The organism is Brevundimonas sp. FV1ye7S (genome assembly GCF_058680995.1).
In genome coordinates, this window is record NZ_CM178726.1 from 1175248 (window position 1) to 1402614 (window position 227367).

General features: G+C 66.4%; 204 protein-coding genes and 1 riboswitch (1 of these 205 only partly in view). Of the genes, 110 read left to right on the forward strand and 94 right to left on the reverse strand.

What is annotated here, in order from left to right:
* The 6 genes from ACW18C_RS05635 to ACW18C_RS05660 all read right to left on the reverse strand — a co-directional run.
* On the reverse strand, nt 1–981 hold the 5' portion of the coding sequence (locus tag ACW18C_RS05635) for a carboxylesterase/lipase family protein (RefSeq protein ID WP_492073327.1). It extends 657 nt beyond the left edge of the window; 981 of the gene's 1638 nt are visible here — the first part of the coding sequence; it begins with the start codon at nt 979–981; its stop codon lies off the left edge, out of view.
* Nucleotides 981–2297 (reverse strand): spinster family MFS transporter, encoded by a 1317-nt coding sequence (locus tag ACW18C_RS05640; protein ID WP_492073328.1) that lies wholly within the window; start codon nt 2295–2297, stop codon nt 981–983. The genes ACW18C_RS05635 and ACW18C_RS05640 overlap by 1 nt, the downstream gene beginning before the upstream one ends.
* A 34-nt stretch (nt 2298–2331) precedes the next feature.
* Nucleotides 2332–3522: a serine hydrolase domain-containing protein gene (locus ACW18C_RS05645; protein ID WP_492073330.1), complete on the reverse strand. Its 1191-nt coding sequence runs from the start codon at nt 3520–3522 to the stop codon at nt 2332–2334.
* 53 nt (nt 3523–3575) lie between these two features.
* Nucleotides 3576–4277, reverse strand: coding sequence for a TetR/AcrR family transcriptional regulator (locus tag ACW18C_RS05650; protein ID WP_292148599.1), 702 nt, complete (start codon nt 4275–4277; stop codon nt 3576–3578).
* Between the two features lie 73 nt (nt 4278–4350).
* Nucleotides 4351–5937, reverse strand: coding sequence for an AMP-binding protein (locus ACW18C_RS05655; protein WP_492073332.1), 1587 nt, complete (start codon nt 5935–5937; stop codon nt 4351–4353).
* Between the two features lie 87 nt (nt 5938–6024).
* Nucleotides 6025–8196, reverse strand: a complete 2172-nt coding sequence (locus ACW18C_RS05660; protein ID WP_492073333.1) for a TonB-dependent receptor — start codon at nt 8194–8196, stop codon at nt 6025–6027.
* A gap of 177 nt (nt 8197–8373) precedes the next feature.
* Here ACW18C_RS05660 and ACW18C_RS05665 point away from each other — a divergent pair, with 177 nt between their 5' ends.
* The 3 genes from ACW18C_RS05665 to ACW18C_RS05675 all read left to right on the forward strand — a co-directional run bounded on the left by ACW18C_RS05665 (nt 8374) and on the right by ACW18C_RS05675 (nt 12314).
* Nucleotides 8374–9291 (forward strand): SDR family NAD(P)-dependent oxidoreductase, encoded by a 918-nt coding sequence (locus ACW18C_RS05665; protein ID WP_492073335.1) that lies wholly within the window; start codon nt 8374–8376, stop codon nt 9289–9291.
* A 90-nt stretch (nt 9292–9381) separates the two neighbouring features.
* Nucleotides 9382–10560 carry a beta-ketothiolase BktB gene (bktB, locus tag ACW18C_RS05670; protein ID WP_492073336.1) on the forward strand — a complete coding sequence of 393 codons (1179 nt, stop codon included), beginning with the start codon at nt 9382–9384 and terminating at the stop codon, nt 10558–10560.
* Between the two features lie 278 nt (nt 10561–10838).
* Nucleotides 10839–12314 (forward strand): AMP-binding protein, encoded by a 1476-nt coding sequence (locus ACW18C_RS05675; protein WP_492073338.1) that lies wholly within the window; start codon nt 10839–10841, stop codon nt 12312–12314.
* Nucleotides 12315–12333: 19 nt separating this feature from the next.
* On the opposite strand, the gene ACW18C_RS05680 is transcribed toward ACW18C_RS05675, so the two are convergent.
* Nucleotides 12334–13017, reverse strand: a complete 684-nt coding sequence (locus tag ACW18C_RS05680; RefSeq protein ID WP_292148015.1) for a TetR/AcrR family transcriptional regulator — start codon at nt 13015–13017, stop codon at nt 12334–12336.
* A gap of 251 nt (nt 13018–13268) precedes the next feature.
* On the opposite strand from ACW18C_RS05680, the gene ACW18C_RS05685 reads away from it, so the two are divergent.
* From ACW18C_RS05685 to ACW18C_RS05705, 5 genes are read left to right on the forward strand one after another with little or no spacing between them, the layout of a single operon-like run.
* Complete coding sequence (locus ACW18C_RS05685) at nt 13269–15917, forward strand: TonB-dependent receptor plug domain-containing protein (RefSeq protein ID WP_492073340.1); 2649 nt, start codon at nt 13269–13271, stop codon at nt 15915–15917.
* A gap of 34 nt (nt 15918–15951) precedes the next feature.
* The gene (locus ACW18C_RS05690) at nt 15952–17238 is read left to right on the forward strand and encodes a serine hydrolase domain-containing protein (protein ID WP_492073341.1); all 1287 of its coding nucleotides are present in this window, start codon (nt 15952–15954) and stop codon (nt 17236–17238) included.
* Between the two features lie 51 nt (nt 17239–17289).
* Nucleotides 17290–18768 (forward strand): MFS transporter, encoded by a 1479-nt coding sequence (locus ACW18C_RS05695; RefSeq protein WP_492073342.1) that lies wholly within the window; start codon nt 17290–17292, stop codon nt 18766–18768.
* A gap of 48 nt (nt 18769–18816) precedes the next feature.
* Nucleotides 18817–19695, forward strand: coding sequence for an SDR family NAD(P)-dependent oxidoreductase (locus tag ACW18C_RS05700; RefSeq protein WP_492073973.1), 879 nt, complete (start codon nt 18817–18819; stop codon nt 19693–19695).
* Nucleotides 19692–21332 (forward strand): carboxylesterase/lipase family protein, encoded by a 1641-nt coding sequence (locus ACW18C_RS05705; protein ID WP_492073344.1) that lies wholly within the window; start codon nt 19692–19694, stop codon nt 21330–21332. The genes ACW18C_RS05700 and ACW18C_RS05705 overlap by 4 nt, the downstream gene beginning before the upstream one ends.
* Nucleotides 21333–21411: 79 nt before the next feature.
* On the opposite strand, the gene ACW18C_RS05710 is transcribed toward ACW18C_RS05705, so the two are convergent.
* Nucleotides 21412–22830 carry a sensor histidine kinase gene (locus ACW18C_RS05710; protein WP_492073346.1) on the reverse strand — a complete coding sequence of 473 codons (1419 nt, stop codon included), beginning with the start codon at nt 22828–22830 and terminating at the stop codon, nt 21412–21414.
* Nucleotides 22827–23489, reverse strand: coding sequence for a response regulator transcription factor (locus ACW18C_RS05715; RefSeq protein WP_183196251.1), 663 nt, complete (start codon nt 23487–23489; stop codon nt 22827–22829). Before ACW18C_RS05715 ends, ACW18C_RS05710 begins: the two co-directional genes overlap by 4 nt.
* 56 nt (nt 23490–23545) lie before the next feature.
* On the opposite strand from ACW18C_RS05715, the gene ACW18C_RS05720 reads away from it, so the two are divergent.
* The 6 genes from ACW18C_RS05720 to ACW18C_RS05745 all read left to right on the forward strand — a co-directional run bounded on the left by ACW18C_RS05720 (nt 23546) and on the right by ACW18C_RS05745 (nt 34875).
* Complete coding sequence (locus ACW18C_RS05720; protein WP_492073347.1) at nt 23546–24673, forward strand: ABC transporter substrate-binding protein; 1128 nt, start codon at nt 23546–23548, stop codon at nt 24671–24673.
* A 206-nt stretch (nt 24674–24879) separates the two neighbouring features.
* Nucleotides 24880–24967: riboswitch (glycine riboswitch) on the forward strand.
* Nucleotides 24968–25162: 195 nt separating this feature from the next.
* Nucleotides 25163–27826 (forward strand): TonB-dependent receptor domain-containing protein, encoded by a 2664-nt coding sequence (locus ACW18C_RS05725; protein WP_492073348.1) that lies wholly within the window; start codon nt 25163–25165, stop codon nt 27824–27826.
* 92 nt (nt 27827–27918) lie between these two features.
* Nucleotides 27919–29859 carry a S9 family peptidase gene (locus ACW18C_RS05730; RefSeq protein ID WP_492073350.1) on the forward strand — a complete coding sequence of 647 codons (1941 nt, stop codon included), beginning with the start codon at nt 27919–27921 and terminating at the stop codon, nt 29857–29859.
* A gap of 31 nt (nt 29860–29890) precedes the next feature.
* On the forward strand, nt 29891–30886 hold the full coding sequence (locus ACW18C_RS05735) for an amidohydrolase family protein (protein WP_492073352.1): 996 nt from the start codon (nt 29891–29893) through the stop codon (nt 30884–30886).
* Nucleotides 30887–31903: 1017 nt separating this feature from the next.
* Nucleotides 31904–32425, forward strand: a complete 522-nt coding sequence (locus tag ACW18C_RS05740) for a hypothetical protein (RefSeq protein ID WP_492073354.1) — start codon at nt 31904–31906, stop codon at nt 32423–32425.
* 53 nt (nt 32426–32478) lie between these two features.
* Entirely contained in the window at nt 32479–34875 is a 2397-nt protein-coding gene (locus ACW18C_RS05745) for a serine/threonine protein kinase (protein ID WP_492073355.1), read from the forward strand.
* Here the strand turns inward: ACW18C_RS05745 and ACW18C_RS05750 are convergent.
* Entirely contained in the window at nt 34838–35458 is a 621-nt protein-coding gene (locus ACW18C_RS05750) for an ECF-type sigma factor (RefSeq protein WP_492073357.1), read from the reverse strand. The two genes, ACW18C_RS05745 and ACW18C_RS05750, sit on opposite strands and share 38 nt — an antisense overlap.
* 69 nt (nt 35459–35527) lie before the next feature.
* Between ACW18C_RS05750 and ACW18C_RS05755 the strand changes: the two genes are divergently transcribed.
* Nucleotides 35528–38167, forward strand: coding sequence for a hypothetical protein (locus ACW18C_RS05755; protein ID WP_492073359.1), 2640 nt, complete (start codon nt 35528–35530; stop codon nt 38165–38167).
* Between the two features lie 49 nt (nt 38168–38216).
* Complete coding sequence (locus ACW18C_RS05760; protein WP_492073361.1) at nt 38217–38681, forward strand: hypothetical protein; 465 nt, start codon at nt 38217–38219, stop codon at nt 38679–38681.
* Here the strand turns inward: ACW18C_RS05760 and ACW18C_RS05765 are convergent, their stop codons facing one another.
* The 6 genes from ACW18C_RS05765 to ACW18C_RS05790 all read right to left on the reverse strand — a co-directional run bounded on the left by ACW18C_RS05765 (nt 38682) and on the right by ACW18C_RS05790 (nt 43211).
* Nucleotides 38682–39707: an FAD-dependent oxidoreductase gene (locus tag ACW18C_RS05765; RefSeq protein WP_492073363.1), complete on the reverse strand. Its 1026-nt coding sequence runs from the start codon at nt 39705–39707 to the stop codon at nt 38682–38684.
* A 13-nt stretch (nt 39708–39720) separates the two neighbouring features.
* The gene (locus ACW18C_RS05770; protein ID WP_492073364.1) at nt 39721–40293 is read right to left on the reverse strand and encodes a hypothetical protein; all 573 of its coding nucleotides are present in this window, start codon (nt 40291–40293) and stop codon (nt 39721–39723) included.
* Nucleotides 40294–40391: 98 nt separating this feature from the next.
* On the reverse strand, nt 40392–40901 hold the full coding sequence (locus ACW18C_RS05775) for a hypothetical protein (RefSeq protein ID WP_492073365.1): 510 nt from the start codon (nt 40899–40901) through the stop codon (nt 40392–40394).
* Between the two features lies 1 nt (nt 40902).
* Complete coding sequence (locus ACW18C_RS05780; protein WP_492073366.1) at nt 40903–41478, reverse strand: hypothetical protein; 576 nt, start codon at nt 41476–41478, stop codon at nt 40903–40905.
* A 39-nt stretch (nt 41479–41517) separates the two neighbouring features.
* The gene (locus ACW18C_RS05785; RefSeq protein WP_492073368.1) at nt 41518–42156 is read right to left on the reverse strand and encodes a hypothetical protein; all 639 of its coding nucleotides are present in this window, start codon (nt 42154–42156) and stop codon (nt 41518–41520) included.
* Between the two features lie 23 nt (nt 42157–42179).
* A complete protein-coding gene (locus ACW18C_RS05790; protein ID WP_492073370.1) occupies nt 42180–43211 on the reverse strand; it encodes a beta/gamma crystallin-related protein in 1032 nt (343 codons plus the stop codon).
* 507 nt (nt 43212–43718) lie between these two features.
* Between ACW18C_RS05790 and ACW18C_RS05795 the strand changes: the two genes are divergently transcribed.
* Nucleotides 43719–43943, forward strand: a complete 225-nt coding sequence (locus ACW18C_RS05795) for a hypothetical protein (protein ID WP_492073372.1) — start codon at nt 43719–43721, stop codon at nt 43941–43943.
* Nucleotides 43944–43952: 9 nt separating this feature from the next.
* Here the strand turns inward: ACW18C_RS05795 and ACW18C_RS05800 are convergent, their stop codons facing one another.
* The gene (locus ACW18C_RS05800) at nt 43953–44702 is read right to left on the reverse strand and encodes an SDR family oxidoreductase (protein ID WP_492073373.1); all 750 of its coding nucleotides are present in this window, start codon (nt 44700–44702) and stop codon (nt 43953–43955) included.
* Nucleotides 44703–44790: 88 nt separating this feature from the next.
* On the reverse strand, nt 44791–45615 hold the full coding sequence (locus tag ACW18C_RS05805) for an alpha/beta hydrolase family protein (RefSeq protein ID WP_492073374.1): 825 nt from the start codon (nt 45613–45615) through the stop codon (nt 44791–44793).
* 190 nt (nt 45616–45805) lie between these two features.
* Between ACW18C_RS05805 and ACW18C_RS05810 the strand changes: the two genes are divergently transcribed.
* Nucleotides 45806–46450: a TetR/AcrR family transcriptional regulator gene (locus ACW18C_RS05810; protein ID WP_492073375.1), complete on the forward strand. Its 645-nt coding sequence runs from the start codon at nt 45806–45808 to the stop codon at nt 46448–46450.
* Nucleotides 46451–47458: 1008 nt separating this feature from the next.
* Entirely contained in the window at nt 47459–48715 is a 1257-nt protein-coding gene (locus tag ACW18C_RS05815) for an MFS transporter (protein WP_492073376.1), read from the forward strand.
* Nucleotides 48716–48814: 99 nt separating this feature from the next.
* Here ACW18C_RS05815 and ACW18C_RS05820 read toward each other — a convergent pair whose 3' ends face one another.
* The 3 genes from ACW18C_RS05820 to ACW18C_RS05830 are packed head-to-tail and all read right to left on the reverse strand — an operon-like array spanning nt 48815 to nt 51761.
* Complete coding sequence (locus ACW18C_RS05820; protein WP_492073377.1) at nt 48815–49597, reverse strand: tyrosine-protein phosphatase; 783 nt, start codon at nt 49595–49597, stop codon at nt 48815–48817.
* A gap of 5 nt (nt 49598–49602) precedes the next feature.
* On the reverse strand, nt 49603–50784 hold the full coding sequence (locus ACW18C_RS05825; protein ID WP_492073379.1) for a phosphotransferase family protein: 1182 nt from the start codon (nt 50782–50784) through the stop codon (nt 49603–49605).
* Nucleotides 50781–51761: a DUF7064 domain-containing protein gene (locus tag ACW18C_RS05830; RefSeq protein ID WP_492073381.1), complete on the reverse strand. Its 981-nt coding sequence runs from the start codon at nt 51759–51761 to the stop codon at nt 50781–50783. The genes ACW18C_RS05825 and ACW18C_RS05830 overlap by 4 nt, the downstream gene beginning before the upstream one ends.
* Nucleotides 51762–51938: 177 nt before the next feature.
* On the opposite strand from ACW18C_RS05830, the gene ACW18C_RS05835 reads away from it, so the two are divergent.
* Nucleotides 51939–52484 carry a hypothetical protein gene (locus ACW18C_RS05835; protein WP_492073383.1) on the forward strand — a complete coding sequence of 182 codons (546 nt, stop codon included), beginning with the start codon at nt 51939–51941 and terminating at the stop codon, nt 52482–52484.
* Nucleotides 52485–52605: 121 nt separating this feature from the next.
* The gene (locus ACW18C_RS05840) at nt 52606–55092 is read left to right on the forward strand and encodes a TonB-dependent receptor (protein ID WP_492073384.1); all 2487 of its coding nucleotides are present in this window, start codon (nt 52606–52608) and stop codon (nt 55090–55092) included.
* A 446-nt stretch (nt 55093–55538) separates the two neighbouring features.
* Here the strand turns inward: ACW18C_RS05840 and ACW18C_RS05845 are convergent, their stop codons facing one another.
* Together ACW18C_RS05845 and ACW18C_RS05850 are read right to left on the reverse strand one after the other, a co-directional pair.
* On the reverse strand, nt 55539–55916 hold the full coding sequence (locus ACW18C_RS05845) for an EthD domain-containing protein (RefSeq protein WP_492073386.1): 378 nt from the start codon (nt 55914–55916) through the stop codon (nt 55539–55541).
* A 5-nt stretch (nt 55917–55921) separates the two neighbouring features.
* A complete protein-coding gene (locus ACW18C_RS05850) occupies nt 55922–57133 on the reverse strand; it encodes a cytochrome P450 (RefSeq protein ID WP_492073388.1) in 1212 nt (403 codons plus the stop codon).
* 241 nt (nt 57134–57374) lie between these two features.
* On the opposite strand from ACW18C_RS05850, the gene ACW18C_RS05855 reads away from it, so the two are divergent.
* The 9 genes from ACW18C_RS05855 (at nt 57375) to ACW18C_RS05895 (ending at nt 65345) form a co-directional block, all read left to right on the forward strand.
* Nucleotides 57375–57530, forward strand: coding sequence for an EthD domain-containing protein (locus ACW18C_RS05855; RefSeq protein ID WP_492073389.1), 156 nt, complete (start codon nt 57375–57377; stop codon nt 57528–57530).
* Nucleotides 57531–57562: 32 nt separating this feature from the next.
* Complete coding sequence (locus ACW18C_RS05860; protein ID WP_492073390.1) at nt 57563–57847, forward strand: 2Fe-2S iron-sulfur cluster-binding protein; 285 nt, start codon at nt 57563–57565, stop codon at nt 57845–57847.
* A 2-nt stretch (nt 57848–57849) separates the two neighbouring features.
* A complete protein-coding gene (locus ACW18C_RS05865) occupies nt 57850–59091 on the forward strand; it encodes an NAD(P)/FAD-dependent oxidoreductase (protein WP_492073391.1) in 1242 nt (413 codons plus the stop codon).
* Between the two features lie 239 nt (nt 59092–59330).
* Nucleotides 59331–61793 (forward strand): TonB-dependent receptor, encoded by a 2463-nt coding sequence (locus tag ACW18C_RS05870; protein ID WP_492073393.1) that lies wholly within the window; start codon nt 59331–59333, stop codon nt 61791–61793.
* 60 nt (nt 61794–61853) lie between these two features.
* Nucleotides 61854–62228, forward strand: a complete 375-nt coding sequence (locus tag ACW18C_RS05875) for a nuclear transport factor 2 family protein (protein WP_492073395.1) — start codon at nt 61854–61856, stop codon at nt 62226–62228.
* Nucleotides 62229–62230: 2 nt separating this feature from the next.
* Entirely contained in the window at nt 62231–63457 is a 1227-nt protein-coding gene (locus ACW18C_RS05880; protein WP_492073397.1) for an aromatic ring-hydroxylating oxygenase subunit alpha, read from the forward strand.
* A complete protein-coding gene (locus ACW18C_RS05885; protein ID WP_492073399.1) occupies nt 63454–63789 on the forward strand; it encodes a hypothetical protein in 336 nt (111 codons plus the stop codon). Before ACW18C_RS05880 ends, ACW18C_RS05885 begins: the two co-directional genes overlap by 4 nt.
* On the forward strand, nt 63786–64544 hold the full coding sequence (locus ACW18C_RS05890; RefSeq protein WP_492073401.1) for an SDR family NAD(P)-dependent oxidoreductase: 759 nt from the start codon (nt 63786–63788) through the stop codon (nt 64542–64544). Before ACW18C_RS05885 ends, ACW18C_RS05890 begins: the two co-directional genes overlap by 4 nt.
* Nucleotides 64545–64580: 36 nt before the next feature.
* A complete protein-coding gene (locus tag ACW18C_RS05895; protein ID WP_492073403.1) occupies nt 64581–65345 on the forward strand; it encodes an SDR family NAD(P)-dependent oxidoreductase in 765 nt (254 codons plus the stop codon).
* A gap of 41 nt (nt 65346–65386) precedes the next feature.
* Here the strand turns inward: ACW18C_RS05895 and ACW18C_RS05900 are convergent, their stop codons facing one another.
* Nucleotides 65387–67057 carry an FAD-dependent oxidoreductase gene (locus tag ACW18C_RS05900; protein WP_492073404.1) on the reverse strand — a complete coding sequence of 557 codons (1671 nt, stop codon included), beginning with the start codon at nt 67055–67057 and terminating at the stop codon, nt 65387–65389.
* A gap of 171 nt (nt 67058–67228) precedes the next feature.
* Here ACW18C_RS05900 and ACW18C_RS05905 point away from each other — a divergent pair, with 171 nt between their 5' ends.
* Together ACW18C_RS05905 and ACW18C_RS05910 are read left to right on the forward strand one after the other, a co-directional pair.
* On the forward strand, nt 67229–68050 hold the full coding sequence (locus ACW18C_RS05905) for an SDR family NAD(P)-dependent oxidoreductase (RefSeq protein ID WP_492073406.1): 822 nt from the start codon (nt 67229–67231) through the stop codon (nt 68048–68050).
* Nucleotides 68051–68095: 45 nt separating this feature from the next.
* A complete protein-coding gene (locus ACW18C_RS05910; RefSeq protein ID WP_492073408.1) occupies nt 68096–69442 on the forward strand; it encodes an MFS transporter in 1347 nt (448 codons plus the stop codon).
* 75 nt (nt 69443–69517) lie between these two features.
* Here the strand turns inward: ACW18C_RS05910 and ACW18C_RS05915 are convergent, their stop codons facing one another.
* From ACW18C_RS05915 to ACW18C_RS05930, 4 genes are read right to left on the reverse strand one after another with little or no spacing between them, the layout of a single operon-like run.
* On the reverse strand, nt 69518–71143 hold the full coding sequence (locus tag ACW18C_RS05915; RefSeq protein ID WP_492073409.1) for a class I adenylate-forming enzyme family protein: 1626 nt from the start codon (nt 71141–71143) through the stop codon (nt 69518–69520).
* Nucleotides 71143–72312: an acetyl-CoA acetyltransferase gene (locus tag ACW18C_RS05920; protein ID WP_492073411.1), complete on the reverse strand. Its 1170-nt coding sequence runs from the start codon at nt 72310–72312 to the stop codon at nt 71143–71145. The genes ACW18C_RS05915 and ACW18C_RS05920 overlap by 1 nt, the downstream gene beginning before the upstream one ends.
* Before the next feature lie 10 nt (nt 72313–72322).
* Nucleotides 72323–73501, reverse strand: a complete 1179-nt coding sequence (locus tag ACW18C_RS05925) for an alpha/beta hydrolase family protein (protein ID WP_492073413.1) — start codon at nt 73499–73501, stop codon at nt 72323–72325.
* A gap of 1 nt (nt 73502) precedes the next feature.
* The gene (locus ACW18C_RS05930; protein WP_492073415.1) at nt 73503–74426 is read right to left on the reverse strand and encodes an SDR family NAD(P)-dependent oxidoreductase; all 924 of its coding nucleotides are present in this window, start codon (nt 74424–74426) and stop codon (nt 73503–73505) included.
* A 226-nt stretch (nt 74427–74652) separates the two neighbouring features.
* Here ACW18C_RS05930 and ACW18C_RS05935 point away from each other — a divergent pair, with 226 nt between their 5' ends.
* Complete coding sequence (locus ACW18C_RS05935) at nt 74653–75834, forward strand: acyl-CoA dehydrogenase family protein (protein WP_492073417.1); 1182 nt, start codon at nt 74653–74655, stop codon at nt 75832–75834.
* Nucleotides 75835–75849: 15 nt separating this feature from the next.
* A complete protein-coding gene (locus ACW18C_RS05940) occupies nt 75850–76992 on the forward strand; it encodes an acyl-CoA dehydrogenase family protein (RefSeq protein WP_492073418.1) in 1143 nt (380 codons plus the stop codon).
* Between the two features lie 12 nt (nt 76993–77004).
* On the opposite strand, the gene ACW18C_RS05945 is transcribed toward ACW18C_RS05940, so the two are convergent.
* Entirely contained in the window at nt 77005–77841 is an 837-nt protein-coding gene (locus ACW18C_RS05945) for a helix-turn-helix transcriptional regulator (protein WP_492073419.1), read from the reverse strand.
* Between the two features lie 243 nt (nt 77842–78084).
* Here ACW18C_RS05945 and ACW18C_RS05950 point away from each other — a divergent pair, with 243 nt between their 5' ends.
* The 14 genes from ACW18C_RS05950 (at nt 78085) to ACW18C_RS06015 (ending at nt 89492) form a co-directional block, all read left to right on the forward strand.
* Complete coding sequence (locus ACW18C_RS05950) at nt 78085–78696, forward strand: VOC family protein (RefSeq protein WP_492073420.1); 612 nt, start codon at nt 78085–78087, stop codon at nt 78694–78696.
* 9 nt (nt 78697–78705) lie between these two features.
* A complete protein-coding gene (locus ACW18C_RS05955) occupies nt 78706–79413 on the forward strand; it encodes a CoA transferase subunit A (RefSeq protein ID WP_492073421.1) in 708 nt (235 codons plus the stop codon).
* The gene (locus ACW18C_RS05960) at nt 79410–80066 is read left to right on the forward strand and encodes a 3-oxoacid CoA-transferase subunit B (protein ID WP_492073423.1); all 657 of its coding nucleotides are present in this window, start codon (nt 79410–79412) and stop codon (nt 80064–80066) included. The genes ACW18C_RS05955 and ACW18C_RS05960 overlap by 4 nt, the downstream gene beginning before the upstream one ends.
* Nucleotides 80067–80105: 39 nt before the next feature.
* The gene (locus ACW18C_RS05965; RefSeq protein WP_492073425.1) at nt 80106–80558 is read left to right on the forward strand and encodes a MaoC family dehydratase; all 453 of its coding nucleotides are present in this window, start codon (nt 80106–80108) and stop codon (nt 80556–80558) included.
* Between the two features lie 7 nt (nt 80559–80565).
* Nucleotides 80566–81738 carry a thiolase family protein gene (locus ACW18C_RS05970; protein WP_492073427.1) on the forward strand — a complete coding sequence of 391 codons (1173 nt, stop codon included), beginning with the start codon at nt 80566–80568 and terminating at the stop codon, nt 81736–81738.
* A gap of 2 nt (nt 81739–81740) precedes the next feature.
* On the forward strand, nt 81741–82109 hold the full coding sequence (locus ACW18C_RS05975; protein WP_492073975.1) for a Zn-ribbon domain-containing OB-fold protein: 369 nt from the start codon (nt 81741–81743) through the stop codon (nt 82107–82109).
* Nucleotides 82102–82887, forward strand: a complete 786-nt coding sequence (locus tag ACW18C_RS05980) for an enoyl-CoA hydratase-related protein (protein WP_492073428.1) — start codon at nt 82102–82104, stop codon at nt 82885–82887. The genes ACW18C_RS05975 and ACW18C_RS05980 overlap by 8 nt, the downstream gene beginning before the upstream one ends.
* The gene (locus ACW18C_RS05985; protein WP_492073429.1) at nt 82884–83858 is read left to right on the forward strand and encodes an NAD(P)H-dependent flavin oxidoreductase; all 975 of its coding nucleotides are present in this window, start codon (nt 82884–82886) and stop codon (nt 83856–83858) included. Before ACW18C_RS05980 ends, ACW18C_RS05985 begins: the two co-directional genes overlap by 4 nt.
* Nucleotides 83859–83882: 24 nt before the next feature.
* Entirely contained in the window at nt 83883–84707 is an 825-nt protein-coding gene (locus tag ACW18C_RS05990; protein WP_492073431.1) for an SDR family NAD(P)-dependent oxidoreductase, read from the forward strand.
* Between the two features lie 185 nt (nt 84708–84892).
* A complete protein-coding gene (locus ACW18C_RS05995; protein ID WP_492073433.1) occupies nt 84893–86056 on the forward strand; it encodes a CaiB/BaiF CoA transferase family protein in 1164 nt (387 codons plus the stop codon).
* Nucleotides 86053–86994 (forward strand): hydroxymethylglutaryl-CoA lyase, encoded by a 942-nt coding sequence (locus ACW18C_RS06000; protein WP_492073435.1) that lies wholly within the window; start codon nt 86053–86055, stop codon nt 86992–86994. The genes ACW18C_RS05995 and ACW18C_RS06000 overlap by 4 nt, the downstream gene beginning before the upstream one ends.
* Nucleotides 86991–88397 (forward strand): 3-isopropylmalate dehydratase large subunit, encoded by a 1407-nt coding sequence (leuC, locus tag ACW18C_RS06005; protein WP_492073436.1) that lies wholly within the window; start codon nt 86991–86993, stop codon nt 88395–88397. The genes ACW18C_RS06000 and leuC overlap by 4 nt, the downstream gene beginning before the upstream one ends.
* The gene (leuD, locus tag ACW18C_RS06010) at nt 88394–89023 is read left to right on the forward strand and encodes a 3-isopropylmalate dehydratase small subunit (protein ID WP_492073437.1); all 630 of its coding nucleotides are present in this window, start codon (nt 88394–88396) and stop codon (nt 89021–89023) included. Before leuC ends, leuD begins: the two co-directional genes overlap by 4 nt.
* Before the next feature lie 31 nt (nt 89024–89054).
* Complete coding sequence (locus ACW18C_RS06015) at nt 89055–89492, forward strand: alcohol dehydrogenase catalytic domain-containing protein (protein WP_492073438.1); 438 nt, start codon at nt 89055–89057, stop codon at nt 89490–89492.
* Between the two features lie 639 nt (nt 89493–90131).
* Here the strand turns inward: ACW18C_RS06015 and ACW18C_RS06020 are convergent.
* The 5 genes from ACW18C_RS06020 to rhmD form a co-directional block, all read right to left on the reverse strand.
* The gene (locus ACW18C_RS06020) at nt 90132–91394 is read right to left on the reverse strand and encodes a sugar MFS transporter (RefSeq protein WP_292148000.1); all 1263 of its coding nucleotides are present in this window, start codon (nt 91392–91394) and stop codon (nt 90132–90134) included.
* Nucleotides 91395–91457: 63 nt separating this feature from the next.
* Nucleotides 91458–92360, reverse strand: a complete 903-nt coding sequence (locus ACW18C_RS06025) for an amidohydrolase family protein (protein WP_492073440.1) — start codon at nt 92358–92360, stop codon at nt 91458–91460.
* Nucleotides 92361–92369: 9 nt separating this feature from the next.
* Complete coding sequence (locus ACW18C_RS06030; protein ID WP_035305179.1) at nt 92370–93119, reverse strand: SDR family NAD(P)-dependent oxidoreductase; 750 nt, start codon at nt 93117–93119, stop codon at nt 92370–92372.
* On the reverse strand, nt 93116–93964 hold the full coding sequence (locus ACW18C_RS06035) for a fumarylacetoacetate hydrolase family protein (protein WP_008261529.1): 849 nt from the start codon (nt 93962–93964) through the stop codon (nt 93116–93118). The genes ACW18C_RS06030 and ACW18C_RS06035 overlap by 4 nt, the downstream gene beginning before the upstream one ends.
* A 14-nt stretch (nt 93965–93978) precedes the next feature.
* A complete protein-coding gene (gene rhmD, locus ACW18C_RS06040) occupies nt 93979–95172 on the reverse strand; it encodes an L-rhamnonate dehydratase (RefSeq protein ID WP_492073442.1) in 1194 nt (397 codons plus the stop codon).
* A 140-nt stretch (nt 95173–95312) separates the two neighbouring features.
* Between rhmD and ACW18C_RS06045 the strand changes: the two genes are divergently transcribed.
* The 3 genes from ACW18C_RS06045 to lldD are packed head-to-tail and all read left to right on the forward strand — an operon-like array spanning nt 95313 to nt 98048.
* Complete coding sequence (locus ACW18C_RS06045) at nt 95313–96119, forward strand: IclR family transcriptional regulator (RefSeq protein ID WP_492073443.1); 807 nt, start codon at nt 95313–95315, stop codon at nt 96117–96119.
* Between the two features lie 24 nt (nt 96120–96143).
* Nucleotides 96144–96905 (forward strand): L-rhamnose 1-dehydrogenase Lra1, encoded by a 762-nt coding sequence (gene lra1, locus ACW18C_RS06050; RefSeq protein WP_492073445.1) that lies wholly within the window; start codon nt 96144–96146, stop codon nt 96903–96905.
* Between the two features lie 9 nt (nt 96906–96914).
* Nucleotides 96915–98048 carry an FMN-dependent L-lactate dehydrogenase LldD gene (gene lldD, locus ACW18C_RS06055; protein ID WP_492073446.1) on the forward strand — a complete coding sequence of 378 codons (1134 nt, stop codon included), beginning with the start codon at nt 96915–96917 and terminating at the stop codon, nt 98046–98048.
* Between the two features lie 79 nt (nt 98049–98127).
* On the opposite strand, the gene ACW18C_RS06060 is transcribed toward lldD, so the two are convergent.
* Entirely contained in the window at nt 98128–101571 is a 3444-nt protein-coding gene (locus ACW18C_RS06060) for a family 78 glycoside hydrolase catalytic domain (protein ID WP_492073447.1), read from the reverse strand.
* A gap of 287 nt (nt 101572–101858) precedes the next feature.
* Here ACW18C_RS06060 and ACW18C_RS06065 point away from each other — a divergent pair, with 287 nt between their 5' ends.
* From ACW18C_RS06065 to ACW18C_RS06075, 3 genes are all read left to right on the forward strand, one after another.
* Nucleotides 101859–104534, forward strand: coding sequence for a TonB-dependent receptor domain-containing protein (locus tag ACW18C_RS06065; RefSeq protein WP_492073449.1), 2676 nt, complete (start codon nt 101859–101861; stop codon nt 104532–104534).
* 181 nt (nt 104535–104715) lie between these two features.
* A complete protein-coding gene (gene bglX, locus ACW18C_RS06070) occupies nt 104716–107013 on the forward strand; it encodes a beta-glucosidase BglX (RefSeq protein ID WP_492073451.1) in 2298 nt (765 codons plus the stop codon).
* Nucleotides 107010–107756: an SDR family NAD(P)-dependent oxidoreductase gene (locus tag ACW18C_RS06075; RefSeq protein ID WP_008262770.1), complete on the forward strand. Its 747-nt coding sequence runs from the start codon at nt 107010–107012 to the stop codon at nt 107754–107756. The genes bglX and ACW18C_RS06075 overlap by 4 nt, the downstream gene beginning before the upstream one ends.
* Nucleotides 107757–107934: 178 nt before the next feature.
* On the opposite strand, the gene ACW18C_RS06080 is transcribed toward ACW18C_RS06075, so the two are convergent.
* From ACW18C_RS06080 to ACW18C_RS06170, 19 genes are all read right to left on the reverse strand, one after another.
* On the reverse strand, nt 107935–108870 hold the full coding sequence (locus ACW18C_RS06080; RefSeq protein ID WP_492073453.1) for a metallophosphoesterase family protein: 936 nt from the start codon (nt 108868–108870) through the stop codon (nt 107935–107937).
* A 66-nt stretch (nt 108871–108936) separates the two neighbouring features.
* Entirely contained in the window at nt 108937–111417 is a 2481-nt protein-coding gene (locus ACW18C_RS06085) for a TonB-dependent receptor (RefSeq protein WP_492073455.1), read from the reverse strand.
* Nucleotides 111418–111536: 119 nt separating this feature from the next.
* Nucleotides 111537–112514, reverse strand: a complete 978-nt coding sequence (locus ACW18C_RS06090) for a FecR family protein (RefSeq protein WP_035305158.1) — start codon at nt 112512–112514, stop codon at nt 111537–111539.
* Nucleotides 112508–113041: an RNA polymerase sigma factor gene (locus ACW18C_RS06095; protein WP_492073457.1), complete on the reverse strand. Its 534-nt coding sequence runs from the start codon at nt 113039–113041 to the stop codon at nt 112508–112510. Before ACW18C_RS06095 ends, ACW18C_RS06090 begins: the two co-directional genes overlap by 7 nt.
* A gap of 296 nt (nt 113042–113337) precedes the next feature.
* Complete coding sequence (locus ACW18C_RS06100; protein ID WP_492073458.1) at nt 113338–113808, reverse strand: methyltransferase family protein; 471 nt, start codon at nt 113806–113808, stop codon at nt 113338–113340.
* Nucleotides 113805–113933 carry a hypothetical protein gene (locus tag ACW18C_RS06105; protein ID WP_492073460.1) on the reverse strand — a complete coding sequence of 43 codons (129 nt, stop codon included), beginning with the start codon at nt 113931–113933 and terminating at the stop codon, nt 113805–113807. The genes ACW18C_RS06100 and ACW18C_RS06105 overlap by 4 nt, the downstream gene beginning before the upstream one ends.
* Complete coding sequence (gene cydB, locus ACW18C_RS06110; RefSeq protein WP_492073462.1) at nt 113933–114934, reverse strand: cytochrome d ubiquinol oxidase subunit II; 1002 nt, start codon at nt 114932–114934, stop codon at nt 113933–113935. Before cydB ends, ACW18C_RS06105 begins: the two co-directional genes overlap by 1 nt.
* Nucleotides 114924–116351, reverse strand: a complete 1428-nt coding sequence (locus ACW18C_RS06115) for a cytochrome ubiquinol oxidase subunit I (protein ID WP_492073464.1) — start codon at nt 116349–116351, stop codon at nt 114924–114926. Before ACW18C_RS06115 ends, cydB begins: the two co-directional genes overlap by 11 nt.
* A 9-nt stretch (nt 116352–116360) precedes the next feature.
* A complete protein-coding gene (locus ACW18C_RS06120; protein ID WP_008263346.1) occupies nt 116361–117155 on the reverse strand; it encodes a sulfite exporter TauE/SafE family protein in 795 nt (264 codons plus the stop codon).
* A 4-nt stretch (nt 117156–117159) separates the two neighbouring features.
* A complete protein-coding gene (locus tag ACW18C_RS06125; RefSeq protein ID WP_492073466.1) occupies nt 117160–117648 on the reverse strand; it encodes a protein tyrosine phosphatase family protein in 489 nt (162 codons plus the stop codon).
* Nucleotides 117645–118586, reverse strand: coding sequence for an MBL fold metallo-hydrolase (locus ACW18C_RS06130; RefSeq protein ID WP_492073467.1), 942 nt, complete (start codon nt 118584–118586; stop codon nt 117645–117647). Before ACW18C_RS06130 ends, ACW18C_RS06125 begins: the two co-directional genes overlap by 4 nt.
* 192 nt (nt 118587–118778) lie before the next feature.
* Nucleotides 118779–119429, reverse strand: a complete 651-nt coding sequence (locus tag ACW18C_RS06135; RefSeq protein ID WP_492073468.1) for a peroxiredoxin — start codon at nt 119427–119429, stop codon at nt 118779–118781.
* A gap of 97 nt (nt 119430–119526) precedes the next feature.
* Entirely contained in the window at nt 119527–119832 is a 306-nt protein-coding gene (locus ACW18C_RS06140) for a DsrE family protein (RefSeq protein ID WP_492073470.1), read from the reverse strand.
* 200 nt (nt 119833–120032) lie between these two features.
* Nucleotides 120033–121445, reverse strand: a complete 1413-nt coding sequence (locus ACW18C_RS06145; protein WP_492073472.1) for a glycoside hydrolase family 53 protein — start codon at nt 121443–121445, stop codon at nt 120033–120035.
* 34 nt (nt 121446–121479) lie between these two features.
* Nucleotides 121480–124104, reverse strand: a complete 2625-nt coding sequence (locus tag ACW18C_RS06150; protein ID WP_492073474.1) for a TonB-dependent receptor — start codon at nt 124102–124104, stop codon at nt 121480–121482.
* Between the two features lie 29 nt (nt 124105–124133).
* Entirely contained in the window at nt 124134–126593 is a 2460-nt protein-coding gene (galA, locus tag ACW18C_RS06155; RefSeq protein WP_492073977.1) for a beta-galactosidase GalA, read from the reverse strand.
* 158 nt (nt 126594–126751) lie between these two features.
* On the reverse strand, nt 126752–128563 hold the full coding sequence (locus ACW18C_RS06160) for an IlvD/Edd family dehydratase (RefSeq protein WP_492073475.1): 1812 nt from the start codon (nt 128561–128563) through the stop codon (nt 126752–126754).
* Complete coding sequence (locus ACW18C_RS06165) at nt 128564–129313, reverse strand: SDR family NAD(P)-dependent oxidoreductase (protein WP_492073476.1); 750 nt, start codon at nt 129311–129313, stop codon at nt 128564–128566.
* A gap of 127 nt (nt 129314–129440) precedes the next feature.
* Entirely contained in the window at nt 129441–130214 is a 774-nt protein-coding gene (locus tag ACW18C_RS06170) for an IclR family transcriptional regulator (RefSeq protein WP_035305131.1), read from the reverse strand.
* Nucleotides 130215–130407: 193 nt separating this feature from the next.
* On the opposite strand from ACW18C_RS06170, the gene ACW18C_RS06175 reads away from it, so the two are divergent.
* The 11 genes from ACW18C_RS06175 to ACW18C_RS06225 all read left to right on the forward strand — a co-directional run bounded on the left by ACW18C_RS06175 (nt 130408) and on the right by ACW18C_RS06225 (nt 140094).
* Nucleotides 130408–131982, forward strand: coding sequence for a sodium/sugar symporter (locus tag ACW18C_RS06175; RefSeq protein WP_492073478.1), 1575 nt, complete (start codon nt 130408–130410; stop codon nt 131980–131982).
* 25 nt (nt 131983–132007) lie between these two features.
* Nucleotides 132008–132883, forward strand: coding sequence for a 2-dehydro-3-deoxygalactonokinase (locus ACW18C_RS06180; RefSeq protein ID WP_492073480.1), 876 nt, complete (start codon nt 132008–132010; stop codon nt 132881–132883).
* Nucleotides 132880–133512, forward strand: coding sequence for a 2-dehydro-3-deoxy-6-phosphogalactonate aldolase (locus ACW18C_RS06185; RefSeq protein ID WP_492073482.1), 633 nt, complete (start codon nt 132880–132882; stop codon nt 133510–133512). The genes ACW18C_RS06180 and ACW18C_RS06185 overlap by 4 nt, the downstream gene beginning before the upstream one ends.
* Complete coding sequence (locus ACW18C_RS06190; protein ID WP_008263857.1) at nt 133509–134366, forward strand: SMP-30/gluconolactonase/LRE family protein; 858 nt, start codon at nt 133509–133511, stop codon at nt 134364–134366. Before ACW18C_RS06185 ends, ACW18C_RS06190 begins: the two co-directional genes overlap by 4 nt.
* Nucleotides 134367–134571: 205 nt before the next feature.
* Entirely contained in the window at nt 134572–135204 is a 633-nt protein-coding gene (trhA, locus tag ACW18C_RS06195) for a PAQR family membrane homeostasis protein TrhA (protein ID WP_052004630.1), read from the forward strand.
* A 244-nt stretch (nt 135205–135448) separates the two neighbouring features.
* Nucleotides 135449–136348: a manganese catalase family protein gene (locus ACW18C_RS06200; RefSeq protein WP_492073483.1), complete on the forward strand. Its 900-nt coding sequence runs from the start codon at nt 135449–135451 to the stop codon at nt 136346–136348.
* A 44-nt stretch (nt 136349–136392) separates the two neighbouring features.
* Nucleotides 136393–136650, forward strand: a complete 258-nt coding sequence (locus tag ACW18C_RS06205; RefSeq protein WP_492073485.1) for a DUF6894 family protein — start codon at nt 136393–136395, stop codon at nt 136648–136650.
* A gap of 86 nt (nt 136651–136736) precedes the next feature.
* Nucleotides 136737–137312 carry a Crp/Fnr family transcriptional regulator gene (locus ACW18C_RS06210; protein WP_492073487.1) on the forward strand — a complete coding sequence of 192 codons (576 nt, stop codon included), beginning with the start codon at nt 136737–136739 and terminating at the stop codon, nt 137310–137312.
* Between the two features lie 34 nt (nt 137313–137346).
* Entirely contained in the window at nt 137347–138072 is a 726-nt protein-coding gene (locus ACW18C_RS06215; RefSeq protein ID WP_492073489.1) for a Crp/Fnr family transcriptional regulator, read from the forward strand.
* A 244-nt stretch (nt 138073–138316) separates the two neighbouring features.
* Nucleotides 138317–138886, forward strand: a complete 570-nt coding sequence (locus ACW18C_RS06220) for an SRPBCC family protein (protein ID WP_492073491.1) — start codon at nt 138317–138319, stop codon at nt 138884–138886.
* A 32-nt stretch (nt 138887–138918) separates the two neighbouring features.
* The gene (locus tag ACW18C_RS06225; RefSeq protein WP_035305121.1) at nt 138919–140094 is read left to right on the forward strand and encodes a zinc-dependent alcohol dehydrogenase; all 1176 of its coding nucleotides are present in this window, start codon (nt 138919–138921) and stop codon (nt 140092–140094) included.
* A gap of 212 nt (nt 140095–140306) precedes the next feature.
* Here the strand turns inward: ACW18C_RS06225 and ACW18C_RS06230 are convergent, their stop codons facing one another.
* From ACW18C_RS06230 to ACW18C_RS06245, 4 genes are read right to left on the reverse strand one after another with little or no spacing between them, the layout of a single operon-like run.
* Nucleotides 140307–140432, reverse strand: coding sequence for a hypothetical protein (locus ACW18C_RS06230; RefSeq protein WP_492073493.1), 126 nt, complete (start codon nt 140430–140432; stop codon nt 140307–140309).
* Entirely contained in the window at nt 140426–141076 is a 651-nt protein-coding gene (locus ACW18C_RS06235; protein ID WP_492073495.1) for a hypothetical protein, read from the reverse strand. Before ACW18C_RS06235 ends, ACW18C_RS06230 begins: the two co-directional genes overlap by 7 nt.
* Nucleotides 141063–141665, reverse strand: a complete 603-nt coding sequence (locus ACW18C_RS06240) for a cysteine hydrolase family protein (protein WP_492073497.1) — start codon at nt 141663–141665, stop codon at nt 141063–141065. The genes ACW18C_RS06235 and ACW18C_RS06240 overlap by 14 nt, the downstream gene beginning before the upstream one ends.
* A gap of 2 nt (nt 141666–141667) precedes the next feature.
* Complete coding sequence (locus ACW18C_RS06245; RefSeq protein ID WP_008263597.1) at nt 141668–141919, reverse strand: hypothetical protein; 252 nt, start codon at nt 141917–141919, stop codon at nt 141668–141670.
* Nucleotides 141920–142437: 518 nt separating this feature from the next.
* Between ACW18C_RS06245 and ACW18C_RS06250 the strand changes: the two genes are divergently transcribed.
* Together ACW18C_RS06250 and ACW18C_RS06255 are read left to right on the forward strand one after the other, a co-directional pair.
* Nucleotides 142438–143097, forward strand: a complete 660-nt coding sequence (locus ACW18C_RS06250; protein WP_008263171.1) for a peroxiredoxin — start codon at nt 142438–142440, stop codon at nt 143095–143097.
* Nucleotides 143094–143531: an ArsR/SmtB family transcription factor gene (locus ACW18C_RS06255; RefSeq protein WP_492073498.1), complete on the forward strand. Its 438-nt coding sequence runs from the start codon at nt 143094–143096 to the stop codon at nt 143529–143531. The genes ACW18C_RS06250 and ACW18C_RS06255 overlap by 4 nt, the downstream gene beginning before the upstream one ends.
* 32 nt (nt 143532–143563) lie before the next feature.
* Here the strand turns inward: ACW18C_RS06255 and ACW18C_RS06260 are convergent, their stop codons facing one another.
* Genes ACW18C_RS06260 through ACW18C_RS06275 form a run of 4 tightly spaced genes read right to left on the reverse strand, consistent with a single transcriptional unit; the run spans nt 143564 to nt 148506 of the window.
* Entirely contained in the window at nt 143564–143887 is a 324-nt protein-coding gene (locus ACW18C_RS06260; RefSeq protein WP_492073500.1) for an ArsR/SmtB family transcription factor, read from the reverse strand.
* A complete protein-coding gene (locus ACW18C_RS06265) occupies nt 143884–147105 on the reverse strand; it encodes an efflux RND transporter permease subunit (protein ID WP_492073502.1) in 3222 nt (1073 codons plus the stop codon). Before ACW18C_RS06265 ends, ACW18C_RS06260 begins: the two co-directional genes overlap by 4 nt.
* Nucleotides 147102–148127 carry an efflux RND transporter periplasmic adaptor subunit gene (locus ACW18C_RS06270; protein WP_292147327.1) on the reverse strand — a complete coding sequence of 342 codons (1026 nt, stop codon included), beginning with the start codon at nt 148125–148127 and terminating at the stop codon, nt 147102–147104. The genes ACW18C_RS06265 and ACW18C_RS06270 overlap by 4 nt, the downstream gene beginning before the upstream one ends.
* Before the next feature lie 40 nt (nt 148128–148167).
* Nucleotides 148168–148506, reverse strand: a complete 339-nt coding sequence (locus ACW18C_RS06275) for a rhodanese-like domain-containing protein (protein WP_008261203.1) — start codon at nt 148504–148506, stop codon at nt 148168–148170.
* A gap of 118 nt (nt 148507–148624) precedes the next feature.
* Between ACW18C_RS06275 and ACW18C_RS06280 the strand changes: the two genes are divergently transcribed.
* The 6 genes from ACW18C_RS06280 to ACW18C_RS06305 all read left to right on the forward strand — a co-directional run bounded on the left by ACW18C_RS06280 (nt 148625) and on the right by ACW18C_RS06305 (nt 153023).
* Entirely contained in the window at nt 148625–149902 is a 1278-nt protein-coding gene (locus ACW18C_RS06280) for an NAD(P)/FAD-dependent oxidoreductase (protein ID WP_035305103.1), read from the forward strand.
* 29 nt (nt 149903–149931) lie between these two features.
* Entirely contained in the window at nt 149932–150135 is a 204-nt protein-coding gene (locus ACW18C_RS06285; RefSeq protein WP_008259227.1) for a YgaP family membrane protein, read from the forward strand.
* Nucleotides 150132–151400, forward strand: coding sequence for a TolC family protein (locus ACW18C_RS06290; RefSeq protein WP_492073504.1), 1269 nt, complete (start codon nt 150132–150134; stop codon nt 151398–151400). Before ACW18C_RS06285 ends, ACW18C_RS06290 begins: the two co-directional genes overlap by 4 nt.
* Before the next feature lie 211 nt (nt 151401–151611).
* Nucleotides 151612–152004 (forward strand): NADH:ubiquinone oxidoreductase subunit NDUFA12, encoded by a 393-nt coding sequence (locus ACW18C_RS06295; RefSeq protein WP_035305092.1) that lies wholly within the window; start codon nt 151612–151614, stop codon nt 152002–152004.
* Complete coding sequence (locus ACW18C_RS06300; RefSeq protein ID WP_008260685.1) at nt 152001–152666, forward strand: DUF2155 domain-containing protein; 666 nt, start codon at nt 152001–152003, stop codon at nt 152664–152666. Before ACW18C_RS06295 ends, ACW18C_RS06300 begins: the two co-directional genes overlap by 4 nt.
* A 15-nt stretch (nt 152667–152681) precedes the next feature.
* Nucleotides 152682–153023 carry an EF-hand domain-containing protein gene (locus ACW18C_RS06305; protein WP_492073505.1) on the forward strand — a complete coding sequence of 114 codons (342 nt, stop codon included), beginning with the start codon at nt 152682–152684 and terminating at the stop codon, nt 153021–153023.
* Here the strand turns inward: ACW18C_RS06305 and lepB are convergent.
* The 6 genes from lepB to aroQ form a co-directional block, all read right to left on the reverse strand.
* Nucleotides 153020–153787 carry a signal peptidase I gene (gene lepB, locus ACW18C_RS06310; RefSeq protein ID WP_492073507.1) on the reverse strand — a complete coding sequence of 256 codons (768 nt, stop codon included), beginning with the start codon at nt 153785–153787 and terminating at the stop codon, nt 153020–153022. The two genes, ACW18C_RS06305 and lepB, sit on opposite strands and share 4 nt — an antisense overlap.
* Nucleotides 153788–153866: 79 nt before the next feature.
* Nucleotides 153867–154553 (reverse strand): leucyl/phenylalanyl-tRNA--protein transferase, encoded by a 687-nt coding sequence (aat, locus tag ACW18C_RS06315; RefSeq protein ID WP_492073509.1) that lies wholly within the window; start codon nt 154551–154553, stop codon nt 153867–153869.
* Entirely contained in the window at nt 154550–155566 is a 1017-nt protein-coding gene (locus ACW18C_RS06320) for a 2-hydroxyacid dehydrogenase (protein ID WP_492073511.1), read from the reverse strand. Before ACW18C_RS06320 ends, aat begins: the two co-directional genes overlap by 4 nt.
* A gap of 27 nt (nt 155567–155593) precedes the next feature.
* A complete protein-coding gene (gene accC / locus ACW18C_RS06325; RefSeq protein ID WP_492073512.1) occupies nt 155594–156946 on the reverse strand; it encodes an acetyl-CoA carboxylase biotin carboxylase subunit in 1353 nt (450 codons plus the stop codon).
* 9 nt (nt 156947–156955) lie between these two features.
* On the reverse strand, nt 156956–157447 hold the full coding sequence (accB, locus tag ACW18C_RS06330) for an acetyl-CoA carboxylase biotin carboxyl carrier protein (RefSeq protein ID WP_492073514.1): 492 nt from the start codon (nt 157445–157447) through the stop codon (nt 156956–156958).
* A gap of 47 nt (nt 157448–157494) precedes the next feature.
* Nucleotides 157495–157941 (reverse strand): type II 3-dehydroquinate dehydratase, encoded by a 447-nt coding sequence (aroQ, locus tag ACW18C_RS06335; RefSeq protein ID WP_492073516.1) that lies wholly within the window; start codon nt 157939–157941, stop codon nt 157495–157497.
* Between the two features lie 115 nt (nt 157942–158056).
* Here aroQ and thiS point away from each other — a divergent pair, with 115 nt between their 5' ends.
* On the forward strand, nt 158057–158254 hold the full coding sequence (gene thiS / locus ACW18C_RS06340) for a sulfur carrier protein ThiS (protein WP_492073518.1): 198 nt from the start codon (nt 158057–158059) through the stop codon (nt 158252–158254).
* Here thiS and ACW18C_RS06345 read toward each other — a convergent pair whose 3' ends face one another.
* Together ACW18C_RS06345 and ACW18C_RS06350 are read right to left on the reverse strand one after the other, a co-directional pair.
* Complete coding sequence (locus tag ACW18C_RS06345) at nt 158255–158632, reverse strand: type II toxin-antitoxin system VapC family toxin (RefSeq protein ID WP_492073519.1); 378 nt, start codon at nt 158630–158632, stop codon at nt 158255–158257.
* A gap of 5 nt (nt 158633–158637) precedes the next feature.
* Complete coding sequence (locus ACW18C_RS06350) at nt 158638–158907, reverse strand: type II toxin-antitoxin system Phd/YefM family antitoxin (RefSeq protein ID WP_492073521.1); 270 nt, start codon at nt 158905–158907, stop codon at nt 158638–158640.
* Between the two features lie 115 nt (nt 158908–159022).
* Here ACW18C_RS06350 and ACW18C_RS06355 point away from each other — a divergent pair, with 115 nt between their 5' ends.
* The gene (locus ACW18C_RS06355) at nt 159023–159805 is read left to right on the forward strand and encodes a HisA/HisF-related TIM barrel protein (RefSeq protein ID WP_492073522.1); all 783 of its coding nucleotides are present in this window, start codon (nt 159023–159025) and stop codon (nt 159803–159805) included.
* Between the two features lie 180 nt (nt 159806–159985).
* Here the strand turns inward: ACW18C_RS06355 and ACW18C_RS06360 are convergent, their stop codons facing one another.
* Entirely contained in the window at nt 159986–160735 is a 750-nt protein-coding gene (locus tag ACW18C_RS06360) for a tRNA1(Val) (adenine(37)-N6)-methyltransferase (protein WP_492073524.1), read from the reverse strand.
* Nucleotides 160736–160907: 172 nt separating this feature from the next.
* Between ACW18C_RS06360 and ACW18C_RS06365 the strand changes: the two genes are divergently transcribed.
* Together ACW18C_RS06365 and ACW18C_RS06370 are read left to right on the forward strand one after the other, a co-directional pair.
* A complete protein-coding gene (locus ACW18C_RS06365) occupies nt 160908–161882 on the forward strand; it encodes a polyprenyl synthetase family protein (protein WP_492073526.1) in 975 nt (324 codons plus the stop codon).
* The gene (locus ACW18C_RS06370) at nt 161872–162537 is read left to right on the forward strand and encodes a squalene/phytoene synthase family protein (protein ID WP_492073529.1); all 666 of its coding nucleotides are present in this window, start codon (nt 161872–161874) and stop codon (nt 162535–162537) included. The genes ACW18C_RS06365 and ACW18C_RS06370 overlap by 11 nt, the downstream gene beginning before the upstream one ends.
* Here ACW18C_RS06370 and trmFO read toward each other — a convergent pair.
* Nucleotides 162534–163928 (reverse strand): methylenetetrahydrofolate--tRNA-(uracil(54)-C(5))-methyltransferase (FADH(2)-oxidizing) TrmFO, encoded by a 1395-nt coding sequence (gene trmFO / locus ACW18C_RS06375; protein ID WP_492073531.1) that lies wholly within the window; start codon nt 163926–163928, stop codon nt 162534–162536. The two genes, ACW18C_RS06370 and trmFO, sit on opposite strands and share 4 nt — an antisense overlap.
* Before the next feature lie 71 nt (nt 163929–163999).
* Between trmFO and ACW18C_RS06380 the strand changes: the two genes are divergently transcribed.
* Genes ACW18C_RS06380 through ACW18C_RS06390 form a run of 3 tightly spaced genes read left to right on the forward strand, consistent with a single transcriptional unit; the run spans nt 164000 to nt 166666 of the window.
* Nucleotides 164000–164803, forward strand: a complete 804-nt coding sequence (locus ACW18C_RS06380) for a hypothetical protein (RefSeq protein ID WP_492073534.1) — start codon at nt 164000–164002, stop codon at nt 164801–164803.
* Complete coding sequence (locus tag ACW18C_RS06385) at nt 164796–165755, forward strand: hypothetical protein (RefSeq protein ID WP_492073535.1); 960 nt, start codon at nt 164796–164798, stop codon at nt 165753–165755. Before ACW18C_RS06380 ends, ACW18C_RS06385 begins: the two co-directional genes overlap by 8 nt.
* A 29-nt stretch (nt 165756–165784) precedes the next feature.
* Nucleotides 165785–166666, forward strand: coding sequence for a hypothetical protein (locus ACW18C_RS06390; RefSeq protein WP_492073537.1), 882 nt, complete (start codon nt 165785–165787; stop codon nt 166664–166666).
* A 28-nt stretch (nt 166667–166694) separates the two neighbouring features.
* Here ACW18C_RS06390 and uvrA read toward each other — a convergent pair whose 3' ends face one another.
* Nucleotides 166695–169640, reverse strand: coding sequence for an excinuclease ABC subunit UvrA (gene uvrA, locus ACW18C_RS06395; protein WP_492073539.1), 2946 nt, complete (start codon nt 169638–169640; stop codon nt 166695–166697).
* A gap of 131 nt (nt 169641–169771) precedes the next feature.
* On the opposite strand from uvrA, the gene ACW18C_RS06400 reads away from it, so the two are divergent.
* Together ACW18C_RS06400 and ACW18C_RS06405 are read left to right on the forward strand one after the other, a co-directional pair.
* Nucleotides 169772–170056 (forward strand): hypothetical protein, encoded by a 285-nt coding sequence (locus ACW18C_RS06400; protein ID WP_492073541.1) that lies wholly within the window; start codon nt 169772–169774, stop codon nt 170054–170056.
* 14 nt (nt 170057–170070) lie between these two features.
* Nucleotides 170071–170346 (forward strand): type II toxin-antitoxin system RelE/ParE family toxin, encoded by a 276-nt coding sequence (locus ACW18C_RS06405; RefSeq protein WP_492073542.1) that lies wholly within the window; start codon nt 170071–170073, stop codon nt 170344–170346.
* Here the strand turns inward: ACW18C_RS06405 and ACW18C_RS06410 are convergent.
* Complete coding sequence (locus ACW18C_RS06410; RefSeq protein ID WP_292147301.1) at nt 170343–170837, reverse strand: group III truncated hemoglobin; 495 nt, start codon at nt 170835–170837, stop codon at nt 170343–170345. The two genes, ACW18C_RS06405 and ACW18C_RS06410, sit on opposite strands and share 4 nt — an antisense overlap.
* 229 nt (nt 170838–171066) lie before the next feature.
* Between ACW18C_RS06410 and ACW18C_RS06415 the strand changes: the two genes are divergently transcribed.
* Nucleotides 171067–172677, forward strand: coding sequence for an ABC-F family ATP-binding cassette domain-containing protein (locus tag ACW18C_RS06415; protein ID WP_492073543.1), 1611 nt, complete (start codon nt 171067–171069; stop codon nt 172675–172677).
* Here the strand turns inward: ACW18C_RS06415 and ACW18C_RS06420 are convergent.
* Nucleotides 172674–173123: a tRNA (cytidine(34)-2'-O)-methyltransferase gene (locus ACW18C_RS06420; RefSeq protein WP_492073545.1), complete on the reverse strand. Its 450-nt coding sequence runs from the start codon at nt 173121–173123 to the stop codon at nt 172674–172676. The two genes, ACW18C_RS06415 and ACW18C_RS06420, sit on opposite strands and share 4 nt — an antisense overlap.
* A gap of 194 nt (nt 173124–173317) precedes the next feature.
* Between ACW18C_RS06420 and petA the strand changes: the two genes are divergently transcribed.
* The 5 genes from petA to ACW18C_RS06445 all read left to right on the forward strand — a co-directional run bounded on the left by petA (nt 173318) and on the right by ACW18C_RS06445 (nt 179613).
* Nucleotides 173318–173860 carry a ubiquinol-cytochrome c reductase iron-sulfur subunit gene (petA, locus tag ACW18C_RS06425; RefSeq protein WP_008260246.1) on the forward strand — a complete coding sequence of 181 codons (543 nt, stop codon included), beginning with the start codon at nt 173318–173320 and terminating at the stop codon, nt 173858–173860.
* 16 nt (nt 173861–173876) lie between these two features.
* Nucleotides 173877–175205: a cytochrome b gene (locus tag ACW18C_RS06430; RefSeq protein WP_008258896.1), complete on the forward strand. Its 1329-nt coding sequence runs from the start codon at nt 173877–173879 to the stop codon at nt 175203–175205.
* A 5-nt stretch (nt 175206–175210) separates the two neighbouring features.
* On the forward strand, nt 175211–176083 hold the full coding sequence (locus ACW18C_RS06435; protein WP_492073547.1) for a cytochrome c1: 873 nt from the start codon (nt 175211–175213) through the stop codon (nt 176081–176083).
* Nucleotides 176084–176235: 152 nt separating this feature from the next.
* Complete coding sequence (locus tag ACW18C_RS06440; protein ID WP_492073549.1) at nt 176236–177894, forward strand: M28 family metallopeptidase; 1659 nt, start codon at nt 176236–176238, stop codon at nt 177892–177894.
* Nucleotides 177895–177963: 69 nt separating this feature from the next.
* Nucleotides 177964–179613, forward strand: coding sequence for a M28 family peptidase (locus ACW18C_RS06445; RefSeq protein ID WP_492073550.1), 1650 nt, complete (start codon nt 177964–177966; stop codon nt 179611–179613).
* 62 nt (nt 179614–179675) lie between these two features.
* On the opposite strand, the gene ACW18C_RS06450 is transcribed toward ACW18C_RS06445, so the two are convergent.
* Both ACW18C_RS06450 and ACW18C_RS06455 read right to left on the reverse strand, forming a co-directional pair.
* Entirely contained in the window at nt 179676–180689 is a 1014-nt protein-coding gene (locus ACW18C_RS06450; RefSeq protein ID WP_492073552.1) for a DUF6607 family protein, read from the reverse strand.
* A 6-nt stretch (nt 180690–180695) separates the two neighbouring features.
* A complete protein-coding gene (locus ACW18C_RS06455) occupies nt 180696–182900 on the reverse strand; it encodes a TonB-dependent hemoglobin/transferrin/lactoferrin family receptor (protein WP_492073554.1) in 2205 nt (734 codons plus the stop codon).
* A gap of 110 nt (nt 182901–183010) precedes the next feature.
* Here ACW18C_RS06455 and ACW18C_RS06460 point away from each other — a divergent pair, with 110 nt between their 5' ends.
* A complete protein-coding gene (locus ACW18C_RS06460) occupies nt 183011–183544 on the forward strand; it encodes a hypothetical protein (protein ID WP_492073556.1) in 534 nt (177 codons plus the stop codon).
* On the opposite strand, the gene ychF is transcribed toward ACW18C_RS06460, so the two are convergent.
* The 8 genes from ychF to ACW18C_RS06500 all read right to left on the reverse strand — a co-directional run bounded on the left by ychF (nt 183537) and on the right by ACW18C_RS06500 (nt 192926).
* The gene (ychF, locus tag ACW18C_RS06465; RefSeq protein WP_492073557.1) at nt 183537–184631 is read right to left on the reverse strand and encodes a redox-regulated ATPase YchF; all 1095 of its coding nucleotides are present in this window, start codon (nt 184629–184631) and stop codon (nt 183537–183539) included. The genes ACW18C_RS06460 and ychF overlap by 8 nt on opposite strands.
* A gap of 70 nt (nt 184632–184701) precedes the next feature.
* Nucleotides 184702–185196 (reverse strand): copper chaperone PCu(A)C, encoded by a 495-nt coding sequence (locus ACW18C_RS06470; protein ID WP_492073559.1) that lies wholly within the window; start codon nt 185194–185196, stop codon nt 184702–184704.
* Between the two features lie 12 nt (nt 185197–185208).
* Entirely contained in the window at nt 185209–186564 is a 1356-nt protein-coding gene (locus tag ACW18C_RS06475) for a PepSY-associated TM helix domain-containing protein (RefSeq protein WP_492073561.1), read from the reverse strand.
* A complete protein-coding gene (locus ACW18C_RS06480) occupies nt 186564–188642 on the reverse strand; it encodes a TonB-dependent receptor family protein (protein WP_492073562.1) in 2079 nt (692 codons plus the stop codon). Before ACW18C_RS06480 ends, ACW18C_RS06475 begins: the two co-directional genes overlap by 1 nt.
* A gap of 66 nt (nt 188643–188708) precedes the next feature.
* Nucleotides 188709–189095 carry a hypothetical protein gene (locus ACW18C_RS06485; RefSeq protein WP_492073564.1) on the reverse strand — a complete coding sequence of 129 codons (387 nt, stop codon included), beginning with the start codon at nt 189093–189095 and terminating at the stop codon, nt 188709–188711.
* Between the two features lie 37 nt (nt 189096–189132).
* Nucleotides 189133–189753 (reverse strand): aminoacyl-tRNA hydrolase, encoded by a 621-nt coding sequence (gene pth, locus ACW18C_RS06490; RefSeq protein ID WP_287929657.1) that lies wholly within the window; start codon nt 189751–189753, stop codon nt 189133–189135.
* Nucleotides 189754–189840: 87 nt separating this feature from the next.
* Complete coding sequence (locus ACW18C_RS06495) at nt 189841–190473, reverse strand: 50S ribosomal protein L25/general stress protein Ctc (RefSeq protein WP_035307605.1); 633 nt, start codon at nt 190471–190473, stop codon at nt 189841–189843.
* 167 nt (nt 190474–190640) lie between these two features.
* Entirely contained in the window at nt 190641–192926 is a 2286-nt protein-coding gene (locus ACW18C_RS06500) for an ATP-binding protein (protein WP_492073566.1), read from the reverse strand.
* Nucleotides 192927–193076: 150 nt separating this feature from the next.
* On the opposite strand from ACW18C_RS06500, the gene ACW18C_RS06505 reads away from it, so the two are divergent.
* The 6 genes from ACW18C_RS06505 (at nt 193077) to phoB (ending at nt 199756) form a co-directional block, all read left to right on the forward strand.
* Complete coding sequence (locus ACW18C_RS06505) at nt 193077–194489, forward strand: sensor histidine kinase (RefSeq protein WP_492073568.1); 1413 nt, start codon at nt 193077–193079, stop codon at nt 194487–194489.
* Nucleotides 194490–194629: 140 nt separating this feature from the next.
* A complete protein-coding gene (pstC, locus tag ACW18C_RS06510; protein ID WP_154725192.1) occupies nt 194630–196060 on the forward strand; it encodes a phosphate ABC transporter permease subunit PstC in 1431 nt (476 codons plus the stop codon).
* Entirely contained in the window at nt 196053–197357 is a 1305-nt protein-coding gene (pstA, locus tag ACW18C_RS06515; RefSeq protein WP_292148194.1) for a phosphate ABC transporter permease PstA, read from the forward strand. The genes pstC and pstA overlap by 8 nt, the downstream gene beginning before the upstream one ends.
* Before the next feature lie 4 nt (nt 197358–197361).
* On the forward strand, nt 197362–198312 hold the full coding sequence (gene pstB / locus ACW18C_RS06520) for a phosphate ABC transporter ATP-binding protein PstB (protein ID WP_183195750.1): 951 nt from the start codon (nt 197362–197364) through the stop codon (nt 198310–198312).
* Nucleotides 198312–199043: a phosphate signaling complex protein PhoU gene (gene phoU, locus ACW18C_RS06525; RefSeq protein WP_008262987.1), complete on the forward strand. Its 732-nt coding sequence runs from the start codon at nt 198312–198314 to the stop codon at nt 199041–199043. The genes pstB and phoU overlap by 1 nt, the downstream gene beginning before the upstream one ends.
* Nucleotides 199044–199063: 20 nt before the next feature.
* Nucleotides 199064–199756 (forward strand): phosphate regulon transcriptional regulator PhoB, encoded by a 693-nt coding sequence (gene phoB, locus ACW18C_RS06530; protein WP_035307610.1) that lies wholly within the window; start codon nt 199064–199066, stop codon nt 199754–199756.
* Between the two features lie 39 nt (nt 199757–199795).
* Here phoB and ACW18C_RS06535 read toward each other — a convergent pair whose 3' ends face one another.
* Nucleotides 199796–200719, reverse strand: coding sequence for an Hsp33 family molecular chaperone (locus ACW18C_RS06535; RefSeq protein WP_492073571.1), 924 nt, complete (start codon nt 200717–200719; stop codon nt 199796–199798).
* Between the two features lie 213 nt (nt 200720–200932).
* Between ACW18C_RS06535 and ACW18C_RS06540 the strand changes: the two genes are divergently transcribed.
* The 3 genes from ACW18C_RS06540 (at nt 200933) to ACW18C_RS06550 (ending at nt 206309) form a co-directional block, all read left to right on the forward strand.
* Nucleotides 200933–202375, forward strand: a complete 1443-nt coding sequence (locus ACW18C_RS06540; RefSeq protein WP_492073572.1) for an SDR family oxidoreductase — start codon at nt 200933–200935, stop codon at nt 202373–202375.
* 121 nt (nt 202376–202496) lie between these two features.
* Nucleotides 202497–204389, forward strand: a complete 1893-nt coding sequence (gene serA, locus ACW18C_RS06545) for a phosphoglycerate dehydrogenase (protein ID WP_492073574.1) — start codon at nt 202497–202499, stop codon at nt 204387–204389.
* 114 nt (nt 204390–204503) lie between these two features.
* The gene (locus tag ACW18C_RS06550) at nt 204504–206309 is read left to right on the forward strand and encodes an autotransporter domain-containing protein (protein WP_492073575.1); all 1806 of its coding nucleotides are present in this window, start codon (nt 204504–204506) and stop codon (nt 206307–206309) included.
* 22 nt (nt 206310–206331) lie between these two features.
* Here the strand turns inward: ACW18C_RS06550 and ACW18C_RS06555 are convergent, their stop codons facing one another.
* On the reverse strand, nt 206332–206895 hold the full coding sequence (locus ACW18C_RS06555) for a GGDEF domain-containing protein (protein WP_154725189.1): 564 nt from the start codon (nt 206893–206895) through the stop codon (nt 206332–206334).
* Nucleotides 206896–207076: 181 nt separating this feature from the next.
* Here ACW18C_RS06555 and purE point away from each other — a divergent pair, with 181 nt between their 5' ends.
* The 3 genes from purE (at nt 207077) to ACW18C_RS06570 (ending at nt 209764) form a co-directional block, all read left to right on the forward strand.
* Nucleotides 207077–207568, forward strand: a complete 492-nt coding sequence (gene purE / locus ACW18C_RS06560) for a 5-(carboxyamino)imidazole ribonucleotide mutase (protein ID WP_008263824.1) — start codon at nt 207077–207079, stop codon at nt 207566–207568.
* A complete protein-coding gene (locus tag ACW18C_RS06565; RefSeq protein WP_492073578.1) occupies nt 207569–208663 on the forward strand; it encodes a 5-(carboxyamino)imidazole ribonucleotide synthase in 1095 nt (364 codons plus the stop codon).
* Nucleotides 208664–208753: 90 nt separating this feature from the next.
* Nucleotides 208754–209764 (forward strand): NAD(P)/FAD-dependent oxidoreductase, encoded by a 1011-nt coding sequence (locus ACW18C_RS06570; RefSeq protein WP_492073580.1) that lies wholly within the window; start codon nt 208754–208756, stop codon nt 209762–209764.
* On the opposite strand, the gene ACW18C_RS06575 is transcribed toward ACW18C_RS06570, so the two are convergent.
* Entirely contained in the window at nt 209761–210495 is a 735-nt protein-coding gene (locus ACW18C_RS06575) for a TonB family protein (protein ID WP_040349396.1), read from the reverse strand. The genes ACW18C_RS06570 and ACW18C_RS06575 overlap by 4 nt on opposite strands.
* 178 nt (nt 210496–210673) lie before the next feature.
* Here ACW18C_RS06575 and ACW18C_RS06580 point away from each other — a divergent pair, with 178 nt between their 5' ends.
* Nucleotides 210674–211471: a transglycosylase SLT domain-containing protein gene (locus ACW18C_RS06580; RefSeq protein ID WP_492073583.1), complete on the forward strand. Its 798-nt coding sequence runs from the start codon at nt 210674–210676 to the stop codon at nt 211469–211471.
* 88 nt (nt 211472–211559) lie between these two features.
* The gene (gene spbR / locus ACW18C_RS06585; RefSeq protein WP_008261489.1) at nt 211560–212702 is read left to right on the forward strand and encodes a SpbR family protein; all 1143 of its coding nucleotides are present in this window, start codon (nt 211560–211562) and stop codon (nt 212700–212702) included.
* A gap of 68 nt (nt 212703–212770) precedes the next feature.
* Here spbR and ACW18C_RS06590 read toward each other — a convergent pair whose 3' ends face one another.
* The 3 genes from ACW18C_RS06590 to ACW18C_RS06600 all read right to left on the reverse strand — a co-directional run bounded on the left by ACW18C_RS06590 (nt 212771) and on the right by ACW18C_RS06600 (nt 215259).
* Nucleotides 212771–213247, reverse strand: coding sequence for a hypothetical protein (locus tag ACW18C_RS06590; protein WP_008264077.1), 477 nt, complete (start codon nt 213245–213247; stop codon nt 212771–212773).
* A gap of 69 nt (nt 213248–213316) precedes the next feature.
* Complete coding sequence (locus tag ACW18C_RS06595) at nt 213317–214096, reverse strand: NAD kinase (protein ID WP_008260576.1); 780 nt, start codon at nt 214094–214096, stop codon at nt 213317–213319.
* Nucleotides 214097–214128: 32 nt separating this feature from the next.
* Nucleotides 214129–215259, reverse strand: coding sequence for a DUF2336 domain-containing protein (locus ACW18C_RS06600; protein ID WP_492073585.1), 1131 nt, complete (start codon nt 215257–215259; stop codon nt 214129–214131).
* Between the two features lie 187 nt (nt 215260–215446).
* Between ACW18C_RS06600 and ACW18C_RS06605 the strand changes: the two genes are divergently transcribed.
* The 4 genes from ACW18C_RS06605 to ACW18C_RS06620 all read left to right on the forward strand — a co-directional run bounded on the left by ACW18C_RS06605 (nt 215447) and on the right by ACW18C_RS06620 (nt 221418).
* Nucleotides 215447–216211, forward strand: a complete 765-nt coding sequence (locus ACW18C_RS06605; protein ID WP_008264051.1) for a class II aldolase/adducin family protein — start codon at nt 215447–215449, stop codon at nt 216209–216211.
* A gap of 131 nt (nt 216212–216342) precedes the next feature.
* Nucleotides 216343–216999 (forward strand): hypothetical protein, encoded by a 657-nt coding sequence (locus tag ACW18C_RS06610; protein ID WP_492073587.1) that lies wholly within the window; start codon nt 216343–216345, stop codon nt 216997–216999.
* 112 nt (nt 217000–217111) lie between these two features.
* Nucleotides 217112–218212 (forward strand): efflux RND transporter periplasmic adaptor subunit, encoded by a 1101-nt coding sequence (locus ACW18C_RS06615; RefSeq protein ID WP_008260424.1) that lies wholly within the window; start codon nt 217112–217114, stop codon nt 218210–218212.
* Nucleotides 218212–221418 (forward strand): efflux RND transporter permease subunit, encoded by a 3207-nt coding sequence (locus ACW18C_RS06620; RefSeq protein WP_492073979.1) that lies wholly within the window; start codon nt 218212–218214, stop codon nt 221416–221418. Before ACW18C_RS06615 ends, ACW18C_RS06620 begins: the two co-directional genes overlap by 1 nt.
* A 4-nt stretch (nt 221419–221422) precedes the next feature.
* On the opposite strand, the gene ACW18C_RS06625 is transcribed toward ACW18C_RS06620, so the two are convergent.
* Nucleotides 221423–221941, reverse strand: coding sequence for a c-type cytochrome (locus ACW18C_RS06625; RefSeq protein ID WP_492073589.1), 519 nt, complete (start codon nt 221939–221941; stop codon nt 221423–221425).
* 153 nt (nt 221942–222094) lie between these two features.
* Between ACW18C_RS06625 and ACW18C_RS06630 the strand changes: the two genes are divergently transcribed.
* Genes ACW18C_RS06630 through ACW18C_RS06640 form a run of 3 tightly spaced genes read left to right on the forward strand, consistent with a single transcriptional unit; the run spans nt 222095 to nt 225015 of the window.
* Nucleotides 222095–222361, forward strand: a complete 267-nt coding sequence (locus tag ACW18C_RS06630; RefSeq protein ID WP_008258842.1) for a FeoA family protein — start codon at nt 222095–222097, stop codon at nt 222359–222361.
* Nucleotides 222361–224229 carry a ferrous iron transporter B gene (gene feoB / locus ACW18C_RS06635; protein WP_492073591.1) on the forward strand — a complete coding sequence of 623 codons (1869 nt, stop codon included), beginning with the start codon at nt 222361–222363 and terminating at the stop codon, nt 224227–224229. The genes ACW18C_RS06630 and feoB overlap by 1 nt, the downstream gene beginning before the upstream one ends.
* 33 nt (nt 224230–224262) lie before the next feature.
* Nucleotides 224263–225015, forward strand: coding sequence for a prepilin peptidase (locus ACW18C_RS06640; RefSeq protein ID WP_492073592.1), 753 nt, complete (start codon nt 224263–224265; stop codon nt 225013–225015).
* Here the strand turns inward: ACW18C_RS06640 and ACW18C_RS06645 are convergent.
* Nucleotides 225012–225638 carry a TetR/AcrR family transcriptional regulator gene (locus tag ACW18C_RS06645; RefSeq protein WP_035310838.1) on the reverse strand — a complete coding sequence of 209 codons (627 nt, stop codon included), beginning with the start codon at nt 225636–225638 and terminating at the stop codon, nt 225012–225014. The two genes, ACW18C_RS06640 and ACW18C_RS06645, sit on opposite strands and share 4 nt — an antisense overlap.
* A gap of 151 nt (nt 225639–225789) precedes the next feature.
* Nucleotides 225790–227265: a serine hydrolase gene (locus ACW18C_RS06650; protein ID WP_492073594.1), complete on the reverse strand. Its 1476-nt coding sequence runs from the start codon at nt 227263–227265 to the stop codon at nt 225790–225792.
* Between the last annotated feature and the right edge of the window lie 102 nt (nt 227266–227367).

Here is a 227367-nt window from a genome sequence, read left to right on the forward strand (position 1 = left end):
GGGGACCTTAGCCTGTTCGTTCCGGTCGAACACATCGACGATCTGACGCGGCAGGATCATGCCATCGACGACGCCGAAGGTGGCGAAGCCGCCGAGTGCGGCACGGTCGGTAATATCCTGGGCGTCCATCCCCCGCAGGGCGCGCAGGCTGGGCGCTTGAAGGGTCCGGGCGAGGGCGGCGCCGGCCGCCTCCGCCGCCGGCGCCCCGTGCCGCGGCTGTTTCAGTTCCGGCGTGGAGATCATGTAGGCGCTTTGGGCGATGGCCCGGTCGAACAGGCCCCGCGAGAGCGGCGACGTCATCAGATAGAGGACGCTCAGGCCGCCGGCCGACTCGCCGGCGATGGCGACATTGTCCGGATCCCCGCCGAAGCTCGCGATGTTCCGCTTCACCCATTCGAGCGCAGCGATCTGGTCCATCAGGCCGTAGTTGCCGGATATGCCTGCGGGGCTCTCCGCGCTCAGTTCCGGATGCGCCAGCCAGCCCAGGACGCCGAGACGGTAGTTGATCGACACCACCACCACGCCTTCGCGGGCCAGACGGGCGCCGTCATACAAAGCTTCTTTGCTGGAGCCGGTCACCAGCGCCCCGCCGTGAATCCAGACCATGACCGGCGCCTTGCCGGTCGTAGACGGCGTCCAGACGTTCAGGGTCAGGCAGTCTTCGCTGGTCGGGCCGAGATCGGCGGAATAGATCGACTGGACGCGGGGCGTCGGCTGGATGCAGGCGGACCCGTATCGGCTGGCGTCGCGAACGCCGCTCCAGGCGGGAGCCGGAGAGGGCGGCCGCCAGCGCATCGCCCCGACAGGGGGCGATGCATACGGAATGCCCTTGAAACTGGCGATGTCGGCTTCTGTCATGCCGCGCACGGCGCCCGCCGGTGCTGTCACGACGGGACGCGTCTGCGCGGTGGCCGGAGAGCCGGCGGCGATGGAGGCGAGGAAGGCGAGGGCCGCACATGTTGAAACGAGTTGGCGGAACATCAGACGGCTCCTTCTCTTGACGTGTCGCGGCCCAGCAGTTTGGCCAGCCACAGAAACAGACTGATCGCCACGACATAGAAGGGAGTCAGGGTGTAGAGGGCGACCTGAAGCGAGTTGTCCGGATGGGCGGCGTGGAAATAGTCGCTGGCGGCGCCGACATAGGTCGGACCCAGGCCCATCCCGATGAAGTTCATGACCAACAGCAGAAGCGCGCCCGACATGACCCTCTGGTTCGGCTTCACCTCTTCCTGGACGAGGGCGACCGATGACGACAGGTAGAAATAGTTCAGGAAGGTCGGTCCACAGAGCAGAACCAGCGCCAGCGGCCAGGAGGGAGCCCAGACGAAGGCGATATAGAAGGGGATGGCGAGCGTCAGCGAGATGGCCGGCAAAAGCGCATAGGCCTTCTTGGATCGCCGCGTGAACCGGTCGATCAGCCATCCCGACGCGAAGATGCCCCCGCCCATGCACACGGCCACCAGCAGGGCGTACCACAGGGCGACGTCGTTCAGCGTCATGCCCTTTTCACGCATCAGGAACAGAACCGAGAAGTTGCCGAGACCGTAGGTGATCACCTGGGTCGCGCCGCTGCCCAGCGCCGCCAGAACCAGCGTAGGGGTTGAGAAATACATGCGCACCGTGCCCCAGAAGGGCGCCCGGGTGAGCGGCGCCGCACCCGTCGCCTGGTCCAGTCCGCCGCGCTTCGGCTCCTTGACGAGAACCGGCGTCAGGGCGGCGACGATCAGGCCGAGGACGCCGATGGCGATGAAGGCGTCACGCCAGCTGAATGCGGCGGCGATCGACGCCCCGAAGGCGATGCCCAGGGCCGCACCCACGGGGGGGCCGAGATTGAACAGACCCAGCGCCATGCCGCGGCGTCCCAAAGGGAAGTAGTCGGTGATGATGGCGTAGGACGGCGGCACGCCGCCTGCCTCGCCGAAACCGACCGCCATACGCGAAACGGCCAGTTGGCCGAAGGTGCGCGACAGACCGCAGGCCATGGTCGCCGCGCTCCAGAGTCCGCAGGCGATGGAGACCACGGCCACGCGGTTCGTCCGATCGGCCAGCCATCCGACGGGGATGGCGATGAAACAGTAAAAGAACGCGAAATACAGGCCGCCGAGCAGGCCCAATTGTCCATCGGTGATGTGCAGCGAATCCTGGATCGGTTTTGCCAGGATGGAGAGCAGCTGCCGGTCCAGGAAGTTCAGAACATAGATGAACCACAGCACCCCCAGCGCGACCCAGGCGCGCCGGCCGACCGATGGTGTGATTGCGGCGGGCGGGCCTTCGGATTCGATCGGCGTTGCACTCATGTCGTTTCCTCGGTGAAGCGAGCTTCTGGCTCGTCTATTTCTCGGGATGGGTCAGGGCGGCGTAGGTCAGGGCCCGCGCCTGGGCGCGGAATTCGTTGCTGACGGGATCGGCCATGCGCTGGATCATGCCGACGAAGATCAGATCATTGGTGGGGTCGATCCAGAACCAGGTCCCGCCGCCCCCGCCCCAGCTCAGCGTGCCGCGGCCTTCGGCCATGCCGAGCGCCTGGGGATCGATCGCGATGGCGAAGTCCAGGCCGAAGCCGAACGCCGGATTGAAGGGCAGCAGGCGAAGGGGATTGGTCGTCTTGAGCACCGCCTCGGGGATGACGTTGGTCGCCATCAGATCGACGGTCTCGGAATTCAGGATGCGAACCCCGTCCAGTTCTCCGCGGTTCAGGATCATCTGGCAGAAGCGGGCGTAGTCGACGGCCGTCGACACCAGGCCGCCGCCGCCGCTCTCGAAACGGGGCGGGCGAGTGTAGTCGTTGATGGGCATGTCGAAGGCCTCGGCGGCGACTTTCAGCCTGCCGGCCCCGTCGTCGCGGTACATTTCCGCCAGCCGGTGAACCTGATCCGCCGGCACGTGAAAGCCGGTGTCGATCATGCCGAGGGGCTCGAAGATGCGGGTGCGCAGAAAGTCGCCAAAGCTCATGCCCGACAGCCGCTTTACCACCAGGGCCTGAAGGTCGGTGGCGATGGAGTAGAACCACTCCGTGCCCGGCTGGAACATCAGCGGGATCCGGGCGGCGCGGGCCAGCAGGTCCTCGTGGCTGGCGGCGGTCATCACGCCCGCCTCGCGATAGGCGCGCTCGAGCGGGTGCACCTCGAACAGGCCATAGCCGAAGCCGGCGGTGTGGCTCATCAGTTCGCGCATCGTCGGCGGGCGGATGGCCGCCTCGGTCTGCAGGGTTCCGTTGTCGGCGACGCCGGCGAAGACCTTTTGGCCCTTCAGCTCGGGAAGATGGTCCGTGACGGGGTCGTCCAGCGTCCAGCGCCCCTCCTGGAACAGGATCATCATGGCCACGCCGGTCACCGGCTTGGTCATGGAATAGATGCGGAAGATGGCGTCCCGGCCCAGCGGCGCCTCGTCGTCCAGCCGCCCCTTGCCGAAGGTGGTGAAGGCGGCGACCTGGCCGTGGCGCATCAGCAGGGTGGAGGTTCCCGCGACCATCCCGGTCTCGACCATGCCCGCCATGTAGCGGTCGAGTTGGGCGAGACGCACGGAATCGAAACCGAGAGCTTCGGGCGTCGAAGCGAACGGGAGGCCGCCGGGGCTCATTCGCGGGCCTGCTTTCGCCGTTCCTCGGCGCGGTCGCGGCAGACCCCGATGAAGCCGTGGGCCATGAAGGCCGCCATCCGGGCCTTGATCGCCTCGAAGTCGTCGGATCGGCATTTGCCGCCGGACAGGTGATCGATCCGGCCGGTGCGCGCCAGGCTGAGGGTCAGAGCGCCGGTGACGAAGTGGTAGCCCCAGAAGATGTCCTCATCGAGCGCATCGGGCATGGCCTGCTTGAGCAGTTCGATGAGACGCAGGACAACAGGGTCGTAAAGGCGGTCCATCACCTCGGCGCCCCAGGCCGGGGTGTTGTTGATCTGGGCGCTCAGGGCGCCGAAATGCCGCCAGCCGTCGCCGCCGGTGGAGTAGGTGTCCAGGTCGGTGTCAAGAAAGGCGCGCAGCGCCCCCTCGACCGTCGGCTTGCCGGCGGCGGCCGTCTCATAGGAGTCCAGGGCCTCCATCCGGCGTCCGCTGGTCACCGGCGCGCGGCGCGCCATGACCTTGTCGAACACGTCCTGCTTGTCGGTGAAGTAGTAGTGGATCAGAGACTTGTGGACGCCGACCTTGTCGGCGATGTCCTTGATCGTCACCCCGTAGAAACCGTGCCGCGAGAACAGCTCTTCGGCGGCGTCGAGCAGCTGCTCCAGGCTCTCGGCGCGTTGTTCGGCCTTGCGGCGCGGTTTGCGGGGCGGGGTCGTCATGATCTGGGCCTCGGGGCGTTGAGGCGCTCCCTGAGGACGGGGCGCCGACTCGATGATGGAGACGGCCGTCATCCTAGGCGTCTCCATAGGTGGCGCGAAGCAGTGCCTTGTTGATCTTGCCCGTAGCGGCCAGAGGCATGGCCTCTACCCGAACGATCCGTTCGGGAATCCACCAGTCGGCCACTTGGCCCTTAAGAGCCGCCCTCAGATTTTCGTCCTCGATCTGCTGTCCGTAGGCGGGTTCGATCACCATCAAAGGGCGCTCTCCCCATTTGGGATCGGCGCGGCCGATCACCGCCACCAGCCCGACGGCGGGAAGGGCGCCGACGATTTCCTCGATCTCGACGGGATTGATCCACTCGCCGCCCGACTTGATCAGATCCTTGGAGCGACCGGCCAGGGTCAGGTTGCCGTCGTCATCCAGCTGGGCCAGATCGCCCGTGTCGAACCAGCCGTCTTCATCGACAGCCGAAGCGCCGGCGCCGAAATAGGCGTTCACGACGCTCTGGCCCTTCACCTTCAGACGGCCGACCGTGTTGCGCTGATCGGGCAAGGGAGCCCCGTCGGCGTCGGTGAGCAGAAGGTCCAGGCCGAGGGGCGGACGACCCGAACCGCGCGCCGCGCCGGGCTTGTCGCTGCGCGGCGAGATGGCGCCGAGCGGCGAGAGCTCCGTCATGCCCCAACTGGTCTGCACCGTGGCGCCCAGCCGCTGCTCCATCCGCTGCAGCAGGCTGTCGGGACAGCTCGATCCGCCGATGATGACGCGTTCGAGGCTGGGAGTCTCTCCGCCCGTAGCGTCCAGGTGGTCCAGCAGGCCCAGCCAGACGGTCGGCACGCCCACGGCCACGGTCACCTCATGCCTGGAGATCAGTCTCGCCAGATTGGCCCCGTCAGTCGATCGACCGGGCAGGACCAGCCGGGCGCCGACGGCCGGCGCTGCGAACGGCAGGCCCCAGGCGTTGGCGTGGAACATCGGCACGGCCACCAGGACGCTGTCGCGGGCGGTCAGGGCGATGGAATCCGCCTGCAGCGCGCGAAGGGTGTGCAGGTAGTTGGAGCGGTGAGTATAGCCCACGCCCTTGGGCGCGCCGGTGGTGCCGGAGGTGAAACATAGCCCTGCCAGGGCCGTCTCGTCGAACTGTCCCCACCGCACAGCGCGACCGCCCGCTTCCAGCAGGCCTTCCAGGTCGATCACCTCAGGCCGTCCGGCTTCCGGCGTGTCTCCATCCAGCAGGATCAGGCGCTCGAGCGAAGGGCAGGCGTCCAGCAGGGCCTCGGCCGTGTCACGCAGGCCGGCCCCGACGGCGAGGACCCGGTCGTCGGCCTTGGCGACCATGGCGGCCAGGTGGGCGACGGTCAGTCGCGGGTTCAGGGTGTGGCAGACCAGGCCGACGCCCATTGAGGCGTACCAGACCTCGACGTGGTGCTGGGTGTTCCAGGCCAGGGTGGCGATACGGTCGCCCGGCTTCAGCCCGAGATCGATCAGGGCGCCGGACAGGCGATTGGCCCGGTCCCGCAGCGCCGCGTAGCCGATGCTCTGGTCGGCCTCTGCGCCGGCCGTCGCCACCAGGGCGGCGCCGTGCCATTTCGCGCCGTGTTCCAGAAAGCGGTCCACGGTCAGGGGGTAGTCCTGCATGAGGCCGGGGGAGGAGCCGATCATCCTTGAGCGATAGTCCAGACGGTTTCAGGGGCCGGCAAGCCGGTGAGCGAACAGGGCGGCGGCCGGTCGACCGCCGCCCCGGAAGTGTCAGAAGGTCTTCGTCAGATTGACGCCGAACTGGCGGGGAGCGCCCGCATAGCGGAGACGCGAGTTGACTGCGGCTATGTAGGTCTGGTCCGTCGCGTTCAGCGCATAGGCCGCCAGCGTCCAGTCGCCGGTCTTGTAGCTGAGCAGCAGGTTGACCAGATTGCGGGCTTCCAGACGGTCGCCCAGAGCCTCATTGTTGAAGATGCTCGTCCAGGCTTCGCCGATGTGGGCGTAGTCTATGCGGGGCGACAGGGTCGCGCCGTTGGGCAGGGCGAAGTCGTACTGGACCCCGATGTTGAAGGTCAGCTCGGGCGCATACCCCTGGGTGTTTCCGTCGAGATTCAGACAGTTGGCGGTCGCCGGTCCGGTGGTTGCGTCGCACGTGCCGCTGCGCGCGACGCGGGGATCGGCGGCGTAGAATTCGCCGAGCTCGGAGTTTGAGACCGCGGCGCCGACGTCCATCGTCCAGGCCTTCAGACGCACCTGGGCCGAGGCCTCCAGCCCCATCAGGACGGTTTCGTCCGCGACATTGACGATCGAACTGAACAGCGGAACAGCTGGATCGCCGACGACGACCTGGAAGCCCTCATAAGTCATGTAATAGGCGCCCAGCTGGGTGCGGACCTGACCGCCGAACAGGGTCGATTTCCAGCCCAGTTCGTAGTCGACCACGTCTTCCGGTCCGAACGAGCTTGCCGGAGCATAGAAGTTCGGCGCGTTCAGCCCGCCCATCTTGAAGCCGTTCGCCACGAACCCGTAGACGAAATTGTTGTCATCGACCTTGTAGTTGATGCTCAGCTTGCCGGTGGTCTTTTCGGCCGTGACCTCGTCGTTCTGGAGCAACTGCAGGCCAAGCGCCGGATAGGTCGTATACACATTCTCGTTGCGCGAGGTGCTCTCGGACCAGCGGGCGCCCAACTGGATTTGCAGCCGGTCGGAGATGTCATAGCTGACTTGGCCGAAGACAGCCTTGGTCTCCTTCGGCGTCTCGCCGAAGATGTAATAGTCGAGCACGCCTTCGGGGAAGCCGACGTGATAGGCGCCTTGCGGGAAGGTTGTGACGGGGAAGGTGACCTTGTCCTGCTGCCAGAAGGCGCCCAGCAGCCACGTCAGGCGTTGGTTGTCGGGCGAGACGAGGTTGATCTCCTGTGACCAGACCTCTTCCTCGACGCGGTCATAGAAGGTGTTGTTCAGCGCGCTGGTGCCGTCGAGGTCGGTCGAGAACTCGCTGATCCCGTCCTGGTAACCGGTAATCGAACGCAGGGTTATGCCGTTGTCGAACACATAGCTGACGTTCAGCGATACACGCGCCGTCTCGTCGACGCCGGAGTGCGGGCCGTTCGCCGTGATCTCGAACGGATCGTTGGTGGAAAGGACGGGATCGGCCGGATAGCCGCCGAAATCCAGCTTGTTGTAGTCGCCCTTCAGTAGCACTCGCAGCGCCGGCGTAGGCGTCCACAGGAAGCTGGCGCGCGCGCTGTTCATGTCCACGTCGCCTGGATGACTGCGGTAGGGGCCGGTGATGTCGTGGAAGCTGCTGCGTTTCTCCGTGTTCATCGCGAAACGGGCCGCGAGGGTGTCGGTGAGGGGGAGGTTTATCGCCCCTTGGACCTTGAGGTTGTCGTAGTTGCCGACTTGGCCCATCACATAGCCGTTCAGCCCCGTGAAATCGGGGTTGCGAGACGTGATGAAGACCGCGCCACCCGTAGCGTTCGTGCCCGCGAAGGTGCCTTGGGGCCCCCGCAGCAGTTCGACGCTGCCGATGTCGTAATACGGCTCCGTCTGGAAATATCCGGGGAAGACGGGCACCCCGTCCCGATAGGTGGTCACGCCCACGCCGATGGCGGTGGTGGGCTCGGATTTTCCGATGCCTCGGACGTTGAAATAGTTCCCCTGGCCGAAATTCTGCACCGTCGTGGACGGCGCCACGAACTGCAACTGCTCGAGGGAGAAGACTCCGCGGTCATCGAGGCTGTCGCCGGATAGCACGGTGGCGGCCACCGCAGTTTCCTGAAGGTTCGTCGTGCGGCGTTCGGCCGTGACGACGACTTCCCCTACCTCAGTCGCTTTTTGCTGGTCGTCCGTCTGTTGCGTCGTGGCGTCCTGAGCCTGGGCGGCTCCGGCCCACAGCAGGACGGCGGCGGATGTGGTCAGCCAGAGCTTGCGCCCCATGATTTCCTCCTCGGTGTTTCCTCAGGCGCTCTGTCGGCGCCGTGGGAGCACCGTCTCACCGATTTCTCATCATGTCAACATTCACTAGCCGGCTGGTGAATGTTGACCTTTTGGCCAGGATGATGAGAGTGCAGGCGCTGAAACGCCGGCCAACACGGCGAAGGCAGGGAGACCATCATGGCTATTGATCTCAGCGGACGGATCGCGATCGTCACCGGTGCGGGCGGGGGCCTGGGCCGCAGCCATGCGATGGCGTTGGCGCGTCATGGTGCGAAGGTCGTGGTCAACGATCTGTCGTCAGAGGCGTGCGAAGCGGTCGCCGCCGAAATCCGGTCCGAAGGCGGCGAGGTTATGCCGTGGTGCTGCAGCGTCACCGACCGCCCCGGCGTCTTCGCCATGGTGGAAGCGGTGGTCGAGCGCTGGGGCAGCGTGGATATTCTGGTCAACAACGCCGGCATCCTGCGAGACCGGACCTTCGCCAAGATGGATCTCGACGACTTCGCCCTGGTGCTGGACGTGCACCTGATGGGCTCGGTCAACCTGACCAAGGCGGCGTGGCCGCATATGCGCGAGAAGGGCTACGGCCGGGTGATCTTCACCACATCTTCCTCGGGCCTTTACGGCAACTTCGGCCAGTCGAACTACGGGGCGGCCAAGATGGCGCTGGTCGGTTTGATGCAGACCCTGGCGCTGGAAGGTCAGAAGTCGGGCATTCACGTCAACTGCCTAGCGCCGAGCGCCGCCACCCGGATGACCGAGGGCCTGTATTCGGCAGACGACTTGCGCGGCCTGTCGACCGATATGGTCAGCCCCGGCGTGGTGGCCCTGGCCAGCGAGAACGCCCCGACCCGCGCCATCCTCCTGGCCGGCGCAGGCGCCTTCGAACAGGCCCACATCACCATGACCCAGGGCGTCTGGGTGGGGGAAGTCCCCGACGCCGCCGACCGTATCGAGGCGCAGTGGACGCTGATCCGCGACCGTGCGGGCGAAGTCGTTCCCCAATCGGGCGCGGCTCAGTACAGCCACGAGGTCAGTCATCCCGCCCGCGTCCAGTCCGGCGTCGCCCCCGCGGCGCCTGGCGTGGTCGCGAACTGAAAACCCGCTGCCAGCGGGCAGGCGCCAGCGCGCCCGAATCATCATCGCGCCCTGATTGAAAGGGCGGCTTCAGGCTTGAGGAAGATCTCCATGGACGAAGTTTTCGTTCTTTCCGGCGTGCGGACGGCCGTCGGGGCATTCGGCGGCGCGCTGAAGGATACGCCGCCGACCGAACTGGCTGCGCAAGTGTCGGGGGAGGCGATTCGCCGTTCCGGCCTGGAGGCGGCGGCGATCGGCCATGCGGTCTTTGGGCAGGTGATCCAGACGGAACCGCGAGACGCCTATCTGGCGCGGTGGGCGGCGCTGGAGTCCGGCTGTGCGGTCGAGACGCCCGCATTGGGGGTCAATCGACTGTGCGGTTCGGGCCTGCAGGCGGTGGTGTCCGCCGCACAGGTGCTGAGGTTGGGCGAAGCGGACACGGCCCTGGCGGGCGGAGCCGAGTCGATGAGCCGCGCGCCCTATCTGGTCTCGGCCGCCCGTTTCGGCGCCAAGATGGGCGACGCCGCCCTGGTGGACGGTCTCACGGGCGCCCTGACAGATCCGTTCAACCGCTATCACATGGGCATGACCGCCGAGAACGTGGCCGAACGTTACGGCATCGATCGCGCGGTCCAGGACGACATCGCCCATGAAAGCCACCGCCGCGCCTCGGCCGCAGATAGGGAAGGGCGTTTCGTCGATCAGATCCTGCCGATCCAGGTGAAGCAGAAGGGCAAACCTATCATTTTCGACCGCGACGAGCATATCCGTCATGATGCCTCCCGCGCCGACTTCGAGCGACTGAAGCCCGTGTTCAAGACCGGGGGGTCGGTCACGGCGGGCAATGCGTCGGGGATCAACGACGGCGCGGCCGCCCTGGTGCTGGCCGGCGAAGCGACGGTGAAGCGTCTGGCGCTTAAGCCGATGGCGAGGATCGTGTCCTGGGGCCATGCGGGCGTCGATCCGGCCGTTATGGGCCTAGGGCCGATCGCTGCCGTGAGGCAGGCCCTGACGCGCGCCGGCCTGAGGATCGCCGACATGGATCTGATCGAATCCAATGAAGCCTTCGCCGCCCAGGCCTGCGCAGTCTCGCGCGAACTGGGTCTGGACTCTGACAAGGTCAATCCGAACGGCAGCGGCATCTCGATCGGGCATCCCGTCGGCGCCACTGGCGCAATCAACAGCGTCAAGGCTGTGTACGAGCTTCAGCGCATCGGCGGCCGCTACGCCCTGGTGACCCTGTGTATCGGCGGCGGCCAGGGCATCGCCGCGATCTTCGAGCGCTGCTGACCTGCGGCGCCGACCCGCATTGCCGCCCGCCGCGAAGCCTTGTTCGCCCTCCTGCCCTCGAAGCTGCCGCGTGCGCGGTCAGACGGCGCCTTGGGACGATCGCCGCCGTGAGGGCGACCTACACCTGGCAAGCTTGCTTGGCGTCGCACGCGTGAACGGGCCGTCGATTTCAAGTCGGCCCCTTTTCATTTATTTATCGATAAGTTAATGGATGGCCTGCTGTCCTGGTAAGCGCCGTCGAAGTCAGCGGCGCTGGAGCAGACGGAGTCGTTCTCGCCGTGTCGAATCATCAAGTTTCGCTGAGTTCCATCCTGGCCTATCACGCGGCCCGTGATCCTGGCCGGACGGCCGTCGTGGTGGGAGATGACAAGGTCAGCTACCCCGAACTGGATGCGCGCTCGAACCGGCGCGCCCGGCTGATGGCGGCGCAGGGCGTCGGTTTCGGCGACTTCGTGACCGTGGCCCTGCCCAACGGACTGGCCTTCTACGAGACCGTGTTCGGCCTGTGGAAGCTGGGCGCCATTCCCAACATCGTCTCCGCCAAGATGGCGCGGCCGGAGATGGAGGCGATCCTGGATCTGGTCCGGCCCCGGCTGTTCATCGGCGAGGCGCCCGTTCCGGGCCTCGCGGCCCTGTCGGAGACGCCGCAGGGACTGGACCTGCACTCGGCCGATCCGCTGCCGGAAATCGTCTCGCCACACTGGAAGGCGATGACCAGCGGGGGGTCGACGGGCCGGCCGAAGGTGATCGTAGACGCCATGACGGCCCAGTGGAATCCGCAGGAGGGCTTCCTGCTGCAAAGGCCCGGCGACGTCATTCTGAATCCCGGCCCTCTCTATCACAATGCGCCGTTCCACTGCGTCACCATGGGGATGTTCGTCGGCGCCACCATCGTAGAGATGCAGAGGTTCGACGCCCTGCGCGCGCTGCAGCTGATCGAGGAACATGGCGTGACCTGGGTCACGATGGTGCCGACGATGATGCACCGGATCTGGCGGCTGGGGCCGGACGTGCTTGCGCAGCACAGCCTGCCCAGTTTGCGGATGATGCTGCACATGGCCGCACCGTGTGCACCTTGGCTGAAAGAGGCGTGGATCGGCTGGCTGGGGGCCGAGCGGGTCTGGGAATACTACGGCACGACCGAGGGGATCGGCTCGACCATCATCTCGGGCGTCGACTGGCTGGACCATCGCGGGTCGGTCGGCCAGGTGCGCCCGGGCTATGAGATGAAGATTCTCGACGCAGCCGGCCGGGAATTGCCGACGGGGGAGGTGGGCGAGGTCTATTTCCGGCCCGAAGCCGGACCGGGTTCGACCTATCGCTATCTGGGAAGCCAGTCGGTCCGGATCGGCGAGTGGGAGACGATGGGCGACCTGGGCAGCATGGACGCCGACGGCTACCTGTTCCTGTCGGACCGGCGCAATGATCTGATCATCTCGGGCGGCGCCAACATCTATCCGGCGGAGGTCGAGGCGGCGCTGGAGGCGCATCCGGCGGTGCGTGGCAGCGCGGTGATCGGCCTGCCCAGCGAGGAATGGGGCGCCGTGGTTCACGCCATCGTCCAGCCCGTCGAGGGCGCGAGCCTGGATGAAGCGGAACTGCTCGACTTCGTGGCCGGCCGGATGGCGCGGTTCAAACTGCCCAAGCGGATCGAATTCACCGACGAGCCGCTGCGCGACGAAGCCGGCAAGGTGCGGCGTGCGGCGCTGCGCCAGGCGCGGCTGACGCCGACGGAAGGCGCGCCTCTGGACTAGAAAGGCGGAAAGGCCGCGCCTACTCGGCGGCCGCCGCGCCCCGCGCCTGACGGGTCCTGTACAGGGCGTCGAAGCCGGCGGCCATGAAGGTGACGAACCGTTCGCGCACGGCCTCGAAGTCGTCCGAGCGGCACAGGTCGTCAGACAGACGGTCGATCCGCCCGGTGCGCGACAGGATCAGGGTGTAGGCGCCCGAGGTGAACTGAAAACTCCAGAACAGGTCGCGCGGATCGGCGTCGGGCAGGGCCTTTTGCAGCAGGTGGATCAGGCGCAGCACCAGGGGGTCGAAATAGAAGTCCATTTTCTCGGCGCCGTAGCCAGGGGCGTTGTTAACCTGGGCGAAAATCCGTCCGAACGCGCGCCAGCCCTCGTCGCCGTTGATGTAGACGTCGAACGCGCCGTCATAATAGGCCCGCAGTACGCCTTCGACCGTCGGCGAATCGCCGGCCTGGGCCTCGTAGGCGTCCAGCCCGGCGGTGCGGACCGTGACCGCATAGCCGACGCGGCGCTCGAACACGGCGTCGAAGATCGCCTGCTTGCCGGCATGATAATAGTGGATCAGCGCCGGATGGATGCCCATGGCGTCGGCTACGTCCTTGATGGTCACGCCGAAATAACCGCGCTGGGAAAACAGATCTTCAGCGGTGTCCAGGATCAGCTTCTCGGTCGCGGCGCGCTGCTCGGCGCGGGTGCGACGACCCATTCTTTCCGGCGAAGCTGCCATTCGGTCTGGACCTCCTGATCTCTACCAGGGGTCGTGCAAGACCCCGCAAGGCTGCGGACGATGAGGCCGGCGCCTGCCCGGGTCAAGGACGCAGGGGCGGTTTGTTTAGCCGCAAGACAATGAACTTGACGGATTTGGCTAACTTAGTGCTAAGTAAATGAACTGGGGAGGCGTCCTCTTGCAGGGCGCTGCAATGCAGAGCGGCAAAGCCGCCATCGGGGAGGAAACATATGCGAGGATTCCGTCAATCCGTCAGGCTGCGCGTCGCCTCTGGCGCGTCGCTTGCCGTCCTGTTGCTGGCTGCGGGGCCCAGCCTCGCCCAGACAGCCGAAGCGCAATCCACGACGGCCGAGACGGCGCAGGACAAGGCCGTCGCCAATCTGGACGAAATCGTCGTCACAGGCACCAGTATTCGCGGCGTGCCTCCGGTTGGCTCCAACCTGATCAGCATGTCCCGCGAGGACATCGAGACCCTGGGCGCGGCCAATACGCCGGACCTGCTGGCCAGCGTGCCGCAACTGAACAGCTTCAACACCGCGCCGTCGCCGAGCCTGGGCGGGGTGGGGTCGTTTGCACCGGGTCTGCGCGGCTTGCCGGCCAACGCCACGCTTCCGCTGATGAACGGCCACCGGCTGGTCGCCGCCGCCGCCAACGAGACCAATCCCGACTTCCCCCTGATCCCCAACCTGGCGATCGAGCGGGTCGAGGTCGTGGCCGACGGCGCCTCCTCGATCTACGGGTCCGACGCCGTCGCCGGGGTGGTGAACTTCATCACCCGCCGGAACGTCTCCGGCGTCGAGATGTCGGCGGCCTACGGCATGGCCGACGACTATTACACCGGCCATGTCGGCGCCCTGGCAGGCAAGACCTGGGACGGCGGCTCGATCCTGGCGGCCTACCAGTTCACCAGGACCGACAATATCACCGGCGGCGACCGCGATTACCGGCTGCAGGACTTCCGTCCGTTCGGCGGCATCGACACGCGCGGCGTCAACTGTCCCGCGCCCAACGTCCTGGTGAACACCACCTTCTACTCAGTCTATTACGCGGCACCCGACCTGGCGGCGAACACCCGGAACTTCTGCGACAACGGCGCGTCGGCCGACCTTCTGCCCGCGTCGCGCATCCACAGCTTGTTCGTGTCGGTCCTGCAGGACGTGACCGACCGGGTCACGCTGTGGGGCGAGGTGCTCTACACGGATCGCCTGGACGAGATTCAGGTCTCTCCGCCGGTGCAGTCGGTGGCGCTCACCAGCGCCAACCCCTTCTTCCGGGCCCCGCCGGGGACGGGCGCCACGACGGAGTTGGTGCTGTTCCGTCCCGACAACCTGATCGGCGACGACCACTTCACCAACACCGACGAACGGCGGGTGGGCAATTCGTCTGTCGGCGCGGACGTGCAACTGCCGCATGAGTTCGAACTGAGCGTCTACGGCACCTTCGACTGGGCCGAGAACGTCGCCTTTCTGCCCACCATCAACGCCGGCGCGCTGGCGGCGGCGGCGGCGGGGACGACGACCGCCACCGCCCTCGACCCGTTCGGGACGGGCACCGCGCCGGGCGTGGTCGCGGCCATCCTGAACTCCTCCACCTCGGTCACGATCAACCAGCGCACCAACCTGGGCGCGATCAAGCTGAGCGGACCGCTGCTGGATCTCCCCGCAGGGCAACTGAAGATCGCCCTGGGCGCAGAGACGCGGCGCGAGACGTTCGAGCAGACCGGCTTCGTCGGCGCGACCCCTGTGCCCGAAGACCTGAGCCGCGACATCAACTCCTTCTATGGCGAGGTCTTCGTGCCGATCGTCGGTTCGGCGAACGCCATGCCGCTGGTGCGCAGCCTGTCGCTGTCGCTGTCGGGGCGTTACGATGACTACAGCGACTTCGGATCCACGAGCAATCCGAAGGTCGGCGTGAACTGGGAGCCCCTCGAGGACCTGACCCTGCGCGGCTCCTATGGCCAGTCGTTCCGGGCGCCGGGCATGCGTCAGGTCGGGGCCACCGTCGGCGCCTACTACTATGACGCCGCCACCGCAGCCGCCCTGGCCAATGATCCGACGCGCGGCGCGGCGCAGGTCAACACCGTCTATCTGCTGGGCGGCAATCGCGATCTGCAGCCCGAGGAGGCCGAGACCTGGTCGTTCGGCGCCGACTGGCGGCCGGTCTTCCTGCCGAACCTGCGGGCCAGCCTGACCTACTACAATATCGAGTACACCAATGTGATCGGGACGCCGTCCACGGCCCTGGTCTTCACCGACCCGACCTTCGCCTCGGTGGTCTATCGCAATCCGACGGCCGAGACGCTGGGCGGTCTGCTGGGGATCGCCGTGCCGGTCAATCTGCCGACGCCGCTGCCGGCGATCGGCAACCTGCTGGACCTGCGCCTGAACAACTTCGGGGTCCGCAAGACGGACGGCGTCGACTTCGACGTCAACTACCGCTGGCCCCAGGCCTTCGGCGACGTCTATGCAGGCCTGGCCGGCAACTATGTTCTGGGCTTCGACACCCAGTTGTCGCCGGCCGCGCCGGTGACGGACAGCCTGGATCTGGGCGTGCCGCGCTTCACCGCCAGGGCCAGCCTGGGCGTGGTTTCCGGCCCGGTCAGCGTCGCCGGCTTCGTCAACTATCGCGACGGAATCCGCAACAACTTCGCCACCCCGACGGGCGTCGGTTCCTACAAGGCGGACGCCTATACGACGGTGGACTTGCGCGTGACCTGGACCCTGCCGGAGGCCGGCTGGACCCGTGGCACGGCCCTGGCCCTGCAGGTCAACGACCTGTTCGACAAGGACCCGCCCTTCTTCCCCGCCACCGACGGGGTGGGCGGGGCCTATAATCCGATCGGACGGTTCGTGGCGCTGAACCTGCGCAAGTCCTTCTGATCGTGTCTTCGCAGTCTGTAGAAAAGCGTAACTGATGCCCGATGACGCCTCGCCCGCCGCCCTGGGCTTTGATCCGACGCGGCTCGCCGCGATCCGACCGGCCCTTCAGGGCTTCGTCGATCGCGGCGAGCTGGCGGGCGTGGTGACGCTGGCGTCGCGCGGCGGGCGGGTCGTCCATGCCGACGCCGTCGGCTGGCGCGATATCGAGACCAAGGCCCCGATGCGGCCCGACACGCTGTTCCGCATCGCCTCCATGAGCAAGCCGATCACCTCGGTGGCGGCCCTCATGCTGATGGAGGAGGGGCGGATCGCGCTTGAAGACCCGATCACGCGGTGGATTCCCGAGATGGCCGAGCTTCAGGTCCTGCGCGACGCGACGGGGCCGCTGGACGACACCACGCCGGCCCGGCGGGCTATCACTGTGGAAAACCTGCTGACCCACCGTTCGGGCGTCGCCTATGCGCCCTTTTCCGTTGGGCCCCTCAAACAGGCCTATGAGGCGGCTCTGGGCGATCCGGGGATGAACCGTAAGACGGCCGATGAATGGCTGGCGGCGCTGGGAAGCCTGCCGCTGGCGTACCAGCCGGGCGAACGCTTCCACTACGGCCACTCTTCGGACGTGCTGGGCTTTCTGATCGGCCGGGTGGAGGGCAAGTCCTTCCGACAGGTGCTGCTGGATCGGATCTTCACGCCGCTGGGCATGTCGGACACCGACTTCTGGATGCCGCCGGCCAAGCGCGACCGTCTGGCCAGCCTGTACGCCTACGAGGAATCGGGCGATCGGCTGCGCAAGGTCAAGCTGGAGCTGTATGACGAACCGCCCGACTATACGCCGGGCGGCGGCGGGCTGATCTCGTCGGCCGGCGACTACCACAGGTTCGCGCGCATGTTGCTCAATGAGGGCGAACTGGACGGGGTGCGCCTGCTGCGGCCGGAGACGGTCCGGCTGATGCGGACCAACCGGCTCACGGACGCCCAGCGTCAGGTGCCCTTCGCGGGAATGGATCTGTGGACCAAGTCCGGTTTCGGTCTGGGCGTGTCCATCGCCGAGGACCTGACCGACAATCCCTATTCCTGCGGCGCGCCGGGCTCGATGACCTGGCCCGGCGTGTTCGGCACCTGGTGGCAGGCCGATCCGGCCAACGACCTGATCCTGATCTATCTGATCCAGCACCAGGTGCCGGTGTCGGCCAATTCGGGATCGACCATCGCCACGGGCCGGGGGGCGGCGGGGCGTCGCGCGCTGCCGGTCTATCAGCAGGGGATCTACGGAGCCCTGCAGAGCAATCCGACCCCGGTCGATCCGGGATCGGCCGGGTGAACGGCCGGTCGTCGGCCGGTCGGTAATCGAAACAACAACAGGGAGCCGGTCATGCGACAGAGCGTCATCGACGAAAAGAACGCCGCGGCCTTGCGCAGCGCGCCTCTGACCCGCCGGTTCAAGGCCGCCTACGGGTCGGGCGCGCTGGCGGACGGCATCGTCGCGGCGGGCTTCGGCTTCTTCCTGCTGTTCTATCTGACGGCGGTCTGCGGGATGTCCGGGACGATGGCGGGCACGGCCAAGCTGATCGCCCTGCTGGTCGATGCGGTGGCGGACCCGGCCATCGGCCTGGCCAGCGACCGGCTGAGATCGCGGTTCGGGCGGCGCATCCCCTTCATGGTGTTCGGCCTGCTGCCGTTCGCGGCGGCGTTCGGTCTGCTGTTCTCGATGCCGGAGTCCCTGAGCGGCCTGCCGCAGTTCGTCTACGCCACCGTCTGTCTGATCGTGCTGCGCGTGTCCCTGTCCTGCTTCGTGCTGCCCTACACGGCGGTGGGCGCGGAAGTGACCGACGATTATCGCGAGCGGGCCAGCATCGTGTCCTACCGCCTGTCGTTCCAGAACGCAGGCATTCTGATCGGGGTTGTGCTGGGCCTGGGCGTCTTCATGAGCGGGACCGACGGATTGCTGGACCGTGCGAACTATGTGCCCTTCGCCTGGAGTTGCGCGGCCGCCATGTTCCTGGCTGGCATGATCGCCATTCGCGCGGTCAGCTCGGCCCAGCCCCGGCTGCACGGCCCGGAAAAGGGCGAAGGTAATTTCCTGACCGGCTTCGGCCGCGAGATGATCGAACTGGCGCGCAACCGCTCGTTCCTGATCCTGTTTGCGACGGTGCTGACCTATTTCCTGGCCTATTCGGCCCATGTCTCGCTGGCGCTTCACGCCAGCCGCTATTTCTGGAAACTGGATTCCACCGCCATCCAGATGATCCTGCTCAGCACCACCCTGGGGCCGTTGCTGGGCGCGCCGATCAGCGCCTTCGCCCTGCGCTATATCGAGAAGCGCACCCTCTCGATCGCGGCCTTCCTGGCCATCGCCCTGTTCCTGATCTGGCCGCCGCTGCTGCAGCTCTACGGGCCGGTCACGCTGACTCCCGCCGCCGCGGCGCCGATCCTGTTCGTCAACGGCCTGCTGGTCGGCACGGCGATCATGGTGGGCGGGATCGGTTTCCAGTCGATGCTGGCCGACACCGCCGACGAGCATGAATGGCTGTTCGGCGTGCGTCGCGAGGGTCTGTTCTTCTCGGGTCTGACGCTGGCCTACAAGGCGGCGTCCGGGCTGGGCGGGCTGATCGCCGGCCTGGCGCTGGATGCGATCCACTTCCCTACCGACCTGGGCGCGCGGGGGCCTGGGCTGGTCATTCCGCAAGAGGTGCTGGACAAGCTGGCGCTGATCTCCGGGCCCCTGCCGGCCGCCTTCGCGGCGCTCTCGCCGCTGTTCCTGATCGGCTACCACCTGACGCGGACGCGGCACGCGCGGATCATCGCCGACCTGGACCAGCGCAAGATCGACAAGGCCGCTGCGACGGACTGACGTCCGGGCGGCGAGCCGACCCATTTTTAGGATGAGGACGAGACCGTGATCAGACTGGATGGCCGTGTTGCGATCGTGACCGGGGCAGGGGGCGGCCTGGGCCGGTCGCACGCATTGTTGCTGGCGCGGCGGGGCGCACGCGTGGTCGTCAACGACATGGGCGAGGCGGCCGACACGGTCGCCGCCGAAATCGTCGCCGAAGGCGGCGAGGCGGTGGCGGCCGTCGGTTCGGTGACCGACCTCGCCTTTGTCGAACAGATGGTCGCGGAGGCGAAGCAGCGATGGGGCCGCATCGACATCCTGGTCAACAACGCCGGCATCCTGCGCGACAAGAGCTTCGCCAAGATGGACCTGGCGGACTTCCGGCTGGTGATCGACGTGCACCTGATGGGTGCGGTCAATTGCACCAAAGTGGTTTGGGATACGATGCGCGACCAGAACTATGGCCGCATCATCATGACCACCTCGTCCTCGGGCCTGTTCGGCAACTTCGGCCAGTCGAACTACGGCGCGGCCAAGATGGCGCTGGTCGGCCTGATGCAGACCCTGGCCCTGGAGGGCGCGCGTTACGACATCAAGGTCAACTGCCTGGCGCCCACGGCGGCGACGCAGATGATGGAGGGCATCCTGCCCGCCGACATGCTGCGCCTGCTGAACCCCGACTTCGTCAGCCCGGCCATGCTGGCCCTGGTGCGTGAGGACGCGCCGACGCGCACCATCCTGTGCGCCGGGGCCGGGGGCTTCGAGGCGGCGCACGTGACGATGACGACGGGCGTCCACATCGCGCCCGGCGCGGATGCGGCCGAAACGGTGGTGGCGCGCTGGGACGAGATCATGGATGCGACGACCGCCTTCACCCCCGCCGACGCCCTGCAGCAGAGCCGGCTGGAGCTGGCCAAGGCCGGCTATCAGGGCGAAGGCCAATGATCGGGCGGCTGCTGGCGACGGCGGTGGTCGCCCTGGGGCTGGTCGCGCCGTCGCCAGTGCTGGCGCAGGCCGGGGCGCTGACCGAGGGGCCGGTGGTCCATGCGGCGGCTGGCGATCTTCGCGGGAAAGACCTAGGCGGGGTCGCCGTCTTCCGGGGCGTGCCCTATGCGAAGCCCCCGGTCGGCGAACGGCGCTGGCGGCCTGCGGAGCCTCTGCCGGCATGGCGGGGCGTGCGCGAGGCCACGCGCTTCGGCGCGGCCTGCATGCAGCCGCCGTCGCCCTTCCAGGACCATGCGGCGATGAGCGAGGACTGCCTGTTCCTCAACATCTGGGCGCCCAGGGATGCGCGCAACGCCCCGGTTATGGTCTGGATCCACGGCGGGTCGCTGGTCAGCGGCGCCGGCGGCGATGCGGTCACGGACGGCGCCCGAATGGCCGAGCAGGGCGTGGTCGTGGTGTCGATCAACTATCGCCTGGGCGCTCTGGGCTGGCTGGCCCATCCGGCGCTGAGCGCGGGATCGACACGGAATATCTCTGGCAACTACGGCCTGACCGACCAGATCCAGGCCCTGCGTTGGGTTCACGACAACATCGGCGCCTTCGGCGGCGACCCCGGCAAGGTGACGATCGCGGGTCAGTCCGCCGGCGCGCTGAGCGTCATCCTGCTGATGGCGGCGCCGCAGGCGCGCGGGCTGTTCGACGGGGCGATCGCGCAGAGCGGCTATATGATCGCCATGCCGGAACTGCGGAACGGCACGTTCCGGGACTGGCCGGACGCGGAGACCATCGGCCTGTCGTGGGCCGGAAAGCTGGGCGCGACCGACCTTGGCGCGCTGCGGGCGTTGAGCGCCGAGACGATCATCGCCGACACGCCGCGCACGGGCTATTTCCCGCTGGCCACCATCGACGGCCAGGTCCTGCCGCGTCAGCTGGTCGATACGTTCGACCGGGGCGAACAGGCGCCCGTGCCGGTTCTGGCCGGGTATAACGACGGTGAAGTCCGCTCCCTGCCCATCCTTCTGCCGCCCGCGCCGGCGGACGCGCAAACCTATACGCGGGAGATCCGCGCGCGTTACGGCGATCTGGCGGACGCCTTTCTGGACCGCTATCCGGCCAGCGACATCCGCGAGAGCCTGTTGGCGACGACGCGGGACGCCATGTACGGCTGGTCCGCCGAGCGCCTGACCAAGGCGCAGGTGGCCGTGGGGCAGGGCGCCTATCTGTATCTGTTCGACCACGGCTATCCTGCCGCCGACGACCGGGGCTTCCACGCCTTCCACGGGGCAGAGATTCCCTATGCGTTCGGCACGACGGCGGCGATACCGGGATGGTGGCCCGCCATGCCGAAGACGGCGGTCGAGCAGCGCCTGTCCGAGGCGATGCTGGGCTACTGGACGTCCTTCGTGAAGGCCGGTCGGCCACAGGCGCACGGCGAGCCGGACTGGCCGCCCTATGGCCCGGCGCGCGCCTACATGGCGTTTGAAAATGCCCCCGAGCCCCGGATCGACCCGCCCAACGGTTTCGCCTTGCACGAGACGGTGGTGTGCCGACGTCGGGCGGTCGGCCATATCGCCTGGCACTGGAACGTGGGCGTGATCGCGCCGCTTCTGCCGGTCGGACGCTTGGGGTGCAGCTGATCGGTTTGAGCCCACCGGCGTGAGCGGGCAGGTGCAGCGGCCTGAAATAATAGACTTAAGCCCCAGCCGACCAAGTCAATCATGCTGAAGCGTTGTGGCCGATAACTTCATCCAGCTTCTCAAGCTGAAAAGCGATCCTCCCGATCAGGCCGCTTCGCATCCCCCTGCGATTGCTTAGTCGGAATTCTGCGCCTTGGGCCTCGGAGAGGGTGTGAACGATCGCCAGACCGAGGCCGGAGCCGGGCGTCTGGGGTGAGCCGGCGCGGAAGAAGCGGTCGGTGAGGTGGGGAAGGACGGCTTCATCCACGCCCGGTCCGTGATCCCAGACGCAGACAGCGGCCTGTCGGCCCGTCATGCGGACATGAACGACCACCGGCGGCGCGCCGTGGTGGAAGGCGTTGTCGATCAGGTTGAGGATCTGTTCGGTGATGAGGTCTTCGGCGCCGAGGACAATGACCGGCTCGGCCGGAAGGCGAAGGCGCAGGGCGCCGTCGGCAAAGGCGCGGCGCTCCCGAGCGGCTTGACAGGCGCGCCGCGCCGCGCGGCCGAGGTCGGCGGAGGTGTCTATCCGGGCCCCGTCGGCCCGGGCCGTCGACAGCAGCTGACCGACCAGCCGCGTCATGCCGCCGACGGCGTCGCGAGAGTCTGCGATCAACCGCCGTTCCTGAGCCGTCCAGGGGCGGGAGGAGCCGGCCAGAAGGTCAAGATTGGCGGAGAGGACCGACAGCGGCGTGCGCAGTTGATGCGAGGCGTCGGCCGCGAACCGCTGAATGCCGGAAGTGGAAGTCTCAAGCCGCGCCAGCAGATGGTTGAAGGCGTTCAGAACGGGCCACAATTCGCGGGGCGCCAGATCGACATTGGCCGGGGCGAAGTCGGAAGAGGGGCTGGGGCGGCGCGTCAGGTCGTCGATCAGACGCTTCAGCGAGTTCAGGCCCCATTGCAGGGCCGGCCAGATCAGAAGCGCGGCAAGCACCACCAGCAGGCCGGGGAGAAGCAGCATGCTGCGGTAGAGCTCTCGCAGGCTGGCGCGACGGGAATCCAGGCTCTGGGCCACCGAGACGCGGATGGGGGCGTCGCGGCCGGGGATGATCAGGGTCTGTTGCGCCATACGCACCGAAACCCCCCGGACGGACAGGTCCGCGAAGACCGGCTCCTCCGTCCGGGCCTCAGGGAGATTGGGCAGTTCGGCATAGCCGGTGACGAGGCGATCGCCTTCGCGGACGCTGTAGAAGACGGCGTCACGCTCGGGACCGTCCAGCAGAGCCAAGGCCCAGGGCGCGACATCCACGGTGATGCGACCCTCCGCGACCGACACCGTCTCGCGGATGGTCTGAAGCGCGCCGGCCAGCAGGCGGTCCGCATTGTTGGCCACCACCCGCTGGGCCGTCCAGGCGCCGACCGCCAGAACGACGACCGCGAAGAGCGCCAAAGGGGCCACCTGTGCGATCAGCAGACGTGTGACCAGGCTGTGGGAACGGGCAGGCCGGGCGAGGCTCATGGATCGAGGCGATACCCGCGGCCACGGATATTGGTCACGGCCGGTCCATCCGGCTGAAGCTTGCGTCGCAAACGGCCGACGTGAATTTCCAGCGCATTGAGCGACGGCGCCTCGTCCTGAGGAAAGACCTCGGCGGCCAGCAGGTCGCGGTCCACCACCTGTCCAGGTCGGGACGCCAGGACGCGCAGGGCCGCCCATTCGCGGGGGCGCAGGGCGAGGTCGCGGTCGTTGACGTGGGCGCGCCCGGTGCGCCAGTCGCAGAAGAGGGTTCCGACCACGACCGCGCCGGCGGCCTGTCCCTGGCGTCGGCGCACGATGGCGCGGAGACGTGCGACCAACTCCGAGGGGGCGAACGGCTTGACCAGATAGTCGTCGGCCCCGAGGTCAAGGCCCGCGACCCGGTCGCTGAGGGCGTCACGCGCCGTCAGCATGAGAACCGGGGTCGATGATCCCTGCAGCCTCAGGGTTCTCAGCACTTCGAAGCCGTCGATGTCGGGAAGGCCGATGTCCAGGATGGCGGCGTCGAAGACCTCTGAGCTTTCGAGGCGTAAGGCCTGTTCGCCGCTGTCGATGCATCTCGCCTCGAAACCTGCCTCATGCAGAGTGGCTTCGAGCGAATGCCGTAGCGCCTTGTCATCTTCGACAACGAGTATTCTCATGGCGAGGCGATGGGGCGACGGATCATGGATGACACAATAACCAGAAAGCGGGGCCGGTGAAGCCGGATCGGCGAGATCTGCTCGTAGGCCTGGCGGGGGGGCTGGCGGGCGGGCTGGCGGGAGGGGCGGCGGTGTTGAGCGCCGCCGGTTGTTCGTCGGAGCCTGAGGGCGCGGGCACGGCGCCGCGGGTGCGTTGGCTGGCCCGCCGCGAGGGGGCGCTTCACATCCTCACCAACACCAGTTTGATGGGGCCGGTGCTGGAGGCCTTTCGTCGTCGCTGGCCTGAGATCAGGGTACGTCTGGATGACAAAAACTCCACTCGGATCGCCGAGGAGGTTCGGGGGCTCGCAGCTGCGGGCCAGGAGGGGCCGGACCTGGTCTGGAGCACGGCGATGGACGTGCAGGTCAAGCTGATCAACGACGGCTATGCTCAAGCCTACCGGTCGCCGCATCGTGCGGCCATGCCGGACGGTTCGGTATGGCGCGACCAGGGCTATGGCCTGACGGCCGAGCCGATCGTGTTCGCCTATAATCGACGCCGACTCACGGCCGATGTCGTGCCCCGCAGTCATGCGGATCTGCTTCGGCTGCTCAAGACCCGCCCCGAGGTCTTTGACGGTCGTGTCACCCTCTATGACGCCGAACGGAGCGGCGTGGCCCTGATGCAGCTTTCGGCGGACGTGCAGATCTATCCTGAAGCCTGGTCGTTGATGGAGGCGCTGGGCACGCAGCGTCCGCGGCTGGACACCTCCGGGCGGAGAATGATGAGCCAAATCGCCGATGGGCGGATGGCGTTCGCCTATAATATGAACCAGTCGTACGGCGCGTCATGGGTCGCGCGCGCGCCGGAGATCGGATTGATCACGCCTGAGGACTATCATCTGTCCGTTTCACGCGTGGCCTTCATCCCGCGCAACGCCGCCCACCCGAATGCGGCGCGGCTGTTTCTGGACTTCCTTCTGTCGCGTGAAGGCCAGCGGGTGATCGGAGCCCTGGGCGTTCGACCGGTCCGCGACGATGTCGATGCGCCTGTCCGTCCCGGCGCGCCTGGCGTTCGGCCGGTTCGGGTGGGACCCGCCCTGCTGGCCAATCTGGATCAGGCGCGTCGCGCGACTCTGCTCACCCGGTGGAGGGAAGCGATGCGTCACGGCGTCAGAGCGCCGGCGGATCCGGCTGCGCCCTGACCGTTCCTGTGGATAAGTCCATTAAGTCCGAAGCCTCCCTTTCTGTCACGACGCCGTCATGCGGACGCCCGTCGCTTGCAACATGGGGTCTTGATCTGGTCCGTCTGGTTTGTGACAGCACGATAAAACCATGTATTTTGTTTTGAGCGCAAAATAACTGCCGTATTTGTCGATTTGACAGGGCAGTCTGGGTTGATCTTACTCACCTCAGCAAGGCGGGAGAGATCGGCTCCGGCCGACGCCGAAGGCGCAACCGCCCCGGAAACGCTCAGGCAAACGGACCGTCTTGCTGAAGGAACGCTGGAGAGAAGGCCGGATCCGGGGGATGCGGTCTCGCCGAAGGAGAAAGGGTCGGCGACGACCCGAAACTCTCAGGCCCAATGACAGCGGGGGCGAACGGACGCCGAAGAGCGTCAGTCGCATTGGGCATCCCTGGGGAGGGGCGTCGTCGCCATGAGGAATCTCGCTTTGTCTCGTCTTAATCGTCACTTGACCCATTATTGCAGCGCCATCGCCCTGCTGGCCTGCGCCACGGCGGTCCAAGCCCAGGAGACGGAGGGCTCTCCGGAAACCGCCGCGGTCGACGATATCGTCGTCACCGCCTCGCGCATTGATCGCGCCGGCTTCGAAGCGCCGACGCCGACCATCCACCTGACCGCTGAGGATCTGTCGGTGGGCGCGCGCCCCAATATCGCGGCCGCGCTGAACGACATGCCCCAGTTCCGCGCCACCACCTCGGCCCAGACGACCGGCACCAACACCGGCGCGGGCAATGCGCCGGTGGACCTGCGGGGGCTGGGCATCAACCGGACCCTGGTCCTGATCGACGGACGCCGGGTGTCGAGCGAGAACGACCTGAATGCGGTGCCGTCGGTCCTGGTCAAGAGCGTCGACGTGGTCACCGGCGGCGCCTCCGCCGCCTGGGGATCGGGCGCCGTGGCCGGCGTCGTCAACATCGGCATCGACCGCTATTTCACCGGCGGCAAGCTGGGCGCCGAATACGGCATCTCGTCCTATGACGACGCCGAGCAGGAACGGTTCGAAGGCGCCTGGGGAACGGACTTCGCCGGCGGTCGCGGCCATTTCGTCGTCGGCGGCGAATATCTCGACAACGAAGGCGTCATCCCCAAGGCCTCGCGCCCGAACATCGGACGGTGGGCGACCGTCAATGGCGCGATAACGCCTGACGTGGGCTTCGCCAACGCGGCCTATGGCGGTCTGGTCATGTCGGGTGTGAACCGCGGCATGGTGTTCAACCCGGACGGCTCCTTGCGTCCGTTCGACTATGGCACGGTCAGCGGCACGAATTCGATCGGCGGCGAAGGTCCGTCGAACGACGATCTGAGCCCGCTGGTCACGCCGCAGAGGCGTTACACGGGTCTGGCCAGCGCCGTCTACGAGATCAACGACAGGCTGCGGGTCACGGCTGATGTCCGTCATTCGCGCATGTGGAACAACTATGTCTGGTTCGGCGACCATGATCGCGGCGACCTGACCATCGGCATCGACAACGCCTTCCTGTCTTCCACGATCAAGCAGCAGATGGCGGCCGCCGGCCAGACGTCCTTCACCTTCGGTCGTTTCAACTCCGATCTGTCCTATTCGACGATCGACTTCGAGCGGGTGACCACCCAGGCGACCCTGGCCGTGGATGGCGAGTTCGGCGAGAACTGGCGCTGGGGCGCCTATTACAGCCACGGTGAATTCGAGAACAACATCGACACGCCTGGCTTCCTGCTGAAGACCCAGTTCGCCAACGCCGTCGATTCCGTCATCAATCCATCGACCGGCCAGGCCGTCTGCCGCGTGACCCTGACCAACGCCAACTCCGGCTGCGTGCCGATCAATCTGTTCGGCCTCGGGGCCCCGTCGCAGGAAGCCATCGACTATGTCACCGGCGCCCCGCAGCAGCGCGCAACGACCAAGCTGGACGTGGCCGGGATCAGCCTGCGCGGCGAGCCCTTCAGCCTGCCGGCGGGCGACGTCTCGATTGCCGTCGGTCTTGAGGCCCGCAAGGAGCAGACCGACCAGCGCGTCGGCGAATTGGATGCTGCGAAGGCCTTCAAGACCTTCAGCTTCTCGGCCATGTCCGGAGAGTTCAGCGTCAAGGAGGCTTTCGGCGAAATCCTGGTTCCCGTCGTCCGCGACCTGCCGGTTCTGAACGACCTGCAGTTCAACGCCGCCGCGCGTATCTCCGACTACGACACCACCGGTTCGATCTGGTCGTGGAAGGTCGGGGCGACGAACGAGTTCTTCCCGGGCTTCCGGGGCCGGGTGACCCAGTCGCGCGACATCCGTTCGGCCAACCTGTCTGAACTGTTCACGACGACCACGACCGGATGGAACAACCTCAACGACCCGGCCAAGAAAGGCGCCCTGGTCTATGTGCTGAACAACGGCGGCGGAAATCCCAACCTTCGCCCGGAGACGGCCGACACCCTGACCCTGGGCGTCACCTATGCCCCGCCGTCCATTCCCGGCCTCAATCTGTCGCTGGACTATTACGACATCAAGATCGATGACGTGATCACGACCATTGCGGCGCAGGACCTGGTCACCCGCTGCTTCAAGGGCAACCTCGACCTCTGCACCAAGGTAGAACGTGACACGGCGGGCAATCTGGTGCGCACCCTGTCCACCTATGTGAACCTGGCCGAATATCACACGGACGGGATTGATGCCGAGGCCTCCTATGCCTCGGACGCCGACCTTTGGGTGCCGGGCGCGACGGGCCGGGTGACGATGCGTCTGGTCGGCACCTGGGTGAACAGTCTGACCACTGACGACGGAATGACCGAGATCGAATACGTCAAATCTCAGGGCTATTCGTTCGGCCTGGGCGTGCCCAAGCTGCGCCTCAACGCCAGCCTCGGCTGGAAAGGCGAGGTGTTCGGCGCGAACCTGCGCGCGCGCTACATCTCGGCGGGTGACTACAACAGCACCGTGGCCATCTCGAACAACCACATCGACGCCTACACCTATGTCGATCTGGGGCTGACGGCTGACCTGGCCCACTACGGTGCGAACGGTGTCGAGCTCTACGCCAACGCGACCAACCTGTTCGACAAGGACCCGCCGGTCGGGTCGCTCTACTCGCCGTACTACGACGTCATCGGTCGGTACGTCACGGTTGGCGCGCGGTACCGCTTCTAGTTCGGTCCCCGCTCCCGGTCGCCGGCTCTGCTCCTCCAAGGGAGCCGGCGACCTCCCCCTTTTGCTTCCCCATACACCGCACGGTCTGTTCCATGATTACCCGTCTGCCGATGGCCCTCCTGCTCGCCCTGAGCGTCGCCCCTGCGGCCCTGGCTGAGGCGCCCAAGCCCGCCGCCATCGTTGCGGATGGCCTGCCGGCGGTGCCCGACGATCTGGTCGCCGCGACCCAACCCTATCTTCAGGCGCGCCGCGCCGCCTTCCTCGGCTGGAACGCCGCCGATCGGTCGATGCTGATCAAGACCCGGTTCGGGGCGACCGATCAGCTTCATCTCGTCACCGGCCCTGACGGCGCCCGAACCCAGATCAGTTTCGAGGCGGAGCCGATCCTGGCCGGCGCCCTGTCGCCGTCCGGTCAGACCCTGCTGGTCCAGAAGGACAATGGCGGCGACGAATTCTATCAGCTCTACACACTGTCCGGCGGTCGGCTGACCCGCATCACCGACGGCAAGAGCCGCAACTGGTTCGGCGCCTGGAGCCGGGACGGCAAGAGGGTCGGCTACGCCTCATCCCGCCGCAACGGCGCCGACATGGACCTGTATGTCGTCGATCCCGCCGACCCATCTAGCGACCGCCTGGTCGCGCAAGTCTCCGGTGGCGGCTGGAACATCGCCGACTTCTCCAAGGATGGGACCAGGGCCCTGGTCCTGAACCGGATGTCGATCAACAACGCCGTGGTCTATGAGCTGGACCTGGCGTCCGGCCACATGACCCCCCTGACCGATCCGGCGGCGCAGGTCTCCTATGTCGATCCCAGATATGCGGCGGACGGCACGGTCTGGGCGACGTCGAACAAGGATTCCGACTTCCTGCGCCTGGGGCGGATCGGGCAGGGCTGTTTCGTCCCCGTCAGCACCGAAGGCCGATGGGATGTCAGCGACTACGCCTTGGCGCCGGACGGCAGCTTCGTCGCCTATGCGGTGAATGAGGCGGGCGTCTCGCGGCTCAAGGTCATGGATGTCGCCACGGGCGCGGTGCGCGTGGTCCCCGGCCTGCCGGACGGCGTCATCCCCTACAGCATCGGCCCGTCCATCGATATCGCGCCGTGGGGGGCGATCGGGCTGAGCCTGTCGTCCGCACGTGTCTCCGGCGACGCCTTCTCGATCGATCCAACGACCCTGGCGGTCATCCAGTGGACCCACAGCGAGACCGGCGGCCTGGACCCCGCCGTCAACGTCGAGCCCAGGCTGGTCGAGGTTAAGAGCTTCGATGGCGAGACCGTCTCCGGGTTCCTCTATCAGCCGGACCCCGCCAAGTTTCCGGGCAAACGTCCGCTGATCGTCGATATCCACGGCGGACCGGAAGGCCAGACCCGTCCCGACTTCCTGGGGGCGCAGAACTATCTGCTGAATGAACTGGGCGTGGCGCTGTTCTTCCCGAACGTGCGCGGCTCGTCCGGCTATGGCACACGCTTCGTCAATCTGGACAACGGCCCGTTCCAGCGAGAGAATTCGGTCAAGGACATCGGCGCCTTCCTCGACGCCCTGGAGGTCGATCCAGACCTGGACGCCTCGCGTTTCGCCGTCACCGGCGTCTCGTACGGCGGCTATATGTGCTACGCCACGGCGGTGCATTACAGCGACCGGCTGAAGGGGGCGAACTGCTACGTCGCCATCTCCAACTTCGTCACCTTCCTGGAAAACACCCAATCCTACCGCCGCGACCTGCGGCGCGTGGAATACGGCGATGAGCGTGATCCGGCCCAACGCGCCCAGCTTCAGGCGATCTCGCCCCTGACCAGCGTGGACAAGATCACCATCCCGCTGTTGGTCGCGACCGGCGGCAATGACCCCCGTGTGCCGGCGTCCGAAGCCGATCAGATCGTCAGCGCGGTCCGCGGCAACGGCGGTACGGCCTGGCATCTGCTGGCGCAGAACGAGGGCCACGGTTTCCACAAGAAGGAGAACGAGGACTATTATTTCTGGACCAGCCTGTTGTTCTGGAAACAGACGCTGCTGGGCGACGCCGCGCGCTGAGCCCTGATCGCAGCGTCTCAGAAATCCTTTGATGATCTTCAAACGCATCGCCGCAGCGAGCGCGGTTTCAGCCGCGCTGCTTGCCACGCCCGGGACGGCGCAGCCCCGCACCCCGGTTCACACCGACCATCACGTCCACGTCCATTCGCCCGCCATCCTCGACATCCTGTCGGCCTACTGCAGCAGTCCGGGGCGTATCGGCGCGTGCGATCCGGCCTTCGTCGAACCCCTGACGGCCGACGATCTGCTTGCGGACATGGACGAGGCGGGCGTCCAGACGGCCTGGATGATGTCCACGGCCTATCTGGCCGAAAGTCCGATGATGGTTCCCCCGCTGGCTGACGCCGCGACGCGGGTTCATGACGCCAACGCCTTCACCGTCGCCACCGCCGCCGCCCACCCCGGACGGCTGGTCGCCTTCGTCTCGGTCAATCCGCTTGCGCCCGACGCCCTGGCCGAAATCGCCGCCTGGAAGGACGAGCCCTACGCCAAGGGATTGAAGCTGCACCTGACCAACTCCGGCGTCGACCTTCGCGATCCCGATCAGGTCCGCCGTCTTGCGGCGGTCTTCGACGCCGCATCGGACGCCGGGATGACCATCATGATCCACATGCGCACCCGCGCCGAAGACTATGGCGCGCGCGACGTCCGCATCTTCGTCGAACAGGTCCTGCCGCACGCGGTCGGCGCGCCCGTCGTCATCGCCCATTCCGGCGGCTGGGGCGGTCTGGACGCGAACACCTGGGATGCGCTGGAAGAGTTTCGCCAGGTCCTGGCGGAACAACCCGGCATGGCTCCCGACCTCTTCTTCGATCTGGCTCAGGTCTTCGACGCCGATACGTCGCCAGAGAACAGGGCCCGACTGGTCCAGGTCATGAGGGGCATCGGCGCTGAGCGTTTTGTGCCGGGCTCCGACTGGCCGTTCTCTGGGCCGTTGGACGACTATCTTAACGACGCCATGGGGCTGTTGTCGCTATCGTCTCAAGAAGCGACAGCTCTGAGGCGACGACGCGTTGCAGTGAGATGACGACATCAAGAATGTTGAATGGCTGGCGGTCGCACAACCAAGCGAACAGACGGGTTCATCATACGTGAGGATTCAAAGCCGTCACGCCAGCGCAAGTCTACTTTGCGGCCGGAGATAAATGTCTGCCCTTGGCGCGTCGTCGACATCGCTGACAGGGCGAACCTAACTCACCCGATTGCATGCTTCTGGCGCATCTACGACATTGGCCGAGCGTCAATGCGCGATATGGTTCAGGCTCACTGGTCGCATGTGTCGGTCTGGATTCGACGGTATTGGGCAAGCGTTTGGGACTTGAAGTCACGGAGTCGTCCTGACCGGGGCAGGGCCCAAGCCTACCGATAGAAGGCGACATCACCCGGATTTTATCGCGGCCAATTTTCCCTTTGTTTTCATGAGCCCGGTTTCAATGACGGCTGCGCCGACGGCGCGCTCATGAAATCAAAGAAAAGGCTCTGACAAATCATGGTCTTCTGGTCTGTGAAACAATTGAGTGGGAGTGAGGGGCGGCGGGCATGGGGGAGCGGCCTCTGGCGAGGGGATTTCGTTGATGACAGGGGGACTTTAACGGTCGGGTTGGGGTATTGCGAACCCGTAGCCCTACGGTGGTAGAGGTGACAGCGGGGCTCGAGCTTTCGTACATCCCTGAGATCCGCTTCTGACTGAGGCTGTGTAAAAACTCTTCTCCGCGAGAAATGGCCGCAAAATTCTGCGGATACACAATAATATTCGACAGAATATTCTGATTTTGATCCTCTATTTGCAAGTAAAAGCAATATAATTGCTGAAGAATCTGATTGCTTCGAGTTTCTACACGGCCTCGACTCATCCTTGTCCTTGGGAATGTTCGCCTTTCGGCTGCACGCCAATGGCTGTCGACGGCGGCAGGCGGACGATCTGCTAGCCAAGCCTGCCTGCTGTACCATACTCTGCAGGCATCATTGGCGTAGAGGCCTTTGGAGAGATGGCCGCGCAGGCCGCTCCACCGGGGGCCGTCATGGCTGATGTCCGCATGCGCGGGTGAATTCCGTTCTTCGCCATATCGAGCAGGTGGAGGAAGACATGCGAACGCATTGGGTGGCCGCTTTGGCTGTTGTCGCGATGGGGCTTTATGGCTGTGATTCCGGGCGGTCTGAACGCACGATCCGGGATCGCGAAACCGGTGGAAGCGTGACCGTCCGGACCGGTCCCGCAATGGCCGCGCCCCGCAATTTGCCGGCGTTTGCGCCGATCTATCCCGGGGCGGTCATCCTGAGTTCGATGGATGGCATCAGCGGCAGCGACAGCGGCGGCAGTGTCCAGACCGGCGGGATGGTCTCGTTCAGCACAAGGGATGACCCGGAGCGGGTGGCCGGCTTCTATCGCGCCCGGCTGGACGCTTCGGACCTGACCGAGCGGAGTGACGCCAACGTCAATGGCGCCGTGATCCTCAGCGGCACCGCGGCGGAAGACGTCGGCGACGGCGTCCAGATCAGCATCGCGCCATCCGGTGAAGGTGAAGGCAGTGTCGTGACCCTGATCTACAGCCGCAGAAACGGTTGACGGAAACCGGCGTTCGCCACAGCGTGGCAGGCTGAACAGGGTAGGGGGCGGCCGTGGACTGGCAGGGGATTGAGTCTGCGCTGGACGAGGCGCTGGACGTGCCGGTCGCGCAACGCCGTGCCTGGCTTGCGGACCGGTATTGCGCCGATCCGGCACTCCTGAAGGAACTGGTGTCCCTGCTGGACGCGGCCGAGCATGCGACGGATTTTCTCGAGCCGGAGTCGCGGCTGGATTCGGTCACGCTTCAGCCCGGGATGCGGTTCGGGGTGTGGAAGATCGTCGGCTCGCTCGGCAAGGGCGGAATGGGAGAGGTCTATCGGGTCGAGCGCGACGACGGCGAGTACCGGCAGACGGCGGCGCTCAAGCTGATGCGCGGCTTCGCCGGTACCGATCGGGACCGGTTCATGGCCGAGCGCCAGATCGTGGCGGGACTGGAACATCCCGGCATCGCCCGGATTCTGGACGGGGGGCTGGGGCCGGACGGCCAGCCCTTCATGGTTCAGGAATTCGTCGACGGGCCGGCCATCGACAGCTGGTGCGTGCGGGAAGACCTCGGTCCGGCGGATAGAACCCGCCTGATGCTGGACGTCTGCGAGGCTGTCTCCCATGCCCATGCGAAACTGACGGTTCACCGCGACATCAAGCCTTCGAATATTCTGGTGGCCGAGGGGGGGCGAACCCGGCTGATTGATTTCGGAGTGGCCCAGAAACTGGGTGACGGCGCGTCGCGGGCGGACCCCTCGCCGATGTCGATCGAATACTCGGCGCCCGAGGTGGTCGAGGGTCAAATGGCGACCGTCATGAGCGATGTCTATGGCCTGGCCGCGACCCTGTTCAACCTGATCGCCGGCCGTCCGCCGATCGATGTCGGGACCCTGCCGTTTCCCGCCGCCATCCGGCGGATCGTGGACGAGAGCCCGGACCGGCTGATCGCAGCCCTGCCGGCCGGCGTCCGGCCCAGCGGTCTTGTCCGGGATCTTGATGCCGTGCTGGACCGGGCGCTCAGCAAGTCGCCGACGGCGCGGTACGGTACCGTTGAGGCCTTCGCGGACGATCTGCGCCGGGCCTTGGAAGGATCCGCCGTCACCGTCCGTCGGGATGAGCGGGGCTATGTCGCGCGCCGGTTCCTGAAGCGGCGCTGGCTTCCTGTGAGCGCCGCCGCCGCCGTCGTGTTGAGCCTGTCGGGCGGACTGGCGATCGCTCTGGACCAGGCGGCGGTCGCCCAGCGGGAGCGGGACGCCGCCCTGCTGGAGCAGTCGCGGCTGCAGGCCGTTCAGAACTATCTCTATTTCATGCTGCGCACGGGGGCCGAGACCGGGGGGCCCGACGCCGACGCTTCGCGGATTCTGGATGCCGCCGCCGCCCAGGTGCTGGACCAGTTCCAGGCCGACCCGCAACGGGGCGGGCCGGTCGCCCGCATGCTGGGCGAACTCTATTTCTACATGAACGACTATGAGGCGGCCAAACCGCTGCTCGAGCGGCTCATGACGGTTCGCGGCGTCGATCCTGCCATCGTGGCGGGGGCCGCCTATGACCTGGCCCAGATCAAGGAGCGTCAGGCCGAACCCGAGGAGGCCCGGGCCCTGATGTTGCGGGCCCAGTCGTTCTGGAACACCGACCCGCGACGCTGGCGCTCCGAGCTGGTGGACAGTCGCCTGACCGAGGCCAGACTGCTGCGTGACGCCGGCGACGCCGAGGACGCGATTCGCGTGCTTCGCGCCAACCTGCCCGCCCGGATCGCCATCAGTGGCCCCAACCATCGCGACACCGGGGTCTATCACAATGATCTGGGAGTGATGCTGACCGCGGCCGGACGCGTCGAGGAGGCGGTTCCGTCGTTCCAGGCCGCTCTGGCGGTCTGGTCGACCAACGGGCTGGAGAACGGCCCGGATGCCCTGAACACGCTGAACAATCTCGCGGCGCTGGAAGTGTTGTCCGGTCGGCCGGCGCGGGCAGAACCGCTGTTCCGGCGCGCTGTCGAGGTCCGGCGCAAGCTCTATGGGCCGTCTGCGGCGACCGCCGCCCTGCTGAGCAACTATGGCAAGACCCTGATGCAGCTGGACCGGCACGCCGAGGCGCTGCCCATCCTGCGCGAGGCGACAGAGATGGCGCGGGTCCATGCCGGCGTCGCCAGCTTGCACTATGCCTCGGCCGTCGCGGGACTCAGTGAGGCCTCACTCGCGACTGGTCGGGTCGGCGAGGCGGCCCGTTTGAGTGAAGGCGCTGTATCAGAGGTCGAGGCCGCGCTGGGACCGGACCATCCGGCCACCGCGATTGTGCGGATTTCCCTGGCCCGCGTCCGCGCCGCCCAGGGGCGGAAGGCGGAAGGCGGACGTCTTCTGGATGCGGCCCAGGTCACCCTCGCGGCCCTTGGTCCGGGCGCGGTGTCCCAGATCAAGGCGATCGATCAGATCAGGGCGCGATATGGGTTGGGTCGGACCGCGCCCTGACGCCGGACGATGCGGGTTGATCGGGTTCAGCGGTGATCTCGCTGAGCTCCCGGAACAGCCAGGCCTTGGCCTTGACCCAGTCGCGCCGGACAGTGCGATCCGTTAGGCCCATGATCTGCGCCGTCTGTTCGTCGCTGTAGCCGGCGAAGAACCTGAACTCGACGACCTTGGCCAGGCGGGGGTTGAGTCTCGCCAAACGTCCCAGGGCCTCGTCCAGATCCACCAGTTGGTCATCGCTTTCCCAGAAGGGCTCGATATCCTCGGTCAGGGGATCAACCTTGCCGGCGCCGCGCTTGACCGCCAGCCGGGCGCGGGCGTGGTCGACCAGGACATGGCGCATGGCCAGGGCGGCTGCGTGCAGGAAATGACTGTCGTTCAGAAACCCTTCCGAGCGGCGCAGACGCAGCCATGCCTCGCTGATCAGGGCTGTGGTGCGCAGGGTCTCGCCCGCCTGGACCCGGAACCGTTCGCGTCGCGCGACTTTTCGAAGCTCACCCCAGAGCTCGGGAGCGAGACGGCTTGCCGCGTGGTGGACCTGCGGGTCGACCTCGTCAAAACAGGATTTGATCGGAATTGCACTCATGATTCCCACTCCCTCACGCCAAACTGAACACCGTTAGCCTACCGCAAGCCCGGCGAAAGGCCAGTGGTTGTGTCCGGTTCCGGCCGGCGATCCCGTTTCCCTGGTGACGCCAAAGCGGGGACCGACATCATGACCATTCGAAATCGACGCGGCCTGGGATTTGCCTCGGCGCTGGCGCTCGCCGTGGCCCTCGCCGGGCCGGCTCTGGCCCAGAGCGAAAAGCCGATCATGCGGGTCTGGGTCGGCGAACAGCAGCCTTATGCGACGTGGACAGATCCGACCCAGTCCAGCCTCTATGTCGGCCGCGTTCCGGGAAATGCGGCCGAGACCCGGCGGATCGAAGCCGCAACGGACTTCGTTCTCGAAGAATGGCCCGCTTCAACCACCACACCGGGCTATCTGGCCCTGCCGCCGGACGCATTCAGCCCCGCCGTCGAGGGCCGCACGTCTACGGTCGGGGTGATGCTGCGGGCCCAGGGGGCCAGCTTCGCCCTGGCCGGCAGCTGCGGCGTCCCCGGTCTCAGCGATTATTTGACGGTCCCGCCCGGCTGGTTTGACCAGGCGTCGAGCGGGACCTGGCCTGAACACTATCCGGAGCTGTCCATCGCCGTGGGCCTGGGACTGCGCCAGGCCCACGTCTATTGCCGCGATGTCGTCCAGATCGGAGATGCGGTAGTCAACGAGGCGTTTACGCCGCCCGGCGTGAAGGCGATCAACGGCCTCGGCCTCGGGTTGGGCGCCTATGCTCTCGGCGGTGCGAACGATCGGGACGGCCGTGTCTGGGACTATGGGAGCATCGGCAGAATTCTCGCCGAGTCCGGTGTCACGTCGCTGGACAGCGATGAGAGTCTGGTCACGGTCGTCGGCCTGGTCCAGCGCCTCGGGGGATTGCGGCGGATCGATCAGCCGCTCTTTTCCGGCCGGATGGACGGCAGCTTCTGGAGCATAGCCGGGGCCGTGCGGGACTGGCGGTTCCTGACCCCCCTGTTCCAGACGAAACCGTCTGATCTCGGGTCTGACAGTGCAGCCCGGCAATGGCTGGATGCCGCGCTGAAGTCGACCGACGGCGACGAGCGCGGCCTGGCGCTCCTGCTGGCGAAGATGAACTATTACAATGTCATCGGCGGTGACATCATTCCCGAGGACCAGCGCGGGCGGGGCGTATTCGCGCGGTATGTCTGGCAGGGGGCGATGGTCAAGGCCAATGCCGCGCCCGGCTGTCTTCCCGTCGAGCTTTCGCTGGGTCATCCGGTGGTGGAGCTGTCGTTCACCCTCGATCCCGCAGCGGCCAACTGCCTGTCTGTTCACTGGAGCGGTCCGAAGAGCGATGATGATCTGCCGCCGGTGTTCACCGTCGTCGCCGACGGCGGTGCGGCCCCGGCCGACGCGCTGGACGGCCTTCACCTGACGGCGGACCAGTCCTGGAGCCAGTCCCTGACCATCGAGTCCGGAACAAGGAGCGAGGTGGCCTTGCTGGAACAGGGCACAGACCTGCTGCGACCGGGCCTGATCGTTGAGGATTCCCGCAGCGGCAAGGCCGTGAAGGTCTGGGAAGTCATTCTCAAACCGGATGAGGCGTTTGCCGATGACCGGATGACCATCGCCCTGACCAATCTGAATCCCGGTGGCGAGGCATCGACGAAACCCGTCGAGGTCAAATTTACGGTCGGCCCGGGGGCGCATGAAGCGCGTCAGCAGCTGCAGGCGACCGCGGTCGACAATCAGCGCGACCCCTGTGTGCCCCAGGTGATTACGCCGGACGTGCCGGGGCAGATGAGCTTGGGCCCCATGGCGATGTATGCGGCGGCGCTGGATACGGATGATTTCTCGATCAACCTGTCGTTCCTGCCGCCCTCGCAGGGTGACCTGATGGCCGGCTATATGGAATGTGCCCGCATTCAGATGGCGGTGGGGCTCGGGGGCGGATCGGATACCGTCGGCGGCAGACCGGCGGCGGGCTCGCCGACACAGGTGTGTGCCGGTCGAAACGCCCAGCTGGCCGGAATCGGCGCTGCAGCCATGGCCGCCGCCACCGGGGGGACCGCCATCAATCTGGCGGGCCTGGAAGGGCTCGTCCCGTCCGCCAGCATCGAGTTCGGGCTGGATGCCGACCGGCCGATCACCGGCCCGGGCACCTATCCCGCGACGGCAACGGCCACGCTCAGCAATGCGACCCTGGAACAGCGGGGCCTGGACCTGCCGAGCTCGGTCGCCGGCCGCGGGACGATCACGATCGAGCAGGCCACGCCCGGGTTTGTGAGAGTCAGCTATCAGGCCAGTCTGGAGCGTCAGGAGGGGCGTTGCACCGCCCAGCTTGTCGGTCCGGTGTCGGGCACCTTCCAGAGCGTGGTGGCGATGCCGATGCTGCCGGCGTCCCGGCGAACCATGATTTCACCGCGGGCGATCGAATTCATGGGCGAGAAGCTCTGGTCGACCCTGTCGGCCTCGCAGCGGGCCGAACTGAGCCGGGAGCCGCGTCGCGAGGCCGCCGGCGGCGGCAGCGGTGGGGGCGGTGGCAGCGGTGGCGGGGCCTCGTCCGCCCCGATCCCTGGTCTGAGCTGCAATCTCAGCGAAGCGGAGACCCGACGGCTTCTGAACGAATTCCTGGGCCAGCTGCCGCCCGAGGTCCGGCGCGAGATGGAGGCCCAGATCGCTTCGGACCCCGAGATGGCCAAGGCCATGGCCTGCATGCTCAGCCAGAACAGCTGAGCCGCGACCCCGTGCAATCCCTGATCCACAACTGAGAAAGAGACTCGACATGAGCAGATCCATCCTTGCGGCGGGTGCCCTGACGGCCGCCGTTCTGGCTCTCGCTGCCTGCGACAACAGCGGCTCGTCCGCGAGCGACAACGGGGCGGCCCCGGCGGCCGGGGGGGCGCGGGCGTACGGCCCATCGGCACCGGCCGCCGTGGTCGAGGCGACCCGCTGCTGGGGGCTTGTCCAGGGCGCGACCGTCCTGGCCGTCGGCCTGCCGGAGATGGCCGCCGAACTCCCGGCGGCGACCGAGGATCAGAAAAGGGCCTGGTTCAACGAGGCCCAGCGCCGTGCCGCGGTGGCGGGCCTGACGGCGCCGCAATTTCAGGCCCTTCTGGACGAATACCAGATGTCCAACCGGTTCGCGACGAGCGCCGATCTGCGCCAGGACTCGGTCGAGCCGCTGAAGGCCTGTCTTGCATCGACCCCGCCCGAGGGCGCCGAACCGCCGGACCTGGCCCAGGGCTGATCAGCCGGCCATCATCGCCAGGCCCGCGCCGCTCCAGACGGCGCGGGCCTGAACCGCCAGGTCGCGACCGATGGTGGCCACCGGCTGCCCGCCGGCAATCCCGTCCGCCAGCGATACGGCGTCGTGAATGGCGCGGGCGACACCGCCGCCGAACCTCGGGGGCATCTGCATCAGCGCATCCCCGATCAGCGCCAACGGCGGCATGGCTTCGGAACGCGCACGCTCCAGCGCCACGCGGCGGGCCCCCGGTGCCAGATGACGGACCGGCCGCGGCTCGAACACGATATCGGTCAGCAGGGCCCGCAGGCGGGACCCACCCGCATCACCGAGACCCGCCAGGACCGCATCACGGTCTGGTGGCGCGCACCCCGCCCGGTGTCTCAGGGTAAGGGTCGCCATGCCGCCAGGGAGGACCTGAACCAGACTGTCGAGACCGCGCTGCGGATCGCGGCAGGCGACCAGCCACGGCCGCCCGCCGACGGTCTGGCCGGCCCAGCTGGCATAGGCCTGGGGTTCGCCGACGTCGTCGAGGTCGAGATCGGGCAGATGGTCCCCGAACAGATCGACACCGGCGCGCTGCCCGCCGCTGGCGTCGATGACGCCGTCGATCATCAGCCGCCGCCCCGGAATTCGCACGCTCCAGCCGTCGGACGTCGGCTCGACGGCAAGGACCGGCTGGCCGCGCAGGACCAGTACGCCCAGGGCCTCGACGGCGTCGCCCAGGGCCGCTTCCAGCATGGCCAGGGTGACGATCATGGCTTCATCTCCCCACACCAGGCGATCGCCGACGACCCGGCCGATGCGGCCCATGCCCGCGCCGGCCTGGGCCAGCCAGCCATCAAGATCCGGGCAGACGGTGGCCAGCCGGGCCAGGCTTCCAGGACCGATCCGGTGCACATGGACGGACCGCGCGGGCGGGTGCCCCGCCTCGCGCGGGTCCACCAGAACGGGCTCCCGGCCGATCGCCCGCAGGGACAGGGCCGCGGACAGGCCGGCGACCCCGCCCCCGAGGATCAGGAAGGACAAGCGTCGCGCGCCGTCAGCGCCGGTCGTCCCCGCCCGGCCGGGTCCGAAGCGCGCTGCCCCGGCTCAGCGCCTTGTCATTGCGGGCCACGACCATGAAGACTAGGCCGTTGATCTCTCCGTCCCGGCCGAGGGTGGATCGCGCCAGTTCCCGGAGCACATCCTCGCGGCCGGACAGGGTTCGCTCGCCACCGGGGGCGAACATGTCGCCGGGAAAGAACATGTCGCCCGGAAAGAACATATCGCCCGGAAAGAACATGTCGCCAGGGAAGAACATGTCTCCGGGGAAGGCGACCGAGCCGGCGCGGAGATCGAACCGGTCCGAGGTGAAGACGTCGCGCAGTTCGCCCTTTTCGAAGCGCGCCGCCAGCATCTGCACGGGTTCGACCCGTGAGCCGTCCAGTCGCAGCACCATGTTCCGCATCAGTCCGCGCCGGAGGCGCTCGCCCGACAGCCGGGCCAGACGACGGGCATCCCGGATCTCGATGGTGATCCGGCCGCCGTCCTGCGCGAAGGCGAGGCTGGTTGTGGTCGCGCCGACGGCGAGTCCGCCAGCGCCGGCCAGAAAGGTTCTGCGTATCAATGCCATGGTGTTTAGCCCTGTTTCGTTTGATCGGTGAAAGCCCCCATCGATCAGAACGGAATTGCGGGGCTGAAGCGGACATGACCGACCCGGTATGGGCGGGGCTATTCCGGCGCGCGTGCCAGAACGACGGGGAGGCCTGACCGGTCCCCGGGCGCGTGGTAGCGGCCTCTCAGCGGACCGCGGGCCGGGCGGTTGCGGAAGCTGATGCGGTGATCCAGCCCGTCCGCGCCGGGACGCAGGATCACGCTGGCCCAGCGTCCCGTGGACTGGCCCGCCGTGATCTGACCGCCCAGATCGATGAACTCGCAGTCCTCGGCGCCGGCGACCGGCAAGGGGCGTTCGATGCTGCAGAAGGGCTGGTAGAGGACATAGCTGCCGTCCAGACGGTTGCCGTCGTGGATGATCTGGATCCGCATGATGGCGGCATCGGCCGGATCTCCGGCCCGCACGATCCGCCAACTGCCCTGGAGCGGCCCTGCGGGGGTCAGGGCATGACGGTCCTCGCCGGCTGCCGCGTCATGGCCGGGGAGGGTCTGCTGCGCCGCGACCGGGACGGCGGTCAGGACCAGGCTCGAGATCAGGGTGGCGACGAGGGCTCTGAAAACGGTCATCTCAGGCGACGGGCTCATAGTAGCCGACCCGGAACAGGGTGCCGTTCTCCTGCGGAAGGAAGACACTGACCGTGTACTGGGTTTTCTCGTCCGGGCTTTCGGCCGTCAGGATGGTTTCGCCGTCGCGACCGGTTTCGTCGGGCTTGAGCACCAGGCCGTCTCGGGTCATCGCCTGACGGTGAAAGGCGATGACCTCCGCCCGGGGCATCGGCGTATTGGCCATGATCGAGCCGCCCGTTCGTATCCCGTTGGAGAAGGGGAAGTTGACGATCACCCGCGCCCCGGGCGGCATCCTGACGAAATCGGGCAAGGTGGCGGCGATGTCCGGGTTGGTGATGGCGAAGCTGTCGGTGATCGACCCGCTTTCGTTCGCCGCCCGCGCGCCGCCCGGGACCTCGCCCTTGCTTGCCCCCGCCGAGTTGACGGTGTCGGCCACACCGGATGGATCGCTGGCCCCGGCCTCGGGCGTCGCCGCCGGGTCCGACGGGTTGCACCCTCCGAGCGAGAGGGCGAGGACAGCGGCCGGAACCATGAGGGCGGTCAGGTGCGGACGGGCGATGCGAAACAGAGTTGTCATGAGGGGACCTTCGTGCCGGAAAGGATGGGCGGTCGGGGCCTATCGGTCGGCGAGCAGCCGTGTGACCGTGGCGGCGATTTCGGGGTCGCGCCGGATCAGGTTGCCGTTCCAGCGGTCGAGCGGAGTGCTGTCACAGTAGGACCAGAAGCCGATGAACCCGCTGCGGTCTCGCGGCACGTTCATCTGAAATCGGCCCCAGTAGTGGGTGCCGTCACGGGCCGTGTCGCAGCGCTGGTCTGACCGGGACTGATGCCAGTAGCCCTCGATCCGGTCGATGCCGTCCGGCCCGTCGCTGCCGGCCAGCCGGGCGCCTTCAAACCGGCCCTGGCCGACGGCATAGCGTCCGGCGGCGCCGTCGGCGTCCCAGCGATCCAGAATGACGTCCTGAAAGTCGGACGTGTAGACGTTGCCGATCACCTCCGGCTCGAACGCGGTGACCTCGATCTCTCGCTCAAGCGGGGGGAGGGGACTGGACGGGGCGTCCGCGGGAACGGCTTCCGCGTCGGCCGCGGCAGGGTCGGCCGCGGCAGGGTCGGCGGCGGTTGCAGCGCCGGCAGGCGCGGCGGCGACGGGGTCGGTCCCGCCGCCGTTTGCGGCCTCGCCGCCTGACCGGCTACAGCCCGTCAGGGTCAGCGCGAACAGCGCCAGACCGACCAGGGGTATGGAGGGGCTGGTCATGAGCTTGCCCTGTCCCGCCCGGCTCAAAACAGCCGTCCAATGCCCTCGCGAATCCGGTCCTGGGTCCGGCGTTCGACCTCGTCGCTGGCGGCGCGGACCGTCCGGTCCACCACGCCCGGCAGGGGTTGGCCGGCGGCGGGCGGCCGGGCGCCGGTGCCTGGAGCGGTTGCGTCGCCGACCCGTGTGGTGGTCGCGGCCGCGCCTGCGGTGCCGGCATTGCGCAGATCGACGTCCACGGCCGCCGCGATCTGGGGGTCCCGGCCGACAATTTTGCCGTTCCAGCGGTCAAGCGTTGTGCCCTCGCAGTGGCCCCAGAAGCCGATGAATTCGTTCCGGTCCCTTGAGAAGTTGAACTGGATCTGGCCCCAGTAATAGGTGCCGTTCCTCTGCGTCGAACAGGCCTGTGCGGCGGCGGGCTGGTACCAGTAGCCGAGGATTCTATCGATGCCTTCCGGGCTGTCGTTTCCGATCTCGCGAATGCCGTCAAAGCTGCCGCGGGCCTCCGGTGTGGCTCCGACATAGTGTCCGGCCGCGCCATCGCGGTCCCAGCGGTCCAGGGTCATCGTCCCGAAATCGGTGTCGTAGATGTTGCCGATCACGTGGGGTTCGTAATCGGTGCGATACTGCGGCGTCACAGCGGCGGCCGGTGTCGCGAGTGTGTCGGGCGAAGCGGCCGCCTGTCCCGCCGTGGCGGTGGTCCCGTCTTCCATGCCGCTGCTGCCCCAGTCCGACGGCCCGAGGTAGCGGGCCGAACTGATCTTGCCGGCCCAGTCGCCCATGTCGCTGATGCGGCCCTGGATCACGCGGCAGGTTCCGGCATAGCTGGCGTCCAGACAGACTTCCCAGCGCCCTTCGGCGATCATGCTGGCAGCCTTGTCGTTGAACTCGCGGCTGGACAGATTGTCGATGCTGCGATCCAGCCGCAGGGACGTCCCGGCGAAACCGTTCTGGCTGAACAGTCTCAGGCTGGGCGCGTTCTGGGCCACGGCGGTGCCCGCCAGCAGCGGCAGCGCGGCGGCGGCCGCAACGCAGGAGAGTTTCAGGGCGGTCTTCATGTCGGGTTACCTCGATAGGGTGGGTTCTCCTGGTCAAACGGGATTACCGACTGAACCCGGACATCTTGCTGTCAGTGCTGCGGGGTTGGGGAAACGCGGCAACAGAAATTCCTTTGGGCGAGGACGGCTTGCAGTCAGGCGGGACGCCGCCGACCACTTGCGCCCGGGCTCAAGAGCCGCTTGGTACCGACCCTTGTTCCTCCGGGACTGTGACGTTGGATTGCCGGGCTTGCATCTGACAAACATCGACAGGTTTCATCGCGGGTGGTGACCCGGCTGGCCTTGGACGACTTGCCACCAAAGGAGGTTCCGGGGGCCAGCGGCCTGTTCAACCTGATGTGCAACCTCGGTGGCACCGTAGACCTCGCCTTGATCGACACGATGATCTACGGCCGAGCCCCTATACTGGGTCGACGGATTGTGTAGCGACTGCAAGCGGTAGATCAGGCGGGAGATGTAGAGACAGCTCAGCCCGTCGGAATCCCGGTCTCACTTTTTTCGAGCCGGATGGGGCAACCCATCGACGCAGCCAAGACCGCGGCGCTTTTCCCCCTTGCCGAGAAGCTGGCTCTGGTCCGCGCCATCAACGAGGCTGGGGTGTTGGTCGCGATCCTAACGGTGCTGGCGCTCTGTATGGTGCAGTACTATCCGCCACCTTCGGCTTCTCGATTTTTTCCGATCGTCGGCAGCGGATGCTTCGGACGAACCGCGCGACGGGCAAGCTCCAGCTGAGCTCAGCCGCTATGAGAGCTGTGCGGCCAGTTTCACTGCGTCTGCGCCGGCCGGGATGCGAAATGGCGAAGATGCATCGGTCACCGCTCGCCAGACCGCCTCCGCAACATCGGTCGCCGTGGTGACTTCGGCGGGTTGCGGTGGCGCTGCGGAGAACATTTCCTTGGCCCAGGCGGCATAGGCTTCTGGTATGCCGTTCTGCGAGCTGGCACGAGCGGTCGCACCGAATGCGGTCTCCGGAGCGCGTCCGGGAATGACCAACCGCACGCGGATTCCGAACGGCTCCACCTCTAGCGTGAGGTCTTCGCTGAACGCCTCCACAGCGGCCTTGCTGGCCGTGTAGGCGGACAGCATAGGCAGTGGCTTGAGCGTCACGGCTGACGACAGATTGACGATGACCCCCGACTTTTGCGCGCGAAAGCCGGGCATTACGGCTTGCGTCATCGCCATGGCGCCGAACGTATTCAGTTCGAAGAGCTGGCGTGTCGCCTCGATCGACACGCCTTCCAGCGCGCCCATCAGGCCGGCGCCCGCGTTGTTGACAAGGGCGTCGATCGGGCCGGCTTCCTCCACGGCGCGGGCGATTCTGGCAGCGTCGGTCACATCGAGAGCCACGACTCGCAGGCGTCCGGATGCGGGTAGAACGTCCTCACGGGGCTTGCGCATCGTGGCGATGACGGTCCAGTCGCGATCGAGGAAATAGCGGGCAGTCTCAAGTCCGAAACCGGACGAACTGCCGGTGATGAGGATCGTGTTCATTTAATAGTTCCTGTTGGGGTGGTGCGGCGAGACGATTGATGCAGTGGGGCGCGCCGGTACGAGCGGGCTGGAAACGGGGTCGACCGGCTTACTTTGTCTCGACGCTGCCCTCCGGCGTCGCATCGGCTTCCAACGCTGCAACCGCCCCTGTCCAGGCGGGATCGCCGGGGTAGAGCGCGCTGCGGAGGAAGGCAGTTGAAAGGCGCTGGATGGCGGAGACCCGCTGGGGTCGTTCGTCCGTCGTCTCACGCGCCTCGTATCCGGGGATGCCGCCAAGCGAATGTTCGCCACCAAAGGCCGTGAACAGCGCCTTGGGGGACGGGCTTAGATCGTAAGCGTCGCGCCACCAGTCGGCGCCGCGTGTCGAAAGTCTGCCCATGTCATGATCGCCCACGACAATCAGGGTCGGCGGCGTCATGGCCGAGAAATCAGGGTGCATGAATGCAAAGGTGCGAGCTGCCTGCTCGGTAAGGTCATTGCCGCTGCCGGGCGCCGCGAACAGCACGCCTGCCTTTATGCGGGCATCCCGCTTGTCGACCAGCGAGCCGTCGTCAGGATCAGGGTGCGTGACGCCGAGCAAGGCGCCGGCGGTCTGCCCACCCCAGGAATGACCTGCTACCGCGATGCACGAGCGGTCGAGCCGTCCCCAGATCATCGGCGCCTCGCTTTCGATGCGATCGAGCCCGTCGAGAACGACCGCCAGATCTTCTTCCCGGAAGCGCCTTAGCTGCGGGCGGCGAGTATCCTCTGGCGCGAGCCCGAGCGTTCGCGAGTCGAGGTGCGTCGGTTGGATCACGACAAAGCCGTGCGCCGCCCAATAGTCAGCGAGGGGGCCGTACGCGTGAAGCGACTGACCGTTGCCGTGTGAAAAGATGATGACGGGCAGCGCGTCGCCCGCGATCGGTGCGGACACCCGAAGATGCAGGTCGACGCCTCTGCCCGGTGACGTCAAGACGATGGGCGCGATGGAGACGACAGCGGATGGGCCGGCTGGCGCGACTGAACTTGACATGAGACGCGTACCTTCGAACTATAAAGGGATCGATGTTCCGCTACGCTTTAATGCGGATCATTGATCCGTTTATCAAGGGGAAAAGCGAGAAATGGTGTCGACCAAGTCCCGGAATAGTTTTGAGATCGGGTCATTGACGGTGGGCGATACCGGGGCACCCCCGCCGCGCATGCGCGCCGATGCTCGCAGGAATGAGGAAGCGGTTTTAGAAGCGGCCAAGATCGTGTTCGCCCGTTCGGGGGTCGATGCCCCTATCCGGGAGATCGCGGCACAAGCCGGTGTCGGGCTTGCCACGCTCTACCGCCGTTTTCCCACTCGTGCCGATTTGGTGGCGGCAGTGTTCCGTCGCGAGGTCGATGCGTGTGCCGACGCGGCGGGGTCGCTTGCATCTGAACACGGGCCCGTTGAGGCGCTGGCTGGTTGGTTGACGCGATATACGCGCTTCTTAGGGACCAAGCAGGGGCTGGCGGCTGCGCTCCACTCTGGCGATCCGACGTTCGCCACCTTGCCCGACTATTTCCGGAGCCGGTTCGAGCCCGCCTTGTCGATGCTGCTGGATGCTGCCGCCCTCAACGGTGAGATACGTGACGACATTGCGCCCTATGATCTGCTGCGCGGAATCGGCAACCTTGCCGTAGCTTCAGGCAATGATGGGGCCGCGCACACCGAGCTGATGGTCATGCTGTTGCTGGACGGCCTGCGCTACGGCGCGGAGAAGTCGAAAAAGACAGGATAGCTACGAGATCGGGTCTCCAACACGCGATCCTAGGGGATGTTGAACGTGACATTGCCGCTTAGAGACGGTTCCAACCAGCACTGGCATCTCCACCGCAACGGTCAGGCCTCGACGTTGACAGGCGGTGAAGCTGGGACCTTCAGGATTTTCGAACGAAGTTGCAATGTCGCGTTTCGGGTAAGGCGATGATGTCTGGTCCTGGCGAATTGACGACGTTGGCTGATGACTGAGATGACGGTATCATCTCCGTAGGATTGCCAGATTGTCGGTATGGAAGCGTCGGTATCTTGAGCGAGATCGACTTCGGGATGGCTGGGCTTTGCGGAACCAGCACTGTGGTGCGCCTGCCGATAGACAGCGTCATCACTCACATTTTATTGGGGCCAAATTCTTCTTTGTTTTCATCAGGCTCATCCCAGTGGCGGTATGGCTGACGGCATGTTCTAGCGGTCGAAGAAAAGGCGCTGATAAATCAGCGCCTTCCGTCGCATGAATAATAGAGTGGGAGTGAGGGGCGGGCATGCGGGAACGGCCTCTGACGAAGCGCCCTCGTTGATGACAGAGCGATACTAGCGGTCGATTTCAGACTGGGCGATCCCGTAGCCCTGCGGTGGCGGAGGGTCGCGGCGAGGCTCGATCCTGACTTGTTCGGTCAATCCAAGTGTCTGTTTCCGGCATAAATGGCCGCCGCGCGTGAAGGGCCGGCAGTGGGCGGGCAGGCTATCCGCCGAGTTCCGACTTGTCCCAAGCTGACGGGACTGATTTGCCAAATCGTATGTCGCTACAAGGAGCTTCGGACCATACCACTCCTCAACGTGGGCTGCGGCCGAGGCGTCGGAAAACGTTGTTCGATTGGCGGGCGGGCCACGCTTTCGTTGCCGGTCGGCCCGTGCTGATCGGCATTTGGGGTATGGAACAGAGGCAATGGACACGCAGAGAAGCAACGCTGGTCAGCCCCATTCTGAAGTGAGCGCATTGAGTGTATTACCTCCAGGGCGCGCTTGGTACGTGGTGATCCTTCTGACGATCCTGTACGCCCTGTCTTTCACTGATCGACTGCTCCTCGCGCTTCTCGCCCAGCCTGTCGCCAGCGCGCTCACGCTCACGGACGGCCAACTGGCCCTGCTTCTTGGGGCTGGCTTCGCGATTGTCTACGCGCTCAGCGGTCTACCGATCGCTGATCGGATCGACCGCAACGACCGAGTCAAGATCGTCGTCGCGGGTGTCGGCCTTTGGAGCATCATGACGATGGCGTCTGCGTTCGCCTCCAACTTCTGGACGTTGTTCGCGCTTCGGTCGGGCGTTGCGTTGGGCGAGGCGGTCCTCACTCCGGCTGCAGTGTCTCTGATCGGCGATCTATTTCCCCAGAAGCGCCGGGCGCTCCCGACCGCGGTGTACGGCTCCATGGGTAGTATGATGAGTACCGGGGCGTTCGTTGTGGGGGGCGCCGTCTTAGCCTTCTCCGGAACCATCGATCACAAGGTCGGCCTCGCGGCGTGGCAGTTGACCTTCATATTCTTAGGGTGCCCAGGTCTGTTCATCGCGATCCTGATGCTGTTCACCGTGCGCGATCCCCGTCACTCGCCGTTGGCCGGACGAGAGAACGCGGTGAGGATGACATTTGCACAGATGCTCGGCTATCTCGCCAAGCACATCCGGTTCTACGCCCCGTTCTATATAGGCTTGGCCCTGGTCACGACGGTGTCGATGGGCACGATAAGCTGGATGCCCACTGCCATCGTTCGAACCTTTGGCGGCAGCGTCCAACAGGCTGGCTACCAGGTTGGCGCCATGGGACTAAGCGCTGGCATCCTGTCGACTATATTCTGGCCGTGGCTCGCGCAGCGGTATGTCAAGCGGGGACGCAAAGATGGTACCTTGATCGGCCTCCTTGCGAGCGGCGTCATCGCGGTGATCGCGCTGGTGGTTGGCATCGGGCAGACGAGCCTTCCCGTCGTTCTGGGCGGATTTTTCGTCGCGATGTTTGGACTGGCTTCTGTCGGGGTTCTAGCTCCGCTTGCCTTGCAGATGTTCGGTCCCCGCATGATCCGCGCACGCCTGACTTCGCTCTACATCCTGGCGACGTCGTTGTTCGGATATGCGCTCGGCCCCTTGGTCGTCGTCGGGCTGGCCAAGTTCTGGGCTGGTCCCAACGCGCTCATCCATGGGATGATCATGAATGCGGCGGGCGCCGGCGTCCTCTCCTGCCTGGCCTTCGTGTTGTGCTGGCGAGCGAGCCGGCACATGGATGGCCAAGAGAACTGAGCTCATCAGGGGGCAAGGATGCCCCCTCGAGGGGCGAGCCATGGGACGATGGCGAGAGCTTGTGACTCGACGAACCCGGAGCCCACGCGGACGGGCCCATCAATCGAGAAGGCCCTCGGCGAGCGATTGGCGCTTGGAGGGGCTTATCAGCAGCTTCTGTTCTATGTAGCGATCGACGCTTCCACAATGCGATGAAATCGCCCGGAACATCGCATCAATATAGTCGTGATCGACCATCAGGGCGGCGCGAAGAACGTCCTCGGAAGGCGAATGCCCGAAGTGGTGACTGACGCTATAAGCGAAAGCTTCCGCGCGGGCGTCCAATGATCCGCAGGTGTTGGTCAGCATATAGTCGGCGACGATATCGACCGGATCCACCCCAAGCGCAGCCAAAAGCAACGCCACTGCCATGCCGGTGCGATCCTTGCCGGCGGCGCAGTGGACCAGGGTCGGACCGTCGCTCTCAATGACCGTCTCAAAAAGGAGGCGGAATCCCTGCCGCTGGGCATCACGAAACGGGGCTTCGGTGTAGTATCGGATAAGCCGTTCACGGACCGATGCGGCGTCGCGGGGGCCGGTCATCGCCGCGATGTGGGGGGCTGCGGCCTCGCTGGGAGCCGCTACGTGGAAGGTCTTCGCCTGACTACCGGGGCTTCGCCGAGACGGCCGTGTCGAGCGCTCCTCGCTGCTGCGAAGGTCGATGATCGCCGACAAGTTCAGTTCATCGACGATCGCCAGGTCCTGATCGTTTGCGTTGGAAAGATCGGCGGATCGAAAGAGACGACCCCGTCGCACATGGCCGCCTCCAGCAACGGCATACCCTCCATAGTCTCGGAGATTGAGAATGCTGGGCGTCGGCAGGAAGCGATCAGTCGTGGTCATGAGTGCTAAACGCGGTCCATCATCTCTGCGAGCTCCAAGAGATGGTTGCCCGTCCCGGTGGCAAGCCAGGTGAGCAAGATATCCTGGTGGCTATGCCCTTCATGAGCCGCCCGCACTGCCGAAGCCCTGACGACGACGGCGGCCTTCCAAGCGCTGAAGACATCGTAGTAGCGGACCACCTCTTCGCGGATGTCGCGACCGGACAGGCTTTGATAGTCGTCAAGGAACTGGCTTCTAGGCATAAGGCCTGACACCAGCAGTTGGCCGTCTGAGCCAGTGCTGCCGAAGCGAGGGCGAAGAATGTAAGACAGGTCTTCGTGATAGTCGCCAATATGCGCGAGTTCCCAGTCCAGGACGGCGGTGATGACCCCGTCCGGCTCGCTGAAGAGGAAATTTCCCATCCGATAGTCTCCGTGCACCAGGCAAGGAGACGCGCAGGGCGGTGCATTCTCGCGAAGCCACCGCTCGGTCAGTGAGAGAATGGGCGCGGGCTCAAGGCGGTCGTCATGCCAGCAGCGCGCGAAGCCGTTGACCTGCCAGAGCGCCGCGTCCGTGGTGCCGGGTCTCGGTACATCGAAGAGCGAGAGATCTCGCCCCGCGAAATCGAGATTGTGCAGGTTGGCGATGTGTTCGGTGAACTGGGGAGCGAGCAGGACGCCAAGGGCGCCGTAGCTGCCGCCGATCCCGGATACGGCGCGTCCGCTCATTCGTGTCGGCATGGACACGCCGTCGACGAGAGCCATGACCATTCCGGGCTGGCCCAGATGTAGACCGTCCTTGTCGACGGCTCTGATACGCGGAACCGGAAGATCGCGTGAGACAGCCTGGATCATCTGGGCTTCCCGACCTCGACACGTGTCGACGGCGCTGGCGTAAGGATCCATCCGCAGGACAAGGTCCTGCGGATCAAGGAAACCCGCAGAAGAGAGCCGGAAGGCGAACTGCTCCTTTGACGCGCCGCCGGTCATTCTCCGTAGATTTGTGATGGAAATGTCCGTCAGGCCCTCGGAAGCGAAAAGCCGCTCCAGTCCCGCCTTCACCTCTCCATCCGTCTTTGCCGAATAGGGCGCGCCAGAACGCAAGGCGATCTTTCTATCCAGCACCTCGGCGACCCGGCGTTCGGTAACGTAACTTGCCGAGGGAAGGGTGGAGCCCCCGGTTCCCGTCGAAATAGGTTCCGGCCTCACGTCGGCGTCGCTCCGTCCAGGTGAAGTCCTGCCTGCTTGTGCAACAGGTAGACCTCCTGGCTGTGCCCCCAGCCGATCTGATCGCCCTCATGCCAGCGAACGAGGGTCACGGGAACAGACACGTAGCCGTAAGGCTGCAGCGTGTGCGAGGCGGTCGCCGTCCCATACATTGTGTGCTCGACATTGTCGGCGTCGATGATCGTCATCTCATAAGATACGGCGACGCGGCCCAAGTGTCGCGCGACCATGCGCCCGCCCTTGGCGCCGCTGACCTTGCCGTCGATCAGGGCGTATCCATGGACGAGTTCGTATTGCTCATGCAGCGGTTTGTCGGGGAAAAATTTCCAGATCGCATGGAAGGCGTGGCTCTCGCTGAAGTTTGCGTTGATCCATGCCATCGGATGACCGCCGCGTTCCGAGCGGACGCCGAAGCTGTGGTCCATCGTGGCGATGCAATCTACATCATAGGATCGCCCGCGGATCTTCATCGTGCCCGTCACCCGCGTCGTCATGTCGAAATGCGCCGAGAAGCTGGCGCCGACGCCGGAGGCTACCGCCGCGTCCTCGTGCGGAAGGGCAAGCGGATCCATCTCCGGATCGTGAATGTCGTAAGGGGGCATGACGCCCAGGACGTCGAGGTGAAGTTCCGTGTCATAGGAGCCGACGTGGTCGATCCGGTAACTGCGGATGCCCTTGGCTTCGTACGATGTCCCGTTCGGCAGCGCAAACTTCTCGAAGCGTTCGGGCATCGGGAGGTTCTGTTGGGTGTCAATGTAGCACGCTCGCAAGATGTCGTCAGACAACTCGTTCCAGATTTCAATCTCATTGATCATCGTTCCGACGCCTGGACGCGCTACGATATAGAACAGACCGATGATGTTTTCTTCAGGGACGTAGAAGTAGAAGAAGCTCGTCTCTGCCCAGTTGTAGGGAACCTCTTGCGGGAGGTGGTAGCGGACGTCGTCATCGGAAAACATTGAGGGCTCTATTTCGGATCTGATTTCAGACGATTTGAACCCGGTTTTGATAGCGGAGGCGCATCGTGCAGGCTGTCCCCGTCGCATAGGACTGCGTTTGGCGCAGGGCTGGTCTAATCGAGTCGCCGTCCAGCTGGATGGATTCGTCCGATAGGCTCATCACGGAAGTAGGGATCGGTGGTTCCGTCAATCGATACAAGGCTGCAGAGCATCGCCAAGGCGCTGGAACAGGTCGTCATCCCGGCCTTGCCTGCAGACCAACGACTTGCCATCGAACAGGCCGAGATCGCAGTGGGACATCTTCGCCTGCTCGAAACGCAATGGCGCTATGTCACGGTCGCGGCTGAGAGGGAGCTGCAATATCTGGTCGAGCTCGCGACCGAACTTGTGGCGACCGACGACGGACCGACCTTTCGCGAGATCAAACGCGCGCTCGACGCAGCCGCGCTGGTCAATACTAGTGACATCGACGCCTTACGCTCTCGCGCGCAGGTCTTGGGCGAGGCGATCGAACAACTCATCGAAAGCGCGGATGGACTGCTGTCCAACGCAGGAGCGCGGGCGGCGATCGGCACACATGCTCGTCGGCAGGCGCGTCTGGAAAGGTCATGGTTCGCGGCAGCTGGCATCGCGGGTTCAGACGGTGTGCCTAATCTTGCGCAGTTTCTTAACGGGAAGTCCGGGCGAGTTGCTTCTGAGGAGGCCTCGATTTCATCATCTTGAGGTGAGTCGATATTCGGTGTCCCGGCAGAGTGGGACATACATAATATAATTAGCTGTCCTATCGTCGAGCTAGTATTGCGCTGAATACAATGGCGTGAACACATGGGGAGGCGATAAGGTAATGGGTGCTGTAAAATTCAAATCCTGGCTTTTGGCCGGGACGGTTGCTTGCGTGTCTATCTCATACAGCTTTAAGGCAGAAGCTCAGTCTTCAGCGCCAATTCCGGTCGCTTCGCCTGAAGTACAATCTTCCGTCGCCCCTGAGACGAGCACTGTCGACGAAATCGTCGTGGTCGCGCGCCGTCGCGCCGAGAACCTGATGGATGTGCCGGTTGCGGTGACCGCGATCGCAGGAAGCGCGCTGGCGCGTGCGAGCGCCGGCGACCTGCCCAAGCTGGCTGAAGTCGTGCCTTCGGTCATCATTGCGAACTCTCGCTCGTCGGGCGGCGGGTCGATCGCCATCCGGGGCATCAGCTCGCCGTCGGGCGTCGTGGGCTTTGAGCAGAGCGTCTCGGTCGCTCTCGACGGGGTTCAGACCAGCAACGGCAAGATCGCGCAGCTCGGCATCTTTGATATCCAGCAGATCGAGTTTCTGAAAGGACCACAGGCGCTGTTCTTCGGCAAGAACAGCCCGGCCGGAGTGATCGCGGTCACGACAAGGGGGCCGACCGATACTGTGGAGACCTCAGGCAGCCTGGGGTACGAGTTCGGGGGTAGAGAGGTCATTGGCGAGGCGGCCGTCTCAGGCCCCATCGGCAACGACTTCGGGTTCCGGCTCGCCACCCGATATCGCGATCTCGCGGGCTGGCTTTACAACGACTCGAGAGAGGCGCCGAACCCATTCTACAATCCCGCAACGATGCCGTCAGGATTCGCCACGCTTCCTGGAGCGCACAATGCGAGATCCGGGAATACGGAACTGCTCGGCCGTCTGACCTTGGCCTACACGCCGGAGGGGCCCTTCCAGGCAACGCTGAAAATCTTTGCGGATCGCTACCGGGACGATGGCGCCGGCGCCAGCGGGCAGAACATCGGCCCTTGCACCGGCGATCGCCCGAGGATGTACGGCGTGCCGGATCCGTTTGGCGACTGCCGCATCGACAACCACATGACTAACGGAGATCTACCGGCGGCCGTGGCGGCGGCGCTGCCTAACAGCCGAGGAAACGGTCGCAACTACGGGGCGACGGATTTCCAATCGGTCGCGCTGAACATGTCCTACGACACCGGGCCGCTGACCTGGACCTCTTTGACTGGTTTCAACCACAACAAGTTCGACTCAGACTACGGCTTGGACAATACGTCGTTTTCCCAGCTCTTCGCGACGGAGCATGACCGTATCAGCGAGTTCAGCCAGGAGTTTCGCGTCGTCTCTGACTTTGACGGCAAGCTGAACTTCGCCGCAGGCGTCTACTACCAAGACACGTCCAGAAGCGTACTCCAGGACATCTCGCTAGGTTACGCCTACTTCAACCCGGCGAACAATCGCGTGACGGCGACTGAAACGAAGGTCGAGCAGGACGGACGCGCCTTGTCGGCGTTCGGGCAGCTTCTCTACGAAGTCGTACCCCACCTCGAGCTGGCCGTGGGCGGACGCTTCACCAATGAGCGCAAGACCCATCACCAGCGGGTCAACTACGGCTTCGGAGCGTTTAACGTGGTCGGGGTGACCTTCCCCGGTGAAAGTGAGCCGGGCGTCCTGAACGGCAGCTATGAGGAGGACAACTTCTCGCCGGAAGCGACCCTGACCTGGCACCCGGCCCCGAACCGAACTCTTTATGCCGCCTACAAGACCGGCTTCAAGTCCGGCGGATTCACGGCAGGTCTGGCCACGGCCGGGACGCGGATCGGCGATCTCGACTTCACCTCAGAAGAAGTCAGCGGTGGCGAAATCGGCGCCAAAGGACGCTTCGGACCGCTGCGGGTGACCAGTGCTCTGTTCTTCTACGATTTCGACAATCTCCAGGTGAACGCCTTCGATCCTGCACGTGTCGCATTTGTCGTCGGAAATGCGGGGGCCCTGAAACAACGCGGTCTGGACATTGAGCTGAACTACGACGCCAATGAGTTCCTGACGCTCCATGGCGCGGCGACTTACGCCCACAACCGCTTCGCGGATTATGTCGGTCCCTGCTACGCTTACGCTTTCCCGACTGGCACGACGCGGGCCACCGCCGTTGCGCCGCCGAACTGCTCATTCGTGAACGCGACCGCGCTCACCCTTCAGCAGGATCAGGATGGGCGCGTGCCTGGCCGCTCGCCGGACTTCTCAGGTAATGCGGGTTTCGAGTTCCGCGTTCCCAGAGGCGACATGCTGTACACCTTGACGGGCGACGGCTTCTACACCAGCGGGTACTGGTCCTCGGACACGAAGGCGCCCAGCACCTACCAGGACGGCTTCTTCAGGTTCAACGCCAGCGCCACGATTGCGACCGAGGATGAACGCTGGCAGCTCGCGCTCATCGGACGCAACCTGACCAATGAGTACTACCTCCAATATGGGATGGATAGGACCGGCGGTGCGAGCGTGCCCGGCGCCATCGGCGAGCAGCGGGGCTACGTCTCCCGTGGCCGGGAGATCCTTCTCCAGGCCAGTTTCCGCTACTAGTCAGGATTCGGCTCCCGCAGCGCTCCTCTGCTGCGGGAGCCGAATCCTCTTCTCGCCGCGAGACGATCTCGCGACAGATGCGGGTCGTCCGGGGTTCGAGCCTTGGCGCCCGTTTTTTTGCGTTCTCGTGGATCAACGGACATCGGCGCCGTTCGCGGAACGATCGATCGGCGTTACGGCTATCCCGGTTCTAGGGGACCGTTGCGACCGGTGCAGCCTGCAAGATGGCGTTGGAGCGAGGCTCTTGGGATGGCGCGATCCCGTAGCCATAAGGGGGTAGGGGGGCGCAACGAAGCTCGACATTGCGGGCTCTCCAAGCGTCCGCTTGGGCTCCCAGCGGCGGGTTCAAAGCAACCGCGCTATGTGAAGTCAGTTCGAGGCGAACCGTTTCAACGGTCGACTATGCGCAGTTCCTTTCGGTCGCCAGGCGACCTTGGCCGGACCGTTCAGCGCGAGAGGTCGTAGACCGACCTTTCGTGGCCAAAGCAGACCGTCGAGCGAGCAAGGTCGCAGAACTGTTGTTCATCCTCGCGCAGAAAACGAGCGGCCTCGATACCCTCTGGCGTGGCCGAGGCCGCCAGTCGATCCGCCTCACTCGTCCACCAAAGCTGCGCCACGCCGTCGTGCATTCCGTCCACCCCCCTGTAGGCGACGTACTGACGCGCGAGTTCGCCGTCTTCTCCGTGAAGCTGCACATAGCGCAGCAAACGGATATCGGGCGCCAGTCGAACGACGAGCGGGGCATGCACGTCACGCCAGTAGTCCAGGAACTCCGCGTGGGTCAGGTCGGCCCGACGGCGAATGGCCAGAGACATCTTGAGCATCAGCGTCAGCCCAAACGCAGCGGCAGGGTTTCGATCATCCGCATCTGATTGATGGTGCGGTAGGCGACGGGCCCCGCAGGCGTGATCGTTTCGCAATGGCGGAGGAGGGCGCTCATTAGGGTCTCCGATTCGAGACGCGCCAGCATCTGGCCGATGCAATTGTGGTCTGCGGCGCCGAATGACACATGGCTGCCGGCGACACGGCGATCGATATCAAAGGCGTCCGGATTATCCCACGCTCTCGGATCCCGGCCCGCAGCCCCTAGGAAGACGCCGATCTTGGTGTCGCCGTCGAGCGCGTACCCGGCCAGTTCGGTCGGTTCAAGCGTCGTTCGGAAGGTGACGTGGAACGGTGATTCCAACCTGATCGCCTCGTCCAGGGCGATCTTGAGCTTCGCTGGTTCCTCCCTGAGCCGACGCCAGACATCCGGCTGCTCCGAGAGATGTTTCAGCAGGGCGCCGATGCCCGCGATCGTCGAGTCGGTGCCGCCGCGAACAAAGGCGCGAACGATATTGGCTGCGACGCCCTGGCGCAGACGTCCCTCTTCTTCGGCGATGAACAACTGTTCCGAGACCGTGCCGGGCGCCACGTTCTCCCTCCGGCAGGTGTCCGTGAGCCACTCGAGATAGGGCGTGCCGCCTGCGACCGCGGCATGCCACAGGGCATTCTTGGGGCCGGACTGGTTGAACATCATCAGCCCGATCGCGCGGATCGCCTCGGGCTCGAATCGGATGCCAAGCGCCTTGGGAAACACTTCAAAGACAAACGCCTCGGCCAGTTCCGACATGGCCTCGACGTCGCGACCGCAGAGCGCACGCACCCGTCTGTCGGCCGCCGCTTCGAAATCGGCGCGCCAGGTCTTTATGACGACGGGAGACAGGATACGCTGCACGGTCGAACGGATCGGGCCGTGGTTGGGCGGATCGACCTCCAGTAGTTCGCTCAGGGCGCGGGCGTCGCCGGGCTTGCGAGCGTCGGCCAGCCCGACACCTCCGGTGGTCGTAAAGCGAGTGTAGTCCGTAAGGACTTCCTTGGCCTCGCTATGGCGTCCGACCGCATAGGCGCCATAGCGGGATAGACGGACGACGGGACCGGCCTCACGAAGGATCTCGTAGAAGCGATCGGGAGACCGCAGGACGTCGTCGGCATAGGGATCGATGTCGATCTCCGGGGGAATCCTGAGCCCTGTCTGAGCGTCCATGTCGAGGTCCTTCACCTGTTCGCGCGGAAGGTAAGGCGGAGCCGGAGGAAACGCCTCCTGACCCCGCCGAAGTTTCCGGGAGGAAAACAGCCAAACCAGACTAGGGTCGATAGGACGCGGCGCCAGTCCCCTACGGTGGTGACCAAAGACGCGCGCGCTTCTGTCCCCCGGCCTTGGGACCGACACCACGCAGGGGGGCGCTAGGATCGGTTTGGCCAAGGCGCCTCGGCGGCGTACGTTGGTCTAGGAGATTTCAATGTTCGTCGTTCTCGGGTTCTTCAAGCGCAAGCCTGGCATGACCCATGAGGCCTTTTCGGCCTACTGGCGGGACGTGCATGGTCCAATGATCCGCAACCACCCCGGTGAGGCCCTGGCCTCGATCTCGTCCACGCCCTTCCAGCAGGTCCAATGATGCCTTCGATCACGGTCACGGATCAGTCCGGCTTGGAACGCACGATCCAACCCGCCACGGGGATTTCCCTCATGGAGGCGCTCAGGAACGCCGGATTCGATGAGATTCTGGCTCTGTGCGGCGGCAACTGCTCGTGCGCGACCTGTCACGTCTATGTCGATCCGGAGCGTCTAGGCCAGTTCGTAGCTCCCTCGGCCGATGAGGATGATCTTCTGGACAGCAGCGATCATCGACAGCCGAACTCGCGCCTGTCTTGCCAGATTCTCGTCACGGACGATCTGAACGGGCTCGCGATCACGATCCCGCCCGAAGGCTGAGCATGGCGATCCGACGGAGCGACGTTCTGATCGTCGGAGCGGGACACGGCGGCGCGCAGACGGCTATCGCTCTGCGTCAGCAAGGGTTCGAGGGCGACATCGAGATCGTGGCCGCCCAGGTCGAAGCGCCTTATGAGCGGCCCGCCCTGTCGAAAGAATACTTCTCCGGAGAAAAGCCGTTCGATCGTCTGCTCATCAGGCCGGAGAACTTCTGGCGAGAGCGAAGCATCCAGCTGACGCTGGGGCGTCGCGTCGTGGAGGTATCGGCGACGGATCGCCAAGTCCGGCTCGATGACGGCCAGGTCATCGCGTTCGGCGTCCTCGTCTGGGCGGCAGGCGGGACGCCTCGGCGACTGACCTGCGGCGGGCACGACGCCGAGGGCGTCCACACCATTCGTGAGAAAACGGACGTGGATCGACTGATTGCGGCTCTGGGCTCCGATCCGCGCGTCGTCATCATCGGCGGGGGCTACATCGGTTTGGAGGCGGCCGCGGTCCTCGCCAAATCGGGAAGGCCGCCCGTTCTTCTGGAGGCGGCGGACCGGGTGCTCGCGAGAGTGTCCGCCGAACCCCTCTCTCGCTTCTTCGAGGCCGAGCATCGCCGTCACGGCGTGGATATCCGCCTGTCGACGAGCGTCGCCTGCATCGAGACCTTGGAGGGACGAGTTTGTGGCGTGCGGCTGGGCGACGAAACGGTCGTGCCCGCCGAGGTCGTCATCGTCGGGATCGGTCTGACGCCGGCCGTGGAGGTTCTGCAGAAGGCGGGGGCCAAGGTGGGCGACGGTGTTCTGGTCGATGCCCTCTGCCGAACCAGTCTCGACGACGTCTACGCCATCGGCGATTGCGCCCGGCATCCCAATGCCCATTCGGACGGCGGACAGGTGCGGCTTGAATCGGTGCAGAACGCCAGCGATCAGGCGGTAACGGTCGCGTGCACGATCATGGGAGGCCACGAACCCTACGCCGCCCTGCCGTGGTTCTGGTCTAACCAGTACGATCTCAAGCTTCAGACGCTCGGGCTCTCGCAGGGTCACGATCAGGTCGTGGTTCGAGGAAGCTCAGACGAGCGGGCGTTCTCTGTGGTCTACCTCAGGGATGGGCGGATGATCGCCATCGACTGCGTCAACGCGGTCAGAGACTATGTCCAGGCTAGGCCCTGGATTCTCGATCGACGGTCGCCCGATATCGATGCGCTTCGCGATCCGCATACGCCGTTGAAGGCCGTGCCGGCCATCCAGCCCTAGGGCGCGTATCCACCCGCTTTCCGGGTGTCGCAGTCCGTGGCGCTGAGACCATCCGTCTCCGCGAAATGCCCGCTTCGTCTAGAAGAAATCGAGGTTCCGCAGGGCGGCTCTTGCTGTCCCAAGCAGTAGGGACATACCAAGTTCGGCAAGGGTGGGAGAACACTTGGACGGTTGAAAGCCTCGCGCAGAGTCGAGGCGAGCCGTGCGCCTAGGGGCGTCTATCCAAGGGAGGGATAAACATGCGTTCTCCAACACGGTTCAAGCTTTGTTTGCTCGGCGGCGCTTCAGCGTTCGCCGTTCTCCTGCCGTTCGCGGCCGTCGCCCAGGTGCAGCAGGGCCCCGGCGCCGCCGAGGCCGCCGAGGTTGACGAAATCGTCGTCGTCGCGCGCAGCCGTGGCGAAACACTGATAAGCGTTCCTGTGGCTGTTAACTCCATCTCGCCAGAAACTCTGACCCGAAGCGTCGCCACCGATCTGACGAAGATCGCGGAGATCACGCCGTCGGTGATCATCAGCTCGACCAAGCAGACGGGCGGCGGATCGATCGGTGTGCGGGGCATTAGCTCGCCGGCGAACGTAGCCGGCTTCGAGCAGGCGGTCTCCGTCGCCTTGGACGGGGTGCAGACCAGTAATGGTCGGATCGCCGGCATTGGCTTCTTTGACCTCCAGCAAGTGGACGTGATGCGCGGCCCACAAGCTCTTTTCTTCGGAAAGAACAGCCCGGCAGGCGTCATCTCTGTTACAAGCGCTGGCCCCACCGACGATCTGCAAGTCATGCTGAGCACGGCTTACGAATTCGAAGGCGACGAGAGGTTCCTGGACGCCGCTGTGTCCGGCCCCATCACGGATCAGCTCGGTTTCAGGATTGCGGTGCGTAGCCGCGACCTCGAAGGCTGGATGTACAATGACGCCCGACCGATCGCGAACCCCTTCTACAATCCGACCACAATGCCGGCGGGCGCCGCGCAACTGCCCGGGGCGGCCAACGATCGCGTCGGCAGCGACGAACTGCTCGCTCGTTTGACCCTGGAATACCGGCCCACGGACAACATCACCGGAACGCTGAAGGTCTTCCATTCGCGATATCGGGACGACGGACCGGGCGCGGCGTCGCAGAACATCGGACCTTGCGTAGGTTCGACGCCGCGGATGTACGGGATCGCCGATCCCTTCGGCGACTGCCGCGCGGACAATCATACCAGCGCCGGCGACACCAGCCCGACCATCGGGGCGGGCATCCCCCTGACCGACGGGACGGGGTCATCCTTCGGTCGACTCGACTTCACCTCAGTGTCCGGGCGCCTGGTGTTTGACTACGACAAGTTCACCATCACGGCTTTGACCGGTTACAACCACGCCGACGTCTGGTCGCAGTACGGGCTGGATCACACCGTTTACTCGCAGCTCTATTCCGCCGAGACGGATGCGATCCGCGAGTTCAGCCAGGAGATTCGATTCTCTACTAGCCTGGATGGCCCGCTGAACTTCGCCGGCGGCCTCTATTACCAGGATACGGATCGCGCCTATCGCGCCGACGTGAAGTTTGCTGACAGCGCCTACAACCCGGCCACGGGCCGCTTTGACTCGGTTGATGTCACCACTGACATCCAGGGGCGGACCTATTCGATCTTCGGCCAGGCCATCTGGGATATCAGCCCCACGATCGAGATCGCCGCGGGCGCCCGCTACACCGACGAAACCAAGAAGGATCGCACGCGCGTCCTCTACGGCGTCGGCGCCTTCAACGTCTCCAACATGCTGTTCCCGGGCGAGACCGTTCCGGGGCAACTGACCGGGGAGGTGGCGGAAACGAACTGGTCGCCGGAAGCGACCCTGACCTGGCGCCCCAACCGCGATATGACCTACTACTTGGCCTACAAGACCGGGTTCAAATCGGGCGGCTATCAGGCGGCGCTGCCCAATACGACGACGCGGATCAGCGATATCGATTTCGACTCGGAAACGGTGTCAGGTTTCGAGGCCGGCGCCAAGGCCGATCTCTTCGACCGACGCCTGCGCGTCACGTCCGCAGCCTTCGCCTACGACTTCGAAGACCTTCAGGTGAACGCCTACGATCCGGCGCGCACGACCTTCATTGTCGGAAACGCGGGCGCCCTGAAGCAACGCGGCATCGAGTTCGACGCCTCGCTGAACGCCACCGACGCCCTGACCCTGCGGGCAGCCGTGACCTACGTTCGCAACCGCTTCTCCGACTACGTGGGCCAGTGCTATTCGTACGCCTTCCCGACGGGTTCGACGCGGGCTACCGCGACGCCTCCGCCAAACTGTGAGTTCGCCAACAACACGACGCTGGCGCTTCAGCAGAACAACGAAGGCCGGGCGCCGGCGCGCTCTCCGGACTGGAGCGGCAACGCCGGCTTCACCTATGACCTGCCGGCGGGGAACCTGCTTTGGACCGTTACGGGCGATGCTTCCTACATGGGGCGCTACAACGCCTCCGACACGTTCAGCCCCTACGCCGTGCAGGACTCCTTCTGGCGTTTCAACGCCAGCGCCAGCGTCGCCACCGAGGATGACGCCTGGAGGCTGTCGCTGATCGGTCGGAACCTGTCGAACGAGTATTACGTGGCCTTCGCCTCTGACCGTACCGGCGGCGCCAGCGTGCCGGGCAACTTCGGCGAGCAGCGTGGGACTACGGCGCGCGGTCGGGAAGTCTTGCTGCAACTGACCTACCGCTACTAAGCCATAGGGCGGGGTGTGGAAGTCACATCCCGCCCGTTCCGATTTGTGGAGTATCGATCTATGGACGCCCTGCTTGTCGCCGAGGCCCTCAGCCACGCCATCACCACCCGGGATGTGGAGGCCGTCGATCGGCTTTATGCCGACGAGACCGTGGTGTGGCGCAGCTACGACCGCGAAGAGCAGGACCGTGTGACGACCCTGGCCTTCCTCAGGGCCTTCTTTGAAAAGGCCGGCGAAATCCGATACTCGGACATCCGGCGGGTCCGCACGGAAGAAGGCTATGTCCAGCAGCACATCATCCACACTACGCTGAAGGACGGATCGCGGTTCGAACCGCGGCCGGTCTGTATCGTGGCCAAGGTCGAGAACGGCAAGGTCCTGCGGGTGGACGAGTATCTGGAAAGCCGTCGCATCGCGGCGCCGGAGCAATCCTGACCATGCCGTCACCCGCCTCCCAGCCGTTGCCGCCCGGCGCGGTGCCTTTGGAACCCTATCGGTCCGCCGAGATATTCTCGGCTGAGAAGACGAACCTGTTTGGTCGCGCCTGGCTGCTGATCGGCCGCGAAGAAGAAGTGGCCAAGCCGGGCGACTTCGTCGTCAAACAGGTGGAAATCCTGGACGCCGCAGCCCTAATCGTACGCGGCAAGGACGGGGCCGTTCGCGCCTTCTACAACGTCTGCCCGCACCGCGCGAACCAGGTCGTCTGGGAAGAGCGCGGATCGACGCCGGTCTTCGTCTGTCGCTACCACAACTGGTCATTCTCGACGGACGGAACGGTTCGCGGCGTGCCGGACCAGGCGGTGTTCCCCGGCCTGAACAAGTCCAGATGCGGCCTTCCGCCGATCCATCTCCAGATTTGGGACGGCTGGATGTTCCTGAACTTCCAGCGCGAGCCGGAAGTGGCCCTGGAGGATTATCTCGGCGGCCTGAAAGACTATCTGGGCGGCATCGACTACATCAACGCCCACGATGCGATCGTCATCCAGACCCACCTGAAGTGTAACTGGAAGATAGTCGCCGACGCGTTCGCCGAGGCCTATCACATCCCGGCGATCCACGCGGTCAGCCTGAAGCCGCGCTTCGCCAGCCCCGACAATCCGTTCGGACGCCCGCTGGAAATCCGCGGCATCGGCCCACACGGCGTCAACTCCATGTACGGCTACGGCGACTACGCGCCGCGCGAAGACCAGCACGTCGAGGCGCTGGCCTTCAATCCCTCGCATAGATCGGAAGAGAGCCGTGCGGCGATCGCCCGCTTCAACCAGCATCCGGCGATCAATCCGACCAAGACCCGAGACTGGTCGATGGACGTCAACTACGTCTTTCCGAACACCCACTTGGACGCCAATCCCTTGGGCTTCTTCACCCATCAATTCTGGCCGATCAGCATCAGCGAGACCCGCCACGAGGCGCGGTTCTATGTCGGCAAGCCGCTGAGCGTGCGCGAGCGGTTCGCGATCGAACACCGCATGGCCCACGCCGTGGACATCGTGCTGGAAGACCTCAGCAACGTGGAGCGGACACAGCGGGGCGTGAACTCGCGCGGCACTGACTATATGCAGCTCTCTGAAAGCGAGGCGCTGATCCAGCATGCGGCAGAGCATATCCGGCGCTGGACTCAAGCCGGGACCGTGGCGGAAGCCATGGCCGAGGTGAAAGAATGAGCCGTCTGCCCGCCGGTTTCGAAACGCTGGAGCCCTTCGTCGATGCCTGGTCTCGCGACGATTTCCAGGCCCGTTTCGAGACCCGTTTCGAGAGCGGCATGGACGACATCCGCGCCTTCTATGAAGCCATGCAGCCGCGTGCGAACGCGGCTCTGGAGCATCTGGAACAGTATCCGCTGGATGCGATCCCGGCCGACAGCGCGACCCTCTTCAAGCTGCTCATGGCGCTGGCCCATGTCGCCGTGGCCGTCGAACGCCACAACCAGCCCGGTCCGAAGAACGTGACCTGGCCAACGACCCTTCGGGTCACGCAAGGATCGAGCCCCTCATGAGCCAGACCGGATTCCAGGATCGGGTGGCCATCGTCACCGGCGCGGCGCGCGGCATGGGCGAGGCGGTCTCCCGTCGCCTTATCGTCGAGGGGGCGAAGGTCTGTCTGGTCGATCGCGACGCAGAAGCCCTGAAGCGTGTGGCTGACAGCCTGGGCGAATGCGCCCACGCCATCGCGGCGGACGTGGCCGACCCCAAGCAGATCGAGGCGTTCGTCGCCGAGACGGTCGATCGGTGGGGGCGCATCGACATGCTCCACAACAACGCCGGCGTGACGGGACGTTCAGGCCCGGCCCTGGACTCGACCCTAGACGATCTCGAAAGCGTTTTCGCCGTCAACCTTCGCGCAGCCTTCGTGGCGATCAAGGCGGCGGCGACGCACATGACCCAAGGCGCCTCCATAGTGAACATGTCGTCGCTGTTCGGAATTCGCGCCGCGCCGGGTATGGGGTTGTACGGGGCGTCGAAGGCGGCGGTCATCGGCCTGACCAAGACCCTGGCGGTCGAGCTCGCACCGCGCGGCATTCGCGTCAACAGCGTCGCGCCGGGCGCGATCGAGACGGAGCTGCTGCGATCCAGCAACGCCGCCCTGCATGTGCCGGGCGGGCCGTCCTACGACGAGAAACTCAAGTCCATGCCGATGGGCCGCGCCGGTACGCCAGAAGAGGCGGCCAACCTGATCGTCTGGCTTCTGGGGCCGGAATCCACCTTCGTCAGCGGCGCCGTCTATCAGATCGACGGCGCGCGCGGCGCCTGATCGCCGAATTACTCCCGATTTCCCCGAGAGGATCCCATGATTCCTGTTTCCGACAGCCCCGTCGCCATCGTTACGGGCGCGGCCAGCGGCATTGGTGAGGCGACCGCGCGTGTTCTGGTGCGCCAGGGATACCAGGTCTGTCTGGTCGACTACGACGGCGACCTGCTGCAAACTTCCGCCGCCGGTCTCGATGCGGATCGCATCCTGCTGGTCCAAGCCGATGTCGCCGACGCGGATCAGACCCGTGACGCCGTGCGCCAGACCCTGGAGCGCTTCGGCCGGATCGACGGCCTGCACAGCAATGCGGGGATCGTGGGCGAGGGCGGCCCCCTGCGGTCAGCCTCGGCCTCGGACTTCGACCGGGTGATCGGCATCAATGTGAAGGGGGCGCTTCTGTCGATGCAGGCGGTGACGCCGACGATGATCGAGCAGGGAAAAGGCTCCATCGTCTTCACCGCGTCCACAGCCGGCTTGCGGCCCTCGCCCTCGCTGGGCGTCTACAGCGTGTCCAAATACGCCCTTATCGGGGTGGTGAAGAACGCCGCCGCCGACCTAGGACCGGCGGGCATCCGCGTAAACGGCGTCGCGCCCGGGCTGATCGACACTCCGGCCTTCCGCGCCACCAGCCAGCGCGGCAGCGGCGCCGGCGACGACAGCAAGATCTTCGCCAGCCGCGTCATGCCGCTCGGTCGGGTCGGCCAGCCGGACGAGGTCGGCGAGACCGTGGCCTGGCTGTTCAGCGATGCGGCCCGCTACATCACCGGCGCCATCGTCAACGTGGACGGCGGGCTGGCGCTCTGAGCCTTTGAGACGGCGGACGGGCGATCCCCCGCCGTCGCACCTCAGGCCCTGCTCAGGGCCTGACCGGCGGCGTAGCCAAAGGCGATCGCCTGACCGATCTGGGTTCCCGCGCCGGGATAGTAGCCACGCAGGGCGGCGTGGGCGTCCAGTCCCGCCGCATAGAGGCCCGCGATCGGGACGCCGCTCGCGTCCAGCGCCTGTCCGTCGGCATTGATGGCGATTCCCAGACTGGCCCCGACATCGGTCGGGCGCAGCGCCAGGGCGTAGAAGGGCGCGGTGCGGATCGGTCCCAGGCTGGGGTTCGGCCCATGCTCGGCGTCACCCAGAAGGCGAGTGTAGATATCCGATCCCTTGCCGAATTCCTCATCGACGCCGGAGGCGGCGTAGCGGTTCATGTTCGCAGCGCTTTCCACCAGCCCCTCCGGGTCGACGCCGATTTTCCCGGCCAGCGCTTCCAGGGTGTCGGCCTCGATCAGATAACTCTCGCGAACGAAGGGCTTGTAAGGATAGGGGGCTGCACGGGCCATCCCCATGCCATAGGCGCGGAGGAAGCGGTGATCCCCGATCAGCCAGGCGGGCGAGACGCCCCGCTCGTGCATGCGCTTGACCAGGGTGTGGTACGACTCGCCTTCGTTGACGAAACGACGGCCGTCCGGCCCCACGATCAGGGCGCCGGGCTTGCAGCGGTCGAAGCCGAAGTGCGGATAGACGCTCGTTTCACCGGACTTGAGCCTGCGGCTGGAGGCCGGCGCGAAGATGGCGTTGGAGCCCACGTCGCTGCCGAGAACCGCTCCAGCGTCGCGCGCATAGGCGGCTCCGTCGCCGGTGTTCTCCCGAGGAAGCACCTGCAGATGATGCGTCGCGTCCGGGATCAGGGATGGACGAAATTCCGGATTGGCCGAGATGCCCCCGGTCGCCAGGACGACGCCGCGCCGCGCACCGATCGTGATCCTGCCGGACACGGTCTCCACCTCGACCCCCGCAACCTGCCTGCCCCTACATGACAATCCGCGCACGATCACGCCCGTTCGGACATCCACCCCCTTGTCCAGCGCCGCTTCCAGCATGGCGGCGGCGAGGGCCGTTCCCCGGATCATCCGCGTGCCTCGGCCATGAACGACGACATCCTTGCCGTACCGCGCCATCAATCCGAGGCAGCGCAGGAAAGCGGCCGGTGACCGCAGGATGTTCTGGAAGTCGCGGACCTCCGTCGTCTCGATCTGCATGCCGTTAAAGACGGTCATCTCCGGCTTCGGGCGCCGCAGACGCTTCAGCCAGGGGCCGAGCCGACGGCCGTCGAACGGCTTGGGCAGCAGGGTGCGCGCCTTGCGCGCCGCGCCTGGCAGGTCGGGGTGATAATCCGATCCAGCGTAGCTGACGAACCGCACCGACGGCGTCTCCGCCTCGAGAAACCGCACCGCATCGGCGGCGTGCCGTACGAAGGCGCGCGCCATCCCGCCGTCGTAGTGGTTGCCAAGCACCGCCTGGATATAGGTCTGAGCCTGGCCCGGACTGTCGGGTTCGCCGGCGGCTTCCATCAGATGATTGGTCGGGATCCAGACGCCGCCACCGGACCAGGCGGTCGTGCCGCCGATCGCCTCTGCCTTTTCCAGAACCAGCACCGACAGGCCATGGTGCGCGGCGGTGATGGCGGCGGTCAGACCGCCCGCGCCGGATCCCACGATGATGACGTCGACTGCGGTGGGAAACATGGCGGCTCCTTTGACGGCCTTATCGTTGTCCATACGCCGTCGAAGGTCTGTCCCTGCGCGACGGGGCGCCCGGCGTCCCCCCCGGAGGGGATGGTTCCGCGGCCAGACTAGCGGAAGTCTGCGAGTTTGCAGGGCCTCCGCCACAGAAGGGGCTGTCTCGAGGATCCGATCATGGACTATGGGCTCGCAGGCCGGACGGTTGTGGTGACGGGCGGCGCGTCCGGCATCGGGCTGGCGACGGTCCGGCGTCTGGCCGTCGCCGGGGCGAACATCGCCATCATGGACCTGAGCGAGGATCAGATCGCGGAGGTCGTCGCCGAGGTCGGGAAGGCAGGCGCTCACGTGCTCGGCGTCGCCGCAGACGTATCGGACCCCCATGAGGTCACGGCGGCCGCCGAGCGCATCCTGGCCCGGTTCGGAGAAATCGATGGTCTGGTCGCCTGCGCGGGCACCTCGGCCGCGGCGCCGGCGGAAACCTATTCCGTCGAGGACTGGAACCGGGTCATGGGCGTCAATGTCCTAGGGGCTTTCCTGTGCTGTCAGGCCTTCGGACGGGGAATGATCGCGCGTGGCGGAGGCTCGATCGTCGTCATCGGTTCGCTCGACGGTCTGGGCGCCCATGCCGGCCGGATCGCCTATTCGACCTCCAAATTCGCCGTCCACGGCATGGTGAAGAATCTGGCGCTGGAATGGGGACGGCATGGAGTGCGGGTGAACGTCGTGGCGCCGACCATCGTCGATACACCGCTCGTCCGGCGCGGCCTGCCCGACTATTTCTTCGATGTCGTCACCGATCGGACGCCAATGGGCCGGATTGGCGGGGTCGACGACATCGCCCACGCCTGCCTGGCCTTCCTCAGTGACGCCTCGGCCTATCAGAGCGGGGTCATCCTGCCCGTCGATGGCGCCCTGTCCGTCGGCTACTTCAACCGTCACGGCGGCGCCGACCTTCAGTCCAAACGTCTGCTCGAGGCCGGCGTCTATACCGCCTGACCCCGCGACATCTGGCCCTACAAGAAGCTTTACAGTGAGATTTCGATGAGCCTGGAAAACCCCGTCCTCAGCACCGAAGCGCCCGCTGTCGAACCGGCCCGAACCGCGAAGCAGATCCGTCGCGCCTGGTATGTCGTCGCGCTGCTCACGATCCTGTACGGCCTGTCCTTCACGGACCGACTGATCCTGGCCCTGGTGGCCCAGCCGGTCGCCGGCGCTCTGGATCTGAGCGACGGCCAGCTTGCGCTGTTGCTGGGGGCGGGTTTCGCCATCGTCTATGCGTTGAGCGGCGTGCCCATCGCGGACCGGATCGACCGGGGCAATCGCGTCGCCATCGTCGCCTGCGGGGTGGCCTTGTGGAGCATCATGACGATCGCGTCGGCGTTCGCGAACAGCTTTTGGACCCTGCTGGCGCTTCGGGCCGGGGTGGCGCTAGGGGAGGCGGTGCTGACGCCGGCCGCCGTGTCGCTGATCGGCGACCTCTTCCCGCCCAACAAGCGGGCGGTGCCGACAGCGGTTTACGGGTCTATGGGCAGCATCATGTCGACAGGCGCCTTCATTCTGGGCGGAGCCGTGGTCGCCTTCTCCGGCACGATCAGCCCGCAGATCGGCCTGGAGGTCTGGCAGCTCACCTTCATCCTGCTGGGCCTGCCCGGGCTGGCGCTCGCCGCCATAGTCCTGCTGACGGTGCGTGACCCTCGACGGGACGGCCCGCACGCCACGGCCAAGGCTTCGACCGTGGACTTCGGCGGTCTGCTCAAATACCTCGGCGCGAACTGGCCGTTCTACGCGCCCTTCTATGCAGGCCTGGCCCTGATCACGATCGTGTCCATGGGGACGATCAGCTGGATGCCGACGGTGATTTTCCGCAACTTCGGTCTGCCGGTGGCGGACGCCGGCTACCGTCTTGGGAGCGTAGGGCTGGCCGCAGGTGTTCTGGCGGCGATCTTCTGGCCTTGGCTGGTGACGCGGATGGCCAAGGGCGGGCGGCGCAACGGCACCCTTCTGACTCTGTTCGCCAGCGGCGCTGTGGCCACGGTCGCCCTAGTCGTGGGCTTGATGCAGGGCGACGTCAGTCTGGTCCTCGCCGGCTTCTTCTTCGCGATGATCGGCTTGGCGTCCGTGGGGGTGCTGGCCCCCCTGGCCCTGCAGACCTACGGGCCCCGGCCGGTGCGGGCCAGGCTGGCGTCGCTCTACATTCTGGCGACAGGTCTGTTCGGCTATGCGGTCGGGCCCATCACCGTAGTCGAGCTGTCACGGTTCTGGGGGGAGGGGCCCCAGGCCCTTGGTCATGGCATGATGCTGAACGCGGCCATTGCTGGAACCCTGTCTACCCTGGCCTTCATCTTCTGCATTCGGGCGGGTGGCCGCATGTCGTCCGACGTCGAATAGGTCGACAGATACAGACATGGAAAAAGGCCCGGCGACTGAACCGCCGGGCCTTTCGTCATTCTGCGGGTCTCGCCTTCAGGACTTGAGTTCGCGCTTCAGGATCTTGCCTGCCGGGCTCTTGGGCAGATCGGCGACGATCTCGACCTGGCGTGGGTATTTGTAGGCGGCCATCCGCTCCTTGCAGAAGGAAATCAAATCGGCCGGATCGAGCGCGGCGCCGGGCTTCAGGCTGACGATCGCCTTAACAGTCTCTCCCCGATAGTCGTCAGCGACGCCGATCACCGCCGCTTCCCGAACGGCGGGGTGGCTGTAGATCACGTCCTCCACCTCGCGCGGCCAGATCTTGTAGCCGCCAGCGATGATCATGTCCTTCTTGCGGTCGATAATGAACAGCCATCCGTCCTCATCCAGGAATCCGACGTCGCCAGTGTGGAAGCCTTCCGGCCGCATCGCTTCGGCGGTGGCCTCCGGATTGTTCCAATAGCCTGGTGACACGGCCGGACCGGACAGGACGATCTCCCCGGCTTCACCTGCGGGCAGGGCATTGCCGTCGTCGTCGAGGATCTTGACCTCGAACGTGGCCACAGGCTTGCCGACCGACAGGGTGTTGGTCGCCGGATCGATCTTTCGCGATCCGTCCGTCGGCTCCATGAAGGCGCCGCCGGTCGTTTCGGTGAGGCCGTAGCCCGTTCTGAGCATGGACCCGGAATAGGCCAAGTACTGCTCCACGACGGACACCGGCACCGGGGCGCCGCCGCTGAAGGGCTTGGTGATGCTCGACAGGATTTCTCCCGTCGCGCCCGGCGCGTTCATTAGGGCGATATAGACGGTGACCGACCCCGAGGTTGTCTGCGGCCGGTGGCGGGCGATGGCCTCGATCACGATGGCCGGATCGAATCGGTAGCTCAGGACCAGGGCGCCTTTGGCGTGGATGGTGCTCGCGGCCGTCATGATCAGGCCGGCGATGTGGAACAGGGGAGCGATCGCCAGGGTCGTGACGTGGTCCGGCAGATCCTGCGACGCCCGGGACAACTGACCACCCCAGGCGACGCCCTTGTGCAGATTGATCGCCCCCTTCGGCCGGCCGCTGGTGCCGGAGGTGTAGACCAGCATCGCGACGTCGTCGGGCGCGATGGAGACCGGCGTCGGCTTCGTATCAGCCGCGCCCATGAAGTCGAACAGGTCCATCGTCCCCGCCGGCGTCGGCGGCGGCGAGCCGGGAAAGAGCCGCGTATCCGGAGCGCTCTGATAGTCCCAGCCGGATGTGGTCACGGCCAGAGACGGCCGATGCACCTCCGGTTCCAGTCGGTCGTACGCCGCCTCAACCAGGGCCGATTCCATGACCAGCACGCGGGGGGTCGCGTCGTCCAGGATCAGTCCCAACTCCCGGCTGCGGTTCATCGGATTGACCGACACGAAGACCCCCCCGCACTTCCAGGTCGCGATCAGAACGATCAGAAACTGCGGGATGTTCTGCATGTATCCGGCGATGCGGTCGCCCTTGATCACGCCCGCGCCCTGGAACGCCGCCGCCAGCCTGTCGCTGGCGAGGTCGATGTCCGCATAGCTCAACGTCGCATCGAAATAGTGGACGCAGGGGCGATCCGGCGCAGCCTGCACCGCCGCCGTGAAGAGGGCCAGGCCGTCGGTGTGATCCGGCGTCGTGGTTTCGGCGGGGAACGTTAGGAGATCGGCGGTCATCAGCGGGTGCGTTCCAGAATGCTGGCGTAGTTGGCCACGGCGGTGCCCCCCATATTGAAGACGCCGGCGAGGCTTGGCGACCGCAGTTGCATGCCGTCCGGCGCGGCGCCGCACAACTGCATCGCGGACAGCACATGCATCGATACGCCGGTGGCGCCGATCGGATGGCCCTTCGCTTTGAGGCCACCCGAGGGATTGACCGGCAGCTTGCCGTCCATCTGCGTCCAGCCCTCCATAATCGCGACCGCGCCCTGGCCGGGCGGCGTTAGCCCCATGGCCTCGTACTCGATCAGCTCGGCGATGGTGAAGCAGTCGTGGGTCTCCACAAAGCTGAGATCGGCGAGGGTCGCGCCGGTCTGCTCGAAAGCCTGCCTCCAGGCCTCGGCGCAGCCTTCGAAGCGGATCGGATCGCGGCGTGACATGGGCATGAAGTCCTGAACGTGCGCCGCGCCCCGGAAGCCAACCGCGCGAGCCGACCGCCGAGCCAGATCGTCGTCGGCCAGGATGAGGCCGGCCGCACCGTCCGACACCGGCGAACAGTCGGTGCGCTTCAGTGGACCCGCGACAAGAGGGTTCCGCTCGCTCTCGTTTCGACAGAACTCATAGCCCAGATCCTTGCGGAGCTGGGCCCAGGGGTTATTCACTCCGTTTCTATGGTTCTTGGCGGCGATCATCGCCAAGGCGTCGGTCTGATCCCCGTGGCGGTCGAAATAGGCTTGCGCGATCTGGCCGAACAGTCCGGCGAAGCCGCCCTGAACCTGACCGTCTTCGGGGATGTAGGAGGCGCCCAAGAGGTTGTTCCCCACCGCCTCGCCGCGGGTGTCGGTCATCTTCTCGACCCCCACAACGAGAACCGCCCGGGCCCGACCGGCCTCGATGGCGCGCATGCCCTGATAGACGGCGGCGGATCCGGACGCGCAGGCGTTTTCGACGCGGGTCGCCGGCTTGAATCGCAGATCGGGCGACACCTGCAGGGCGAGACCTGCTGTGAAGCTCTGGTGTGAAAAGCCGCTGTTGAAGTGGGCGACCACGATCTCGTCGATCTCGCTGGCCTGCAGGCCCGCGTGCGCCAGGGCTTCGACGGCGGCGTCGACGATCAGGGTTTCGAGCGTCACCCCGTCATGCTTGCCGAAGGGCGTGTGCGACCAGCCGATGATGGAAGCGGGCATGGGCGGATCCTCAGGATTTTGGGTCGTAGAGCTTGCGTTGGGCCAGCCAGCCCAGGGTGAGGTCGGTCGCCTGCGCCAGAAGTTCGGGTTGGCCGGCGTAGTAATGGGTCGCGCCCTTGATGGCGGCGAAGGTCTTGTCCGCCGACCCGGAGGCCTCGAAAATCCGGCTCGGGTGCGGCTGGGGCACGGCATCGTCCGCCGTATTCTCGATGACCAGCAGGGGCGCCTTCATCCGCGCAGCGCAGACAAGGCCGTCGCCATTGCTGTCGTCGAGCGACCATTGCGACAGCCAGGATCGGAGCGTCGAGAAACGGGCCAGTCCCACCGGTCCGTTATTCACGGTCTCCGGCGCGCCCATGTAGCACCAGCCGATGCGGCGACCGTTGGGATCCAGGTTCGGGTCGAGGAAGCGCGGATCGGCCATGGTCCGGTGTGTGATGAATCCCCGTTCCAGCTCGCCTGTGTTCCGGCGGCGAAGCGTCTCTAGCGTCTCCTTGACGCGATCGGTGATCCGACGAATGCGCGCCGCCTGGGCCGCCCGGTAGGCCTTGATGAATTCGGCCTGGTAGGGCGGCCGGTTGGGGTTGGCCGGATCGTAGATGTCCAGTGCGACGTCGCGGTCGTCGGGGTTCAGTTCATCCCGGACGGACGGATCGATGATGTCCGCCAGCAACTGGCTGCGCGACATATGGGCGGCCTGGAAGACGACGGCGTCCGCCGGAATCAGCCCTGCGCCGACGAGGTCCACCGGGTCTCCTGCGGGCGTTTCCCGGATCGTCGGAGCCTCGGCTTGGGACTGGTAGAACAGGGACAAGGATCCGCCTCCGCTCCAGCCCACAAGAACGACCTTGTCGTAACCCCACACAGCCTTGGCGTGGCGAATATAGGCCCCGAGATCGAGAAGAACCTTCTCAAGGATCGCCGCCGTATCGTTCTTCGCATAGCGGCTCCCGGCGCACAGGACATGCGCGCCCCTGGCGGCTGCGGCGCGCGGAACAGGCAGAAGCTGCAGAGTCGAGGCCGGGTGCATGAAGATCAGCAGGGTGTCTGACGGGACGCCCCTGGGGCGAATGCGAACCCCCTCCAGATTCACCGCGCCCTGGTTGCCGGAGAAGCCATAGGTCTCAGTGAATTTGGCGGTCTCGTCATAGGCCACATGGACCCATTCGAACTCGAGCTCGAAGGCCACGTCAGGCCTCGGCGCTCATGCGCCCCATGGCGATCAGGCGCGGCACCAGGTCCCCGAGCGGCCCCGGCTTGACGGGCTTGGCGCCGTCGATGTCGACGATCCTCGAGAAGGCCTCGTCGAACATGTCCACGGTAACCTCGTCCTTAGGGTCGAACTGGACGCCGGGCGTTTCAAAGATGCGGTGCTGGGCGAAGAAGCCGCCGCCCGCAGAGATGATGTGGGCGGTCTCGGTGCAGACCTCGCTGGAGAGCCACGCGACGGCGGGGGCCACCAGATCGGCGCGCAGCCATTGGGCCAGTTCACCCATCGGCACGCTCTCGGTCATCCGGGTCAGGGCGCTGGGCGAGATCGCGTTGACGAGGACGTCGTGCTTGCGTCCCTCCAAGGCCAGGCAGTTCATCATTCCCACCAGGCCGAGCTTGGCGGCGCCGTAGTTCGACTGGCCGAAATTGCCGTTGGTTCCGGCGGGGGAGGTCGTGAAGACGATGCGACCGTACTTCTGGGCCGTCATCACCGGCCACGCCGCGTGGGTCAGGTAGTAGGCGCCGAACAGATGCACGTTAAGGACGTCGGCGAAATTTTCGTCCGTCATCTTGGGAAAGCTGCTGTCCCGCAGGATGCCGGCGTTGTTGACTACAATGTCCAATCGCCCGAACGCGTCCATTGCGGCCTGAACGACGCCGCGCGCAGCGACGGGGTCGGCGATGTTGGCCCGGCTGGCGACGGCCTCGCCGCCGGCTGCGCGGATTTCCTCGACCACAGCGTCGGCGGCCGAGGCGTTTTCGCCGGTTCCGTTCAGGCTGACCCCGAGGTCATTGACCAGCACCTTCGCGCCGAGACGGGCGAACAGCAGGGCATACTCTCGGCCTAAACCGGCGCCCGCGCCGGTGATGATGGCGCTGCGGCCCTGCAGGTTGACGGCCATGGTCGTTACACTCCTCGACATGCGGGTTCGGCGATATTGCGGCTTGGACGCGAACTCTATGCTGCTTTTAGTTTCCACCGCCGCTACGAGCAGTCCCGTCTATGGGGGACGATCACGATGGGCTCATTCCAGATGTCCCACACAGCCGGGACTGATGTCAGCGGCAAAAGGACGATAAGGCTCGCCGGTATCGTCGCGGCGCGTGCCGACCATGAGGAAATGCCCGATGTCAGATCACGACTTCCGCGCCGAGGTTCGAGCCTTTCTGGAAGCCGCCCTGACGCCCGAGATGCGGACGGCGCCCCGGACGATCATGCTGCTCGACGTGGACCTGCAGCAGGCGTGGCACAGGCGGCTGGCGGCGAAGGGCTGGGCGGTCCCGACCTGGCCCGAAGAACATGGCGGCGCCAGCTGGTCGCGCGAACAACAGGCGATCTTCGAGGAGGAACTGGTGCGCGCGAACGCGCCGGCCCTGTCGCCGAATCTGCAGATGATCGGCCCGGTCCTGATCGCCCTGGGGTCGGACGAGCAGAAGGCGAGGCACCTCGAGCCCCTCCGGTCGGGCGAGGTGGTCTGGTGTCAGGGCTATTCGGAGCCAGGCGCAGGGTCCGACCTGGCCGCGCTGCGCACCCAGGCCGTTCGCGACGGCGACGACTATGTCGTCAATGGCCAGAAGATCTGGACCAGCTACGCCCACCGGTCCGACTGGATGTTCTGCCTGGTCCGGACGTCGTCGGAGGGCAAGCCTCAGGCCGGCATCACCTTCCTGCTCGTGGACATGACGACGCCGGGCATCACCGTCCGGCCGATCCACTCGATCGACGGCCTGCACCATCTCAACGAGGTCTTCTTCAACGACGTACGGGTGCCGGTCGCAAATCGGGTCGGGGCGGAGAACGACGGCTGGACGGTCGGGAAATATCTTCTGCAGCACGAGCGGAACGGCGTCGCCGGCGCGGCCTACCTGCGCATGCGACTCGGCCATGTACGGACTCTGGCAGCTTCCGCTCCGGACGATGCGGGGCACAGCATCATGATCGACGATCCCATCTTCGCCCGACGGCTCGCCGACGTGGAGGTCGATCTTCTGGCGCTGGAATGCCTGATCCACAGGGCTGACGCGGCGCCCGATCCGGCGCTGAAGAGCCGCATGTCCTCCATGCTCAAGCTGCGCGGGAGCGAGATCGAGCAGGCTATTTCCGAGGCCGGACGGTTGGCGCTGGGCGAATGGGGTCAGCTCGACCAGAGTGCGGGGCTGGAGGATCGAACGATCCCGGTCGTGGGCCCCGAGGGCGGGCCGGAGATCATGCTGAGCTACATGATGGGTCGTTCCGCCACGATATTCGGCGGCTCCAGCGAGGTTCAGCGCGGCATCATCTTCAAACAACTACGCCAGTACGGCGTTTGATCCGAGAGGCCCGATTTGCAGTACCACCTCTCAGAGGAACAGGGTCAGATCCGCGATGTGATCACGGCCTATCTGCGCGACCGCTACGGCCATGACGCGCGCCTGAAAATTGTCGCGTCGCCGGAGCGGTGGTCGCCCGAAGTCTGGAATGACTTCGCCCATGAGCTCGGTATCCTGGGGCTGGGCCTGCCGGAAGCGACGGGCGGTCTGGGCGGCGGCGCGGTCGACCATATGCTGGTGATGGACGCGCTGGGGGCCGCCCTGGTTGTCGAGCCCTATCTGGAAACCTGCGTCCTCGGCGCCGCCGTCCTGATGCGCGCCGAGGGCGACGTCGCGCGCGACCTGCTCTCCGGCATCGCCGCAGGTAAGGTCCGGTTGGCCATCGCCGATCTGGAGGGCGGACGGACGTCGCCGACGGTCCCGTCTACAATCGCCGAACGAGTGGAGGACGGTTGGTCGCTGAGGGGAGCCAAGTCACGCGTCACCGGCCTCCCGGGCGCGACCCACGTCTTGGTCACGGCGCACACAGGCGAAGAGGGCGATGTTGCGCTGTTCCTCATCGCTGCGGATCATCCCGCTGTGGAATTTGTCACCGGCCCGACAATCGACGGCCGGATCACTTCGGAGGTCTCCTTCGAGAACGCGCAGCTTTCGGCCGCTTCGTGTTTGGTCGGTAGCGCTCGTGGCGCCGAGGTGTTTGCAGAAGCCGTCGATCGCGCCACTGCGGCCCTGTGCGGCGAAGCTGTGGGCATCATGCGCCGGCTGATCGCCGATACCCTGGCCTATCTCGAACAGCGTCGGCAGTTCGGCGCCTTCCTTGCGGAATTTCAGGTGCTTCAGCACAGGCTCGCGGACATGCTGGTCGAGTATGAGCACGCCCAGGCCATGGCCTTTTTTGTCGCCGGAATGGCCGACGCCGAGCCCGAACGGCGCCGACCGGCGGTGGCGGCGTCCAAGGCCCGCATATCCCTGGCCCTGCGCCATATCGCCCAGGAGGCGGTCCAGATGCACGGCGCCATGGGCATGACCGACGAACTGGCCATCGGCCATCTGTTCCGCCGCGCGACGGTGCTGGAGAACCTGTACGGCTCTATCGACTGTCACATGAAAGCGGTGGTCAGAGCCGGAAGCGATACCACCGGCTGGGCGGCGAACTGACGCTCCGCCGGCCTAGTGGTGGGCGGAGGTGGCCAGCGAGGGCAGGCGAGGGGCTTTGGCCCACTGCGAGACGTACCAGATCAGCAGTTCGCGCTGCGTTGCAATGCCGAGGCGTTGATAGATGCGCTTGCGGTAGGTCATCACAGTCTCTTCGCTGATGCCCAGTTCAATCGCGATGCCGGTCGATGACATGCCGTAGATGATCCTGGCGCAGACCTGGCTTTCTCGGCGCGGGAATTTATCGGCGCAGCCCAGGACGCAGGCCTCGATTTCTTCCAGCGAGGTGAGGGCGAGCAGTAGTCGGCTGCGTTGCCAGGTTGCGGTGGCGTGCTTGCCCAGGATCGGCAGCAGAACCGTCGCGAACCGCTCCAGATCCATCACGCCGGAGGACTCGAAAAGCGACCCGCTGCCGGATTTCAGAATGCTGAGCGCGACACGTCCGGCAGCCGATGGACCGCACAGCAGGAGCCGCTCGCTCATGCGCGCATAGATCACGTCGCGCAGTTCCTGATCCTCAAGCTGGCCGATATTTAGGTGAATCAGGCTGGGGGTGTCGTTGAGACCCTGCTTCCGAGCGGCGCCCATGGTGGGGTCGCGTCGCCAGGACTGGGTCTGCAGATATCGGGTCGCGCACACATGGGCCGTGTTCGTACCGTCGAGGCTGGCGGCCGCCAGTTCGCGGGGCGCACTGCCGTCCAAGCCGAAGATGGCGCAGTGTTCCGCGCCACAGGTTTCGTTTAGCAACGAAAGCAATTCAAGTTCGAATTCCTGTTCCCCAATCGCGTCAATCAGAGATTGCAGTCTGGTCGGCCCGGCTAACGGCCGAATGCTTACAGCGGTGTAGCTCATTTCGACTCCCTGTACCTCACCTTCTCGCCGATGACCTTGGCCGAAGCCGGACATCGAGGGGTGAGACTGTAAACTTAGCGTAACACGCAAGGTTCGCTCGGCAAGGGCAATCGTGCGTCCCTAGAAACGGAACGTAATATTTAAGAATGATTGGCAATCGCTTCGTCCCGTTCGTGGGGGACAGCGTCCGTCCCATGAGTCTGAAATAGTGAGGCCAACCACCGAAAGCGGGGAAAGTTGGTCATGGTCGAAACTGTCGAAACCAAAAATCGACCGGAAAATCCGGGCCTGACGCCCCTGATGCTCAGTCACGCCGCCTGGGTCACCCACGACGTAGAGACCACCGCGGACTTCTACATGCGGATCATGGGCATGGAACTGGCCAGCACGGTCGTTGGCGACAGCGTCCCGTCAACCGGCGACAAGTTCCCTTATTTCCACATCTTCTTCCGCATGGTCGATGGTTCGACCATCGCGTTCTTCGAGGCGCCGGGCCTACCCGAGAGGCCGCCGGTCAGTCATCCGGCTTACGACATCTTCGATCACATCGCGCTTGAGGTGAAGAACCACGCGGAGGTCGATCGCTGGAAGGACTGGCTGCTGCAGAACGGCGTCGAGATAACGGGGCCGACCGACCATAACGGACTGATCTACAGCATCTATTTCCGCGACCCGAACGGCATCCGTCTGGAGATCACCACGCCCACGGACCCCAACTGGAACCGGCATACGCAGAAGGCGACGGCCGACCTGTCGATGTGGTGCGACGGCAAGAAGGCCGCCGAAGCCTCCGGCGAGGACCTGCAGGAGGCCATGGTCGCCCTGATCCGCGCCAACGCCGGCGGCGGTCACTGACTTCAGACCATGAGTAAGGTTTTTCCTTCGGCGGCGCGGGCCCTGGACGGCGTTGTCCGCGACGGCATGACGGTTTGCGTCGGGGGCTTCGGCCTGTGCGGCGTGCCGGAAGCCCTGATCGACGCGCTTCGGGACACCGGGGCCACGGGGCTGGTTTGCGTGTCCAACAACGCCGGGATCGACGGCGTGGGTCTGGGCAAGCTTCTGCGCACGCGACAAATCCGCAAGATGATCTCCTCCTATGTCGGTGAGAACAAGGAGTTCGAGCGCCAGTATCTGGCCGGCGAACTGGAGGTTGAGTTCTGTCCGCAGGGCACGCTCGCGGAGCGCATCCGGGCGGGAGGCGCCGGCATACCGGGCTTCTATACCCGCACCGGCGTCGGAACCCAGGTCGCCGAGGGCAAGGAGACCAAGGACTTCAACGGAGAAACCTTCCTGCTCGAGCGCGGCATCGTTGGCGACATCGCTCTGGTCAAGGCCTGGCGGGCCGACGAGGCGGGCAATCTGGTGTTCAGGAAGACCGCGCGGAACTTCAATCAGCCGGTCGCCACATCGTCCCGCATGACCATCGCGGAGGTGGAGGAGATCGTTCCCACCGGCAGCCTGGACCCCGACCAGATTCATGTGCCGGGCGTCTATGTGAAGCGGGTCGTGCGACCGGACCCTTACGAAAAGACCATCGAGTTCCGCACTGTGCGTGAAAGGGCGTCGGCATGAGCGGACACACTGCCGCCAAGGGCTGGTCGCGCGCCGAGGTGGCGGCCCAGGCGGCCGGCGAACTCGAGGACGGCTTCTACGTCAATCTGGGCATCGGCATTCCGACCCTGATCGCCAACTGCATTCCCGATGGCCTGACGGTGACCCTGCAGTCCGAGAACGGCATGCTGGGCATCGGTCCGTTTCCGTTCGAGGACGAGGTCGACGCCGACCTGATCAATGCGGGCAAGCAGACCATCAGCGCCCTGCCGTCCTCCAGCTTCTTCTCGTCCTCGGACAGCTTCGCCATGATCCGAGGCGGCCATATCGACCTGACCGTCCTGGGCGCCATGGAGGTCAGCGAGACGGGCGACATCGCCAACTGGATGATCCCGGGCAAGATGATCAAGGGTATGGGCGGCGCCATGGACCTGGTCGCGGGCGTCAAGCGCGTGATCGTGACCATGGAGCACACGTCGAAGTCCGGTGAGCCGAAATTCCTGAAGTCCTGCACCCTGCCCCTGACAGGGTTGGGCGTGGTCGACATGATCGTTACGGATCTCGCCATCTTTCGCCGTCCCGACCGCTCCTCGCCGTTCCGCCTCACGCAACTGGCGCCGGGCGTTACTGCGGAAGAGGTCGCCAGCAAGACGCCCGCATACTACGAACACTGATGCACATTCGCCCGAAGAGGCGACCGGCCGGGAGGCCCCATGAGACGATTTGAGAACGCCCAGGCCTTGGCCGCAGAGATCGGCAAGCCGATCGGGCCGGGCGAGTGGTTCGAGGTCACCCAAAAGCAGATCGACGACTACGCGGAGGCGACCGGCGACAATCAGTGGATCCATATCGACGTCGAACGGGCCGCGCGTGAGGCGCCCGGCGGCAAGACCATCGCCCACGGCTATCTGCTGCTGTCCCTGCTCGGGAAACTGCAGCCGACTATCTACACGGTGAATTCGCCGCGCGTGCTGAACGTCGGGCTGAACAAGCTTCGCTTCCTGGCTCCTGTCCCGGTGAACTCGCGCATTCGCCTGATGCAGACCGTCATCGCCGCCGATCCGCAGGGCGCCGGCCTGCGGATCACGACGGCCACCGAGATTCAGCTGGAAGGTTCGGACAAGCCCGCGATGGCCGCCGAAATCGTCTTCCTCTATTTCGATTGAGGCTGGGATGAGTATCAACGGCCGCGCTTACATCGTCGGCGCCTATGAGCATCCGCTGCGCAAGGCGCCGAACAAGACCATCCCACAGCTTCATGCCGAGGTCGCCGCCGGCGCCCTGGCCGATGCCGGCCTGACCCTGGCCGATGTTGACGGTTATTTCACCGGCACCGACGCCCCGGGTCTTGGCTCAGTCTCGATGGCCGAGTACCTGGGCCTGCGTCCGCGCTACATCGACACGACCAGCACCGGCGGCTCGGGCTACATCATCGCCGTCGGCCATGCGGCGGCGGCGATCGCCATGGGTAAATGCTCGGTGGCGCTGGTCACTCTCGCAGGACGGCCGCGCACCGGGGTGGAGCTTCAAGGCGAGATGCCCTTCCTGTCGGACCCGATCGTGCCCGAGGTCCCCTATGAGGCGCCGTTCGGCCTGAACATCGTCAACGCCTACGCCTTGGCGGCGCGCCGCCATATGCACGCGTTCGGCACGACCTCCGAACAACTCGCTTGGGTCAAGGTCGCGGCTTCCCACCACGCCCAGCACAATCCCCATGCCATGCTTCGGGATCTGGTCACCGTCGAGGACGTGCTCGCGTCGCCGATGATCGCCGACCCGCTTCACAAGCTGGACTGCTGCATCGTCAACGATGGCGGCGGCGCTTTGATCGTCGCCAGCCCCGAGGTCGCGCGATCCCTCAATCGGCCCAAGGTGAAGATCAGGGGATCGGGAGAGGCCTACAAGACCCTCGATGGCGGCCGCGTCGATCTGACCTACAGCGCCGCCCGCGATTCCGGCGCCGCGGCTTTTGCCGAGGCCGGCGTCAACCCGGCGGACATTCGCTACGCCTCCATCTACGACAGCTTCACCATCACCGTCCTGATGCAACTCGAGGATCTCGGCTTCTGCGCCAAGGGCGAGGGCGGCCGATACGTCGCCGACGGCAAGCTGATTTCCGGGCAGGGTCCGCTCGCGGTGAACACCGACGGCGGCGGTCTGTGCAACAACCACCCGGCCAACCGGGGCGGGATGACCAAGGTCATCGAGGCGGTGCGGCAACTGCGAGGAGAGGCCCACCCGGCGGTCCAGGTGCCGGACCTGGCCCTGGCCCTAGCCCACGGTACCGGGGGTTTCCTCGGCACGCGGCACATCGGCGGAACCCTGATCCTGGAGCGGGAGGCTTGACGATGGACGAAGTCGATACATCGGGTCAGGCCGAATGGCGCTCCGCCGACGGCGCCTTGCAACTCGGCCACTGCCGGACCTGCGATCAGGTCCACTATTATCCTCGCCGTGTCTGCCCTTTCTGTTTCAGCGCGGACGTGGGGCGGAAGGCTTCGTCGGGGCGCGGGACCATCTACAGCTACAGCCTGACCGGACGGGGGCCGCAGGGCCCCTATGTGGTCGCCTACGTCACCCTAGAGGACGGGGTGTCGATCCTCACCAACATCGTCGAGGCTGAGCCCGAAAGTCTCGCGATCGATCAGGAGGTCGAGTTGATCTTCCAGGAAGCCGAAAGCGGTTGGGTTCCGTTCTTCAGGCCGCGCCATGACTGAGGTCGATGAAGTCCGCTACGAACTGACGGGCGGCGTCGCCCGCATCACCCTGGCCGCCGCCACGCGCCTGAACGCGCTGACGCCGGCGATGGCGGCGCGGCTGGTCGCCCTGTGCGATCTGGCGGAAACGGAAGCCCGCACCGTCCTGTTGTCCGGCGACGGGCGAGCCTTCTGCGCTGGCGTCGACCTGTCGGATCCCAGCGCCACGCCGGGCCCGGAAGTCGACGGCGGTCTAATTCTGGAGGCGCATTACAATCCGATGGTTCAGCGCTTGCGCGACCTGAAAATCCCTCTGGTGGTCCAGGTCCAAGGCGCCGCCGCTGGCCTGGGCATGGCGCTGTCGTTGGTGGGGGACGTCATCGTCCTTGGGGAAAGCGCCTACTTCCTCGCTCCCTATGCGCGGATCGGTCTGGTCCCGGATGGCGGCGTGCCCGCGCTGCTCACGCGATCCATCGGCCGCGTCCGCGCTATGCAGGTGCTTCTGCTGGCGGACAAGCTTCCAGCTGGACGCGCCCTGGAATGGGGACTGGTGACCGAGGTGGTGCCTGACGTAGATCTGCCCCAGAGGGCGCTGTCGCTGGCGGTCAGATTGGCCGAGGGGCCCACTGTCGCCCTCGCGGGCGTGCGGGAACTGTGTTGGGCCGCCGGGGAGAGCCGGTTCGAGGAGAGTCTCGCTCAGGAACGCCGTATGCAGACCACCATCCCGGCCACCGAGGACTGTCAGGAGGGCAACCGCGCCTTCCTCGAGAAACGCCCGCCGAGGTTCACCGGACGATGAGCCTCGACCCCCACATTCGCGCCGGCCTTCGCCTGCCTCTGGTCTGCGGACCCATGTTCAGCGTCTCGGGTCCTGACCTCGTGCGCGAATGCTGTCTGGCGGGAGTGATCGGTGGGCTGCCGCGCCACAATGCCCGGTCGCTGGAGGAGTTCATCGTCTGGCTGGCCGGCATCCGCGAGGCTCTGGATCGTCGGCGCGACGAGGAGCCCGAGGCGCGCATCGGGGCGATCGCGGTCAACATGGCCTCCAACCTGCCGCCGCAGGAGTTCGAGGAGACCCTGGAGGCCTGTCGGCGTTACGGCGTCGAGATCATCATCAACGCGACCGGCAACCCGACGGAATTGACCCGCCGCGCTCACGATAAGGGCTTCCTCGTCTATGCCGACGCCGTCAGCCTGAAGTTCGCGGAAAAGGCCATGTCGGTTGGGGTGGACGGCATAACCGCCATCGGCGCCGGAGGGGGCGGCCATTCGGGCCGGATCAGCCATCTGGCGCTGGTGGCCGCGATCCGCGCGCGCTTTGACAAGACGGTCCTGATGGGCGGGGCGCTGTCGACCGGCGCCGCGATCCGCGCCGCCGAAATCCTCGGCGCGGACCTGGCCTTCATGGGGACTCGGTTCATCGCGACCCGCGAGGCGGCGGTTCCGGAAGCCTACAAGGCCATGCTGGTGGACGCGACCTCCGCCGACCTCGTCTATACCGCCAGACTGGGCGGCGCCCCGGCCCACTGGCTGATCCCCTCTCTCGTAGAGGCGGGACTCGACCCCGCAGACGACTCGACGCCCGCGCCGCCCGGCGTTCGCCCGTGGTGGGACATCTGGAGCGCGGGGCAGGGGGTCGATCAGATCACCGACACGCCGTCTGTGGCCGAACTCGTCGACCGGCTCGCGAGCGAGTATGAGGCCGCAGCCCGCATTCCCGTCTTCACCGACCGGCTGATCGACGCGGCGCTCGACCACCCGGTCGCCTGAACGCCCAAGCCACAGGAGGCCGAGATGCTGAACTACGGACTGAAGGACAGGGTCGTCATCGTGACCGGAGGCGCGTCGGGCATCGGTCTGGCCACGGCGCGCACCCTGGCGCGGGACGGCGCCGTGATCGGGCTGGTCGACCTGAACGCGGCCGGGGTCGAGGCGGCCGTCGCCGAACTGGAGGCTCTAGGAGCCCGCGTCCTCGGCATCAGTCTCGACGTCCGGGAGGAGGCGGCGCTGAATGCAGCTGCGACGCGGTTCGAGGCCGAACTTGGCCCTGTCTTCGGTCTGGTGGCCTGCGCCGGGATCGGCGGAGCGAGCCCCAGTCTGGAGACGCCGCTCGAGGACTGGACGCGAATCATGGACGTCAATGTGCTGGGCGCCTTCGCCTCCTGCCGGGCCTTCGGTCGAGCGATGATCGCGCGGGGCGCCGGGCGGATCGTGGTGATCGGCTCGATCGACGGCCTGGGAGCCCAGTCCGGCCGGACCGCCTATGTCGCCTCCAAACACGCGGTTAATGGCCTTGTGAAGTCGCTGGCGCTGGAGTGGGGGCGGTTCGGTCTGCAGATCAACTGTATTGCGCCAACCCTTGTCGACACGCCTCTGCTCCGCAACGCCATCCCGGCGGCCTTCGTCGCGGCGGTGGAGGACCGCACGCCGCTGGCGCGCATCGCGACCGCAGACGACATCGCGCGTCCGGCGGTCATGCTTCTGTCCGACGCCTCCGCCTATCTGACGGGGGTGATCCTGCCGGTGGACGGCGGATTGACGACCAGCTTCTTCGCTCGCCGCAACGGCGCCGATCTGTCCTCGATCCGCCTGCTCGAGGCCGGTCTTTATGAAGAATAGTCGCACTTCCCGGTCCGGACCTCACTGTCCCCCGGACCGGGGATAGTCCGGGCGCCTGCGGCGGCTAGTGTGTTGACCGTCCTTTTGGGAACACACCGCGCATGCCCTCGACGCCTTCATCTGCATCGCCCACATCGATCGCGCCCGCCCTGCATGGTTTGCGCGTTCTGGAGCTCGGTCATTTCGTGGCCGCGCCCTTCTGCACCCGGCTTCTGGGCGACCTCGGCGCCGACGTCATCAAGGTGGAGCCGCCGTCCGGCGATCCCGCGCGGCAATGGGGCGAACAAGTGGATGGCCGCTCTTTGTGGTGGTCGGTCCATGGCCGTAACAAGCGCAGCATCGCGATCGATCTGAAGTCCGCAGCCGGTCGAGCGGTGGTGCTGGACCTCGCGGCCGAATGCGACGTCGTGGTCGAGAATTTCCGGCCTGGTCAACTCGCGAAGCTGGGGTTGGGACCTGACGTGCTGCGCGCGCGCCGTCCCGGACTGATCATCGCTCACATCTCTGGCTACGGTCAGACTGGCCCCTATCGCGACCGCGCCGCCTTCGGCGTGATCGGCGAGGCGATCGGCGGTCTGCGCCATCTGACCAATCACGCGCCCGGGACCTACGACCTGCCGCCGGTTCGGGTCGGTGTCAGCATCGGCGACTCCATCGCCGGCCTCTACGCCGCATTCGGCGTCATGGCGGCCTTGTGGCAGCGCGACCGGGCTGGCGGCGATGGCGCGGCGAGAAGCCTTGATGTGGCCCTGACCGAAAGCGTCTTCAGCATGATGGAGGCCATGCTTCCGGAATACGGCCGCCTCGGCAAGATCAAGCAGCCGACCGGCGGCGGCATCGCCACGGCCGCGCCGACCAACGCCTATCCGACGAAGGACGGGGATTGGACCCTGATCGCGGCCAACTCCGAACCCCTGTTCCAGAAGCTGGCGAGGGCCATGGGAAGGCCGGAACTGGCGACCGATCCTCGCTTCATCGGCAATGCGGCGCGTGTGGCCCATGTCGCGGTGCTGGACGAGATGATCTCCGACTGGACGCGGGGCCTCGACACCGAGACCTTGTCCGCCCGGCTCGAGGCTGCCGATATTCCGTCGTCCAAGGTCTATACAGCGGCCGATATCGCCTCCGACCCCCAGTACCTGTCCCGGGGCATGGTCCGGGAGATCGAGGATCCTCGGCTGGGTTCGATCCTTCATGCCGGAGTGGTCCCTCACGTCCCCGAAAGCCCTGGGGCAATCCGTTGGACGGGGCCGGATATCGGTCAGCACGGCGATGAAATCCTGAGCGAACTCCTCGGCTACCACGCCGACCGGATCGCCGCCCTGCGCGCCGAAGGAGCCCTGGCATGAGCCCGCGCTGCCTGACTCTGGTGGAGGTCGGTCCCCGTGACGGCTTCCAGTCGATAGCGCAGGTGATTCCGACGACGACCAAACTGGACCTGATCGACCAGCTCTATGCGGCGGGCGTGCGGCGGATGGAGGCCACGGCCTTCGTCAGTGCGGCGGCGGTGCCGCAACTGGCGGACGCGGGCGTGATCCTGCGTCACGCCCAGGGCCTGCCGGGTCTCGATGTTCAGGTGCTAGTCCCAAATCTGCGGAATGCCCAGAAGGCGCTGGACGCCGGCGCCGACCATCTGGCCTTCGTGGTGTCGGTGTCCGAAAAGCACAACCAGAACAATGTGCGACGCTCGCCGGCTGAGTCCGTGGATGAGTATCGCGCCATCGCCGATCTTCTGCCGGCCGGCGCGCGGATGCGGCTGAACCTCGCCACAGCCTTCGACTGTCCGTGGGACGGTCCGGTCGATCCCACGCGGAGTCTGGCTCTGCTCTCGCCTCTCGTGGAGATCCTGCCGGAGGCGGAGATCTGTCTGTGCGACACGACCGGCCGCGTGACGCCGGACCGCGTCGCAGGCCTGTTTGTGGCGGCGCGCCAGGCCTTCCCTCAAGCGACGCGTTGGGCCTACCACGGCCATGACACCTACGGTCTCGGCGTGGCCAATGTTGTGACGGCCTGGGACGTCGGCATCGATGTGATCGACGCCTCCTTCGCCGGTCTCGGCGGATGTCCTTTCGCGCCGGGCGCGACCGGCAATGTCGCCACCGAGGACGTGGTCTGGACCTTCGAACAGATGGGGGTCGCGACCGGGCTAGACCTGCCCCGCCTGTTGGGCGCCGCCGTCGCGGGAACTCGAATCCCAGGGGCGGCCATCGGCGGTCGGGTGCGCGACGCCCTTGCCCCGACTCTGGCCTCAACCCTGGCCCCAACCCTGGCCGACGTCCCGGCATGACCACGCCCCGGACCATGTTCCAGAAGATTTGGGACGCCCATGTCGTGGCGCCGGCCGCGGGCGGCGGCGTCCTCCTCTATATCGACCGTCATCTGGTCAATGAGGTGACCAGCCCGCAGGCCTTCGAGGGGTTGCGGCTCGCGGGGCGGTCCGTCCATCGTCCCGGCGGGACCATCGCGGTCGCCGACCACAATGTGCCGACCGAAGCCCGCGACCGCCCCATCGCCGACGCCGCAAGCCGCGAGCAGGTCGAGACCCTTGAGCGAAATGTTGTCGAGTTCGACGTCCCCTATGTGCCGCTTCGCAGCCGCCAGCAGGGCATCGTCCACGTCATCGGCCCGGAAATGGGTCTGACCCTGCCGGGGATGACCGTGGTCTGCGGCGACAGCCACACCTCGACCCACGGCGCTTTCGGCGCGCTCGCCTTCGGCATCGGCACCTCGGAGGTTGAGCACGTCCTCGCCACCCAGACCCTGATCCAGAAGCCTGCGAAGAACATGCTGGTGCAAATCGACGGCCTGCTGGGCGCCGGGGTCACCGGCAAGGACCTCATCCTGGCGATCATCGGCCAGCTCGGGACCGCTGGGGCGACGGGCTATGTGATCGAGTATGCCGGCGAGGCCATTCGGGCGCTGGACATGGCCGGCCGTATGACCGTCTGCAACATGTCGATCGAGGCGGGCGCCCGGGCCGGTCTCATCGCGCCCGACGACAAGACCTTCGCCTGGATCGAGGGCCGCCCCATGGTGCCTCAGGGCGAGGGGTTCGAGGCGGCGAAAGCGGTCTGGCGTGCTCTGGCCACGGATGCCGGCGCGACCTTCGAGCGCGTCGTTCTGATCGACGCGGCGTCGGTCGAGCCCATGGTCACATGGGGCACCAGTCCCGAGGCCGTGACCCATGTTCACGGCGTCACGCCTTCGCTGGAAGAGACGCCCGAGCACCGGAGGGCGGAAATCCAACGCATGTTCGATTACATGGGACTGCAACCAGGTCAGCCACTGCTGGGCCTGCCCATCGATGTCGTCTTCATCGGCAGTTGCACCAACAGCCGGATCGAAGATCTCAGGGCCGCCGCCCGTCTGGTGGAGGGACGTAAGGTCGCCGACGGAACCCGCGCTCTGGTCGTGCCCGGATCCGGCGCCGTGAAGGCCCAGGCTGAGGCTGAGGGGCTCGCCTCGGTGTTTCTCGACGCTGGGTTCGAATGGCGCGAGGCGGGCTGTTCGATGTGTCTGGGCATGAACCCGGACCAACTCATGCCGGGACAGCGCTGCGCCTCGACGTCGAACCGGAATTTCGAGGGGCGGCAGGGCGTGGGAGGCCGCACCCATCTGATGTCGCCGGTGATGGCGGCGGCCGCCGCCGTCAGCGGCAAGATCGTGGACTCCAGGGAGTTGGCGCGATGACGCCCTTCGATTGCCTGCAGGGCGTGGCGGCGTCTCTACCGTTCTCCAACATCGACACCGACAAGATTCTCGCCGGGCGCTTTCTGAAGACAACCAGTCGGGCGGGGCTGGGCGCACATCTTTTTCATGCCCTTCGCTACGATGCGAATGGGGGCGAACGCGCCGGCTTCATCCTCAATCGCGCCCCGTGGCGCGAAGCTTCCATCCTGATCGCGGACGAGAATTTCGGCTGCGGCTCCAGCCGCGAGCACGCGCCGTGGGCCCTGCTGGATTTTGGCATTCGCTGTATCGTGGCGCCCAGTTTTGCCGACATCTTTCACAACAACTGCTTCAAGAATGGGATCCTGCCGATCATTCTGGACGGCAGCCTTCTAGACCTCCTTCGGGCGGATGCCGGAGCTTCGGCGACCGCCACCATGGTTGTCGATCTGCCGACCCAGACCATCACCCGATCAAACGGCGAGACCGTGAGTTTCCAGGTGGATCCGGATCGCAAGGCAGCGCTGTTGGAAGGCCGCGACGAGATTTCGCAATCGTTGTCGGCCATGCCGCTCGTGAGGGCTTGGGAGGCGCGCAATGGAAACCTCTGGGGACGCGACATCCTGCCGACCGATCTTGGCGTCTAGCTTATTGGGTTCACGGGTCTGGCGACTGGTCTTGTCGCGTGGGTTGGATGGGTTCCGGTCGATTGAGGAACCGCAAAAGGAGCCAGGTCCAGGCCAGATCCTGATCGTCGTGAAAGCGGTCTCCCTGAACTTTCGCGACCTGCTGGTCGCCGAAGGTCGTTACGCCGGCGGCGCCGTCGCAGAAATCGTGCCCGCGTCAGACGCGGCCGGCGAGGTGATAGCCGTCGGCCCGGGGGTGACGCGGTTCGCGCCCGGTGATCGCGTCTGTCCGGGTTTTTCCAGCACCTGGACGGCCGGAGCGCCGACGGCGGTCGATCTCAGGTCAACCCTCGGTTCGCCGACGATCGACGGCGTGCTGAGGGATCGCCTCGTTTGTGACGCCGATACGGCCGTGGGGATTCCAGAACACCTCGCGGCGGCGCCTGGAAATGCGGGAAAGATGTTTTGGGATTACGGCCGGAAACTCTGACTGGCCAACAATCCCGCCTCGAACCGATCCCCCAGGACAGATGCTCGTCTTCTGCCAACATGTCGGTATGGATTTGTCGCTATTTGAAGCGGCGCTGAGATCGCGATGGCTGCGCCTTACAGGACCAGCATTGTCGTGCGTCTGCCGATAGACAGCGGCATCACTCAGATTTTATCGGGGCCATATTCTTCTTTGCTTTCATAAGCCTCACTTCGGTGGCGGGAATGCAGGCGGTATGGTTTGGCGTCCAAAGAATATGCTCTGATAAATCAGCGTCTTCTGGACTGTGGAACAATCGAGTGGGAGTGAGGGGCGGCATGCGAATAGGGCCTCTGGCGAGGGCGCTCGTTGATGAGGGGCCGACGTTAGCAGTTGGGTTTGGACCGGGCGATCCTGTAGCCGTGCGGTGGCAGATGTCGGGTGAGGCGGATGGCGGTGTTGGCTAAGCCTTGTTGGAGATCCGTCTTTTGGCAGACAGAGACTTCTGCGTTGTCAATGGATTCCCACTTTGACTGCCTGTTAGTTTGTTCCGACCGCCGTCCGTAATAGTGGCGCTCAGTGCAGTCGGATCCTTCTGGCTCAGGGCCATGAAGGGTGTCTTAGTGGCGACAGGAGCCAAGGTCAGAGCAGAGCAGACGATCAAGCGCGTGAACGGACCCCAAGCGTTGCGCCCTTCCAACCGTACCAAGCCACCACCGCGAAGCAGACGGCGGGCAGCAGGAAGGCGACGTTGGCGCCATAGAGATCGGCGATCTTGCCCATGGGCCAGGGCAGCAGGACGCCGCCGCCGATGGCCATGACCATCAGGGAAGACGCCTTCTTGGTGCCGGCGCCGAGGCCGGTCGTGCCCAGGGCGAAGATGGTGGCGAACATGGTGGACATGAAGAAGAAGACGGCCAGCAGGGCGATGGGCGAGACCTTGTCGATGCCGGCTGCGACGATCAGGGTCAGGACCACGTTGATCAAGCCGTAGGTGGTCAGCAGGACGCGGGGCTTGATCTTCAGCAGCAGGGCGGTGGCGAAGAAGCGACCGACCAGATAGCCGATGGCCGCGAGCGACAGCATGAAGGCGCCTTGCTGCGACGTCAGACCCTGCCAGTTGTGGGTCACCAGATTGATGAAATAGGCGCCGATGCCGACCTGGGCGCCGATATAGAGGGCCTGGGTGATCACGCCGGCGATGAAGTGCGGCTGCTTCGAAAGGGGCAGGGCGGGGGCGTCGCCTTCCGCCGCGCCGCCGTGGTCCGACAGGCCGGTCTCCGGCAGGCGGGCGCGCCAGACGGCGATGGCGAAAAGGACCACGCCGACGGCGATCAGGCCGTAGACGATCTGAATCGAGCGGGTCGCGCCGCCCAGAGCCTGGGTCGTCGTCGGGCTGAAGAAGACCGCGCCGCCGATCAGCGGGCCGAAGAAGACGCCCAGGGCGTTGAACGACTGGGCCAGGTTCAGCCGCTGCGAGGCCTTGGCCGGATCGCCCAGGACGTTGACGTAGGTGTCGGCGCTGGTTTCAAGGATGCACAGGCCGGCGGCGAGAACGAACATCGAGCCGACGAAGGGCAGGAAGGCGCCCGCGCCCGCCGCCGGGATGAACAGCAGGGCGCCGATGGCGGTGATCGCCAGGCCCGACACGATGCCGAACTTGTAGCCGCGCGCGTGCAGCAACATGCCCGCCGGGATCGACAGCAGAAGATAGGCCCCGAAATAGGCGATCTGCAGCCAGGCGCTGTCGGCCTGGCTGATGCTCAGCGTCTCCTGGAAATGCTTGTTCAGCACGTCCAGCAAGCCATAGGCCAGGCCCCAGATCAGGAAGCAGGCGATGGCGAAGGCCAGCGGACCCTTCAGGCCGCCGACGGGTTTGGCAAGGCCTCCGGGCGTGTGGGCGGCGTCGGTCTCGATGACCATGGGATACTCTCCTGGATTTCCTCGGGGGCCTGGCCGTCTTGCTGCGGCTTCGGCGGAGTGGGGCTAGATGCGGTAGATCGCCTCGGCGTTGGCGGCGAACAGGTGGTCGCGCTCGTCGGCCGAGAAGTCGGCCGTGATCGCGTCGAAGGCGGAATAGAAGGCTTCAAAGCTTCCGTGGACGCTCTCGACCGGGAAGTCCGAGGCGAACATGGCCCGCTCGGTCCCGAAGATGTCGATGCATTCCAGCACGGTCGGACGGATGGTTTCGGGCGTCCAGGCGCGGTCGGTGATGCCCAGGCCCGAGATCTTGATCGAGACCTGGGGCTGGGCGGCCAGCAGACGCAGACCGATCCGCCAGCGCTCCATGCCGACGTCGTTGCGATCCGTCGGCAGGCCGGCGTGGTTGACGATCATCGGGATGTCGGGGTGGCGCGCGGCGATGATGGCGGCGGTCGCCATCTGCGACGGATAGAGCTGCAGGTCGAACGACAGGCCGTGGCGGGCCAGTTTGGCGAAGCCCGCGACCCATTGCGGATCACGCAGCAGGTCGCGGTCGGTATAGGTCCTCAGCGGATCTTCGTGCCAGCAGACGATCTGGCGCACGCCGCGCACGTTCGGACGCGCGGCATGGGCCTCCAGCAGGGCGTCGAGGTCGGGATCGAGCAGGTCGGCGCCGGCGACGATGGCGTGCGGCCAGCCTCGGTCATCGGCGAGGGACTGGAGCCAGTCGGTCTCGGCCAGTTGCCGGCCCCTAGGCTGGCCGGCCTCGACGTGGACGATCTTGTCCACGCACCAGCCCGCCGTATCGGCCAGATAGTCTTCCAGCAGGTAGTCCTTGTGCGCGATGGGCGACATGTCCCCCGCCGGATTGTTCGGCAGGGGATCGTCCTGAATCCAGCCATAGCGCGCACGCGACAGGTCCCACAGGTGGACGTGGCTGTCGACGATGCGAAGATTCGAAGCCACCCGCGCGCCCTAGTACGTCGTGCGTCCGCCGGACGTGTCGAACGTCGAGGCGGTGGTGAAGCTGCATTCTTCGGAGGCCATGAAACAGACCATGGCGGCGCTTTCCTCGACCTCGCCCAGGCGGCCCATCGGGATCTTGGAGCGCATGTATTCGACCTGGCTGGGCGGAAGCTGTTGCAGGATCGGGCTTTCGAAAGTGGCGGGGGTCAGGCTGTTGGCGATGACGCCCTTGTCGGCCAGTTCCTTGCCCAGCGACTTGGTGAAACCGATCACGCCGGCCTTGGAGGCGGAATAGGCGCTGGCGTTCGGATTGCCTTCCTTGCCTGCGACGGAGGCCACGTTGACGATGCGGCCATAGCCGTTGGCCAGCATGAAGGGCACGATGGCGCGCGAGCAGTAGAAGACGCCGTTCAGATTGATGTCGACGACGCGCTTCCAGCTGTCGATCGGGAACTCATGCACCGGAACCGTGGCGCCGGTGATCCCGGCCGAGGCGACCAGGATGTCGATCCGGCCCAGCGCCTGGTTGGCTTGTTCCGCCGCCGCAGCGACGGCGTCCGCGTCCGACACGTCCAGCGCCGCGACGTGGATCGCGCCGACCTCGTCTGCCGCCGCCGCCAGCGCATCGGCGTTGAGGTCCCACAGCACCACCTTGCCGCCCTCGGCGACGATGCGGGCGGCCGACGCCTTGCCCAGGCCCGAGGCGCCGCCGGTGACCACGGCCGTGCGGCCCGCGAAACGCCCCTGATAGGCGCTCATCGCTTCCACTCCACGAAGGTCTGGCCCTGTTCACCGAGCTTCTGGATGCCCAGGCGAACCGTATCGCCCGGTTTCAAGTAGAGCGGCGGTTTCTGGCCCAGGCCGACGCCCGGAGGGGTGCCGGTGGTGATCAGGTCGCCCGGCTCCAGCGTCATGAACTCCGAAAGATAGGAGACGATCTCGGCGACGCCGAAGATCATGGTTTTGGTGTTGCCGGTCTGCATGCGTTGGCCGTTCAGGTCCAGCCACATGTCCAGGTCCTGAACATCGCCCACCTCGTCGGTGGTGACGATCCAGGGGCCGACGGGACCGAAGGTGTCGCACCCCTTGCCCTTGTCCCAGGTGCCGCCCCGCTCGGTCTGGAAGGCGCGCTCCGACACGTCGTTGATCAGCACATAGCCGGCGACGTGATCCAGCGCCTCATCCTGGGTGACGTAGGTGGCGGGCTTGCCGATCACGATGCCCAGTTCGACCTCCCAGTCGGTCTTTTCCGAACCGCGCGGAATGATCACGTCGTCGTTCGGTCCGTTCAGGCAGGTGATGGCCTTGGTGAAGACGACGGGTTCGGCCGGGATGGGCAGGTTGGATTCGGCGGCGTGGTCGGCGAAGTTCAGGCCGATGGCGATGAACTTGCGGCTGCCCTTGACGGGCACGCCATAGCGGGGCTGGCCCTCGACGAGGGGAAGACTGGTCGGATCGATGGCTTTCAAGGCCGCGAGCGCCGGTCCGTACAGCTGTTCCGGGGTGATGTCGGCGACGACGCCCGACAGATCACGAATGCGGCCCTCGGCGTCCAGCGTGCCGGGTTTCTCGTCGCCCTTGGGACCATAACGCAGCAGTTTCATAAGGGGCTTTCGTCTTAGCGCACGTAGGGGCGATGAAGGGCGATGTCGCGGTTCAGCTCGACGCCGAACCCTGGCGTGTCGGGCACTTTCAGGCGGCCGTTCACCGGCGTCGGCTCGCCGATCAGCTGGGGATGGAACATGGGCACGACCTTGTCGGCTCCGGGCGCCATCATCAGGAACTCGGCGAACGGGCTGTTATGGCGCGTGATCACGAAGTGGTAGCTGTAGACCGAGGACCCGTGCGGGATCATCAGCACGCCCTTGGCGTCGGCCATGGCGGAAATCTTGATCAGTTCGGTCACGCCGCCGCACCAGCCGACGTCCGGCTGGATGATGTCGCAGCATTCCATTTCCAGCAGCATGCGGAAGCCCCAGCGGGTGGCCTCGTGCTCTCCAGTCGTGACCAGCATCCCCTTGGGCGCGTTCTTTTTCAGCGTCTGATATCCCCAGTAGTCGTCGGGGCTGAGCGCTTCCTCGATCCACTTCAGACCCAGTTTGTGCGCCTCGTGGGCCAGGCGGGTGGCGTAGTTCAGGTCCAGCGCCATCCAGCAGTCGAACATCAGCCAGAAGTCGTCGCCGCAGGCGTTCCGCATGGCCTCAAGCTCGGCCAGGTTCTTGTGCAGGCCTTCCTCGCCCTCGGCCGGGCCGTGGTGCAGCGGCATCTTGCCGCCGATGAAACCCAGTTCCTTGGCTTTGTCCGGACGCGCGCCGGTGGCGTAGAAGGTCAGCTCGTCACGCACGGCGCCGCCCAGCATGGCGAAGACCGGCTCCTGACGCAGGCGGCCCAGCAAATCCCACAGAGCCAGATCGACGCCCGAGATGGCGTTCACGACCAGCCCTTTGCGGCCATAGTACTGGGTCGAGAAATACATCTGATCCCAAATCTTCTCGACCTCGGTCGGGTCTCGACCTTCCAGGAAACGAGCCAGGTGCTTCTCGACAATATAGGCGGCGGGCTCGCCCCCGGTCGTCACCGCGAAGCCGACGACGCCGTTCTCGGCCTCGATCTCAACGACCAAGGTGCCCAGCACATTGATGCCGAAGCTGCGGCGGCTCTGACGGTATTCGGGATATTTCGCCATTGGCGTGGCGATATGGTCGTCGATCCAGTGGCCATCGCCCTGGTCATGATAGTCGGCCCCGCCGCCTGCGCCGTCATTCTTCACGACGAAGGCGCGAACGTGCTTGATCTTTGGAAGGCGGCTCATTGAGGCATCACCGGCGTCTGGTGATTTGCTCCCATCATACGGGATTTCACTGGCTTTCCTCCGTGCGGCGCGTCAAACTCGATCCCGTTCCGCGGACGAGCTTGCGTGTTTTGCTACATTCTGAGAATGAGGATTACGAAATGGGACGAGTGACGTCAATCAAGACCGTGCAGGTCGATGGGGAAGATGAGGTCGGGACCAAAGCGTCCGGCAGTCAGACGCTGCTGCGCGGCCTGGACGTGATCGACGCCCTGATGGACGGCTCTCTGCCTCTGGCTGAGTTGTCAGAAAAACTGGACCTGACCCGCAGCACCACGCACCGCCTGGCTTCCGCCCTGGTTGATCGTCGCCTGCTCTCGTTCCGCCCCCGCGAAGGCTATAGCCTGGGCCCGAAACTGCTGGAACTGGGCCACGCCGCCAGCCAACAGATGCATCTGCCCCGCGTCGCCCGTCCATGGCTGGAGCAACTGTCCGCCCAAACCGATGATACGGTCCATCTCGGCGTCCTCGACGGACGCCATGCCCTTTATCTCGACAAGGTCGCCGGCCGGCGCCGGATCAATATCGGCTCCCGCCTGGGAGAGCGGCACCCGATCGCCTCGACCGGCCTGGGCAAGGCCCTGATTCTCGACAAGTCCGAGCCGGAATGGATCGACTTCTATACGCCTGAGGGCGCGCCCTATGATTCATCGGCCCGCGCCGTCTGGCTGGAGCGGATGCACGCCTATGCCCAGAAGGGCTATGCTTTCGACCTGGAAGAGAACGAGGACCAGATCCGCTGCGTCGCCGCGCCGATCCGCTCGGTGGACGGCCATATCGTCGCCGCGCTCAGTGTCTCTTCGGCCGCGCAGTATATGTCGGACGCCCGCATGGCGGAGCTGACCAAGACAGTCACCGCCGCCGCCAACGCCATCAGCGCCGACCTCGGCTGGCAGCCTAAACCCTGAACATCGTAGAACGCCGGAGCCCACATGCTGCTTGAGAACAAGGTCGTCCTGATCACGGGCGCATCGCGGGGTATCGGACGGGCGACGGCGGTAGAGGCCGCGCGCCAGGGCGCAAATGTCGCCCTCAACACCTTCCGCGACGACGCGGTCGCCGCCGAGGTGGTCGCGGAAATCGAAGCCCTGGGCCGCCAAGCCATCGTGGTCGATGCGGACGTGGCCCTGCCGGACAGCGCGACGACCTTCGTGAACACGGCCGTCGAGGCGTTCGGGCGCGTGGATGTCTTCGTCTCCAACGCCGGCATCTGCCCCTTCCACGCCTTCCTCGACATGCCGGTCGAGACGCTGCAGCGCACGATGGAGGTCAATCTCCATGGGGCTTATTTCATGACCCAGGCGGCGGCCAACCAGATGGTGAAACAGGGGGAGGGCGGCGCCATCGTCGCCATCAGCTCGATCTCGGCCCTGGTCGGCGGCGAGATGCAGACCCACTACACCCCGACCAAGGCGGGGGTTCACAGCCTGATGCAGTCCTGCGCCGTCGCCCTGGGGCGTCACGGCATTCGCTGCAACTCGGTCCTGCCCGGCACCATCGCCACCGACATCAACAAGGACGATCTCGCCGATCCCAAGAAGCGCGAATATATGGAAAGCCGCATTCCCCTGGGACGCCTGGGCAAGCCCGAGGACATCGCCTCGGTCGTCGCCTTCCTGGCCTCGGACATGGCGGCCTATATGTCCGGCGCGGCCCTGCTGGTCGACGGCGGCGCCTTCGCCAACTTCCAGTAGGGCGTCACGGTGATCATTTCCTCGCCCGGCGACTATCGCGAGGCGGCGCGGCGCAAGCTGCCGCCCTTCCTGTTTCATTATATCGACGGCGGCGCCTACGCCGAACAGACGCTGCGCCGCAACGTCGAGGACTGGCAGGCCATCGCCCTGCGCCAGCGCGTCCTACAGGACATGACCAGCCTCAGCCTGGAAACACGGCTGTTCGACGAGACCCTGCGGCTGCCGATCATCCTGGCGCCAGTCGGCCTGACCGGCATGTACGCCCGGCGCGGCGAGGTGCAGGCCGCCAAGGCGGCGGCATCGCGCGGCGTGCCCTTCACCCTGTCCACCGTCTCGGTCTGCTCCATTGAGGAGGTGGCGCCGGCCATCGACCGGCCGATGTGGTTCCAGCTCTATGTCCTGCGCGACCGAGGCTTCATGAAGAATGCGCTGGAGCGGGCCAGGGCTGCGGGGGTGAAGACCCTGGTCTTCACCGTCGATATGCCGACCCCCGGCGCCCGCTATCGCGACGCCCATTCGGGCATGAGCGGCCCTCATGCCGAGATACGCCGCATGATCCAGGCGATGACGCACCCGGCCTGGACCTGGGACGTCGGGGTGCGCGGCACGCCGCACGATCTGGGAAATGTCTCGGCCTATCTGGGCAAGCCTACGGGTCTGGCGGACTACATCGGCTGGCTGGGCCAGAATTTCGATCCTTCGATATCCTGGAAGGATCTCCAGTGGATCCGCGACTTCTGGGACGGGCCGATGATCATCAAGGGCGTGCTGGATGCTCAGGACGCCCGCGACGCCGTCAGCTTCGGCGCTGACGGCATTGTGGTGTCGAACCACGGCGGCCGCCAACTGGACGGCGTCCTGTCATCGGCGCGGGCCTTGCCTGCGATCGCCGAAGCGGTGAAAGGCGATATCCGCATCCTGATCGATTCCGGCGTTCGCAACGGCCTGGACGTCGTCCGCGCCATCGCCCTTGGGGCCGACGCCGTGATGCTGGGACGAGCCTTCGTCTATGCGCTGGCGGCGGGCGGCGAGGCCGGCGTCGCCAACCTGCTGGACCTGTTCGAGAAGGAGATGCGGGTGGCCATGACGTTGACGGGGGCGAAGTCCGTGGCGGGGATCAGCCGGGATATGCTGGCCCTCTGAACCTTCGCCTTCTTCCGAAAGGCGAAGGTTGCTCGAAGCGTCAGCTGAAGAAGGCCCCGCCGACCGGGATCGGCGGGGTTTAGAGACGACTCGGCCCGCTTGCCGGTGCAGCACAGTCAAATCGATGGTTGCCGCCGTTTACGGAATAGACCCAGCGCTTGTCTTCTTGGCGGACGAGTTGGGCGTTCTTCGGGATCTGAGCGACTTCGCCCGGGCACCAGATTTCAGCCGAAGCTCCGGCGGGGATGCCCACGTCCAATATCAGACGATCACCCACTCGGCGCCACTCCGATGAAATGCGTCCCCTGACCGTGTCGAGATGGGCGGAGACGTGGTCGAGACCCTGCGGCGCCTCCGGACGTATCACGATGGTCCGGTAGCCCGGCGCGCCAGGCCGGATGCCGGCAAGGCTTTGATAAAACCAACTGGAGACCAAGCCCCAGTAGTGATGGTCGTAGGATCGACTATCCAGAGACCAGCCCTCGAGCATGGTGTGAATATCGTTGGCCAACCAGAACCCCCAGCTGGGTTCGGTGGTCTGAGTTGCGACGCGGTAGACGGTATCGACGTGGCCCGCATCACTGAGCAGCGTCAACGCATAGCGGCCCGAGAAAACACCCATGCTGGACAGGTGGTAGTCGTGGGCCACGATGTCGTCATTGACCTTTTGAAGCACGGCGTTCGCCAGGCCGTCAGGAACCAGGCCGAATGCTACAGGCAGGATGTTCTGATATTGTACGAAGGCTGGCGCATCGCCCGACTTCGCCGGAACGCGATAGACCTCGCGGCCGGCGTCCCAGTAGGTGCGATTGTAGGCTGCGCGGATCACATCTGCACGGGCGGCATAGGCTCGAGCATCCGCCTGTTTGCCCAGCAAGGCCGCGTTCTTGGCCAGCAACTGGGTCATGTGGAAGAGATAGGCGGTCGCGACACTATCGACGTCGCCGGGCCCCGGCTGAGGCGGCAGGCCTCCGGCGCGATTTCCGGCCATGAAGGCGGCGATCATTTCAGGCGTGATCGGTGGGCGAGGATTGGCGTATTCGCCGAGGAAGGTGTTGGCCAGTTGACGGTAATGGAAATCGTCCGGCGTGAACCAGGACGCGGTGTAGTCCACCAGTCTCTTCTGGGTGTCGTACATCTCGGCCAGGAGGCGCGTGTCACCCGTCAACTGATACAGGTCGTCGGGCAGTATGAAGGTGGCGGCGTCCCAAGAAGGTGTGGGGCCGTTGACCATGTTCCACCCCGGCGTGCCCTCGTAACCGTACTGGGGCGTCGACGGCACGATCTCGGGGATTTCGCCACTGGGCGCCTGGGCGTCTCGGAAATCACCCATCCACTTGGTCCAGACGCGGCTGACGTCGAAGTTCAAGGCAGAGGCCAGAGCTGACGCCTGGGCGTCGCCCGTCCAGCCATTCTTCTCGAACGTCGGCGTATCGGTCTGGAAGCCGTGCATATTGTTCAGGATGGTGGCGCGGGCCGCCGCCTGAATCTGGTTCAACAGGGGGTTCGAGCTTTCGAAGCTTCCGATCGAGGCTACGTCGGAGTGCATGACTTCGCCGGTCAGGCTGTCCAGCGTCGGCGTGCCTGGGAAGCCCCGGACCTCCACATAACGGAAGCCGCGATAGCCGAAACGCGGCGTCCAGTCTTCCGGACCGTCGCCGGCCAGGGTGTACTGATCGGTCTGAAGCTGCGTATCCACCAGTCCGCTCGCGGACAGGACCGTTCCGTCGGGACGGAGCTTCTCGTGCTGGATCATGGAGACGGTCTGGCCGGATGGTCCATTGACCTTAAGATGAAGGCGCCCGGCGAAGATGCTGCCGAAATCGTAGATCCACACGCCTGGACGGACCTGCTTCAGGCTGACGGCGCGGCGCGTGCCGACTACCGCGATTGGCTGTTGTTCTCCAGCGTCCAGGCGACCTGCCGGACCATGGACGAGACGAGCGGCCGTCCAATCACGGTCGTCAAATCCGGGCTGCGACCACCCACGGGGCAGCAGGCGGGCGTCATAACGTTCGCCCGCATAGATGGAGTCATGCCGGGTCGGCCCCGGGTGGGTCCGCCATTGGTCGTCGGTCGCGACGATCTGTCGGCTGCCATCCGCCAGGGTGACTTCCAGCTGAAGTCGCGCGGTAGGGCGATTGCGCCACGGCGCCTCGTGCCAATACCATTCGTTGGGTTCGACCAGATCGTACCAGCCGCGACCTAGCTCCAGACCAATGACGTTGTCTCCGCGACGGATATGATCGGTTACATCCAGCGTCCGATAAAGGACGCGACGATCATAGGCCGTGAAACCGTCGCCGACGGCTTCGTTGATCGTCTTGCCGTTGATGTCGATGCGAGGAAAGCCGCCGGCGGCGACATAGAGGCGGGCCTGGACGACGTCTCCCTCTATGATGAACAGGCGACGCAGCAGGGCGGCCGGCTCAGTCTGAGGGAAGACGATATCGACGCCCCTCGCGTTGGCGATGTGCAGGCCGTCGGCCTCGATCGTGCCGCCGCTGAGCGGGTTATCATTGCCCGAGAAGGCTGCGCGCGTGACGGGGCCGTTCGCCGGGGTGACGGTGAGTTCATGCAGGACGATGGCGTCGGGTGCAGGCGCCGACTGCCCGAACGTGGCGGGGCCGGCCTGAAAAATTCCGGCCGTTCCCTGGCGGTGATCGGTGTTCTCGAGCGTGTCGATGACGACGTCATCAAGGCGCGTGACGATGCGCGCCCCCTTGGCCTCTACCGTCAGCGTATGCGGGCCCGCGGTCCATTGCGTCAGTGTAAAGGGCAGGGGCACGGTCTTCAGCACCGTTTCCTTCACCAGGGGTTGGGACTGGGCGTCATAGGTCCGCGAAAGCGCCGTCAAGATCGGTTGACCTTCGGAGATTCCAAGCCGCCAGACATAGGCTTCCCCAAAGGTCTTGCCGACAGGGCTGGCCCGGAACAGGAAGTCGATGTCGCCTCCAGTCGGCGTAAAGCGCCACTCCGTCGTCGCGTCAGACCAGACGTGCTCGACGGAGGAATCGGTGGAAATCCAGTGCGCCTGCCAATCGTCGGGCTGCAGCAATCCCATTTCCCAAACGGCGGGCGAGCTCCAATCGGAGGGTCGGCCTTCGGCGTCGCGGGTCTGAACCCGCCAAACGTAGCGCCCACGTGATGCTAGCGCAGGGCCTTCATAGACGATCTGGGTTTGGTCGCCGGACGCCACGTCGCCGCTGTCCCAGACCAGATCGCCGTTCGATAGGCTGGCTTCAGAGGTCGCCACCTGAAGTCGGTAATGGGTCTGATGTGTCCTCGTGGCTTGCGGCGCCAGCCACTGGAAGCGTGGCCGGAGGACATCTGCGCCGAGCAGAGACGGTGCGGATTCGATCTTCAGATCCGATGGCGCGTTTGGCGACGCCTGGAGCATGGCGAGACGAGGCCGTTCGGCTTCGGCGTGGGCGCATGCAGCCAGCATCAGACCGGTCGCTCCACAGAGCGCCAGCGATCGAAGGGACCGTTTCATATGCATGCCTCCCAGCAGCGTCGCCATTCGGCGCGTTTTATTGTTGGAATGACGATATACCAACAGGTGGAAAACCGTCCCGTCAATCGGTCACAATTGGAAAAGTTCCGGGGGTAAATGCGACCTCTTGACGTTTTTCCCTAAATATCGGAACGTTGGATCACAAAATGGGACGAGGGGGCAGCTCTCGCGGGAGGACATTTCTTATACTGGCGCCGATTTGGGCGCATCGACGCGGCTCGTTGCTCGCGCCAATTGCAAAACAACACGCCCAGACCGGTCCACAGAAGACGGTCGGGTCAGGGAGAGACAAGATGAAAGCCACCAAGGAAGTCGCGCGGCTGCTGTGCAGCGTCGCCTTCGTCGCCGCGAGTTTCGGCGGCGCCGGGCATGCGCTTGCCCAAGACGCCTCCGTTTCAGCGCCCGACGCGATTCAGACGGACGACAACGCCGCCGAACTGGATGAGATCGTCGTCACAGGCACGCTGTTGCGGGGCGTCGCGCCTACGGGAACGAATGTGGTCGGCGTCACCAGCGAGGATATCGTCTCCACGGGCGTCACTTCGTCGGCGGACCTTTTGGCGCGTGTCCCGCAGGTGACCAACGCCTTCGGCGGCGTGCCGCAGGGATCCTCGACGATAGCCGAGCCCATCACTCGCCCGAATATCCGCAGCCTCGGCGCGTCAGGCGGGTCCACGACCCTGATCCTTCTGAACGGCAACCGCATGGTGGGCGCCGGGATTCTGCAGACGTCGCCTGATCCTTCCGCCATTCCTCCGTCCGTGCTGGAGCGCGTCGAGGTGATCCCTGACGGCGGTTCGTCCATCTACGGGTCCGACGCCATCGGCGGCGTGATCAACTTCATCACACGCAAGCGGTACGACGGCGTCGAACTGACCGCCAAATACGGCATGGGCGACGACTATACGACGACCGACTTCAGCGCGATGGCCGGGAAGGACTGGGGCAGTGGCTCGGCCTTGATCGCCTACGCCTATGCCCAGCATGACGCCATCGCAGGCGCAGATCGTGACTGGTTCGCCCAGGACCATCTGGCGGCCGGCGGGTCGGACTTCCGTTCGCAAAGCTGCACGCCCGGCAATATCACGACGGGCGGCGTCACCTATCGGATGGATACCCGCACCGTGGGCGTCAATCGCTGCGACGAGAACAAGGCGATCGACTTCTATCCTGAGGAAGAGCGTCAGAGTGTCTATGCAGCCCTGAGCCAGCAACTGACCGAAGACCTCAGCTTCGACGTCACGGGCTATTATTCGGAACGCGACACCGTGCGGAAAGGTCAGTCGCCGACGGACGGCACCGGCGTTCGCGGCACGGGAACGATCACCTCCGCCAACCCCTATTTCCGGCCGATCGGCGCCGAAACTTCGCAGACGGTCGCCTTCAACTATTCCGCCGTCACAGGCGATGCGCTGGAAAACCCGAGCAACTTCAGCTCGATGGGCGTCACACCGACCCTGACCTACAAGTTCGATGGCGGTTGGCAGATTCGTGCGACCGGGAACTATGGTCGCAGCACCAACACGGTGCACACGCGCCAGATCAACACGACGGCCCAGGCGGCGGCCCTGGCCGGCACGACGGCGGCGACGGCGTTGAACCCCTATGATGTCGGCACGACCAATTCGACGGTTCTGGACAGCATCCTGAACTACGAGCTGTACGGCGACGCCACGCAGGAAATCCGTTCGGTCAGGACCGTCGCGGACGGCAACATCTTCTCGACGGCGGCAGGGCAGGCTCGCCTGGCGCTCGGCGCCGAATATTATGAGGAGAAACTCGACCAGACGCAGGGCCAGGGCACGATCGGAAACCCCATCGGCGCCTCCAGCAGCTCAAACCGTGACGTCACTTCCCTGTTCGGCGAGATCTTCGTGCCGCTCAAAGGGCAGGACAGCGGGATCGGATCGATCGACGTCAACGCCTCGATGCGCATGGATGTCTACAGCGACGTCGGAGACACCATCAATCCCAAGGTCGGTTTCAACTGGCGACCGGTTTCCGAACTGCGCATTCGCGGGAACTGGGGCACGTCCTTCCATGCGCCCAGTCTATCGGACCTCGGCTCATCGGTGGACACGCGGGCTCAGGTTCTGGGCGTCAGTCCGTTCCGCGCCGGCGGCAGCCCGGCGTCGGACCTGTTCCGGCCGACCATTCTCCTGGCCGGCGGCAATCCGAACCTGAAACCGGAAGAAGCCACCACCTGGTCGTTCGGCGCAGATTGGAACCCTGTCGGCGCCCTGGATGGGCTCAGGGTCAATCTGACCTACTTCAATGTGGAGTTCACCGACGCTATCGGCCTTGCCCCCTTCTTCAATGGCGCCTCCTATTTCGCCAATCCATCCTATGCGTCCTTCTTCACGTTGAATCCGACCCAGGCCCAGGCCGAGGCGGCCACGGCGGGACAGCGGGTGGAGAATGCGCCAAGCATCACCAGCCTGTACACGGGCGGCGGCGCGACGCCCTATGCGCTGATCGATGCCCGCCGCAACAATCTCGGCTCGCTCAAGGTTGATGGGATCGACTTCGACATCGGCTATGACTGGACGCTGCCGCTCGGCACGGTCAGCGCAGGACTGGCGGGCACCTATACGCTCAATCGTGACAGTCAAGCTGTCCCAGGCGCGCCGACCGTCAATGAGTTGGACAACTCGACCAGTCGGTATTCTCTGGTTGGCACGCTGGGATGGCGTTCCGGTCCGGTCACGGTCGATGCGATCGTCAACCATCGAGCGGGCTATGACGTGACCGGCGTGGTTGGGCAGTCCGAGGTCGATGCTTACACCCTGGTCAATCTGTTCGCGCGCTATGAGTTGCCTGGCGAAGGCTGGATGCAAAACACCGCCCTGACCCTGAACGTCGACAACGTCTTCGACGAGGATCCGCCCTACTTCAACAGCGCGACCGGTTATGCGAACGGCGCCACGCTGGGCCGTGTCTTCTCGATCGGGGTGCGCAAGGCCTTCTGATCTCCCTTCGTCTCGTCCGGGGCCGTCGTCGCCCCGGACCCACCAAATCAGACGACCCAGACACTCTTTCTCTGAGCGTTCGTCCGAGCCGACGTCGCAAGGCGTCCTTCTGAGCGACTGACCGGCGCGTCCAGTGATGCGCCGGTCCTTTTCTCCGCAAAGCGAAAACGAGAACGCACTCATGAAATCCCGGCTGCTTACCGCGTCCATAACCGCGCTTCTGGTCGCTTCGATCGCCGCCCCCAACTTGTCGTGGGCCTCTCAGGTTTCGCCCGCTGCAGTGCAGGCCCAGGCCGTACCGGCGGACGTGCTCGCTCGAGCGAATGCACTGATCGCGCGCATGACATTGGAAGAAAAGGCCGGTCAGGTCAGTCAGCTCTTCCTGTTCGGCGATCCGACCCCATTCGAGCCGGGTGTGCGGTCCGGCGCCACGGGGGCGTTGCTGTTCGTCACCGATCCCGCCCTGATCAATCGCCTGCAGAAGGTGGCGGTCGAGGAAAGTCGACTCGGCATCCCCCTATTGTTCGGCTTCGATGTCATTCACGGATTGCGGACGATCTTCCCTGTGCCGATTGGCATGGCGGCGTCCTGGGACCCCGCATCCGTCGAGCAGGGGCAGGCCATCGCGGCGGCCGAGGCGCGGGCCAGCGGCATTCATTGGACATTCGCTCCGATGCTCGACATCACCCGCGACCCGCGATGGGGCCGCATCGTCGAAGGGCCGGGTGAGGATCCCTATCTCGGCGCCGCCCTCGCTCGCGCGGCCGTGAAGGGGTTCCAAGGCGAACATATCGGGGCTCCGGGCCACATCATCGCGGGACCGAAGCATTTCGCCGTCTATGGCGCATCCGAAGGCGGTCGGGATTACGACAGCGCATTCGTCTCGGACAGCCAGTTCTACAATGTCTATCTGCCGCCGTTCGCAGCCGCCATCGAAGCGGGCGCCGGCAATGTCATGAGCGCCTATATGGAGCTTAACGACATCCCGGCCGCCGCCAATCACTGGCTGCTGACGGATGTCTTGCGCAAACAGCTAGGGTTCGAAGGCTTTGTCGTCAGCGACGCAAACGGGGTCAAAAGCCTCGTCCCGCAAGGCTTCGCGATTGATGAGGCGGACGCCGCAGTCAGGGGGCTATCAGCCGGAAACGACCTCGAGATGGCGACCGCAGAGGCCGCCAACGCCACTCTTCCGCAAGCTGTCCGTTCGGGACGTTTGAAGGAGGCGGTCTTGGACGACGCGGTTCGGCGCGTCTTGGTCGCCAAGATTCGCATGGGTCTGTTCGAAAACCCTTATGTGGATGAGGGGGCGACCGAAGCCGTCTTGAGCGCGCCGGAACACCGCCAGGCCGCCCTCGCTGCGGCGGAGCGTTCGCTGGTGTTGCTGCAAAACGCCGGTGGCGTCCTGCCGCTTTCGGCGGCAGCATATCGACGAGTTGCAGTCATCGGTCCTCTGGCGGATTCAGCCCAGGATACGCTCGGCTCGTGGGTGTTCGTGCCGAAACTCGAAGAGACAGTAACTGTCGCCGAAGGCATACGTAGAAGACTTGGCGAAAGCGCCCAGGTCACGACGGTGCCGGGCGTCCAGCTTCGCCGCGGCACGCCGTCCATGTTCGAAATGTTTCGACCCGCGCCGCCGGCCTGGACCGAAGCTCAGGCGGAGGTAGAGTTCGAGCGAGCCGTCGAGGCGGCGCGAGGCGCCGATCTCGTCGTCCTGGCGTTGGGCGAAATCGAGCAGATGAGCGGAGAGGGGGCGTCGCGCACTGCGCTGTCCCTGCCGGGAGATCAGCTTCGCCTGGTTGATGCCGTCAAGGCGTTTAACAAGCCGATGGTCGCTGTTCTGCTGAATGGCCGCCCGCTCGACATCGCGCCGCTTGCGGAACAGGTGCCGGGAATCCTGGAGGCTTGGCATCCGGGTTCCGAGGGCGGGACGGCCGTCGCCAAGGCCCTGTTCGGCGACATTAATCCTGGCGGCAAACTGCCGATGACCTGGCCCCGCAGCGTGGGGCAGATCCCGATCTACTACAGCCATAACGCGACCAAGGCGCCGGCCGATCAAGGTGCACGCTACTGGGACCAGCCTTCGACGCCGCTCTACCCATTCGGCTATGGGCTCAGCTACACCGACTTCGCCTTCACGGATATCGCGGTGGACCGTGCGGCCGTGCGGCTCGGCGAATCGGTCGTCGTCACGGCGACGGTGACCAATACCGGCGCCCGCGCCGGCGACGAGGTCGTGCAACTCTATATTCACCAACGCTCCGGCCGGGCTGCTCGTCCGGTGAGGGAGTTGAAGGGTTTCGAGCGGGTGACGCTTCAGCCGGGCGAAAGCCGGCAGGTGCGTTTCAATCTGACCCAGGCAGAGCTTCGTTACTGGAACGCGGGCGAGCGGGACTGGGTCTTGGATCCGTCGGACTTCGATGTCTGGATCGGCGGCGATTCCCGCGCGGAACTCAAAACCTCCTTTACGGTGGCGCCATGATCTTTCAGGGGCGTTTTGCGGGCCGCACGGCCGTGGTCACCGGCGGCGCCTCGGGCCTGGGCAAGGCGTCGGCCGCCCGCATCGTCGCCGAGGGCGGCAAGGTGGTGCTGTGGGACCTCAACGCCGATGCGCTGGCGGCGGCGGCGGACGAGGTCGGCGCGATCCACGTCGCGGCGCTGGACGTGTCGGACGCGGACGCCGTCGCTGCGGCGGCGGAACAAGCCAACCAGGCGCTGGGCCGGATCGACATCCTGGTCGCCTCGGCCGGGATCACCGGCGCCACGGTTCCGGTGCATGAGTTCCCGATCGACAGCTGGAAGCGCGTCGTCGACATCAATCTGAACGGCGTCTTCTACTGCTCGCGCGCCATCGTGCCCTTCATGCTGGCCAACGGCTATGGCCGCATCGTCAACGTGGCCTCCGTCGCAGGCAAGGAAGGCAATCCGAACGCCAGCGCCTATTCCGCCTCCAAGGCCGGCGTGATCGGTTTCACCAAGTCGCTGGGCAAGGAACTGGCCGACAAGGGCGTCATCGCCAACAGCCTGACCCCCGCCACTTTCGAAAGCCCGATCCTGCAACAGCTTCCGCCCAGCCAGGTCGAATACATGCGCTCCAAGATCCCGATGGGCCGCCTGGGCGAGGTCGAGGAAAGCGCCGCCATGGTCTGTTTCATGGCCTCCGAAGAATGCAGCTTCACCACCGCCTCGACGTTCGACACGTCCGGCGGACGCACGACGTACTGAGTGATTTCGATGCTTGGGGCCCTGACACGGCGGCCTTGAAGCTCAGGGCGGTGATCTCGCCTCGGATTGAGCCGAGAACTCTACGGTGCTTGCCCCTTCGCAGAACCGCCCGATTACGCAGCTGTTGGCGCCATTCACCCGTCGCGAGGAGATGGCTCCCGTAGCGGCGGCCTTCGCGTCAAAGCGGTACATCGTGGCGACGCGGCGGCGTGAAGCCATAGGTTCTGAACCGTGTATCAAGACGACCGTTGGCGATGGTGACCTCCAGATAGCCCTCCGGCGTGCCCAGGAAGCTACCGCGCCAGTCCGCCCCGGCGACCGCGCCGCTGGAGATGTAGCGCACCCCGGCGACCTCGACGGTCTCGTGTACGTGACCATGCCCCTGCAAGACCCCCAACACATTGTGGTTCTGGAACAGTCGCATCACCTCACGGCCGTTCATCACCCGCGTCCAGTCATAGGGCGAGGCCGCCCAGTCTTCGGGCTCGTAGCACTCCAGCGCGGTCACCAACGGGATGTGAGTCAGGACAACCACCGGATCCGAGGGTGAGAGTATCGCGAACTCGCCGCGCAGCCATGCCAGCTGCTCGGCGTCGATGCGGCCCTCGTAGTTGCGGCCCTTGAAACCGATCGAGTCCAGGACAAGGAACCGCACGCCCTTGTGGCTGAAGCCGTAATAGGTCGGCCCGAACTGGTCGATGAAGTAGCGCTTGCCGTAGCCAGGCTCGGACGGGTCCACTCCGCTCTTCTCGAACAGCCCGAAACAGTCGTGGTTGCCCAGGACGTGACGAACCGGCTTATCCAGCAGACGTTCGGACTGGCGATAGAGCGCCATCTGGGCGTCGGCGCGCGCGCGCCCTACTTCCATGGCGTCGAACACGTGGTCGCCGCCATGGACCACGAAATCGGCGTCGCTGGCCGCCACCTGGGCAAAGCAGCGATGCACGCCCTCGACCGCGCCGTCCTCGGGCTGGATGTGCGTGTCGCTGAGGAACACGAATTTGAAATCCACTGTCTTGGGCTGGGCGGAGGCTGCGGTGGCGGCGGGGGCGGCGCCGGCGGAAACGAGCGCTCCACAAATCAGGCTTCGGCGGTTCATGGCGGTCTCGATCATGGCCTTGCGCGAAAAAGCGCCGCCGCCGAGGAGCGTCCTCGGCGGCGGCTCGGTCAGGGATACGGACTAGAAACTGACCCGCACGGTGGCGAACACCTGGCGCGGGGCTCCTTGCTGCAGCGTCGTGTACGAGCCCGTGGGGTCGGCGTTGACGAAACCGCTGGTGCCGACTGAGGAATAGTAGCGCTTGTCAAACAGGTTGGTGACGTTCAGCAGCACTTCCACACTCGTCTGCGGGACGCGGTAGCCGGCCGCCAGATCGAATACGGTCGAACTCTTGACCGGCGAGTCGTTCAGGTAGGTGTAGAAGCGCTCGCCTTGATAGTGGGCCGTGACCTTCGACCAGACCGTACCGTTGTCATAGGCCAATTCGGCGCCGCCGACGGTCTTCGGAGCGGCCACGACGCGTTTGCCCTTCGTCGCGATCGTCGCGCCGCCGAGCGGCTTGACGTCGTCGTCGTACTTGGCGTCGTTGTAGGCGAAGCTGCCGAACAGCGACCAGGCCGGCGCGAAGCGCCAGCTGATCGCCGTCTCCACGCCACGCGAGGTCACGCCGCCGACATTCTGCAGGACGTTCTGGTTGCCGACGATCGTGGCGCTGATCGAGGTGGCCAGCAGGCGGTTCTCGAAGGCGACGTCATAGGCGGTCACGGAGGCCAGCAGCCCATCCCTGGAATAGCGATAGCCGGCCTCCAGGGTGCGGGTCTTCTCGGGCTTCAGATCCTTGCGGATGTAGTCGAAGCCGGCCTGGGTGGTCGAGAAGGGGCCGCTGGATGCGGAGGCGACGAAAGCGGCCATATTGCGCGTGAAGCTGGCGAACATCTCATTGCGCTCGTCCAGGCGGTAGAGGATCCCGGCCGAGGGCAGGAAATAGTCCCTGGCCTTGATCACGCCGTTGATCGGCGTGTTGCTGGTGATCGTCTCGGCTTCGTTGGTGACGTTCAGCGCCTTGAAGCCGGCGTTGACCCTCAGATTGTCGGTGACCGACCAGGTGTCGCCGACGTGGAACTGATAGGTCTTGGTGGTGAACTGATAGTCCCAGCGCGTGCGGAAGGGATTGTCGTAGAAGCGCTGGAAATTGGTCGGAGCAACGCCCTTGGTCAGGCCATAGAGATAGGCCGCCTGGTGAAAGTCGTTGTCCTCGTACCAGACGCCGGCATCCAGCTTGTGGTCACCCAAGGTATAACTCAGGCGACTGATCAGGCCGGCGCGGTCGATATCGTACCGCAGCGCTGAAACCGAGACCGGCGAGCCGCCATACGCCTCGGGTGTCGCGTCGTAGGGACTCGCATAGGTGCCGATGCCGTGATCGCGGTGGTAGTAGGCGGTCGTCGATCCCGACAGCGACGGCGTCAGGTCGTAGTCGAGCCGTTCATAGACCAGGGTGTCCTGCCGCACACCGCCGCCGTTGTAGTAGACGTCGTCGGCGTTGAGATACGGCGCGGGAACGGCGCCGCCGGTCTGCAGGGCGGTGGCCAGGGCTTCGGCCAGGGGGAAGTTGTCGCTGATGGTATCGACGTTCCAGCCCAGCCGGTTGACCAGGGCAAAGGACAAGTCCGCATAATCGTCCTCGCGGCGGTCGGCGTAGTCGAGGAAGGTGGTCGAGCGCACGGCTTCGCCCAGCGGCTGGACGAACTTCACATTGATCTGCTCGATGTTTTGCTCGCCAGCAGCCTTCCACTTCTTGGTGTCCTGGCGCGCATAGGCGGCGTAGAGGCTGCCGCCTCCAGGTAGTCTGCCGGTGTTGAGCCGCGTGAACCCACGCCAGGTGCCGCCGCTACCGTAGGTGCCGGCCATATCGACGCCGAACTCGCCGGTCGGGTCGATGGAGGTAAAATCGATCGTGCCGCCGATATTGTTGGTCGAGGCCGTTCCCAGGGCGCCGCCGCCCTGGGACAGCGAGGTGGCGCCGTTGTTCTCGGTCAGCAGCGCGCGGCCGATGCTCAGGCCGTTGTTGTTGCGATACTGCATGTTGCCAAGCGGCAGGCCGTCCAGAGTGTAGCCCATCTGGTCGGTGGTGAACGAGCGGATGGTCACCTGTTGGGCCCACTCATAGGCGCCGAACGGGTCGGACGATGTGAAGTTGACGCCCGGGAGCTTGTTCAGCGCCGCAAGAGGTGAAGTGCCCGGGGCTAACTTGTCCAGTTCGGCCTTCGAGAGCGTCTGCATCTGGCGCGTGCGGCCGCGGCCCAGGACCACGACGTCATCGACCACCGCGCTCTCGGTCTGCACGAGTTGGGTGGGAGCCTCGACGAGCAGGTAAGAGCCGCCTGGCGTCGTTCGGACGTCCAGCCCAGACCCAGCCAGCAGACGGCGCAGTGCGGCATCGGCGGTGAAGCGACCCTTGAGGGCCCCGGCGGTTTTGCCGCTGACCTGCTCGGGGCGGAAGACGACATTGACCTGGGTCTGTCGGCCGACGGCGGTCAGCGAACGCTCGAGAGACTGGGCGGGCAGGTCGAAGGCGTACTGGGCCTGGGCCTGGGCCTCTCCGGCCACCATCATCACCGAGACGGCCGCGCTGGCGAAAGCGGCGTGTTTGAAAGGCATCTGGATCCCCTGAAAACTGAAGAGGGCCTGCGCGACCCTCACAAGGGAAACGAAGTGTTTGCGGCGATCCGACATAAAGATTTCATGACGTCGGCGTCGGGGGGAGGCGGCGGCCGGACCTATCGCTGCAGGTCCAGACCATCCTCCCGAGGCACGGCCCTGAGCCCGTGGAGCTGGGCCGCGGCGGCGGCGAACTCGGCGGCCTGGTTGGTGGCGAAGACGCCGGAAATCCGCAGGCCCGAGACATCGGCGTCGACCGTGACCTTGATGGGCCCATAGCGATTCATCTCGTTGGCGGCCTCAGCCAGGGTGGCGCTTTCGAAGATCACTTCACCTTGTTCCCAGGCCGTCACCATCTCGATCGAAGGCGTGTCGAGCTGGGGCTGAGCCTGCGGCGCCACCTGCAGTCGTTGGCCCGGGGTCAGGGTCGCCAACACCCGCTTGGCGCCACGTGCGTCCGCGCCAGCGCCAGAGATTTGCACCTTGCCGCGCACAAGGGTCACCGAAACTCGATCGCCCTGCCGCCGCACCACGAAGGCCGTGCCCAGAGCACGGATTTCCGTCGTCCCGGCCACGACGACGAACGGGTGGGCCGGATCGTGAGCGACGTCGAACGCCGCTTCCCCGCGATCCAGGCGGACCCGGCGCTCGGTCGCCGAATAGATCACCTTGGCGCGGCTGTCGGTGTTGAGTGTCAGGCGTGAGCCGTCCGCCAGGGTCATGGCGCGATGCTGCCCCTCTTCGGTGACGTAGACCGACCCGCCCTTGATCACCATGATCCCGACCGCCGCCAGCACGCAGGCCGCCAGCCCCAGTCCGACCAGCGCGGGTCGGACCGCCGAGCGGCGAGGGGCGGAGCCTCGGCTCGAGCGCGCAGGCGCTGAGTGCTGTGGCGACATCAACGCCGCCGCACCGGGCAGGAACTCCCAGGTTTCGGTGACCTGCTGGAAGGCAAGCCGGTGCTCGGGATCCAGCGCCAGCCAGTCCTGAAGGGCCTGGCGGCTTTCCTCCACGCCGGTCTCGCGCTGGATGCGTGTCAACCAGACGGCGGCTTCCGCCCGAACGCGGTCGCGGCGCGATGCACTCGGTGTCACCATTGATCCATCCACTTCGTCAGCTCGACGGTCGCGCGCGCGACGTGCTTTTCCACCGCGGCGACGCTCATGCCTTCCTTCTCCGCGATCTTGGCGTAGCTGAGTCCCTCTATCCGGCGCGCCAACAGAAGTCTGCGTGTACGTTCGGGCAAGCGTTCCAATCCCTTGGCCGCGTGACGAAGCTTGGACCGCGCGCGGAGAATCTCGTCGGGAGCCGGCGTTTCATCAGCGATCAGCGGCGCGTCGTCGAGGTCGATGAAGGGTGCGGCCCGCCGGCGCCGCGCCGCGTCAATCGACAAGTTCACCGCAGCCACTACGACGCGACCTTCGGTGACGGGCGCCCCCTCGCGCCGCCCGAACGCCTCGACCCGCAAGAAGGCTTCCTGGACAAGATCGTCGGCGTCCTGCGCCATGACCCCGCGTCGGATGACCGCTCTGCGCGCTTTACGCAAAATTTGCTTCAACCCATTCATGGCCAGCCTGCGAATACGCCCATCTCTGTAGACGAACGGGCGCGTCGAATCCGACATTTCGGTCCCAGTTTTATGACACTGACGTCCGCGAGGGCGGCGCCCCCTGGCGTCCATGGGGGCCTGCCGCCGCCACGGCGACCTTAACGTTCAGCCTCGCACATGCGCGAGAAAAGCCGCGCGGGATATCAAATGAATAGACTTAATCTTCGATGATCGAGTGGGAGTGAGGGGTGGTGGACATGGGTGAGGCGACTCTAGCGCCCCAGATAAAGGCGAACGGCCCGTAGTCCCATCACAGTAGGGCTCCATCTTGGCTTTGCATCTATCGGTGGGCAGAGCCGGGGCATGTGGCGTTACTTGTGTCGACCGACCCAGCGGCGCGTCCGCCCGGAGTAATGGATCCAGTCCGCGCCGAAGAGGGCCGCCAGGTGTGGTTCCTCGCGCCGGATGGCGAGGCGGTCGGTGGCGAAGGCGGCGACGGGGGCGGCCACGAAGAACCAGGCGTTGTCGAACAGGCCGCCGAGGCCGAGCAGCAGCAGTGCGTTGGCGAGATAGATCGGGTTGCGGCTCCAGGCGAATGGACCGGTCGTGACCAGGGTGGTCGCCGCCCGGTGCGGCAGGATGTTGGCGCGCCGCCGCCGCATCTCCAGCATGGCCCAGAGGTCCAGGCCAAGGGCGAGGGCGACCAGGAGGCCGCCGGCTGCAAAGGCGCCGGGAAACAGGGGCGGCGGCGTCCATAGGCGCGCCGCGAGGAACGCGACAAGGACGGCCCCGCCCATGATGAGCGGCGGCCAGGGCCAGCGGTTCGGCGCCTGCGGGCTCATCCGCCGGCCAGCTTCAGGACGCCGCGCAGCAGATAGGCGATCACGCCCAGGACGCCCACGCCCAGCCCCCACAGGGCGACGAACCACAGGCCCTGCCGGAGCCCGCTTGTCGGACCACGGCGCATCAGTGGTAACCGTCGTCGCCGACCTTGCCGCGGAACACCCAGTAGGCATAGGCGGTGTAGGCCAGGATGATCGGGATCAGGATCAGGGCGCCGACCAGCATGAACATCTGGCTGGAGGCCGGGGCGGCGGCCTGCCACAGGGTGATCTCGTCGGGCACGGCATAGGGGAAGATGCTGACGCCCAGGCCCGCAAAGGTGACGGCGAACAGGCCCAGGGACAGCAGGAAGGGCCAGACCTCGCGCTTCTGGCGCATGGTCCAGAAGAATGCGGCCGCCAGAATCACGACCAGCAACGGCACTTGGGCCGTCAGCAGGACTCCAGGCCAGTCGAACCAGCGACGCGCGTATTCGCCGTCGAGGAAGGGCGTCGCCAGGCTGACCGCGCCGATCATCAGCAGGGTCGCCGGACCCAGCTTCCAGGCCTGGGAACGGGCGTGGGACTGTAGCGCGCCTTCCGTCTTCATGTTCAGCCAGGCGGCGCCCAGCAGGGCATAGCCGACGACGACGGCGGCGCCGGTCAGCAGGCTGAAGGGACTGAGCCAGTCCCACCACCCGCCGCCATAGGCCCGGCCGGAAACCTCGACCCCCTGCAGAATGGCCCCCAGGGTCACGCCTTGGGAGAAGGCGGCCAGCAGCGAGCCGCCGAAGAAGGCCACGTCCCAGACCGGCTTGGCGCGCACCGTGCGCCAGCGGTATTCGAAGGCGACGCCCCGGAAGACCAGGCCCAGCAGCATGGCGATGATCGGCGTATAGACCGCCGGCATCAGCACGGCGTAGGCCAGTGGAAAGGCGGCGAACAGGCCCCCTCCGCCCAGGATCAGCCAGGTCTCGTTGCCGTCCCACACCGGGGCGATCGAGTTCATCGCCTTGTCGCGCTGATCGCCCGGCTTCAACGTCGGGAACAGGATGCCGACCCCCAGGTCGAACCCGTCCATGACGATATAGGCGAAGACGGCGAAGGCCAGCAGACCGGCCCAGACCAGGGTCAGATCAATGTTCATGATCGGTCTCCTCACCGGTAGGGATCGGCCGGTCGGGGGCGATGCCTGGAGCCGGCGTGATGCCGGCTGTACGGATCGGTGTTTCGGGCAAACCGCTTTCGCCGCGATGCGGCGCGTGGCTCATCAGGCGCAGGATATAGAAGACCCCCGCCCCGAAGACGGCGAAATAGACGATGGCGAAGGCGGCCAGGGATGTGGCGACCGCCGGGGCGTCGAGCGGGGCGGCGCTGTCGGCGGTGCGCAGCAGGCCATAGACCGTCCAGGGCTGACGCCCCACCTCGGTCGTGATCCAGCCGGCCAGAACCGCGACGAAGCCCATCGGTCCCATGACTAGGGCGAAACGGTGCAGCCAGGGGGCGGCGTACAGACGTTTGCGCACCCGGGCATACAGTCCCCAAAGGCCCAGCAGCAGCATGGCCATGCCGAGGCCGACCATGATGCGGAAGGACCAGAAGACGATCTCGACCGGCGGCCAGTCGGCGCGGTCGATGGTGTCCAGGCCCGCCAGGGGGGCGTTCAGATCATGTTTGAGGATCAGGGACGACAGTTTGGGGATTTCCACCGCGCCGTGAACCTTGGCGGCGTCTCGGTCCGGCAGGCCGAACAGGATCAGGGGCGCGCCGTCGGGATGGCTTTCGAAGTGACCCTCCATGGCCATGACCTTGGCGGGCTGATGCTCGAGCGTATTGATCCCGTGCAGGTCGCCCATGAAGATCTGCACGGGGGCGGCGACCAAGATCATGCCCATGGCCATGGCGAACATCTTGCGCGCCCCCTTGTTGGTCTGGTCCTTGATCAGGTGCCAGGCCCCGACGGCGCCGACCACCAGGCCGGTGGTCAGATAGGCCGCCAGCAGCATATGGGCCAGGCGGAAGGGGAAGGAGGGGTTGAAGACGATCTTGAACCAGTCAACCGGCACGAACTGGCCCACGTCGTTGATTGCGTAGCCCTGGGGCGTCTGCATCCAGCTGTTGACCGACAGGATCCAGAAGGCGGAGGCGAAGGTGCCGATGGCCACCATCAGGGTCGCCAGGAAGTGCAGCTTCTTGCCCACCCGCTTCAGGCCGAACAGCATGACGCCCAGGAATCCGGCCTCGAGGAAGAAGGCGCTGAGCACCTCATAGGCCATCAGGGGGCCGATGACGGGACCGGCCTTGTCGGAGAAGACCGACCAGTTGGTGCCGAACTGATAAGACATCACCAGGCCTGACACGACGCCCATGCCGAAGGCGACGGCGAAGATCTTCAGCCAGTAGTTGAACAGGTTCAGATACAGGTCACGGCCGGTCTTCAACCAGAGCCCTTCCAGCACGGCCAGATAACTGGCCAGGCCGATCGAGAAGGCCGGGAAGACGATGTGGAAGGCGACCGTGAATGCGAACTGCGTTCGGGCCAAAATGAGAGCGTCGAACTCCATGATCCGATCCTATGAAACCAGGCCGAGCGCGTCGATGCTCCGGTACAGCATGTATACGGCGACGACGAAGATCAGGATTGCGAACACGGTGTTCAGGACGCCCTTTTGTCCTGACAGACTCTTGGCCAGGCGCGCGCCCAACAGGCCGCCCAGGACGCCGCCGCCGATGAAGATCGCCGCCAGGGGCCAGTCCACCCAGCCGTCCAGCGCATAGTTGAAGGCCGTGGTCAGGCCAAAGGCCGTCACGCCGACCAGCGAGGAGCCGACGGCGTAATAGATGGGCATACGGGTCGAGACCATCAGGCTGGGCACGATCAGAAACCCGCCGCCGATGCCGAAGAAGCCGGACATCACCCCGGTCAGGACGCCGGTTCCGATCAGCTTCGGCGCATTGCCCGGCGTCAGAACCACATCGGGGTCGCCGGCGGCCGAGCGGCCCCTCAGCATCAGCGCCCCGACTATCAGCATCAGGACGGCGAAAAGGGCCAGCAGCTTCTGGCCGTCCACCGCCTTGCCCAGGGTCGAGCCCAGGACGGCGCCGAGGACGCCAGCCAGGGCGAACAGGCCGGCGATCTTCCATTTCACAGTGCCGTGTCGGGCGTGGTTCAGCAGGTTGGCGAAGGCGTTGGCGGCCACGGCGAAGGCGCTGGTGCCGATGGCGAGGTGGGGATCCTTGACCCCGACCAGATAGACGATCAGCGGCACGGCCAGGATGGACCCGCCCCCGCCGACCAGACCCAGGCTGAAACCGACCAGCGAGCCCGCGCCGGCGCCGAGGCCGTATTGAAGAGGGGAAAGATCCATGGGTTCAGCGCGCGCCTTCCAGGCGTGGACGAAGCGCCGACAGGTCGTAACCGGCCGCCTGGGCGCGTTGGATCAGGCGGTCGGCTTCGTCGGCCGCGCGGGCGAGCGCCCACAGGGTGGTGGTGCGCGTACCGGTGCGGCAAAAGCCGAACACAGGCCGGGGCAGGGCGTCGAGGGTCCGGCGGAAGGCCGCCACATCGGCGTCGGATATGGCGCCTCCGACCACGGGCACATGGGCGAACGCCAGGCCGACGGCCTCGGCGGCCTGGCGGAATTCGGCTGCGCTGGGCTGATCGGGGTCTTCGCCGTCGGGCCGGTTCGAGATCACGGATCGAAAGCCCTGGGCCGCGACGGCGGCCAGGTCCTGCAAGGCGATCTGGGGGGAGGCCGAAAGGGCGTCGTCCAGCGGGCGGATATCCATCGCTCGGTCTTCCTGCTTGCGGATCGGGTTCAGGTCTTGCGGCTCAGGTCGGTCGGCGCGCTGAAGGTTCACAGCGCGTTCAGCGGGACCTTGAGGTAGCGAACCCCGTTGGCCTCGGGCTCCGGCGGGCGGCCGCCGTTCATATTGACCTGGACCGACGGCAGGATCAGCCGGGGCATGGGCAGGGTGGCGTCGCGTTGGGTGCGCATGGCCACGAACGCGTCCTCGGAGACGCCGTCGCGAATGTGGATATTGCCGGTGCGCTGGGCGCCGATGGTGGTCTCCCAGGCGAATTCATCGCGGCCGGGCGGCGCCTTGTAGTCGTGGCATAGATAGACCCGCGCCTCATCCGGCAGGGCGGTCAGGCGATGGATCGAGCGATACAGGGTCCGGGCGTCGCCGCCGGGGAAGTCGCAGCGCGCCGTGCCATAGTCCGGCATGAACATGGTGTCGCCGGGAAAGACCGCATCGCCGATCACATAGGCCAGGCAGGCGGGCGTATGGCCCGGCACATGCAGCGCCATGGCCTGCAGCCCGCCGATGTGGAACCGGTCGCCGTCATTGAACAACTGGTCGAACTGGCTTCCGTCGCGGCGGAATTCGGTTCCCTCGTTGAAGATCTTGCCGAATACGGCCTGGACAGTGAGAATTTCGTGGCCGATGGCGAGCCGGCCGCCCAGTTTTTCCTGCAGATAGGGTGCGGCCGACAGGTGGTCGGCGTGGGCGTGGGTCTCCAGCAGCCACTGCACCTGGAGATCTTCGGACTTCACGTAGTCAATCAGGGCGTCGGCGGAGGCGTTCGAGGTTCGGCCGGAAGCCGGATCGTAGTCGAGCACGCTGTCGATGATGGCGCAGACCTTGGAGCCGGGGTCGCGCATCACATGGCTGACCGTAAAGGTCGCTTCGTCGAAAAAGGACTTCACCACAGGACGTTGGGTGGCGTCCGCCATGGCGGCGCGCACGATTTCAGCGGCCTGTTCACGGATGGGGTCTTGGGGGTGCGAGGACATGGGGGCGTCTCCGTTGGGTGTTCATATATAGATATATTCATACTTGGCGCAAGTATGTAGTTCGGCATGGCGAAGCGGCCTGAAGGTCGGTAGATTCCGCCTCTTGGATTCGTCTTAGGCCGCCCGTGTGAGCTCCTTTCGCGTCCGGGAAAGGGAGGGCCGGGCCGCTGTCGCGGTCCGGCCGGCGTCCGATCAGGCGGCTTTCGGGGTGTCGGGGAGCTCGCGCGTCGAGAAGTACCAGTCGGTGTAGTCGTAGCCTTCGGAGGCGCGGGCCTCGGCCGCCGCGGCGGTCTTGGGCGGGGGCACGATGGCCGGCTGGCCCGGGCGCCAGTCTTCCGGGGTCGCCACGCCATTGGCGTCCGACGTCTGGATGGCGGTCAGCAGTCGGACGAACTCGTCGATGCTGCGGCCGTTGCTCATGGGGTAATAGACCATGGCGCGAAGCTTGCCTTCCGGATCGATCAGGAAGGTCGCGCGAACGGCTGAGGTGTCGGCTGCGCCCGGATGGATCATCCCATAGGCCTGGGCCACCTCCATCTTCAGGTCCTCGATGATGGGGAAGGGGATTTCGACGCCGAACTTCTCCTTGATGTTCCGGGTCCAGGCCAGGTGGGAGAAGATGCTGTCGATCGATAGTCCCAGAAGGTCGCAGTTCATCGCAGCGAACTCATCCGCGCGCTTCGCGAAGCCGATGAACTCGGTCGTGCAGACTGGGGTGAAGTCGGAGGGGTGGGAAAAGAGAATGAGCCATTTGCCGCGATAGTCGGCCAGGCAGCGATCCCCGTGGGTCGTGCGGGCGTGGAAGTCGGGGGCGGGCTCGTTGAGGCGGGGAAGTCCGGTCATGTGATGTCTCCTTCAGACACCCTGATCAACACTTATATACATAATTACACAAACTAATAGTTTTTATCCACCTGAAAGGTTCAGCCTATGCCCCGCGTCAATTGACGATCAGCGCATAACCCGCCTGTTGATGGTGAATCACCGTCATCAGGGCGGCGAGATCGACGGTCACGCCCGGTTCGAGTTCGGCTTCCGTGACGCCGTTGCCCGCCATGGCCTGGCCGCACAGGCGCACCTGAACGCCGGCGGCGAGGAGGGCGCGGATCAGGGCGCTGTAGGGATTGGCGGCGCCCTTGCCGCGCGCGACCCAGGCGGCGTCGGACAGGACCGCAGTCATGGCGGCGCCGTGCAGGACGACGACGATCTGACGATGGGCGTCGTCGACGCCGCCCGCCGCTAGCATATTCGTCAGCCGCGCGACGCGATCCGGCTGTTCGCCCGCCTCCTCGGGGCCATGTCGGTGGTCGTGACGACTAGGCCCAGTTCGGTCAACTATACGCCCTCAATGGCATCGACCTTCAGGGCGTTCATGATCGGGACCAGCGCCTCGCACCGGCTGATCACGGCGACCCGCGCCTGCCGTCGAAGGTGTCCGCCAAACCGTCAGCGCGTAGTCGAATAGACCCCGACGAAGTCGTCATTTCCAACGTGAACGGCTATCACTTGGCCGGATTCGAGCAGACCCCGTTCGAAGGGGCGGCGGTCGAAGACTTGGAATCGGATGTCGGTTTCGGGCCTGACTTTCGTCGTGTAACGGTAAAGACTTGGGTCGGAGCCGTCGGGTGCGAGCCGCACGGCGACGTCGTTGGCGCCTAGGAAATCGCCCCAGAGCCACAATGACCCGGCGGCGCCCTCGGGACGACGAATGGTCAGAGTGACGGTCGTCGGTTCTTGATAGGCGGCTTGGGCGAAGGTCGCCGCAGGGGTCGGTTCCCCGTCGCGTCGCCAGTCGAAGTAGGTCGCGTTCTCCCAGTTGGATCCCTGACCCCAGCGGGTCGAGCAGTCGGTAGAGACCCAAGCCGGTTCCCAATAGACGACACCCACGCCGCCAGCGAACTTCACCCGCTGGGTCAGATCGACCATGTACTGGCGCTGGCCCTCGTAGGTGGCGGGATAGCCGGGCAAGAGGGAGTCCTCGCCCAGCAGGTTCGGGGAATCGTCCGCCGAGTCCGTGGTGAACGGATAGGCGGTCTCGACCACAACCACCTCCGCTGGATAGCGATGGCGCAGACGATTGATCGTCTGCTCCAGTCCGTCCAGGCCCTGGGTCGACCATTTGCGATAATAGCTGACGCCGATCAGGTCGAAGTCGGTGACTCCGTGCTTCCAGGCGTCGGCGAACCAGGGTTCGACGTTCTCGGGCTGGGCGATGTGCAGCATGACCAAAGGCTGGATGCTGGACTGGGCGCCGGCGTCGCGTACGGCCTTGATCCCGGCGTTGAACAGGGCGGCGTTGCGTTCCCAGTTGATGCCGGGGCGGGCGGTCTTCCAGTCGAGCTCGCCCATCATTTCGGGGTTGGTTTCATTGCCGACCTGAACCTGGTCCGGCATCAGGCCTTCGGCGTCGAGCGTCCGAAGGGTCTGGAAAGTGTAGTCATAAAGAGCCTGGGCCAGGGCCGGCGTGTCGTCGCGCATCGAGCGCCAGGCCTTGGGCACGATCTGCTTGTCCCCGTCGGCCCAGTCGTCCGAATAGTGGAAGTCGAGCAGAACCTCCATGCCCGCCGCGCGGGCGCGGCGGATGGTTTCGCGGACGTCGTCCAGGTCGCTGTAGTTCGTCCATTCGGCGTCGTTCCAGATACGGACCCGCACCAGATTGGTGCCCATTTCGGCGAACAGGCCGTAGGGATCGCGCGCCTGGCCGTCCTTGCGATAGATCGCGCCGCAGTCCTCCATCTCGTTCACATAGGACAGGTCGGCGCCGAAATAGAAGGGCGCCGGCTGTTCCGCCTGCTGGGCTTGCGCGGGCAAGGCCAGCAGGGCGGCGAAGGCGGGAAGGAGGATGCGGCGGATCTTCATGGGCGATTCCGTAGGCTTGAGGTGCGACGCGGGGTCAGTAGCGGAAGGTGGCGTCGAGGCTGAACCGGCGACCGAAGCGGGTGTTGCTGGCCAGACGGTTCTCGTCGTTGTCGTAGTAGGTGTTGACCTCTTCATCGGTCAGGTTGCTGGCCTGGAAGCGCACGCCCAGGTTCGACGTCACCTGATAGGAGGCGCTGAAGTCCAGGGTGGATTCGCTGTCCAGCGTGCGCAGCGCAGACCCGTCCCAGCCGCTGATGACGGTGAAGGGGCTGTGGTACTTGTAGCCCAGCCGGCTCTCGAACTTGCCGTCGGAGTACCAGAGGTCGACCGTCGCCGTCTCGCGGGCCAGGCCGGTCGACTCCAGAGGGTTATTAGCCGGCGAGAACTCCTTCACGTCGGAATCGACATAGGCGAAGTTGGCGTAGACGCCGAAGTTCTCGAGCGCCGGGATAAAGCGGAACGGCGTCTGGAAGGTCAGCTCGATGCCGCTGATGCCGCCGCCGTCGCCGTTGAACGGACCGGTGACATTGTAGGTCACGCCGTCGATGGTCACCGGCTGGGTGAAGTAGCCGATGTGGGTCTCGACGTCCTTGTAGTAGGCGGCGGCCGCGAACAGGGCTTCCGGCGCGAAATACCACTCGTAGGACAGGTCGACCTGGTTGGCGATGTAGGGGGTCAGGTTCGGGTTGCCGGCCGAGCCTGTGGGCGGAGGGCTGGTGTTGAACAGGGTGCGGCCGGCGCGCAGTTCATCCAGCGGCGGACGCGCCAGGGTCCGGGCCAAGCCAAACCGCAGCTGTTGGTCTTCATCCAGGGCCAGGGTCAGGTTCAGGCTGGGCAGAAGTTCGAAATAGTCATTGTCGATCGAGATCGGCACGAGGGCGCCGCTATTGACCGATTCATAGCCTTGGCTGGTTGTCTCGGCCTGGACCGCGCGCATGCCGACATTGCCGGTGATGGGCAGTCCGGCGAAGTCGCCGGCGAAATCGACCTTCACATAGGCTTCGAAGACCGTCTCATCGACCGACCAGCCTGAGGCTTCGTCCACCGCGTCGATGGGCTGGACGAAGCCTCCATAGGCCGCCTGGGCCAGGGCGTTGAAATCGCCGTTCAGGAAGCCGGGGGTGTCGAAGTCGGAAACGGTGAAGCTGCTCAGCAGGCCGGCGGGCAGAGTGGCGACGATCGGCGCCTGGGTCCACAGCAGCCGCTCATAGGCCTTGGACCGGTCGGCGACGCGGGCGCCGAACGAGATTTCCGTCACGCCCGTCTCACCGCCGTAGCGCGAGACGTCGAACTGAGCCGATGTCAGTTCGTCGGTCAGCTTGCCGCCATCGGCCTGGCCGGGGACATAGTCGAACAGCGGCTGGAAGCTAGGGTCTGACGTATTGTAGCTGGCGAAAGCCGAAGGCGTCCGGCCCGGCGTCATATCGACGCCGGCGAGGGCGGGATAGTGTTCAGTGAAGATCGCGCGCCACAGGTTCTCGCGCTCGGCCTTGGAATAGGCGACGTCGCCGGTCAGGGTCCAGGCGCCCGACATCCACTTGCCGTTCAGCCCCGTGGCCAGCAGCGTCTTGTCCTCGACGTATTTGGCGATGACGTTGGTGACCGAGGCGAAGGGCAGGGTGGCGGCGACCACTGTGCCGTCGATGATGGTGTAGGAGGCGGCCGGATCGCCGTAGGCCCAGCCGGAGGCGCCGGCAAAGTTCGCGTAGGTGTTGTTCCTGCCGTACCAGATCTGGTTCTGATCCTCGTCGATTTCGACCTTCGAATAGAGGGCGTCCATGTTCAGTTCGAACTGGTCGGACGGCTTCCATTGCAGGGCGCCGTTTACGCCGTTGCGGGTCTCGGTCAGGCGTTTGACCTGGGTCTGGGCGCCCCAGAAGGTCGCGTCCAGATCGCCGTCGCCGTCGATATCGCCGGGCGAGCCGCCGGTGTCCTCATCGTTCCAGCCCCAGCCTTCGAAGGTCGAATAGCCGTTCTTCTGCTCCTGGTGGGTCACGCCGAGGTTGACGCCCAGGGTGTCGGTCAGCCGGTGGGTCAGGCTGGCGCTGAAGCGGGAGCCCAGCGGATCATAGTCGGGCAGGTCTTCGCCGCCCTCGTAATAGACCGCGCCGGCCGTGCCGACGAAGCTGGGACCGCGATAGTCCAGCGGGCGGATGGTGCGGATGTTGATGGTGCCGGCGATGCCGCCCGAGATCAGATCGGCCGACTGGGACTTGTAGACCTCGACGCCCGAGACGACTTCCGAGGGGTAGATTTCCCAGCGGACGTTGCGGTCCGGCTCCGACGAGGCGACCTCGCGGCCGTTGACGAGGCCCAGGACCAGACGCGGGCCGAGGCCGCGGATCGAGGCCTGGCTCTGGTTGCCGCGGTCGCGCGTGCCGTTGACGCCGGGCAGACGGACCAGCTCTTCGGCGATGGTCACGTTCGGCAGTTGGCCGATGTCTTCGGAGGAGATGGCCTCGACCACCAGGTCCGAGCGGCGCTTGACGCCGATCGCATCGCGCAGCGAGGCGCGGATGCCGGTGACGACAACCTCGTCGACCTGTGCGGCCTCCGCAGGCTCAGCGGCCGGCGCTTCCTGGGCCCAGACGGGCGCGGCCGCGAGAAGGGCGGCCAGCGATACGCTGGCGGCGGCGATGGTCTTGCGATTGGCGGTCATTAGAAACTCCCCCTGTGCTCGCCTGATTTTCAGGTCGATTGTTTGATGGTGCGGGCGTCGAGACGAAGCACGGCGGGCCGTAGCCCCTCCGCCCGCGTGGTGACGGTGATGGGGCCGCCTTTGCGGCCCGTCTGGACGATGGCCTGGGCCAGTCCGTTGAACAGATGTCGGCGGTCGCTGCGATCCGGCTCGTGGCTGACGGGATCGCCGTTGCCGACGCCGATGACCCGGGCGTCGCCCGCAACCTCGAAGGCGACCAGGTCGTTGGCGCGCGGACAGGGTCGGCCACGGGCGTCCACGACGCTGGCGGCGATCATGGCCACGTCCTCGCCGTCGGCAGTCAGTCGTTCACGGTCCACCGACAGGCGCAGGGCCGCCGGCGCGCCGGCGGTTTCGCGGCGCTGTGTGGCGACCAGCCGGCCGTCCTTGAACCCGCGCGCTTCCAGCACCCCAGGCGCATAGGGCACGGACCAGGCCAGGTGGCGGTTGCGCTCGACCATCTTCGATCCGGCCGAGCGGCCGTTCACGAACAGTTCGACCCGATCCAGGTTGGAATGGACCCAGACCTCGATCTCCTCGCCTTCGCGCCCTTCCCAATTCCAGTGCGGGAACAGGTGCAGCAGCGGTTCGGGCCGCCACCAGGCGCGGTAGTACCAGTAATTGTCCTTCGGGAAGCCGCAGGAGTCCATGGCGCCGAAGTAGGAGCCGACGCTGGGCCAGCGGCTGTAGGGCGTCGGTTCGCCGCGATAGTCGAAGCCGGTCCAGATGAAGCCGCCGACGATATAGGGGCGCTCCGCCGCAATGGTCCACCATTCCTCGGCGGTCGAGGCCCACCAGGGATGCTCGCGGTCATAGGCCGGGACGATGTGGCGGGCCGCGTCCAGCACATATTCGCCCCGGGTCGAGACCGTGCTGCCCGTCTCGCTGCCGAGGATGGGCTGATCCGGGAAGCGGGCGTGATAGCCCTCCATCTGGGGGGTGCGATAGTTGAAGCCCAGCACGTCGACGACGCGCGACACGCCGGTGTCGAAATCCTGGTCCTTGGCGGCCGTGACGGGGCGGGACGGGTCCAGTCGGTTGACCAGCCGCTTCATGGTGCGGGCGATCGCGGCGCCGGTCTCATTGCCCTGGATCGCCTGTTCTTCATTGCCGATCGACCAGGCGATGACCGAGGGGCGGTTGCGGTCGCGCCGAACCAGGGTGGCCAGCTCTGTCATCGACTCTTCGTCGGAGGACATGCGCCGCGTCTCGGCGATGACCAGCATGCCCAGCCGGTCGCAGGCGTCCATCAGTTCGGGCGTGGCCGGATTGTGCGAGGCGCGATAGGCGTTGCAGCCCATGGCCTTCAGCTGCTCGATCCGCCAGGCCTGCAGCCGGTCTGGGACGGCGGCGCCGACGCCGGCGTGGTCCTGGTGACAGCAGGCGCCGAGCAGTTTCAGCGGTTGTCCATTGAGCAGGAAGCCGCGTTGGGCGTCGAAGACCGCGGACCGGACGCCGAAGGGCGTCTCGATCCGGTCGACCACGACGCCGTCGATCTCGATTTCGGTGGTCAGCCGATGGAGCTGGGGATCGGCGGGCGACCACAGGGGAGCAACGTCCCAGGCCAGGGCCAGGTCGGCGTTTTCGTTCCTCCAGGGCGCCAGCGACAGCATGACTTCCCGTCGCGCCTTCTCCAGGCCGTTCGGCACCACGACGACGGTACGCACCGTCGCCGTGCGGGACGAGTCCGACTGGTTGCGCACGGCCGCCTCGACCGTCGCCCGTGCACCCGAACCCTGCGGCTCCGCCCGGATGAACACGCCGTCGGGGGGCACATGGAGCGGGTTCGCCGCCGTCAGCCAGACATGTCGGTAAAGACCCGCGCCTTCATAGAACCAGCCCTCGCCCAAGCTGGCGTCCACACGGACGGTCAGCCAGTTGGTGCGGCCGGGTTGCGCCACGTCGGTGATGTCGATGCGGAAGGGCGAATAGCCGCCGGCATGCTCGTCGACGATGATCCCGTTGACGAAGACCACGACCTGGCGGAACGCGCCGTCGAACTCCAGTCCGATGCGGCGGCCGGCCCAGTCGGCCGGGATGTCCAGGGGGCGTCGGTACCACCCGACGCTGTTCTCGGGATGGTCGCGGCCCAGGGCGTGGAACCCATGCGCGGCGCGGGGATCGTCCTGATCGGGTGCCAGGATGCGAGGCGTGGAATCGTAGGGCAGGTTGATCGCCCAATCGTGCGGAATCTGGACGTCGGCCCAGGCGGAATCGTCGAAGTCCGCCTTCGCCGCCTCGGCGATGGGGGAGGTCTCGGAGCCGCCCGTCTTGGCGTAGGTGCGTTGATCTCGACCGAAGCCGAAATCCTTGTCGATGTCCGCCGCGTGGCCGAGAGCGAACTTCCAATCGAACGCCAGCTTGATGCGTCGTCGGGTCTCGGGCGTCGCCGCCAAGGCCGGGGTTGAGGGAAGAATCGCCGCCACGGCCGCCGCCGTTGCGCCCTGCATCAGGGCGCGCCGATCCACGCGTGAAACTAGTAGATCTTCGCGATCCAACGCGACGCCTCCCTGAAACCCTCAGGCCTGTTGCCGGCCCTTGAGTTCAGGAAACCGGCTAGGCCGACTTCTGTCAATGAAATAATTTTTACAGGCGATGTTGATCGTGCTCAGTGGCTGTCGCGAGGCAGACCGAACCTGTCGACGATCCGGTGGTATTTGACCGCCGGTTCCAGCACGGCGCCGGTCTCCAACTGACCGACCACCGCGCGCTGCATTTCCTGCCACGGCGTCTGGGAGGCCGGGTATTTGTAGCCGCCCGCCGCCTCGAACGCCTTGCGGCGCTCGGCCAGTTCCTCGTCCGAGATCAGGATGTCGGCGCGGCCGGTGTTCATGTCGATCCGCACCCGGTCGCCGGTCTTCAGCAGGGCGATGTTCCCGCCCGCCGCCGCTTCCGGCGAGGCGTTCAGGATCGACGGCGAACCGGAGGTGCCCGACTGGCGTCCGTCGCCGATACAGGCCAGGGCGCTGACGCCCTTCTTGATCAGGTAGGACGGCGGCCGCATGTTCACGACTTCGGCCGCGCCCGGATAGCCGATCGGGCCGGCGCCGCGCATGAACAGCAGGGTCTGTTCGGTGATGCCCAGGCTCTCGTCGTCGATCCGGTGGTGATAGTCCTCGGGCCCATCGAACACGACGGCAGGGCCCTCGAAGGCGTTCAGGTCATCGGGGTTGGACAGATAGCGTTCGCGGAACTCGGGTGAGATCACGCTCAGCTTCATGATGGCCGAGTTGAACAGATTGCCGGTGAAGACGACGAAGCCGGCGTCGGTCTTCATCGGGGCGTCGAAGGTCTTGATCACATCGGGCAGGACGATCTCGGCGTCGCGGCAATTGTCGCCGATCGACTTGCCGGTGACAGTCAGGGCGTTCTCGCGGATCAGCCCCTGTTTCATCAGCTCTGACACCACCGCCGGCACGCCGCCGGCGTGGAAATAATCCTCGCCCAGATAGGCGCCCGCAGGCTGCAAATTGACCAGCAGCGGAACGTGCAGCCCCTCAGTCTGCCAGTCCTTCAGCGGCACGTCGACATGGGCGTGGCGGGCCAGGGCGGTGAGGTGGATCGGGGCGTTGGTCGAGCCGCCGATGGCCGAGTTGACGACGATGGCGTTGTGGAAGGCCTCTTTCGTCAGGATGTCTGACGGCTTCAGATCTTCGCGCACCATCTCGACGATCCGTAGCCCGGTCTCATAGGCGACCTGGGCGCGCTCGCGGTAGGGGGCGGGAATGGCGGCCGAGCCGGGCAGCGACATGCCCAGGGCCTCGGCCAGCGAGTTCATCGTCGTCGCCGTGCCCATGGTGTTGCAGTAACCGACCGACGGAGCTGAGGACGCCACCAACTCGATGAAGCCGTCATAGTCGATCTCGCCGGCCGCCATCATCTGTCGCGCCTTCCAGATGATCGTGCCCGACCCGGTACGCTCGCCCCGGTGCCAGCCGTTCAGCATGGGTCCGACCGACAGGGCGATGGCGGGGATGTCGACGGTCGCCGCCGCCATCAGGCAGGCGGGCGTGGTCTTGTCGCAGCCGATGGTCAGGACGACCCCGTCCAGCGGATAGCCGTACAGGCTCTCGACCAGCCCCAGATAGGCCAGGTTGCGGTCCAGGCCGGCGGTCGGGCGCTTGCCGGTTTCCTGGATCGGGTGAACTGGGAACTCCATGGCGATGCCGCCCGCCTCACGGATGCCTTCACGCACGCGCTCGGCCAGCACCAGGTGGTGGCGGTTGCACGGCGACAGGTCCGAACCGGTCTGGGCGATGCCGATGATCGGCTTGTCGGACTGCAGCTCTTTGCGCGTCAGGCCGTAGTTTAGATAGCGCTCAAGATAGAGGGCCGTCATGTCCGGATTTTCCGGATTGTCGAACCAGGCGCGGCTGCGGAGCGTCTTGGAGGGGGGAGGGGTCTTTGAGGTATCGGTCATTCAGGTCCAGCCGCCGTCGACGACATAGTGTTGGTTGGTGATTGCCCCCGCCTCGTCCGAACACATGAAGACGACCATCTTGGCGATGTCGTCCGGCACGAGTCGGCGCTTGAGGCACTGGTTGGCGTAGATTTCCTTTTCGGTCTCTGGCGTGACCCACAGCTCCAACTGGCGCTCGGTCATGATCCATCCGGGCGCGACAGCGTTCACCCGCACGCCGAAGGGGCCGAAGTCGCGGGCCAGCGAACGGGTCAGCCCAATCACGGCGGATTTGCACGCCGTATAGGCCGGCATGCCGCCCTGACCGATGATCCATGACGTGGATCCCAGATTGACGATGGCGCCCTTGCCCGTCGCCTGCATGTCCGGCAGCACGGCCTGGGCGGCGAAGAACTGGTGCTTCAGGTTCATGGCCATGCGGCCGTCCCAGTATTCCTCGGTCACGTCCAGGGTCGCATGACGTTCGTCATGGGCGGCGTTGTTGACCAGAACGTCGATCAGCCCGAACGCCGCGCGCACTTCCGCGACCGCAGCCTTCAAGGCCGGAATGTCGGTCAGGTCGCAGGGAATGAACAATGTGTCCGCCCCCAACTCGGCCCGAAGCCTGGGTCCGCGTTGTGTGTCGATATCCAGGAAGCCGACCTGGGCGCCCTGGGCGTGGAAGCTGCGGACTATGGCTTCGCCTATCCCCCCCGCGCCTCCGGTGACGATGACGGTCTTGTCCTTCAGATCAGGATAGATGGCGGCCATGATAGAGCGCGCCTCCTCGACGCCCGCCGTTTATCCGGCGACTTGTGAGATTTTACAAATGAAACCTGTGCCGTCCACGAAAATGGCAATAGCCACTGGCCCTGTCAACGGTGGACTGTCCTGGCTCTCAGGCTTGGGAGACGGCGCTCATCTGCCCGGAGATCGCTGTGGCCGTCCGCACCAGCAGGGTCGCTGCCTCCGCCTTGCTGCACACCATGGGCGTCTGTTCGATGAAGGGCGTGATCAGGGTGGCGATGACGCCGTCCGAGCCCATGATCGGGGCGACCAGATCGGTCACGCCGACGACGAAATCGCTGGCCCGCTCGACATGCGCCCCCTGGGTCATGGCGTCGGCGCGTTCGGCGAACTCGGCCACCACCGCCGCTCCGAACAGGGCGACGAGACGGTCGTGCAGATATTTGCGCGCTCGCTCGTTGGCGCGCGAATAGAACATCAGCCCCGAGGTGGCGTCCAGAATGCTGCGGCGATAGCCGATCCGGACCGAATAACCCAGATCTCCGGGGCTCTCGATCCGGGCGATGACCACGATCTGGTCACCGGAGGGTACGACGAGATGGCAGGATTGTCGCGTAGTGGACGCCAGGTCACGCATGGCCGGCATGGCGACGTCGACCAGAGATTTGATCGGGGCCTGGGTCATGCCCAGGGTGAAGAGGCGGTTGGTCAGCCGATAGCCGTCCGGCGACTGTTCGATATAGCCGCGGAACTCCAGCACCTGGATCATCCGGAACAATTCGCTGACCGAACGCCCCAACGTCACCGACATCTGCGATGGCGTCATGGGTTCGCCCTGGGCCGACAACAGCTCAAGGACGTCGAGCCCCTTCTCGAGCGCCGGGGCGCGGTATTTGCGATCGTCGGTGGAAGCTTGGCCAGTCATGAGAATCCTGTCGGAAGATGGATAGGCTACCGGGGCTCCCTGATCGGGTGAAGCCTTCGAAGGACACCGACCCTAACATTGTCGCCCGTGAAATGTTTACGCATATATAAAAAGCCGTTGCAGCCCGCCCGCGCCTCCCTTAGGCTTTTGCGGAAGCCCGAACCAAAGGGCACGATAGTTGGGGGAAATGCACATGACGCTCGCGGGCATCGATCTGGCCATTCTGGCGATCTACGCCGTCTTCATCTTCGGCCTGGCCCAGTGGGTCTCGCGGACCAAGGCCGGTGAGCAGAAGACCTCCACCGATTATTTCATGGCGTCCAAGAGCCTGCCCTGGTGGGCCATCGGCGCCTCGCTGATCGCGGCCAATATCTCGGCCGAACAGATCATCGGCATGAGCGGATCGGGCTATGTGATCGGCCTGGGCATCGCCTCCTATGAATGGATGGCGGCCCTGACCCTGCTGATCGTCGGCAAGTTCTTCCTGCCGATCTTCCTGCGCAACGACATCGTCACCATGCCGCAGTTCCTGCAGCAGCGGTACGGGCCGACGATCCGCAATGTCATGGCCGTCTTCTGGCTGCTGCTCTACGTCTTCGTCAACGTGACCTCGATCCTGTGGCTGGGCGCCATCGCCGTCCACACCGTGACCGGCTTCAACCAGGACTACGCCATCGTCGCCATCGGCGTCTTCGCCCTGGCCTATCAGCTGTGGGGCGGCCTCAAGGCCGTGGCCCTGACCGACATCGTGCAAGTCGCCCTGCTGGTCTGCGGCGGTCTGATCATCGGCTTCATCGCCCTGTCGACCATCGGCGGCGAGGGCGGCGCGGCGGCCGGCTTCCACACTCTGCTGACCCAGTTCCCCGAGAAGTTCGACATGATCCTGTCGAAGGACAATCCGCACTATCAGGAGCTGCCGGGCATCGCCGTTCTGCTGGGCGGCCTGTGGGTCATGAACATCAGCTACTGGGGCTTCAACCAGTACATCATCCAGCGCGCCCTGGCCGCCAAGTCGCTGCCGGAAGCCCAGAAAGGCATCGCCTTCGCCGCCTATCTGAAGCTGCTGATGCCGGTGATCGTGGTCCTGCCCGGCATGGCCGCCCTGATCCTGGCCCCGAACCTGTCGGCGCCGGACCAGGCCTATCCGTCGATGATGAACCTGCTGCCGGTCGGCCTGAAGGGTCTGGTCTTCGCCGCCCTGATCGCCGCCATCATCGCCTCGCTGGCGTCCAAGGTGAACTCGATCTCGACCATCTTCACCCTGGACCTCTACGCCAAGATCAGGAAGGACGTGCCCGAGCATCAGTTGGTCACCGTCGGCCGCATCGCCGCCGTCGCCGCCGTGGTCATCGGCATCCTGACCGCCCGTCCCCTGTTGGGCGGGTTTGATCAGGCCTTCCAGTTCATCCAGGAGTTCACGGGCTTCTTCACGCCGGGCATCGTCGTCATCTTCATGCTGGGCCTGTTCTGGAAGCGGGCCTCGGAAGCCGGCGCCCTGACCGCCGCCATCGGCTCGGTGGTGCTGTCGGCCATCTTCTGGTGGCTGCAGGAGACCGGCCAGTTCATCTTCCCCTTCATGAACCGGGTCGGCGTCGTCTTCGTCGTCTCCCTGGTCGCGGCCGTGGTCGTGTCGCTGCTGATCCCGGCCAAGCCAGACGCCATGAAGATCAAGCTGGACCAGATCAGCTACAAGACCTCGCTGGGCTTCAATCTGGCCGCGGTCGGCGTCGTGGCCTTCCTGATCCTGGTCTATTCGATCTGGTGGTGATCGCTCATTGTATGAACGCATCGAGATGACCGGACTGATCGGCGTCGACTGGGGCACCAGCAATCTGCGCATCATGCGACTGGGGGCGGACGGGGCGGTGCTGGATCGGCGCATCGACCCCCGCGGCGTCGGCCGCCTGGCCTCCGGCGCCTTCCTCGGGGTGCTTGAAGAGGTGGCGGGCGACTGGCTGGACCTGGCGCCGGTGCTGATCGCGGGCATGGCCGGATCGCGCCAAGGCTGGATCGAGACGCCCTATGCCTTCTGCCCGGCCGATGTGGCGACCCTGGCTGCGCGACTGGCCCGACCGGATGCGGCGCGCGACATCTATATCGTTCCCGGCGTCGCCCTGACGCCCCAGGGACTGGGCGACGTCATGCGCGGCGAGGAGACGCAGGCGCTGGGGCTGTTCGGCCCAGACGAAACAGGCCTGATGATCGCCCCCGGCACCCACAGCAAATGGGTGCGGGTCGAGAACGGCGCCCTCGCGGGCTTTCGCACCTATCTGACCGGCGAACTGTTCGCCGCCGTGCGCCACGCCACACTGATCGGTCGCGACATGGGAGCGCCGGGCGGTGACGACGCCGCCTTCGACGACGGGGTGCGGCTGGCGCTGTCCGACCCGGCCGTCACCGCCCACCTGTTCACTGTTCGCGTCCGGCAGTTGGCCGGCTCCTTGCGCCCAGAGGGAGCGGCGGACTTCCTGTCCGGCCTGTTGATCGGCGCCGAACTGGCGGCCGAGACGACCCATCGCGACAAGCCGGTGCAGGTGGTGAGCGAGGCGGGCCTGGGCCAACGCTATGCACGCGCCCTGGCTCTGGCCGGCTTTAAAGACATCCGCAGCACCTCCGGCGAAGTGGCTGTGGCGCACGGACTCCACCGCATCTGGAAGGCGATCCCATGACCCAGGCCGTCGAACAGGCCCTGAAGACGCTGCCCCTCGTGGCCATCCTGCGCGGCCTGACGCCCGAGGAGGCGGTCGAGATCGGCGAGGTCCTGGTCGCGGCCGGCTTCACCTGCCTGGAGGTGCCGTTGAACTCTCCCCGCGCGTTGGAGAGCATCCGGAGGCTGCGTGACGCGATGGATGGCCGGGCGGTGGTGGGAGCGGGCACGGTCCTGACGCCCTCGGCCGCGCAGGACGTCGCGGATGCGGGCGGGCAACTGGTGATCTCGCCCAACGTTGACCCGCGCGTAATCGAACGCGCCAGTGCGCTGGGCCTGTTCACCATGCCCGGCTTTTTCACTCCCACGGAGGCTTTTACTGCGCTGGAGGCGGGGGCCGACGTGCTGAAGCTGTTTCCCGCCGAACTGGCCGGACCGGGCGCCGTCAAGGCGATCAAGGCGGTCCTGCCCAAGGGGCAGCCGGTCTATGCGGTCGGCGGCGTCGATCCGGACAACATGGGTGCCTGGCGCGCGGCGGGCGCCGACGGCTTTGGCATCGGCTCGGCCCTCTACAGACCCGGCCGAACGGCGGACGAGGTGGGTGCGGCTGCGTGCGCCTTCGTCGCGGCCTGGTTCGGAAGCGGACAATGAGCGCCGCAGCCGAACTTGTCTGGGACCTGGGGGCCGAGCTGGCGGAAGGCCCCGCCTGGGACGCCGTGCGCGGGGCCCTTTGGTTTGTCGATATCAAGGGCCGGGGCTTGCACCGCTATACGCCGGCGACCGGCGACACGGCGTCCTGGGACACGCCCGACCAGATCGGTTTCGCCCTGCCGGCCGAGGACGGATCTTTGGTTTGCGGGGTGCGCGGCGGCCTGCACCGGTTTGAACCGGATACGGGTGTCTTCACTCTGATCCAACCGGTCGAGCAAGACCGGCCGCAGAACCGGCTGAACGACGGCTTCGTCGCCCCTGACGGGTCGCTGTGGTTCGGCTCGATGGACGACAGCGAGGTGGTCAAGACCGGCGCCCTGTATCGCTGGGCCGACGGCGAGCTGACACGGCACGACGATGGCTATGGCGTCACCAACGGGCCGTGCCTCAGCCCGGATGGCCGCACCCTGTATCACCACGACACCCTGGCCAGGACCATCCTGGCCTTCGACCATGACGACGGGGCGCTGTCGAACCGGCGGGTCTTCGCCGTGACCGACGACGGCTATGCCGACGGTCCCAGCATGGATTCCGCCGGCGTGTTGCACGTCGGTCTGTTCAACGGCTGGGGGGTGGCGCAGTTTTCGCCTGAGGGCGAACGGATCGGCAAGATCGACATGCCGGTCCAGACCGTCACCAAGGCGGCCTTCGGCGGCGAGGATCTGCGCGACCTCTATATGACCACGGCCTGGCTGGGGAACGCCGACAAGCGCGGCGAACAACCGACTCTGGGCGGCCTTTACCGGTTGCGGGTCAAGACGCCCGGCCTGCCGCAGAACCTGATCCGGCTGTGATCGCCCTTGAGGCCGATGATGTCGGCGGCAATTGGCGTGACAGGCCGAGTCGCCTGGCGGATGGCCTGTGCCGGTGACGGTTTAAGCGGCAGATTCCTCGAACTGGCCGCTTGAAATCGCCGCAGCGCTTGGCGCGCCTCCTGGAGGCGGTGTAGCCGTTGGCGGCCCAGCATCGGATACGCCCGTGACCGACCCATCCACGCTTATGAAACACTATGACGACCCCCAGGCGCGGCTGGCCGATCTGGTGGTGCACCTGACGGGTCTGGCGCTCGCTCTCGTCGGGGGCGGGATGCTGCTGGGTCTGGCGATCGGATTCGGCCATGTGGGCCGCCTGGCGGCTTCGGCCATCTACGCAGGCGGGTTGTTGACGATGCTCGCGCTTTCGACGGCCTATAATTTCGCGCCCGCGCGGTTTCAGCCCGTGCTGCGGCGCTTCGACCATGCGGGGATATTCCTCATGATCGCGGGCTCCTACACGCCGTTCACCACCCAACATCTGACGGGGGCCTGGGCGTGGGGGATGACGGCGGCGGTGTGGGCCACGGCGCTGTTCGGGGCCCTGGCCAAGTTGCTGCTGCCGGGCCTGGGGCGCGGTTTCTGGATCGCGATCTACCTGGCCCTGGGCTGGCTCATGGTGATCGCGGTGCAGCCGCTGATGGAGAGCCTCGGGATCGCGCCGCTGATCCTGCTGGCGGTCGGCGGCCTGCTGTATTCGATCGGGGTCGGCTTCTATGCGCGCAAGGCGCTCCGGTTCCGACGGGCCATCTGGCACGGCCACGTGGTGGCCGCCGCCGCCGTTCACTGGGTGGCGGTGCTGCTGGCCGTGATCGCCTGAGCGCGGCCCGGCCGTCGCGCGGGCTTGCGTCAGCCCTGAGTTCGGACTGGAACTGGGGCGGGAAGCGTCCCAATCCGTCGTCATGATCTCGGCGACCTCGGCTTGGCCAAGGGCGGTCTGGCGATGTTCCGCCTGGACGTGGGCGCCGCGCCGAACGCCCGGCTCGAACGTCTGCTGTGTGACTTTCGGAACAGCGATGACGGCTTCCGGTTACGGGTCCATCACCCCCAGCAGGACCCTCTCAATGTTCATTCACAACAAGCGACTGATGTACACGGTGCGCGTCGCCGAGCCGAACCCCGGCCTGGCGACGCTCATGCTCGAGCAATTCGGCGGTCCGCAGGGCGAGCTGGCGGCGGCGATGCGCTATTTCACGCAGGCGCTGGCTGAAGAGGACGCCGGCCGCAAGGACATGCTGCTCGACATCGCCACCGAGGAGCTTAGCCACCTGGAGGTGATCGGTTCGATCGTCGCCATGCTGAACCGCGGCGCCAAGGGGAAGATGGCCGAGGCGGCGCTGGAGGAGGCGGATCTGTACATGTCCCTGAACGATCGGGGCGAGAGCCACACGACCTCCATCCTGTACGGCGGCGCGCCGGCGCTGGTGAACTCGGCGGGCGTGCCGTGGACGGCGGCCTATATCGACTCGATCGGCGATCCGGCTTGCGATCTGCGGTCGAACATCGCCGCCGAGTCCCGCGCCAAGATCGTCTACGAGCGCCTGATCAACGTCACCGACGATCCGGGCGTCAAGGATGCGCTGATGTTCCTGATGACCCGCGAGGTCGCGCACCAGAAGTCATTCGAAAAGGCGCTCTACGCCATCGATCCCAACTTCCCCGCCGGCAAGATCGGCGGCGTGCCCGAGTTCAGCGACAAATACTATGACCTGTCGCAGGGCGAGGGGAATACACGCGGTCCCTGGAACGAGGGCGAGCAGTGGGAGTATGTCGAGGATCCGGAGAACCAGATGGCTGTCGACGGCGGCGACGGTTCGGCCTCGGTCGTCCTCGAGTCCGCCGACGAGTCGTCCGTGAACGCCTTCGCGCTGCGAACCGCGTCGGATCCGGATGCGAACCCCGTCACCGGCGCCGACTTGGGCGCAGGGCCAGGCGCGGGCAAGACCACCGTCCTCCTCGACTGATCCCCTCGAACCGCCGGGCGTCCATGCCGCATTATCATTTTCACATGTTGAATGGACGCCCATTCCGGGACCTCGACGGCGAGGATCTGGCGGACGAGGCCGCCGCCCGTCGAATGACGTTGACGGTCATGGGCGAGGTGCTGCGGGACGGCGAGATCGACATCCGGGGCGCGGGTCCGTTCCGCATTCTCTGCACGGACACCGCCGGGGCTGTCGTCACCGGGCTGATCGCCGAAGAGATGTCGGCGAAGGCCGTGGCCCATATGCTGGCGAGATTGAACGTCGGGGCCGTGCAAGACTAGCCTTGGAAGGATGTCCAACTCCCAGGCCGGTCCTCCATGGCCGTCGAGGGCACGCCTCGGGAGCGCCGCACCCAGACCCGACGTGGGTGAAGCAGAAGCAGGTTTGGCGTGCCTCATGGGCCAACCCCGAGCGCGTGTTCTGCGACGCGCATCCCCATGTGAACGTCCCGCCGCCTCGCAACGTTTGGACCCCGGACACGTTACGCGGCGGTGGGGTGATTTTGTACGGTTTGATCGAAAAGCTGAGCCGCAGGGATGCTCTGACGCCTGAAGAAGCGGCGGCGCTTCGTGAGGTGCTGGGGCCATTGCAACGCGTCGCCGCCGGGACCGACATCGTCCGGGAGGGCGCGCGGCCGGAGCACAGCACTCTGCTCACCAGCGGCTTCACGGCTCGCTATTCGACCCTCGCGGATGGCGGACGGCAGATCACCGAACTGAACGTCAGCGGCGACTTTGTCGATCTGCATAGCTTCATGACGAAGCAGATGCACCATGGCGTCGTCGCCTTGACGGAGTTCGTGATCGCCCCTGGCGGAGTTCGATCCCGCCTTCCTGCGGCTTCAGCACGAGCCTCTCTGAGAGCCAGATCGCCGCCACCGCCTCACGGCGTCGGGGCGGGCTGTCAGAGACTGGATGTTTCGGGGCGTCGTTCACCTATGTGAATGCGCCCCCCGAAATGGAGGCGCAGGAAAGAGCATGCCCCAAGAACAATCCTCCGCTTTTGCGCCCGACTGTTTGGCAGAGGCGAGCGCGCCTGCGCGCCAACGGCCGGCCTCGGCCGTGTCGGGTCCGACGACCGAAACCCTGCGCCTGTGGCAGGCCTTCGCGCCCTTGCCGCCCGAGCGACGTCGTTGGGCGCTGTCGGTGGGCGTCGTCGAGGCCCGCCGCGCGGGCGACTTCCACCTCGGGGCGGGGGAGGTGGCGGTGATCGTTTCCGGCTGCCTGGCCACCGAGGCGGCGGGCTCGGACCTGTCGGCCGAAATCCTGGGACCGGGTCACGTGGTGGCGACCGGGACCGGCCGCTCCGTCGCCGGTCAGTGGATCACCGACGGGGAAATCTATCGGGTTGCTTTGGTCGATTGGCTCGATCGGGCGGGCGAGGCAGGGATGCTCCACCTGTTGGACGCAGAGGACCGCAGACGCGCCAGGCTGGAACGCCGCCTCGTCTGCGTCGGCCGACATCTCGCCACCGCTCGCGTCGCGGACCTTCTGCTGTCCATTCACCGCGCGGCTCCGCGCCAGGACATCCTGCTGTCGCAGGAGCGTATCGGCGACATGCTCGGGCTCCGTCGCTCTACGGTCAACGGCTCGTGCCGGGCGCTTGAGGGCGCCGGGGGAGCGCGCACCGGGCGGGGGAAGATCCGGATCCTGGATGCCAGCGGCCTGACGAAGACCGCCTGCGGATGTCACGCCGCCCCGTGAGGATCGGCGTGGGATCTCCTGCCTGGCTTCGGCTCAGGCGCCGGAGCCAGGCTCCGCCATCTTGCCTGCTCGGCCAGGGGGGCGGGCGTTTTCGGCGGCGGTCTGGGCCAGGGCGTCTGTCATGGGAACTCCGGGGTTGGGTCCGGCTTCCGACCCCCGGCAGCCGCGCCTGTTCCTTCGCGGACACTGGGAACGAAGCTCCGGCCGGGTGGTTGACCAGACTCAGCTGACCGGAGCTAAACCCATGTCTTATAGTGAAGTTTCGACCGACGCCGATGTCGGGTCGACCGCATTCGTCGACAAGGATCGACGCGAGGGCGAATACGAGGCGTCCAGCCTCAGGGCCGTCCTGATCAATCGGCCTCGCGACGAATTATACGCCTACTGGCGCGATCTCACGAACCTGCCGACCTTCTCGGAGACCGTGAAGTCGGTCGAGGTTCTGGGAGACGGCCGCTCGCGCTGGATCGTCGCCGGCCCAGGCGACAAGGACGTCGAATTGACCAGCGAAATCATCGAGGACGTTCCCGGCGAACGAATCGCCTGGACCTCCAGCGAAGGCTCCGACGTCGACCACGAAGGCTGGGTGGCGTTCAGAGACAACGCCTTCGGGCGGGGCACGGAGGTGCGGGTCTTCATCAGCTACGAGCCGCCTGCGGGGATCGTCGGCAAGGTCGTCGCCAAGGTGATGCAGCGCGAACCCCGCATCCAGGCCCGACGCGAGCTTCGTCGCTTCAAGCAGCTGATGGAGACGGGCGAGATCTCGACCTCCAAGGCGCCTGACGCCGCGCCCCGCGCCTCTCGCCACTTCTGATTTTTCCGACACCATTCGATAAGGATTCGCCCATGCGCGCCCTCACCTGGCACGGCAAACACAATGTTCAGGTCGACACCGTCCCTGACCCGCAGATCGTCAATCCTCGCGACGCCATCATCAAGATCACCGCCACCGCCATCTGCGGTTCGGACCTGCACCTGTACGACAGCATGATCCCCGGCATGTCCAACGGCGACATCCTGGGCCATGAGTTCATGGGCGAGGTGGTCGAGGTCGGCCGGGGCAACACCAGCCTGAAGAAGGGCGACCGCGTCGTCGTGCCCTTCGTCATCGCCTGCGGCCAATGCTTCTTCTGCGAGAAGTCGATGCCGGCGGCGTGCGACAACTCCAACCCGGCCGACAAGGCGGACGCTACCGAGATCGCCTATGGGCAGTCGGTCGCCGGCCTGTTCGGCTATTCCCATCTGACCGGCGGCTTTGCGGGAGGGCAGGCGGAATATGCGCGCGTCCCCTATTCCGACTATGGTCCGATCAAGATCCCGGACGGCATCGAGGACGAGAAGGTGCTGTTCCTGTCGGACATCTTTCCGACGGGATGGATGGCCGCGGAGAACGCGCAGATTCAGCCCGGCGACACAGTGGCGATCTGGGGTTGCGGCCCGGTGGGGCTGTTCGCGGTCAAGAGCGCCATCCTGCAGGGCGCTGGTCGCGTCATCGCCATCGACCATCATCCCAACCGTCTGGCGCTGGCCAAGGCTAACGGCGCGGAGGTGCTGAACTATCACGAGGTCAAGGTGCGCGAAGCCCTGCTGGAGATGACTGCGGGTCTGGGGCCCGACAGCTGCATCGATGCGGTGGGCATGGAGAGCCACGGCTTCTCGCCCGACAATATCATCGATGCGGTCAAGCAGGAGACGCGGCTGGGCACGGACCGCCCCCATGTGCTGCGCGAAACCATCATGGCGGTCCGAAAGGGCGGCACTGTCTCGGTGCCTGGCGTCTATGGCGGCTTTGCCGACAAGTTCCCCGTCGGGGCCTTCATGGAGAAGGGGCTGACGCTCAAGACCGGCCAGACCCACGTCCAGCGCTACCTGCCGCAGCTGCTTCAGCTGATCCTGGAGGGGGGGATCGACACCACCGACCTGATCAGCCACCGCCTGCCTCTCGAACAGGCGGCGGAGGGCTACAAGAACTTCAAGGAAAACCAGAATGAATGGACCAAGGTGATCCTGAAGCCGCATTGACGGCTGCACCAGCCGGGCTGGCGAGAAGCGGTCTGATGATCGACGTCGACGGCCAGGTCCTGCCGCGTCACCGGTCGATACGTTCGACCGTGGCCCGGCGCCGGGAGGCGGATGTACGGGGGAAGTGAGCTCGCCGCCCCCGCCGTCTGAACCCGTCCCTTCAAGGGACGGGTTTCCGTCGGAACGCCCTTAACGCCCAGACTGCGACGCGGTCACAGTGCGCCGGCGTAGCGCTCGAACTCCTCCTTGTAACGGGCGGTCAGGCGGTCCTGATGTTCGCCCTCTTCCTTGAGGTGGATGAACCAGCCGTTCTCCTCCTCGAACATGTGCGTCAGCACCGCGCCCTCAATGTGGCCCCACTTGTCGAGCCAGGCGTCCGAGGAAGGGGCGATATTCTCCAACTCCGCCATCCATCAATCAGCCCCTGGTGGTCACGCGTCGCCCCATCGACAACAATGCGTCCCCGCCACAGTTCGCGCCACGCGTCTCGGTTTCGGGCTCTCAGGACGTCGAAACCCGTCTGGGCGCCCCGCGCAAAACGCATGTGGCAGTGCACGTCCGGCCGCACATGAATTTCCTGCATCACCAGGGTCGGCGCGGTACGGCTGGCGAGAGTCAGGATCTCGATGGCGGCATCCACTCCGCCGAGCCGGACACGGCACCGGCTGGTGAGTTCACCCGTGGCGAAATCGTAGGCCTGGCGAAGGTCCGAGACCGCCCAAGGCTGATCGGACATCCAGACGCCATTGACGCAGAGATCGGCGGCGAGCGGGTAGGGGACGGGGGCGGTCGCTTCCACCCGGCGCTCCGGATTTTCCCCGACCACCCCGTTGACCAGGGTCATGCCTGCCATGAGCGGCATTTCCCTGACCCGAAGCCCGATCAGCCCATTGGCGACATAGGCCGGGAGGGCGCCGTCGCGGGGGCCGTTCTCGTCGGGCGGACTGATCGGCCGCCAGGCGTCCCTGTCAGCGCCAGGCATCGAGAACCTCCGCGCATTCCGCCGCTTCGACCTGCTGGCCGTAGCGCTCGTGATAGAGGGCGATCAGTCGGTCGTGAGAGGCGTCCGAAGAGCTGCACAGGCCGTCCTTGACGACCACGACCCTGTAGCCAAGGTCGACCGCGCCCAACACCGCCGCCAGGACGCACACATCCGTCTCCGCGCCTGTGACGACGAGGGTGTCCACGCCGCTTCGCCGCAGCACCGGGTCGAGATCGGTTCCGAACCACGGCGAGTAGCCGTGTTTGTCGATCAGGCGTCCGGGAGGGACGAAGCGCTGAAGCGGCGTCGCCAGATCCACCGATTCAGGGCCCAGGGCGTCGAGAGTCATCGACGACCATTTCTCCCAGTAGCCGCGCCAGGTGCCCCTGCCTTCGCCCGGGCGCGCGGCGGGGATGAAGCGGGTGAAGACGTTGCGTTCCGGCTTCGCTTCGCACAGCCGTTCGATGACGGGCAGCACGCGAGCTGCCCAGGGGGTGCGCCACTCCGTGTCCTCGACGAACATCCGCTGCATGTCGACGCAAAGATGAACCGCCGTGTCCGGGATGGGGTCGCGTAGGCCTTGAACCATGCTCAGGCCGCCGCGCCCCGGGCCTTGTCTTTGGCGCGGGCGTCCGCCGGCGCGGTCAGGCTCTGGTCTGAGTTAGGGGACGAAGGTTCGATCTCGCCCGGATCAGGGGCGGTCTGGGTATTGGCATGGTGTTCGATGCGCCCGCTCTCGATCTCGGCGCGGGAGAAGACTTCTTCCTGTCCGTCTTCCAGCAGCTGATCTTCGGGCCCGCCGAGACCGCCCTGCGCCAGGCCCGACGTCGATCGGGCGTTCATGTGATCGTCTCTGGCTGCGTCCGTGCCCCGGAAGTCGGGTTGGGAACGTGAGAGATTTTCATGGGCATGGGCGGCTCCTGGAGCGGCGGGCGAACCGCTCATCTCAAGCGCATAGCGCCTCACATCGGCCGACCGTTCCCTGTGTGCGGTGTTGGACACCCTCAGCGTCACGCGTCGTCGTCGAGCGGGTCATGACCGGCAACGGCTCGGCCTACAGCGCCAGGCTGTTCGTTGACGCCCTTGGTAGGTCGGCGCCGGCCACGACCGAACCCGGCCTGCGCGCTTCCGCCATCAAACCTGGACCGACGACTAGAACCTGCGCCGACCACACCTGGGCGCCAGAGGCGTCCACACCGTTGACGCGGGTGAAATACCTCCCTGGATATGACGCCTGGTCGCGGGTGGGTTGCGGGCTTGAGCCGTCCGTGTCCGCGATCGACGTATAAACACCTTCATAGTTCTTGCAGGTATGTATTTCAGTATGGCGAAGCGGCCTGAAAGTCACTAGATTCCGCCCCATGGATTCGACTGAGACCGCCCCGCCACACAGCCCCAGCGCCCTGCGCGCCCTCCGCATCAATGATCCGGCTCCGGACTTCATCGCGCGCACGACCCAGGGCGAGAAACGGCTCAGCGACTATCGCGGGCGGTGGCTGGTGCTGTTCTCGCACCCGGCCGACTTCACGCCAGTCTGCACCAGCGAGTTCATCGCCCTGGCCAGGCGGGCGGACGCCTTCGACGCCCTGGGCTGCGACCTGATGGCTCTGTCGGTGGACAGCCTCTATTCCCACCTGGCCTGGCTGAAGGACATCTATCGCCGCTTCGGCGTGAAGGTGGCCTTCCCGATCATCGAGGATCCGTCCATGGCCATCGGTCACGCCTTCGGCATGGTCGACGCCGGCTCCAGCGACAGCGCCACAGTGCGGGCGAGCTTCGTCATCGATCCGACCGGGATCGTGCGCGCCATCAGCTGGTATCCGATGAACATCGGCCGATCGGTCGATGAACTGCTGCGGCTGGTGACGGCGCTGCAGACCGCCGACCGTGAGCAGGCGTCGACGCCGGCCGGATGGTCGCCCGGCGAGCCCCTGCTGGAGCCGGCCGCCACCACTCTGGATGCGGCCCTGGCTGACGGCGACGGTGATGCGCCCTGGTATTATCGCGAGCGCCGCGCATGAGCGACGACCAGGCCGCGGCCATGGGGCGGCTGAAGGACAAGGCGCCCCAGGCCGCCGAACTGCTACGTCAGCTGGCCAATACAAATCGGCTGTTGATCCTCTGCCATATTGCTGCGGAGGAGCGATCCGTCGGACAGCTCGAGGCGGATCTGGGCATCAAGCAGCCGGCTCTGTCGCAGCAACTGGCGGAGTTGCGCCAGTACGGCCTGGTCAAGACCCGGCGCCAGTCGCGGTCGATCTACTATTCCATCGCCGACGAACGCGCCCAGGCGGTGATGGGCATGTTGTACGAAATCTTCTGCGGCGACGGGCAGGCGGTCGGCGCGCGCCTCCAGCCCTCCGCCGGGGCTTCGGCGCCCTCGACCGAGGCGTCAGCGCCGCCCCGTGGGGACGCCGCCCGGTTCGCCCGCGTCACCCCGGCCCCCCGTCGATAAGGCGCGGGCAGAGGGGACTGGCGTCCTTTCGTCTAGTCGGGTGTCCGAGGGTGGGCGAAGCGGTCGCATAAGATGTCGATGAGTTGGCGAACCGTGTCGTCGGCGAGGCTGTAATAGATGGTTGAGCGGTCGCGACGCGTCTTCACCAGCCCGCCCTCGCGCAGCCGCCTCAGATTCTGAGAGACGCCGGACTGGGACGGGCCGCACAGCCCCACAAGCTGCCCCACCGACAGTTCCTCCTGCGTCAGCCGGCAGAGCAGCAACAGGCGATGCTCATTCGCCAGCAGCTTCAACTCCGCAGCGGCCGCATGGGCGTGCCTGGCCAGATCCGCCATGGGGGCTTGGTGCGGCGTCATCGGGTCGCGGGTTTTCCGTCATCCCGCAGCACGACATAGATGGCTGGAATGACCAGGACGGTCAGCAGGGTCGAGGAGGCCAGACCGAACAGGAGCGAGATCGCCAGGCCCTGGAAGATCGGATCGGTCAGGATCACCGCCGCCCCGATCATGGCCGCCAGGGCGGTCAGCAGGATCGGCTTGAACCGGATGGCGCCCGCCTCGATCAGGACGTCGCGCAGCGGCTTGTCGGGCGAGGCCGTGTGCCGGATGAAGTCCACCAGCAGGATGGAGTTGCGCACGATGATGCCCGCCAGGGCGATGAAGCCGATCATCGAGGTGGCCGTGAACGGCGCGCCGAACAGCATGTGGCCGATGACGATGCCGATCAGGGTCAGGGGGATGGGGGTCAGGATGACCAGGGGCAGTTTGAAGCTGTGGAACTGGGCCACGACCAGCACATAGATCCCCAGAAGGGCGACCATGAAGGCGGCGCCCATGTCGCGGAAGGTGACCCAGGTGATTTCCCACTCGCCGTCCCACAGCAGGGTGGGAACGGATTCATCCTCCGGCTGGCCATTGAGGCGGACGGCCGGCTTTTGCAGGCCCAGCGCGTCCCAGTCATGGGCCTCGATGGCGCGATTGACCGCCAGCATGCCGTAGATGGGGGCCTCGTATTCGCCGGCCAGTTCGGCGGTCACCATGTCGAGCGGTCGGCCGTCGCGACGGAAGACGGCGTGACTGCCCGCTTCGCGGCGACCGTCAACGACCTCGCCCAGTTCGATCAGGCGCGGTCCCGTCGGCCCGGTCGTCACCGCCACCGGCGTCGTGGCCAGGGTGCGGCTCCAGCTGCGCGCCGATTGCGGCAGGGCGACGGTGATCGGCAGGGGCGAGCGGCCGTCGCCGCGCGGCGCATAGCCGACCGTGGACCCGGCCAGAATCGCGCCGATGGAATCCTGCAGCTCGCGTTCGGACAGGCCGTAATAGTCCAGGCGATCCCGAACGGGGACCAGCCGCAGTCGCGGCCGTTCCTGGCCGAAACTGTTGTCGACATCGACGATATAGGGGACGGAGCGGAACAGTTTTTCGACTTCCAGCGCGGTCTTGCGCCGGGTCTCCGCGTCGGGGCCGTAAATCTCCGCCAGCAGGGTGGCCAGGACGGGCGGGCCGGGCGGCGTCTCGACCACCTTGATCGAGGCTCCTGCGGGCAAGGCCAGGGCCTTCAGCTTGTCGCGCAGGTCCAGCGCGACGGCGTGGCTGGAGCGGCTGCGCTCGTCCTTGGGCAGAAGGGAGATCATCAGATCGCCCATCTCAGGCCGGTCGCGCAGGAAATAGTGCCGCACCAGACCGTTGAAGTTGAACGGCGCCGAGGCCCCCGCATAGGCCTCCATGGCGTCCGCCTCGGGCAGGGTGCGAATCTGAGCCGCCGCCTCGTCCAGGGTGCGGGAGGTGGCTTCCAGGCTGGTCCCTTCGGGCATGTCGACCACCACCTGGATCTCCGACTTGTTGTCGAAGGGCAGCAGTTTCACGGTCACCGCCTTGAAGTAGAACATCGAACAGGCGACCAGGGTGGCGAGGCCGACGCCGATCAGGAAGTTGCGGGCCGAGGACCGCTTGTCGATCACGCGATGCGCCACGCGGGCGTACAGCCGTCCCAGCTTGCCGCCGCCCTCTTCATGGGCGTGATCGTGCTGGCCATGGGCCAGGGTCTTTCGCGCAAACCGGATCATCAGCCACGGCGCGATCACCACCGCGACGAAGAATGAGAAGATCATCGCCGCCGAGGCGTTGACCGGGATGGGCGCCATATAGGGACCCATCAGACCTGACACGAACAGCATGGGCAGCAGGGCCGCCACGACGGTCAGGGTCGCCACGACTGTGGGATTGCCGACCTCGGCCACCGCCTCGACGGCCGCCTCGGTTCGGCTGCGCCCGTCGCGCATCCCCCAGTGACGGGCGATGTTCTCGATCATGACGATGGCGTCGTCGACCAGGATGCCGATGGAGAAGATGAGCGCGAACAGGCTGACGCGATTGATCGTGTAGCCCATCACATAGGAGGCGAAGAGGGTCAGCAGGATGGTGGTGGGAATGACCACGGCGGTGACGGCGGCTTCGCGCCAGCCGATGGCGAAGCCGATCAGCACGACGATCGACACCGTTGCCAGGGCCAGGTGGAACAGCAGCTCGTTGGCCTTTTCGTTCGCCGTCTCGCCGTAGTCGCGGCTGACGGCGACCTCGACGCCCTCCGGGATCAGCTTGCCTTCCAGGTTTTCGACGCGCTGACGCACGGCCTCGGACACCACCACCGCATTGGCGCCGGCGCGCTTGGCGATGGCGATGCTGACGGCGGGCGTGCTGGCCCACTGCCCGTCATGCCGGGCCCAGCGCCACACCCGGGCCTGGTCTTCTCGCGGCCCCTGGGCCACGTCCGCGACATCGCGCAGATAGACCGGCGCGCCGGTGACGGAGCGGACGGTCAGCAGGCCGATCTCCTGGGCCGAGGACAGGGTGCGGCCGGAGGTGACGGCCACGGCCTGGCCGTCTTCACGGACATTGCCGACCGGGAAGCTGCGGTTGGCCTGAGACGCCGCCTCGATCACACGGCCCAGCGGCACGCCATACTGATTCAGCTTTGCGGGATCAGGAGCGATGCGGATCTCGTCGGGCCGACCGCCGGTGACGAACGTCAGGCCCACATTATCGACCTTGGCGATTTCGGTGCGCAGCTTGTGCGCCAGATCATAGAGGGCCTGATCGGTCCACTGGCCCGCCGCGCCCGGTTTCGGGGTCAGGGTCAGGACGATGGCCGGCACGTCGTCGATGCCGCGCACCGTCACCTTGGGATCGGGGACCCCCACCGGAATCCGGTCCCGGTTGGCGCGCAGCTTTTCCTCGATCCGGATGGCGGCGTCTTCGGGGTTGGACCCCACCAGGAAGCGCGCCGTCACCAGCACCCCATTGTCTTCGGCCTGGGTGTAGACGTGCTCGACCCCGTTCACGCTCTTGACGATGGTCTCGAGTGGAATCCCGATCAGTTCGACCGCATCGGGGGCCGCCAGGCCGGGCGCCGCCACCTGGATGTCGACCATGGGCACGCTGATCTGCGGCTCTTCCTCGCGCGGGATCGAGAATAGGGCCAAGAGGCCGACGGCGATGGCCGCCAGCAGGAACAGCGGCGTCAGCGGAGAGGTGATGGTGAAGCGCGTCAGGCGCCCGGAAAGGCCCAGTTTCATCCTTGCGTCCTCGTCGCGACCAGCCTGTCGCCGGCCTTGACGCCGCTCAGGATTTCGACCGTTTCAGGGTCGTTCGTCGGCGCCGTCTGAACCGGGACGGCGCTGGGTTTCCGGTCAGGTGAAATCACTTCCACATAGTCCAGACCATAACGCGTCGTGACGAAACGCCGGGGTACGGTCAGGGCCTGACGTTGGCCGATCTCGATCGAGGCCGCGACCCTGCGGCCGACCAGTTCGGTGGTCAGGCCCGGTACGGCCGCATCAATCTGAATCCGCCCGCCGACGATGGCGGGATAGACCTGCGTCACCTGTCCCTGGCGCGCTTCGACCGGCAGATCGTCCGCCGTCAGCAGGACGCGCGCGCCGGGCTTGACCCGGCCGGCGAGGGATTCGGGGAGTTCGAGACGAAGCACGGGGGGGCCTGCGGTGATCGTCGCGACCGACATTCCGGGGCTGACCACGGATCCGGCCGTAACCTCGACCTTCAAGACGCGGCCGGCGGCCGGCGCCAGGATCGCCCCCTGGCCGGCCATGCTGGCGCTGGCGCCGCGTTCGGCGCGGGCGGCGGCGGCCTGGGCGTCTGCGGCGCGGGACGCCGCGACGGCCTGATCCAGGCGCGCCTTGGCGTAGACATTGTGGTCATAAAGGTCCTGGATCCGTCCCAGGTCGGCGCGGGCGCGCGTCGCCTCCGCCTCGGCGGCGGCGACCTGGGCGCCATAGGCGCGAGTCTCGAAACCGATCCGGTCATCGACGACCCGTCCGATCTGCTGACCGCGGCTCACCATATCGCCCTCGCGCACCGACAGGACGACCAGGACGCCGGAGATGCGTGCCCGGGCTTGCGACTGGTCGCGGGTGGTGATTTCGCCCGCCACCGTCTTGGTGTCGGCGAGGAGGTTCGAGGCCAGGACGAGTTGTTCGCCGGCGGGCGCCGCCTTCGCGGTCGGTTCGCGCTTTTCGTCCGCGCCGCCGCACGCCGACAGCGTCAGCGCGGCCGCAGCCATCAGGGTCCACATCTTCATCGCCGTCGTCCTTCCACCATCCCCGCCGATCAATCGCACGTCAGCCGCGCTCGACCGGAAGGCCCGCCGACTTCCAGGCCCCGAGTCCGCCCGCCAGGTGCGTATCGATCGCAGCCTGGGCCTTGGCGCAGCGCTCCAGCGCCATGCCCGACCGCTTTCCGCCCGCGCATTGCAGGACGACCGTCTTTCCGTCCGCCTGGGGAAGGCGGGCGGGGTCGAAGGACGAGAGCGGCAGGTTCACGGCGCCCGCGATATGCTCGGCGGCGAACTCGCCCGCTTCCCGCACATCGACCAGCAGGACCTGATCCTGGGCGAGCATGGTTTTCAGATCGGCCGGGCCGATCTCCCGATGGGCCTTGGGCTTTCCAAATCCGAACATTTTCGACCTCCATGGACCCGCCGAACGCGGTGTCATACTTTTATTATTGTGTATATCATGTAATCATTATATTCGGTCAAGCACATAAGGGCGATGGAAACGCCTTCTGGAGGGAAACATGGCCAAGCCCAAGATTGTGATCATCGGCGCCGGACTGGGCGGCACAATCGCCGCCTATGAGATAAGAGCGGCCGTCAAGGGGCGCGCCGAGGTGATGATGATCGCCGAGTCGGAGACTTATTCTTTCGTTCCATCAAACCCTTGGGTCGCTGTTCGCTGGCGGGAGCCGGAGGAGATTCAGGTTCATCTGCCGCCGATTTTCGCCCGCAAGAAGATCGGCTTCACGGCGGTGGGGGCGAAACGGCTTCACGCTGCAGAAAAAAGGGTCGAGCTGAACAACGGCGACAGTGTCGATTACGATTATCTCGTAATTGCGACAGGCCCCGATCTGGCCTTCGATGAAATCGAAGGGCTGGGGCCGGATGGCTACACGGTGTCAGTCTGCCAGACGTCGCACGCCTCGCACGCCGCCAACATGTTCGACGCCTATGTGGAGAACCCCGGCCCCATCGTCGTGGGCGCCGTCCAGGGCGCGTCCTGCTACGGCCCGGCCTATGAGTTCGCGCTGATCCTGGATACCGAGCTGCGGCGGCGCAAGATCCGGGATCGGGCGCCGATGACCTTCGTCACCGCCGAGCCCTATATCGGCCACCTCGGCCTCGACGGCGTCGGGGACACCAAGTCCCTGATGGAAAGCAAGCTGCGCGAGCGGCACATCAAGTGGATCACCAATGCGCGCGTCGCCAAGGTCGAGCCGGGCCTGATGCACGTCGAGGAGATCGCCGAGGACGGCGCTGTCGCCAAGACCCATCAACTGCCCTTCGGCTATTCGATGATGCTGCCGGCGTTCCGAGGCGTGCCTGCGGTCCGCGACATCCCGGGCCTGACCAATCCGCGCGGCTTCATCCTGATCGACAAGCACCAGCGCAATCCCGCCTTCCCGGAGATTTTCGCTCTGGGCGTCTGTGTCGCCATCGCCCCGACCGGCCCGACGCCTGTTCCCGTCGGGGTGCCCAAGACCGGTTTCATGATCGAAAGCATGGTCACCGCCGTCGCCGCCAATCTGGCCGCCCTGATCGCCGGGGAGACGCCCGAGGCCGAGGCGACCTGGAACGCCGTCTGCCTGGCGGACTTCGGGGATGGAGGGGTCGCCTTCGTGGCCCAGCCGCAGATCCCGCCGCGCAACGTCAACTGGGCCGCGAGCGGCAAATGGGTCCACTTGGCCAAGGTCGGCTTCGAGAAATATTTCCTGCGCAAGGTGCGCAGGGGCGAAAGCGAACCCTCCTACGAGCGGCTGGCGATGCACATCATGGGCATCCGCAAGCTTCGCATGTGACCCCCTCCCTCTAAATCTGGAGCCTACCGATGAACCTTGATCGTGCTGTCGTGATCTTCGCCGGATGCGTCGTGCTGGCGGGCGTGGCCTTGTCCTATGCCGTCCATCCCTGGTGGATCGCCCTGACCGTCTTCGCAGGGCTGAACATGATCCAGTCCGGTTTCACCGGCTTCTGCCCGGCGGCCATGGTGTTCAAGGCGTTGGGTCTGCGTCCGGGGAACGCCTTCCGATGAGCCTGCGCCACGCTGCGCCCTGGGCCTTGGTCCTGTTCCTGGCCGCACCCGGTCTGGCGCAGGCGACGACGCTGGAGGAGGCCATCGCCGCCGCTATCGCCCATGCGCCCGAAATCGCCGAGGCCGACGCCGGCGCCGACGCCGCGAAAGGCCGGTTGCAGCAGGCGCGCTCAGCGCGAGCGCCTTCGCTGAGCCTCAGCGGGACGGTCGGTCAGGGCCGGCTTGATCCGAAGGCGTTCTTCGGTCTGGGCGCGGCGGACGTCACGCCTCGGGCGGCCCAGTTGACGCTCGAACAGCCCCTGTTCACCGGGGGACGCGCGGCGGCGGGGATCGCGCAAGCGCGCGCCGGCATGGCTGCAGCCGAGGCCGGCGGCGACGCCGTTCAGGGGCAGGTCGTCCTGGCGGTGGTTCAGGCCTATGGCGATATGCTCGCCGCCAGCGACGTGTTGAGGCTGTATCGCGAGCTGGCGGCCCAGACGGTGGAAATCGAGCGACAGGCGCGCGAGCGCTTCCGGACCGGCGAAACCCCCAGCACCGACGTCGCCCAGGCCGCGTCGCGCGCCGCCGAGGCCCGCGCCGACCTGGCCCGCGCGGAGGGAATGCAGGTTTCCGCCCGCGCCCGTTACCGCAATCTGACCGGCCTGGAGCCGGTTGATCTGCAACCGATTCCATCCAATCCGCCTCTGCCCGGCTCACTCGACGATGCGATGGCGATCGCCATGGGCGGCAGCCCCGCCCTGCGTCAGGCGCGGGCCGATCTCGAGGCGGCCGAGGCCGCCGCCCGCGCCGCGCGCGGTGAACGCCTGCCGACCGTCAGCGCCTTCGTCGAGGCGGGTTCGGTTCGTGACCAGTTCTTTCCGGACTATCGCGCCGACAGCGCGACCGTGGGAATCCGCGGCCGCTGGACCCTGTTCAGCGGCGGCCTGACGTCCGGCAAGATCGCCGAGACCAGCGCCGATGTCCGCGCCGCTTCCGCCCGGCTGCGCGCCGCCCGCATGGGCCTGGAGGAACAGGTTCTCGCCGCCTGGCAGGACATTCACACCGCCGAACTGGTGGCCCAGGCGTCCGACGAACAAAGCGCGGCCGCGGTCCAGGCCCTGGCCAGCGTTCGACATGAAGTCCGCGTCGGACTGAAACCCCAGATCGACCTGCTGAACGCCGAGCGTGAAGCCACGGCCGCCGCCGCTGCCGCCACCCAGGCCAGGACCGCCCGGATCGTCGCCGCCTATCGCCTGAAGAGCCTGATCGGATCAGCTTTGGGTTAGGGGGCGACAGGGCTCCGACGAAGGTGGTCGTGGAGGCGTTTCGGCGGGCGGCGCGTCAGATCGCGAAGCCCGAGTTCTGCAAGACGGTTCATGCCGACTGCTTTTCCCGCTTCTGCGAACGTGTCTGCTGGACGAAGGGGGCGAGTGTTCCTATGATCCGCTCCGGCCGCAGGCTCTTTTTCTGCGGGAATTTCGCGTAGGTTTTGACGACGTGCTGAACAAGATTTTCGCCTGGTGGAACGGGGCCACGATCGGCACCCTCTTCACGATCGCCAAGCGCGGCCGTTTCGTCGGGACCGACGAGATCGGCAACAAATATTACGAGGCCAAGGACAACTCGAGCTACGACGGCCGCAAGCGCCGCTGGGTCGTGTACGAAGGCTATGCCGACGCGTCCAAGGTGCCGGCCGATTGGCACGGCTGGCTGCGCTACACCTTCGACCTGCCGCCCACCGAGGCGCCCCTCCCGCGCCGCGCGTGGGAGAAGGATCACCTGCCGAATTTCACCGGCACCCCGATGGCCTGGCGTCCGCAAGGCTCTTTGGCCGCCGAGGCCAAACGCCCCGCCGCGACCGGCGACTATCAGGCCTGGACGCCCGAGTGAGACCGAATCGGCTCCTGCTGGGCGGGGCGGCCGTCGTCGCGGCGCTCAGCGCCGGGGCGGTGACCGCCAGCGTCCTTCAGGACTCGCCGCGCGAGGCCCGTCCGGTCCAGGATCCCATCGGCGACATCCTGCGCACCACGCCGGCCCAACCGGCCAATGCGCCGACCGAGACCGCCCCGGCCGCCGCACCCGCGCCCCGGACGCCGGTGGCAGTGACGCCGCCGCCCTCCGTCGTCATCGCCGAGGATGAGGCCGTCGCGGAAAAGGCCGAGGAAGAAGCCGCCTCCGAAAAGCCGGTGGTCGAAAAGGCCATCGAACAGCCGGCCACGCCCGCTCGCCGCCAGCGGCGCAAGTTCGCCGTCATCCAGGCTATCGACAAGACCACAGCCGAGACCATGAAGTTCGAGGTCGAAGTCGGCGGCCGTCCGGTCCGCTTCAACCGCAACCTGATCTTCAGCGTCCGAGCCTGCGAGGTCTCGACGCCTGACGAACTGACCGAAGACGCCATCGCCTATGTCGATGTCTCGCTGCAATCGCGCGGCGCCAACCAGCCGGCCGAACCGCGCCAGATCTACCGCGGCTGGATGTTCGCCTCGTCCCCGGCCGTCAGCGGGCTTCAGAATCCCAATTACGACGCCTGGGTGGTGGGCTGTAAGAACTGAGCGCGAGAGGCCGGAATGAACCGCCAAAGACCCCTCAAGAAGAGCGAGACGGTCGAGATCCGGCTGCCGCACGCGACGAAGACCGCCTTCATGGACAAGTGCCGCACTGAGGGCCGCACGGCCAGCGAGGCCATTCGCCGCTTCATCGACAGCGAACTGGACCGGTCGACGACCGCTCGGTCGTCGATCCGCACGGGCTGGCGTCAGTTGCTGGCGGCGGCGTTCGCCGGATTGGCCCTGGGCGCCGTCGCCGCGCCTTCGCTGGCTCAGTCCGTGACCCCGGATCGGGCGGCGTTCAACCGTCTGGATCGCGACCATGACGGGATGGTCAGCTTTGAGGAATTCCGCGCCCGCTAACGGATGGGCGTCAGGAACCGGCCCCATTGCAGGTTCAGCCAGGTCCACGGCTTGAACAGTCCGGCGCCGGGTTTCCATGAGGCCGCAACGATCTCCGCGCGTCCGACGATGTTCTCGGCCGGCAGCAGGCCGACGCCCAGATCAGCGGGCCAGCGGCTGTCCAGCGAGTTGTCGCGATTGTCGCCCATCATGAAATACTGACCCGCCGGCACGCGATAGATCGGCGTGTCGTCGCCCGGATGGTCCGGGCCGCCGTCGTAGGTGACATAGGTCTTGCCGCTCGCCAGGGTCTCGCGCACATCGAGTACACGCCGCTGGGGGGCGTCGTGGTCGCTGACCATCTGGAGGGGGGTCTGGCGGATCAGGCGCCCGTTGACGAAGACCTGACCCCTGCGGACCTCAACGGTGTCGCCGGGCAGGCCGATGACGCGCTTGATCCAGACCTGATCCGGGTCGTGTGGACGTCGGAAGACCACGACGTCGCCCCGTTTCGGCTGGCGTCCCAGCACCCGGCCGTCGGGCAGCGGCGGATTGAACGGCAGGGACGCCCGGCTCCAGCCATAGGCGTATTTGGACACGACGATATAGTCGCCGGTCACGAGCCCCGGCTCCATCGACGAGGAGGGAATGGTGAAGGGCTGGAACAGCAGGATGCGGATCACCATCGCCAGGATCAGGGCGGCGGCGAGGGTGACGCCGATCTCTTTGACTTCGCGCCAGACGGCGGCGGAGGACGGGGCGGGTGCGGTGGTGTCTTGGGTCATGCCCTGTTAGGCCGCGAGCCTGCGGGACGACGCCAGCTCAGGCTTGTCCGGACAGGCTGTAATCGTGTCCGGACAGGGATCAAGCGCGATGGAGCGCCCAGTCTACCGCCTCGGCCCCCGTCATCGGCGCGATCAGGGCGGTCTCGTCCACCGTCCCCTTCAACGCGGGTTTCAGCCGTCGCAGATAGGCCGCCTGGGGCGTCTCCACCGCGCCGAACTGGCTGAGGTGGTCGGTCAGGAACTGGGCGTCCAGCAGGGTCCAGCCGCCTTTTCTCAGGCGCGCGACCAGATGGACCAGCGCCACCTTGGAGGCGTCGCGTTCGCGGCTGAACATGCTCTCGCCGAAGAAGGCGCCGCCCAGGGAGACGCCGTACAAGCCGCCGACCAGCCGCTCGTCCTTCCAGCATTCGACCGAATGGACAAAGCCCTGGGCGAACAGGGCGGCGTACAGGCGCCGGATCGGGGCGTTGATCCAGGTGTCCTCGCGCTCGGGCCCCTGGGCCGCCGCGCAGCCCTCCAGCACGGCCTCGAAGGCGGTGTCGATCCGCACCTCGAACGGTTCGCCGCGCACGGTGCGGCGCAGGCGTGTGGGAATATGGAAGGCGTCCAGGGGTATGACGCCGCGCTGGTCCGGCTCGATGATGAAGACGCGCGGATCGTCGCGCGACTCGGCCATCGGGAACACGCCCCGGGCGTAGCACCCCAGCAGGTCCTCGGGGCCGAAGCCATCGGAAGGCCCGCGGGCGCTGAAGTCCGGCTCGGTCATGGGGCGGGGCGGACCTGGTCGGCGGTGACGCGGTTGGCGGGGACGCGTCTGGCCTCGATCTCGGCCAGGCCCGACAGGGTGGTCACGGCGATGGCCGTCAGCGCCTCTTCGGTCAGAAAGGCCTGGTGGCCCGTGACCAGGACATTGGGGAAGGTCAGCAGGCGCTGGAACACGTCGTCCTGAATGATCTCGTTCGACAGATCCTCGAAGAACAGATCGCCTTCCTGCTCATAGACGTCCAGGGCGACGCCGCCGACACGATGGTTCTTCAGCGCGTCGATCAGGGCCTGGGTGTCGATCAGGGCACCCCGGCTGGTGTTGACGATCATCACCCGCGGCCGCGCCGCCGCCAGGGTCGGGCCGTCGATCAGGTGGCGCGTATCGGGCGTCAGCGGGCAGTGCAGGCTGATGATGTCGGACTGGCGCAGCAGGGTCTCGCGATCGACGTAGCGGACGCCGATCTGGGTCAGGGCCGGGGCCTCGACCACATCATGGGCCAGCACCTCGCAGCCGAAACCCAGTTTCAGCGCCCGGGCGACCAGGGCGCCGATGCGGCCCGTGCCGACGACCCCGGCCGTCCGTCCCGACAGGTTGCGGCCGATCAGGCCGTCCAGGGCGAAGTTGTTCTCGCGCACCCGGGCCGAGGCGCGGGGGATGTTGCGGTTCATGGCCAGCAACAGGCCCAGGGTGAACTCGGCGACCGCCTCGGGCGAATAGGCCGGCACGCGGATGACGGTCAGGCCCAGGGCCTCGGCGGCGCGCAGATCGACGTTGTTGTAGCCGGCGCAGCGCAGGGCCACGGCGCGCACCCCGCCTTGCGCCAGTCGGGTCAGGGCGGGGGCGTCCAGCCGGTCGTTGACGAAGACGCAGACGGCGTCGAAACCGTCGGCCAGCGGCGCGGTGGTCTCGTCCAGCCGCGCCTCGAACCAGCTCAGGTCGTGGCCGAAGTCGGCGTTGGCCAGGTCGAGGAACCGGCGGTCATAGGCCTTGGTCGCAAAGACCGCGATACGCATGGGCCGGTTCCTCTGATCAAGCCAGCGTCAGGCGTCGCCCTTCTGACGGGCGGCCCACTTCTCCAGCCAATGGATGTCATAGTCGCCGGACAGGATGTCGGGCTCCTGCAACAGCTTCTGGAACAGGGGGATGGTGGTGTCGACGCCGCCGATGACGATCTCGTTCAGCGACCGCTTCAGGCGGGCGATGGCCTCTTCGCGGTCGCGGCCGTGGACGATCAGCTTGCCGATCAGGCTGTCGTAATAGGGCGGGATCGAATAGCCGGCGTAGATGGCGCTATCCAGACGCACGCCCAGGCCGCCGGGGGCGTGGAAGTCGGTGATCTTGCCCGGCGACGGGGTGAAGGTCTCCGGGTTCTCGGCGTTGATCCGCACCTCGATGGCATGGCCCTGGAACTTGATGTCCTCCTGCGTGAAGGACAGGGGCAGGCCGGCGGCGATACGGACCTGTTCGCGGACCAGGTCGACGCCGGTGATCATTTCCGTAACCGGATGCTCGACCTGCAGCCGGGTGTTCATCTCGATGAAGAAGAACTCGCCGTCCTCCCACAGGAACTCGATGGTGCCGACGCCGAGGTAGCCGATGGCGGCGATGGCCTTGTTGACCGTCTCGCCGATCTGCTTGCGACCCTCGGCCGACAGGGCGGGCGAGGGGGCCTCTTCCAGCACCTTCTGGTGACGGCGTTGCAGCGAGCAGTCGCGTTCGCCCAGGTGCACGACATTGCCGTGGCTGTCGGCGATGACCTGGATCTCGATGTGGCGTGGCTTCTGGAGATAGCGCTCCATATAGACGGCGCCGTTGCCGAAGGCGGCCTTGGCTTCCGACTGGGCGGTCTGCACCGCCTCCACGAGATCATCAGCCGTCAGGGCGACCTTCATGCCGCGTCCGCCGCCGCCTGCCGCCGCCTTGACGATCAGGGGGAAGCCGATGGACTTGGAGGCCTCGATCGCCGCCTCGACGGTCTCGACCTCTCCCTTGGAGCCGGGAACGACCGGGATGCCGGCGTCCATGACGGTCTGTTTGGCGCTGATCTTGTCGCCCATGACCCGGATATGCTCGGGCTTGGGACCGATGAAGGTCATGCCGTGGGCTTCGACGATCTCGGCGAAACGGGCGTTCTCGGACAGGAAGCCATAGCCGGGGTGGATCGCCTGGGCGCCGGTGATCTCGGCCGCCGCGATGATCGAGGGGATGTTAAGATACGACTTGGCCGCCGAGGCGGGGCCGATGCAGACGCTCTCGTCGGCCAGCCGCACCCACATGGCGCCGCGGTCGGCCTCCGAGTGCACGGCGACAGTGGAGATGCCCATCTCCTTGCACGCCCGGTGGATGCGCAGGGCGATCTCGCCGCGGTTGGCGATCAGGACTTTGGTGAACATCAGGGCGCCTTAGGCTTCCAGCAGGACGAGGGGCTCGCCGAACTCGACCGGCTGGGCGTCGCCGACCAGGATCTCGGCCACGACGCCGTCGCGCGGGGCCTGGATCGGGTTCATGGTCTTCATGGCCTCGACGATCAGCAGGGTCTGGCCCTTCTTGACCTTGTCGCCCGGCTGTACGAAGGCCGGCGCTTCGGGCGAGGCCTGCAGATAGGCGGTGCCGACCATCGGCGACTTCACCTCTTCACCGGCGCGGGCGACGATGGTGGCCGGGTCCGACGGCATGGAGACCGGAGCGGCGGCGGCGGCCACGGGCACGGCGGCGGGAGCAGGGGCGGCGGCGTACTGGACCGGGGCGGCGTGCATGGTGATTTCGCGCGCCACGCGGATGCGCAGCTCGCCGCGCTCGACCTCGACCTCGGTCAGGTCGGTTTCGTTCAGGATCTCGGCCAGCTGGCGAACCAGGGCGGCGTCGATCTCGGCGTGTTTCTTGTCATCGGCCATTGGGGTGCGCCTTTGTCTTTCGTCTTGGATTGCGAACGGGTCGGCCCTCAGGCGCGTTCCCGAACCTTGGTGAGAGCCGCCTGGACGGCCAGTTCATAGCCGGCCGCGCCGAAGCCGGCGATGACGCCGGTCGCCGCGGACGACACATAGGAGTGATGACGGAACGCCTCGCGCGCCGCCGGATTGGACAGATGAAGCTCGATCACCGGGATCGACAACGTCTTCAGCGCGTCGTGCAGGGCGACCGACGTGTGGCCATAGGCCGCCGGATTGAGGATCAGGGCTTGCGCGCTCTCACGCGCCTCCTGGATCCAGTCGACCAGGACGCCTTCGTGGTTGGTCTGGCGGAACACGATCCGGGCGTCGCCCGCGGCCTTCATACAGCGCTGTTCGATGTCCGCGAGGGTGTCGCGGCCATAGATTTCAGGCTCCCTCACCCCGAGAAGGTTGAGATTGGGGCCGTTCAGCACATAGATGACGGACGTGTCGGACATCGGTTCTCGAATCGAGGCTCCGGAATCGGGCGACCTCTGACGGTTCAGGGGCGGCCTTGTAGCTTAGGCGCGGCGCGGGTCAAAGCGCAGCGTGGAAACGGGTTGACCTAACGTCATGCGCATTCAAGTCAACGGTGATCAACACGAAGTCTACGCCGCGACCATATTGGACCTGGTCGAGGAACTGGCGCTAGACCCCCGCAAGGTGGCGGTCGAGCGCAATCTGGAGATCGTGCCCCGGTCGCTGCACGCCGTCACCGCCCTGGCCGAGGGGGACCGGATCGAACTGGTCCAGTTCGTCGGCGGCGGGTGATCAGACCTTGAGGACCGGGCCGGGGTAGAAGGCGATCTGCCGGTCGGCCGTCAGCAGTCGCATGCCTTCGGCCATGGCCTGGGCGATAAGCAGCCGGTCGAACGGGTCGCGGTGGATCAGCGGCAATCCTGCCAGTTCCAGCGCGTGCAGGCTGGTCACCGGAATTTCCTCATAACCCGCGTCCAGCAACTGGCGGCGGAAGACCAGGGCGTCCACGTCGAAGTCAGGTCGCTTCAGGCCGTGCTTGACGACGACCTCCCAGATATTGACCGCGCTGAACACCAGTTGATTGTCGGGATCGGCCATCAAGGCTTCCGCCTTGGCGGGAAGCCGTGCGCGATCCTCCGACGCCCAGAGCAGCAGGTGGGTGTCGATCAACAGCCTCATTGGCCGTCGTCGCCCTCGTGAACGCCTTCGCCATAGAATATCGCCTCGATTTCGGCCTGTCCCATGGTGTCGAAGTCGTCGGGAATTTTCGTCTGGCCGCGCATGAAACCGAACCGACGCGAGGTGTCGATCGGCGTCTCTTCAATGGGGACCAGTTTGGCGATGGGCTTGCCGGCCTTGGCGATGGTGATGGTTTCACCCTTGGCGGCCCGGTCCAGCAGGCGCGACAGGTGGGTCTTGGCCTCGTGGACGTTGACCGTTTCCATGCGTCGCTCCGGGTGAACTTAGTCCACTTAGTCTAGTTCATCTGGCCCGGTCTCGCAACGCGGCGTGATCGATCCGCCCTTTCGCATCGGGCGCGACAGGACTAGGTCACCACCCATGACCGATACAGCCCCCGAAACCTGGTCCGTCGCCGGCCGCACCTTCAACTCCCGCCTGATCGTGGGCACCGGCAAATACGCCGACTACGCCCAGAACGCCGCCGCCGCCGAGGCGGCGGGGGCCGAGATCGTGACCGTGGCCGTGCGCCGGGTGAACCTGACCGATCCGAACCAGCCGATGCTGGTCGACTATGTGAAGCCCGACCGGTTCACCTTCCTGCCCAACACCGCCGGGTGTTTCACCGGCGAGGACGCGGTGCGGACCCTGCGCCTGGCGCGCGAGGCGGGGGGCTGGAGCCTGGTCAAGCTGGAGGTGCTGTCCAACACCGCCCACCTCTATCCCGACATGATCGAGACGCTGCGGGCGCTGGACCTGCTGATCAAGGACGGGTTCGACGTCATGGTCTATTGCACAGACGACGTGGTCATGGCCAAGCGGCTGGAAGACGCCGGCGCCGCCGCCATCATGCCGGCCGCCGCCCCGATCGGCTCAGGGCTAGGCATCCAGAACGAGGTCAATGTGCGGCTGATCGTCGAACAGGCCAAGGTGCCGGTTCTGGTGGACGCCGGCGTGGGCACGGCCTCGGACGCGACCCGGGCGATGGAGCTGGGCTGTGACGCCGTGCTGATGAACACCGCCATCGCCGGGGCCAAGGATCCGATCCGCATGGCGCGGGCGATGAAGCATGCGGTGATCGCGGGGCGCGACGCCTATCTGGCGGGGCGGATGCCGAAGCGGATGTATGCGGACCCGTCGTCGCCGCTGGCGGGTTTGATTTAGGGAACTTCATAGACCCTCTCCCGCTTGCGGGAGAGGTGTCGCGTCGATCGGCGAAGCCGATCCAGCGACGGAGAGGGAAGTCTCGTCCAGAAGATGACTTCCCCCATCGTCAGGCGTGTCGCTACGCGCCACGACCTGACACTTCCCCCGCAAGCGGGGGAAGATCGCGGGCGCCAGACCCTACCACCCCAGCCCGGCCTCGCCCCTCATGATCGCCTCGGCCTCGGGCGTGTGTTTGGCCCCCGAGCGGTCATGCAGCACCAGGGGCGGCAGCAGGCGCAGGGGGGCCTTGCCGGTCTTGATCGCCTGGACCAGCACGCGTTTGGCCGGCTCGTCGGCGAAGGGCTGGACCGGGCGGATGGCGAAGGAGCCGGCCTTTTCGCCCAGCAGGGTCAGCAGGTCCGCCAGACGGTCGGCGCGGTGGATGATCACGATCCGGCCGCCCTCGCGCACCGCTTTCAGCAGCAGGCCGGTCCAGGCGGACAGGCCGTCGTCGGCCATCCAGGCGCCCTGTTTGCCGGGCGCCGGGGCGCGCAGGGCGCCGGGGTCGTCGAAGAAGGGCGGGTTCGACACGGCCCAGTCGAACGGGGGCAGGTCCAAAGGACGGAACCCGTCGGCCACGTCGCCGTCGAGAATCGTGATTCGATCAAAAGAATGATTCAGGTCGGCGTTCTCGCGCGCGAGGCCAGCGGCGACCGAATCGCGCTCCAGCCCGGTCAGCGAAACTCCGGCATGACGGGCCGCAATCTGCATCAGCACGGCCCCGGCGCCGCAGCCCGCCTCGAACAGGCGGTCGCCAGAACGGGGAGCGACGGCGGCGGCCAACAAGGCTGCATCCATGCCCGCCCGATAGCCGCGTGCGGGCTGACGCAGGCGGACACGCCCGTCCAGAAGAGCGTTCTCGACGACATCCGGGGCGGCGGGAGCCATGTCCAAGCCTCAATCTCCTTGACCCTCCGTGGGCCTATCACCATTGTGCGCCGCATCGCGATCCGGCAAGCGGACGCGGTCGGAATTGCCTGACGCGGCCCAGGTCGCGCGACGTGTGAAAGAATATCCCTTGGACGCAGTCCTCGCCGCCTCTCCCCGTCCGAAGGGGGATGTGAACGCCCTCGTCCGGCTGGCCGGAACCGACATGGCCGAGGTGGATGCATTGATCATCGATCGGATGCAGTCGGATGTGCCGATCATCCCCAAACTGGCCGAACACCTGGTTTCGGCCGGGGGCAAGCGCCTGCGGCCCCTGCTGACCGTCGCCGCCGCCCGCGCCTCTGGCGCCGAGGGCGACATCCTGTCGCCGAAGAAGCTGGCCGCCGCGGTCGAGTTCATCCACACCGCCACCCTGTTGCACGACGACATCGTCGACGCCTCCGAACTGCGGCGCGGCAAGGTGGCGGCCCATCTGATCTGGGGCGCGCCCACCAGTGTTCTGGTCGGCGACTTCCTGTTCGCCCGCGCCTTCGAACTGATGGTCGAGACCGATTCGATGCGGGCCCTGGGCATTCTGGCCCAGGCGTCGCGGGTGATCTCGGAGGGCGAGGTGCTGCAACTGACCCGCGCCCACGACCTGAACCTGGATCAGGCCACCTATCTGCAGATCATCTCGGCCAAGACCGCCGAACTGTTCGCCGCCGCCGCCGAGGCGGGGGCCGTGGGCGCCGGCGCCGATCCGGCCGCGACTCAGGCCCTGCGCGACTACGGCATGGCCCTGGGCATCGCCTTCCAACTGGCCGACGACGCCCTGGACTATGGCGCGACCGCCGAGGCCCTCGGCAAGAACGCCGGCGACGACTTCAACGAGGGCAAGGCCACCCTGCCGCTGCTGCTGGCCGTGGCTCGCACCCGGGGCCGCGAGGACGATTTCTGGGAGCGGACCGTGACCAAGGGCGAACGCACGCCCGAGGACTTCGCCCGCGCCCGCGAACTGGTCGTCGGTTCGGGCGCCATCGGCGCGACCCTGGATCTGGCCGGCGACTACGCCGATCAGGCCAAGGCCGCCCTGTCGGTACTGCCGGCCTCGGACTGGCGCGCCGCCCTGGAAGACCTGGCGGATTTCGCCGTTTCGCGTGCCGCCTGAACCTGTGAATGAACCCGATCCGGCGGCGGTGGCGGGAACCCTGGACGCCCAGGTCCGCACCGCCGATCTGGACCGCTGGCTGTCCAGCCGTCTGGTCGCCGACGCGCGCGCGCGCGCCGATCTGATCACGCTTTACGCCTTCGAGGTCGAGCTGATGTCGATCCCCGCGCGCGTGACCCAGCCCTTGCTGGCCGAGATGCGCTACACTTGGTGGGCGGAACAGCTGGACGGGGTCTTCGCCGGGATCGCCCGCAAGGGCCATCCGGTGCTGGAAGCCCTGACCGACCTTGTCGCCCGCCATGCCCTGGACCGCGCCCCCTTCGACGCCCTGATCGAGGCCCATATCGGCCGGGTCCACGGCGAGCCGCATGACCTGGACGCCTTCTACGTCGGCCCGATGCAGGCGGTGGTCCAGGTGCTGGCCGGGCCGGGCCATGCGGAGAAGGTGGTCGAGGCCGGGCGGGTGCGGGGGCTGGGCCAAGTCGGGCGGATCGACGAGGCGAAGGCCGCGCGGCCCAAGGCCAACGCCGCCTTGAAGGGCTTGCCGGCCGAGGGGTTCCCGGCCGTGGCCTCGGCCGCCCTGACGACGCCCGACGAGCCGGAACCGGTCAAGCGCCTGCGACTGATCTGGGCGACGGTGCGCGGACGGGTTTAGCCCGCGTCCCGCCAGGCCTTCAGGCTTTCCATCGCCCGGATGCTCTGCAGCCGCTTCTTGGCCCGGCCGCGTTCCTTCGGGTGGATGCGTTTGCCGTCTTCATCGACCTTGGGCGCCTCAAGCGGCGGCAGCAGGCCGTAGTTGATGTTCATCGGCTGGAACTTCGAGCCTTCCAGGTGTCCGCCGGTGATGTGTTCGACCAGGGCGCCCATGGCGGTCTCGGGCGGGGGCGCCGACAGGTCGCGGCCCAGGGCTTGCGCCGCGGCGAGGCGGCCGGTCAGCAGGCCCATGGCGGCGCTCTCGACATAGCCCTCGACCCCCGTGACCTGGCCGGCGAAGCGCAGGCGGGGCATGGCCTTGAGCCGCAGCTGCTTGTCCAGCAGCTGGGGGCTGTTCAGATAGGTGTTGCGGTGCAGGCCGCCCAGACGCGCGAACTGGGCGTTCTGCAGGCCAGGGATCATGCGGAAGACCTCGGCCTGGACGCCGTGCTTCAGCTTGGTCTGGAAGCCGACCATGTTGAACAACGTACCCAGCGCATTGTCCTGCCGCAGCTGGACGATAGCGTATGACTTCACCTGTGGGTCGCGCGGGTTGGTCAGGCCGACCGGCTTCATCGGCCCATGGCGCAGGGTCTCGCGGCCGCGTTCGGCCATGACCTCGATCGGCAGGCAGCCGTCGAAATAGGGCACGTGCTCCCAGTCCTTGAACTCGGCCTTGGGGCCGTTCAGCAGGGCGTCGATGAAGGCCTCGTACTGGGGCTTGTCCATCGGGCAGTTGACGTAGGCGGCGGCGTCTCCGCCCGGGCCTTCCTTGTCATAGCGCGACTGACGCCAGGCGATGTCGAAATCGATGCTGTCGGCATGGACGATGGGGGCGATGGCGTCGAAGAAGCTGAGGCTTTCCTCGCCCGTCGCCTTCAGGATGGCCTCGGCCAGGGCGGGCGAGGTCAGGGGGCCGGTGGCGACGATGACATTGTCCCACTCCTGCGGCGGCAGGCCGGCGATCTCTTCGCGGACGATGGTGATCAGCGGGTGGGCCGCCAGCTTCGCCGTCACGGCGGCGGAGAAGGCGTCGCGGTCCACCGCCAGGGCGCCGCCCGCCGGCACCTGATTGACGTCGCCGCAGGCCATGATGATCGAGTCCAGCGCCCGCATCTCGGCGTGCAGCAGGCCGACGGCGTTGTATTCCCAATCGTCCGACCGGAAGGAGTTGGAGCAGACCAGTTCGGCCAGGCCGTCGGTCTGGTGAGCGTCGGTCTTTACGCCTGGGACGCCGCGCATCTCGTGCAGGATGACGGGCACGCCGGCCTGGGCGATCTGCCAGGCGGCCTCCGAGCCGGCGAGGCCGCCGCCGATGACGTGAATAGGGGAAGGAGAGGGGGAAGCAGTCATCGCGGCCTTCTAGCGGTCGTCTGGCGTGATGTCATGATCCCCTGCTATGTCTGAGGCGGGGATATGGGGCGATGATCGTGACGAACGACAGGCGATTGCGGCTGGGCGAGGCGCTGAAGGCGTCGGTCGTCGGCCTGGCCAGGGCGTGGCGTTGGGCCTGGGGCGCCATGGCGGTCTGCGCCCTTGTGTGGGCCGTGCGACCCTTCATGGTCGGCGTCCTGGGCTGGGTTTGGGCGGCGGCGGCGTTGGTCGCCGGCCTCATCCTGATCGGCGCCCTGGCGCGCACGGCGATCAGCGACGACCGAAACGACGCGCGGCGGCTGGGCCTGGGGGGGGCGGGTCTGCAACTGGGTTTGCCTGAACTGCGCCTGCTGGGCGCCGCCCTGCTGTGTTCGGTCTTCATGGCCATGATCCTGTCGGTCGTGGCCCTGGTGCTGCTGGCCGTGTTCGGCATGGCCGAGTTGAACGCGGAGGCGATCCGCCTGCGGGACTGGGCGGCGGTGGGGCCGATCTGGAAACTGGTCCTGCTGGCGGTCGTGACCCTGCTGGCCTTCTACGGCGTGCTGGTGATGGTCGTGCGCCTGTCGCTGTTCGCCCCGGCCACCCTGGGGCGCGGACACATGGTGTCCCTGAACAGCTTGGGGATCGCCCAGGGCAGTTTCCGGCCTCTGCTGGGCGGACTGGTCGTGGTCGTGGGCCTGCCGATCCTGGGACTGCTGATCCTGACGGGGGCGGGCCTGCCATCCGGCGTGGCGACGTGGATCGTGTGGGCGGTGGTGATCTCCGCGTTCGAGGCGCCCCTGGCTCTGGCTTTCCTGGGTGCGGCCTATCGCAGACTCGAGTACTGGACACCGCAAGGAGCCCCCCATGACTGAGACATTTTCCATCGGCGAGGCCATGGCGACGCCGGGACGCGTGATCCGGCGCCATCCCATGGCGGTCTTCGTCTGGGGATTTCTGATGATGGGCTTCAGCCTGTTGGCGGTCGCACTGATGTTCGGAACCCTGGCGGACCTGCCTCTGACGGACGGCGCTGAGCCGCCGCCGGAAATGTTCGGGAAACTGATGGCGGTTCAGGGCCTGTCCATGCTGCTGAACGTCGGACAGGCCGTGTTGGCGGTCGTGATCTGGGCGGCGACCATGCGGGCGACGTTGATGATCGGCCGGCCCGACCGAACCTTCTTCCTGCGCGCGGGAATGGACGAGTTGCGGCTGGTGGTCGTGGGGCTGGCGCTGTTTGTCGGGGCCTATATCGCCGTGATCATTCTGGTGCTGCTGGGCGCGGCCCTGGTCGCCACCCTGTGGCAGGCCAATGAGGCGGCGGCGATGATCGGCGGCTTCGTTCTGGTGCTGGGTCTGATCGCACTGGTCGTCGTCGCCATGACGCGGCTGTCCCTCATCGCGCCCGCCACCCTGATCCTGAAACGGTTCGCCTTCGTCGAGGGCTGGGCCCTGGGCCGCGGGCGCACCCTGCCGTTGCTGGGCCTGCTGGTCTGCACCTGGCTGGTCTATCTGGTCGTCTATTTCGTCCTGGCCTTTGTCGTGATCGTCGCCCTGTTCGCCAGCGGTGTTCTCGCGGACATCACGGCCCAGTCGCCTCCCGCCACCCTGGGCGAGCTGTTTCCATCGCCGCCGGTGTTGGCGACGGTGGCCGGGCTGATGCTCGTGCCCGGCGGCTTTGTTTATGGGGCGGTCATGACCCTGCTCAGCGCGCCCTTCGCCTCCGCCTGCCGTCAGCTTCTGGATGGGCCGTCCGGCGCCGTGTTCGCCGCAGCGACGTCGCCCGCCGCCACCTCGGCGGGCGACGCGGCCGACACGATGGTCTAGGATCGCGCCAATCTGATCTGGAGTGCAGCATGAGCTTTTCCGCCACCGACGCGGCGTTCGAAGGATTTCGGGTGGTGCGTCGCCATCCGGTGACAGCCCTGATCTGGGGTCTGGCCTATCTGGTCCTGTATGTGGCGACTTTCGGTCTGGGCGCCGGCCAATGGGCCGCGATCATGGCCTCGGCCCAGACGCTGGAACAGTCGTCCAATCCGTCGCCTGAGGAGATGATGGCCCTGGGGCAGGCCTATATGGGCCTGCTCGTCTGGTTGGCGCCCCTGGGCCTGGTGATCGGGGCTGTGCTCAGCGCCGCCGTGGCGCGGTCGGTGCTGCGGCCCGCCGAGAACGCCTGGGGCTATCTGCGGTTGGGCATGGACGAGGTTCGGGTGTTCGCGGTCACGCTGGTGATCGGGGTGATCGTCGGGCTTTTGTGCGGGGTGCTTTCCGCCATCGTCGTGACCGTGTTCGGCCTCGGGGTCGCCTCGGGTCAGGCGGTCATGTATCTGCTCGCCTTGATCCTGGGCCTGGCCGCGGCGGCTCTCGTGATCTGGCTTTCGATCAAGCTCTGCCTGGCCGTGCCGATGACGATCGACCGGCGCAAGTTCACCCTGTTCGAGTCGTTCAAGGCCACCAACGGCCAGTTCTGGCCCCTGCTGGGCATGACGATCATCGCCGTGATCATGAGCCTGATCGTCAGCATTCTTGGCACGATCATCAGCGCGGGCACGGATCTGGCGACCGGCGGCATCTCTGTTCTGGCGGGCATGGAAGGCCTGTCCACCCTGGATGTCCTGGCGCGCGCCTGGCCCGCCATCCTGGTCTGGTCCGTGGTCAACGCCCTGATGTCCGCCCTGCAGCTGGCGGTGCTCTATGCGCCCTTCTCGGCGGCCTGGCAGGGTCTGCGGGACCGCTGAACCGACCCGCAAACCGGCGGTGAAGGCGTCAGGCGGACGCCTTCACCCGCTTCTTCTTCACAGGTTCGCCCACCGACCCGCCAAGCGACGCGACTCGCGCCTTGCGGCGGGTCTCGTGCCGGTCCAGCACCTCCTTGAGGTATTTTCCGGTCCAGCTGGCGGCGTTGTCCGACACCTGTTCGGGCGTGCCGACCGCGACGATCTCGCCGCCGCCGTCGCCGCCCTCAGGGCCGAAGTCGAGCAGGTAGTCGGCGACCTTGATGACATCCAGATTGTGCTCGATCACCACGATGGTGTTGCCGGCCTCGACCAGTTCCTGAAGCACTTCCAGCAGTTTGCGCGTGTCCTCGAAATGCAGGCCGGTGGTCGGCTCGTCGAGGATATAGAGGGTGCGGCCGGTGGCGCGCTTGGACAGCTCCTTGGACAGCTTGACCCGCTGGGCCTCGCCGCCGGACAGGGTGGTCGCCGGCTGGCCCACCTTGACGTAGCCCAGGCCCACGCGCTCCAGCGTCAGCATCTTGTCGCGGATCGGCGGCACGGCCTTGAAGAAGGTCGCAGCCTCCTCGACCGTCATGTCGAGCACGTCCGAAATGGACTTGCCCTTGAACACGATCTCAAGCGTTTCGCGATTGTAGCGTTTGCCCTTGCAGACGTCGCAGGTGACATAGACGTCGGGCAGGAAGTGCATCTCGATCTTGATGACGCCGTCGCCCTGGCAGGCCTCGCAGCGGCCGCCCTTGACGTTGAAGCTGAACCGGCCGGGGCCATAGCCGCGCGCCTTGGACTCCGGCAGACCGGCGTACCAGTCGCGGATGGGGCCGAAGGCGCCGGTGTAGGTCGCCGGGTTGGAGCGCGGGGTGCGGCCGATGGGCGACTGGTCGATGTCGATGACCTTGTCGAAATGCTCCAGCCCCTCGATCCGGTCGAAGGGGGCCGGGGCGTCCGACGCATTGTTCAGGCGACGCGCGGCGGCCTTGTACAGGGTCTCGATGGTGAAGGTGGACTTGCCGCCGCCGGACACGCCGGTGATGCAGGTGAAGACCCCGACGGGGATTTCGCCGGTCACGCTCTTCAGATTGTTGCCGCTGGCGCCGCTGATCTTCAGCATCCGCTTGCGATTTATGGGACGGCGACCATCGACAGGAATCTCGATCTCACGTTCGCCGGTCAGGTATTTGCCGGTGAGGGAGTTCGGATTGGCCATGACCTCGGCGGGCGTGCCCTCGGCGCAGACCGTGCCGCCGTGGACGCCGGCGGCCGGGCCCATGTCGATGACATAGTCGGCCGTCAGGATGGCTTCCTCGTCGTGCTCGACCACCAGCACCGAGTTGCCCAGGTCGCGCAGCCCCTTCAGGCTTTCCAACAGGCGGGTGTTGTCGCGCTGGTGCAGGCCGATGGAGGGCTCGTCCAGCACATAGAGGACGCCGGTCAGGCCCGAACCGATCTGGGACGCCAGTCGGATGCGCTGGCTCTCACCGCCCGACAGGGTGCCGGAGGCGCGCGACAGCGACAGATAGTCGAGGCCGACGTTATTCAGGAACCGCAGCCGGTCGCCGATCTCCTTCAGGATGCGCCGGCCGATCTCCATCTGCTTGTCGCTGAGCGCCTCAGGCAGGGCCTGGACCCAGTCGTAGGCCTTCTTGATCGACAGGGTGGAGATGTCGGCGATGTCCTGCCCTCCCACCTTGACCGCCAGGGCCTCGGGCTTCAGCCGCTTGCCGTGGCAGGCGTCGCAGGGCGTTTCGGACTGATAACGGGCCAGTTCCTCGCGCACCCAGGCGCTGTCGGTCTCGCGCCAGCGACGCTCCAGGTTCGGCAGCACACCCTCGAACGGCTTGGAGACCTCGTATTTGCGGGCATTGTCGTCGTAGGTGAATTTGATCTTCTCGGCGCCGGTTCCGTACAGGATGGCCTTGTGCGCCTGGGCCGGCAACTCGCGCCAGGCCACGTCCATCGAGAAGCCGTAGTGGCGGCTGAGCGACTGAAGCGTCTGGGTGTAGAGGGGCGAAGGGCCGCGCGCCCAAGGGGCGACGGCGCCCTTGTGCAGGCTCTTGTCTCGATCCGGGATCACCAGATCGGCGTCGAAGGCCAGCTTGACCCCCAGGCCGTCGCAGACCGGGCAGGCGCCGAAGGGATTGTTGAACGAGAACAGGCGCGGCTCGATCTCGGAGATGGTGAAACCGGACACCGGACAGGCGAACCGTTCCGAGAACAGCAGGCTGCGCGGGGCGGTCTCGCCCTCGGCGACGCTGGCCCATTCGGCGTTGGCGATGCCGTCGGCCAGACCGAGCGCGGTCTGCAGGCTGTCGGCGTAGCGGGCTTCCTGGTCAGGCTTGGTGACGATCCGGTCCACGACGATGTCGATGTCGTGCTTGAACTTCTTGTCCAGGGTGGGGGCCTCGTCGATCGGATAGAATTGCCCGTCGATCTTCAGCCGCTGGAAGCCCTGGCGCTGCCACTCGGCGATTTCCTTCTTGTACTCGCCCTTGCGGCCCCGAACGACGGGGGCCAGCAGCAGGATGCGCTCGCCGTCCGGCAGGGCGACCAGCTTGTCGACCATCTGGCTGATGGTCTGGCTCTCGATCGGCAGGCCGGTGGCGGGCGAATAGGGCACGCCGACCCGCGCCCACAGCAGGCGCATATAGTCGTGGATTTCGGTGACGGTGCCGACGGTCGAGCGCGGGTTCTTCGAGGTGGTCTTCTGTTCGATGGAGATGGCGGGGGACAGACCCTCGATCAGGTCCACGTCCGGCTTGCCCATCAGCTCCAGGAACTGGCGGGCATAGGCCGACAGGCTCTCGACATAGCGACGCTGGCCCTCGGCGTAGATGGTGTCGAACGCCAGGGAGGATTTGCCCGAGCCTGACAGGCCGGTCATCACCACCAGCTGTTCGCGGGGGATGTCGAGGTCCACGCCCTTGAGATTATGCTCGCGGGCGCCGCGAACGCGGATGAAGTTGTGCTTTTCGGTCATGGAGTCCGGGAACGCGGAGAGGAGCCGGAGGGCTCCGGCGCGACATCGCTATATGGGGATGAATCGCGCGATTGAAGCAAGAACAATATGGGAACATTGCGGCGCCCTGTGGGCTGAGGTATCGTCGGCGCATGGCCGATGGTTTCGACATCCACCTGAATGAGGATCAGGCCCGCCGGCTTAAGGCGGCGGCCGAGGCGGCGGGGCTGGACCCGACGGCCTTTGCGATCCAGACGCTGGAAGGCGTGATTGGGGATATCGGCATCGCAGGCGTGAGCGAGTATCCGGCCTCCTGGGTCTCGGAGGACGCGGAACGCTGGGGCGAGTATGAGCGGACGGGCGTGACCGTGCCGCTGGAGGATGCACTTCGCGATTTTCACGACAACTTGGCGCGGCGCCTGGCGGAGAAGCGTTGAAATATAGGGTTCGCTTGCTGCCGCCTGCGCGCAGCGATCTGATCCGCGTCTCCAACTTCCTCGCGGATGTCGCCCCCAGAGTTGCATTGAGGGCGGCTGACGTTTTGGATGAAGCGCTTAGAACGCTCGAGCTGTTCCCAGAGCGCGCGCCCAAAACAGGGGCTGCATCAAGGGAGCTGGTCGTTCCATTCGGACAGGCAGGTTATATCGTCCGTTACCGTATTGAGCGGACGGATGTGGTTGTGCTGCGCATCTTCCACACCCGCGAAGATCGCCCTTTCGGACCCTAATCCGGCGTCCACGCCTGCGTAGTCCGCACGAACCGTTCGCCCTTGGCCAGCATCACCCCGCTGGCGGTGGCGACGCCCAGTTCCAGGCTTTCGGCGATGCGGCGGGCGCGTTCGATGAAGTGGTCGGCGGCGACGGGCGGGCAAAGGTCGCGGGCCGTCTCGGCGAAAACCTCCAGCCAGCGATCGAAATGGCGGGCGTCTATGGGCAGGGGCAGGTGTTTCGGCATCGGCCGGCCCTGATAGACGCCGGTCGACAGGGCGACCGACGACCAGAACAACTTCATCTGGCCCAGATGCGGACCCCAGTCCGTGATGCGGTCGGCGAAGATCGGGCCGATCAGAAGATCGTCGCGGACGCGGGCGTAGAAGGTCTCGACCAGGGCGTCGATCATCGCCTCGTCTATGCCGGTCTCGTCGCGCAAACGCTGGACGGCGGCTTCGCGGCGGGCGGCGGCGCCGGCGGGGTCTTCGATGCGGAAACGGCTTTCCATGGAGCCGTCCTAGCGGTCTGGCGAGCAGATCGCCACTGGACCGACGGTCCACCCTGGAAGGGAGGGTTCACGCGGCCGTGTTCGCTTCAGGGGCGACGCGGACTTGCACATCGCACAAATACGACCCATCCTCTTGTCTCTGACGAGTTTTGAGCAGGAGGCTCGAAGATCATGATTATCGCACTGGCAACCGGTTCCGCCCTGTCCGCCATGCTGCTCGTGATCCTCCATGCCAACCAGCCCAAGCCGAAGCGCGTTCCCGTCCGCGCTCGCGACCCTCGACAAGGTCGCCGCTAGAACGCCCGCCGGCGTCACGCTTTTCGACAATCTGAGCCTGACGTTCGGGCCTGAGCGCACCGGCGTCGTCGGTCGCAACGGCGCGGGCAAGAGCACCCTGCTGCGCTTGATCTCGGGCGACCTGTCGCCGGCCGAGGGCGTGGTGACGCGTGTCGGGACGATCGGCGTGCTGGATCAGCGCCATGATCCTGCGCCGGGCGAGACGGTCGCCCAAACGCTGGGCGTCGGCGAAGCCCTGGCGGTGATCGAACGGGCGTTGGCCGGCGAGGGCGACGCAGAAGATCTCTCGAACGCGGACTGGACGCTCGAACTGCGGATCGACGAGATTCTGGCCGAGGTCGGGCTGGCGGACCTGGCCATGGACCGGGCGACGATCAGTCTGAGCGGCGGCGAACAGACCCGGCTGCGGCTCGCCGGTCTGCTGCTGGCGCGGCCGGACCTGATCCTGCTGGACGAGCCGACCAATCATCTGGATGTCGCAGCGCGGCGACGGATCGCCGAGGTGCTGGGCCGTTGGGAGGGCGGGGCGGTGGTGGTGAGCCATGACCGCGATCTGCTGCGGCGCATGGACCGGATCGTCGAGGTCTCCGGTCTGGGCGTGACCGGATACGGCGGGAACTACGACCTCTACGCCGAGCGCAAGGCGACCGAGCGGGCGGCTGCGGAACGCGATCTGACGAGCGCCGAACGGACGGCCGCCAGGGTGGGGGCGGACGCCCAGCGCCGTGCGGAGATGAAGGCGCGGCGCGACGCAGCCGGACGGCGCAAGGGCGCCAAGGGCGACATGCCGAAGATCCTGATCGGCGCGAGGGCGGAGCGGGCCGAGAACAGCGGCGCCGGCGACCGGCTGCTGGCGGCGCGGCAAGCCGCGGAGGCGGAGGCGGCCCTGGCGTCGGCGCGCGAGCGGGTGGAGCGCACCCGCGCCCTGTCGATCCCCATGCCATCGAGCGGGCTGGCTTCAGGGCGGACCTTGCTGGTTCTGGACGATGCGACGTGGGAGACGCCGCAGGGGCGCACCGTCGTGGGTCCGGTCAGCCTGCGGCTGACGGGGCCGGAACGGGTCGCGATCACAGGGCCGAACGGGGCGGGGAAAACGACCCTGCTGCGACTGATCCATGGGGCGCTGGAGCCGACGACCGGACGGGTGGAACGGCCGTGTCGGGCGGTGCTGCTGGATCAGGAGGCTACGATCCTGGAACGGGATGAAACCCTGGTCGAGGCCTGGCGACGGCTCAATCCTGAGGGCTCGATCAATGACGCCCAGGCGGCGCTGGCGCGGTTCCTGTTCCGGAATGTAGCGGCGCATCGCGAAGTCGGCGCGCTGTCGGGCGGCGAGCGGCTACGGGCGGCCCTGGCCTGCGTCATGACAGGGGCCAAGCCGCCGCAGCTGCTGATTCTGGACGAGCCGACCAATCACCTGGACCTCGATTCCGTCGCCGCCGTGGAAGTCGCGCTGCGGGCCTATGACGGCGCCCTGATCGTGGTCAGTCATGACGCCGACTTTCTGGACGCCATTGGGATCGAGCGGACAATCGCCCTCTAGCCGATCCCGCCCGTCTGGCGCAGCCCCTCCCACAGGGCGATGCCTGCTGTGACCGACAGGTTCAGCGAACGTGCTTCAGGACGCAGCGGAATCACCACGCGGGCGTCGACGGCGGCGTGGACATAGTCCGGCGCGCCGGATGTTTCCTTGCCGAACAGAAGCGTGTCGTCGGGGTGAAAGGCGAAATCGGACAGGGGCGTCGCGCCGCGGGTGGTGAACAGAATCAGTCGGCCGGCGGGGCGGTCGCGCTGAAACGCATCCCAGTCGGCGTGCCGGGTCATGTGCGACAAAGGACCATAGTCGAGCGCCGCTCGCTTCATGGCGCGGTCGTCGAAACGAAAGCCCGTAGGCTCCACGACGTGCAGTTCCACCCCGAAACAGGCCGACAGCCGGATGCAGGCGCCGACGTTCTGAGGAATGTCAGGTTGAAAAAGAGCGAGACGCATTCTAATCCCTAGATATACGCGGCCTGGGGGTTTGTCGCGGTCTGTCTGCGAACGTTTCGCAAGAAACGTCAGCGACTTGCGGCCTTAGGCCGCAAATACAGACCGAGGGGGATACTGGGTCTCGCTTTTAGGGTTCGTGCCGCAAAAGAGGAGCGCCAATACAGGCGGTCCCGGCGGTTTTCGAGAGGTGAAACGTGGCCGAGACGGGTGTGATTCCGGAAGGCGAGGGCGATCCGAATCGCCGCGACTTCATCCATATCGCAGCGGGCGCCGCTGCGGTCGGCGCCGGGGCGATGATCGCCTGGCCGCTGATCAACCAGATGAACCCCGCCGCCGACACCCTGGCCCTGGCTTCGATCGAGTTCGATCTGACCAAGGTGCAGGAAGGCCAGCAGGTCGTGATCAAATGGCAGGGCAAGCCGGTCTTCGTGCGCTATCGCACTCCGGCCGAACTGCAGCGCGTCATCGCCGATGATCACGCCTCGGACCTGAAACAGCCCCAGACGGACGCGGAGCGCACCAAGCCAGGCCACGAGAAATATCTGGTCGTGGTCGGATCCTGCACCCACCTGGGCTGCGTGCCGACCTTTGGCGCCGGCGACTACGGCGGCTGGTTCTGCCCCTGCCACGGTTCGCACTATGATGCGTCCGGGCGGATCAGGAAGGGGCCCGCGCCTCTGAACCTGGTGGTGCCCGACTATGAATTTGCGTCCGACACTCGCGTCAAGATCGGGTGAGGGCCAGGGGGAGGAAATGAGCGAACACGAATCCACCTACGTCCCTAAGACGGGCGTCGAGAAGTGGCTGGACACCCGGCTGCCGATCATCCGCTTCGGCGCAGACTACATGTCGCTGCCGACACCCAGAAACCTGAACTACTGGTGGACCTTCGGCGGCATCCTGGCCCTGTGCCTGATGACGCAGATCGTCACCGGCATTGTTCTGGCCATGCACTATACGCCGCACGTCGACCTGGCCTTCGCCTCGGTCGAGCGGATCATGCGTGACGTCAACGGCGGCTGGCTGATCCGCTATGTGCACGCCAACGGCGCGTCGATGTTCTTCATCGCCGTCTATCTGCACATGCTGCGGGGGCTGTACTACGGCTCGTACAAGGCGCCGCGCGAGATGATCTGGATCATCGGCTGCGTGATCTTCTTCCTGATGATCGCGACGGCCTTCCTGGGTTACGTCCTGCCCTGGGGCCAGATGTCCTTCTGGGGCGCCGAGGTGATCACCAATCTGATCGGGGCCATCCCGGTGATCGGCGAGCCGATCCTGATCTGGCTGCGCGGCGGACCGGCGATCGACAATGCGACGCTGAACCGCTTCTTCTCGCTGCACTATCTGCTGCCCTTCGCCATACTGGGCTGCGTCGTCCTGCACCTGTGGGCGCTGCACTCGGCGGGTCAGAACAATCCGGTCGGCATCCTGATCCCCAAGGATCGGACGAAGAAGGACATGCTGCCCTTCCACCCCTATTTCACGCTGAAGGACGGGTTCGCGATCATCCTGTTCCTGCTGCTGTTCGCGATCTTCGTCTTCTATCAGCCGAACGCCCTGGGCCACGCCGACAACTATATCCCGGCCAATCCGCTGCAGACGCCGGCGCACATCGTGCCCGAGTGGTACATGCTGCCCTTCTACGCCATCCTGCGCGCCATCCCGGACAAGTTCGGCGGCGTGGTGGCCATGTTCAGCGCCATCGGCGTGCTGTTCGTCTTGCCTTGGCTGGATACGTCCAAGGTGCGGTCGATGCGGTATCGCCCGACCATGCGGACCTTCTTCTTCATCTTCCTGGTGGTCGGCGTGGGCTTGGGCTGGTGCGGTGGTCAGCTTCCGGACGCGCCGGTCATTCCGGGGTTGGGCGGCGTGGTTCTGCTGGACGGCAACCTGAACTCCTACCTGTGGCTGACGCGGCTGTTCACGGCCTACTACTTCCTCTTCTTCCTGGTGATCCTGCCGTTCGTGGGCTTGAAGGAGACGCCGCTGCCGATCCCGGCGACCATTTCCGAGCCGGTCCTGACCGGTGCGGACGCGATGCCGGCTTTCGCCCCGGCCTCGCCCGAGAAGAAGGGGTGAGGGCCATGATGACCGTGAAAACCAACGCCTCGATGTCCAGGCTCATCGCCTCGGCGGCTGTAGCTTTCGGCCTGCTGGCCGCGGCCCCGGCCCTGGCTGCTGGCGGAGCCGCCCATCCGCGCTCGGGCGGGTTCAGCTTCGAAGGACCGTTCGGCGTCTATGACCAGGGCCAGCTTCAGCGCGGCTACAAGGTCTATCAGGAGGTTTGCGCCGCCTGCCACAGCATGAACCTGATGCACTATCGCAATCTGGGTGATCGCAACGGGCCGTTCTGGAATCCGAAATATCCGAACCCGAACGACAATCCGGTGGTCAAGGCCCTGGCCAAGGAGGTCCAGGTCCCGGACATAGACAGCGAGACCGGTGAACCGATCCAGCGCGACGCCACTCCGGCCGACAAGTTCCGCAGCCCTTACCCGAACGCGACGGCCGCCGCCGCAGGCAACGGCGGAGCGGCGCCGCCTGATCTGTCGGTGATGGCCAAGGCCCGCCACGACGGCGCCAACTATATCTACTCTCTGCTGTCGGGCTATCGCGCGGCGCCGGCGGGCCTGACCATCCGAGAGGGGCAGCATTACAACCCCTATATGGCCGGCGACCTCACGCCCTTCTGGACGGGGGACAAGCACCATGTGCCGGAGGGGGGCTTCATCGCCATGCCGCCGCCGCTTCGGAACGGCCAGGTGACCTATGACGACGGCTCGCCCCAGACGGTGGACCAGTACGCCAAGGATGTGGCCGCCTTAATCGCCTGGACGTCCGAACCGAAGATGGTCGAGCGCAAACAGGCCGGCTTCGGTGTGATCATTTTCCTGCTGATCTTCGCCGGCCTCACCTACGCCAGCTATCGCCGCGTCTGGAAGGGCGTCGCCCACTAGGCGCAGGTTCAAATGACCTGATCATCAGCCCGCCGAAGTCCGCTTCGGCGGGCTTTTGTTTGCGACAAATGGCGCGTGACACGGAATCGACATGATGGATTTCGCCCCCTAGGGTCGGCGGACTTCATTTCCGGCTGTGGGGCCTCGTGTTCATGCGTATCGTCTCTTCTTTCGCCGCCGTGCTGTTGGCCGGCGTCACCCTTTCCGCCTGCGCCACCGCCGGAGCGGATCAGGCCGCGCCGTCCTTCGACGCCGCGCGGATTTCGGAGGATATCCGCGTCCTGTCGAGCGACGCCTATGAGGGACGCGGCATCGCCACCCCGGCTGAAGAGAAGGTCGTTCAGTACCTGAGTGCTCAATATGCGGCCGCCGGTTTCGAGCCGGGCGGTCCCAACGGCCAGTGGACCCAGGACGTCATCCTGAACCGTTTCGTCCAGTCCAACGTCCATGCCTCGCTGAAGCTGGGGGACTGGAGCCTGCCGATGACCCAGGGCCGCGAGGTGGCCATTTCCACCCGTCGTCCGGCCGAGCATGTGAGCCTGAAGGACGCGCCCCTGGTCTTCGTCGGCTACGGCATCAATGCGCCCGAGCGGAACTGGAACGACTTCAAGGACCAGGACTTGCGCGGCAAGATCCTGATCGTCCTGGTCAATGACGCCGATTTCGAGGAGCCGGCGCTGAACACCTTCGGCGGCAAGGCCATGACCTACTACGGCCGCTGGACCTACAAGTACGAGGAGGCCGCCAAGCACGGGGCGGCGGGCGTGCTGATCGTGCACGAGACGGCGCCGGCCTCTTACGGCTGGGCGACGGTCGCCAACTCCTGGGGCGTGCCGCAGTTCGACATCCTGAGGCCCAATGCGGCGGCCGAGCGCGTGCCGATGGAGGGCTGGATTCAGCGCGATGTGGCGGTGGACCTGTTCCGCCGCGCAGGACTGGATTTCGATGCGCTGAAGGTCCAGGCGCGCAGCCGCGACTTCCAGCCCGTCGCCCTGACCGGCGCGTCCTTCTCGACCGAATTCGACGTGGCGACCAATCAGGTCACCAGCCACAATGTCATCGCGCGCCTGCCGGGCACGACCCACCCGGATGAAACCGTCCTCTACACCGCACACTGGGACCATATCGGCATGGGCGAGCCGGACGCGACGGGCGACCGGATCTTCAACGGCGCCGTCGACAACGCCTCGGGCACCGCCGGCCTGCTGGAACTGGCGCGGATGTACGGACGCGCCCCTCGCACCGAACGCTCTGTCGTTATGATCAGCTTCACCGGCGAGGAAAGCGGTCTGCTGGGTTCGGAATATTACGCCGTGAACCCGGTCTATCCGCTGCCCAGGACGGTGGGCGGGTTCAACATGGATTCGATGAACGTCTATGGCCGCGTCACGGGGCTGGGCGTCACCGGATACGGCCAGTCCGATTTCGATGAGCGGTTGGCCGTCGCGATCCAGTCACAGGGCCGTAGTCTGGTCCCGGATTACGAGAACGCGGCCGGCACCTATTATCGCTCGGACCATTTCCCCCTGGCCAAGCGCGGCGTGCCCATGGCCTACGCCGGCAGCCGGGGCGACTTCCGCGATGAACCGATCGCCGAACGCCAGGCTGCGCGCGCCGAATATGGCGCCAAACGCTATCACCAGGCGGCGGACGAATGGTCGCCGGACTGGGACTACAGCGGCATGATCGAGGATCTGACGGTCTTCTATGATGTCGGTCGCGCCCTGGCGAACGGCCGGGACTGGCCGGAATGGAAGACGGGGTCCGAGTTCGGCCCCGTGCGGGCCACGACGGCGTCCGAGCGTCGCTGATATCTGTGAAAACCGGGGGCCGGGACGCGATCCTGGCTCCCTGTCTATTCGTCTGTTCGAGCCGCCCGCATGATCCTTCGTCGTTACCCCTTCATCGCCCTGGCGGCGCTGGTCCTGACCGCCTGCGCAGGCGCGTCCGTCAGCCCGCCGCCCGCCCGGCTGGACGCCTTCGCCACGGCCTCGGCGGCGACGCCGCAGTTCAGCGCCCAGCGTCTGTCCGACCACATCAAGTACCTGGCCTCCGACGAGTTGGAGGGCCGCTTCCCCGGCCTGATCGGCGAGCAACTGACTCTGGCCTATCTCCAGCGCCAGTATGAGGCCATGGGGCTCGAGCCGGGCGGACGGGACGGATCCTGGCTGCAACCGGTCGATCTGGTGCGGTTCACGCCGGAGCGTGCGCCGACGGCCGCCTGGATCGGCGCCGACGGTGTGCGCCATGTCCTGGTTTCGGGAACGGACATCACCTTGCGCGCGGGACCGGCCGATCCGATGGTCAAGATCGACGGTGCGCCGCTGGTCTTCGCCGGCTACGGAATCGTGGCTCCGGAGCGGGGATGGGACGACTATGGCGACGCCGATCTGACGGGCAAGGTGGTGGTGATCCTGCGCGCCCAGCCCGACGCCCTGGGCGTCGATCCGAACTTCTACGGCTCGGGCACGCACAAGACCCAGGAGGCGCTGAAGCGCGGCGCGGTCGGGGTGATCAGTCTTCAGGACAACGACGGCCGCTGGCGTCGGGCCGTCGGCGGCGCGACCCGGCCGCAGATGACGGTCAAGGGCGCGAAGGATGCGCGGTTCACCGGATCCATCAGTCCGGCGACGGGGACCGCCATCGGTGGAGACGTTTTGACCGAGGCCCTGGCGCGGGCCAAGACCGGCGGCCTGGGCGGGGTGGTGGATCTGGGCGTGCGGCTGGACGTCGATATCGCCGAAACGACCGAGGTCATTCACTCGAACAATCTGCTGGCCAAGATCCCCGGAACGACGCGGCCCGATGAATATGTCGTCTATTCCGCCCATTGGGACCACGTCGGCAAGGCCAGGGAACCGAACGCCGAGGGCGACGACATCTTCAACGGCGCCTGGGACAACGCCTCGGGCACGGCGGGCCTGATCGAGATGGCGCGCGCCTTCAAGGCCGGGCCGGCGCCGGAACGGACGGTGGTCTTCCTGCACGTCACGGCCGAGGAACAGGGACTGCTGGGCTCGGAAGCCTATGCCGCCGATCCGGTCTATCCGCTGGCGAAGACGGCGGCGGACATCAATATCGACATGCTGCCCTTCACCCCCGCGACGCGCGACGTGGCGGTGTTCGGCGTCGGCAAGTCGGAGCTGGAAGACATCCTGGGCCGGTTCGCCGCCGTGCAGGGCCGCACGGTGACCGGCGACGGCTATCCGCAGGAAGGTTTCTACTACCGCTCCGACCATTTCAACTTCGCCGCGGGCGGGGTGCCGGCCCTGATGCCGTGGAGCGGTCGTGACTTCGTAGAGGGCGGGCTGGAGGCGGGCACGCCGTACTACGAGGCCCAGATGGCGCGCTATTATCACAAGCTGACCGACGAATGGCGGGCCGACTACGACTTCACCGCGGCCGTCCAGAACCTGGATCTGCTGTACCGGCTGGGGCTGACGGTGGCCGACAGCGAGACCTGGCCGGCCTGGAAGCCGAGCGCCGAGTTCAACGCCATCCGCGACGCCAGCGCCGATCAGCGGCGCTAGATACGAAAACGGCGGCCCGGAGGGGAGTCCGGGCCGCCGTCGATCATCCGCTGGCTTGTACGTCAGCGTGCGGATGTCGCCTGGGTGATCAGGACGCGGGCCTGGGCGACGGCGTCCGCTTCGGTAGTTTCGCCGTCGGCCAGGGACTGGGCCAGGTCCATCAACGGCGCGCCGGTGACGGAGCCAGTCTGGGCCTCCTGCTGCAGATGGACGCCGTTTCCGGCGGCGATAGCGTCGTCCCAGGCCTGGCGCACGGCGGCCCAGAAGCCCTGGGTCCTGGCCCAATAGACGTCGCCGGCCGCAGGGGAATAGCCGGTCGACCGGTCATAGGTGTTGATCACATCCTCCTGGACCACGGCCACCGGCTGGCCGCCCGCCTTGCCCGACATTTTCACATTGTCCTGGATATGGACCCAGCCGTTCGGCGTCAGGATGTGGCGGTTGGTCCCCAGATAGCGGTCATAGACGGGGTTCCGCACCGCATCGCGCCGCGCCAGCGGCCGCCAGGTCGGGTTGGACGTCCAGGCCGACAGGCCGTTGTCATAGGTCCAGCGGCCGACGCCGCCGTAACGGGGCGAGTCGTCGGTCTGCCACACGGTCTGGGACCAGGCGCCCTGGCGCTGATCGGCCGGGACGGGCGTCAGCACCCACTGGTTCGGTCCGGCGTAGGTCAGTACCGTCTGGGGCTGATAGACCCAGTCCTGACGCCAGTGCTTGATGACGATGACCTGGCCCTCATGCTCCATGACCAGGATGTGTTGCAGACTGATCCGGTCGCCCTGGTCATGGACGACGCGGACGATCTCGCTGCCGCCCGACAGCTGCTCCTCCAGCGGGTCGTAGTCGGCCTGGAAGCTGACGTTCTCGCGCATGTCGAAATGGACGCGGTACTGGTCGGCCTGGGCCAGGATCGACTGGCGATCCCGTTCGAAGGCGCTGGCGGGGGTGGAAGCCGCAGCCGGAGCGACGGCTCCGGTTTCCAGCGCCTGGGCGGCGGGCGCAGCGGCGGTCAGCAGGGCGGCGGCGATCAGGATGGCGCGCATGGGACGGGGGCTCTTGATGTGGGGGATGTGCATGGTCGCTTACAGACGCAGGGTCAGGGACAGGCCGAAATTGCGGCCCGGCTGGGTGTAGGCGTCCTTGACGGTTGAGGCGGCGGACAAGCCGCGCACGTCGCTCCACCAGCCGTATTTCTCGTCGAGAAGGTTGAAGGCGCCGGCCCGCAAGGTGGCGCGCTCGGTGACGTTCCAATAGGCGGTCACGTCGAGAAGGGCGAAGCTGTCGCCGGTGTAGCAGGCCGATCCGCATGACAGTTCATAGGTGGCGGCGTCCTTCCTGTCCGACCAGGTCACGACGGCCGAACCGCCCCAGACCCCCGAAGGCGCGGCATAGTTCAGGCCGCCGACCAGTTTGATCGGATCGACGCTGCTGAGCTGGGTCTTCTCACCGTCCGTTTCCTGCTCGCCGTCCGCAAAGGCGGCGGAGACGATCAGGCTGAGGCCATTGCTCCAGGCGACGTCGCCTCTGGCTTCCAGCCCCCAGATGTCGACTTTGGTCAGGTTGACGTACTGATAGATCAGCGGATCGACGCCCGGCACGCCCGTGCCCGACGCCACCACCTGCTCGATGAAGTTGTCATAATGGGTGCTGAAGGCCGTGGTCTGGAGCCGCAGTTCGCCCCCGAAGGCCGCGATGTCGCGGAACCGCAGGCCGCCTTCGATACTGTCGCTGGTTTCGGGCTTGAGGTCCGGGTTGGGGATCGAGGTGTAGCCGTAGACGGGATTTTCGAAATAATTGTTCACCTGCATCGGCGACGGGGCGCGGAAGCCCTCGGCGTAGTTGGCGAACAGGCCGAAGCGACGGTCGGCCCACCAGACGACGCCGAGCTTGGGCGAGATATGGTCTTCCGACTGGCCCGTGGCGGACGCCGGGAACAGGGCGTCGACCTCCGGCGACAGGTCGTACCAGTCGTAGCGTACGGCGGGGATGATGCTGAGCGCACCGCCCAGCATCTCGATCTCGTCCTGAACGAACAGACCCGCCAACTGGTAGTCGGTCTGGGGGAAGGCGCGGGTCGGGAAGGTTTCGCCGACGGGCGGGGTGACGCCGTCGCGGACGCCTTCCTGCGTGGTCATCGACCAGTCGCCGCCGACCGTGACACGGTGTTCCACCGCCCCGCCCGCGCCGAAGACGCGCGCGCCTTGGGCGGCCAGGCCGTAGACGGTGTTGTCGAAGGTGGTGTCGCGGACCCGGTCCACAGCGGGGCTTCGATCTTCATAGGTATACTGGCGGGTGGTCGCATCCTGCCAATAGGCGCTGACCGAACCGCTCTCGAAGCCGGCGAAATCCTGGAAGCGCCACTCGCCCTTGAGGCTGTCGCGCTGGGTTTCGTCATGGGCGGTGACGGCTAGAACCGTCGCCGACCGGGCGGTCAGGGCGTCGCCGTCCATTTCGGAGTCGAGATGGTCGTAGGTCAGGCGTAGCGAATGGCCGGGCGCCACGTCCCAGACCAGCTTGGCCAGGATGGCGTTCGAGGTGAAGTCCTGCGGATTGGGTTGGGTTCGGGCCGAACCGACGCCGCCGACCTCACCCTGGTTCTCCGTCTCCTGGTGATCGCGGCGGGTGTAGGCCAGCAGGCCCGAAACCGACCCCGTGCGGCCGGCGACGGCAAGACTCTCGGTCCAGCCTTCGTCTGCCGAACTATAGGCCGCCCGCGCCCGCGCGCCAAAATCCTGGTTGATCTTCAGGAAATCGGACGGGTCCTTGGTGGTGAAGGCGACGGCGCCGGCGACGCCGTCCGAACCATACAGGGCCGATGCGGGGCCGCGCAGGATCTCGACCGACTTGACCATGTCCAGGTCGTTATAGTCGCCGCGACCGACCGCCTGGGCGCCGAAGCTGAAGCCGCTGGGCAGGCGCACCCCGTCGTTGATGATCAGCACGCGGTCGCCGCCCATGCCGCGAATGGTGAAGCCCGAATTGCTGTCGCGACCGCCGCCTGACAGCGCCAGGTTGAAGCGGGCGGGGGAGGTCGGCACGCTGACGCCCGGTTCGAACCGAATCAGATCCTTGATGTCGGTGGCCAGCATGGTCTCGATCTGGTCGGCGCTGATGACGCTGACCGTGGCGGGCGTGCGTGACGCCAGACGTTCCGACCGCGTGCCGATCACGATGACCGGATCGACCTCGGTCGCCGGCGCGTCGGCCGCTTCGGCGCACGCGGGCTGGGCGATCAGGACCGAACCGAAGGCGGCTGCGGCGGTGGAGAGGAGGAGTAGGTTGCGCATAATGGCCCCGCTTGATGACAGGCGGAGGTGTTACTGCGAACGATTATCAGAATCAACCGCAATGAAGGCGTGGGTTTGAACCCCAGCCTTGGCCGTGGTGTTGTAGGCGGATGAAATACGCGTTCTTCCCGATGGTTGCGGCCATCGCCCTGCTGACCGCCTGTGGCGACAACGGGGTCAATCCTCCGGACGAGCCGGCGCGTCCGCTCAGGACGCCTGAGGCGATGCAACAGGTGGAGCCGCCGGGCCCGTCCTCTCTGGCCGGCCGCGGCCCGCGCAGCTTTGTGGGAATCTGGGCCGCCAACCCCGTCTGGTGCGCCCATCCGCAGGGCGAGCGGGCGCCCATCACCCTGACGCCGATGCGGTTCGAAGCCCCTGGCGTCGCCTGTGACATTGCTCGGATTGAAGAGACCGGTGCCGGCTATGTGGCCACCCTGGCCTGCGCCGCTCAGGGGCAGGCCAAGCGCGAGCGGGTTCATATGGCCGCCACCGGCGACGTGATGAACCTGACCTACGTCGACAGGGACATGAAAACGGTGAAACTGGCGCGCTGCCCCGGCTCGCCGCGCGCGCCGGATCCCGCCAATCCGTTGGAAAGCATGATGAAGAAGGAGCCGGAGACCCCCGCTTCGAAACCTAGTTGAACAGGAAGTTCATCACGTCGCCGTCCTTGACGACATAGGTCTTGCCTTCCGCACGCAGCTTGCCGGCTTCGCGCGCCTTGGTTTCGCCGCGCAGGGCGACGAAGTCGTCGAAGGCGATGGTTTCGGCGCGGATGAAGCCCTTCTCGAAGTCGGTGTGGATGACGCCGGCCGCCTGGGGCGCGGTGTCGCCGACATTGATCGTCCAGGCGCGGGCTTCCTTGGGGCCGACCGTGAAATAGGTCTGAAGTCCCAGCAGCTTGTAGGCCTCGCGGATCAGGCGGTTCAGGCCGGGTTCTTCCAGACCCAGGGTCTCGAGGAACTCCTTCTGCTCCTCGTCGTCCAGCACGGCGATCTCGGATTCGATCTGGGCCGAGATGACGACCGAATTGGCGTTGTCCGTGGCGGCGCGGGCGGCGACCTTGTCCGACAGCTCATTGCCCTTGTCGGCCGAACCTTCCTCGACATTCGAGACATAGAGGGCGGGCAGGGCGGTCAGCAGTTGCAGCATGTGCCAGGCCTTGGCGTCCTCCTTGGACACTTCGGCGGTGCGGGCGGGCTTGCCGGCGTTCAGCTGGGTCAGGGCCAGATCGACCAGTTTCAGCGTCAGGCCGGAGTCCTTGTCGCCGCCCTTGGCGCGCTTCTCCAGCTGGGGCCGGCGGCGCTCCAGGCTTTCCATGTCGGCCAGCATCAGCTCGGTCTCGATGATCTCCAGGTCGGCGATCGGATCGATGCGGTTCTCGACATGGGTGATGTCGTCATCGACGAAGCAACGGGCCACGAAGGCCACGGCGTCGCAGTCGCGGATATTGGCCAGGAACTGGTTGCCCAGGCCCTCGCCCTTTGACGCGCCGCGCACCAGACCGGCGACATCGACGAAGGTGATGCGGGCGGGGATGATCTCCTTGGATCCCGCGACCTCGGCCAGGGCGTTCAGGCGCGGCTCCGGTACGGCCACGTCGCCGGTGTTCGGCTCGATGGTGCAGAACGGATAGTTGGCCGCCTGGGCCGCCGCCGTCTTGGTCAGGGCGTTGAACAGGGTGGACTTGCCGACATTGGGCAGGCCGACGATCGCGACTTTAAGGGCCATGGGATTCCTCGTGAGGCGCGAGCCTTTAGCCGGTTCAAACCGGTTTGTCAGGCTCGCGCTTCAAAAGGCGTCAGTGCGCGTCGTGATCCATGCCCGCCATGGCCGCCATTGCGGGTTGGCGCACCGCCGCCTGCACCGTCACCTCGGACGCCGAGGCGAACTTCAGGGTCAGGGGCACGGTCTCGCCGGCGACCAGGGGGGCGGTCAGGCCGATCAGCATCAGATGATTGCCGCCGGGCGCCAGGCCGACCGCCTGACCGGCCGGCAGCGGCAAGCCCTCGGTCAGCTGGGCCATCTTCATCATGCCGTTCTCGGTCTTCATCTCGTGGACCTGAAGCTCGCCGGCGCGCGGGCTGGAGCCGCCGGTCAGTCGGTCGTCGGTGGTCGCGGTCAGGGTGACGTAGCAGCCGCCGGCCTTGGCCCCGTTGGGCGATGGCCTGCACCAGGCGTCGGCGGCGGTCACGACAGCAGCCGTGGCATCAGCCGCAGGGGCGGACTTGTCCGTCGGCGGGTTGCAGGCCGCCAGTGCGAGGGCGACGGCGGCGAGGGATAGATAGGTCTTCATGGCGTCGTTCTTTCAGGAAACGGCGGGACGGCGCCGGATCATCGGCCGCACGGCTCGATCGAGCAATACAGCGAAGACCAGGCTCAGGCCCGTCAGGGGATAGAGGATGGCGAGGGGCAGGACGATGCCCAGGACGGCGGCGCGGACGCGCGGTCCCGGCGGGGCGGGCGGGGCGCCCAGGCGAAGGCGCGACAGGTTCGGCGGACGGCGCTTCCACCACATGACCAGACCGCTGATCGCCAGCAGCCAGACGCCGATACAGCCCAGCAGCATGACGATCCGGTTCAGCTGGCCGTACTGTGTGCCCTGGTGGGTGTAGACGCCCCATTCGATCGCCTTGGCGCCCGCGCCGAACCGGTCGTAGCCGAGGTCGGCAAGCAACCGGCCCGAGGCGGCGTCGATGTACAGGGACCGGCTGTCCTGAACCCGGCGGGCCTGGGTCGTGATCGTATAGGCCGTGCCCGAGGCGGCGGGAATGGAGACGGCGTAGGGCCGGGCGAGACCCGCGCCGTCGGCCGTCTTCAGCACCCGGTCCAGGGCTCCGTGACCGGCGTGGTCGTGGGCCATGACCATGCAGTCCATGGCCCAGCCCGCGCCGAGCGGCTGATCGTGATGTTCGGCGCGCTGCCAGGCCCCGGCGACGGGCGCAGGCGGGCGGCCCAGACCGCTGGACTTGACGACGTCCATGACCGTGTCGCCCCAGAAGGCCGACCAGGGCATGCCGGTGACCGCCAGGAACAACACGACCCCGCCGACGTAGACGCCGGTCAGGGCGTGCAGGTCGCGCCAGAAGGGGCGTCGCCGTGTGTCGTTCGTCTGGGGCGAGAAGGTCGCGACGGCCCGTCCGCGCGGCCACCACAGATAGAGGCCGGTGGCGAACAGGATGATGGTCCAGCCCGCCACGATCTCCACCAGGATGTTGAACGGCCGACCCAGCAGGGTCAGGCTGTGGGTCTTCTTGACCAGCTCCATGAAACCGCCGGCGGGAATCACGCCGGTGGCGCGGCCGGTGTGCGGATCGACGAAGACCGTCTTCTGCACCCCGTCGGGCCGATCCACCCGCAGGCGGACGGCCTGGTCCGCCCGGGCGGGCATGACCAGATTGGCGACCCGGCCGCCGCCGGCGGCCTGGACCGCCGACGTCAGCCAGGTCTCCGGGGCCGCCTGGGACTGCACCGCCGGCACGCGGATCATGTCGCGATAGAGGGCGGCGTCGATCTCGTCCTTGAATAGATACAGACCCCCCGTCAGGGCCAGCAGCATCAGAACGGGCATGACGAAGACGCCGGCGTAGAAATGCCAGCGCCAGACGGCCCGGTAGGCGCCGGACCGATCGTCCGGCGCCTGGGTTGCGGCCTTGCCGGCCATCAGTAGCTCATCCTCACGCCGACATAGGCCGAGCGGCCCTCGCCGGGGAAGAAGACGGCGGTGGAGACGCCGGGACGCTGGGCGTCAGTGACGGCGCTGAAGTTCGAGACATAGGCCTCGTCGAACAGGTTGCGCACGTCGGCGAAGACGGTCAGTCCGTCCCGCACGGTCCAGCCCATGTTCAGGTTCGCCACCGTATAGGCGGGCGACTTCAGGGTCGGCGTATTGGCGTAGTCGACCCAGGAATCGGCCATCGACCATTCCAAGCTGGGCGCCACGAACCAGCCGGCCGGGTGATCATACCTCAGCTCGGCCCGGTACAGATGAGGCGGCACGACCGGCAGGTCATTGTCGCCGTAGACCTTGTATCCGTCGAAGAAGAAGTCCGAGAAGGCGTAGGTCTGGCGCAGGCGCCACTGCGGCGCGATCCGCCAGTCCAGCCCCGCTTCGATCCCCTGGTGAACGGTCGGTCCGGCGTTGAATGTGGCGGGAAGCCCCGTCACATTTGGCAGGAAGTTCAGCAGTTCGTGGTCCAGGTTGGCGCGGTAGGCGGTGACGTCCCAGGTCACCGGGCCGCGGCGACCGCGCGTGCCGACTTCCCAGGTCACGGCCTCCTGCGGGACCAGGGGCTGATAGCCGCCGGCGGTCGGCGACAGGGCCGAGAAGTTGGGCGGTTCGACCGAGCGGGTGACATTGGCGAAGGCCTGATCGCCTTCCTCGCTTTCCCACAACAGGCCGGCGCGGGGCGCGAACCAGTCGAAGCTCTTGTCGATGCTCAGGTCGATCGTGCCGGCGACGCCGGGGACCACATAGCTTTGATAGTCGCGTTCTGCGCGGCCCCAGGTTCCCCCGGCGACCAGGGCCAGGCGGTCGGTGACGAACAGCCGTCCCTCGCCGAAGACGTCCAGCCCCTTGCCGTTCTGGAAGCTGCGGGCGCGCAGGCCGTTCTGCTGGCCGGCCAGATTGCCCCACTGTTTGGCGTCCAGGTCGCCCTGGCGATACCAGGCGCCGTAGAAGGCGTCGGCGCGCAGGCCAAGGACCTGGCCCTGCCAGTCGAAGCGACCGAAGGCGCCATAGTTGCGGCTTTCCTGGTCGATGACCTGGAAGATGGGGTGGTCCAGATCCTTCCAGGTTCCATAGACGGCGCCCTCGAACACGGTGGATTGGTCCAGCCGCCAGTGCGTCTGCACCGTCGTGCGGATCGACTGCATATTGCGCTGATAATTCAGGCTGAGATTGCCCAGGTTGGCCTTCTCCGGCTGGGTCAGGGCGTCGTTCAGGCTGACGCTGCCGGGAATTTCCTGATGGATATCGCCGCCCGAGACCATCAGGCGCACCTCGCGGTCCTGGCCGAAGCTGCGGCCGATGTTGGCGGACAGGTGCAGCGACTTGCCCTCGCTCTGCTGACGCCAGCCGTCCACGCTCTGGCCGGTGACGGCGGCGAAGCCGTCCCAGTCGCCGCGAACGCCCGCCACCTCGGCATGGGCGCGCACCGTCCCATAGGAGCCGCCGTCCAGACGCAGGTTCAGGTTCGACGCCGCCGTTCTGCCGGTCGGCGTCACCAGATTGATCGCCCCGCCCAGCAGGGCGCCGCCGAAGCGCAGGGCGTTGCCCCCCTTGTAGACCTCGGTATAGCGGGCGATCAGCGGGTCGATCAGCTGGAAGTCGCCGAAGCCGTCCGCCTCGTTGAAGGGGACGCCGTCCTGGGCCAGCAGGGTTCCGCGATTGTGGCTGGAATTGCCTATGCCCGAGCCGCGGATCGACAGACGGATGTCGCCGCCCCACTTCTTCTGGGCATAGACGCCCGGCGCGTCGCGCAGCACGTCGGCCAGGTTGGGCGCATAGCGGTCGGCGTAGGATTCGGCCGAGACGACGGCGACCGCGCCGGGCGTGCGCGACAGGCGTGCCCGCGCCTCGGCGACGACGGCGGGGTCTTCGACGTTGCGGCGGGCGGTGACGATGACGCTGTCCAGCACGGTCGGCTCTGAAGGCGGCGTGGCGGGCTGCTGAGCGAAGGCTGGGCCGGCCAGGGCGGCGAGCAGCAGGGCGCAGGGCGCCGCAGTGGTCTTGAGAGACATGATGATCCTGAAGTCAGAACGAGAAGGGCGCGCGGGCGAAGGGCCGGCGCGGGCTTTGGGTCTGGTTCAGGCGTGGGGTGGTGCGGTGGACGGCGGACGCGGCGGCGCGCGCGCCGGGGGCGGCGGGCTGACGCGGGCGGGCGAATAGACGACCGTCTCGACCGTGCGGATGACCGGCGCAGGTTGGGGCGCAGGCGGGGCGGGCAGGGCGGCCGCGAGAGGCACGACGCAGGCGGCGCACTTGGCCCCCAGATGCTTGTTGACCGGGCCGTCCATCCCGCCGGACTGGATGGTCTGGGGACCTTCTGCGGAACAGATGACCAGAGGCTGTCCGTGTTGCACCGCCGCCAGGGCCCCGAAGGGCAGCAGGGCGCCGAGCATGAGGGCGAACACCGCCGCCAGGAAGGCGAGCGACTTCGATGTCGACCAATGATCGGCGCCGGAACGGTTCACGCCTCGCCTCTACGGCGTTTCCGCCAGGCCGTACAGGCTACAGTTCGCCGCGCGCCGCCTGGCGGGGGCTGAACTTGGGCGCAGGAGCCAGGCGCATGACCTCGCCCTGATAGCGCTCGTCGTCGCCGGCGGCGGCGAAGGGCAGGGCGTCGGCGCAGGCCTGGAGCAGGGCGTCCAGCCAGGGCTGTTCGGCCTTGTGGAAGTCGCCCAGGACATGGGGCATGACCATCTCCTTCTCGCCGGGATGGCCTATGCCCATGCGCGCACGGCGGAAGTCGGCGCCCAGATGGCTGATCAGCGAGCGGACGCCGTTCTGGCCCGCCGCGCCGCCGCCGGTCTTCATGCGGAACCGGCCGGGGGCCAGGTCGATCTCGTCGTGGAAGACGATGATTTCGGACGGCTTGATCTTGTAGAAGCGTGCGGCCTCGCCCACGGCCCGCCCGCTCTCGTTCATATAGGTCTGTGGCTTCATCAGCAGGACCTTGACCGGTCCGTCCGCCGTATCGACCAGGCCCTCGCTGACGATCGACTGAAACTTGGCCCGCTCGGGCCCGAAGCGCCAGCGCCGCGCGATCTCATCGGCGGCCATGAAGCCGATGTTGTGGCGGTTCTTCTCGTATTTGGCGCCCGGATTGCCGAGCCCGGCGATGATGATCATGGCGTCCTCATGCCGCGTGCGTCGCCCAAAGAAAAGCCCCGCCGCGGCGAACCGGGCGGGGCATGATCTTGTCGATGCGACGAAGGCTTAACCTTCGGTCTTCTCGGTCGGAGCGGCTTCGGCCTCGGCGGCTTCATCGGCGGCGGCCGACATGGCGGCGGACGAGACCTTGATGGTGGCGATCACGAAATCGCGGTCGGTGATGGTCGGCTCGACGCCCTTGGGCAGTTCGATGTCCGAGAAGCGGATGGTGTCGCCCATCTGCGACTTGATCAGGTCGACGACCAGTTCTTCTGGAATGCTGTCGGCCTTGACCATGATTTCGACCGCGTGGCGGACGACTTCCAGCGAGCCGCCCTGACGGACGAACGGCGCGTCATCGGCGTTCTTGAAGTAAACCGGAACCTCGATCTTGATCGGGGCGTGTTGATCGACGCGCATCAGGTCGAAGTGCATCGGGCGGTCCGACACCGGGTCGAACTGGATGTCCTTGGCGATGACCGGCTGGGTCTCTTCGCCGTACTTCAGCGTGACCAGGTGGCCCAGCAGCTTGCCGGTGTAGAGCGACTTGCGGAAGTCCTTCTCGTTCACCGCCACGGCGACGGGGGCCTTGTCGCCGCCGTACAGGACTCCCGGCACGAAACCGGCGCGACGGGCAGCGCGTGCGCTGCCGGTGCCGACGCCATCGCGGACGTCCACGTTCAGAATGATCTCGGCCATCTGGCTCGCCTCAACAACAACGGAAACACCGCGCCAACCCTGGGCCCGCGCGGCGGGGGTCATGAACCCTCGAATTCAAGAGCGCGGGCTATTACACGCATCATGACGGATGTGCAACCGCCCTGACGGTAAATGGAACGGCAGGACGGTCTTGGCGGCGCTTTCGATCAGGCCGCCTTTGCGGCGTCTTTGAGCAGAGCGTCCGGATCGGCGACGATTGCAAGCAGTTCTGTCGTGTTGAAGGGCTTGGCCAGATGGTGATCGGCCCCGGCGGCCCGTCCGGCGGCGACGTGTTCGGGCATGGCGTTGGCCGTCAGCATGACGATGGGGGTTCGGCGGGCGCCTGCAGTCGCTTCGTGCAGTCGAATCTCCTGAGTCGCCGTCAGCCCGTCCATGATCGGCATCTGCATGTCCATCAGCACCAGATCGAAGTCGCCGGCGCGGAACGCCTCCAGCGCCTCCGCCCCGTTCTCCGCCATGGAGATCACCGAGGAGATCTGGCTCAGTATCAGTTCCAGGACGCGACGGTTTGTCGGGTGGTCGTCGGCCACCAGCACCCGGACGGGACGCCGATCGCCATTTATGGCGGGCGAAGCCTTCGCCTCCAACTGGACCGGCGCTTCGCAGGTGATCAGGGGGAGGGTCAGGATGAAGGCGGATCCGCCACCCGGTTCGCTTTCGCAATCCAGGTCGCCCCCCATCATTTCGGCCAGCTGACGGCAGATCGACAGGCCCAGTCCGGAGCCGCCGAATTGGCGGGTGATGCCGCCGTCGGCCTGTTCGAAACGGCTGAAGAGGCGCTCGCGGGTGGCGGCGTCGAAGCCAATTCCCGTGTCCTCGACCATGAAGCGCAGGGTGGGCGCGCCCTCCTTCTCCGGGCCACGCTGGACGGTCAGGCCGACGAAGCCCTGGCTGGTGAACTTGACCGAGTTCGAGATCAGATTGGTCAGGATCTGCTTCAGCCGCACCACGTCGCCGCGGATCCAGAGACCCGCGTCCACGTCGATATCAATGTGGAAGCCCAGGTGTTTCTCACGCGCGTTCTCGGCATAGAGTTGCGCGGCTTCGCGCACAGCTCTTTCCAGTTCGAAGGCGTCGTTGGTCAGTTCAAGCTTGCCTGATTCGACCCGCGCCAGATCCAGGATGTCGCTGAGCAAGGTCTGAAGCGTGCGTCCCGAGGCCTGCATCAGGTCCAGCATCTCATGCTGCTCCGCCGTGAGGTCGGTCTTGGACAGGGCCTGCGACAGACCGATCACGCCATTCAAAGGCGTGCGGATCTCGTGGCTCATGTTCGCAAGGAACTGGCTCTTGGCGACATTGGCCGCCTCGGCCGCGTCTCTCGCCTCTCCCAGGGCTTGGGCGTCGCGCTTTAGGGCCGTGATGTCGTTGCAGACTGTGACCGTACCGCCCTCGGCGGTGCGTCGATCCTGAATTTGCAGCCATCGGTCGCCGGCCACCCGCTGCTCTATCGTCGATTCGCCCTGGCGGCGCACACGGATGCGTTCGGTGATCCATTCGTCCTCGCGGCCAATGGCTTCGTCATATCGGCCTTCATTGATGCCGATCTGAAGGACTTCACGAAAAGTAATTCCGACCTTGAGGAAGGGCGCAAGTTCCGGATTCACCTCAGCGTAGCGCGCATTCCACAGCAGAAGGCGGTCGTCGGCGTCGTAGAAGCCCAGTCCGTCCGACATGGCCTCGACCGCTTCGCGGATATGACCGAGCGCGTTGGCCCGCGCCATATAGGCCATGAAAACCAGGGCGCTGCCGATACTGAGGATGGACAGGGCGATGAGAAACACCAGGGTTCGCATGGCGTCGGGCGAAAGGCCGGACTGCGAACTCAAGGTTGGGTCCGGCGTCACGGTTATGGCGGCCATGCCGACGAAATGCAGGAACAGGATGCACACAGAGGCGCCGAGGACCGTCGTCGCCAATCGTATCAGTCCTCCACGCTTGTAGAAGAAGGCGGTGGTTCCACCGATCACCATGCCGCCGATGATGGACACGATCACGAGTTCGGGCCGCCAACTGAGATGCACGGGCGCCTGAAGCGCCGCCATCCCCAGATAATGCATGGCGGCCAAGCCCGAGACGGCGACGAGGGCGCCCATGACGCGGCGCCAGCGGTCGTCGCCGCTCAAGATGGTGAAGATGGCCACGCCTATCGCGGCCAGGATCACCAGCGTGGAGGCCAGGGTCATCGCCACATCGTAGGTTAGGGCGCCCACGCCGACATAGCCCTGCATGGCGATGAAATGGGTGGTCCAGATCGTGATAGAGCCGATCAATCCCGCCGAGATTGCGAGGCGGCGGCGGCGTGCTCCATCGGTGATGCGAGCGCGCTCCATGAAGCGGGAGGCTGAACCCATGCCGACGAGGCAGACGATGACTGCCAGCAGGCTCACCCGCCAGTCGTGATCACGCACGATGCAATAAAGTATCCGGTCCACGGCGTCCCCTTCAGCGCCATGCTGGACCAAACTCCTAAACAAACGGTGCGGCCACGCTTGGAAAAATCAATGTCGTCTGTCGGCGCGCCGTCACAGAATCCGTGCAAGGATTGGATTCCTTAGGCTGCTCACACGAGTCTGGCGCCGCATATGCCTTATGAATCCTCGCCTTCGCCGGTGGCGCCGATCTCGACCTCCCGTTTCTGGACGGTGGGCATCAGCATCGCAATCGCCCTGGTTGTGATGGTGGGGCTCGCCTTCATCCATCCCGAGATCGCGAATTGGCTGATCGGTGGAGCGGTGGTCGTCGCGGCTTCGGCCTGGATTCTGAACGTGCAGCCGTCTTCGGTCGCGACCTTGCCTGAAACATCGGGCGCCCCGATCGAACGGTCGGCGGATCCAAAGACGGCGGAGCTGCTGGACCGGGTGTTCGAAGCCCTGGACGACCCTGTGCTGATCATCAGCGGGGGCGAGCCCGACGACATTGCAGGCCGCCGGGTCGTCATGGCCAACAAGGCGGCGCGAGACCTGCTCCGCATCCAGAGTCAGGGCGCCTTGCTGGTTCAGGTGATCCGGGAGCCCGGCGTGCTGGAAGCCGTGGACGAGGCCCTGTTCGGCGGCGTCTCTCGAACCACGGACTACGCCACCGGAGGGCAGCGCGACCGGCGCTGGCGCGCCTGGACACGCCCCTTGGGCGACGGAGAAGGAAAAGGGCAGGGCTCTCTCGCCCTGGTCATTCTTCGTGACGAAACTGACGCGCGGCGCACCGAGATGATGCGCGTCGATTTTCTGGCCAACGCCAGCCATGAACTGCGCACGCCGCTGGCGTCCCTGAGCGGCTTCATCGAGACGCTCAAGGGACATGCGCGCGACGATGTCGCGGCCCGCGATCGCTTCCTGGACATCATGTCGGCCCAGGCGGATCGGATGGGGCGGCTGGTCGCGGACCTGTTGTCGCTCAGCCGGATCGAGCTGAATGAGCATATTCCGCCGTCCGGGCGAGTCGATCTGGATCGCGCGGCGTCCGACGTCGTCGACGCCGTCAGCGTGTTGACGCAAGAGAAGCAGATCAATGTCGTGGTCGATCAGGGCGAGGCGAGGGCCTCGATCAGCGGCGACAGGGACGAGATATTGCAGGTGGTGCAGAACCTGCTCGACAACGCCGTCAAATATTCGGCCAAGGGCGGAACGGTGGAAATTTCGGTGCGGTCCGATCTGTCGTTCGACGAGGCCTGGGCTTCGCGGATGCCCGGTGCGACGAGACTGCCCCTGGTGACGCCCGATCGGGCGGTCGGCGTCCTCTATGCGGCTGTCACGGTTCGCGATCACGGACCGGGCATGGCGCGGGAACATCTGCCGCGGCTGACGGAACGCTTCTATCGGGTCGAGGGCCAGAAGAGCGGCGAACGTCAGGGGACGGGGCTGGGCCTGGCCATCGTCAAGCATATCATAAACCGCCACCAGGGCGGGCTGGTGGTGGAGAGCGCGCCCGGGCTCGGGGCCGCGTTCACGGCCTGGTTCCCCATGGTGGTCGAGCGTCGTGACGTCCGGACGGCCGCCTGATGGCGCTGGAGGCCGCCGCTGTTACCGAACTGTCATCAACGTGTCTTATTCCGCTGACCATTCGCAGGCAGTAGTCGCGCCGCGTCGAAGCCGGATTCCCGGTCGCCATTCGATTCGCGCCTGCCCGCTTCGGACCCGGAATGATCTGGATTTATTTGCTGATCCTCACCGCGCTCAGCGCCGCCGCCTTTTTTGGCGGACGCGAGCTGGCGCGTCGTCGCGCCGTTGGCGCGCATCCCCACTCGCGTCCGGGGCAGCACGGCGCCTACGCGCTGATCTGGGTCGCTGCGCCCGCTCTGCTGGTTCTTATCCTTCTCAGCGTTTTTGCTGCGCCGCTGGAGCGTCAGTTGACCGCCGCCGGCACGCCCGACGTGGTGGCCGAGCTTGAGCACTTCCGCCGCGACGCCTTCTTCGCCGACGCCCACCGGGTCGGTCGGGGCGAGCCGGCCCTTCAGATCTGGGAACGGCCCCTGGCCGAACAGCTTCCGGTCGAAGCTCGCCGCATGGTGCGGATCGAACGCACCCTGCAATGGGGCGGCGGGGTCGCCGCTATCCTGGCCGCTATTCTCGGCGGCCTGTTCGCCCTGACCCAGATCAAGCCCCAGACCCGCGCGCGCAACCGGGTCGAAGGCTGGATTTACGGCGCCCTGTTTATCTGTTCCGCCATCGCCGTGCTGACGACCTTGGGCATCATCGCCTCGCTGGCCTTCGACTCCTTCCGCTTCTTCCAGAAGGTGCCGATCTTCGACTTCCTGTTCGGCACCCAATGGAGCCCGCAGATCGCCATCCGGGCCGACCAGGTGGGATCCACCGGCGCCTTCGGGGCCGTGCCCCTGTTCGTCGGCACCATGCTGATCATGTCGATCGCCATGTGTGTGGCGGCGCCGATCGGGCTGCTGTCCGCCATCTATCTTTCGGAATACGCCAGCCGAACCACACGGGCCGTCATCAAGCCGCTGCTCGAGATTCTCGCCGGCGTGCCGACCGTGGTCTACGGCTTCTTCGCCGCCCTGACGGTGGGACCCATCCTGCGCGTCTTCTTCAATGAGATCGGCCTGTTCCTGATGGGCGGACCGCTGGACGGACTGGGCCAGTATCTCGCTCTGGTTCAGAACCAGATGGCCCTGACGGCCGGCGCGGTGATGGGCATCATGCTGATCCCCTTCGTCTCGTCCCTGTCCGACGACATTCTGAACGCGGTGCCGCAGTCGCTGCGCGACGGCTCGTTCGCCATGGGGGCGACCAAGTCCGAGACGGTCAAGCGGGTTCTGTTGCCCGCCGCCCTGCCGGGCATCGCCGGCGCCCTGTTGCTGGCCGTGTCGCGCGCCATCGGCGAGACCATGATCGTCACCATGGCCGCCGGCCTGGCCGCCAACCTGACCTTCAATCCGCTGGATACGGTGACCACCGTCACGGTGCAGATCGTGACCCTGCTGACGGGCGACCAGGAGTTCAACAGCGCCAAGACCCTGTCGGCCTTCGGCCTGGGACTGACCCTGTTCATGGTCACTCTGGTGCTGAACATCATCGCTCACCGGATCGTCCAGACCTATCGGGAACAATATGACTGACGCGACCCCCGATCAGATCGACGGCGCGGCCGCAAAAGGGCGGCTGGATCGTCTGCGCGCCGGCCTCAAGCGCCGTCACGCGAAAGAGACGCGGTTCAAGTGGTACGGTCGTCTGGCCATCGCGGCCGCCATGATCTTCCTGGCGATCCTGATGGTGCGTATCGTCGCCCAGGGCCACACCGCCTTCTACACCCACACCGTCACCGTGCCGGTCTATATGGACCCTGCGCGTGTGGACCGGGCCTATCCGCAAGGCTCGAACTTCGAACAGATGGCGGCCGAACAGCAACTGAAGCGCTGGGGCATTCAGGACGATGCGGCGGGCGACGCCGCTCGCCAGATGAAGGCCCTGTTTTCTTCCGAGCTGAAGTTCGTCGCCGCCGACCTGGTCGCCAAGCGGTCGGACGTCATCGGCGAGACCGTGCCCTTGGCCGTGCCTCTGTCAGACGAGGCGGACCTGTATCTGAAGGGCGAAATCTCGAAGGAGACGCCGGAAGACCAGCGCCGTCTGACCGACCAGCAGCTCGCCTGGCTGGATCGGATGCAGGCCGAAGGCGTCGTCGGTTCGCACTTCAACACCGCCCTGTTCACCAACGGCGACTCGACCCAGCCGGAACTGGCGGGCGTGCTGGGCGCCGTGGTCGGTTCCGCGCTGATGCTGATGGTCACGGCCCTGATCGCCATTCCGTTGGGCGTCGGCGCCGCCGTCTGGCTGGAAGAGTTCGCGCCGAAGAACAAGCTGACCGACATCATCGAGGTCAATATCAACAACCTCGCCGCCGTGCCGTCGATCGTCTACGGCCTGCTGGGTCTGGCCCTGTTCATCAACTGGATGCATCTGCCGCGCGCCAGCCCGATCGTCGGTGGTCTGGTCCTGGCCCTGATGGCCCTGCCGACCCTGGTGATCGCCACCCGCTCGGCGCTGAAGGCCGTCCCTCCGTCCATTCGCGAGGCCGCCCTGGCCATGGGCGCCTCCAAGACCCAGACGGTGTTCAGCCACGTCCTGCCTCTGGCCATGCCCGGCGTGATGACCGGCGCCATCATCTCCATGGCGCACGCCCTGGGCGAGACTGCGCCGCTGCTCCTGATCGGCATGGTCAGCTTCGTTCCCGGCGTGCCGCATGCGATCGACCAGCCGGTCGGCGCCCTGCCTTCGCTGATCTACATCTGGGAGAACGCCTCCGAGCGGGCGTTCCACGAACGCACCGCTGCTGCGATCATCGTTCTTCTGGTCTTCATGATCATCATGAACACGGCGGCCATCATCCTGAGGCGGCGCTTCGAGCGTCGGTGGTAAGAGAATGAAATTCCGTATCTTCCGTTCTGCTGAAGACCAGACCGGCGCCGGCGCCGCCGATCCGACCGAGTCCGTTCGCATGGGCGGCCAGGTCTTGCCCGAAGCCACGTCCTCCAAAGCCGCCTCCGCCGTGGAAGCCCGGCTTGAAGACGCCACGCCTGTGAGCGGCCCGACCGTGGTCGCCACTCCGCCGACCGGTCCGATCAAGATCGCGGCGCGTGACGTCTCCGTCTTCTATGACGGCAAGCAGGCGCTTTACGACGTCTCGCTGGATATTCCGGACAAGACGGTCACGGCCCTGATCGGCCCTTCGGGCTGCGGCAAGTCGACCTTCCTGCGGACCATGAACCGCATGAACGACACGATTGCGGGCTGCAAGGTCACCGGCCGCATCGCGATGGACGACGAGGACATCAACGATCGGTCCATCGACCCGGTCCTGTTGCGCGCCCGTGTCGGCATGGTGTTCCAGCGCCCGAACCCCTTCCCGAAATCCATCTACGAAAACGTCGCCTACGGCCCCAAGATCCATGGGCTGGTCAGCGCCAAGTCCGAGATGGACGGCGTGGTCGAAAGCGCCCTGAAGCGCGCCGGCCTGTGGGAAGAGGTCGCCGACCGCCTGCAGTCGTCGGCCATGGGGCTGTCGGGTGGTCAGCAGCAGCGTCTGGTCATCGCCCGCGCCATCGCGGTGAACCCCGAAGTCATCCTGATGGACGAGCCCTGCTCGGCCCTGGACCCCATCGCCACCGCGCGGATCGAGGAACTGATCGACGAACTGCGTGAGCGGTTCTGCATCGTCATCGTCACCCACTCGATGGCCCAGGCTGCACGGGTTTCGCAGCGCACCGCCTTCTTCCACATGGGTCGTCTGGTCGAGACCGGCGACACGGAAGACATCTTCCAGAACCCGCGTGAGCGGCGCACCCTGGACTACATCACGGGACGCTTCGGCTGATGAACCAGCACACGGTCAAGGCTTACGGCGACGAGCTGAACCAGATCACGGCCGAGGTCGCCCGCATGGGCGGCCTGGCCGAGGCCCAGGTCTCGGACGCCATCGATTCCGTCGCCCGGCGGGACGTGGCCTTGGCGCGCGCCGTCGTGGATCGCGACCTGAAGCTCGACGCCCTGCAACGGGATATCGAGCGGAAGGCCATCCGTCTGATCGCCCTGCGCCAGCCGGTCGCCAGCGACCTGCGTCGGACCCTGGGCGCCATGAAGATGGCGTCAGACCTGGAACGCACCGGCGACCTGGCCAAGAACATCGCCAAGCGGGCGCTGATCCTGGCGGAAGCCGAGCCGATGCAGCCCCTGACGCGTTCGATCGAGCGGATGGGGCGCCTGGTTTCGACCCGTCTGCGCGACGTTCTGGACGCCTACACCGCTTCCGAGCTCGATCGCGCCGTGGCCGTCTGGCAGACGGACGACGAGGTGGACGAGCATTACAACGCCCTGTTCCGCGAACTGCTGACCTACATGATGGGCGACCCGCGCACGATCGGCGCCTGCACCCATCTGTTGTTCATGGCCAAGAATCTGGAACGGATCGGCGACCACGCGACCAATATCGCCGAGACCGTTCACTACGAGATCACCGGCGACGACATGGTGGGCGAGCGTCCGCGCGCCCTGCCGGGAGCGGAAGACGAGACCTCGACCCCCAACCTGACGACCAACTCGCACTAAGCCGAGACCGGAGACCCGAAGTGCAGCCCTATATCCTTGTGATGGAAGACGAGGACGCGCTGGCGACCCTGCTTCAGTACAATCTCGAGAAGGAAGGTTACGACGTCGCCGTCGCTTCCGACGGTGAAGAGGGCATGCTGCAGATCGATGAGCGTCAGCCCGATCTGGTCCTGCTGGACTGGATGCTGCCCAAGCTGTCCGGCATCGAGGTCTGCCGCCGCATTCGGGGCAAGGCCGAGACGCGCAACCTGCCGGTCATCATGCTGACGGCGCGGGGCGAGGAAAGCGATCGGGTTCGCGGCCTGGACACCGGAGCCGACGACTATCTGACCAAACCCTTCTCGATGGTCGAACTGATCGCCCGCATCCGCGCCGTGCTGCGCCGCATCCGGCCGGGCCTGGCCGACGATCGTCTGAACCACGGCGACATCATCATCGACCGCGTCTCGCACCGGGTGAAGCGCTCGGGCCAGGAAGTGCATCTGGGCCCGACCGAGTTCCGACTGCTGGATCATTTCATGCAGCACCCGGGCCGGGTGTTCAGCCGTGAGCAACTGCTGGACGCCGTCTGGGGCTCCGACGTCTATGTCGAGGCCCGCACGGTGGACGTCCATGTCGGCCGGCTGCGCAAGGCCCTGTCCATCGGCGATGACAGCGCCAACCCGATCCGCACCGTGCGCTCGGCGGGCTATTCGCTGGATCTGGAAGGCTAGATAAAAAGGGGGCGGCCGGATCGGCCGCCCCTTTTCCATTCAGATCTGTTCGGCGACGACCTCGTCCGGCTCCAGGGCGTAGACGGTGGCGCAGTATTCGCAGGTGACGCGGATCTTGCCGTCGTCCTCGACCATGTCGGCGCGTTCGGCGGGGTCGAAAGAGGCCAGGACCGAGGCGATGCGCTCCCTGGAGCAACGACAGACGGCCGTCAGCGCCCGTGCGCCTTCCAGCCGCACGCCGTCTTCGTGAAACAGGCGGAACAGCAGGGTCTCAGGCGAGATGGTCGGGTCGATCAGCTCGTCGTCGCCCAGGGTGCCGAACAGGGCGCGGGTGCGGTCCCAGATCTCTTCGGTGGAGCCTCGCGCCTCGTCGCCGGCGATGATCTGGATCATCGCCCCGCCGGCGCGCCACTGCGAGCCCGCCTCGGTCAGGACCTCGCCGACGGCCAGGCGCACCTTGGTCGGAACCTGTTCGGACTGCTGGAAATAGTGTTCGGCGCACAGCGACAGGCTTTCGCCCTCTATGGGCGTGATCCCCTGGGTGCGTTCGAAATCGGGGCCGCGATCCAGGGTCATGACGAAGACGCCCTGGCCCAGCAGGGTCTGGGCGCCGGGACGAGCGAAGCCCTGGGACGCCTCGGCCACCTCGGCCTCGTCATAGCGGCAGTAGCCGCGCAGCGTGCCGTCGGTGCCATAGTCGGCGACGACATAGCGCACCGGGCCGTCGCCCTGGGCCTGGACCATCAGCCGGCCGTCGAACTTCAGGCTGGAGCCGATCAGGGCGGCAAGCGCGCAGGCCTCGCCCAGAAGGGCGGCGACCGGCTCGGGATAGGCGTGGGCGGCCAGAATCTTGTCGATGGTCGCGCCCAGCCGGACCAGACGGCCGCGCACGGGCCAGCCCTCGATCTGGAAGGCGGCGGCCAGATCGTCGGAAACGGCGGATTGAGGCGCGTGATCGGTCACGGCAAGGTCCTTGAACGGCGTCATTTCGGGATCGCGGCTATTTAGGCGCCCTGAGCCGCCTTGATAAGGGGGACGATGATCGGGGACGAATTTGCGCGCCGGCGCGGCGGCCCGCAAACCCGCGCGCAGGCCTCGAAAAACCTGTAGAATCCGCCTCGACAAATCCGGAAAAACCTCGAGAAATTGTCGAGGTCTGGAAGCGAGGAACGGTCGATGAGCGCGAAACCTGTGCTGAAGCCCCTGGGCGAGCAGTCCATCGTCGTCACCGGCGCGACCTCGGGCGTGGGGCTGGCGACGGTGCGGCGGGCGGCGCGGGCCGGCGCCCGGGTGTTTCTGATCGCGCGGGGCGAACGGGACTTGCGGGCCCTGTGCGAGGAGTTGCAGGCCCAAGGGGCGCGTGTGGCCTGGGCCGTTGCCGACGTGGCCGATCCCGAGGTGTTGAAGGCGGCGGTCGAGAAATGCGTGCGGCTGTTCGGCGGCTTCGACACCTGGGTCAACAACGCCGGGGTCGGGATGTTCGGGTCGATCCGCGAGACGAGGCTGGAGGATCAGCGCCGCCTGTTCGAGACCAACTATTGGGGCGTGGTCAATGGGTCTCTGGCGGCGGCGGAGCATCTGCGGACGCGGCCGGGCGGCGGGGCGATCATTAATGTCGGCTCGATCCTGTCGGACCTGCCGCTGCCGGTGCAGGGCGTCTATGCGGCGTCCAAACATGCGGTGAAGGGGTTCACCAACGCCCTGCGGATCGAACTGTTGCGCGAGCAGGCGCCCGTAACGGTCAGCCTGGTCAAGCCCGGCGCGATCGATACCCCCTACAGCCGTCACGCCCGCAACCTGACCGGCCAGGCGGTGCATAATCCCCAGCCGGTCTATGCGACCCATGTGGTCGCCGACACCATCCTGTATTGCGCCACCCATCCGATCCGCGAGATCACGGTCGGCGGGGGAGGGCGCGTCATCGCGTCTTTCTACTCAGCTTTGCCGGGGATTGCGGAACCTCTTCTGGCGCGGTTCGCTCCATCTTTGATGCGGGACCGCCGTTCCGCCTATCGGCCGTATGACGACGGGCTCTATGACCCGACCGAGGACGGCCTCGATGAAGAGGTTCACTATCCCATGGTCCGTAATTTCAGCGCCCTGGCCGAAGTCCGCAAACATCCGGGCGTCACCGCCGGCAGCCTCGTCGCCCTTGCGGCCGGCGCCGCCGTGGTCCTGTATCTGACCCAGCGCAGCGGACCGACGCGCTATCAGCGTATCAAGACCCGTATTGATCCGCGCGGATGGGTGGACACGGAAGACCTGCGCGACCGTTTCCACGACGCCGTCGACGCCTTCCGTCATCGGGCCGAAGACGCGGGCGAGCGGGCCGGAGACTTCTCCCGCGAGGCTCGCCATCGCGCGGCTGATGCGGCCCATGATGCGCGGGGCCGGGCGGACGAATGGTTCCGCTCCACCCGCAAAGGTTCAAAGAAGGCGCTGAAGAAGCACGGCAAGACGGCCCACCGTTATGCCGACGACGCCGGCGCCTATGCCCGCGATCACGCCCGCGAGGGCGGGGCCTTGCTGGCGGTGGCCACCATCGCCGCCGCTGTCGGCGCGGCTGTGCTGGAAAGCCGTCGCCCCGACAGCCACGTGCGCCGTATCGCGCGCTTCTGATATTTCTTGCCGTCCGCCGCGACGAATTTCGCGGCGGACGGCAAGGTTTAAGCGAAACTGAGCCTGTTCATCAGCAAGGCTCGGCTTTGCTGCGAGGGCGAAGGCGGCTAAGACCCCGCCCATGAGCGCGCGCCCCACACTGATCTTCGACTTCGATTCGACCCTGGTCGGGTTCGAGACCCTGGAAGCCCTGGCCGATATCGCCCTGGCGGGATCGCCCGAGGCCGATCAGGTCCGGGCTCAGATCGCAGATCTGACAGACAGGGCCATGTCCGGTGAAATCGCATTCGGCGAGGCGCTGCGCCGCCGTCTGGCCCTGCTGCCCCTGACCCGCGCCCATATCGCGACCCTGGCCGAGACGGCGCCGGATCACCTGACCGCCTCGGTGCGGCGCAACCTGAATTTCTTCCAGCAGCACAAGGGCAAGGTGGTCATCCTGTCCGGCGGCTTCCGCGAGGTGATCGCGCCGGTGGCCGAGATGCTGGGCGTCTCGCCTGACCGGGTGCTGTGTAACGACCTGGTCTATGACGCCGACGACCGGGTGACGGGTGTCGATGACGCGAATCCCCTGTCCCAGGCCGACGGCAAGCCGGCCGTCATCCACGCCCAGAAGCTGTCGGGTCGGGTCGTCATGGTCGGCGACGGCTGGAACGACGCCGAGGTCAAGCTGGCCGGCGCCGCCGACGTCTTCTACGCCTTCACCGAGGTCGCCCGCCGCCCCTCGGTGGTCGAGGTCGCCGACGCCGAGGCCGCATCGCTGGACGAGGTGCTGCACGCCGAAGGCCTGGTCGGCCGCTGGTCCTTCCCGCGCAGCCGGATGAAGATGCTGCTGCTTGAGAACATCCACCCCGCCGCCGTCGAACGGCTGGAGGAGGCCGGCTATTCGGTCGAGACGGTCAAGGGCGCCCTGGACGAGGACGACCTGATCGCCGCCATCAAGGGCGTGCATGTGCTGGGCATCCGCTCCAAGACCACGGTCAGCCGTCGGGTGCTGGAAGAGGCCGACCGGCTGATGGCCGTCGCCGCCTTCTGCATCGGCACCAACCAGATCGATCTGGACGCAGCCTCCGATCACGGCGTGGCGGTGTTCAACGCCCCCTATTCGAACACGCGCTCGGTCGTGGAACTGGCCATCGGTCTGATGATCGTCCTGATGCGCGACGTGGTGGACAAGTCGGCCGCCATGCACGTGGGCCAATGGAACAAGTCGGCGACCGGGTCGAAGGAGCTGCGCGGCAAGACCCTGGGCATCGTCGGCTATGGCGCCATCGGCAGCCAGTTGTCGGTCCTGGCCGAGAACCTGGGCATGCGTGTGCTGTTCTATGATCTGTCGGAGCGGCTGGCCCTCGGCAACGCCCGGCGCATGCGCTCGCTGGACGCCCTGCTGGCGGAGAGCGACGTCGTGACCCTGCACGTCGACGGGCGTCGCGAGAATTCCAACATCTTCGGCGCGGCCCAGTTCGCGCGGATGAAGGAGGGGGCGCTGTTCCTGAACCTGTCGCGCGGCCATGTGGTCGATGTCGGCGCCCTGGCCCAGGCCATGGGATCGGGCCGGGTCGCGGGGGCGGCGGTGGACGTCTTCCCCGAGGAGCCGCGCACCAATTCGGATCCGTTCGAAAGCCCGTTGCAGGGGATGAAGAACATGATCCTGACGCCGCACATCGGCGGTTCGACCGAGGAGGCTCAGGAAGCCATCGCCGAGTTCGCGGCCGAGCGTCTGCTGGGCTATCTGAACCGGGGCGACACAACCTTCAGCGTCAACCTGCCGAACGTGCAACTGGCCGAGGTGTCGGGCGCGCACCGGATCCTGCACATCCACAAGAACCAGCCCGGCGTGTTGGCTGAGCTGAACCGGGCCTTGGCGGCGGCGGGGCTGAACATCCTGGGTCAGCATCTGAAGACCGACGAGCGCACCGGCTATGTCATCACCGACGTGGACCGCGACTACGACCCCGAGGCGCTGCGGACGTTGAAGACCGTGCCGGGCACGCTTAAGTTCCGCACCCTGCATTGACGGAACGACCCGTTATCTTCCGAAGGCTGACGTAACGGCATCTTGCGCTCGCCGCAGAGTGGCGCATCCTCCCGAGTAACGGCCGCGATACACGACGGCTGTGGGAGGAAATAAATGTCACGCTATCTCACCGGCGGCGCCGTCGCCGCCCTGGTCGTCGCCGCCTGCGCCTTTGCGGGCTCGGCCTCGGCCCAGACCTACAATCGCCTGGTCGTGTTCGGCGACAGCCTGAGCGACAACGGCAATCTGTATCTGGCTTCGGGCGGGACGCAGCCGCCCAGCCCGCCCTATTACCAGGGACGATTCTCCACCGGTCCGGTCTTCACCGAACTGCTGGGCTTCAACGCCGTCAATTTCACCGGCTCCGTCAGCGGCAGCATCAACTACGCCTTCGGCGGCGCCCGCACCGACGCCTCGGCCGGCCCTCCGCCGGGCATGTTGACCCAGCTGGCCGCCTACACCAGCCGGGGCGGGACCTTCGGGTCCAATGACCTGGTCAGCGTCCTGGGCGGCGCCAACGACATCTTCCAGGGACTGCCCGCAGCCGGCGCATCGGCAAGCCCGGTCGGCGCCATCACTCCGGTCGCGACGTCGGCCGCCGCCAACGTCAACAGCCTGGTCAACAGCGTCGCCGGCGCGGGGGCGGGGACGATACTGGTCACCAATCTGCCCAAGCTCAGCCTCACGCCGCAGTTCCGTGGCACGGCTGCGGCCCCCCTGGCCGACTATGCGGTGACGACCTTCAATACGGCCCTGCTGACGGGGTTGAACACCACGGCCGCCGCACGCTCGGGCAGCAACATCATCCTGATGGACCTGTTCAAGATCGGCGACACACTGGCCGCCGATCCGGGTCAGTTCGGCATCACCAACGTGACCCAGGCCTGTTTCAACGGGGTGACGGTCTGTTCGAACCCGAACAGCTATTTCTACTTCGACGGGGTCCATCCCACCGCAGCCGGGCACCAGATCATCGCCCGTCTGGCGACCGACTACCTCTACTATGGCGACATCGGGTCCCAGGCGGCCCTGCAGGGCGAGACCACATTCCGGCACCGCGAGGACGCCCTGGATGCAGCCAGCGAGGCCCTGTCGGGTCGTGAAGCCTGGGAGGCCGGCGTGGCGGTCACCGCCTCGGCCATGGTCGACAGCGTGGACACGGACGCGCGCCATTCGGTCACCGAGTCGTCCAGCGACGGCTGGGGCGGTCGGATTGCGCTTGAGGCGGGACCGTCGGCGAACTGGCGGTTCGGCATGGCCGGCACGGCGCGCAAGACCGACGTCGAAAGCCAGGCCCTGACCTTCAACGTCGAGAGCTTCGGCCTGGATCTGTATGGCGGCTGGCGCTCAGGCGACCTGTTCGTCAATGCGGCGGTCGGGGTGGCGCGCGACAATATCGACGACATCGAGCGCGTCACCAGTCTGGCGCCCATCGTCCATACGGCCGAGACCCGCGCCTTCAGCACGGGCGCGCGGCTGCAGGGCGGGATGTGGTTCGACATGGGTGGTGTGGCCCTGTCGCCCCGTGCGGCCGTGACCTGGGCCACCAGCGACGTCGACGGCTATTGGGAGCAGGGCGTCGCCGCCCAGTACGAATATGAGGATCGCGAGATGAAGGCGATCAGCGGCGAGGTGGCGCTGCGGGCCGAGGCGGAGATGGGCGGGTTCGGCCTGTTCGCCGAGGGCGGTTATCGCGACGCCCTGGACGACAGTTCCGACCCGGTGCGCGTCGGCCTCTACAACAACCCGGCGCAGGTGCTGGAGCGGGAGGTCGAGGATCCGTTCGGCGGCCAGTTCCTGGCCTCGGCCGGGGTCGAAGGGTCGCTGGGGCCCGTCAAGGTGACGATCGCCTATCGCGGCCGGTACGGCGAACACGCCGACAGCCATATGGGCGGCGTTCAGTTGCGGCTGCCGCTGTAAGAGGGAAGGCGGGGAAGGGGCCTCAGCGCCCCTTCTTGCGCACCCACATGGCGGCGTCCGCCTCGGTCAGCCAGATTTCGGGGTCGGTGTGGCCGTCCCAGGCGCGCACGCCGAACGAGCCGCCCAGCGGCGTCTGCTGGCCGTTCCAGACGAAGCCCTCGGTCTTCAGCGCCTCGGCCAACTGGCGCGCCTTGGCCCGGCCTTCGTCGACGCCGGCGTTCAGCATCAGCAAAGCGAATTCGTCGCCGCCCAGGCGGCCTACGGCGTCCGATTCGCGCAGATGGCCCAGCAGCATCCGCGCCACCGCCACCAGGGCCGCGTCGCCCGCGGCGTGGCCCAGCCGGTCGTTGACCCCCTTGAATCCGTCCATATCCAGATAAAGCAGCACCGCCGGCACGCCGTGGCGCTGGCAATAGGCCATGGTCCGCTGCAGGGCGGCGACGAAGCCGCGGCGGTTCAGGGCCGGGGTCAGGACGTCGTGGTCGGCCGCCGCCTCGGCCGCAGCGGCGCGCTGTTTCCAGGCGTCCAACTCGGCGCGCAGGCGCGCGATCTCGGCGGTCAGGTCGTGTTCGGCCACGTCGGTCACGGCGCAGGCTGGCTCCGGCGGCGCGACTCAACCGGACGCGCGATAAGCGGATGTTAGAGGCTGAACGGCCGAGATTGAAGGCGGGGCCGTAGCGAAACCCGCCGTAAACACGGCCTGTATCGGTTGCGGGCGTCCGCCGCGTGCTGTAACGGGCGGCCTTTCCGCGAGGGGCCTTGAAGATATGGCGACTTCCGCAACGCCGGTGGCGATCATCATGGGCAGTCGGTCCGACTGGCCGACGATGAAGCTGGCCGCCGACAAACTGGATCAGTTGGGCGTCGCCTGGACGGCCAAGGTCGTCAGCGCGCACCGCACCCCCCAGCGGCTGGTCGAGTTTTCGACCGGCGCCAAGGCGGCGGGTTTCAAGGTCATCATCGCCGGGGCCGGGGGCGCCGCCCACCTGCCGGGCATGGCCGCCTCGATGACCGAACTGCCGGTGCTGGGCGTGCCGGTCCAGTCCAAGGCCCTGAAGGGCATGGATAGTCTGTTGTCCATCGTGCAGATGCCCGCCGGGGTTCCGGTCGCCACCCTGGCGATCGGCGAGGCGGGCGCGGCCAACGCCGGCATACTGGCCGCCCAGATCCTGGCCTTGTCGGACGAAGCCCTGGCGGCGCGTCTGGCCGCCTTCCGCGCCGCCCTGACGGATTCCGTCGCCGAAACCGTCGAGGACTGAGTGCCCACGCTTCCGCTTCCCCCCGGTTCGACCCTCGGCATTCTCGGCGGCGGCCAACTGGGCCGGATGCTGAGCCAGGCGGCTGCACGCCTGGGCTTCGACGTGGTCATCCTGGATCCGGAGCCCGACAGCCCGGCGGGCCGGGTCTCCACCGCCCAGATCGTCGCCGCCTATGACGACCCCGAGGCCCTGACGGCCCTGGGCCGGGCCGCCGACGTCGTGACCTTCGAGTTCGAGAACGTGCCCGCCGCCTCCATCGAACGGCTGGCCGAGGCCGGCGCCCTGGTCGCGCCCGGACCGACCGCCCTGCGCGTGTCGCAGGACCGGGTGGAGGAAAAGACCTTCCTGAACGCCGTCGGCGCCCCGACGGTCGAGTTCGCCGTGGTCGATACGCTGGACGATCTGGTCCTCGGCCTGACGACCCTGGGTCTGCCCGCCCTGCTGAAGACTCGCCGCGAAGGCTATGACGGCAAGGGCCAGGTCTGGATCCGCACTCTGGAGGAGGCCCCCGCCGCGCTGGAAAGCCTGGGCGGCCGCCCGGCCATTCTGGAGGCCAGGGCGAGCTTCGTGCGCGAACTGTCGGTGATCGCCGCCCGCGACTGGGACGGCCATATGGCGGTCTATCCGCTGGGCGAGAACCGGCACGAGGGCGGGGTGCTGCGCACCACACTGGCGCCGGCCACGGTGGACGAGAAGACCCAGGTCCGCGCCCGCGCCATCGCCGAAGCCATCCTGGACGGGCTGGACTATGTCGGGGTCCTGGGGGTCGAGCTTTTCGACATTCCGGTTGCGGGCGGCGAGGACGTCCTGCTGGTCAACGAGATCGCGCCGCGCGTTCACAACACCGGCCACTGGACCCAGGACGGTTGCGTCTGCGACCAGTTCGAACAACATATCCGCGCGGTGGCCGGATGGCCTCTGGGGCCGACGTCGGCTCACGCCCGCGTCGAGATGAAGAACCTGCTGGGCGACGAGGTCGAGCAGTGGCGCGCCCTGGCCGGCAAGTCGGACGAACGCCTGCACCTGTACGGCAAGGCCGAGGCCCGTCCCGGCCGCAAGATGGCCCATGTGAACCGTGTGCTGGGCGCAGTCTGAAACAATGCGGGCGAAGCGCCGCAGCTAGGACGAAAGGTCCGGGCGGGGCGGCTTGCATTCCGGGCGTCGCGGGTCGATCTGGACATGGTGATGTCTTCCCCTGCCATAGTGATCATCGGCGCCGGCGTGCTGGGCCTGAGTACGGCCTTCGAGCTGACGCGACGCGGCCATAGGGTGACTGTGGTCGACCCCGGCGGACCCAACGCCTCGCGGGTGGCGGCGGGCATGGTGGCGCCGGCCATGGAGGCGGCGATCGACGATGTCTCGCCGGACCGGGCGGCGCTTCTGCGTGCGGGACGCGATCTGTGGCCCGCCTTCGCCCAGGCGTCCGGCGTGGCCTTCGGGCGGCGTCCGGCCGAGTGGCGCGGCGGAGACGTGGACGGCATGGCGGCGCGGCTGATGGCCCTGGGTTTCGAAGCCCGACGCGACGGCGATCGGGTGATCACGGACGAGGACGGTCAGATCCAGCCGGAACAGGCGATGGCGGCCCTGCACGCCGCGCTCGGCGACGGGATCATCCAGGGGCGCGTGGTCCGGCTGACCGCCCAGTCCGACGGCTGGACCATCGAACTGGACGATCGGACGCTGGCGGCCTCGGCCGTCGTGCTGGCGACAGGAGCCGGCGACGCGATTCCGGGTTCGCCGGAGGCGACGCGGACCTTGGTCGAGAACGTCCAGCCGATCCGGGGGCAGATCGGGGTGGCCAAGGCGGATCTGGCGTCCCATGCCTTGCGCGGGCCGGGGGCCTATGTCGCGCCTATGACCGGCGGAGCGGTCATAGGCGCGACGATGGAGCCGGGACGCCGCGACACCGTGCCCGACCCGGCTGTGGGCGAACGCCTGCTTGAGGCGGCCTGGCGGGTGCTGGGGCGCTCGCCCGAACCGCTGGACATCGAATGGCGCGCCGGGGTGCGCGGGGCCTCGCCGGACGGGTTGCCGATGGCGGGCCCGGCGCCGGACGGCGCAGGTCTGTTTCTGGCCCTGGCGCCGCGTCGCAACGGCTGGCTGCTGGCGCCGATGGTCGGGGCCGTCGTGGCCGATGCGATCGAGGGGCGGGCGCCGTCGCCCGCAGCCCGCGCCCTCGATCCTCGACGGTTCTAGTCCGCCATCGCGAAACGGACGGTGAAGTTGACCGTCGCCCCGTCCACCGCGCGGCCATCGACCGTGCGGGGGTTCATGCGGAAGTCCCGCGTCAGGCTCATGGCCGCCCGACCGAAGCCCTGGCCGTTCGGGGTTTCGCCAGCGACGCGGCAGGCGGTCAGGCCGCCGTCGATGCGCACGACGCAAGAGAGGCTCGCGGAGCCCGACAGGCCATTCTCGGCCGCGCGCGTCGGATAGGCCCGCGCCATCTGCGCCGCCGACGGACGGCTGGCCCAGGTCGGGTTGTTGATGACCGAGACGGCGCGGATCGGCGTTTCCGTCGTCGCCGTGCCGCCTTGGACGCCGGTCGGAGCCGTGCTGACGACCAGACCCGGGGTCGCGTCGACGACAGGGACGTCCGGCGCGGCGAAGGGCGAGGGCTCCGTCGTCGGGAAGACCACCGGCGGCTTGTGGGTCGGATTTTGCGGCGCGGGCGGCGCCTTAGCCTCGACCTTCGGCAGGGGTTTCGGACGCGGCAGATCCAGGGTGACGATGGTCGGCGGCGGCGCCGGCGGAGCGACGTCGGGCGCCTTCAACTGGAACCGCTGGTTATAGAGCACCACGCCGGCGCCGACATGGGCGAGGACCGACAGGCCGATGGCCGCCCACATCCAGCGCGGCAGTGGTTTCTTGCGTTCCCCGAAGTCGATGGGGCTGACGGCGCCGGGACCCCCGGCGGCACGGATCATCATGACTGCACTCCCTCGTTCACCGCCCCCGCAGCGCCCGTAACAGAAAGTGAGCGCTCAGGTTGTGGCGGCTTTGCGGCGAAGATACGCGGTTCGACAAACGTCGATCATGGCTCGGCTGTTAACGCTGTCGTTAACGATTAACGGTTGATTAACCACGTTCGACGACCCTCTGCTTGTCATGGGCATCAGAGCGATTCCATCTTTCGGCGGGGTAGAGGCGGCCATCCAGCGCGCCTCGACCGCCGTGGGAGTCGATTACGACTTCCTGGTCAAGACGGCGCGGCGCGAGAGCGCCATGAACCCGTCGGCCAAGGCGCCCACCTCATCGGCGGCAGGCCTGTTTCAGTTCATTGAACAGACCTGGCTGGGGACGGTCAAACAGCATGGCGCCCAGCACGGCTACGGCCAGTACGCCGATCTGATCCACCGGGGGACCGACGGACGCTGGCGCGTGGAGGGATCGGCGCGAAATGTGGTGCTGGACCTGAGATTTGATCCGCACGCCGCCTCGGTGATGGCGGCGGAACTGACCGCGTCCAACGCCGCCTATCTCCGCGGGCGCACCGGCAAGGAGCCCGGCGCCGGAGATCTGTACGCCGCCCATTTCCTTGGGCCGGCGGGCGCGGCTAGTCTGATGAACGCCCTGGACCGCAACCCGGGCGCCAGCGCCGTCGCCCTGTTCCCCGATGCGGCCCGGGCCAACCGCAGCATCTTCTACAAGAACGGGCGGGCGGCCACGGTTTCCGAGGTCCATGCCAATCTGCAACGCTCGGCGGGCGACGGCGCGCCGGCGGCCGGGGCGGGGGATACGCGGTTCCCAATGCCGGAATTGAGCGATCGCGACCAGGTTCTGGCGGCGCGGATGGATCGGCTGAAGCAGGATCAGGGCATCCTGGCCCTGCTTCTGGGCCAGGACGGATCGAGCGGAAGCGGCTTCGGCGGTGCCTTTTCGCCGAACGGCGGGGAATCGACCTGACCGCCGTCCGGTCTCTCCATAGTAAACCGACCGTTAAGCATGGCAGTCTCATGATATCGGACACGCCCGATTCCCTGACGAGCCGTCCATGACCGCCCACCGCGCCCGACTGACCGAAATGGACATCCAGCGCCTGGTGAAGGCGGCCGATGACGATGAACGCGCGGAGGCGGCGCACAAGCTGTGCCGCAACATGGATCGCGCCGATCTGGACGACAGGGACCGGCAGGCGGCGCAGAAGATCGTGCGGCTGCTGGCCAATGACGCGGCCGAACTGGTGCGTCGGGCCATGGCCGTGACGCTGAAGGCATCGGACCTGATCCCCAATGACGTCGCCCGCCGGTTGGCGGCGGACGTGGACAGCATCGCCCTGCCGATCATCGGCGCTTCGCCGGCCTTCAGCGACGAAGACCTGATCGAGATCGTGCGCGGGGGCGCGGCCTTGCGTCAGGTCGCCGTCGCCGGTCGACCGCGCGTGTCGCGCGACGTGGCTCAGGCGCTGGCGGACGAAGGCTGTGAGCAGGCGGTCAGAGCCCTGGCGGCCAATGACAACGCAGACCTGTCGGAACGCGCCCTGGGGGCGATCGTCGATCGTTTCCCGGACTCGGCCGAGGTGGTGACATCCGTCGCCTATCGCCAGGTGCTGCCGCTGCATATCACCGAGCGCCTGATCGAACTGGCCAGCGAGACGGTGCGCGAACATCTGGTCTCGCGGCATGCGATGGCGCCCGAGACCGCCATTCGCCTGGCTCAGTACGCACGCGAGCGCGCCACGGTCGATCTGGTGGATCAGGCCGCAAGCAGCGCGGACCTGGGCGCCTTCATGGCGCAGTTGAATCTGCGCAAGGCCTTGAACGCCTCGCTGTTGCTGCGCGGCCTGGCGCGGGGACAGATGGCGATGTTCGAGCATGGTCTGGCCGAGTTGGCCAACACGCCGCATCACCGGGCCTGGCTGATGATCCATGATGCAGGACCTCTCGGGCTAAAGGCGATCTATGATCGGGCCGGCCTGCCGCCACGGCTGTTCCAGGCCTTCCGCGCGGGGGTCGACACCTGGCGCGCCCTGTCGGCCGAAGGGGTGGATACGGCGAGCGAAGTCTTCCGCCAGCGCATGTTGGAACGGTTCCTGACCCAGCGGCCGAACGTCCTCCGCGACGACCTGGCCTATCTGATGGAGCGGCTGGACCAGGCGCCCGTCCGCCCCGCAAGGATCGCCGCCACCGCCGCTTGAGTCCTGGGGTGCAACAAAGAAAAGGCCCGCCTGACGGCGGGCCTTTTCATTTTGGAGGGGGCTGAAGCTCAGCGCGCCTTGTGTTCGGCGACCTTGGCTTCCAGGGATTCGGCCAGGATGCGGCCGGTCGGGTTTTCGTCGGTCTTCACCTGGTCGCGAACCACGGCGCGGATGGCGTCGATATGGGCGTCGATGATGATCAGGGGCGCGTTCTGGCGGGCGCCGGCGTCGTCCAGCAGGCGGCAAAGCGAACCGGCGATACGGGTCACCAGCGGGTATTCATACGTCGTTCCCAGCCCCTTCAGGTCATGGGCGCGGAAGTACAGGGCCTCGGCGGTCTCTGCGTTCAAGCCCTGTTCACGGACGTCGGCCTGGGCCTTGTCCAGCTTGACGATCTCGTCGTTCAGCCACTGTCCAAACTGGGCGGACATGGCCTTCAGCGCTTCCTCCGCCCGTGCGATGGCGTCGGCGTTGATGCCGAAACCGCCGCCGACCTTCGTGCGAAGGGGGGGCGTGGGGCGAATGACGTGCGCCGGGTCGCTCATGGGAGACTCCATAGAAATTTCGGCGAAGCTTATCCGCGCGCCCTTAAGAAGGGGTATAGGGGGCGGTCGTCAGTTGGCGAACTGCTCGGCCATGACCCGCTCGTCGAACGATCGGCCTGCGTCAAACAGCATGGTCAGGGCGACGTCGCGGCGTTCACGCACCTCAACCCGCGCCACGCGCCGAACTTCGAAATTGTCGGCCGTGGCGGAGACCGGCCGCTTGTCCGGCTCCAGCACGTCGAACCGCACCTTGGCGCCGTGGGACAGCAGGGCGCCGCGCCAGCGACGGGGACGGAAGGCGCTGATCGGGGTCAGGGCCAGAATACGGGCGTCCAGAGGAATGATCGGGCCGTGGGCCGACAGATTATAGGCGGTGGATCCGGCCGGGGTCGCCACCAGGCAGCCGTCGCACGACAGCTCTTCCAGCCGCACCCTGTCGTCGACCGTGATCTTCAGCTTGGCGCTCTGGCGGGTCTGGCGAAGCAGGGAGACCTCGTTGATGGCCAGACCCGTATGGACCTCGCCGCTCTCGGTCCAGGCGTCCATCTGCAGCGGATGGATCACAGTGCGTTCAGCGGCGACCACGCGGGCGATCAGATCGTCCTCGTCATAGTCGTTCATCAGAAACCCGACCGAACCGCGGTTCATGCCGTACACCGGGGTGCGACGACGCAGGTTGGCGTGCAGGGTCTCCAGCATCTGCCCGTCGCCGCCCAGGGCGACGATGACGTCGGCCTCTTCTTCCGGAACGGCGCCATAGCGCGCAATCAGACCCTGGCGCGCCGCCTGGGCCTCAGGGCGGTCGCTGGCGGTGAAGGCCAGGGCGGGGACGGGCGGAGTCTGGTTCACGCGCGAACGTGAGCCTCAGCTTGGCGCCGAAGTCAAACTGTCGCGAATCTTTCCATCATCTGGCGGAAGGCGCGGGCTGCGGAATGACTGTTCATCGGCGTGGCGGACCAGCCGCCGTCGCCAGGCAGGCCGTCGGTCAGCTTGCGCAGTTCGGTCAGGACGGAGGCGAAAACCGCCTTGTCCAGGCCCACGGCGGTGCACGCCAGATAAAGGGGTTCTGCGGTCGACGAATGAATCGCGGCCCGGACCTGGGCGGGGCTGAACCCGCCCAGGTGGCCCAGAGCCCGTTCGAACAAACCGTATCTCTGCTCGCGCAGGGCGCGGATGAGGATGCCGGGACGCAGTTGGCCGGCCGCCTGCAGCTTGTCGACCAGGCGACGCTCCATTTCCTGGCGTTCGCGATCCTCGGCGTTGCGGCCGTTGGGCAGGGGGCGCCAGACCGGGATGCGTGACGCCTTTGCGGACGCTTCCCGCACGGCGGCGTTCAACAGCCGGTCGTCGATCTGGAAACGTTCGCCGATCGACTGGCGCAGGGCCTGGCCGACCCATTGGTACAGTTCCTGCGCCAGGGACTCGCTGAGCCTGGGATGGCGCGCCAGGGGCGCGCGCAGTCCGGCGATACGGCGGGAATGTTCGACCAGGCGGTGCATGGCGGCCTCGCCGATCTCGGCGCTGCGGTTGGAGGCCAGGGCGGTCATGGTCACGGGATCCGCGCGGTCCAGAATGGCGTCCACGACGCCGCCCGACAGATTGGGGCGGCGGGCCACGGCGATCTGGTGCTCCAGCGTGGTCTCGACCAGGACGCGGATCAGGGCGGCGTCCTTCAGCAGGGGGCTGGCGGCGATGACCGGGGCGGCGATGTCGATTTCGTCCAGCGCCAGCATGTCGATCAGCGCCGGCGGGGCCCAGTCGGCGTGAGCCAGGCGTTCGGACAGCTGCCTGCGGATCTCGTGCTCGGCCTGGGCGGCCAGGGTCAGGAAGATCTCGCCGAGCGCGGTCGGCAGGGGCGTGGCCGGCGCGGCGCTTTCACACAGGGCGATGACGCCCATCAACAGGCGGTGACGATCGTCTGGAGCCTTGCTGCGGGCTAGATCGACAAGGTCCTGCGGCGACAGATCTCTGTCCGTTCTGGACGAGGTCCTCAGTTGGACGACAGCGGACACGGCGACTCCCGGACGCAGCAAACTCTCGCGATCATCATGGGGCTGCGGCGTGAAGACGCGGTTAACGGAATCTGAAACGTGACGGTTAACCCCCTGCGGACTGGGCCTGCAGCCGCTTGACGGATCGACGACGGAGGGAGACGCTGAAGCAAAGCCCAGCAGAGGCCCTGCCATACAGGAGGAAACCATGGCCGACGGCGCCCATCCCGCATTGAAATCCCGCGTGTCCGAGGCCGAATGGCAGGTGCGTGTGAATCTGGCCGCCCTTTATCGCCTCGTGGCGCTGAACGGGTGGGACGACATGATCTTCACCCACATCTCGGCCCGCGTGCCGGGCCCCGAGCATCATTTCCTGATCAATCCATACGGCTATTATTTCGACGAGATCACCGCCTCCTCGCTGGTGAAGGTCGATCTGGAGGGGAACGTGGTTCAGGAGACGACCGACTTCATCAATCCGGCCGGCTTCACCATCCATTCGGCGGTCCATGCGGCGCGCGAGGATGCGAAATTCGTCATCCACCTGCATACGGTCAACGGGGTCGGAGTGGCCGCCCAGCAGCATGGATTGCTGCCCATCAGTCAGAACGCGTGTTTACTACAGCATCAGGTTGCGTATCATGGGTATGAGGGACTGGCCCTGAATCTTGACGAACGCGAACGTCTGGTGGCCGACCTGGGGGACAAGTCACTGATGCTGCTGAGAAATCACGGCACTTTGGCGGTCGGGGAAACGGCGGCGCAGGCATGGATCGGGATATTCTTCCTCGAGAGGGCCTGCGCACAGCAGGTGGCCGCCCTGTCGGGCGGGCGCGAACACGTGCTGATCGCGCCGGATCAAGCCCAGTCCGAAACCAGGGAACAGGGGCGGGGCATCAGCTTCGTTTCGTCCCTGGCCTGGCCGGGCGCCCTGCGTCAGCTGGATCGGAAGTCGCCCGGCTACGACGCCTGAAGTCCGGCGGGGCGTTCGGCGCCCTGGCGGCCGTCGTCGGCCTGTGCGGAGGTCTTCTGGCCGAGGACGCCTTCGCGGGGGCCTGGACCCAGCCCAGGGGCCGGGGACAGGCGATCGTCAAATACGAGGACATGCGCGCCGAAACGGGCTTCGATCCCTCAGGCGAAGAGCAGCCGCTGGAGGCCGACCGCACCGACACGACGCTGGGTCTGTTCGCCGAATACGGGCTGACAGATCGTCTGACCCTTCAACTGAAGGCCGATTGGCAGCAGGGGGAAGACGCCTTCGTCGACTATGAAGGGCGCGGGCCGGTCGAGATCGGGGCGACCTGGCAGGTCTGGCGCGACGATCACAATGCCGTCAGTCTCTATGGCGGATACGCTCAAGCCGGCGAGGGGCGCAACGCAGGCTACGCCTCGCCGGGCGTCGGCGAATACGACTGGGAGGCGCGGGCTTCAGCGGGTCGATCGTTCGGCGGGGCCGGAGCCCGGTGGGGCATGGATCAGTCCTTCGTCGAACTGCAGGTCGCCCGCCGGCTGCGCGACGGTCTGCCTGATGAAACCCGTGTGGACGCTACGCTGGGCGGGCGTATCGGGGGCCAGTGGCTGGTGATGGGCCAGGCCTTCGGCGGCGCGGCGGATGGCGGCGCACGTTGGTTGTCGCTCGAGGCGTCCGTGGTGCGCGACATGGGCGGCTGGAGCATCCAGGCCGGTTGGCGCCAGACGGTCGCGGGTCGGGAGACGGCCATCGCCCATGGACCGGTTGTGGCGATCTGGCGCAGGTTTTGAACGTAATCCCGGCGACGGAATTCAGCGTAGGCGACGTTACCAATAGGTAATGTTGCGCATGGCGGAGAGAAGCCGCTAAGCGTGCGCGTCCTCTGAATTGAAAGACCGTTGCGTGATAAAACGCCACTTCTTCCTGATCGCCGCAGCGGTTCTGCTGGGGCTGATGGTGCTTGCCGCTGTGCTGAAAGTCGCTTTCGCAGACGATGATGCGGGCGGCCCGCCAGGCGGGGGACGGCGCGGAGGCCAGCAGGTGTCCGAAGCCACGGTGTCCCAGCGGTCGTTTTCGGACCAGATCCGCGTCCTGGGCGTGGCGCGGGGACAGAGATCGGTCAACATCACCTCGTCCACCACTGAACTGATCACCCGCGTCCTGTTCACCGACGGTCAGACGGTGTCGGCGGGCGCGCCCCTGGTCGAACTGCAGGCCCGTGAAGAGGATGCGGACATCATCGAGGCCCGCGCCAACGTCGCCCAGGCCCAACGCGAGTATGACCGCTACAAGGCCCTGGCGGATCGGGGTGTCGCCCCTCAGGTGCTGCTTGAACAGGCTGAGACGGCGCTGGAGACGGCGCGCGCCTCGTTGCAGGCGGCGCAGGCGCGTCGGGGCGACCGGGTCATTCGCGCGCCCTTCGCCGGGACCCTGGGTCTGACGACGGTGACGCCGGGCACGCTGATCAATCCGGGCGCCGTCATCGCGACCCTGGACGACACATCGACCATCCGCGTCGACTTCCCTCTGCCTGAGCGGTATCTGGATGTGCTGAAAGCCGGAGCGCCGATCACGGCGACGGCCGATGCCTATGGCGAAACGCCGTTCCAGGGGCGGATCGCCCTGATCGACACGCGCGTGAACGAGACCACCCGCGCCGCCACGGCCCGCGCCGAGTTTCCCAATCCCGGCGGTCGTATCCGCCCCGGCATGCTGCTGCGCGTCGTGGTCCAGCAGGGGCAGCGCCAGGCGCCGGCCGCGCCCGAATCCGCCGTCCAGTACGAAGGGGCGGGCGCCTTCGTCTATCGCATCGCCGCCGGGGCCGAGGGCTCGACCGCTCAGCGGGTCGAGATCGTGGCCGGCGCCGTCGAGAACGGCTTCGTCGAGATCCTTTCGGGCGTGGACGTCGGGGACCGGATCGTCGGTTCGGGCCTGAACCGGATCCAGCCGGGGGCGCCCGTCAGCGTTCCCCGCGCCCAAGGCCAGCGGGCCGCCGCCCGATGATGCTTTCCGATGTCGCGGTCCGGCGTCCGGTCTTCGCGGCGGTCGCCGCCATCGTCCTGTGCGTGATCGGGGCCGCCGCCTTCTTCTTCCTGCCCGTGCGCGAACTGCCGGACGTCGATCCGCCCATCGTCTCGGTCAACACCAGCTACGCCGGCGCCTCGGCCGAGGTGATCGAAAGCCGGATCACCGAGCCGATCGAGCAGCAGATCGCCGGCATCCAGGGCGTCGAACGCATCAACTCGACCAGCCGAGACGGCCGGTCGAACGTGAACATCGAGTTCTCGCTGGACCGCAATATCGACGACGCCGCCAACGACGTGCGCGACCGGGTCAGCCGCGTCGTGGGCCGCCTGCCGGATCAGGCCGACCCGCCGGAAGTGGCCAAGGCGGATTCCGACAGCCAGCCCATCATCATCGTCTTCCTGCGCTCGACGACGATGAACCGGCTGCAGCTGACCGACTACGCCGATCGCTATCTGGTGGATCGGATGGCGACGGTGCCGGGCGTGGCCCAGGTCAACATCTATGGCGAGCAACGCTATTCGATGCGCATCTGGCTGGATTCCGCCGCCATGGCCGCGCGCGGTCTGACGGTCAACGACGTCGAGACGGCCCTGACCAGCCAGAACGTCGAACTGCCCGCCGGCTCGCTGGAATCGACCGACAAGGACTACACCGTCCGGGTGGCCCGCACCTACGCCCGGCCTGACGATTTCCGCCAACTGCCCATCGGCACGCGGGGGTCCGCCTCGGCCTCGGCCGCCGTGGCGACCGGCGCGGGCAGCGGCTCTTCCGCCATCATCCAGGGTCAGCCGACCTATGTGACCCGCCTGGGCGACATCGCCCGGGTCGAGGAGGCGCCCGAGGAGCCGCGTCGTCTGTTCCGCGGCAACAGCATGGACCAGATCGGTCTGGCGGTGACCCGCCAGGCCCAGTCGAACGACCTGGCCATCTCGGACGGCGTCCACAAGATGATCGACGAGATCCGGCCCAGCCTGCCGCCGGGCGTGACGCTGGAGATCGGGTCGGACAACTCCGTCTTCACCTCACACGCCATCGACGAGGTCTGGATCACCATCGGCATCTCCATGGCCCTGGTGGCCCTGGTCAACTTCATCTTCCTGGGCAGCCTGCGCGCCGCCCTGATCCCGTCCATCGTGGCGCCCATCTGTCTGCTGGCGACCTTCATCGTCCTGGCGCCCCTGGGCTTCTCGCTGAACCTGCTGACCCTGCTGGCCCTGGTTCTGGCCATCGGTCTGGTCGTCGATGACGCCATCGTGGTGGTCGAGAACATCCAGCGTCGTCTGGACCATGGCGAGCCGCCGCTGGTGGCCGCCGAACGGGGGGCGCGCCAGGTCTTCTTCGCCGTCGTGGCCACGACCATCGTCCTGTTGTCGGTGTTCGCGCCCCTGCTGTTCCTGCCGGGCTATGTCGGACGGCTGTTCGTCGAGCTTGCAGCCGCCATCGCGGCGGCGGTGGCCTTCTCGGCCTTCCTGGCGCTGAGCCTGTCGCCGATGCTGGCGTCCAAGATCCTGAAGCCGGCGCATGGCGGCGGCTGGGTCGCGCGCCGGGTCGATTGGGGCATGGACCGATTGAAGACCTCCTATGGCCGGTCGCTGGACATGCTGCTGGGCAAGCGGATCGCCGTCATCGGCGTCGGCGCCCTGATCGTCCTGGTGGCGGCCGGAGCCGGGGGCATCTTCCTGGTCCTGCCCAATGAGCTGGTGCCGGATGAAGATCGAGGCCGGGTCTCGGTGCGTGTCGCCGGACCGGAGGGCGCAGGCTTCGACTATACCCGCAAGATCATGATGGGGCTGGAACCCCTGCTGGCCGAATACAAGAACAGCGGCGAGGCGGATTCCTATCTGGTGTCGGCGCCCGGCTTCGGCGGCGGCAGTTTCAACACGGGCAATGGCGTCCTGGTCCTGTCCGACTGGTCCAAGCGCGACCGCACCGCCGCCGAGATCGCCCAGGAGCTGAACGGCAAGCTGCGCGGCCAGACAGACGCCCAGGTCAACGCCTCGACCCCCGGCGCCTTCCAGCGGGGGGGCGGCAACTCCAACTCGGTCGAACTGATCGCCACCGGGACCGACTACCAGCAGATCTACAACTGGCTTCAGCCCCTGCTGGCGGCGGCCCAGGCCAACCCCGGTTTCTCGCGTCCGCGCCTGAATTACGAACCCAATTCGCCGCGCCTGTTGGTCGATGTCGATCCGCAGAAGGCCGCGGCGCTGGGCGTCTCGTCCCAGTCCATCGGGCGGACGCTGGAGACCATGTTCGGGTCGCGCACCGCCACCACCTATATCAAGGGCGGTCAGGAGTATGACGTCATCCTGCAGACCGACCGGGACAACCGCCGCGAAGTGGCGGATCTGGAAGCGCTCTATGTCGCGACCGGTGCGGGCCAGCTGGTGCCTCTGTCGGCGGTGGTGACGACCAAGACCTCGGGCGACACGCCGGATCGCCGGCGTCTGGATCGCCAGCGGGCCATCTCGCTTCAGGCCGATCTGAATCCCGGCATGACCATCGACGATGCGATCCAGTTCCTCAGCGCCGAGGCGGCCAAACAGCCGACGGGCGGGGTGATCACCCAGTGGGGCGGCGCCGCACGCGATCAGCAGGAGGCGGGCGGCGCTGTGCTGGCGGCCTTCGGCCTGGCGCTGTTGCTGGTCTTCCTGGTGCTGGCGGCCCAGTTCGAGAGCTGGATCACCCCGGCGGTCATCATGCTGACGGTGCCGCTGGCGGCGGCGGGCGGCCTGTTCGGCCTGCTGATGGCGGGGTCCAGCCTGAACATCTACAGCCAGATCGGCCTGATCATCCTGATCGGGGTGGCGGCCAAGAACGGCATCCTGATCGTCGAATTCGCCAACCAGCTGCGCGACCAGGGCCGGTCGATCCGCGAGGCGATCATCGAGTCGGCGTCGCTTCGCCTGCGGCCGATCATCATGACCTCCATCGCCACCGCCTTCGGCGCCCTGCCGCTGGTGCTGTGGCAGGGCGCGGGCGCCGGCAGCCGTCAGACCATCGGCGTGGTGATCTTCACCGGCGCCATCTTCGCCACCGTCCTGACCCTGTTCGTCGTGCCGGTGATCTATGGCGTGCTGGCGCGCTTCACCAAGTCGCCGGAATGGACCGCCCGCAAGATCGCGGAGTGGGAGGCCCAGGAAATGCGCGAGGGCGGCCCCAAACCCATCGAAGAGGGCTGAAGGATCAGGAGGCGGGCGCCGCCGGGCTCTGGGGCCTGTAGCCCGTCTCCACCTTCAGGAAGGCGATGACGTCGCGGCGATCCTTTGCATCGGGCAGACCGGGATAGTTCATCTTGTTGCCCGGCAGGAAGGTCTTCGGATTCTGCAGCCAGTGGTCCAGCTTTTCGGCGTCCCAGGTGAATTCAGCCGTGCGCATGACGTTGGAATAGTTGAAACGCAGGCGATCCCCCGCCTTGCGCCCGAACACGCCGTGCAGGTTCGGTCCCGCCAGATCCGGCCCGTCCTGCCCGATGGTGTGGCACGAGCGGCAGCGGGCGAAGACGCGACGACCATTGGCCAGGTCTCCGGCGTTATACGGTGCGGGCAGGGCGGCCAGAAGACTGGCCTTTTCGGCATCCGTGGCGACGCGCGCCGGCTTGGCGGCCGGTCGGCCCTCGTCGCCCGTCTTTCTGGGCTGATCGCCCGGGCCGCAGGCGGCAAGCGCCAGAATCAAGGGAACGGCGAGGGGGGTGAGACGGCTCATCAAGGGCTCCAGTTTTCGCGCGACATAGGGAAAACTCCGGACGCGGCAATTGGTCAAGCTGTCCTGCTGGACGGATGGGGCGCGCACCTGATAATCAGTGTCAAAGAAACGCGGAGTCGCCGGGGGGCGGCGTCCGCCCGTGCGAGTCTAGATTTGACCGATACCATAAAGCTGAGCCAGGCCCGCCGCGGCGATCAGGGCGTGATCACCCAGGTGGGCGCCCATTGTCACCACCAGGGCGAGGCGGTTGAACTGGAACGCCGCCTGCTTGAACTGGGCTTCGTCGAGGGCGCGCACGTCGAACTGCTGCACGAAGGCCTGTTCGGTCGCGATCCCATCGCGATCAAGGTGGATGACATGCGCGTGGCCCTGCGCCGCCACGAGGCCGCCAGTCTGACGATCAGGCTGGACGCCGCCTGATGGACATGGCCCTGAAGACCGCCCGCGTCGCCCTGGTCGGCAATCCCAACAGCGGCAAGACGGCTCTGTTCAACGCCTTGACCGGCGCTCATCAGAAGGTCGCCAACTACGCCGGGGTCACCGTGGAGCGGAAGGAGGGGCTGATCCGCGCCGCCTCCGGCCGGACCATGTCGGTGCTGGACCTACCCGGCACCTATTCGCTGCGCGCCCGCAGTCCCGACGAGGAAGTCACCCGCGACGCGGTCCTGGGCCGTCTGGCCGGCGAAGTCCCGCCCGATGTGCTGGTCTGCGTGGCCGACGCCACCAATCTGCGCCTGATCCTGCGCCTGGTCCTGGAGCTGAAGGCCGTCGGTCGGCCCATGGTCCTGGCCTTGAACATGTACGACATCGCCCAGCGTCAGGGGCTGCGGATCGATCTGGAAAAACTGGGCGCCGAACTGGGCGTGCCGATCATCACCACGGTCGCGACGCGCAAGCGCGGCATCGACGATCTGATCGCCGCCGTCGAGACCCAGGTCGATGTCGCCGCCGCCAGCGAGAACCACTGGCGCAGTCCCGACGCGACCGAGCTGCGCACCGCCGCCCGCGAGGCGGAACGGATCATGAAGGCCTGCGTGCGTCCGCCCGAGCGGCCGGACACCCTGACGGGGCGGATCGACAGCGTCCTGCTGCATCCGCTGGGCGGCATGATCATTCTGATGATCATCCTGTTCGCCATGTTCCAGGCCGTGTTCAGCTGGGCCGCGCCCCTGATGGACGGGATCGAGGGGATCGTCGGATGGCTGGGCGCCGGCGTGGCCGCGCTCATTCCCGACGGCCTGCTGCAAAGTCTGATTGTCGACGGGATCATCTCGGGGGTCGGCAGCGTGCTGGTCTTCCTGCCGCAGATCCTGATCCTGTTCCTGTTCATCATCGCCCTGGAAGACTTCGGCTATATGGCGCGCGCCGCCTTCCTGATGGACAAGATCATGGGCGGGGCGGGGCTGCACGGCCGGGCCTTCATCCCGCTGTTGTCCAGCTTCGCCTGCGCCATTCCCGGCATCATGGCGGCGCGCGTGATCGATTCGAAGCGCGACCGCCTGACCACCATACTGGTCGCGCCGCTGATGACCTGTTCGGCGCGGATTCCGGTCTATACCCTGATCATCGCGGCCTTCATTCCCAACGAGACCGTCTGGGGCTTCGTCAATCTGCAAGGCCTGGTGATGTTCGGCCTCTACGCCGCGGGCATCGTCAGCGCCCTGCTGGTGTCGCTGGTGATCCGCAAGGTCTTCTGGCGCGGGGCTGTGGAGCCCTTCATGATGGAGCTGCCCACCTACAAGGTTCCGGATTTCAAGAGCGTCGTCTTCAACCTTTGGATTCGCGCCAAGATCTTCGTCAACCGCGCCGGCCGGATCATCCTGCCGCTGGTGATCATCCTGTGGGTTCTGGCGACCTTCCCCTATCCGCCCGAGAACGCGACCATGCCGGACATCGACTATTCGTTCGCCGGCATGATCGGGCGTGCGCTGGAGCCGATTTTCGCGCCCATCGGCTTCAACTGGCAGATGGTCGTGGCCCTGATCCCCGGCATGGCCGCGCGCGAGGTGGCGGTGGCGGCCCTGGGCACGACCTACGCCATCGCCGACGCCGAGAATGCGACCGGGCTTCTGGCCTCGACCCTGTCGTCGCAATGGTCGTTGGCGACGGCCCTGTCCTTCCTGGCCTGGTACATCTTCGCGCCCCAGTGCGTGGCGACCCTGGGCGTCGTGAAGCGCGAGACCAATTCGCTGAAATGGACCTGGATCATGATCGGCTACATGTTCGGTCTGGCCTATCTGGCGTCCTTCGTGACCTATCATGTGGCGGTGGCGCTCGGGGGCGGCTAAGCGGGGGCGGTTCCTAACCGACTGGACCCCGAGATGAGCCCTGCCGTCGCCGCCGTCGTCCTGGGCCTGCTGGGCCTGATCATCGGCAGCTTCCTGGCGGCGGTCAGCGTGCGCCTGCCGCGTGACGAGGACATCGTGGTCGCCCGGTCGCGCTGCATGGGCTGTGACCAGACCCTGCGGCCGTGGGAACTGGTTCCCCTGTTCAGCTGGCTGGTGCTGCGCGCCCGGTGCGCGCGGTGCGACGCAGCCATCTCGCCGCGCTATCCGCTGATCGAGCTGGGGGCCGCCGGGATCGGCGTCTGGGCGGGCTTCAGCGGGCCGTCGTGGCTGGTGGTCGCCGCGACCGCCGTCCTGGGCTGGCAACTGCTGTTGATCGCCATTGTCGACGCCGAGAATTTCTGGTTGCCCGATGTCCTGACCTGGCCGTTGGCGGCCACAGGCCTGATCGCCGCGGCCCTGATCGACCGGGATTCGGTCCTGACGCACCTGATCGGGGCGGCGGTCGGGTTTGGCGGTCTTTGGCTGGTCGGCTGGCTGTACAAGGCGGTCCGCAAGCGCGACGGCCTGGGCGGAGGCGATCCCTTCCTGTTTGCGGGTGCGGGCGCCTGGGTCGGCTGGTTGGGTCTGCCCAGCGTGCTGCTGTGGGCCTCGGCCGTCGGTCTCAGCCTGGTGTTCGGCATGCTGGTGGTGCGCCGTTCGGTCAGCGCAACGCAGAAACTGCCGTTCGGCGTCTTCCTGGCCGTCGGAATCTGGCTGACCTGGCTGTACGGGCCGCTCGGGTTCTAGCGCCCGGTCGTCAGTTTGACGATGATGATGGCCGCCGTGTCCAGAATGGCCTCAGGCGTATCGGCGCGGCGCAGCAGGTCGAAGCTGGCGGCGGTCGATTCGGCGATGGAGGCGATCTGGTACGAGGCCAGGCGCGGGCTGTAATCCTTGGGATGCAAGCCTGCGGCATGGGCCTGGGCGACGCGGCGTTCGATCGCCAGGTGCAGGCGGCGCAGGCGACGCACCCGGCTCTCGACGAAGGCGGCCTCGCCGTTGTCGGCCAGCATGTGTTCGACCCGCAGCACCTGACCGTGATCGCGCCAGATGGCCATGACGTCCAGTATGAAGGCCCGGCCGATGGCGAAGGCCTTGTCGCCGGGCCAATCCGCCTGGAAATGGGCGGCCAGGCCCTGGAAATCCGTCGCCGCCGCCTCGCACAGGGCCAGGACCGGCTCTTCGACCGTCTTGAAATAGGTGTAGAAGTTGGACGGGGACACCCCGGCGGCCGAGGCGAGGTCCGCCACGCGGATTTCGCCATAGTGCCGCTCGTTCAGCAGGGCGCGGGTCGCGTCGAGGATCGCCTGGCGCGTGCGCCCGCCCCGCGCGCCGATCTTGTGCCCCAGCTTATTGGTCGTGTCGGCCATGTCCTCGATGGTCGGAAACTGAACGGGGTCGTGCGCGGAGGTATGGCCCGCGAGATTCGCTCAGATAAGAAGGAAGAACGTCGTTCTAAGACAGTTCAGGGTATTTGAACCTCGCCGGAAAGACCAGCGCAGACGGCGATCCCGTCGCATTTCAGTCGGGACGGATGACCATGCAGGTGACGCGCCGTTCCGACAGGGCGTCGCACGCGGCCTTGGCGGTGTCTTCGGTCAGGCCTGTGAAGCGTGAACGGTACCAGTCGCCGGCCGTCTGAACATTACGCTCGGCGCTGGCGAACTGGGCGCGGAAACGGCGATTGACCTCGGCCAGCCAGTCGGTCGCGACCTTCTCGTCGCGGAAGGCGCCGACCTGCACCGCCCAGCGGCCGGACGGGCGAGCGGCGGCGCGAGCCGGTTCGCGGGCGGGCGGCGGCGCGGCGCGGCGCGGCGTGGTCGAGGGCGCGACGGCGGCCCCGGACGGCGCGCCGTTCAGGGCGGCGGTGACATTGGCGGGCGCGCGACGGGTCGGGACGGTCGGCTGGGCTTGAGCCTGGGCTGCGGCGCGCTGACCGGCGGCGGCGCTGCGTTCCGATGGCGAGGGCGTGATCCGCGTCGGCAGAACGGCGGGCGCCGGAGCCGCCGTGTAGGCGACGGCGCTCGACTCGGCCCCGATGCCGTCTTCGTCATTGCCGATGGAAGCATAGGCGACGGGCGCGCTGGGCGACAGGGACTCGCCGCCGACGCCGAAGCCGCGCTGTTCGAAGAAGGCCTGGGCGATCTGGATGTTTTCGCCCTGGCTGCGACGACGCTCGACCTCGAAGCCGGTGTCCATCAGTTCGGCGACGTGGGCGTTGCGGCTGGCGCTGGAGCGGCCGCCCAGGACGACGGTGATCAGCCGGCGGCCGTCGCGCACCGCCGAGGCGGCCAGATTATAGCCCGAGGCGTTGGTGTAGCCGGTCTTCATGCCGTCGTAGCCGTTTCCGGTCGGCAGCAGGCCGTTGGTGTTGCGATAGCTGCGACCGTTGTAGGCCCAGTCGTGCAGGCCGAAGTATTTATAATACTGCGGGAAATCACGCATGATGGCGCGAGCCAGGATCGCCTGGTCGCGGGCCGAGGTCGTCTGGCGCGCGTCGGGCAGGCCGTTGGCGGTGAAATAGCGCGTCTGGGTCATGCCCAGCTGTTGCGCCTTCGCGGTCATCAGGGTGGCGAAACGCGATTCCGAGCCGCCGATATGCTCGGCGATGGCCACGGCCATGTCGTTCGCCGAACGCACCGCAGTGGCCCGCATGGCGTCGTCCAGGGTGATGGTCTGGCCTGCGCCCAGCCCGAGTTTCGACGGGGGTTGCGCCGCCGCTTGCGGCGAGACCGTGAGGACGTCGTCGGCATGGACCTTGCCCTGAGACAGGGCCTCGAACGTCAGGTACAGCGTCATCATCTTGGTCAGGGACGCCGGATATCGGCGGCTGTCGGCGTGGCGCGAGAACAGCACCTCGCCCGATGCGGCGTCGATGACGATGGCGGCGTAACGACTGTTTTCCTGCGACTGGGCCTCGATAGGCCTGACGTTCGCCCCAAGGACGAGCGAAAGCGCGAGAACGGCGAAAAGGCCACGACGGAGAAAGGCGATCATGGGCGGTTACGACCCTCGGTGAGCAGGGTGCGACAGGCCCCCCGGCCGACGCGATTAAAGGACTAGCATAGGAACTTGGGGTTTCATGGTGGTTAACCGGCC

Bases quoted from the DNA above. Each gene is read 5' to 3' on its own strand.
- ACW18C_RS05640 (WP_492073328.1), bottom strand. From the start codon at position 2,297: ATGAGTGCAACGCCGATCGAATCCGAAGGCCCGCCCGCCGCAATCACA.
- ACW18C_RS05650 (WP_292148599.1), bottom strand. From the start codon at position 4,277: ATGACGACCCCGCCCCGCAAACCGCGCCGCAAGGCCGAACAACGCGCC.
- ACW18C_RS05655 (WP_492073332.1), bottom strand. From the start codon at position 5,937: ATGATCGGCTCCTCCCCCGGCCTCATGCAGGACTACCCCCTGACCGTG.
- ACW18C_RS05660 (WP_492073333.1), bottom strand. From the start codon at position 8,196: ATGGGGCGCAAGCTCTGGCTGACCACATCCGCCGCCGTCCTGCTGTGG.
- ACW18C_RS05665 (WP_492073335.1), top strand. From the start codon at position 8,374: ATGGCTATTGATCTCAGCGGACGGATCGCGATCGTCACCGGTGCGGGC.
- bktB (WP_492073336.1), top strand. From the start codon at position 9,382: ATGGACGAAGTTTTCGTTCTTTCCGGCGTGCGGACGGCCGTCGGGGCA.
- ACW18C_RS05680 (WP_292148015.1), bottom strand. From the start codon at position 13,017: ATGGGTCGTCGCACCCGCGCCGAGCAGCGCGCCGCGACCGAGAAGCTG.
- ACW18C_RS05685 (WP_492073340.1), top strand. From the start codon at position 13,269: ATGCGAGGATTCCGTCAATCCGTCAGGCTGCGCGTCGCCTCTGGCGCG.
- ACW18C_RS05690 (WP_492073341.1), top strand. From the start codon at position 15,952: ATGCCCGATGACGCCTCGCCCGCCGCCCTGGGCTTTGATCCGACGCGG.
- ACW18C_RS05695 (WP_492073342.1), top strand. From the start codon at position 17,290: ATGCGACAGAGCGTCATCGACGAAAAGAACGCCGCGGCCTTGCGCAGC.
- ACW18C_RS05705 (WP_492073344.1), top strand. From the start codon at position 19,692: ATGATCGGGCGGCTGCTGGCGACGGCGGTGGTCGCCCTGGGGCTGGTC.
- ACW18C_RS05710 (WP_492073346.1), bottom strand. From the start codon at position 22,830: ATGAGCCTCGCCCGGCCTGCCCGTTCCCACAGCCTGGTCACACGTCTG.
- ACW18C_RS05715 (WP_183196251.1), bottom strand. From the start codon at position 23,489: ATGAGAATACTCGTTGTCGAAGATGACAAGGCGCTACGGCATTCGCTC.
- ACW18C_RS05730 (WP_492073350.1), top strand. From the start codon at position 27,919: ATGATTACCCGTCTGCCGATGGCCCTCCTGCTCGCCCTGAGCGTCGCC.
- ACW18C_RS05735 (WP_492073352.1), top strand. From the start codon at position 29,891: ATGATCTTCAAACGCATCGCCGCAGCGAGCGCGGTTTCAGCCGCGCTG.
- ACW18C_RS05750 (WP_492073357.1), bottom strand. From the start codon at position 35,458: ATGAGTGCAATTCCGATCAAATCCTGTTTTGACGAGGTCGACCCGCAG.
- ACW18C_RS05760 (WP_492073361.1), top strand. From the start codon at position 38,217: ATGAGCAGATCCATCCTTGCGGCGGGTGCCCTGACGGCCGCCGTTCTG.
- ACW18C_RS05770 (WP_492073364.1), bottom strand. From the start codon at position 40,293: ATGGCATTGATACGCAGAACCTTTCTGGCCGGCGCTGGCGGACTCGCC.
- ACW18C_RS05775 (WP_492073365.1), bottom strand. From the start codon at position 40,901: ATGACCGTTTTCAGAGCCCTCGTCGCCACCCTGATCTCGAGCCTGGTC.
- ACW18C_RS05780 (WP_492073366.1), bottom strand. From the start codon at position 41,478: ATGACAACTCTGTTTCGCATCGCCCGTCCGCACCTGACCGCCCTCATG.
- ACW18C_RS05785 (WP_492073368.1), bottom strand. From the start codon at position 42,156: ATGACCAGCCCCTCCATACCCCTGGTCGGTCTGGCGCTGTTCGCGCTG.
- ACW18C_RS05790 (WP_492073370.1), bottom strand. From the start codon at position 43,211: ATGAAGACCGCCCTGAAACTCTCCTGCGTTGCGGCCGCCGCCGCGCTG.
- ACW18C_RS05795 (WP_492073372.1), top strand. From the start codon at position 43,719: ATGGGGCAACCCATCGACGCAGCCAAGACCGCGGCGCTTTTCCCCCTT.
- ACW18C_RS05800 (WP_492073373.1), bottom strand. From the start codon at position 44,702: ATGAACACGATCCTCATCACCGGCAGTTCGTCCGGTTTCGGACTTGAG.
- ACW18C_RS05810 (WP_492073375.1), top strand. From the start codon at position 45,806: ATGGTGTCGACCAAGTCCCGGAATAGTTTTGAGATCGGGTCATTGACG.
- ACW18C_RS05820 (WP_492073377.1), bottom strand. From the start codon at position 49,597: ATGACCACGACTGATCGCTTCCTGCCGACGCCCAGCATTCTCAATCTC.
- ACW18C_RS05830 (WP_492073381.1), bottom strand. From the start codon at position 51,761: ATGTTTTCCGATGACGACGTCCGCTACCACCTCCCGCAAGAGGTTCCC.
- ACW18C_RS05840 (WP_492073384.1), top strand. From the start codon at position 52,606: ATGGGTGCTGTAAAATTCAAATCCTGGCTTTTGGCCGGGACGGTTGCT.
- ACW18C_RS05845 (WP_492073386.1), bottom strand. From the start codon at position 55,916: ATGCTCAAGATGTCTCTGGCCATTCGCCGTCGGGCCGACCTGACCCAC.
- ACW18C_RS05855 (WP_492073389.1), top strand. From the start codon at position 57,375: ATGTTCGTCGTTCTCGGGTTCTTCAAGCGCAAGCCTGGCATGACCCAT.
- ACW18C_RS05865 (WP_492073391.1), top strand. From the start codon at position 57,850: ATGGCGATCCGACGGAGCGACGTTCTGATCGTCGGAGCGGGACACGGC.
- ACW18C_RS05870 (WP_492073393.1), top strand. From the start codon at position 59,331: ATGCGTTCTCCAACACGGTTCAAGCTTTGTTTGCTCGGCGGCGCTTCA.
- ACW18C_RS05875 (WP_492073395.1), top strand. From the start codon at position 61,854: ATGGACGCCCTGCTTGTCGCCGAGGCCCTCAGCCACGCCATCACCACC.
- ACW18C_RS05880 (WP_492073397.1), top strand. From the start codon at position 62,231: ATGCCGTCACCCGCCTCCCAGCCGTTGCCGCCCGGCGCGGTGCCTTTG.
- ACW18C_RS05885 (WP_492073399.1), top strand. From the start codon at position 63,454: ATGAGCCGTCTGCCCGCCGGTTTCGAAACGCTGGAGCCCTTCGTCGAT.
- ACW18C_RS05890 (WP_492073401.1), top strand. From the start codon at position 63,786: ATGAGCCAGACCGGATTCCAGGATCGGGTGGCCATCGTCACCGGCGCG.
- ACW18C_RS05895 (WP_492073403.1), top strand. From the start codon at position 64,581: ATGATTCCTGTTTCCGACAGCCCCGTCGCCATCGTTACGGGCGCGGCC.
- ACW18C_RS05900 (WP_492073404.1), bottom strand. From the start codon at position 67,057: ATGTTTCCCACCGCAGTCGACGTCATCATCGTGGGATCCGGCGCGGGC.
- ACW18C_RS05905 (WP_492073406.1), top strand. From the start codon at position 67,229: ATGGACTATGGGCTCGCAGGCCGGACGGTTGTGGTGACGGGCGGCGCG.
- ACW18C_RS05910 (WP_492073408.1), top strand. From the start codon at position 68,096: ATGAGCCTGGAAAACCCCGTCCTCAGCACCGAAGCGCCCGCTGTCGAA.
- ACW18C_RS05915 (WP_492073409.1), bottom strand. From the start codon at position 71,143: ATGACCGCCGATCTCCTAACGTTCCCCGCCGAAACCACGACGCCGGAT.
- ACW18C_RS05920 (WP_492073411.1), bottom strand. From the start codon at position 72,312: ATGCCCGCTTCCATCATCGGCTGGTCGCACACGCCCTTCGGCAAGCAT.
- ACW18C_RS05930 (WP_492073415.1), bottom strand. From the start codon at position 74,426: ATGGCCGTCAACCTGCAGGGCCGCAGCGCCATCATCACCGGCGCGGGC.
- ACW18C_RS05935 (WP_492073417.1), top strand. From the start codon at position 74,653: ATGTCAGATCACGACTTCCGCGCCGAGGTTCGAGCCTTTCTGGAAGCC.
- ACW18C_RS05945 (WP_492073419.1), bottom strand. From the start codon at position 77,841: ATGAGCTACACCGCTGTAAGCATTCGGCCGTTAGCCGGGCCGACCAGA.
- ACW18C_RS05950 (WP_492073420.1), top strand. From the start codon at position 78,085: ATGGTCGAAACTGTCGAAACCAAAAATCGACCGGAAAATCCGGGCCTG.
- ACW18C_RS05955 (WP_492073421.1), top strand. From the start codon at position 78,706: ATGAGTAAGGTTTTTCCTTCGGCGGCGCGGGCCCTGGACGGCGTTGTC.
- ACW18C_RS05960 (WP_492073423.1), top strand. From the start codon at position 79,410: ATGAGCGGACACACTGCCGCCAAGGGCTGGTCGCGCGCCGAGGTGGCG.
- ACW18C_RS05965 (WP_492073425.1), top strand. From the start codon at position 80,106: ATGAGACGATTTGAGAACGCCCAGGCCTTGGCCGCAGAGATCGGCAAG.
- ACW18C_RS05970 (WP_492073427.1), top strand. From the start codon at position 80,566: ATGAGTATCAACGGCCGCGCTTACATCGTCGGCGCCTATGAGCATCCG.
- ACW18C_RS05975 (WP_492073975.1), top strand. From the start codon at position 81,741: ATGGACGAAGTCGATACATCGGGTCAGGCCGAATGGCGCTCCGCCGAC.
- ACW18C_RS05980 (WP_492073428.1), top strand. From the start codon at position 82,102: ATGACTGAGGTCGATGAAGTCCGCTACGAACTGACGGGCGGCGTCGCC.
- ACW18C_RS05985 (WP_492073429.1), top strand. From the start codon at position 82,884: ATGAGCCTCGACCCCCACATTCGCGCCGGCCTTCGCCTGCCTCTGGTC.
- ACW18C_RS05990 (WP_492073431.1), top strand. From the start codon at position 83,883: ATGCTGAACTACGGACTGAAGGACAGGGTCGTCATCGTGACCGGAGGC.
- ACW18C_RS06000 (WP_492073435.1), top strand. From the start codon at position 86,053: ATGAGCCCGCGCTGCCTGACTCTGGTGGAGGTCGGTCCCCGTGACGGC.
- leuC (WP_492073436.1), top strand. From the start codon at position 86,991: ATGACCACGCCCCGGACCATGTTCCAGAAGATTTGGGACGCCCATGTC.
- leuD (WP_492073437.1), top strand. From the start codon at position 88,394: ATGACGCCCTTCGATTGCCTGCAGGGCGTGGCGGCGTCTCTACCGTTC.
- ACW18C_RS06020 (WP_292148000.1), bottom strand. From the start codon at position 91,394: ATGGTCATCGAGACCGACGCCGCCCACACGCCCGGAGGCCTTGCCAAA.
- ACW18C_RS06030 (WP_035305179.1), bottom strand. From the start codon at position 93,119: ATGAGCGCCTATCAGGGGCGTTTCGCGGGCCGCACGGCCGTGGTCACC.
- ACW18C_RS06035 (WP_008261529.1), bottom strand. From the start codon at position 93,964: ATGAAACTGCTGCGTTATGGTCCCAAGGGCGACGAGAAACCCGGCACG.
- rhmD (WP_492073442.1), bottom strand. From the start codon at position 95,172: ATGAGCCGCCTTCCAAAGATCAAGCACGTTCGCGCCTTCGTCGTGAAG.
- ACW18C_RS06045 (WP_492073443.1), top strand. From the start codon at position 95,313: ATGGGACGAGTGACGTCAATCAAGACCGTGCAGGTCGATGGGGAAGAT.
- lra1 (WP_492073445.1), top strand. From the start codon at position 96,144: ATGCTGCTTGAGAACAAGGTCGTCCTGATCACGGGCGCATCGCGGGGT.
- ACW18C_RS06060 (WP_492073447.1), bottom strand. From the start codon at position 101,571: ATGGCGACGCTGCTGGGAGGCATGCATATGAAACGGTCCCTTCGATCG.
- ACW18C_RS06065 (WP_492073449.1), top strand. From the start codon at position 101,859: ATGAAAGCCACCAAGGAAGTCGCGCGGCTGCTGTGCAGCGTCGCCTTC.
- bglX (WP_492073451.1), top strand. From the start codon at position 104,716: ATGAAATCCCGGCTGCTTACCGCGTCCATAACCGCGCTTCTGGTCGCT.
- ACW18C_RS06075 (WP_008262770.1), top strand. From the start codon at position 107,010: ATGATCTTTCAGGGGCGTTTTGCGGGCCGCACGGCCGTGGTCACCGGC.
- ACW18C_RS06080 (WP_492073453.1), bottom strand. From the start codon at position 108,870: ATGATCGAGACCGCCATGAACCGCCGAAGCCTGATTTGTGGAGCGCTC.
- ACW18C_RS06085 (WP_492073455.1), bottom strand. From the start codon at position 111,417: ATGCCTTTCAAACACGCCGCTTTCGCCAGCGCGGCCGTCTCGGTGATG.
- ACW18C_RS06090 (WP_035305158.1), bottom strand. From the start codon at position 112,514: ATGGTGACACCGAGTGCATCGCGCCGCGACCGCGTTCGGGCGGAAGCC.
- ACW18C_RS06095 (WP_492073457.1), bottom strand. From the start codon at position 113,041: ATGTCGGATTCGACGCGCCCGTTCGTCTACAGAGATGGGCGTATTCGC.
- ACW18C_RS06100 (WP_492073458.1), bottom strand. From the start codon at position 113,808: ATGAGCCCGCAGGCGCCGAACCGCTGGCCCTGGCCGCCGCTCATCATG.
- ACW18C_RS06105 (WP_492073460.1), bottom strand. From the start codon at position 113,933: ATGCGCCGTGGTCCGACAAGCGGGCTCCGGCAGGGCCTGTGGTTCGTC.
- cydB (WP_492073462.1), bottom strand. From the start codon at position 114,934: ATGAACATTGATCTGACCCTGGTCTGGGCCGGTCTGCTGGCCTTCGCC.
- ACW18C_RS06115 (WP_492073464.1), bottom strand. From the start codon at position 116,351: ATGGAGTTCGACGCTCTCATTTTGGCCCGAACGCAGTTCGCATTCACG.
- ACW18C_RS06120 (WP_008263346.1), bottom strand. From the start codon at position 117,155: ATGGATCTTTCCCCTCTTCAATACGGCCTCGGCGCCGGCGCGGGCTCG.
- ACW18C_RS06130 (WP_492073467.1), bottom strand. From the start codon at position 118,586: ATGTCCTCGCACCCCCAAGACCCCATCCGTGAACAGGCCGCTGAAATC.
- ACW18C_RS06135 (WP_492073468.1), bottom strand. From the start codon at position 119,429: ATGACCGGACTTCCCCGCCTCAACGAGCCCGCCCCCGACTTCCACGCC.
- ACW18C_RS06140 (WP_492073470.1), bottom strand. From the start codon at position 119,832: ATGCTAGCGGCGGGCGGCGTCGACGACGCCCATCGTCAGATCGTCGTC.
- ACW18C_RS06145 (WP_492073472.1), bottom strand. From the start codon at position 121,445: ATGAAGATCCGCCGCATCCTCCTTCCCGCCTTCGCCGCCCTGCTGGCC.
- ACW18C_RS06150 (WP_492073474.1), bottom strand. From the start codon at position 124,104: ATGACCGCCAATCGCAAGACCATCGCCGCCGCCAGCGTATCGCTGGCC.
- galA (WP_492073977.1), bottom strand. From the start codon at position 126,593: ATGCAGGGCGCAACGGCGGCGGCCGTGGCGGCGATTCTTCCCTCAACC.
- ACW18C_RS06160 (WP_492073475.1), bottom strand. From the start codon at position 128,563: ATGACCGATACCTCAAAGACCCCTCCCCCCTCCAAGACGCTCCGCAGC.
- ACW18C_RS06165 (WP_492073476.1), bottom strand. From the start codon at position 129,313: ATGGCCGCCATCTATCCTGATCTGAAGGACAAGACCGTCATCGTCACC.
- ACW18C_RS06170 (WP_035305131.1), bottom strand. From the start codon at position 130,214: ATGACTGGCCAAGCTTCCACCGACGATCGCAAATACCGCGCCCCGGCG.
- ACW18C_RS06175 (WP_492073478.1), top strand. From the start codon at position 130,408: ATGACGCTCGCGGGCATCGATCTGGCCATTCTGGCGATCTACGCCGTC.
- ACW18C_RS06180 (WP_492073480.1), top strand. From the start codon at position 132,008: ATGACCGGACTGATCGGCGTCGACTGGGGCACCAGCAATCTGCGCATC.
- ACW18C_RS06185 (WP_492073482.1), top strand. From the start codon at position 132,880: ATGACCCAGGCCGTCGAACAGGCCCTGAAGACGCTGCCCCTCGTGGCC.
- ACW18C_RS06190 (WP_008263857.1), top strand. From the start codon at position 133,509: ATGAGCGCCGCAGCCGAACTTGTCTGGGACCTGGGGGCCGAGCTGGCG.
- trhA (WP_052004630.1), top strand. From the start codon at position 134,572: ATGAAACACTATGACGACCCCCAGGCGCGGCTGGCCGATCTGGTGGTG.
- ACW18C_RS06200 (WP_492073483.1), top strand. From the start codon at position 135,449: ATGTTCATTCACAACAAGCGACTGATGTACACGGTGCGCGTCGCCGAG.
- ACW18C_RS06205 (WP_492073485.1), top strand. From the start codon at position 136,393: ATGTTGAATGGACGCCCATTCCGGGACCTCGACGGCGAGGATCTGGCG.
- ACW18C_RS06215 (WP_492073489.1), top strand. From the start codon at position 137,347: ATGCCCCAAGAACAATCCTCCGCTTTTGCGCCCGACTGTTTGGCAGAG.
- ACW18C_RS06220 (WP_492073491.1), top strand. From the start codon at position 138,317: ATGTCTTATAGTGAAGTTTCGACCGACGCCGATGTCGGGTCGACCGCA.
- ACW18C_RS06225 (WP_035305121.1), top strand. From the start codon at position 138,919: ATGCGCGCCCTCACCTGGCACGGCAAACACAATGTTCAGGTCGACACC.
- ACW18C_RS06235 (WP_492073495.1), bottom strand. From the start codon at position 141,076: ATGCCTGGCGCTGACAGGGACGCCTGGCGGCCGATCAGTCCGCCCGAC.
- ACW18C_RS06240 (WP_492073497.1), bottom strand. From the start codon at position 141,665: ATGGTTCAAGGCCTACGCGACCCCATCCCGGACACGGCGGTTCATCTT.
- ACW18C_RS06245 (WP_008263597.1), bottom strand. From the start codon at position 141,919: ATGAACGCCCGATCGACGTCGGGCCTGGCGCAGGGCGGTCTCGGCGGG.
- ACW18C_RS06250 (WP_008263171.1), top strand. From the start codon at position 142,438: ATGGATTCGACTGAGACCGCCCCGCCACACAGCCCCAGCGCCCTGCGC.
- ACW18C_RS06255 (WP_492073498.1), top strand. From the start codon at position 143,094: ATGAGCGACGACCAGGCCGCGGCCATGGGGCGGCTGAAGGACAAGGCG.
- ACW18C_RS06260 (WP_492073500.1), bottom strand. From the start codon at position 143,887: ATGACGCCGCACCAAGCCCCCATGGCGGATCTGGCCAGGCACGCCCAT.
- ACW18C_RS06265 (WP_492073502.1), bottom strand. From the start codon at position 147,105: ATGAAACTGGGCCTTTCCGGGCGCCTGACGCGCTTCACCATCACCTCT.
- ACW18C_RS06270 (WP_292147327.1), bottom strand. From the start codon at position 148,127: ATGAAGATGTGGACCCTGATGGCTGCGGCCGCGCTGACGCTGTCGGCG.
- ACW18C_RS06275 (WP_008261203.1), bottom strand. From the start codon at position 148,506: ATGTTCGGATTTGGAAAGCCCAAGGCCCATCGGGAGATCGGCCCGGCC.
- ACW18C_RS06280 (WP_035305103.1), top strand. From the start codon at position 148,625: ATGGCCAAGCCCAAGATTGTGATCATCGGCGCCGGACTGGGCGGCACA.
- ACW18C_RS06285 (WP_008259227.1), top strand. From the start codon at position 149,932: ATGAACCTTGATCGTGCTGTCGTGATCTTCGCCGGATGCGTCGTGCTG.
- ACW18C_RS06290 (WP_492073504.1), top strand. From the start codon at position 150,132: ATGAGCCTGCGCCACGCTGCGCCCTGGGCCTTGGTCCTGTTCCTGGCC.
- ACW18C_RS06305 (WP_492073505.1), top strand. From the start codon at position 152,682: ATGAACCGCCAAAGACCCCTCAAGAAGAGCGAGACGGTCGAGATCCGG.
- lepB (WP_492073507.1), bottom strand. From the start codon at position 153,787: ATGACCCAAGACACCACCGCACCCGCCCCGTCCTCCGCCGCCGTCTGG.
- aat (WP_492073509.1), bottom strand. From the start codon at position 154,553: ATGACCGAGCCGGACTTCAGCGCCCGCGGGCCTTCCGATGGCTTCGGC.
- ACW18C_RS06320 (WP_492073511.1), bottom strand. From the start codon at position 155,566: ATGCGTATCGCGGTCTTTGCGACCAAGGCCTATGACCGCCGGTTCCTC.
- accC (WP_492073512.1), bottom strand. From the start codon at position 156,946: ATGTTCACCAAAGTCCTGATCGCCAACCGCGGCGAGATCGCCCTGCGC.
- accB (WP_492073514.1), bottom strand. From the start codon at position 157,447: ATGGCCGATGACAAGAAACACGCCGAGATCGACGCCGCCCTGGTTCGC.
- aroQ (WP_492073516.1), bottom strand. From the start codon at position 157,941: ATGTCCGACACGTCCGTCATCTATGTGCTGAACGGCCCCAATCTCAAC.
- thiS (WP_492073518.1), top strand. From the start codon at position 158,057: ATGCGCATTCAAGTCAACGGTGATCAACACGAAGTCTACGCCGCGACC.
- ACW18C_RS06350 (WP_492073521.1), bottom strand. From the start codon at position 158,907: ATGGAAACGGTCAACGTCCACGAGGCCAAGACCCACCTGTCGCGCCTG.
- ACW18C_RS06355 (WP_492073522.1), top strand. From the start codon at position 159,023: ATGACCGATACAGCCCCCGAAACCTGGTCCGTCGCCGGCCGCACCTTC.
- ACW18C_RS06360 (WP_492073524.1), bottom strand. From the start codon at position 160,735: ATGGCTCCCGCCGCCCCGGATGTCGTCGAGAACGCTCTTCTGGACGGG.
- trmFO (WP_492073531.1), bottom strand. From the start codon at position 163,928: ATGACTGCTTCCCCCTCTCCTTCCCCTATTCACGTCATCGGCGGCGGC.
- ACW18C_RS06380 (WP_492073534.1), top strand. From the start codon at position 164,000: ATGATCGTGACGAACGACAGGCGATTGCGGCTGGGCGAGGCGCTGAAG.
- ACW18C_RS06385 (WP_492073535.1), top strand. From the start codon at position 164,796: ATGACTGAGACATTTTCCATCGGCGAGGCCATGGCGACGCCGGGACGC.
- ACW18C_RS06390 (WP_492073537.1), top strand. From the start codon at position 165,785: ATGAGCTTTTCCGCCACCGACGCGGCGTTCGAAGGATTTCGGGTGGTG.
- uvrA (WP_492073539.1), bottom strand. From the start codon at position 169,640: ATGACCGAAAAGCACAACTTCATCCGCGTTCGCGGCGCCCGCGAGCAT.
- ACW18C_RS06400 (WP_492073541.1), top strand. From the start codon at position 169,772: ATGGCCGATGGTTTCGACATCCACCTGAATGAGGATCAGGCCCGCCGG.
- ACW18C_RS06410 (WP_292147301.1), bottom strand. From the start codon at position 170,837: ATGGAAAGCCGTTTCCGCATCGAAGACCCCGCCGGCGCCGCCGCCCGC.
- ACW18C_RS06415 (WP_492073543.1), top strand. From the start codon at position 171,067: ATGCCAACCAGCCCAAGCCGAAGCGCGTTCCCGTCCGCGCTCGCGACC.
- ACW18C_RS06420 (WP_492073545.1), bottom strand. From the start codon at position 173,123: ATGCGTCTCGCTCTTTTTCAACCTGACATTCCTCAGAACGTCGGCGCC.
- ACW18C_RS06430 (WP_008258896.1), top strand. From the start codon at position 173,877: ATGAGCGAACACGAATCCACCTACGTCCCTAAGACGGGCGTCGAGAAG.
- ACW18C_RS06435 (WP_492073547.1), top strand. From the start codon at position 175,211: ATGATGACCGTGAAAACCAACGCCTCGATGTCCAGGCTCATCGCCTCG.
- ACW18C_RS06440 (WP_492073549.1), top strand. From the start codon at position 176,236: ATGCGTATCGTCTCTTCTTTCGCCGCCGTGCTGTTGGCCGGCGTCACC.
- ACW18C_RS06445 (WP_492073550.1), top strand. From the start codon at position 177,964: ATGATCCTTCGTCGTTACCCCTTCATCGCCCTGGCGGCGCTGGTCCTG.
- ACW18C_RS06450 (WP_492073552.1), bottom strand. From the start codon at position 180,689: ATGCACATCCCCCACATCAAGAGCCCCCGTCCCATGCGCGCCATCCTG.
- ACW18C_RS06455 (WP_492073554.1), bottom strand. From the start codon at position 182,900: ATGCGCAACCTACTCCTCCTCTCCACCGCCGCAGCCGCCTTCGGTTCG.
- ACW18C_RS06460 (WP_492073556.1), top strand. From the start codon at position 183,011: ATGAAATACGCGTTCTTCCCGATGGTTGCGGCCATCGCCCTGCTGACC.
- ychF (WP_492073557.1), bottom strand. From the start codon at position 184,631: ATGGCCCTTAAAGTCGCGATCGTCGGCCTGCCCAATGTCGGCAAGTCC.
- ACW18C_RS06470 (WP_492073559.1), bottom strand. From the start codon at position 185,196: ATGAAGACCTATCTATCCCTCGCCGCCGTCGCCCTCGCACTGGCGGCC.
- ACW18C_RS06475 (WP_492073561.1), bottom strand. From the start codon at position 186,564: ATGGCCGGCAAGGCCGCAACCCAGGCGCCGGACGATCGGTCCGGCGCC.
- ACW18C_RS06480 (WP_492073562.1), bottom strand. From the start codon at position 188,642: ATGTCTCTCAAGACCACTGCGGCGCCCTGCGCCCTGCTGCTCGCCGCC.
- pth (WP_287929657.1), bottom strand. From the start codon at position 189,753: ATGATCATCATCGCCGGGCTCGGCAATCCGGGCGCCAAATACGAGAAG.
- ACW18C_RS06495 (WP_035307605.1), bottom strand. From the start codon at position 190,473: ATGGCCGAGATCATTCTGAACGTGGACGTCCGCGATGGCGTCGGCACC.
- ACW18C_RS06505 (WP_492073568.1), top strand. From the start codon at position 193,077: ATGCCTTATGAATCCTCGCCTTCGCCGGTGGCGCCGATCTCGACCTCC.
- pstC (WP_154725192.1), top strand. From the start codon at position 194,630: ATGATCTGGATTTATTTGCTGATCCTCACCGCGCTCAGCGCCGCCGCC.
- pstA (WP_292148194.1), top strand. From the start codon at position 196,053: ATGACTGACGCGACCCCCGATCAGATCGACGGCGCGGCCGCAAAAGGG.
- pstB (WP_183195750.1), top strand. From the start codon at position 197,362: ATGAAATTCCGTATCTTCCGTTCTGCTGAAGACCAGACCGGCGCCGGC.
- phoU (WP_008262987.1), top strand. From the start codon at position 198,312: ATGAACCAGCACACGGTCAAGGCTTACGGCGACGAGCTGAACCAGATC.
- ACW18C_RS06540 (WP_492073572.1), top strand. From the start codon at position 200,933: ATGAGCGCGAAACCTGTGCTGAAGCCCCTGGGCGAGCAGTCCATCGTC.
- serA (WP_492073574.1), top strand. From the start codon at position 202,497: ATGAGCGCGCGCCCCACACTGATCTTCGACTTCGATTCGACCCTGGTC.
- ACW18C_RS06550 (WP_492073575.1), top strand. From the start codon at position 204,504: ATGTCACGCTATCTCACCGGCGGCGCCGTCGCCGCCCTGGTCGTCGCC.
- purE (WP_008263824.1), top strand. From the start codon at position 207,077: ATGGCGACTTCCGCAACGCCGGTGGCGATCATCATGGGCAGTCGGTCC.
- ACW18C_RS06570 (WP_492073580.1), top strand. From the start codon at position 208,754: ATGTCTTCCCCTGCCATAGTGATCATCGGCGCCGGCGTGCTGGGCCTG.
- ACW18C_RS06575 (WP_040349396.1), bottom strand. From the start codon at position 210,495: ATGATGATCCGTGCCGCCGGGGGTCCCGGCGCCGTCAGCCCCATCGAC.
- ACW18C_RS06580 (WP_492073583.1), top strand. From the start codon at position 210,674: ATGGGCATCAGAGCGATTCCATCTTTCGGCGGGGTAGAGGCGGCCATC.
- spbR (WP_008261489.1), top strand. From the start codon at position 211,560: ATGACCGCCCACCGCGCCCGACTGACCGAAATGGACATCCAGCGCCTG.
- ACW18C_RS06590 (WP_008264077.1), bottom strand. From the start codon at position 213,247: ATGAGCGACCCGGCGCACGTCATTCGCCCCACGCCCCCCCTTCGCACG.
- ACW18C_RS06605 (WP_008264051.1), top strand. From the start codon at position 215,447: ATGGCCGACGGCGCCCATCCCGCATTGAAATCCCGCGTGTCCGAGGCC.
- ACW18C_RS06610 (WP_492073587.1), top strand. From the start codon at position 216,343: ATGCGCGCCGAAACGGGCTTCGATCCCTCAGGCGAAGAGCAGCCGCTG.
- ACW18C_RS06620 (WP_492073979.1), top strand. From the start codon at position 218,212: ATGCTTTCCGATGTCGCGGTCCGGCGTCCGGTCTTCGCGGCGGTCGCC.
- ACW18C_RS06625 (WP_492073589.1), bottom strand. From the start codon at position 221,941: ATGAGCCGTCTCACCCCCCTCGCCGTTCCCTTGATTCTGGCGCTTGCC.
- feoB (WP_492073591.1), top strand. From the start codon at position 222,361: ATGGACATGGCCCTGAAGACCGCCCGCGTCGCCCTGGTCGGCAATCCC.
- ACW18C_RS06640 (WP_492073592.1), top strand. From the start codon at position 224,263: ATGAGCCCTGCCGTCGCCGCCGTCGTCCTGGGCCTGCTGGGCCTGATC.
- ACW18C_RS06645 (WP_035310838.1), bottom strand. From the start codon at position 225,638: ATGGCCGACACGACCAATAAGCTGGGGCACAAGATCGGCGCGCGGGGC.
- ACW18C_RS06650 (WP_492073594.1), bottom strand. From the start codon at position 227,265: ATGATCGCCTTTCTCCGTCGTGGCCTTTTCGCCGTTCTCGCGCTTTCG.